Annotated in this window: 171 protein-coding genes, 74 pseudogenes and 1 riboswitch (1 of these 246 cut by a window edge); of the genes and pseudogenes, 133 read left to right on the plus strand and 112 right to left on the minus strand. The window is 60.1% G+C overall.

Features of this window, described 5'->3' with window-relative positions; genetic code table 11:
- Positions 1-89: 89 nt before the first annotated feature.
- Positions 90-344: pseudogene (locus HB778_RS36300) on the plus strand (IS110 family transposase); the annotation flags it as partial.
- A gap of 20 nt (positions 345-364) precedes the next feature.
- On the opposite strand, the pseudogene HB778_RS36305 reads toward HB778_RS36300, so the two are convergent.
- Positions 365-625: pseudogene (locus tag HB778_RS36305) on the minus strand (hypothetical protein); the annotation flags it as partial.
- 15 nt (positions 626-640) lie between these two features.
- On the opposite strand from HB778_RS36305, the pseudogene HB778_RS36310 reads away from it, so the two are divergent.
- Positions 641-1,910 (plus strand): annotated as a pseudogene (locus HB778_RS36310) (IS256 family transposase).
- Positions 1,911-2,042: 132 nt separating this feature from the next.
- Here the strand turns inward: HB778_RS36310 and HB778_RS36315 are convergent.
- Positions 2,043-2,748, minus strand: a pseudogene (locus HB778_RS36315) (IS6 family transposase).
- A 53-nt stretch (positions 2,749-2,801) separates the two neighbouring features.
- Positions 2,802-3,147, minus strand: a pseudogene (locus HB778_RS36320) (IS6 family transposase); the annotation flags it as partial.
- A 1,003-nt stretch (positions 3,148-4,150) separates the two neighbouring features.
- Between HB778_RS36320 and HB778_RS36325 the strand changes: the two are divergent.
- From HB778_RS36325 to HB778_RS36350, 6 genes are all read left to right on the plus strand, one after another.
- Complete coding sequence (locus HB778_RS36325) at positions 4,151-4,765, plus strand: ISAs1 family transposase (RefSeq protein ID WP_183456831.1); 615 nt, start codon at positions 4,151-4,153, stop codon at positions 4,763-4,765.
- Positions 4,725-5,306, plus strand: a complete 582-nt coding sequence (locus HB778_RS36330; RefSeq protein ID WP_183455035.1) for an ISAs1 family transposase — start codon at positions 4,725-4,727, stop codon at positions 5,304-5,306. Before HB778_RS36325 ends, HB778_RS36330 begins: the two co-directional genes overlap by 41 nt.
- A gap of 55 nt (positions 5,307-5,361) precedes the next feature.
- Positions 5,362-5,970 carry a hypothetical protein gene (locus HB778_RS36335; protein ID WP_183465545.1) on the plus strand — a complete coding sequence of 203 codons (609 nt, stop codon included), beginning with the start codon at positions 5,362-5,364 and terminating at the stop codon, positions 5,968-5,970.
- Positions 5,971-5,988: 18 nt separating this feature from the next.
- A complete protein-coding gene (locus HB778_RS36340; protein ID WP_183454943.1) occupies positions 5,989-7,050 on the plus strand; it encodes an FAD-dependent oxidoreductase in 1,062 nt (353 codons plus the stop codon).
- Between the two features lie 8 nt (positions 7,051-7,058).
- Positions 7,059-8,024 carry an NAD(P)-dependent oxidoreductase gene (locus HB778_RS36345; protein WP_183454944.1) on the plus strand — a complete coding sequence of 322 codons (966 nt, stop codon included), beginning with the start codon at positions 7,059-7,061 and terminating at the stop codon, positions 8,022-8,024.
- 162 nt (positions 8,025-8,186) lie between these two features.
- Positions 8,187-9,170: an IS5 family transposase gene (locus tag HB778_RS36350; protein WP_183465540.1), complete on the plus strand. Its 984-nt coding sequence runs from the start codon at positions 8,187-8,189 to the stop codon at positions 9,168-9,170.
- A 206-nt stretch (positions 9,171-9,376) separates the two neighbouring features.
- Here the strand turns inward: HB778_RS36350 and HB778_RS36355 are convergent, their stop codons facing one another.
- Positions 9,377-10,210, minus strand: coding sequence for a sugar phosphate isomerase/epimerase family protein (locus tag HB778_RS36355; protein ID WP_432421285.1), 834 nt, complete (start codon positions 10,208-10,210; stop codon positions 9,377-9,379).
- Positions 10,165-11,148, minus strand: coding sequence for an IS5 family transposase (locus HB778_RS36360; protein ID WP_183465540.1), 984 nt, complete (start codon positions 11,146-11,148; stop codon positions 10,165-10,167). The genes HB778_RS36355 and HB778_RS36360 overlap by 46 nt, the downstream gene beginning before the upstream one ends.
- Before the next feature lie 49 nt (positions 11,149-11,197).
- Between HB778_RS36360 and HB778_RS36365 the strand changes: the two genes are divergently transcribed.
- Entirely contained in the window at positions 11,198-11,965 is a 768-nt protein-coding gene (locus HB778_RS36365; protein ID WP_244662102.1) for a GGDEF domain-containing protein, read from the plus strand.
- Between the two features lie 113 nt (positions 11,966-12,078).
- On the opposite strand, the gene HB778_RS36370 is transcribed toward HB778_RS36365, so the two are convergent.
- Together HB778_RS36370 and HB778_RS36375 are read right to left on the minus strand one after the other, a co-directional pair.
- Positions 12,079-12,510 carry a type II toxin-antitoxin system VapC family toxin gene (locus tag HB778_RS36370; RefSeq protein ID WP_183454938.1) on the minus strand — a complete coding sequence of 144 codons (432 nt, stop codon included), beginning with the start codon at positions 12,508-12,510 and terminating at the stop codon, positions 12,079-12,081.
- Positions 12,507-13,145, minus strand: coding sequence for a DUF433 domain-containing protein (locus HB778_RS36375; RefSeq protein ID WP_183454937.1), 639 nt, complete (start codon positions 13,143-13,145; stop codon positions 12,507-12,509). Before HB778_RS36375 ends, HB778_RS36370 begins: the two co-directional genes overlap by 4 nt.
- 61 nt (positions 13,146-13,206) lie before the next feature.
- Between HB778_RS36375 and HB778_RS36380 the strand changes: the two are divergent.
- Positions 13,207-13,452, plus strand: a pseudogene (locus HB778_RS36380) (DDE-type integrase/transposase/recombinase); the annotation flags it as partial.
- Between the two features lie 42 nt (positions 13,453-13,494).
- Here HB778_RS36380 and tnpC (HB778_RS36385) read toward each other — a convergent pair.
- Together tnpC (HB778_RS36385) and HB778_RS36390 are read right to left on the minus strand one after the other, a co-directional pair.
- Positions 13,495-14,767, minus strand: a pseudogene (gene tnpC / locus HB778_RS36385) (IS66 family transposase).
- 421 nt (positions 14,768-15,188) lie between these two features.
- A pseudogene (locus HB778_RS36390) lies at positions 15,189-15,353 on the minus strand (IS6 family transposase); the annotation flags it as partial.
- A gap of 49 nt (positions 15,354-15,402) precedes the next feature.
- On the opposite strand from HB778_RS36390, the pseudogene HB778_RS36395 reads away from it, so the two are divergent.
- The 3 genes and pseudogenes from HB778_RS36395 to HB778_RS36400 form a co-directional block, all read left to right on the plus strand.
- A pseudogene (locus HB778_RS36395) lies at positions 15,403-15,718 on the plus strand (IS6 family transposase); the annotation flags it as partial.
- Positions 15,717-15,857 (plus strand): annotated as a pseudogene (locus HB778_RS43640) (IS30 family transposase); the annotation flags it as partial. The pseudogenes HB778_RS36395 and HB778_RS43640, both read left to right, overlap by 2 nt.
- 302 nt (positions 15,858-16,159) lie before the next feature.
- Positions 16,160-16,519 carry a Nif11-like leader peptide family natural product precursor gene (locus tag HB778_RS36400; RefSeq protein WP_183454936.1) on the plus strand — a complete coding sequence of 120 codons (360 nt, stop codon included), beginning with the start codon at positions 16,160-16,162 and terminating at the stop codon, positions 16,517-16,519.
- A gap of 288 nt (positions 16,520-16,807) precedes the next feature.
- On the opposite strand, the gene HB778_RS36405 is transcribed toward HB778_RS36400, so the two are convergent.
- Positions 16,808-17,791 carry an IS5 family transposase gene (locus HB778_RS36405; RefSeq protein ID WP_183465540.1) on the minus strand — a complete coding sequence of 328 codons (984 nt, stop codon included), beginning with the start codon at positions 17,789-17,791 and terminating at the stop codon, positions 16,808-16,810.
- On the opposite strand from HB778_RS36405, the gene HB778_RS36410 reads away from it, so the two are divergent.
- Both HB778_RS36410 and HB778_RS42195 read left to right on the plus strand, forming a co-directional pair.
- Positions 17,759-18,073 carry a hypothetical protein gene (locus HB778_RS36410; protein ID WP_183465576.1) on the plus strand — a complete coding sequence of 105 codons (315 nt, stop codon included), beginning with the start codon at positions 17,759-17,761 and terminating at the stop codon, positions 18,071-18,073. The genes HB778_RS36405 and HB778_RS36410 overlap by 33 nt on opposite strands.
- A 140-nt stretch (positions 18,074-18,213) precedes the next feature.
- A pseudogene (locus tag HB778_RS42195) lies at positions 18,214-18,435 on the plus strand (IS630 family transposase); the annotation flags it as partial.
- 16 nt (positions 18,436-18,451) lie between these two features.
- Here HB778_RS42195 and HB778_RS36415 read toward each other — a convergent pair.
- Positions 18,452-18,640 (minus strand): annotated as a pseudogene (locus tag HB778_RS36415) (TetR/AcrR family transcriptional regulator C-terminal domain-containing protein); the annotation flags it as partial.
- A 50-nt stretch (positions 18,641-18,690) separates the two neighbouring features.
- On the opposite strand from HB778_RS36415, the pseudogene HB778_RS36420 reads away from it, so the two are divergent.
- Positions 18,691-18,804 (plus strand): annotated as a pseudogene (locus HB778_RS36420) (IS6 family transposase); the annotation flags it as partial.
- Positions 18,805-18,844: 40 nt separating this feature from the next.
- On the opposite strand, the gene HB778_RS36425 reads toward HB778_RS36420, so the two are convergent.
- The 3 genes and pseudogenes from HB778_RS36425 to HB778_RS43645 form a co-directional block, all read right to left on the minus strand.
- The gene (locus HB778_RS36425; RefSeq protein WP_183454934.1) at positions 18,845-20,818 is read right to left on the minus strand and encodes a RiPP maturation radical SAM C-methyltransferase; all 1,974 of its coding nucleotides are present in this window, start codon (positions 20,816-20,818) and stop codon (positions 18,845-18,847) included.
- A 1-nt stretch (position 20,819) separates the two neighbouring features.
- Positions 20,820-21,698 (minus strand): GNAT family N-acetyltransferase, encoded by an 879-nt coding sequence (locus HB778_RS36430; protein WP_183454935.1) that lies wholly within the window; start codon positions 21,696-21,698, stop codon positions 20,820-20,822.
- Positions 21,682-23,123, minus strand: a pseudogene (locus HB778_RS43645) (radical SAM family RiPP maturation amino acid epimerase). Before HB778_RS43645 ends, HB778_RS36430 begins: the two are co-directional and overlap by 17 nt.
- A gap of 91 nt (positions 23,124-23,214) precedes the next feature.
- Here HB778_RS43645 and HB778_RS36440 point away from each other — a divergent pair.
- The 3 genes and pseudogenes from HB778_RS36440 (at position 23,215) to HB778_RS36450 (ending at position 26,119) form a co-directional block, all read left to right on the plus strand.
- Entirely contained in the window at positions 23,215-24,198 is a 984-nt protein-coding gene (locus tag HB778_RS36440) for an IS5 family transposase (RefSeq protein WP_183465540.1), read from the plus strand.
- A 37-nt stretch (positions 24,199-24,235) separates the two neighbouring features.
- A pseudogene (locus tag HB778_RS36445) lies at positions 24,236-25,075 on the plus strand (putative bifunctional diguanylate cyclase/phosphodiesterase); the annotation flags it as partial.
- Between the two features lie 60 nt (positions 25,076-25,135).
- Positions 25,136-26,119 carry an IS5 family transposase gene (locus tag HB778_RS36450; protein ID WP_183465540.1) on the plus strand — a complete coding sequence of 328 codons (984 nt, stop codon included), beginning with the start codon at positions 25,136-25,138 and terminating at the stop codon, positions 26,117-26,119.
- A gap of 4 nt (positions 26,120-26,123) precedes the next feature.
- Here HB778_RS36450 and HB778_RS42210 read toward each other — a convergent pair whose 3' ends face one another.
- The 4 genes and pseudogenes from HB778_RS42210 to HB778_RS36470 all read right to left on the minus strand — a co-directional run.
- Complete coding sequence (locus HB778_RS42210; protein ID WP_244662105.1) at positions 26,124-26,801, minus strand: hypothetical protein; 678 nt, start codon at positions 26,799-26,801, stop codon at positions 26,124-26,126.
- Between the two features lie 124 nt (positions 26,802-26,925).
- A complete protein-coding gene (locus tag HB778_RS36460) occupies positions 26,926-28,437 on the minus strand; it encodes an IS66 family transposase (RefSeq protein ID WP_244662106.1) in 1,512 nt (503 codons plus the stop codon).
- 247 nt (positions 28,438-28,684) lie between these two features.
- Positions 28,685-30,312: pseudogene (locus tag HB778_RS36465) on the minus strand (IS1634 family transposase).
- 253 nt (positions 30,313-30,565) lie between these two features.
- Positions 30,566-31,348, minus strand: a pseudogene (locus HB778_RS36470) (IS1595 family transposase); the annotation flags it as partial.
- Between the two features lie 2 nt (positions 31,349-31,350).
- On the opposite strand from HB778_RS36470, the gene HB778_RS36475 reads away from it, so the two are divergent.
- Positions 31,351-31,950, plus strand: coding sequence for an ISAs1 family transposase (locus HB778_RS36475; protein ID WP_183455034.1), 600 nt, complete (start codon positions 31,351-31,353; stop codon positions 31,948-31,950).
- Complete coding sequence (locus HB778_RS36480) at positions 31,910-32,491, plus strand: ISAs1 family transposase (protein WP_183455035.1); 582 nt, start codon at positions 31,910-31,912, stop codon at positions 32,489-32,491. The genes HB778_RS36475 and HB778_RS36480 overlap by 41 nt, the downstream gene beginning before the upstream one ends.
- Before the next feature lie 16 nt (positions 32,492-32,507).
- On the opposite strand, the pseudogene HB778_RS36485 reads toward HB778_RS36480, so the two are convergent.
- From HB778_RS36485 to HB778_RS43245, 3 genes and pseudogenes are all read right to left on the minus strand, one after another.
- Positions 32,508-33,857, minus strand: a pseudogene (locus HB778_RS36485) (conjugal transfer protein TraA); the annotation flags it as partial.
- Between the two features lie 51 nt (positions 33,858-33,908).
- Positions 33,909-34,888 (minus strand): annotated as a pseudogene (locus tag HB778_RS36490) (IS5 family transposase).
- A 204-nt stretch (positions 34,889-35,092) separates the two neighbouring features.
- The gene (locus HB778_RS43245; protein ID WP_348524787.1) at positions 35,093-35,536 is read right to left on the minus strand and encodes a hypothetical protein; all 444 of its coding nucleotides are present in this window, start codon (positions 35,534-35,536) and stop codon (positions 35,093-35,095) included.
- A 51-nt stretch (positions 35,537-35,587) separates the two neighbouring features.
- On the opposite strand from HB778_RS43245, the pseudogene HB778_RS43250 reads away from it, so the two are divergent.
- From HB778_RS43250 to HB778_RS36530, 8 genes and pseudogenes are all read left to right on the plus strand, one after another.
- Positions 35,588-35,983: pseudogene (locus HB778_RS43250) on the plus strand (hypothetical protein); the annotation flags it as partial.
- 498 nt (positions 35,984-36,481) lie between these two features.
- Positions 36,482-36,634 (plus strand): annotated as a pseudogene (locus tag HB778_RS36500) (IS5/IS1182 family transposase); the annotation flags it as partial.
- Between the two features lie 315 nt (positions 36,635-36,949).
- A complete protein-coding gene (locus tag HB778_RS36505) occupies positions 36,950-37,903 on the plus strand; it encodes an IS5 family transposase (protein WP_183465548.1) in 954 nt (317 codons plus the stop codon).
- A 24-nt stretch (positions 37,904-37,927) separates the two neighbouring features.
- Positions 37,928-38,631, plus strand: a pseudogene (locus HB778_RS36510) (IS6 family transposase).
- Positions 38,632-39,109: 478 nt separating this feature from the next.
- Positions 39,110-39,517: a hypothetical protein gene (locus HB778_RS36515; RefSeq protein WP_183455038.1), complete on the plus strand. Its 408-nt coding sequence runs from the start codon at positions 39,110-39,112 to the stop codon at positions 39,515-39,517.
- Positions 39,518-39,543: 26 nt separating this feature from the next.
- The gene (locus HB778_RS36520) at positions 39,544-40,893 is read left to right on the plus strand and encodes a trypsin-like serine peptidase (protein WP_183465549.1); all 1,350 of its coding nucleotides are present in this window, start codon (positions 39,544-39,546) and stop codon (positions 40,891-40,893) included.
- A complete protein-coding gene (locus HB778_RS36525; protein ID WP_183465550.1) occupies positions 40,875-41,789 on the plus strand; it encodes a DNA/RNA non-specific endonuclease in 915 nt (304 codons plus the stop codon). Before HB778_RS36520 ends, HB778_RS36525 begins: the two co-directional genes overlap by 19 nt.
- A gap of 115 nt (positions 41,790-41,904) precedes the next feature.
- Positions 41,905-42,321 (plus strand): helix-turn-helix domain-containing protein, encoded by a 417-nt coding sequence (locus HB778_RS36530; RefSeq protein ID WP_183465551.1) that lies wholly within the window; start codon positions 41,905-41,907, stop codon positions 42,319-42,321.
- An 80-nt stretch (positions 42,322-42,401) separates the two neighbouring features.
- On the opposite strand, the gene HB778_RS36535 is transcribed toward HB778_RS36530, so the two are convergent.
- The 4 genes and pseudogenes from HB778_RS36535 to HB778_RS36550 form a co-directional block, all read right to left on the minus strand.
- Entirely contained in the window at positions 42,402-47,390 is a 4,989-nt protein-coding gene (locus tag HB778_RS36535; RefSeq protein ID WP_183454940.1) for a DEAD/DEAH box helicase, read from the minus strand.
- A 310-nt stretch (positions 47,391-47,700) separates the two neighbouring features.
- A pseudogene (locus HB778_RS42215) lies at positions 47,701-47,967 on the minus strand (IS6 family transposase); the annotation flags it as partial.
- Positions 47,968-48,034: 67 nt separating this feature from the next.
- A pseudogene (locus HB778_RS36545) lies at positions 48,035-48,584 on the minus strand (alpha/beta hydrolase family protein); the annotation flags it as partial.
- 32 nt (positions 48,585-48,616) lie between these two features.
- A complete protein-coding gene (locus tag HB778_RS36550; protein ID WP_183454717.1) occupies positions 48,617-48,892 on the minus strand; it encodes a hypothetical protein in 276 nt (91 codons plus the stop codon).
- Positions 48,893-49,685: 793 nt separating this feature from the next.
- On the opposite strand from HB778_RS36550, the gene HB778_RS36555 reads away from it, so the two are divergent.
- The gene (locus tag HB778_RS36555; RefSeq protein WP_183454911.1) at positions 49,686-50,669 is read left to right on the plus strand and encodes an IS5 family transposase; all 984 of its coding nucleotides are present in this window, start codon (positions 49,686-49,688) and stop codon (positions 50,667-50,669) included.
- 33 nt (positions 50,670-50,702) lie between these two features.
- On the opposite strand, the gene HB778_RS36560 is transcribed toward HB778_RS36555, so the two are convergent.
- Positions 50,703-50,999 carry a hypothetical protein gene (locus HB778_RS36560; RefSeq protein WP_244662107.1) on the minus strand — a complete coding sequence of 99 codons (297 nt, stop codon included), beginning with the start codon at positions 50,997-50,999 and terminating at the stop codon, positions 50,703-50,705.
- A 121-nt stretch (positions 51,000-51,120) separates the two neighbouring features.
- On the opposite strand from HB778_RS36560, the pseudogene HB778_RS36565 reads away from it, so the two are divergent.
- The 3 genes and pseudogenes from HB778_RS36565 to HB778_RS36575 form a co-directional block, all read left to right on the plus strand.
- Positions 51,121-52,007, plus strand: a pseudogene (locus HB778_RS36565) (IS5 family transposase).
- Between the two features lie 567 nt (positions 52,008-52,574).
- The gene (locus HB778_RS36570; protein WP_244662108.1) at positions 52,575-56,402 is read left to right on the plus strand and encodes a Ulp1 family isopeptidase; all 3,828 of its coding nucleotides are present in this window, start codon (positions 52,575-52,577) and stop codon (positions 56,400-56,402) included.
- A 247-nt stretch (positions 56,403-56,649) separates the two neighbouring features.
- Positions 56,650-56,871: pseudogene (locus HB778_RS36575) on the plus strand (IS6 family transposase); the annotation flags it as partial.
- A 54-nt stretch (positions 56,872-56,925) separates the two neighbouring features.
- Here HB778_RS36575 and HB778_RS36580 read toward each other — a convergent pair.
- The 3 pseudogenes from HB778_RS36580 to HB778_RS43650 form a co-directional block, all read right to left on the minus strand.
- A pseudogene (locus tag HB778_RS36580) lies at positions 56,926-57,912 on the minus strand (IS5 family transposase).
- 325 nt (positions 57,913-58,237) lie between these two features.
- Positions 58,238-59,267, minus strand: a pseudogene (locus HB778_RS36585) (IS110 family transposase).
- Positions 59,268-59,360: 93 nt separating this feature from the next.
- Positions 59,361-59,450, minus strand: a pseudogene (locus HB778_RS43650) (IS6 family transposase); the annotation flags it as partial.
- Positions 59,451-59,780: 330 nt separating this feature from the next.
- Between HB778_RS43650 and HB778_RS36590 the strand changes: the two are divergent.
- Positions 59,781-60,764 (plus strand): IS5 family transposase, encoded by a 984-nt coding sequence (locus HB778_RS36590; protein WP_183465540.1) that lies wholly within the window; start codon positions 59,781-59,783, stop codon positions 60,762-60,764.
- Positions 60,765-61,005: 241 nt separating this feature from the next.
- Here HB778_RS36590 and HB778_RS36595 read toward each other — a convergent pair.
- The 3 genes and pseudogenes from HB778_RS36595 to HB778_RS36605 all read right to left on the minus strand — a co-directional run.
- Positions 61,006-61,468: pseudogene (locus HB778_RS36595) on the minus strand (IS6 family transposase); the annotation flags it as partial.
- 84 nt (positions 61,469-61,552) lie between these two features.
- Positions 61,553-61,864, minus strand: coding sequence for a type II toxin-antitoxin system RelE/ParE family toxin (locus HB778_RS36600; protein ID WP_183454725.1), 312 nt, complete (start codon positions 61,862-61,864; stop codon positions 61,553-61,555).
- On the minus strand, positions 61,861-62,133 hold the full coding sequence (locus HB778_RS36605; protein ID WP_183454727.1) for a type II toxin-antitoxin system ParD family antitoxin: 273 nt from the start codon (positions 62,131-62,133) through the stop codon (positions 61,861-61,863). The genes HB778_RS36600 and HB778_RS36605 overlap by 4 nt, the downstream gene beginning before the upstream one ends.
- A gap of 384 nt (positions 62,134-62,517) precedes the next feature.
- Here HB778_RS36605 and HB778_RS36610 point away from each other — a divergent pair.
- Positions 62,518-63,354 (plus strand): annotated as a pseudogene (locus HB778_RS36610) (IS5 family transposase); the annotation flags it as partial.
- 28 nt (positions 63,355-63,382) lie between these two features.
- On the opposite strand, the pseudogene HB778_RS36615 reads toward HB778_RS36610, so the two are convergent.
- A pseudogene (locus HB778_RS36615) lies at positions 63,383-63,742 on the minus strand (transposase); the annotation flags it as partial.
- 431 nt (positions 63,743-64,173) lie between these two features.
- Here HB778_RS36615 and HB778_RS36620 point away from each other — a divergent pair.
- From HB778_RS36620 to HB778_RS36630, 3 genes are all read left to right on the plus strand, one after another.
- Entirely contained in the window at positions 64,174-64,788 is a 615-nt protein-coding gene (locus tag HB778_RS36620; RefSeq protein WP_183456831.1) for an ISAs1 family transposase, read from the plus strand.
- Positions 64,748-65,329, plus strand: a complete 582-nt coding sequence (locus HB778_RS36625) for an ISAs1 family transposase (RefSeq protein WP_183455035.1) — start codon at positions 64,748-64,750, stop codon at positions 65,327-65,329. Before HB778_RS36620 ends, HB778_RS36625 begins: the two co-directional genes overlap by 41 nt.
- Positions 65,330-65,453: 124 nt before the next feature.
- Positions 65,454-66,110 carry a protein rhiA gene (locus HB778_RS36630; protein ID WP_244662110.1) on the plus strand — a complete coding sequence of 219 codons (657 nt, stop codon included), beginning with the start codon at positions 65,454-65,456 and terminating at the stop codon, positions 66,108-66,110.
- A 480-nt stretch (positions 66,111-66,590) separates the two neighbouring features.
- On the opposite strand, the pseudogene HB778_RS36635 reads toward HB778_RS36630, so the two are convergent.
- Positions 66,591-67,933 (minus strand): annotated as a pseudogene (locus tag HB778_RS36635) (IS1380 family transposase).
- Positions 67,934-68,281: 348 nt separating this feature from the next.
- Here HB778_RS36635 and HB778_RS36640 point away from each other — a divergent pair.
- From HB778_RS36640 to HB778_RS36650, 3 genes are read left to right on the plus strand one after another with little or no spacing between them, the layout of a single operon-like run.
- Positions 68,282-69,532, plus strand: a complete 1,251-nt coding sequence (locus HB778_RS36640; protein WP_183465393.1) for a tyrosine-type recombinase/integrase — start codon at positions 68,282-68,284, stop codon at positions 69,530-69,532.
- Positions 69,529-70,464: a tyrosine-type recombinase/integrase gene (locus HB778_RS36645; RefSeq protein WP_183465394.1), complete on the plus strand. Its 936-nt coding sequence runs from the start codon at positions 69,529-69,531 to the stop codon at positions 70,462-70,464. The genes HB778_RS36640 and HB778_RS36645 overlap by 4 nt, the downstream gene beginning before the upstream one ends.
- A complete protein-coding gene (locus HB778_RS36650) occupies positions 70,457-71,452 on the plus strand; it encodes a tyrosine-type recombinase/integrase (RefSeq protein WP_183465395.1) in 996 nt (331 codons plus the stop codon). Before HB778_RS36645 ends, HB778_RS36650 begins: the two co-directional genes overlap by 8 nt.
- Positions 71,453-71,566: 114 nt before the next feature.
- Here the strand turns inward: HB778_RS36650 and ltrA are convergent, their stop codons facing one another.
- The 5 genes and pseudogenes from ltrA to HB778_RS36675 all read right to left on the minus strand — a co-directional run bounded on the left by ltrA (position 71,567) and on the right by HB778_RS36675 (position 75,282).
- Positions 71,567-72,889 carry a group II intron reverse transcriptase/maturase gene (gene ltrA / locus HB778_RS36655; RefSeq protein WP_183455041.1) on the minus strand — a complete coding sequence of 441 codons (1,323 nt, stop codon included), beginning with the start codon at positions 72,887-72,889 and terminating at the stop codon, positions 71,567-71,569.
- 502 nt (positions 72,890-73,391) lie between these two features.
- Positions 73,392-73,553, minus strand: a pseudogene (locus HB778_RS36660) (phosphotransferase family protein); the annotation flags it as partial.
- A complete protein-coding gene (locus tag HB778_RS36665) occupies positions 73,550-74,029 on the minus strand; it encodes a MaoC family dehydratase (protein WP_183454953.1) in 480 nt (159 codons plus the stop codon). The pseudogene HB778_RS36660 and the gene HB778_RS36665, both read right to left, overlap by 4 nt.
- A 45-nt stretch (positions 74,030-74,074) precedes the next feature.
- Positions 74,075-74,243 (minus strand): annotated as a pseudogene (locus HB778_RS36670) (SDR family oxidoreductase); the annotation flags it as partial.
- A 55-nt stretch (positions 74,244-74,298) separates the two neighbouring features.
- Positions 74,299-75,282, minus strand: a complete 984-nt coding sequence (locus HB778_RS36675) for an IS5 family transposase (protein WP_183454952.1) — start codon at positions 75,280-75,282, stop codon at positions 74,299-74,301.
- A gap of 459 nt (positions 75,283-75,741) precedes the next feature.
- Here HB778_RS36675 and HB778_RS36680 point away from each other — a divergent pair, with 459 nt between their 5' ends.
- Entirely contained in the window at positions 75,742-76,767 is a 1,026-nt protein-coding gene (locus tag HB778_RS36680; RefSeq protein WP_183455345.1) for an IS110 family transposase, read from the plus strand.
- Positions 76,768-77,158: 391 nt separating this feature from the next.
- On the opposite strand, the pseudogene HB778_RS36685 reads toward HB778_RS36680, so the two are convergent.
- The 3 genes and pseudogenes from HB778_RS36685 to HB778_RS36695 all read right to left on the minus strand — a co-directional run bounded on the left by HB778_RS36685 (position 77,159) and on the right by HB778_RS36695 (position 80,206).
- Positions 77,159-77,876: pseudogene (locus HB778_RS36685) on the minus strand (IS6 family transposase).
- A gap of 166 nt (positions 77,877-78,042) precedes the next feature.
- Complete coding sequence (locus tag HB778_RS36690) at positions 78,043-78,480, minus strand: phasin family protein (RefSeq protein ID WP_244662111.1); 438 nt, start codon at positions 78,478-78,480, stop codon at positions 78,043-78,045.
- 373 nt (positions 78,481-78,853) lie between these two features.
- Positions 78,854-80,206 carry an IS5 family transposase gene (locus HB778_RS36695; RefSeq protein WP_183454951.1) on the minus strand — a complete coding sequence of 451 codons (1,353 nt, stop codon included), beginning with the start codon at positions 80,204-80,206 and terminating at the stop codon, positions 78,854-78,856.
- A gap of 276 nt (positions 80,207-80,482) precedes the next feature.
- On the opposite strand from HB778_RS36695, the gene HB778_RS43655 reads away from it, so the two are divergent.
- The 8 genes from HB778_RS43655 (at position 80,483) to HB778_RS36730 (ending at position 89,342) form a co-directional block, all read left to right on the plus strand.
- Positions 80,483-80,569, plus strand: a complete 87-nt coding sequence (locus tag HB778_RS43655; protein ID WP_432421289.1) for a Ulp1 family isopeptidase — start codon at positions 80,483-80,485, stop codon at positions 80,567-80,569.
- A gap of 421 nt (positions 80,570-80,990) precedes the next feature.
- Positions 80,991-81,368, plus strand: coding sequence for a flagellar export protein FliJ (locus HB778_RS36705; protein WP_183454891.1), 378 nt, complete (start codon positions 80,991-80,993; stop codon positions 81,366-81,368).
- Between the two features lie 502 nt (positions 81,369-81,870).
- The gene (locus HB778_RS36710) at positions 81,871-83,985 is read left to right on the plus strand and encodes a S46 family peptidase (protein WP_244662112.1); all 2,115 of its coding nucleotides are present in this window, start codon (positions 81,871-81,873) and stop codon (positions 83,983-83,985) included.
- A 173-nt stretch (positions 83,986-84,158) separates the two neighbouring features.
- Positions 84,159-85,142: an IS5 family transposase gene (locus HB778_RS36715; protein ID WP_183454929.1), complete on the plus strand. Its 984-nt coding sequence runs from the start codon at positions 84,159-84,161 to the stop codon at positions 85,140-85,142.
- Positions 85,143-85,154: 12 nt separating this feature from the next.
- Complete coding sequence (locus HB778_RS36720) at positions 85,155-85,427, plus strand: Tn3 family transposase (RefSeq protein ID WP_183454888.1); 273 nt, start codon at positions 85,155-85,157, stop codon at positions 85,425-85,427.
- Complete coding sequence (locus HB778_RS42955; RefSeq protein WP_280515980.1) at positions 85,424-87,439, plus strand: DEAD/DEAH box helicase; 2,016 nt, start codon at positions 85,424-85,426, stop codon at positions 87,437-87,439. The genes HB778_RS36720 and HB778_RS42955 overlap by 4 nt, the downstream gene beginning before the upstream one ends.
- Complete coding sequence (locus HB778_RS42960) at positions 87,436-88,230, plus strand: DEAD/DEAH box helicase (RefSeq protein ID WP_280515981.1); 795 nt, start codon at positions 87,436-87,438, stop codon at positions 88,228-88,230. The genes HB778_RS42955 and HB778_RS42960 overlap by 4 nt, the downstream gene beginning before the upstream one ends.
- Positions 88,227-89,342, plus strand: coding sequence for a hypothetical protein (locus HB778_RS36730; protein WP_183454887.1), 1,116 nt, complete (start codon positions 88,227-88,229; stop codon positions 89,340-89,342). The genes HB778_RS42960 and HB778_RS36730 overlap by 4 nt, the downstream gene beginning before the upstream one ends.
- A gap of 187 nt (positions 89,343-89,529) precedes the next feature.
- Here the strand turns inward: HB778_RS36730 and HB778_RS36735 are convergent.
- The 6 genes and pseudogenes from HB778_RS36735 to HB778_RS36760 all read right to left on the minus strand — a co-directional run.
- Positions 89,530-89,628: pseudogene (locus HB778_RS36735) on the minus strand (IS5/IS1182 family transposase); the annotation flags it as partial.
- A gap of 592 nt (positions 89,629-90,220) precedes the next feature.
- Positions 90,221-90,803, minus strand: a pseudogene (locus HB778_RS36740) (multicopper oxidase domain-containing protein); the annotation flags it as partial.
- Between the two features lie 95 nt (positions 90,804-90,898).
- Positions 90,899-91,569, minus strand: a pseudogene (locus HB778_RS36745) (ABC transporter permease).
- A complete protein-coding gene (locus HB778_RS36750) occupies positions 91,566-91,823 on the minus strand; it encodes an ROK family protein (protein ID WP_244662113.1) in 258 nt (85 codons plus the stop codon). The pseudogene HB778_RS36745 and the gene HB778_RS36750 overlap by 4 nt, the downstream one beginning before the upstream one ends.
- 36 nt (positions 91,824-91,859) lie before the next feature.
- Positions 91,860-92,315 (minus strand): phasin, encoded by a 456-nt coding sequence (locus tag HB778_RS36755; RefSeq protein ID WP_183454886.1) that lies wholly within the window; start codon positions 92,313-92,315, stop codon positions 91,860-91,862.
- Between the two features lie 188 nt (positions 92,316-92,503).
- Positions 92,504-92,959, minus strand: a complete 456-nt coding sequence (locus tag HB778_RS36760; protein ID WP_183465553.1) for a phasin — start codon at positions 92,957-92,959, stop codon at positions 92,504-92,506.
- Between the two features lie 496 nt (positions 92,960-93,455).
- Here HB778_RS36760 and HB778_RS36765 point away from each other — a divergent pair, with 496 nt between their 5' ends.
- The 3 genes from HB778_RS36765 (at position 93,456) to HB778_RS36775 (ending at position 94,762) form a co-directional block, all read left to right on the plus strand.
- Positions 93,456-93,659, plus strand: coding sequence for a hypothetical protein (locus tag HB778_RS36765; protein ID WP_183455063.1), 204 nt, complete (start codon positions 93,456-93,458; stop codon positions 93,657-93,659).
- Between the two features lie 62 nt (positions 93,660-93,721).
- On the plus strand, positions 93,722-94,426 hold the full coding sequence (locus tag HB778_RS36770; protein ID WP_183465569.1) for an IS6 family transposase: 705 nt from the start codon (positions 93,722-93,724) through the stop codon (positions 94,424-94,426).
- 108 nt (positions 94,427-94,534) lie between these two features.
- Entirely contained in the window at positions 94,535-94,762 is a 228-nt protein-coding gene (locus HB778_RS36775; RefSeq protein WP_183454884.1) for a hypothetical protein, read from the plus strand.
- A gap of 266 nt (positions 94,763-95,028) precedes the next feature.
- On the opposite strand, the pseudogene HB778_RS36780 reads toward HB778_RS36775, so the two are convergent.
- Both HB778_RS36780 and HB778_RS42235 read right to left on the minus strand, forming a co-directional pair.
- A pseudogene (locus tag HB778_RS36780) lies at positions 95,029-95,353 on the minus strand (IS6 family transposase); the annotation flags it as partial.
- A gap of 67 nt (positions 95,354-95,420) precedes the next feature.
- A pseudogene (locus HB778_RS42235) lies at positions 95,421-95,529 on the minus strand (IS110 family transposase); the annotation flags it as partial.
- A 204-nt stretch (positions 95,530-95,733) separates the two neighbouring features.
- Here HB778_RS42235 and HB778_RS36785 point away from each other — a divergent pair.
- On the plus strand, positions 95,734-96,759 hold the full coding sequence (locus HB778_RS36785) for an IS110 family transposase (protein WP_183453740.1): 1,026 nt from the start codon (positions 95,734-95,736) through the stop codon (positions 96,757-96,759).
- A gap of 418 nt (positions 96,760-97,177) precedes the next feature.
- Here the strand turns inward: HB778_RS36785 and HB778_RS36790 are convergent, their stop codons facing one another.
- Together HB778_RS36790 and HB778_RS36795 are read right to left on the minus strand one after the other, a co-directional pair.
- On the minus strand, positions 97,178-97,816 hold the full coding sequence (locus tag HB778_RS36790) for an acyl-homoserine-lactone synthase (RefSeq protein WP_183454882.1): 639 nt from the start codon (positions 97,814-97,816) through the stop codon (positions 97,178-97,180).
- A gap of 80 nt (positions 97,817-97,896) precedes the next feature.
- The gene (locus tag HB778_RS36795; protein WP_183454880.1) at positions 97,897-98,616 is read right to left on the minus strand and encodes a helix-turn-helix transcriptional regulator; all 720 of its coding nucleotides are present in this window, start codon (positions 98,614-98,616) and stop codon (positions 97,897-97,899) included.
- Between the two features lie 125 nt (positions 98,617-98,741).
- Between HB778_RS36795 and HB778_RS36800 the strand changes: the two are divergent.
- Positions 98,742-99,218, plus strand: a pseudogene (locus HB778_RS36800) (transposase); the annotation flags it as partial.
- A gap of 23 nt (positions 99,219-99,241) precedes the next feature.
- Here the strand turns inward: HB778_RS36800 and HB778_RS36805 are convergent.
- Positions 99,242-101,467, minus strand: coding sequence for a recombinase family protein (locus HB778_RS36805; protein WP_183465554.1), 2,226 nt, complete (start codon positions 101,465-101,467; stop codon positions 99,242-99,244).
- Positions 101,460-101,618, minus strand: a complete 159-nt coding sequence (locus HB778_RS36810; RefSeq protein ID WP_183454876.1) for a hypothetical protein — start codon at positions 101,616-101,618, stop codon at positions 101,460-101,462. The genes HB778_RS36805 and HB778_RS36810 overlap by 8 nt, the downstream gene beginning before the upstream one ends.
- Positions 101,619-101,942: 324 nt before the next feature.
- Here HB778_RS36810 and HB778_RS36815 point away from each other — a divergent pair.
- The 3 pseudogenes from HB778_RS36815 to HB778_RS36825 all read left to right on the plus strand — a co-directional run.
- Positions 101,943-102,818 (plus strand): annotated as a pseudogene (locus tag HB778_RS36815) (IS1380 family transposase); the annotation flags it as partial.
- Positions 102,819-102,993: 175 nt separating this feature from the next.
- Positions 102,994-103,459 (plus strand): annotated as a pseudogene (locus tag HB778_RS36820) (DDE-type integrase/transposase/recombinase); the annotation flags it as partial.
- A gap of 260 nt (positions 103,460-103,719) precedes the next feature.
- Positions 103,720-104,165: pseudogene (locus HB778_RS36825) on the plus strand (MucR family transcriptional regulator).
- A 239-nt stretch (positions 104,166-104,404) separates the two neighbouring features.
- Here the strand turns inward: HB778_RS36825 and HB778_RS36830 are convergent.
- From HB778_RS36830 to HB778_RS36845, 4 genes are all read right to left on the minus strand, one after another.
- Positions 104,405-105,373: a YcaO-like family protein gene (locus HB778_RS36830; protein WP_183465555.1), complete on the minus strand. Its 969-nt coding sequence runs from the start codon at positions 105,371-105,373 to the stop codon at positions 104,405-104,407.
- Complete coding sequence (locus HB778_RS36835; RefSeq protein WP_183454955.1) at positions 105,363-106,160, minus strand: nitroreductase family protein; 798 nt, start codon at positions 106,158-106,160, stop codon at positions 105,363-105,365. Before HB778_RS36835 ends, HB778_RS36830 begins: the two co-directional genes overlap by 11 nt.
- Before the next feature lie 17 nt (positions 106,161-106,177).
- Complete coding sequence (locus tag HB778_RS36840) at positions 106,178-107,026, minus strand: McbB family protein (RefSeq protein ID WP_183454956.1); 849 nt, start codon at positions 107,024-107,026, stop codon at positions 106,178-106,180.
- A 115-nt stretch (positions 107,027-107,141) separates the two neighbouring features.
- Entirely contained in the window at positions 107,142-107,315 is a 174-nt protein-coding gene (locus tag HB778_RS36845) for a phazolicin family TOMM bacteriocin (RefSeq protein WP_183454957.1), read from the minus strand.
- Positions 107,316-107,480: 165 nt separating this feature from the next.
- Between HB778_RS36845 and HB778_RS36850 the strand changes: the two genes are divergently transcribed.
- Positions 107,481-109,268, plus strand: coding sequence for an ATP-binding cassette domain-containing protein (locus HB778_RS36850; protein WP_183454958.1), 1,788 nt, complete (start codon positions 107,481-107,483; stop codon positions 109,266-109,268).
- Between the two features lie 310 nt (positions 109,269-109,578).
- On the opposite strand, the pseudogene HB778_RS36855 reads toward HB778_RS36850, so the two are convergent.
- Positions 109,579-110,294: pseudogene (locus tag HB778_RS36855) on the minus strand (IS6 family transposase).
- 18 nt (positions 110,295-110,312) lie between these two features.
- Between HB778_RS36855 and HB778_RS42240 the strand changes: the two are divergent.
- The 5 genes from HB778_RS42240 (at position 110,313) to HB778_RS36875 (ending at position 113,002) form a co-directional block, all read left to right on the plus strand.
- Positions 110,313-111,053 (plus strand): hypothetical protein, encoded by a 741-nt coding sequence (locus HB778_RS42240; RefSeq protein ID WP_244662114.1) that lies wholly within the window; start codon positions 110,313-110,315, stop codon positions 111,051-111,053.
- Positions 111,046-111,444 (plus strand): DUF6527 family protein, encoded by a 399-nt coding sequence (locus tag HB778_RS36865; protein WP_244662115.1) that lies wholly within the window; start codon positions 111,046-111,048, stop codon positions 111,442-111,444. The genes HB778_RS42240 and HB778_RS36865 overlap by 8 nt, the downstream gene beginning before the upstream one ends.
- 97 nt (positions 111,445-111,541) lie before the next feature.
- Positions 111,542-111,904 carry a hypothetical protein gene (locus HB778_RS42245; RefSeq protein WP_244662116.1) on the plus strand — a complete coding sequence of 121 codons (363 nt, stop codon included), beginning with the start codon at positions 111,542-111,544 and terminating at the stop codon, positions 111,902-111,904.
- A 19-nt stretch (positions 111,905-111,923) separates the two neighbouring features.
- A complete protein-coding gene (locus HB778_RS36870; protein WP_244662117.1) occupies positions 111,924-112,415 on the plus strand; it encodes a hypothetical protein in 492 nt (163 codons plus the stop codon).
- 2 nt (positions 112,416-112,417) lie between these two features.
- A complete protein-coding gene (locus HB778_RS36875) occupies positions 112,418-113,002 on the plus strand; it encodes an RES family NAD+ phosphorylase (protein WP_183465556.1) in 585 nt (194 codons plus the stop codon).
- Positions 113,003-113,964: 962 nt separating this feature from the next.
- Here HB778_RS36875 and HB778_RS36880 read toward each other — a convergent pair.
- Positions 113,965-114,315 (minus strand): hypothetical protein, encoded by a 351-nt coding sequence (locus HB778_RS36880; RefSeq protein WP_183465557.1) that lies wholly within the window; start codon positions 114,313-114,315, stop codon positions 113,965-113,967.
- A gap of 6 nt (positions 114,316-114,321) precedes the next feature.
- Here HB778_RS36880 and HB778_RS42250 point away from each other — a divergent pair.
- Positions 114,322-115,172, plus strand: a pseudogene (locus HB778_RS42250) (tyrosine-type recombinase/integrase).
- 42 nt (positions 115,173-115,214) lie between these two features.
- On the opposite strand, the gene HB778_RS36895 reads toward HB778_RS42250, so the two are convergent.
- Both HB778_RS36895 and HB778_RS36900 read right to left on the minus strand, forming a co-directional pair.
- Positions 115,215-115,733, minus strand: coding sequence for an RES family NAD+ phosphorylase (locus tag HB778_RS36895; RefSeq protein ID WP_183465558.1), 519 nt, complete (start codon positions 115,731-115,733; stop codon positions 115,215-115,217).
- Positions 115,730-116,119, minus strand: a complete 390-nt coding sequence (locus HB778_RS36900; RefSeq protein ID WP_006339603.1) for an MbcA/ParS/Xre antitoxin family protein — start codon at positions 116,117-116,119, stop codon at positions 115,730-115,732. The genes HB778_RS36895 and HB778_RS36900 overlap by 4 nt, the downstream gene beginning before the upstream one ends.
- A gap of 34 nt (positions 116,120-116,153) precedes the next feature.
- On the opposite strand from HB778_RS36900, the pseudogene HB778_RS42255 reads away from it, so the two are divergent.
- From HB778_RS42255 to tnpC (HB778_RS36965), 13 genes and pseudogenes are all read left to right on the plus strand, one after another.
- Positions 116,154-117,187: pseudogene (locus tag HB778_RS42255) on the plus strand (site-specific integrase).
- 918 nt (positions 117,188-118,105) lie between these two features.
- On the plus strand, positions 118,106-119,287 hold the full coding sequence (gene repA / locus HB778_RS36910; protein WP_183455005.1) for a plasmid partitioning protein RepA: 1,182 nt from the start codon (positions 118,106-118,108) through the stop codon (positions 119,285-119,287).
- A 102-nt stretch (positions 119,288-119,389) separates the two neighbouring features.
- Entirely contained in the window at positions 119,390-120,319 is a 930-nt protein-coding gene (gene repB / locus HB778_RS36915) for a plasmid partitioning protein RepB (protein ID WP_244662118.1), read from the plus strand.
- A 154-nt stretch (positions 120,320-120,473) separates the two neighbouring features.
- On the plus strand, positions 120,474-121,679 hold the full coding sequence (gene repC, locus HB778_RS36920) for a plasmid replication protein RepC (RefSeq protein ID WP_183455003.1): 1,206 nt from the start codon (positions 120,474-120,476) through the stop codon (positions 121,677-121,679).
- Positions 121,676-122,263, plus strand: coding sequence for a DUF1612 domain-containing protein (locus HB778_RS43660; protein WP_432421286.1), 588 nt, complete (start codon positions 121,676-121,678; stop codon positions 122,261-122,263). The genes repC and HB778_RS43660 overlap by 4 nt, the downstream gene beginning before the upstream one ends.
- A gap of 142 nt (positions 122,264-122,405) precedes the next feature.
- Positions 122,406-123,053, plus strand: coding sequence for an XRE family transcriptional regulator (locus HB778_RS36930; RefSeq protein WP_183465571.1), 648 nt, complete (start codon positions 122,406-122,408; stop codon positions 123,051-123,053).
- The gene (locus HB778_RS36935; protein ID WP_183465559.1) at positions 123,054-123,662 is read left to right on the plus strand and encodes an RES family NAD+ phosphorylase; all 609 of its coding nucleotides are present in this window, start codon (positions 123,054-123,056) and stop codon (positions 123,660-123,662) included.
- Between the two features lie 340 nt (positions 123,663-124,002).
- Positions 124,003-125,196 carry an ABC-three component system protein gene (locus HB778_RS36940; RefSeq protein WP_183465560.1) on the plus strand — a complete coding sequence of 398 codons (1,194 nt, stop codon included), beginning with the start codon at positions 124,003-124,005 and terminating at the stop codon, positions 125,194-125,196.
- Entirely contained in the window at positions 125,193-125,681 is a 489-nt protein-coding gene (locus HB778_RS36945; protein WP_183454998.1) for a three component ABC system middle component, read from the plus strand. Before HB778_RS36940 ends, HB778_RS36945 begins: the two co-directional genes overlap by 4 nt.
- The gene (locus tag HB778_RS36950; protein ID WP_183454997.1) at positions 125,678-127,627 is read left to right on the plus strand and encodes a DUF3732 domain-containing protein; all 1,950 of its coding nucleotides are present in this window, start codon (positions 125,678-125,680) and stop codon (positions 127,625-127,627) included. Before HB778_RS36945 ends, HB778_RS36950 begins: the two co-directional genes overlap by 4 nt.
- A gap of 283 nt (positions 127,628-127,910) precedes the next feature.
- Positions 127,911-128,360: an IS66-like element accessory protein TnpA gene (gene tnpA, locus HB778_RS36955; RefSeq protein WP_183455045.1), complete on the plus strand. Its 450-nt coding sequence runs from the start codon at positions 127,911-127,913 to the stop codon at positions 128,358-128,360.
- Entirely contained in the window at positions 128,341-128,694 is a 354-nt protein-coding gene (gene tnpB / locus HB778_RS36960; RefSeq protein WP_183454978.1) for an IS66 family insertion sequence element accessory protein TnpB, read from the plus strand. Before tnpA (HB778_RS36955) ends, tnpB (HB778_RS36960) begins: the two co-directional genes overlap by 20 nt.
- Before the next feature lie 54 nt (positions 128,695-128,748).
- Positions 128,749-130,320, plus strand: a complete 1,572-nt coding sequence (gene tnpC / locus HB778_RS36965; protein ID WP_183454979.1) for an IS66 family transposase — start codon at positions 128,749-128,751, stop codon at positions 130,318-130,320.
- A gap of 30 nt (positions 130,321-130,350) precedes the next feature.
- Here the strand turns inward: tnpC (HB778_RS36965) and HB778_RS36970 are convergent, their stop codons facing one another.
- Entirely contained in the window at positions 130,351-130,569 is a 219-nt protein-coding gene (locus HB778_RS36970; RefSeq protein ID WP_183465561.1) for an EAL domain-containing protein, read from the minus strand.
- Positions 130,570-130,605: 36 nt separating this feature from the next.
- Here HB778_RS36970 and HB778_RS36975 point away from each other — a divergent pair.
- Positions 130,606-130,801, plus strand: a pseudogene (locus HB778_RS36975) (cold-shock protein).
- A gap of 74 nt (positions 130,802-130,875) precedes the next feature.
- Positions 130,876-131,127, plus strand: coding sequence for a hypothetical protein (locus HB778_RS36980; RefSeq protein WP_183454995.1), 252 nt, complete (start codon positions 130,876-130,878; stop codon positions 131,125-131,127).
- 99 nt (positions 131,128-131,226) lie between these two features.
- Here the strand turns inward: HB778_RS36980 and HB778_RS36985 are convergent, their stop codons facing one another.
- Both HB778_RS36985 and HB778_RS36990 read right to left on the minus strand, forming a co-directional pair.
- Positions 131,227-131,445 carry a hypothetical protein gene (locus tag HB778_RS36985; protein ID WP_095775687.1) on the minus strand — a complete coding sequence of 73 codons (219 nt, stop codon included), beginning with the start codon at positions 131,443-131,445 and terminating at the stop codon, positions 131,227-131,229.
- A 194-nt stretch (positions 131,446-131,639) separates the two neighbouring features.
- Positions 131,640-131,882 (minus strand): DUF982 domain-containing protein, encoded by a 243-nt coding sequence (locus HB778_RS36990; RefSeq protein WP_095775686.1) that lies wholly within the window; start codon positions 131,880-131,882, stop codon positions 131,640-131,642.
- Between the two features lie 405 nt (positions 131,883-132,287).
- Here HB778_RS36990 and HB778_RS36995 point away from each other — a divergent pair, with 405 nt between their 5' ends.
- The 4 genes from HB778_RS36995 (at position 132,288) to HB778_RS37010 (ending at position 137,164) form a co-directional block, all read left to right on the plus strand.
- On the plus strand, positions 132,288-133,484 hold the full coding sequence (locus HB778_RS36995) for a DUF932 domain-containing protein (RefSeq protein ID WP_183454994.1): 1,197 nt from the start codon (positions 132,288-132,290) through the stop codon (positions 133,482-133,484).
- Positions 133,485-133,769: 285 nt separating this feature from the next.
- Complete coding sequence (locus HB778_RS37000) at positions 133,770-135,920, plus strand: ParB/RepB/Spo0J family partition protein (RefSeq protein ID WP_183465562.1); 2,151 nt, start codon at positions 133,770-133,772, stop codon at positions 135,918-135,920.
- Between the two features lie 107 nt (positions 135,921-136,027).
- Positions 136,028-136,432: a hypothetical protein gene (locus HB778_RS37005; protein ID WP_244662052.1), complete on the plus strand. Its 405-nt coding sequence runs from the start codon at positions 136,028-136,030 to the stop codon at positions 136,430-136,432.
- Between the two features lie 132 nt (positions 136,433-136,564).
- The gene (locus HB778_RS37010; protein ID WP_183454992.1) at positions 136,565-137,164 is read left to right on the plus strand and encodes a DUF1419 domain-containing protein; all 600 of its coding nucleotides are present in this window, start codon (positions 136,565-136,567) and stop codon (positions 137,162-137,164) included.
- A gap of 181 nt (positions 137,165-137,345) precedes the next feature.
- Here HB778_RS37010 and HB778_RS37015 read toward each other — a convergent pair whose 3' ends face one another.
- Entirely contained in the window at positions 137,346-137,741 is a 396-nt protein-coding gene (locus HB778_RS37015) for a hypothetical protein (protein ID WP_038654673.1), read from the minus strand.
- 511 nt (positions 137,742-138,252) lie between these two features.
- Between HB778_RS37015 and HB778_RS37020 the strand changes: the two genes are divergently transcribed.
- A complete protein-coding gene (locus tag HB778_RS37020; RefSeq protein WP_183455047.1) occupies positions 138,253-138,717 on the plus strand; it encodes a transposase in 465 nt (154 codons plus the stop codon).
- A 42-nt stretch (positions 138,718-138,759) separates the two neighbouring features.
- Here the strand turns inward: HB778_RS37020 and HB778_RS37025 are convergent.
- Positions 138,760-139,947, minus strand: a pseudogene (locus HB778_RS37025) (DUF1173 domain-containing protein); the annotation flags it as partial.
- Between the two features lie 184 nt (positions 139,948-140,131).
- Here HB778_RS37025 and HB778_RS43665 point away from each other — a divergent pair.
- From HB778_RS43665 to HB778_RS37055, 6 genes are all read left to right on the plus strand, one after another.
- Positions 140,132-140,263 (plus strand): hypothetical protein, encoded by a 132-nt coding sequence (locus tag HB778_RS43665; protein ID WP_432421287.1) that lies wholly within the window; start codon positions 140,132-140,134, stop codon positions 140,261-140,263.
- A 36-nt stretch (positions 140,264-140,299) separates the two neighbouring features.
- A complete protein-coding gene (locus HB778_RS37030) occupies positions 140,300-145,765 on the plus strand; it encodes a strawberry notch-like NTP hydrolase domain-containing protein (protein WP_432421288.1) in 5,466 nt (1,821 codons plus the stop codon).
- Between the two features lie 247 nt (positions 145,766-146,012).
- Entirely contained in the window at positions 146,013-146,954 is a 942-nt protein-coding gene (locus HB778_RS37040) for a DUF2493 domain-containing protein (RefSeq protein WP_183465563.1), read from the plus strand.
- Positions 146,955-147,428: 474 nt separating this feature from the next.
- Positions 147,429-147,962: a hypothetical protein gene (locus HB778_RS37045; RefSeq protein WP_183454988.1), complete on the plus strand. Its 534-nt coding sequence runs from the start codon at positions 147,429-147,431 to the stop codon at positions 147,960-147,962.
- Positions 147,963-148,671: 709 nt separating this feature from the next.
- Complete coding sequence (locus HB778_RS37050; RefSeq protein WP_006205585.1) at positions 148,672-148,995, plus strand: DUF736 domain-containing protein; 324 nt, start codon at positions 148,672-148,674, stop codon at positions 148,993-148,995.
- 58 nt (positions 148,996-149,053) lie between these two features.
- The gene (locus tag HB778_RS37055; protein WP_183465564.1) at positions 149,054-149,395 is read left to right on the plus strand and encodes a hypothetical protein; all 342 of its coding nucleotides are present in this window, start codon (positions 149,054-149,056) and stop codon (positions 149,393-149,395) included.
- A 118-nt stretch (positions 149,396-149,513) separates the two neighbouring features.
- Here HB778_RS37055 and HB778_RS37060 read toward each other — a convergent pair whose 3' ends face one another.
- Entirely contained in the window at positions 149,514-149,921 is a 408-nt protein-coding gene (locus tag HB778_RS37060; protein WP_183465419.1) for a hypothetical protein, read from the minus strand.
- Complete coding sequence (locus HB778_RS37065) at positions 149,918-150,598, minus strand: ParA family protein (RefSeq protein WP_183454985.1); 681 nt, start codon at positions 150,596-150,598, stop codon at positions 149,918-149,920. The genes HB778_RS37060 and HB778_RS37065 overlap by 4 nt, the downstream gene beginning before the upstream one ends.
- 499 nt (positions 150,599-151,097) lie before the next feature.
- Between HB778_RS37065 and HB778_RS37070 the strand changes: the two genes are divergently transcribed.
- From HB778_RS37070 to HB778_RS37095, 6 genes and pseudogenes are all read left to right on the plus strand, one after another.
- On the plus strand, positions 151,098-151,505 hold the full coding sequence (locus tag HB778_RS37070; protein ID WP_183454984.1) for a hypothetical protein: 408 nt from the start codon (positions 151,098-151,100) through the stop codon (positions 151,503-151,505).
- Positions 151,506-151,831: 326 nt separating this feature from the next.
- Positions 151,832-152,668 (plus strand): hypothetical protein, encoded by an 837-nt coding sequence (locus tag HB778_RS37075; RefSeq protein WP_183465565.1) that lies wholly within the window; start codon positions 151,832-151,834, stop codon positions 152,666-152,668.
- Positions 152,580-152,777 (plus strand): annotated as a pseudogene (locus tag HB778_RS43670) (hypothetical protein); the annotation flags it as partial. The gene HB778_RS37075 and the pseudogene HB778_RS43670, both read left to right, overlap by 89 nt.
- 37 nt (positions 152,778-152,814) lie before the next feature.
- Positions 152,815-153,747: a hypothetical protein gene (locus HB778_RS42270; protein WP_244662121.1), complete on the plus strand. Its 933-nt coding sequence runs from the start codon at positions 152,815-152,817 to the stop codon at positions 153,745-153,747.
- Positions 153,748-153,999: 252 nt separating this feature from the next.
- Positions 154,000-154,061, plus strand: a riboswitch (Fluoride riboswitch).
- 73 nt (positions 154,062-154,134) lie between these two features.
- Positions 154,135-154,566, plus strand: coding sequence for a fluoride efflux transporter CrcB (crcB, locus tag HB778_RS37090; RefSeq protein ID WP_183454983.1), 432 nt, complete (start codon positions 154,135-154,137; stop codon positions 154,564-154,566).
- 253 nt (positions 154,567-154,819) lie between these two features.
- A complete protein-coding gene (locus HB778_RS37095; RefSeq protein ID WP_183465568.1) occupies positions 154,820-155,803 on the plus strand; it encodes an IS5 family transposase in 984 nt (327 codons plus the stop codon).
- 52 nt (positions 155,804-155,855) lie between these two features.
- On the opposite strand, the pseudogene HB778_RS37100 reads toward HB778_RS37095, so the two are convergent.
- Positions 155,856-156,303: pseudogene (locus HB778_RS37100) on the minus strand (IS6 family transposase); the annotation flags it as partial.
- A 91-nt stretch (positions 156,304-156,394) separates the two neighbouring features.
- The gene (locus HB778_RS37105; RefSeq protein ID WP_183454981.1) at positions 156,395-157,318 is read right to left on the minus strand and encodes a LysR family transcriptional regulator; all 924 of its coding nucleotides are present in this window, start codon (positions 157,316-157,318) and stop codon (positions 156,395-156,397) included.
- Positions 157,319-157,332: 14 nt separating this feature from the next.
- Here HB778_RS37105 and HB778_RS42275 point away from each other — a divergent pair.
- A pseudogene (locus tag HB778_RS42275) lies at positions 157,333-157,437 on the plus strand (IS30 family transposase); the annotation flags it as partial.
- A 42-nt stretch (positions 157,438-157,479) separates the two neighbouring features.
- Here HB778_RS42275 and HB778_RS43255 read toward each other — a convergent pair.
- Positions 157,480-157,734: a DoxX family protein gene (locus HB778_RS43255; RefSeq protein ID WP_348524782.1), complete on the minus strand. Its 255-nt coding sequence runs from the start codon at positions 157,732-157,734 to the stop codon at positions 157,480-157,482.
- Complete coding sequence (locus tag HB778_RS37110) at positions 157,625-157,960, minus strand: hypothetical protein (protein WP_348524790.1); 336 nt, start codon at positions 157,958-157,960, stop codon at positions 157,625-157,627. Before HB778_RS37110 ends, HB778_RS43255 begins: the two co-directional genes overlap by 110 nt.
- A 246-nt stretch (positions 157,961-158,206) precedes the next feature.
- On the opposite strand from HB778_RS37110, the gene HB778_RS37115 reads away from it, so the two are divergent.
- Positions 158,207-159,121 (plus strand): LysR family transcriptional regulator, encoded by a 915-nt coding sequence (locus tag HB778_RS37115; protein ID WP_183454980.1) that lies wholly within the window; start codon positions 158,207-158,209, stop codon positions 159,119-159,121.
- 167 nt (positions 159,122-159,288) lie between these two features.
- Here HB778_RS37115 and HB778_RS37120 read toward each other — a convergent pair whose 3' ends face one another.
- A complete protein-coding gene (locus HB778_RS37120; RefSeq protein ID WP_183463388.1) occupies positions 159,289-160,806 on the minus strand; it encodes a DDE-type integrase/transposase/recombinase in 1,518 nt (505 codons plus the stop codon).
- Between the two features lie 88 nt (positions 160,807-160,894).
- Between HB778_RS37120 and HB778_RS37125 the strand changes: the two are divergent.
- From HB778_RS37125 to HB778_RS37140, 4 genes and pseudogenes are all read left to right on the plus strand, one after another.
- Positions 160,895-161,815 (plus strand): annotated as a pseudogene (locus HB778_RS37125) (Mu transposase domain-containing protein); the annotation flags it as partial.
- Positions 161,812-162,653, plus strand: a pseudogene (gene istB / locus HB778_RS37130) (IS21-like element helper ATPase IstB). The pseudogenes HB778_RS37125 and istB, both read left to right, overlap by 4 nt.
- Before the next feature lie 151 nt (positions 162,654-162,804).
- Positions 162,805-163,848 carry an IS110 family transposase gene (locus HB778_RS37135; RefSeq protein WP_183465509.1) on the plus strand — a complete coding sequence of 348 codons (1,044 nt, stop codon included), beginning with the start codon at positions 162,805-162,807 and terminating at the stop codon, positions 163,846-163,848.
- 376 nt (positions 163,849-164,224) lie between these two features.
- Positions 164,225-165,268, plus strand: a complete 1,044-nt coding sequence (locus HB778_RS37140) for an IS110 family transposase (RefSeq protein ID WP_183465509.1) — start codon at positions 164,225-164,227, stop codon at positions 165,266-165,268.
- Positions 165,269-165,583: 315 nt separating this feature from the next.
- Here HB778_RS37140 and HB778_RS37145 read toward each other — a convergent pair.
- The 5 genes and pseudogenes from HB778_RS37145 to HB778_RS37165 all read right to left on the minus strand — a co-directional run.
- Positions 165,584-165,790: pseudogene (locus HB778_RS37145) on the minus strand (IS5/IS1182 family transposase); the annotation flags it as partial.
- Between the two features lie 179 nt (positions 165,791-165,969).
- On the minus strand, positions 165,970-167,541 hold the full coding sequence (tnpC, locus tag HB778_RS37150) for an IS66 family transposase (protein ID WP_183454979.1): 1,572 nt from the start codon (positions 167,539-167,541) through the stop codon (positions 165,970-165,972).
- Positions 167,542-167,595: 54 nt separating this feature from the next.
- Entirely contained in the window at positions 167,596-167,949 is a 354-nt protein-coding gene (gene tnpB / locus HB778_RS37155) for an IS66 family insertion sequence element accessory protein TnpB (RefSeq protein WP_183454978.1), read from the minus strand.
- Positions 167,930-168,379: an IS66-like element accessory protein TnpA gene (tnpA, locus tag HB778_RS37160; protein WP_183455045.1), complete on the minus strand. Its 450-nt coding sequence runs from the start codon at positions 168,377-168,379 to the stop codon at positions 167,930-167,932. Before tnpA (HB778_RS37160) ends, tnpB (HB778_RS37155) begins: the two co-directional genes overlap by 20 nt.
- An 82-nt stretch (positions 168,380-168,461) precedes the next feature.
- Positions 168,462-168,873, minus strand: a pseudogene (locus HB778_RS37165) (IS6 family transposase); the annotation flags it as partial.
- Positions 168,874-168,999: 126 nt separating this feature from the next.
- Here HB778_RS37165 and HB778_RS37170 point away from each other — a divergent pair.
- Positions 169,000-169,209, plus strand: coding sequence for a phasin family protein (locus HB778_RS37170; RefSeq protein ID WP_244662087.1), 210 nt, complete (start codon positions 169,000-169,002; stop codon positions 169,207-169,209).
- 106 nt (positions 169,210-169,315) lie between these two features.
- Here HB778_RS37170 and HB778_RS37175 read toward each other — a convergent pair whose 3' ends face one another.
- The 12 genes from HB778_RS37175 to HB778_RS37230 form a co-directional block, all read right to left on the minus strand.
- Complete coding sequence (locus tag HB778_RS37175) at positions 169,316-170,299, minus strand: IS5 family transposase (protein ID WP_183454977.1); 984 nt, start codon at positions 170,297-170,299, stop codon at positions 169,316-169,318.
- Between the two features lie 212 nt (positions 170,300-170,511).
- Entirely contained in the window at positions 170,512-171,213 is a 702-nt protein-coding gene (locus HB778_RS42280) for a DUF930 domain-containing protein (RefSeq protein ID WP_244662127.1), read from the minus strand.
- A gap of 224 nt (positions 171,214-171,437) precedes the next feature.
- Entirely contained in the window at positions 171,438-172,679 is a 1,242-nt protein-coding gene (locus HB778_RS37185; RefSeq protein WP_183454976.1) for a cytochrome P450, read from the minus strand.
- A gap of 649 nt (positions 172,680-173,328) precedes the next feature.
- Entirely contained in the window at positions 173,329-174,255 is a 927-nt protein-coding gene (locus HB778_RS37190) for a sulfatase-like hydrolase/transferase (protein ID WP_244662088.1), read from the minus strand.
- Positions 174,255-175,271, minus strand: coding sequence for a hypothetical protein (locus HB778_RS37195; protein ID WP_183454975.1), 1,017 nt, complete (start codon positions 175,269-175,271; stop codon positions 174,255-174,257). Before HB778_RS37195 ends, HB778_RS37190 begins: the two co-directional genes overlap by 1 nt.
- Positions 175,264-175,830 carry a hypothetical protein gene (locus HB778_RS37200; RefSeq protein WP_183465510.1) on the minus strand — a complete coding sequence of 189 codons (567 nt, stop codon included), beginning with the start codon at positions 175,828-175,830 and terminating at the stop codon, positions 175,264-175,266. Before HB778_RS37200 ends, HB778_RS37195 begins: the two co-directional genes overlap by 8 nt.
- Positions 175,831-175,854: 24 nt before the next feature.
- Positions 175,855-176,799: a hypothetical protein gene (locus HB778_RS37205; protein ID WP_183465511.1), complete on the minus strand. Its 945-nt coding sequence runs from the start codon at positions 176,797-176,799 to the stop codon at positions 175,855-175,857.
- Complete coding sequence (locus HB778_RS37210) at positions 176,796-177,794, minus strand: metallopeptidase TldD-related protein (protein ID WP_183454973.1); 999 nt, start codon at positions 177,792-177,794, stop codon at positions 176,796-176,798. The genes HB778_RS37205 and HB778_RS37210 overlap by 4 nt, the downstream gene beginning before the upstream one ends.
- A gap of 203 nt (positions 177,795-177,997) precedes the next feature.
- Complete coding sequence (locus tag HB778_RS37215) at positions 177,998-178,801, minus strand: DUF3050 domain-containing protein (RefSeq protein ID WP_183454972.1); 804 nt, start codon at positions 178,799-178,801, stop codon at positions 177,998-178,000.
- 11 nt (positions 178,802-178,812) lie between these two features.
- Positions 178,813-180,006, minus strand: coding sequence for a diaminopimelate decarboxylase family protein (locus tag HB778_RS37220; RefSeq protein WP_280515984.1), 1,194 nt, complete (start codon positions 180,004-180,006; stop codon positions 178,813-178,815).
- Positions 180,003-181,934: a B12-binding domain-containing radical SAM protein gene (locus tag HB778_RS37225; protein WP_183454970.1), complete on the minus strand. Its 1,932-nt coding sequence runs from the start codon at positions 181,932-181,934 to the stop codon at positions 180,003-180,005. The genes HB778_RS37220 and HB778_RS37225 overlap by 4 nt, the downstream gene beginning before the upstream one ends.
- Before the next feature lie 98 nt (positions 181,935-182,032).
- Positions 182,033-183,211 carry a radical SAM/SPASM domain-containing protein gene (locus tag HB778_RS37230; RefSeq protein WP_183465512.1) on the minus strand — a complete coding sequence of 393 codons (1,179 nt, stop codon included), beginning with the start codon at positions 183,209-183,211 and terminating at the stop codon, positions 182,033-182,035.
- 30 nt (positions 183,212-183,241) lie between these two features.
- Between HB778_RS37230 and HB778_RS42975 the strand changes: the two genes are divergently transcribed.
- On the plus strand, positions 183,242-183,367 hold the full coding sequence (locus tag HB778_RS42975) for a hypothetical protein (RefSeq protein ID WP_280515976.1): 126 nt from the start codon (positions 183,242-183,244) through the stop codon (positions 183,365-183,367).
- A gap of 8 nt (positions 183,368-183,375) precedes the next feature.
- On the opposite strand, the gene HB778_RS42980 is transcribed toward HB778_RS42975, so the two are convergent.
- From HB778_RS42980 to HB778_RS37295, 12 genes and pseudogenes are all read right to left on the minus strand, one after another.
- A complete protein-coding gene (locus HB778_RS42980) occupies positions 183,376-183,810 on the minus strand; it encodes a transketolase C-terminal domain-containing protein (RefSeq protein WP_432421290.1) in 435 nt (144 codons plus the stop codon).
- 63 nt (positions 183,811-183,873) lie between these two features.
- Positions 183,874-184,298, minus strand: a pseudogene (locus tag HB778_RS37240) (transketolase); the annotation flags it as partial.
- Positions 184,285-185,145: a transketolase gene (locus HB778_RS37245; protein ID WP_183454966.1), complete on the minus strand. Its 861-nt coding sequence runs from the start codon at positions 185,143-185,145 to the stop codon at positions 184,285-184,287. The pseudogene HB778_RS37240 and the gene HB778_RS37245, both read right to left, overlap by 14 nt.
- A pseudogene (locus HB778_RS43675) lies at positions 185,145-186,556 on the minus strand (DegT/DnrJ/EryC1/StrS family aminotransferase). The gene HB778_RS37245 and the pseudogene HB778_RS43675 overlap by 1 nt, the downstream one beginning before the upstream one ends.
- On the minus strand, positions 186,504-187,790 hold the full coding sequence (locus HB778_RS37260; protein WP_244662090.1) for an alkaline phosphatase family protein: 1,287 nt from the start codon (positions 187,788-187,790) through the stop codon (positions 186,504-186,506). Before HB778_RS37260 ends, HB778_RS43675 begins: the two are co-directional and overlap by 53 nt.
- Before the next feature lie 218 nt (positions 187,791-188,008).
- Positions 188,009-188,371 (minus strand): annotated as a pseudogene (locus HB778_RS43680) (alkaline phosphatase family protein); the annotation flags it as partial.
- A gap of 79 nt (positions 188,372-188,450) precedes the next feature.
- Positions 188,451-188,855: a nuclear transport factor 2 family protein gene (locus HB778_RS37270; RefSeq protein ID WP_183465518.1), complete on the minus strand. Its 405-nt coding sequence runs from the start codon at positions 188,853-188,855 to the stop codon at positions 188,451-188,453.
- Positions 188,856-189,182: 327 nt separating this feature from the next.
- Positions 189,183-190,142 (minus strand): AfsR/SARP family transcriptional regulator, encoded by a 960-nt coding sequence (locus tag HB778_RS37275; RefSeq protein WP_183454962.1) that lies wholly within the window; start codon positions 190,140-190,142, stop codon positions 189,183-189,185.
- 7 nt (positions 190,143-190,149) lie between these two features.
- Complete coding sequence (locus HB778_RS37280) at positions 190,150-191,424, minus strand: tyrosinase family protein (protein WP_183454961.1); 1,275 nt, start codon at positions 191,422-191,424, stop codon at positions 190,150-190,152.
- Positions 191,411-193,525, minus strand: a complete 2,115-nt coding sequence (locus HB778_RS37285) for a multicopper oxidase family protein (RefSeq protein ID WP_183465519.1) — start codon at positions 193,523-193,525, stop codon at positions 191,411-191,413. Before HB778_RS37285 ends, HB778_RS37280 begins: the two co-directional genes overlap by 14 nt.
- A 276-nt stretch (positions 193,526-193,801) precedes the next feature.
- Positions 193,802-194,187, minus strand: a pseudogene (locus HB778_RS37290) (vitamin B12 dependent-methionine synthase activation domain-containing protein); the annotation flags it as partial.
- Positions 194,188-194,240: 53 nt separating this feature from the next.
- Complete coding sequence (locus HB778_RS37295) at positions 194,241-194,954, minus strand: IS6 family transposase (RefSeq protein WP_432421291.1); 714 nt, start codon at positions 194,952-194,954, stop codon at positions 194,241-194,243.
- Between the two features lie 353 nt (positions 194,955-195,307).
- Here HB778_RS37295 and HB778_RS37300 point away from each other — a divergent pair.
- From HB778_RS37300 to HB778_RS37325, 7 genes and pseudogenes are all read left to right on the plus strand, one after another.
- Positions 195,308-195,445: pseudogene (locus HB778_RS37300) on the plus strand (IS630 family transposase); the annotation flags it as partial.
- Positions 195,442-195,705: pseudogene (locus HB778_RS37305) on the plus strand (vitamin B12 dependent-methionine synthase activation domain-containing protein); the annotation flags it as partial. The pseudogenes HB778_RS37300 and HB778_RS37305, both read left to right, overlap by 4 nt.
- 119 nt (positions 195,706-195,824) lie before the next feature.
- Positions 195,825-196,010 (plus strand): annotated as a pseudogene (locus tag HB778_RS43685) (IS6 family transposase); the annotation flags it as partial.
- A gap of 449 nt (positions 196,011-196,459) precedes the next feature.
- Positions 196,460-199,774 carry a M10 family metallopeptidase C-terminal domain-containing protein gene (locus tag HB778_RS37310; RefSeq protein ID WP_183465520.1) on the plus strand — a complete coding sequence of 1,105 codons (3,315 nt, stop codon included), beginning with the start codon at positions 196,460-196,462 and terminating at the stop codon, positions 199,772-199,774.
- A gap of 73 nt (positions 199,775-199,847) precedes the next feature.
- Positions 199,848-200,249: a hypothetical protein gene (locus tag HB778_RS37315; protein ID WP_183454917.1), complete on the plus strand. Its 402-nt coding sequence runs from the start codon at positions 199,848-199,850 to the stop codon at positions 200,247-200,249.
- 34 nt (positions 200,250-200,283) lie between these two features.
- Positions 200,284-202,020 (plus strand): type I secretion system permease/ATPase, encoded by a 1,737-nt coding sequence (locus HB778_RS37320; RefSeq protein WP_183465521.1) that lies wholly within the window; start codon positions 200,284-200,286, stop codon positions 202,018-202,020.
- Complete coding sequence (locus tag HB778_RS37325; protein ID WP_183454915.1) at positions 202,017-203,327, plus strand: HlyD family type I secretion periplasmic adaptor subunit; 1,311 nt, start codon at positions 202,017-202,019, stop codon at positions 203,325-203,327. Before HB778_RS37320 ends, HB778_RS37325 begins: the two co-directional genes overlap by 4 nt.
- Positions 203,328-203,387: 60 nt before the next feature.
- Here the strand turns inward: HB778_RS37325 and HB778_RS37330 are convergent.
- A pseudogene (locus HB778_RS37330) lies at positions 203,388-203,684 on the minus strand (aldehyde dehydrogenase family protein); the annotation flags it as partial.
- Positions 203,685-204,025: 341 nt separating this feature from the next.
- On the opposite strand from HB778_RS37330, the gene HB778_RS37335 reads away from it, so the two are divergent.
- On the plus strand, positions 204,026-205,015 hold the full coding sequence (locus HB778_RS37335; RefSeq protein ID WP_183465572.1) for an IS5 family transposase: 990 nt from the start codon (positions 204,026-204,028) through the stop codon (positions 205,013-205,015).
- Positions 205,016-205,068: 53 nt separating this feature from the next.
- Here the strand turns inward: HB778_RS37335 and HB778_RS37340 are convergent.
- Positions 205,069-205,188: pseudogene (locus tag HB778_RS37340) on the minus strand (IS5/IS1182 family transposase); the annotation flags it as partial.
- Positions 205,189-205,763: 575 nt separating this feature from the next.
- On the opposite strand from HB778_RS37340, the gene HB778_RS43260 reads away from it, so the two are divergent.
- From HB778_RS43260 to HB778_RS37350, 3 genes and pseudogenes are all read left to right on the plus strand, one after another.
- On the plus strand, positions 205,764-206,429 hold the full coding sequence (locus HB778_RS43260; protein WP_348524783.1) for a hypothetical protein: 666 nt from the start codon (positions 205,764-205,766) through the stop codon (positions 206,427-206,429).
- Complete coding sequence (locus tag HB778_RS43265; RefSeq protein WP_348524784.1) at positions 206,426-207,301, plus strand: Fic family protein; 876 nt, start codon at positions 206,426-206,428, stop codon at positions 207,299-207,301. Before HB778_RS43260 ends, HB778_RS43265 begins: the two co-directional genes overlap by 4 nt.
- Before the next feature lie 128 nt (positions 207,302-207,429).
- A pseudogene (locus tag HB778_RS37350) lies at positions 207,430-207,558 on the plus strand (IS6 family transposase); the annotation flags it as partial.
- Positions 207,559-207,608: 50 nt separating this feature from the next.
- Here HB778_RS37350 and HB778_RS37355 read toward each other — a convergent pair.
- Positions 207,609-208,592 carry an IS5 family transposase gene (locus HB778_RS37355; protein WP_183454911.1) on the minus strand — a complete coding sequence of 328 codons (984 nt, stop codon included), beginning with the start codon at positions 208,590-208,592 and terminating at the stop codon, positions 207,609-207,611.
- An 81-nt stretch (positions 208,593-208,673) separates the two neighbouring features.
- Here HB778_RS37355 and HB778_RS37360 point away from each other — a divergent pair.
- A pseudogene (locus HB778_RS37360) lies at positions 208,674-209,662 on the plus strand (IS5 family transposase).
- Positions 209,663-209,717: 55 nt separating this feature from the next.
- Here HB778_RS37360 and HB778_RS37365 read toward each other — a convergent pair.
- Positions 209,718-209,910, minus strand: a pseudogene (locus tag HB778_RS37365) (IS6 family transposase); the annotation flags it as partial.
- 391 nt (positions 209,911-210,301) lie between these two features.
- On the opposite strand from HB778_RS37365, the gene HB778_RS37370 reads away from it, so the two are divergent.
- The 12 genes and pseudogenes from HB778_RS37370 to HB778_RS37425 form a co-directional block, all read left to right on the plus strand.
- Positions 210,302-210,550, plus strand: a complete 249-nt coding sequence (locus HB778_RS37370; protein WP_183455027.1) for a hypothetical protein — start codon at positions 210,302-210,304, stop codon at positions 210,548-210,550.
- Between the two features lie 22 nt (positions 210,551-210,572).
- Positions 210,573-211,142, plus strand: coding sequence for a transcription termination/antitermination protein NusG (gene nusG / locus HB778_RS37375; protein ID WP_183455026.1), 570 nt, complete (start codon positions 210,573-210,575; stop codon positions 211,140-211,142).
- Between the two features lie 140 nt (positions 211,143-211,282).
- Positions 211,283-212,557: a nucleotide sugar dehydrogenase gene (locus tag HB778_RS37380; protein ID WP_183455025.1), complete on the plus strand. Its 1,275-nt coding sequence runs from the start codon at positions 211,283-211,285 to the stop codon at positions 212,555-212,557.
- Complete coding sequence (locus HB778_RS37385) at positions 212,557-213,591, plus strand: NAD-dependent epimerase (protein ID WP_183455024.1); 1,035 nt, start codon at positions 212,557-212,559, stop codon at positions 213,589-213,591. Before HB778_RS37380 ends, HB778_RS37385 begins: the two co-directional genes overlap by 1 nt.
- A gap of 307 nt (positions 213,592-213,898) precedes the next feature.
- The gene (locus HB778_RS37390; protein ID WP_183465522.1) at positions 213,899-215,161 is read left to right on the plus strand and encodes an ABC transporter permease; all 1,263 of its coding nucleotides are present in this window, start codon (positions 213,899-213,901) and stop codon (positions 215,159-215,161) included.
- A gap of 55 nt (positions 215,162-215,216) precedes the next feature.
- Positions 215,217-216,077: an ATPase gene (locus HB778_RS37395; protein ID WP_183455022.1), complete on the plus strand. Its 861-nt coding sequence runs from the start codon at positions 215,217-215,219 to the stop codon at positions 216,075-216,077.
- Positions 216,078-216,243: 166 nt separating this feature from the next.
- Positions 216,244-217,287, plus strand: a complete 1,044-nt coding sequence (locus tag HB778_RS37400; protein WP_183465523.1) for a hypothetical protein — start codon at positions 216,244-216,246, stop codon at positions 217,285-217,287.
- A gap of 216 nt (positions 217,288-217,503) precedes the next feature.
- Positions 217,504-218,661, plus strand: a complete 1,158-nt coding sequence (locus HB778_RS37405) for a polysaccharide biosynthesis/export family protein (RefSeq protein ID WP_183455020.1) — start codon at positions 217,504-217,506, stop codon at positions 218,659-218,661.
- Between the two features lie 266 nt (positions 218,662-218,927).
- The gene (locus HB778_RS37410) at positions 218,928-220,415 is read left to right on the plus strand and encodes an AMP-binding protein (RefSeq protein ID WP_183455019.1); all 1,488 of its coding nucleotides are present in this window, start codon (positions 218,928-218,930) and stop codon (positions 220,413-220,415) included.
- Positions 220,412-220,663 carry an acyl carrier protein gene (locus tag HB778_RS37415; RefSeq protein WP_183465524.1) on the plus strand — a complete coding sequence of 84 codons (252 nt, stop codon included), beginning with the start codon at positions 220,412-220,414 and terminating at the stop codon, positions 220,661-220,663. Before HB778_RS37410 ends, HB778_RS37415 begins: the two co-directional genes overlap by 4 nt.
- Positions 220,664-220,721: 58 nt before the next feature.
- On the plus strand, positions 220,722-221,324 hold the full coding sequence (locus HB778_RS37420) for a GNAT family N-acetyltransferase (RefSeq protein WP_183465525.1): 603 nt from the start codon (positions 220,722-220,724) through the stop codon (positions 221,322-221,324).
- 102 nt (positions 221,325-221,426) lie between these two features.
- A pseudogene (locus HB778_RS37425) lies at positions 221,427-221,962 on the plus strand (helix-turn-helix domain-containing protein); the annotation flags it as partial.
- A 273-nt stretch (positions 221,963-222,235) separates the two neighbouring features.
- On the opposite strand, the pseudogene HB778_RS37430 reads toward HB778_RS37425, so the two are convergent.
- The 4 genes and pseudogenes from HB778_RS37430 to HB778_RS37445 form a co-directional block, all read right to left on the minus strand.
- A pseudogene (locus HB778_RS37430) lies at positions 222,236-222,607 on the minus strand (transposase); the annotation flags it as partial.
- A 26-nt stretch (positions 222,608-222,633) separates the two neighbouring features.
- Positions 222,634-224,703, minus strand: a complete 2,070-nt coding sequence (locus tag HB778_RS37435; protein ID WP_183465526.1) for a recombinase family protein — start codon at positions 224,701-224,703, stop codon at positions 222,634-222,636.
- On the minus strand, positions 224,703-225,176 hold the full coding sequence (locus HB778_RS37440; RefSeq protein WP_183465527.1) for a hypothetical protein: 474 nt from the start codon (positions 225,174-225,176) through the stop codon (positions 224,703-224,705). Before HB778_RS37440 ends, HB778_RS37435 begins: the two co-directional genes overlap by 1 nt.
- A pseudogene (locus HB778_RS37445) lies at positions 225,172-225,833 on the minus strand (IS110 family transposase); the annotation flags it as partial. The pseudogene HB778_RS37445 and the gene HB778_RS37440, both read right to left, overlap by 5 nt.
- A 59-nt stretch (positions 225,834-225,892) precedes the next feature.
- On the opposite strand from HB778_RS37445, the pseudogene HB778_RS37450 reads away from it, so the two are divergent.
- The 3 genes and pseudogenes from HB778_RS37450 to HB778_RS37460 form a co-directional block, all read left to right on the plus strand.
- A pseudogene (locus HB778_RS37450) lies at positions 225,893-226,318 on the plus strand (IS630 family transposase); the annotation flags it as partial.
- 150 nt (positions 226,319-226,468) lie between these two features.
- Positions 226,469-228,802 carry a hypothetical protein gene (locus HB778_RS37455; protein WP_183465528.1) on the plus strand — a complete coding sequence of 778 codons (2,334 nt, stop codon included), beginning with the start codon at positions 226,469-226,471 and terminating at the stop codon, positions 228,800-228,802.
- A gap of 30 nt (positions 228,803-228,832) precedes the next feature.
- Positions 228,833-230,203, plus strand: a complete 1,371-nt coding sequence (locus HB778_RS37460; RefSeq protein WP_183455015.1) for a tetratricopeptide repeat protein — start codon at positions 228,833-228,835, stop codon at positions 230,201-230,203.
- 107 nt (positions 230,204-230,310) lie between these two features.
- On the opposite strand, the pseudogene HB778_RS42290 reads toward HB778_RS37460, so the two are convergent.
- Positions 230,311-230,445 (minus strand): annotated as a pseudogene (locus HB778_RS42290) (IS3 family transposase); the annotation flags it as partial.
- A 176-nt stretch (positions 230,446-230,621) separates the two neighbouring features.
- Here HB778_RS42290 and HB778_RS37470 point away from each other — a divergent pair.
- Positions 230,622-230,686: the beginning of a hypothetical protein gene (locus HB778_RS37470; RefSeq protein WP_183455014.1), read on the plus strand. Its footprint extends 85 nt past the window's final position; 65 of the gene's 150 nt are visible here — the first part of the coding sequence; it begins with the start codon at positions 230,622-230,624; the stop codon falls past the right edge of the window.

The following is a 230,686-nucleotide window of genomic DNA, read 5'->3' on the forward strand; positions in this document are numbered from 1 at the left end:
GCTGACCTGATGTGGTGGACGGCCTCCGCTCCCGGCATCGCAATGTGCCAAAGTGTGGCTGTCGAAAATCACATGAGGGAGAGCCGTCCATGGAGAAGATTACCACAATTGGTCTGGATATCGCCAAGCACGTCTTTCAGATTCACGGTGTAGGCGCGTTGGGCGCAGTAGTCGTCCGCCGAAAGCTGCGTCGTGACGATGTAGCTGGCTTCTTCAAGGCATTGCCGCCGTGCCTGATCGGAATCGAGGCGTGCGCGACCGGACACCACTGGGCTCGGGTCCTCATGGCGCTGGGTCACGAGGTTCGGCTAATGCCGGCCTCCTACGTCAAGCCCTATGTGAAGATATGCTCACCTGACCATATCTTCACAAAGGGCTTCACGTATTGCGGCGCAATCAGGCGCACGTTGTGGCCCAGTTTGCCGATCTCACGCGCCCAATAATGCGCACCACCACACGCTTCCATAGCGACAATACATGGCGATTGCCCGGCGAAAAATTCAAGGAGTTTGTTCCGGCGAAGCTGTTTGCGCAAAACAACCGAGCTATGGCTGAAACTGGGTGATGACGGTTTGAGAAGGGCGGCGTATCGAGGCGGGTGATGAAGCCTGCCAGAACCTCTCAAGGAGAGCGATACGCCATGAACGAGACTATCAACATTGTTCGCCTTCGTCAGCCCGACGAAATCGATGATCCCCTGACGGATGTGCTTCGCACCGGCGCGCGCAAATTGCTGGCGCAGGCGATCGAGATGGAGGCCGAAGCGTTTCTTGCCGAGATGCGGGATCTCAAGCTTCCGGACGGACGTGACCGGCTGGTCCGGCACGGTCACGGGCCGGAGCGGAGCATCCAGACGGGGATCGGGGCGGTGCCCGTCAGCCGGGTGAAGGTCCGGGATCGCGGCGCGAACGGTGAAGCGGAGCGCATCCGTTTTTCCTCATCGATCCTGCCGAAATGGGCGCGTCGGACACGAAGTCTGGATGCGCTTCTTCCCGTTCTCTATCTGCGCGGCATTTCGACGGGCGACTTTCAGGAAGCTCTGGCAGCTCTGTTGGGCAAGGAGGCGCCGAACCTCTCACCCTCGGTGATCACGCGACTGACGGCGGAGTGGGGCATCGAATACGATCGTTGGCAAAAGCGCGATCTTTCGGCGCGCCGCTATGTGTATGTGTGGGCGGACGGGGTCTACCTGCAGGCCCGGATGGAAGATCATGCCGAATGCATGCTGGTCCTGATCGGCGCCACGCCCGAGGGCAAGAAAGAGCTGCTCGGCTTCCAGACCGGCATTCGTGAGAGCGCACAGAGCTGGCGCGAGCTGCTGGTCGACGTCAAGCGTCGTGGCCTGCAGATCGCGCCCGATCTTGCCGTCGGCGACGGCGCGCTTGGCTTCTGGAAAGCGCTCGATGAGCTCCTTCCCGGCACCAAGCACCAGCGATGCTGGGTGCACAAGACAGCCAACGTGCTCAACAAGGTGCCGAAATCGGTGCAGGCCGCCATGAAGACGGACTTGCGCGAAATCTTTTCCGCCCCGAACCGAGCCTCAGCCGAGACGGCGATTGCCGTCTTTGTCGAGAAATATGATGCGAAATACGGCAAGGCGGTCGACTGCCTGACCAAAGATCAGAATGCCTTGCTGGCGTTCTACGATTTCCCCCGCCGAACATTGGGATCATCTGCGAACGTCCAATCCCATCGAGAGCGTCTTTGCGACCGTTCGCCATCGCACGGTGCGTACCAAGGGCTCACTCTCCTCGAAAACCGCCAGGCTGATGGTCTTCAAGCTGGTCATGGCCGCGGCCAGGACGTGGCGACGACTGAAAGGACAAAATCAGTTGCCTAAACTCATCGCAGGTGCAACGTTCCAGGATGGAATCGAGGTCATTGAACTGAAGCCGCAGAGCGCCGCTTGATCAGCCTCGTCACCCAAATTGCAGCATAGCTCAAAACAACCGCGCCAGATGCATCAGCCCCTAACTTCCATTGCGGACGCCGGCGCTGTCACATTGTTTGAAGCGTGGGCGCGCGGAAGCCCACAGCTGTTTTCAGGCAATCTGCAACGCCGCGGCCTTCCATTCTGCCATGGCATTGAGGCGGTGAGTTCGGATCTGCGTGGCGGACCTGTTTGAGCGGGAGGGGACAAAGAGATTGCGTATGGCGGAGAAGACGGAGACGAAATGCTGAAGGGAGCCAATGCTGCGGAAGCCTTGCCGAATTCGCTCCCGCTTTCGAAACGGCAGGTGAGAGTTCTCCGCCCGGTTGTTGAGGCCCTTGTGCGACCGGTGCTCGATATCGGGCATGACCTGACGTCTTGCCGCTGAATAGGAGCGCAGCTTATCGGTGACGATACGCTTCGGCGACAGGCCTTGCTTCTTCAGCAGACGAATGAGCAGACGCCTGGCCGCCTTGGTATTGCGGCGGGTCTGCACGATCTCATCCAGCACATAGCCGTCCTGGTCGACGGCGCGCCACAGCCAGCACCGCCTGCCGTTGATGCGCACGGCTACCTCATCAAGATGCCAGACATCGTCTTTCGATGGCGCCTTGCGGCGCAGGCGACGTGCATAATCGGGACTGTGCTTCTTTCCCCAGCGGCGGATGGTCTCGTAGGAGACGACGATCCCCCCGCTCCAGCAGCATTTCTTCAACATCGCGCAGGCTCAGCCCGAACCGGTAATAAAGCCAGACGGCATGAGCAACGATTTCGATCGGGAAGCGATGGTTCTTGTAGGTGGCGCATGCTTCGACCATGCCAACCTGACTTATCGTCAAACCGTTAAGCCAAAATCAATGTGACAGCACCCCTTGGCATTGCGACGGCTTTGCACCAACACGTCGAGAACAAACCCGTCCTGATCAACGGCGCGCCAAAGCCAGTGTTTCTTTCCACCGATGGTGATGACAACCTCATCGAGAATGCCATTTGTCGCCGAGCTTGCCGGCCGATCGCTTCCGGATATCATTGGCAAAGTGTCTGCCAAATTTCTCAGCCCAAAGTCGCACGGTCTGGTGAGAGACGATGACGCCACGAGCTGCCAGCATATCCTCGACCATCCGCAGGCTGAGCGGAAACCGGAAATAGAGCCAAACGGCATGGGCAATCACCTGCGCCGGAAATCGGTGGCGACGATAAAGAGGATCACGGGAAATCTGGTCATGCCGCCAGATCCCACATTTTGATCGATGCCCGGTTAACGTTACGGTGCCCGCCCTACGCATAGCTAAAAGCGCTCTGCAGGGTAAGCAAACTTTCCTGTGTCGGATGCTGAGCAAGAATGTCGGAAGCCCGACCAAAAGAGACGAGGACCGGGCCGCCGGTGCGGAGAAGTGGTGCAGCGTATACGGCATGCAAATTCGGCACGCATTTTGCTTCGACTATTCTGTTCACGGCGGGCGGCAATGGCAGATTTCCGATTGGCCTGCAGAGCGGTTCGAGTCGAAGCCCCTCGTGCGGCAGCAAGACAGGCTTGGTCGCCGGATAGAGTCAGCGGCGGTGAGGACAACATGGTGGAGAGATATTCTGATGCGGAAGTCCGTGCGATTCCGGGCCGCGATGCGTCGCGCTGCGGAAACGATCGCCCACGTGACGGTCAGCGCGAGCAAAAATCGCAGGGGCTTGACGGCCATCCCTTTTTGCAGTGCGTCGGATGTCCGCCGGCGCTTTCTTATGTGTGAACAAGCTCACAGCGCTTCACGACATCCCACCGGAACGCAAGAGGCGAGCAAGTACCCGTCCTTGTGTATTGGCGTCCTCTCAATACCGAACCGACGGATTAACACTAGCGCTTAACTTGATGAAGGTCTTGTCATTACAAGCTTAAAGGTGCGTGATGTCGAACCATTTAGTAATTGTCGGATTCGGTCCCGTCTCTGGGTACAAGTATTCTCGGTGCATTCACGCTGCGATAAATTCAGGGATGATCATTGGGTATTCCGTCGTCGATCTGGAGTCGCAACGGGAAACCGTTCTTCAAAGGTTGGCCGGCCTGCCCGCCCAGCCAACGCATACGGTATTTGTTCCCGACGGCGCCGTGCGGGATGACCCCCAGGGCTGTTCAACGCTAACATCTTTGTGATCGGCTTTGATGCGTCGCGGGCAAAAAGGGCGATTCCCTCCGGGAGATTTGTCTGAATCTATGCAGGGCAACCAATCATGAGGGTTGCACCGTTGCCCGGCACATTGCTGTCATTGTTTTCGCAGATCCCCGATCCACGCCGTGGCCAGGGGCAGATGTATCCCCAGGCGCCGATCCTGCTGTTCACGGTGCTGGCGATGCTGGCCGGGGCGGTTTCGTATCGTCAGGTCCACGCCTTCATCCGCATCCATCTTGTCCGCCTGAACGGCGTGTTCGGGGTCTCGGTGCGAAAGGCCCCAGCCTACTCGACGGTGCGGTTCATCCTTCGCGGTCTCGACGGGGCGGAGGTCGAAAGGGTGTTCCGCCAGCATGCGGCCGGCCTGCCGACGCCCCCGGCCCAAGAGCCGGACGACGCCATGCCGGACGACGTCATGCCGGCGTGCGTGGCCATTGACGGCAAGACGCTGCGCGGCAGCTTCGACGCCTTCAACGATCGCAAAGCGGCGCATCTGCTGAGTGCTTTCGCCAGCGATGGTCAGATCATCCTCGGCCATCTGGCGATCGATGAGAAGAGCAACGAAATCCCCGCCGCCCAGGACTTGATCGCCACGCTGGGCCTGACCGGGCGCATGTTCACTCTCGACGCCATGCATGCCCAAAAAAACCTTCGCCGTAGCCCTGGCCACGGGTAACCATCTGCTGGTTCAACTCAAGGAGAACCAGCCCAATCTGGATGACGAGATTCGCGCCATCGTCGACAGCCGCACTCCCAGCGACACGGCCTCCTCACGCGACACAGTGCGATCCCGGCAGGAGGATCGAACCGTGGACGTCTTTCCCGTCGGCAAGGCCCTCGTCGACAGCGAATGGCAGCCCTTCGTCAAGACCATCATCCGCGTCACCCGCCAAACTTGGCTCCGCAGTGCCGCCACGGGCATGTGGCAGCCGCGCGGCGAGGTCTCATACTATATCTCCTCCGAACAGGGTCTCCCCGCCAAGACTTGGGCCGCCATCATCCGAGGCCACTGGGGCATCGAGAACCGCAACCACTATGTCCGCGACGTGTCCTGCGACGAGGACCGCAGCCGTATCCGCGACAACCCCGGCATCATGGCCAGAGCCCGCAGCTTCGCCCTCAACATCCTGCGTCACAACGGCACGAAAAACGTCGCTCAAGCCCTCTGGAACGGCGCTCTCTCCCTCGATCTCATCCTCGCTTACAAGGCTCTGTAATCAGCGTTGAACAGCCCTGGTCGACGGGGACGATTGCATTAATACGAATGCGGAGGTGCTGAAGAAAGGGTCGTATCTGGACCGTGCTGTGAATGCGCTGAAGTCCAATTCCAGCCTTGCATTTGCGCATTGTGCAACCCTCATGATCGGGGACTGTGGTGGCTTCACGAGTTCAGCCTATCCGCTGACAGAGGCACTAGTGGCAGCAAAGCATCATGTTTCATCATCGATCGTTTTTCGTCGAAATGATGCTGTCGCGTTCGGCGGTTTCGACCCAAAAGTGGTAAAGTGGACCGATTGGTCGTTCGGTGCGTCATTGCTGTCATACAGGATTGGCAATGATCAGGCGAACAAGATCGTGTATTTCTCTGGTCCATATTATTTGTATCGCACGTACACAGATCCACACCGGCTTTCCCAGCAGCCGATCTCCGAGTCGGAGATGGTTCGAGTGACAGTCGAAATCTGTCGGCCGCTGTTCGATAAGTACTATCCAGATGTCAATGAGGGCGACATTGCGGAGGCTGTTATGGCAAAAAAACCAACGCTGCTTGACTGTCTCACACACATTGCGAAGTCGGATTTGATCCGCGCAAGGCAATTCATCCGCGATCGCGATTTGCACTGTTTGACAGGGACTCGAAGCGTCGCGTTGGCGCCGTAAGCGAAGCGAGCAAGAAAAATGGCAAGGGTCGCAGTCGTCGGCGGTGGGATTTTTGGCTCAACCGTTGCACTCTACGCTGCACGCAATGGGCATAACGTTGTTCTCATTGAATCGAGGCATAATTTGTTGGAAGCGGCGTCGGCAATCAATCAATACAGATTGCACAAAGGCTACCACTATCCACGAAGCGTCGAAACTGCGAAAGCGGCGGCACGGGCGTATTCGTCGTTTGTCCGCGAGTATGCTGCTGCACTCGTTGAGCGCGACTGCCACTATTATGCAATTGCAAAAGAAAACAGTTTGACCACGGATCAGCAATATGAGGCATTTTGCCAAGTCGTTGGCCTGTCGTATAAACGCAACAGGGACAATCCCCTCCTAAATATGTCTAACATAGCGGCCGTGTATCTGGCTTGGGAGGCGCGTTATGACCCAGTACTTCTGCGGGATCTCATCTATCGAAAACTACGAACCGCCGGGGTGCAGCTGGCACTTGGCAGTGCCGTCGATCACGATATTCGCAACGACTACGACATCGTGGTTGTTGCTGCCTATGCAAAGAATAATGAATTGTGCGTACACTTTGATGTTCCAACGTGCCTCTATCAGTACGAAATATGTGAGAAACCCGTTGTGCGATTACCAGCGATGTTCGCCCGTCAGAGCATCGTGGTATTGGACGGGCCCTTCATGTGCCTGGACCCGTTCGCCAACACGGGCTTGCACGTATTGGGAAACGTGACCCATGGCATACATCACTCAAACATAGGCTATGCCGCAGCGGTTCCTCCGTTACTGGAGCCGCTACTGAACCGTGGTGTCGTGTCCACCCCAGACGTGACAAATTTTGCGCGCTTTATCAGTTCTGGAACCCCCTACATTCCCGGCTTGGCCGAAGCAGAACATGTTGGGTCCATGTACACTATTCGTACCGTACTTCCGCATCGAGACTCGGACGATGCGCGGCCGACGGCTGTGGACAAAGTTGCCGACAATGTGCTGCGGGTGTTTTCTGGCAAGATTGTCAACTGCGTTGATGCGGCGAACACAGTCGTTGGGCTTATCGCTGGGAAGCACTGAGGGTCCCCATGCGAGCGCTGATAGGTTGTACCGGCTTCGTGGGTCAAAATCTCCAGTCTACAATGGAGTTTGACAGACTGTATAACTCCAGGAACATAGCGGAAATTCGGGGCGAGGCATTCGAGCTGATCGTCTGTTGTGGTGCACCGGCGGAGATGTGGCTGGCCAATAATTGGCCAGATGCCGATCGGTCAAATATCGCGGGTCTCATTGGCCACCTTAGGAGTTGCAGCTTTCGCGATCTTGTCCTCGTTTCAACCATAGCCGTTTTAACGAATCCCGCTGCAGGATACGACGAACGTACCGCTCGATACGGGTCAGAGTCGCCGTATGGTCAGAACAGGCGCTTCCTAGAGGAGGCACTTTCAGCAGGTCCGGGTAATATTCATATCGTTCGTCTTCCCGCTCTGTTCGGCCGCGGGCTGAAAAAGAACTTTCTATTCGACATTCTTAATCCAATTCCTTCATTTCTGAAGAGAAGTGCCTTCACTGCCTTGTGGGAGCACCAATCGAAGCCGATCTCAACCCTTCTTGATCACTATTTCATTTACGACGAGGGTCTTGAAATATACCGTTTCCGTCGAGCGAACGCTGACGCGGGAGACTGCCAGCGGCTCGTCGACGTGCTGCAGCAATCGCGTCTTACTGCAATTCATTTTACCAACAGCGGCAGCGTTTTCCAGTACTACGACCTCAATTCGCTGTCTGCCGACATCGAGCGCGTGCTGGCTGAGGGTATACCAGTCATGCATTTAACCTCCGAACCGATGGAGGCCACAGGCATTCACCTCGCGTTAACGGGACGCCAGTTTGACAACCCCCTTCCGCGCATACATGTCGAAGACATGAGGACCCGTCATGGAGCGGCATGGGGCGTGGGCGGATCGTATATCTATTCAGCTGATCAAACACTTAAAGCCCTCAGGAAGTTTTTCGCCGAGAGAGGACGGTTAAGTGAAGCTCGCAGTCTCTAATATCGCTTGGACCGCAATGCTAACTCTAGATGCCTACCGTATCCTCGCGGAGGCAAATATTGGCGGGTTAGAGATCGCCCCCGGTGAGCGTTGGTGCATGGATCTTTTGTCAACGGTTTGGCGATAGGCAGGCAGGATCGAAATCAGCTTGATGCGAGTGCCATGCCGTACAAACACAACGCAGATCGTCGTCATCACGTCGGAAAGATGAAATTCAGGGTGACGAATTGGCGTGACTACGAAGCAGGTCTGCGCCGGCGTGGTAGCCTGACCTTATGGGTAACGCCGGAGGCACTGGCGGGATGGCGCGCTCCGCGACGCAAGACCCGCGGCGGCCAAGCCCGGTATTCCGATCTCGCCATTGAGACAGCGCTGACGCTGGGTTGCGTCTTCGCAATGCGGCTGCGCCAGACCGAGGGATTGCTTCACTCGCTGCTGGATCTCATGGGGCTGAAAGTCCCAGTTCCAGATCATACGACGCTGAGCCGTCGGGCACAGAAGTGGGAGCCATCAGCCCGACGAAACCCGCCGCTGCCGGACGGCCCGCTGCATGTGCTTGTCGATAGCACGGGATTGAAAGTCTACGGCGCCGGGCAATGGCTGGAGCAGAAACATGGCGCCAGATCACGTCGCAACTGGCGCAAGCTGCATCTGGCAGTGGATGCCAAAAGTGGCGCGATCATTGCCCAAAGGCTGACAGATCAGGACACGGATGATCCTTCCCAGGTGGCACCGCTTCTCGATCAGATCGACGGCGAGATCGACCAGTTCACAGCCGACGGAGCCTATGACGGCAAGCCAACCTATCGGTCTATCCTGCAGCACAGCGCAACCGCGAACATCGTCATTCCACCGCGTTCCACGGCGGTGGAAAGCCGTGATGCCGGACCGCCTGGTCAAAGGGACAAGCACATTGCCGCAATCGCAAGCGACGGTCGGCTGAAATGGCAGGCAGCCACCGGCTACGGCAAGCGGGCGCTGAGCGAAACAGCCATCGGACGATACAAGGGGCTGATCGGACGGCGCCTGCGAGCACGCTCTCTTCCGGCTCAACAGACCGAGGTTGCCATCGGTTGCATCGTTCTCAACCGCATGCTGGCATGGGCACGCCCGGAGTCTATCCGGCGTCAAGTCACGCAGGCATAACCAACTACATTAAAGATCGAAATGCGTTCGATTTCATATCCGCGCACCAACGCCGATCGCGTACGATCTACACGCTGCTTCTGAACCTGCCCCTTTCGTTGCCCTTGAGGGTTCTGGACATAGTCAGGCCGTAGCACCGATTGGACGTCTCCTGGCTTTGTCACCCCGATGATGTCGACCTCGGCGAACCCAAGCAGAGAAGCCTTTTAGGTCATTGCCTGACTGCAGTTCAGTACAGCGCAGCGGAGATTCTCCAAAGCCATGTCCATCGCTTTACATCGCATTTCAATAGAAACATAGCCTTTCCAGCCTGCCCGCCTGAGCATTTCGAACCGGTCTCGCACTTCCTGTTTGTCGCTTCCAACGGGCGCTAGGTACGGCTCGCTCATGTGGATGTGGGAGATACGGCTTCGCGAATGGGAAAGCATTTCCTCGACCTCCATGAGCGTATTTGACAACCGCGTCGCGCCGATGTCGAAGTTCAGAGTGATCGCGGAATTTCCAACGAAGTTGATGAAATTCAGCGCTTCTTCAATATTATTTAGGAAGTTCGTTCCATATCCAGGCGGTAGCGGCTCGAGAGCAATCCAGCAACCGCGCTCCTTTGCATAGTCTCCCAACAAAGAAAAGACCTCTGCGGCTAATGTCCATGCCTCGCAGTGCTCAAGGGCAGGCGGTATAGACCGGTTCTTGGGTGACCCGAGCACCAAGTTGGAAATGCCCATTCTCTCCGCAAGCCGGATTGCGTCGAATATGGCTTTCATAAATTGCTCCCGTGCAGGCGGCGATCCAAATAACTGCGCATCCGTCGCTCCAAATAGCAGCGATTGCATAGATATCGGCGCCAATCCGTATTCGTGCATCCGCTCCACCTCGGCAGCCAATGTGTCATTATCCGGAATGCGGGGATTTTGGCACTGTGGAAATAGAACACCGGGGGGGCGTTGGTGCGCGGATATGAAATCGAACGCATTTCGATCTTTAATGTAGTTGGTTATGCCTGCGTGACTTGACGCCGGATAGACTCCGGGCGTGCCCATGCCAGCATGCGGTTGAGAACGATGCAACCGATGGCAACCTCGGTCTGTTGAGCCGGAAGAGAGCGTGCTCGCAGGCGCCGTCCGATCAGCCCCTTGTATCGTCCGATGGCTGTTTCGCTCAGCGCCCGCTTGCCGTAGCCGGTGGCTGCCTGCCATTTCAGCCGACCGTCGCTTGCGATTGCGGCAATGTGCTTGTCCCTTTGACCAGGCGGTCCGGCATCACGGCTTTCCACCGCCGTGGAACGCGGTGGAATGACGATGTTCGCGGTTGCGCTGTGCTGCAGGATAGACCGATAGGTTGGCTTGCCGTCATAGGCTCCGTCGGCTGTGAACTGGTCGATCTCGCCGTCGATCTGATCGAGAAGCGGTGCCACCTGGGAAGGATCATCCGTGTCCTGATCTGTCAGCCTTTGGGCAATGATCGCGCCACTTTTGGCATCCACTGCCAGATGCAGCTTGCGCCAGTTGCGACGTGATCTGGCGCCATGTTTCTGCTCCAGCCATTGCCCGGCGCCGTAGACTTTCAATCCCGTGCTATCGACAAGCACATGCAGCGGGCCGTCCGGCAGCGGCGGGTTTCGTCGGGCTGATGGCTCCCACTTCTGTGCCCGACGGCTCAGCGTCGTATGATCTGGAACTGGGACTTTCAGCCCCATGAGATCCAGCAGCGAGTGAAGCAATCCCTCGGTCTGGCGCAGCCGCATTGCGAAGACGCAACCCAGCGTCAGCGCTGTCTCAATGGCGAGATCGGAATACCGGGCTTGGCCGCCGCGGGTCTTGCGTCGCGGAGCGCGCCATCCCGCCAGTGCCTCCGGCGTTACCCATAAGGTCAGGCTACCACGCCGGCGCAGACCTGCTTCGTAGTCACGCCAATTCGTCACCCTGAATTTCATCTTTCCGACGTGATGACGACGATCTGCGTTGTGTTTGTACGGCATGGCACTCGCATCAAGCTGATTTCGATCCTGCCTGCCTATCGCCAAACCGTTGACAAAGGATCCATGCACCAACGCTGCAACGAGCCGCTCTTTTGACGCCGCGTCGTACCGCCGGCGGCCGTTACGCAAAATTCGCCTCACCAGCAGTTTCTGTTCATCGTCCTCAATCACGTGGTGTCCACCTCCAAAGTGGACACTTCATGCCAAAACACGCTCAATGGAAAAAGGTGCAGAGAAATTCGCGCTTTCCGAAGAACAACTCCGCTCGCTTGCGATGACGGACGGGCTGACCGGCCTGGCCAACCGTCGAGCCTTCGACGAAACCTTGGACAGGGAATGGCGGCGCACCGTTGGCAGCGCTGGACAGATGTCCTTGCTGTTGCTCGATATCGATCGATTCAAAGGCTTTAACGACAAATACGGTCATCAGGTAGGCGATGATTGTCTTCGTGCCGTCGCTGCCGCCATCAGAGACGTGCTTCATCGTCCTGGGGATCTGGCGTCGCGATACGGAGGGGAAGAACTCGCCGTCATCTTGCCTGATACTGATGGCGAGGGAGCGCTTGAGATAGCGGAACGGCTGAGGCTCGCAATCGAAAACCTCGGCCTGCCTCATGGCGACAATCCGGAAGGCGGCGGACGCGTCACCGTCAGCATTGGTTCAGCGACCGCGCTGTCACGATCGGGCGGGACGATCAGGATGCCGGAAGGCCTGCTTCTCGCAGCCGACACCGCCCTTTACAAGGCCAAGCACAAAGGCCGAAACCGCGTCGAAGCCGCACTGCTCCTCGCATCGGAAGGTCCCGACGCGGCCTGATCAAGGACGTTACAGCCTCGCGCACCGACTCAGCTAGACGGTCCCGATTTCGTTGGTCTGGGCCATCCACACGCATTGCGCGCGGGTGTTTTCGGCCATGAGCATTACCTCGACTACGCTGAGTGTTCTTCTGGCGAATCCTTAAATGGATTCAGAAGGCGGACACCACGGCCGGCGAAATCCTTCACATTGCGTGTGACGAGGACGAGGCCATGAACACGAGCGGTCGCGGCCAAGGCGAGGTCCCAGCGATCTTTGTTCTTTTCCCCGAGGAGTCTCGTCCATTCGGCGACGATCGGTCCATCTATTGGAAGGACGCGGTCCGAAAACGACTTCTCCAACAAATCGATAGCCGCAAGGAGAGCCGTTGACCTTTCTGGATCACGGCGCTGGAGGGCTTCGGCGCCGCGGCGCTTCTCGAACAGCGTCGCGGCGCTCAACCGCAGATTTGAATCGTCAATCGTTGCCAGCCAACGACGGACATTTGCGTTACCTCGGCTCCCCGCCTCGCGCAGCACATTCTCGTCGAGCAGATATAGCGTCACGGAATTTTGCGGGGAGCCGCCTCTTCCGAACCGCCATCAGCATCGAACACCCCGAGGTCTGCCATATCGGCAAGAGTGCGCTTCAAACTTCGTGTCGCGTAAGGTCGTCCTCGCTTCGGATAGGCCTTGGCGTATTCGATGGCAGCTTCGACCTGCGTCCTATTCAGTGACGGATAGTCCACCAGGATTTCATCGACCGTCTGCTCGCGCGCAAGAGCGGCAATAAAGTGCGCAGGCACGTCCGTCTCGCGAATAAAGGCCTCGGACTGCTCCTTGTCGCGATCAACCCAAAGCCTGATATGGTCGAGACGCGCCAGACGGTCCTTTAGATCACTATCGATGCGAGCCAGATCGAGATCAAGCTCGCCAAGCTTTACCATATGTGTGTCGGCCGACAGTTTCCGAAGCGCCTCGTAGAGACGGCGTCGGCCGGCCGGGGTCAGATCCCGGTCAAGTTCATCGGCCAGTCGCAGAAACCGCAGCTCGGCAGGGCCCAGCACGCGCTGGACCGCGTTGCCAATCTTGCGCTGCCCGGCGCGGATAACGCCGGTATCGACTGCCTTGTTGAGAGTGGACGCGGAGCGATTGAGCACATAACCGGCCTCACTCAACGTCAAAGTCTGTGCGGAAGCCATTAGCCTCTCCTGTTTATAATCCTTCCTCAGAATAGGGATGAATTAGAAAAGTGCAAGAGCCGAGCATCGCTCGCACAAGGGCCTGAACCATCGGGCGGAGAACTCTCATCAACCCGTCCGACGGCGGGAGAGGATCATGAAGCGCTTCAAGTCAGCGCGACATCTTCAGCGTTTCGTTTGCGTCCACGACCCGATCGCCAACCTCTTTAACGTTCCCCGCCACGATATTCCATCCACCCACCATCGAGAACTGCGAGCAACTGCCATGCAAGCATGGCGCCAAATCGCGCGCCTTCACGCCGAATGAACCAAAGCCTCACTCCCAGATCTTGTCTTCACAGCGTTAAGTTTACGGTGCCGTTTGAAGGATGATTTTGAAGGGGTTCGTGCCTGGCGTGAGACGAGCCGTATCGACAACGTTCGAATGTCGGCTCCGCCCTTTGCGGCCCACATGGCGCGATAGCCGTTGGTGATCTTCCGTTGAACGACGGCGGGTCTCAGCGCCCGTTCGCAGGCGTTGTTCGTCGCGTCGACCATTCCTGGCCATTGGGCAAAGGTCAAAAGTTGATCGCGAGCTCGCCTGAACTTGTTTTGGATGTCGCGGGCCAGATCGCACGACGTTGTGGTGGCGAAGATATCGTCCAGACTTCGCTCCAGGGCGCGACGCTTGCCGGCGATGGTCGAGGCGGCGAAGGTTTCGATACCGTCGGCTAGGGCGAAGGCTCTTTGCAGCCAACGCTTGAGCCGTGAGGGCAGCATGTCCTCACTTGCCTCGTCCGCATAGGCGACGTCGCGGGCGAGATGCGCCAGGCAGGTCTGATGCGCATTTGCGTGACCTTGTTGCGCGGCATAGCGATCGGAACACCAGACGTCGGGCCGATGGCCGTCCATCAGGGTCCGGACCACGACGGCGCCGCGCGTTAACGCCGCTTGATGAACAACCGCTTCGGCGCAGCGAAACACCCAGTGGTAGGCGTTGCTTCCTTCGATCCGCACGCCGGTCTCATCGGAGGCGATGACCTTGGCCCGGCGCAACGCCGACGGCCTTGTCCCACTCGGCCGCGAACGCGCCCTGCGCACGGCGCAACATGTTCATCAGTCCGCCCTGGCTAATGGTGAGACCGAAAAGGTTCGCGAACGCGCCCTGCAGCTGCTCGTAGGACAGGGCCTGGAAAGTCTTGAGATAGGTCGCTACGGCGTGCACGCGTGGCCCCAAGGGCGTCCCCTTCGCCGCATCCGGCACAGCCGCGACGCGTGCCGCAGGACGGGCAACGGACTGCCAGACGCCGATGGCGCTCAATCAAAGGCCTGATCGCGGGGCTCAATCTTATCGTGCTCGCTGACGGTTTCGGCAGCAAGGTCGCTCGACAGGCTGGCGCGGCAGCAAAGGCATTGGTCGGGGTGATGATCGATGATGCGATCGGCATTCTCACTCATGGCGCGGCTGTGACCTTCATGACCCGCGCCTTGCCGCCGCCAGGCTTTGCCTTGTCCCGACGCGCCTTGCGATCGCTCGACGGTGGCTTGGACGACGTGCGTGATGTCTTCTCTGGCCGCTGCATCCGCAGCACCAGATCGATCAACTCTTCCTTCGTCAGACGCTGCAAATCAGTGCGATCCATATCCCCATAGATTCAGGGATTCTTGCCCCTGACAAGGGCGTGGGTAATTACCGACGAAGGATTGCTAGCGGCGAACTCATGCTGGTCGGCAACGCGATACTGGCTGGAGCATCAGGTTGGCCGACGAGAGCGGCCCACCAAGTTGGGCAGGATCGGCCGACACGGTCGACATCGCGCCGCTCTGACAAGAGCCCAGCGGGCACCCAGACACTGCCGGGTTGACTATGGGTGTCGGAACCGCGAAAAGGGGCCGCTCTTCATGAGTGGCGTGCGCCGGCAGTCTAACCCCAAGCCCCCGCCCAGGCTGCCGGCGCGCTTCTAAAGCAGTTCCTGCGAACAATGAATCGATTGTGATGTGACGTCGAGCGGTTTTGTTGCAAGGGCTGAATAGGGGCACAGAGAGGCCCTGATGCGAGGTCAATCAGGCGGCGAGGATTTCGAACTGCTCGGCCAAGGACGGATTCGGATTGAAGGGGTACCTCGCCTGTCGCTTGCGCATCATGTGGATCATTTCGATGGTGGCAGCGGTGGCCGTCGATTTGAAGCCGAGCATCGGCCGGATACGGCGCTTGATGCGCCGATGGGGTGCTGTCACATTGATTGAGGGGTAAGGAAATTGAGGTAGCAGCGCGCCCATGACCGTGAGTGCACCGACCTACAAGAACCACCGCTATCGATCGAAATCGTGGCCCGTGCTGTCTGGCTCTACTTCCGCTTCAATCTGAGCCTGCGCGATGTCGAGGAAATGCTGCTCGATCGCGGGATCGTCGTTTCCTACGAGACCATCCGCCGATGGTGCCGAAAGCACGGCATGATTATGCGCGCCGCATACGCCGCAACGCACCAACGAAAGACGATGTCTGGCATCTGGATGAAGTCGCGGTGCGCATCAACGGTCAGAAATGCTGGTTGTGGAGAGCGGTTGATCAGGACGGATATGTGCTCGACGAGTCGGCACACAGCCCGGGAACTGGACGCAGTCCCCCATGCTATCAACACAAGACCGCGCAAAACGCTCGGCTGGAAAACACCTGCCGAAGTGCTCGACCAGCTCCTTGGGAGACCGAGCAAACAATACTGTGGCTATTGACCCAAACTGTCGCCTATCGAACAGACGCACCATAGGCGAAACGGCTCCGAACCCTCAATGCAAAAAAGAAGAAAGAGCGCGACGGAATTGCGGCGGCCCGAATTGAGTATAAACACGCAGCTACGTCCTCAGAATGGTACGTCACTTGCGCGGTTAATTTTGAGAGGCCGTTGTGACGGTTTCCCTACAACCAACGGAGATGACGATGGCAATTGGCCCAGAAGTACTGAATTGCTCGGGGGCAACTGACGATTTGGGCTCAAGAGCTGTAGGCGTAGCGTGCCGATGCAGGGGGATTAACGATGTCGCGAGCTGAGGTAGAGCGATTCGTCGGCGATCTGGCGAAAAACGATAGTCTGCTCGAAAAGGTGAAACCGAATGCTACGGGTCTCGCATCGGTTGTGGCGACCGGAAAGAAGCACGGCTACAATTTCACGCTCGATGAGGCCAAGAGTTACATTCAATCGCGAAGCCCACGCGAGTTAACCGACAAGCAGCTCGATGCGATTGTCGGCGGCAAGCATCATTCGAGCGTTGCGACCTCGACCAAGGTTGTGCAGACCACTGCTGTCGTTACCACTGCTGTGGAGGCAGCGGAAGCAGCTTCGACTGTCGCTGAGGCAGCCGAAGCCGTTGTAGTTGTCGCTGCGGTCCTGATCTGACCACGCACGTTATGGTCTGAGCGCATCCACCCATACTCGATGAGACGTGTGAAGAAAACTTAAAATCAGGCCACTCGTGAGGAGCGATCATGGGATCCTTTGGCAGCCGGCCTGCGAAACGCAGCTTCAAGGGGCCCCGCCTGTAACGTCATGACGCACGCTGCTACCGAACACTACCGACAGATCTTTGACCGACGCACCCCCGGACAGCTTCGCACGCTGGCCCATATCAAGGGCGTTGGTGCGCGGATATGAAATCGAACGCATTTCGATCTTTAATGTAGTTGGTTATGCCTGCGTGACTTGACGCCGGATAGACTCCGGGCGTGCCCATGCCAGCATGCGGTTGAGAACGATGCAACCGATGGCAACCTCGGTCTGTTGAGCCGGAAGAGAGCGTGCTCGCAGGCGCCGTCCGATCAGCCCCTTGTATCGTCCGATGGCTGTTTCGCTCAGCGCCCGCTTGCCGTAGCCGGTGGCTGCCTGCCATTTCAGCCGACCGTCGCTTGCGATTGCGGCAATGTGCTTGTCCCTTTGACCAGGCGGTCCGGCATCACGGCTTTCCACCGCCGTGGAACGCGGTGGAATGACGATGTTCGCGGTTGCGCTGTGCTGCAGGATAGACCGATAGGTTGGCTTGCCGTCATAGGCTCCGTCGGCTGTGAACTGGTCGATCTCGCCGTCGATCTGATCGAGAAGCGGTGCCACCTGGGAAGGATCATCCGTGTCCTGATCTGTCAGCCTTTGGGCAATGATCGCGCCACTTTTGGCATCCACTGCCAGATGCAGCTTGCGCCAGTTGCGACGTGATCTGGCGCCATGTTTCTGCTCCAGCCATTGCCCGGCGCCGTAGACTTTCAATCCCGTGCTATCGACAAGCACATGCAGCGGGCCGTCCGGCAGCGGCGGGTTTCGTCGGGCTGATGGCTCCCACTTCTGTGCCCGACGGCTCAGCGTCGTATGATCTGGAACTGGGACTTTCAGCCCCATGAGATCCAGCAGCGAGTGAAGCAATCCCTCGGTCTGGCGCAGCCGCATTGCGAAGACGCAACCCAGCGTCAGCGCTGTCTCAATGGCGAGATCGGAATACCGGGCTTGGCCGCCGCGGGTCTTGCGTCGCGGAGCGCGCCATCCCGCCAGTGCCTCCGGCGTTACCCATAAGGTCAGGCTACCACGCCGGCGCAGACCTGCTTCGTAGTCACGCCAATTCGTCACCCTGAATTTCATCTTTCCGACGTGATGACGACGATCTGCGTTGTGTTTGTACGGCATGGCACTCGCATCAAGCTGATTTCGATCCTGCCTGCCTATCGCCAAACCGTTGACAAAAGATCCATGCACCAACGCTATCCAAAAACCGTCGAGCCCGGCCTCCTGGATGACGATGATCGGAAAGCATCGTCCGGTTCGTGCCTCTGCCTTCCTTTTGAGTTCAGCAAATCGATCCAGCAGTCCGGCGACATCGCCGGCGGCCGCCGCATGTTTCGACATCTTCTCGCCGCCGCCCGGCGACAGCGAGGTGATCAACCATTTCGAGCGGCTGAGTTCGAATGAGACGAAAATTGCGCCAAGATCAGTGCGGATAGCGGTCGGCGCTTCGGATCGGTTAGCTGCTGCAACGGGCATGCTTATCTCCAGAGTAAGGTATTAAGTACGCGACCTCACTTTGCCAGAGCGCAGATCGCTATCCACCCTCCTCATGGGATCTCAACATCGTCGAGATCGAAATCGGCGTCATGCGCCGCCAATGTCTTGATCGCCGCATCGCTAGCCGCGACCTCCTTGAAACAGAGATCCGGACCTGGGAACGCCGCCGCACCGAAAGTGGCGCCCGCATCCGCTGGATGTTCTCCACACAGCAGGCCCGAGCGAAGATGGCAAAATCCTATCCCACGCCGTCTCTCAAAGAGTCATAATCACCGCGACGCGACACTAGACGCGGCGCTGCAGATCAGCCGAATTCGAGCCGCGCTCTTCCGCAGCGAGCTGTTCGGTGCCGTAGGCTTTCAGAAACATTTCGACACCCGACCTGACAACATTCTCGATCTCAGCGGGGCTTGGCGCCTTGGTGCGATACGCAAATATGCACTGGCGAAACAGGCCGGCCAGACACAGTTCGGTGGGCACCGTAACGTTAACCGGGCATCGATCAAAATGTGGGATCTGGCGGCATGACCAGATTTTCCCGTGATCCTCTTTATCGTCGCCACCGATTTCCGGCGCAGGTGATTGCCCATGCCGTTTGGCTCTATTTCCGGTTTCCGCTCAGCCTGCGGATGGTCGAGGCTATCTCCCTGCGAATAAGCAAATCGCAGTTGTCCTTGTTCACGTGGCGGCACTCACGGGCCTGACACGTCGGTCGAAATAACCTCCCGGAAACGCGGTCGGCGCGGGCATTGGCGTATATGGATTCCAGAGCGGGAGCCCAATCAGCCGCGCATCCAGCCGCACGACCAGCTTGCGAGCGATCATGTCGGCTATCGCTCCGTCAATTTCGGTCTGCATCACATTCGCCGTTCTCAGCCGTTCGCGCAGGCGGGCATCTGGCATGCTTTCGTCCGCAGCCAGAAGAATTTCGCGCTCGAGGCCTTTGATCCGGTGTTCACGGTCCACTGCTATGGCGCGCGTGTCCTCGACCGTGATCTCGTCGCCGCTGTCGCGCATCGACAGCATGGGTTGCTTCGGCTCGTGCCAGGCTTTCAGCCAGGCATCGATACCCCGGACAACGGCATGCAGCCCCGGGCGACGGCTCGCGTCGCGCGCAGCGAAATGGCCGCCGACATCGTTGTCTTCACTGTCTTCGAAGTAGTAGACCTGATCCGCGAGATCGGGTTCCGAGAGCGGATAGACGGAGCGATAGGAGGCGGCTGGGCGCAGCTTCAGCCCATGTTTGTCGGCTGCACGATGATAGGGGCTGTAGCGCTGGTACCGCAACCGCACCGCACGTCCTGGCTGGAGATGATGCAGCAGCGGCAGCCAGGAGGCCATTTCGGCATACCAGGCGTCGCTCTCGCCGGGAAAGCCCCACAGTATGCTCCAACTGACCCGCACGCCATACTGGCGGCACCATTTCAAGAGCTGAACATTGTGCGCTGCCGTCGTTCCCTTGCCCATCAGCTTCAAAGCACGGGTATCCAGGCTCTCGATACCTGGCTGGATCCAGCGGACGCCGGCGGCGGCCAACTTCTCGACTTCATGGCGCTTCAGATTGGCCTTGACTTCGAAGAAGATCGCAAGCTTGTCGGGTAGGGCGGTGAGGCGAGGCAGGGTCTTTTCGACGTAGTCAATGGCCAGAATGTTGTCCACCGCTTCGATGCGCGACGAGCCGTAGCGCGCCGACATCTCTATCATCTCCTCTGCGGCCTGCCTGGCCGGTTTCTGGCGATAGGTCATCGATCCGCCGTTCAGCCCGCAGAACGTGCAGGGGCTGCGCGCGCCCCACCAGCAGCCGCGAGAGAACTCCATCGGCAGCCCGGGATAGACGCGGTCGGCGTAGAGCGATCGCCCGAGTTCGGCAAAATAGTCCGAGAAATCGGGCAGCGGCAGGTCATCCATGTTCTCGACCACTGCGCGGGGCACCAAGTCGCCCATCGACGTGGCGGGATAGCCGGCCTCGCGATGCCCTGGACCGAAAACGCCGAATGGCAGGTCGGCCGGTGGAATGTCTCTACCGTGATCGAGGATGTCGCAACACAGCGCGCCGATCAGTGCGTCAGCCTCGCCCGACACGACATAGTCAACCCACGGGAAACGCGCGTGAGTGGTACGCCCCATCACCGATTCGCAGTTTGCGCCACCCATGAGTGTGACTAGGCCCGGTGATCGCCCGCTCAGTCGGCGCAGCAACGCGAGCGAGGGAACATGCTGGGTGAAAGTCGAGGTGCACCCGACCATGGCCGGCCGTTGCTCCAGTATTTTGTCGGCGGTCCAGTCGATGAAGCCGCCGATAAGCGAGCGCAGCTCGCGGAAATGGGCACGACGCTCGGCCAGACCTTTATCTGGGTGTATCGGATTGCGCCTGAAATACTGGTCGAGGAAGACGTCGTGGTCTGCTTCGAAGTCAGGAAAAGCGATGCCGGCGAACAGCCAGTCAACAAGCGCTTCCTCAGGAGGGGAACTTTCAAGCAGATTATAGTCGGCGAGGCCCGCGTATTCCAGGAACCAGATGTTGGCATACGCTATCCTGGATCGCAGTCCGGCCCGGGTCAGCGCCGACTTCAGCAGACCAAGCGCCAGTGATGGCCGTTCAATTGCCGACATCGGCATGTTGACCAGGACGATTGGCACATCGGCGCTCATGTCATGCCACTCTTTTCATGGTGATGCAGGCATAGGCGAGTTCGCTCAGCCACGGTCTCATGCGCCGGAGTGCAAAGCGAGCCATGCGCGGCTCCGTGACCGGAACCGTGAACATGAGGTTGACCAGTTCGGGAAAAGCGCGCTGGCGGCGCGCTACTTCGAGCCACAGCGGCCGCATCAAGGCCGTTGCCTGGAGACTGGGATGGATGAACGAGCAGGTCCAGCGCAGCGTGCTGGAGTCGAGCCGGTGGGTGATCGCCCAGCCACGCACCGTTCCGCCCTCGGCATCAACCAGCGCCAAGCTGGTGTGCGGGTCACTATCCTCCTCGTAGATGAACGGATTGACGTCGTCATTCACGCCGGGTTCGTCGAAATCCCGGATCGTCGCTCGCTGGTCGGCGCCGAGCGACCGCCAGCCAACGATGCGGTAGCGGACCGGCAGGCGCGCCTCGACAAGCCACGGCGTCTCGAACGCCAGCGGCACGGTCGTGTGGCAGACCAGTTTGTTGACCGCGGGTCGGGTCCAGCCGTTTTTCACGAAAAAGCGTGCGGCGTCCTGGTTGTGCTCGCCGACGCGCAGGAAATGAACGCCTCGCCTGAAGCCGAGACCGCGGAACTCCTCTTCGATCGTGCCCAGCATGGAACTGCCAAAGCCCATTCGGCGGAGCATAGGCAGGACGTAGACCGAAAGGAGTTCGAACTGCCCGGAAGGGCCTGGCACGGCCAGGGCAAGTCCTGCGGTCACGTCGGTTGTGCGCGCCGCGACGCCGCGGACCGTGGATGCGAAACGGCTTGTCACCGCGGTCCACACTGCCGGATAGGTAAGATGCCGTAGTTCCTTTAGGCTGACGTAGTCCAGTATCTCAAGGCGAATCGGCATGGTCGACGCCCGTGCGGGAGGTCGCGTGTTTGGCCGCTTCGATGCGGCTCGTTATCCCCTCGCTGGTCTGCCAGGCAAAGCGGTCGTCGAGGTCCTCTTCGATCACCCCCGCCGCGTACAACTGGTCTAGCAGATCGGCGACTGCAAGGGCGCTCGCTCCGTCAGCTATGACGCGCACAACTAACTCCGACGCTGTGCAGTCGCCGCACGCGATTAGATCGCCAACGGAGATCGGAGCGACGTCGTCGAGTATCCGGTGTTCAATGTTGCGTGAGCGGAGGTGGAAGTGCAGGTTCCCGGCCTCGTATTGCAGGTCTCCGCGGAAGCGGATCGGCAGGTTGGGAGGTGGGCTCTCGAGCATATGCTCGTCGATGATGCTCTGGAGCCCCTCCCGGAACTCGTCGGGCGTCCTGAAGAAACGCTCATCCAGGATGCGGTAGCCGAGAGGCCAGCGTTTGCTCCCCGGTACCGGCGTCACCAGTTGTACTCGTCCCCGCGGCATGTTTACGAGGAAGCCGGAAACGCAGGCGATCGTCGTGTGATCGCGCTCCAGCAACGCGATTGCATCGTCGTTGTTTGCTGCGCTGAGTTTCTCCTTTCGCGCGCGCGCGCCCGGCGAAAAGCTTTTGCGGTCAGCGCCTCCTTGCCCTGCAGGACGAGTTCGACCCCCATCAGGTCCTCGGGCGAAAACGCCTCGTGAATCTGATTGAGGTGGTTCGTGCTTAGCACGGAGAAACGATTCGTCACGCCACGGTAGCGTTTGAACAGTTCGAGCACGCGCCTTGTGAGGGCCTGATCCTTGAGCGGGGCGGCCGTCGTCGTTTGTGGTAATGCGCCCGTGATTTGATAGTAGTCGAACAGAAAGCGGTCGTAGTCCGGGTTATCGATCGGATCCGTGGCCCAGTAGCAGAAGCCAGTGCGGGCTGCCGAACCAAACATCTCGCTCGCGACACCGACCACGCCGCGCCAAAGCTCGGCATGCTCCTCGCTATATTCATAATAACCCTCGAAGCGGTCGGCCGACAGGCCGCAGAACCAGCAACCGACGGTGCAGCCTTCGCTCAGCTCGAAAGCGATGACGGGATGCGTGACCGACGGCGCCGATCCGCCCAATTCGCCGTCGCAGCGGCGGATTTGGCGCTCGCGCCACGCATGGAAGCGAGGGTTGACCGTCGACATTTCGCCCTCGTCGCGCAGGATGTCGCGATGGCGCAACATCTCGCGCATATACTCGTCCCACATCACAGCCAGCGGCCACGACGCACACTCCGGCTTGAAGCGGTAATTCAGGTAGCTACCGCGCCAGAGCGGCAGCATCTCCATCGGGTCGACTTCGATGCCGTAGCGCTCGGTTACCGTTCGAGGGTTGTCGACGTTCTCCGAAAGCGCGCTGCGGAACGCCATGTCGCCGACCAGGCGCTCCATGAAGCGCTTGATATGAGCGTTGGTGCATGGATCTTTTGTCAACGGTTTGGCGATAGGCAGGCAGGATCGAAATCAGCTTGATGCGAGTGCCATGCCGTACAAACACAACGCAGATCGTCGTCATCACGTCGGAAAGATGAAATTCAGGGTGACGAATTGGCGTGACTACGAAGCAGGTCTGCGCCGGCGTGGTAGCCTGACCTTATGGGTAACGCCGGAGGCACTGGCGGGATGGCGCGCTCCGCGACGCAAGACCCGCGGCGGCCAAGCCCGGTATTCCGATCTCGCCATTGAGACAGCGCTGACGCTGGGTTGCGTCTTCGCAATGCGGCTGCGCCAGACCGAGGGATTGCTTCACTCGCTGCTGGATCTCATGGGGCTGAAAGTCCCAGTTCCAGATCATACGACGCTGAGCCGTCGGGCACAGAAGTGGGAGCCATCAGCCCGACGAAACCCGCCGCTGCCGGACGGCCCGCTGCATGTGCTTGTCGATAGCACGGGATTGAAAGTCTACGGCGCCGGGCAATGGCTGGAGCAGAAACATGGCGCCAGATCACGTCGCAACTGGCGCAAGCTGCATCTGGCAGTGGATGCCAAAAGTGGCGCGATCATTGCCCAAAGGCTGACAGATCAGGACACGGATGATCCTTCCCAGGTGGCACCGCTTCTCGATCAGATCGACGGCGAGATCGACCAGTTCACAGCCGACGGAGCCTATGACGGCAAGCCAACCTATCGGTCTATCCTGCAGCACAGCGCAACCGCGAACATCGTCATTCCACCGCGTTCCACGGCGGTGGAAAGCCGTGATGCCGGACCGCCTGGTCAAAGGGACAAGCACATTGCCGCAATCGCAAGCGACGGTCGGCTGAAATGGCAGGCAGCCACCGGCTACGGCAAGCGGGCGCTGAGCGAAACAGCCATCGGACGATACAAGGGGCTGATCGGACGGCGCCTGCGAGCACGCTCTCTTCCGGCTCAACAGACCGAGGTTGCCATCGGTTGCATCGTTCTCAACCGCATGCTGGCATGGGCACGCCCGGAGTCTATCCGGCGTCAAGTCACGCAGGCATAACCAACTACATTAAAGATCGAAATGCGTTCGATTTCATATCCGCGCACCAACGCCTATCGGAGAGCATCGCCTGAGGACGACGGCCAGCATCGGCATCGCAAACTACCCCAAGGATGGGGCGAGCTCGGAAACACTCCTGGTCAACGCCGATGCGGCCATGTATCGGGCGAAGGAATTCGGCCGCGACAATTTCCAGTTTTACACTCCCGAATTCAACTCGAGGGCGCATGATAAATTCGTGCTTCAGGAGGAATTGCGAAACGCCGTGGCCCGCTCGGAATTCGTGCTGCTCTATCAGCCGCAAGTCGATCTTCGCTCGGGGCGCGTCTTTGCGGTAGAAGCGTTGATACGCTGGAACCATCCGACACTGGGCGTGGTACCGCCGATGACGTTCATCCCGACGGCCGAGGAGACAGGATTGATCGTGCCGCTCGGCGACTGGATTCTGCATGAAGCCTGTCGACAGAACAAGGCCTGGCAGGATGCAGGATTGCCGCCGATGACTGTGTGCGTGAATGTCTCGGCACGGCAATTTAGGGAAAGGAATCTGGTTGAACGTGTCGTCCACTCGCTTAGAGAAAGCGACCTGAAGGGCTGTTACCTTGAGCTGGAGTTGACCGAAAGCCTCATCATGCAGGACACAGAATTGGCAGTCGCAACGATGAACGAACTGCAAAGCCTGGGCGTTCAGATCTCTATCGACGATTTCGGGACGGGCTATTCCAGCCTCAGTGCACTCAAGAGCTTTCCCGTTGCGCGGCTAAAGATCGATAAGTCGTTCATCAACGACGTCGCCGACGACGAAAACGATCAGGCTGTTGCCAGCGCCGTAATTTCGTTGGGTCAAAAGCTGAACATGAGAGCGTTGGTGCATGGATCTTTTGTCAACGGTTTGGCGATAGGCAGGCAGGATCGAAATCAGCTTGATGCGAGTGCCATGCCGTACAAACACAACGCAGATCGTCGTCATCACGTCGGAAAGATGAAATTCAGGGTGACGAATTGGCGTGACTACGAAGCAGGTCTGCGCCGGCGTGGTAGCCTGACCTTATGGGTAACGCCGGAGGCACTGGCGGGATGGCGCGCTCCGCGACGCAAGACCCGCGGCGGCCAAGCCCGGTATTCCGATCTCGCCATTGAGACAGCGCTGACGCTGGGTTGCGTCTTCGCAATGCGGCTGCGCCAGACCGAGGGATTGCTTCACTCGCTGCTGGATCTCATGGGGCTGAAAGTCCCAGTTCCAGATCATACGACGCTGAGCCGTCGGGCACAGAAGTGGGAGCCATCAGCCCGACGAAACCCGCCGCTGCCGGACGGCCCGCTGCATGTGCTTGTCGATAGCACGGGATTGAAAGTCTACGGCGCCGGGCAATGGCTGGAGCAGAAACATGGCGCCAGATCACGTCGCAACTGGCGCAAGCTGCATCTGGCAGTGGATGCCAAAAGTGGCGCGATCATTGCCCAAAGGCTGACAGATCAGGACACGGATGATCCTTCCCAGGTGGCACCGCTTCTCGATCAGATCGACGGCGAGATCGACCAGTTCACAGCCGACGGAGCCTATGACGGCAAGCCAACCTATCGGTCTATCCTGCAGCACAGCGCAACCGCGAACATCGTCATTCCACCGCGTTCCACGGCGGTGGAAAGCCGTGATGCCGGACCGCCTGGTCAAAGGGACAAGCACATTGCCGCAATCGCAAGCGACGGTCGGCTGAAATGGCAGGCAGCCACCGGCTACGGCAAGCGGGCGCTGAGCGAAACAGCCATCGGACGATACAAGGGGCTGATCGGACGGCGCCTGCGAGCACGCTCTCTTCCGGCTCAACAGACCGAGGTTGCCATCGGTTGCATCGTTCTCAACCGCATGCTGGCATGGGCACGCCCGGAGTCTATCCGGCGTCAAGTCACGCAGGCATAACCAACTACATTAAAGATCGAAATGCGTTCGATTTCATATCCGCGCACCAACGCCCCTCCAGGCCCTCCGAAATCAGCCGCACCACCTGGCGCTTCGAAATGTCGACCCCGATCCCGGTCAACAACGCCGTCAACCGCTCCGTCGTCACCTGGCCTTGAATGTGACAGGCCAGAATGAAGCGGCGCAGGTTCGCGCCCCAGCCGCCGATGATCCCCGCCGGCAACGGCGCCACCATCGTTTCGCCGGTCGGTGTCACCCAGCGCTCGCGGCGATAGCGCACCACCTCGGCCGACAACGCCAGATCGCGCACCAGGATCGTCTCATACCCCTTGAAGCGAGAGCCCGCAGGAGCGCTCACCGCAACCGTCACCTCGCGGCTCACGCGACCGCCGTCGCGCTTGGCGCCGCGCCGGCGGCGCTTGCCCTTGCCAGATGTCGGCTGCGTCGCCTTCTCCATGCCCGATGGCTTGGTCGGCTTGACCGGGGGACGCGGCGGCAGGTCCTTCAGCCGGGCGATCTCATCCTTCAGGGTCTGGTTCTCGGCGCGTAGCGCCTGGTTCTCGATCTCAAGGCTCTCGACCCGGCCTTGAAGACCGCGCACTTCGCCGATCAGCGCAGAAACCAGCCCGCGGAGTTCCGCGAGCGACAGGCCTTCAAGCGAATCAGTCGGTGGTAGCGTCACGCAAACGGTGAATCACGAACGCACGCGCCTGCAAACCCCCACCGCCCGGTAATCTGCCCCGGTTACGTCAAGAAGTAACCGGGGCAAAAGCGGTGGCGTTTGCGGGCCGATCTGCTGTTCGGTTTCAGCGAGCGGCGAGGAGAACGGGAAGCGGCAGGATCTTGCTGCCAGGGATGCCGAGGCGGTCGCCGAGATAATCCCAGAAGCTGACACCGAGTTTGTTGCAGGTCTTCATCATGCTGAGCATGGTGTCGCGGGCGGCACGGCCCTGGTCGCTGTGGGTTCCGCCGCTGATCTTGCGCCGGGTCACCACGCTGCGGATATCGTTCTCTGAGCCGTTGGTGTGGAGCGGAATGTCCGGGCGTTGGAGGATCTTCAGGAAGCTTTGGCGGTCGGTCCGGATGCGCGCGAGTAGACGGTCGAGGGTCACGAACTTGGTCTTCATGCCGACGATCCGGTCGAACCGCCGGGCAAGTTCCCTGGCTCTTCGGGGCGTGGGGCTCAGACACCACGCCTTGATGTCGTTGTAGAGCCACCAGATCCGGCTCTGGATCAGGGCCTTGGCGCGGCGCTGCGGTTCGGTGAAGCTATCGAGGGCATGGATCTGGCGCTCCATATGGACCCAGCACCGCGCGTGCTCGCCGATTGCGAACTGGCCCGCCCCATCACTGAGGATGACGGTGCCGTCGAGGGCCTTTGCTTCGGTCAGACCGCCCCACAACGCGCCTTCACTGGCGATGCGGAACGGGTCCACAGGGCCATCCTTGGGCTCCAGGCCATGGGCGAGTAGATGGGCGTCCCATGACGCCGCGTCCTCGAACCCGGACGGCTCGCGCCCAGCATGCAGAAGATCCGTCGTGATCACCGGCAGCCCGCGCTCCAGCATGTAGGCGCGTGAGGCGGCGTTCAGGACCCACCGGGCCGACCCGCCGTGCAGGAGCTGCAGGAAGTTCAGCCGGCTCTTCGACTTGGTGGTCGTGAACACGGCGAACCGGTCATTGCCGATTTGCGTGCACACGCCATTGACCGCGCCATGGCGGGCCCCGGTGTCGTCGACGCTGACCCAACCGGCCGAAGCGAGCCCGGCCGTCAGAACCTGCTTCGCTTCGGCGACGAAGGCGTCGATCTTGCTGGTCAGGATCCGCACGACCTGACGCTTGGAGATCGACACGCCGAAGTCGCGCAGCAACGCGACGATCCGCTCCACGGTCGATTGACCCTGGTGATAAAGCGACAGCACCAGACGCCGAAGCTCCAAACCGAAGTGCCCGTCGACCCCGTCCGGCAGCGGAGCGACGACGATCCGGCCATCCGGCAAACGCCAGCGGTCCCGATGATAGCGGACCACCCGCACCCCGATCGTCAGATCCTGCACCACGAAACTTGTCCGCCCCACAAACCGCGAGCCCGGTGGCGGCTCATAACAAAGACGGCGCTCTTCGGTGACGATCGCCCGGTTCGAGCCACGCCGCTTCGGACCCGTTGCCGCAGGTGAGCTCCGCTTGGACGACTGCTCCATCCCGCTCGGCTTCAGCGTCGGGCGCGGCGGTAGACCTTTCAGGCGCCGGATCTCATCCTTCAGAGCCGCATTCTCGGCGCGAAGCCCGGCGACCTCCGCCCGCAACTGCAGGATCATGTCGAGCAGGTCCGCAGGGGTCGGCGTTCGAGAATCTGGTGGCTCCGCCATGGCCCGACAGAATCACGCCGCCCGCCAAACCGCCACCCACTCTAACCCGATACACCGAGTCATAACGCCGCGCCCGCCACCGCTTTTGCCCCGGTTACGTCAAGCCCCACTTAAACACCGCCTGTAAGAATATGTTATTATATCAGCACGTTAGGCGCGCGCCGGCGCGTGTTACCACTACATTTTGGGGATGATCTCAGGCGAGTTGTTCGTCGAGGTTGTGTGGCAGAGCGATGCCAGATGCCTTGAAGACGTTGCCCACTTGGCCCGTAACGTGGGTTCTGGTGGTGACGATGCGACCATCCTTTTCGATGGTGGCTTCCTGGAGGCGGTCGAGATCGCGTAGGAGCGGCTGCCCTTCGGGCGTCAGGCCTTTGGCCCGGCAGAGGCGGCGCAGTTCCTTGCTGAGTACGAGCCCCAGGAACGAGCAGAACACATGCCCGCGGATGGCGGCATCGGATTGGTGGAAGATCGGCCGGGTATTGAAGGTTGCCTTGGCGGCGCGGAACAGGCTCTCGACCTCGAGCAAATCGCGATACCGCAGCACGGCCTGGAGCGGGGTCACCTTCGCGTTGGTCCGCACCACGGTGATGCCGTCGTAGCGGGCTTCCTCGGCAAGCTTGCCGACATCGATCTTGAAGTTCTTGCCGCTGGCCTTGAGGTAACGCCGGTAGGCCGAGTTGCCGACCAGTGCCTTGTCGCCCTTCTTGAGCTGTGCCTCGAGGCCGGCGATGATCGCCTGGCGGTCGGCCTTGTCCTTCTCGGCCTCGGCGTCATTGCGGCTGACGATATAGCGGTCTTTACCGACCTTGACCTCTTTGACCCACAACTGAGTTTCACCGCGCTGGCGCTCGAGAACGAGCGGAACCATCGGTGCCGCGTCATTGAGCACGACGTTGTGGATCACGCTGCTCGAGCGTTCGCGGGCCCCCGAATGTATTCCATGCCCAGCTTTTCGAGCGCGGCGATGGTATCGGCGCTGATCATGCCGCGATCGGCGACAACGCAGGCGCGTGTGACGCCGAAGCGCGTTCGCAGCCGATCGACCACCGGCAACAGGACGGTCACGTCAGCGGTGTTGCCGGGCACCATCTCGGTGCAGATCGGCCGGCCCTCGGCATCAACGACCAGCGCCAGGATCATTTGCGCCAGATCGGGGCGGAAGTCCTTGGAATGCCCGCGCTTGCCCAGCGTCTCGCCGCCCGCGCCATGGAAGGACAACGAGGTGGTGTCCATGAACACAAGGCTGAGGTCGGTGAACAGGTCCTGCCGGCGCGCGAAGAGCTTTTCCTCGATCGCGTCTTTCACGCAGCGCGCCACCAGCGCGCCTTGCGCCTTTTCGCCGAGTTCCTCGCCCAGCCACGCCATTGCCCGGTAAAAGTGATGGAGCGCCAGACCCTCGGCGCCCTCGATACCATAATCGGCCATCCAGTTCGCGCAGTCGCGGTCCGAGCCCGAGACGAACAGCCGATGCAGCGTGCCAACGAACACCGCCCGTTCCACCGCAAAGCCGAACTGGCGCCCTTCCAGCACCTCTTCCAGCACCTCGCCGATCCCGAGCCGCTCCCACAGCCGCCCGAACAACAGCGGACCGCCGATGCGGCGAGAGGCAATTCGCCCCGCGTCAATGTCGGACAGGATGAGGCTGCGTTCGCCATGGCGCGCAATCGAGGCCGCCAATCTGTCAAGTTCGCCGCTGGCAACCAGCGCATCCTTGCGGCCCAGCGCCTTTATCGTGCGCTGGCGAACGGTTTTGCCGTCGCGGACACTTTCCACGAGGTAAAGATAGCGGTGGCCGCGCGCGACTCTCTCAACGACAAACATGCCAGCGTTGTTAGCGAATAAATGCCATCACATCCATACAACATACGGCTAGCAGATCAAATGTTGTTACCACACATTTTCGCGCCGAAAACTCAAGGCGAGTGAATTCAATAGCTTAACGGACAGCGTTCGCCATCCGTTCACCTCCAACTGTTCAAGTCGGGTCAAGAAGGTAACCGGGGCAGATTACCGGGCGGTGGGGGTTTGCAGGCGCGTGCGTTCGTGATTCACCCTTTGCGTGACGCGGCCTTTATCAACCAAAGACAGCTACGGCTGATTTGATGATGATGCCGCCATCCGGGCTTCGGCGCATCTGACGACCCGTGGCGGTGCGAAAAACATTCGTCAATTGCAGCGCAGGCGGCACGCGCGACCACAGGGTTCGCACGCTCTCCCGGCCATGCCGGGTTTTGCGAATGACGTTTCCTGTGACGACGCGCTGCGACCATCGGAAGCCGATCTCGTGGAAATACAGGTCGGCATGCTGCGGGCTGATATGATGAAAGACGCCGGCGATGGTACGGCGGACGCGGGAGTTGAAGCCCTCCACCGAATTGACGTGGACGGCCTCGCGCACATACTCACCGCTGGAATGCTTCACGGTCTCATGCTTGGCAAAGCTCTCACCAATGGCCATGAATGCCTTTCACTCGTCGCTCATCAAATGAGCTCCCAATTCGATCTGCGCTTCAATGACGCGTTCGCTTGCTCGCGCCGAGAGACCGGTCACGACCGCGGCACGCGCGTCACCGGCCAGAGTGCCAGGCATGACGTCAGTCGGCCGCCGCACCATTACCATGACTGGCGTTTTATCCGTATTCGCCTGGCCTTTCCGGCCGCGGCCCGGAGGCGGGTCGTCGGGATTCTTTCTGGGCCTTCCACCGAGATGGAAATGGTCGATCTCCACCGTGCCGGCGAGCATGTTCTCCCGCGCCACCATGAGACGCAGTGCATGTCCCATCCGCCAGGCCGTTGGCTGGCTCACCCCGAGCGCCTCGGCCAGGCGCACCGACGACAAGCCCTTGTCGGATTGCACCGTTGCCCGGCACATTGCTGTCATTGTTTTCGCAGATCCCCGATCCACGCCGTGGCCAGGGGCAGATGTATCCCCAGGCGCCGATCCTGCTGTTCACGGTGCTGGCGATGCTGGCCGGGGCGGTTTCGTATCGTCAGGTCCACGCCTTCATCCGCATCCATCTTGTCCGCCTGAACGGCGTGTTCGGGGTCTCGGTGCGAAAGGCCCCAGCCTACTCGACGGTGCGGTTCATCCTTCGCGGTCTCGACGGGGCGGAGGTCGAAAGGGTGTTCCGCCAGCATGCGGCCGGCCTGCCGACGCCCCCGGCCCAAGAGCCGGACGACGCCATGCCGGACGACGTCATGCCGGCGTGCGTGGCCATTGACGGCAAGACGCTGCGCGGCAGCTTCGACGCCTTCAACGATCGCAAAGCGGCGCATCTGCTGAGTGCTTTCGCCAGCGATGGTCAGATCATCCTCGGCCATCTGGCGATCGATGAGAAGAGCAACGAAATCCCCGCCGCCCAGGACTTGATCGCCACGCTGGGCCTGACCGGGCGCATGTTCACTCTCGACGCCATGCATGCCCAAAAAAACCTTCGCCGTAGCCCTGGCCACGGGTAACCATCTGCTGGTTCAACTCAAGGAGAACCAGCCCAATCTGGATGACGAGATTCGCGCCATCGTCGACAGCCGCACTCCCAGCGACACGGCCTCCTCACGCGACACAGTGCGATCCCGGCAGGAGGATCGAACCGTGGACGTCTTTCCCGTCGGCAAGGCCCTCGTCGACAGCGAATGGCAGCCCTTCGTCAAGACCATCATCCGCGTCACCCGCCAAACTTGGCTCCGCAGTGCCGCCACGGGCATGTGGCAGCCGCGCGGCGAGGTCTCATACTATATCTCCTCCGAACAGGGTCTCCCCGCCAAGACTTGGGCCGCCATCATCCGAGGCCACTGGGGCATCGAGAACCGCAACCACTATGTCCGCGACGTGTCCTGCGACGAGGACCGCAGCCGTATCCGCGACAACCCCGGCATCATGGCCAGAGCCCGCAGCTTCGCCCTCAACATCCTGCGTCACAACGGCACGAAAAACGTCGCTCAAGCCCTCTGGAACGGCGCTCTCTCCCTCGATCTCATCCTCGCTTACAAGGCTCTGTAATCAGCGTTGAACAGCCCTGCAGCCGGAACAAGGCCGTCTCGACCGTCTTTTCATAGGCTTCAAACTCTGCTCGCGTTGTCTCGCGCATTTCCTGACCCTCCAAAACGACTTTCTGCAAGGTTACCAGATTGGCGCGGAATTTTGATCCGAAATCTGCATGGACGACATTTACGCTCGCTTCCGCCTGACCTGCCGAAAGGCTTGCTGTCAAATGATCCCGCTGCTGTTCTGCATAAGCGACAACACGCCGATCACCGCTAGCGAGCGCAATCTTCTGCCAACTCTGCGTAGCCTTTATGGCATACTCCCGGCTTCTTTCGGCCTTCGCCAGACTGCGCCGTCCGCCCCGCTTGGCGTCGTACCGTCCCTGTGCCGCCTCGCTGGTCCCGACGTGCTCGGTCCGCCCTTCACTGCTCACCGGCCTCACCTGATTGCGGGTAAAGGCGGGCGGACTGGCGAACTCGCGACGATCGGTCATTTCCATCGCTATTCCCTGCGCCCGAGCCATCTGCGCCATTGTGGCCCGCCACTCCCGAAACACCTGAGGGGTCGTCTCGATCCGATCGCCTGATTCCGATCGCATGGTGATGATCGCGCGGGCATGGACATGTGGCCGCTTGCCCCCCTCGCCTTCTTCCTTCGGGTCATTGGCCGGATCATGCATGGCAAACACATAGCGATGGCCGGCGAACTGCTCGGCAAGGAAGTCACGTGCAGCGTTTTCAAACGCCTCGACATTCGTGCCGGCCCGGGCCGACATGATCAGATGCATCACGTCGCGGCCTTTGCGGCTGTGCAGATCACCGCGCCATTCCTTTTGCACCAGATCGCCAGCGAGCTTTTCGTCACCAACGATTTGGCCGCGGTCGTCGCGAACGTCGCCGTCATGACGTTCGACCAGGCTCCGCAATTTGCCGGCGCCATACTCGACACCGTAGCCGTAGCCTTGGAACGAGAACCGTGCTGCCCCTTGCGCGGCTGCACTGGCGTCATATCGCGCCTGAATGATGCTGGCAGCCCTGTCGTCGCCAGTCAGCCGCTCGCCTTGCCCGCTTCTGAGCACGATCGCCCCTTGAACCGTCAGCGCGCCGTCGGCCTGGCGCGTCACCGCATAAGCATAGCGTCGATCGCCGAACGCGCTCGTCAAACTGTTCCTGACCAGCTCATGCATCGCCTCGTCTGACGAAACCGCCGCAGTCGCAATCTCTACGGTGAAGCTGCCGATATCGCGGCTCTCTGCGCGGTTCTGGAACAGATGGTTCCAGTCGCCCCGCAACCGCGCCAGGTCCTCGCGGCTGCTGATGCGCTCGCCGTTCTCGTTCTCGACGGCGAGCTCGCCGCCGCGCGACACATAATTCAGCATAGCACTGTTGCATGGATTAGACTTTGGACGAGGCAACCCTATCCACTGCATTTTTCATGCAACGCGCTCGAACTTGGGCCGGCCAAGTTCTGTCATCCGGTTAAGAACACGGACGCCAATCTTCGCTTCAGTCTTCTGATTGTCAAAATGTCGCGCTTTGAGTTTGGGCCCGATCACAGCCTTCCATCGACCCATCTGGGTCTCAGCGCGACTGCGCTTGTTGTAGCCGGTGGATTTCTGCCATGCCATCCGCCCTTTGGTCTGGATTTCTGCAATATGGCGATCGCGGACAGATGGAACCAGCACCGATTGAGGGCTGGCAACGGCAGTCTTGGGAGGTGGGATAATGACCTCCACGATCTCACCAAAGCGTGTCGCCAGAAGATCTCGGGTTGGCGTTCCATCATAGGCGCCGTCGGCAATGAACTTCTCGACGGGGCCACCGATCTGGTCCAGAAGTCCTGGTAACGCTGTCGGATCGCCGACATCATCCACGGTCAGATCGGAACAAACAATCTCACCACTGACAAGATTGAGACCAAGGTGCAGTTTGCGCCATCTTTTGCGTTTGGCCTTGGTTTTGTGCTTGTTTTCCAGCCACTCGCCCTCGCCGAAGACCTTCAAGCCGGTGCTGTCGACAACCAGATGGACCGGACCTGATGTTGTGGCTCGGGACTTTGTCGACGGCAACGCCAGCCCTTTGCTCCGGCGAGACAGGGTGGAGAGTCAGGCACGGCAATATCGAACCCCATCAGCGCCGCGACACTGCGCATCAAGCCTTGGGTCTGGCGTAGCGCCAGCCCGTAGACGACGCGCAGGGTCAAGCACAACGTAATCGCCAGATCCGAGTATTTCGGCTGACCACCCCGCGATGTCCGCCTCCGCGCCGTCCATTAAGACAGGGCCTCATCCTTCACCCAGATGGTCAAATCACCACGTTGACGCAGGCTTTCATTATATGCCGGCCAATTCGTCACTTGATATTTCTGCTTGGCAATCTTGTCCCGCCGATCGGCATTGAACTTGTGCGGCATCGTCGAAATCCGGATCAGGAGACTGAAAACCACCGCTCAATATCAGTCGCCGGGTGATCCACGCAACAACGCCGGTTTCGCATGAATCCCTGCCGACCCTCCTACACGGCCGTTTGTTGCGCGTGTGCGGTGGCGGGGCGCCGTATCGTCATCGATACCGGCGCCCCGCGGTTCAGCGACCGGACGATTCGATCCTCTTGCCGTTCAGTATCCCGGCGGCACGACAGGAGGCCGGGGCAGCGAGTCCAGTTGGTTGGCTGCCACCAGAACTGAATCCACTGCGTATCGGTGCGTGTCCGAGGAAGGATCCATTCCGTAGGCTTCCTGAATCATCCGTGATGCGATTTCCCTTTGTTGGTCTTCAGGAACACGGGACAATGCGTTGCGTACACTGTCGGCGAACTCGGGTGAGATCACTTGTGCTTCTGCATATTTTTCCCACGCTACGGGTGCGTTTTGCCTCTGGCGCAAATTGTGGGCAGTGTCTTCATCTGTGTCCGGATGCACTAACGGAATCAACCCCTCAAGACGGTTTTTGAGGAATTCGGCGCTGCTTTTGTCCATCGACCAAGGACCTTTCTCGGCCGGCTCTCCGCTCCATGCGCTGTCTTTCAACCGAACAGCGGGACCGTTGGCCCAGGCATCCATGACCACGGTCGACCTCGGGTCGCGGCTTCCGCGCCGCAGTTCGTTCCAGGTGTGACCCGTCTTGACTGGGATCTCATCACCTTCGTCGGTTATCTCTTTCATTGACACGGAAGCAACAGAGGTCATACTCCGCTCGTTGGCCGCCATGTGTGGGGCGTGGACGATGGCGGAAAGGGGAGCGGCCTGATCGCAGGCCGCCGCTCCCATGACTACGGCCACTGCAACCTCGTTGTTGGCGTCTGGTGCCATCTTTGCAACCGACGATCCGATGCCGTTGTGGCCGTGCGAGGGAATGTCGTCCGCCTTAACGTTTCCCCGGCCATGCTTGAGCAGCAGACGGACGTCGTGAACGGTTTGCCCGGCTGTCGCGAGTCTTATCGGGCTCGTGACCTCGTCATCGACGACATACGCTCCCATATGGTAGGCGGCCTGCTGGATCTGATGTTGCTCCAGAGGAGCATCTCCGCCCCTTCGCAACCTGTCGGGACGCGTACCCAGGGGGACCCTCAGCGCTGATATGCGGCTCTCAAGGTCCGACGCCGTGGGTTCTCGCGGCGACTCTTCCGTGTCATATGTGGCATGTCGAGTCGATCCGGAGGATTTGGAGCAGCAAATTCCCATATCTACACCTGTAGCGGAGTTTCTGATCGCCTAGGGACGGGATACGCGGGAAGCCGCTTAACCGTGAAGGCAAAATATTTAGAGTGGCTACCTGTTATCTCGACTTTGTACGTTTTTGGTCAGGTCCAGGTCCAGAATAGGCTGTTGGTTGCGATGTGGCTGAGCGCCTGATCGAGGGCAGAACACAGCCGCCCATATCGTCGATGTCTTCCCATTTTCGCCGGTGTGACCAGTAGGCGATCCTGACCAGCGTTGGTGCATGGATCCTTTGTCAACGGTTTGGCGATAGGCAGGCAGGATCGAAATCAGCTTGATGCGAGAGCCATGCCGTACAAACACAACGCAGATCGTCGTCATCACGTCGGAAAGATGAAATTCAGGGTGACGAATTGGCGTGACTACGAAGCAGGTCTGCGCCGGCGTGGTAGCCTGACCTTATGGGTAACGCCGGAGGCACTGGCGGGATGGCGCGCTCCGCCATATCCGCGCACCAACGCCCAGCGAGATCCAACGGAGCTGGGGCGTCCCACGGGATGCGCAGACCTGTATTGCGTTCGGGCGAATGTCATGTGAACTCCTAGGCTAGAGACTGCGCGACGGGCCACGCCAAAACACGTATCATGGCTATGAATATGCAATTTGCATGCCACCAAACGGGTTGCGAGAGCGACCACAAATCGGAGGAGTCGCCCCCTGGCCAGCGTTGGTGCATGGATAGCGTTGGTGCATGGATCCTTTGTCAACGGTTTGGCGATAGGCAGGCAGGATCGAAATCAGCTTGATGCGAGTGCCATGCCGTACAAACACAACGCAGATCGTCGTCATCACGTCGGAAAGATGAAATTCAGGGTGACGAATTGGCGTGACTACGAAGCAGGTCTGCGCCGGCGTGGTAGCCTGACCTTATGGGTAACGCCGGAGGCACTTGCGGGATGGCGCGCTCCGCGACGCAAGACCCGCGGCGGCCAAGCCCGGTATTCCGATCTCGCCATTGAGACAGCGCTGACGCTGGGTTGCGTCTTGGCAATGCGGCTGCGCCAGACCGAGGGATTGCTCCACTCGCTGCTGGATCTCATGGGGCTGAAAGTCCCAGTTCCAGATCATACGACGCTGAGCCGTCGGGCACAGAAGTGGGAGCCATCAGCCCGACGAAACCCGCCGCTGCCGGACGGCCCGCTGCATGTGCTTGTCGATAGCACGGGATTGAAAGTCTACGGCGCCGGGCAATGGCTGGAGCAGAAACATGGCGCCAGATCACGTCGCAACTGGCGCAAGCTGCATCTGGCAGTGGATGCCAAAAGTGGCGCGATCATTGCCCAAAGGCTGACAGATCAGGACACGGATGATCCTTCCCAGGTGGCACCGCTGCTCGATCAGATCGACGGCGAGATCGACCAGTTCACAGCCGACGGAGCCTATGACGGCAAGCCAACCTATCGGTCTATCCTGCAGCACAGCGCAACCGCGAACATCGTCATTCCACCGCGTTCCACGGCGGTGGAAAGCGGTGATGCCGGACCGCCTGGTCAAAGGGACAAGCACATTGCCGCAATCGCAAGCGACGGTCGGCTGAAATGGCAGGCAGCCACCGGCTATGGCAAGCGGGCGCTGAGCGAAACAGCCATCGGACGATACAAGGGGCTGATCGGACGGCGCCTGCGAGCACGCTCTCTTCCGGCTCAACAGACCGAGGTTGCCATCGGTTGCATCGTTCTCAACGGTGCTGTCACATTGATTAAGCGGTAAGGAAAGTGAGGTAGCAGCGCGCCCATGACCGTGAGTGCACCGACCTACAAGAACCACCGCTATCCGATCGAAATCGTGGCCCGTGCTGTCTGGCTCTACTTCCGCTTCAATCTGAGCCTGCGCGATGTCGAGGAAATGCTGCTCGATCGCGGGATCGTCGTTTCCTACGAGACCATCCGCCGATGGTGCCGAAAGCACGGCCCTGATTATGCGCGCCGCATACGCCGCAAGGCACCAACGAAAGATGATGTCTGGCACCTGGATGAAGTCGTGGTGCGCATCAACGGTCAGAAGTGCTGGTTGTGGAGAGCGGTTGATCAGGACGGATATATGCTCGACGAGATTGTCCAGACGCGTCGCAACAGCAAGGCCGCCAAGCGCCTGCTGACGCGACTTCTGAAGAAGCAGGGTCTGCCGCCAAAGCGTATGATCACCGACAAATTGCGCTCCTACGGGGCGGCCCAACGCCAGCTCATGCCGAACGTGAACACCGCTCGCATAAAGGCTTGAACAACCGGGCGGAGAATTCTCACCTGCCGTTCCGAAAACGGGAACGAACGCGACAGGGTTTCCGGTCGGTCGGCTCATTGCAGCATTTCGTGTCGATCTTCTCCGCCGTCCGAAATCTCTTCGTCCCCTCCCAGACCAACCGCTCGGCAGCACAAATTCGAACCCATCGACGCCAAGCCATGGCCGCGTGGGAAGCCGTGAGTGCACGGCCTGCCTGAAAAGCGCGGTGTCGGCCTCACGCGGCCACATTTCAAACAACGTGACAACGCCTCCGCCTACCATTCTGAAGCGTTCTGATGCTCGGCAGTCGCACGCGTTGTCGGTTTTGTGACAACGTCGAACGTGAAACACTGCACTATCATCGTGATCGTTTTGTTTTAGTTGGTTTTCCGGTTTGGCGCGGCAGTTGCTTGGATGTGGGGACAATACAATCTCGCGACGCGGACAACAGTTGGCAACGAGGCGCTCGGTTGTCCCGCCGCTTGATAAAGCCCGAGCGCAAAGACGCGCAGGAGGAAACTCGGGCGCCAACTGGTAAGCGGCTAAATCCGACCGGCTCCTGGCAGGTGACGGCAGCGGCGATTTCTCACAGGCTTGGCCGCCTTGGTGGCGATTTTTATTGTCGGCATGTGGCTAGTCGTCCTGACAATGATGATGCAGCGGATCGACATCGAGTTGGAGTTTTAGGATCGCGGCGTGACGATCATGACGTCGTTGCAGGTGCTGGCCTTCGCCGCGGCCGGAGCGCTGTGGGGCGTCAAAGTCCAAGAAAAGGAAACGGAGAAGGCCAAGGACGAGGCCAAGAAGTCGAAGGAGGATGCCCAGGCATCGAAGCTGGAGCCCCACTATGCGCATGCCGGGAAGGACTTGGCGCGGATGTACCTTGACACGATCGGCCAGAAAGCAACCGTCGATCTTCGGCACGAGAGCACTGGCGAGGCGGAAGACCTGAGCCGCCAAGCCACAGCGGTTTGGCCATGTAGAAGTGGTTTCTCTGGGCCTTGGAGGCGGATTGCGGTCCGGCGATCTGGCTCAAACCATCCTTCAGCCATCCGGCAGCATGGAATTGAAGTGAGGTTTGCGAGGATGATCGGATGCCTTTGATCGGTTACTGTGGAGGGTGGTTGGCGATGGATGACGAAATTGATGGCGCGCTGTTAGCGAATGCAGAGGCCGCCGCCGCGCGATGGAAGAACCGCACAAGGATTCGCGAAGCGCGCACTGACGCGCTGATCAGGCATGAGATTCTGGCGGCGGACAGTCCGGATCGCCTGGCTGCGCGATTGAACAACATCATCAGCGATGTCCGGAAATCGGGCGGGGGAATGCTCCCGCCGGAAAGCTCCATCTTGAGGAAGTTTGTGGAGCGCCCCTTGCCCGTGACTGTCGCAGAACTCAGCGACCAGATCGTTAACGAGGTTATCATCGGTGCCCGCGACTTTCTTTCCGTGGAGTTTCTGGACAGAGGATCGGCGGCCGCCCGAAGTGTCGGGCGAGTCCTTATCCGCGCTAATGGAACCCTGAGCGCACGAGGCACTGGCTTCCTCGTCGGACCGGGATTGCTTCTGACCAATGAGCACGTCCTGACCTCGGCGGAGCTTGCGGATCGATGCGTCGTTCAGATGGACTACGAGCAGAACCGCTTCGGCCTGGTGAAGCAGCCTCAGGAATTCGCGCTCGAGCCGAAGCGCTTCTTCCTGAATGACCACAAGCTCGACTACGCGCTCGTGGCGGTTTCTGTGAAAAGCATCCAGGGCGTTGAGATTTCTACATACGGATGGCTTCCGCTCAATGGCGCCCAGGGAAAGATCGCGATCTCGGATGAGGACCACATCAACATCGTCCAGCATCCTGGTGGCCGGGAAAAGCAGGTCGTAATCCGCAACAACCGGGTTCTCGACATGAGGACTGCCGCCGAAGGTCTCGGACCGTTCCTGCATTACGAAGCCGATACGGAGAAGGGCTCGTCAGGGTCACCTGTGATGAATGATGGATGGGAGGTCGTCGGGCTTCACCATAGCGGCGTGCCTGCGATCGACAGCCAAGGGAACTGGCTCCGGAAAGATGACCGCATCTGGGACAAGGAGCAGCACTCGGTCGCGGAAATCAAATGGGTCGCGAATGAGGCCGTGCGGACATCCAGCCTCGTTGCAGCGATCGAAATCGCGCCGCTGGAAAAGGAGAAGCGGGCCTACCTGAATGAAGCCATGTCGGCCACAGCATCCATGGAAACCTTCGCGCCTAGCCTGGTCCCCGAGAGCGTTGCGCACGAGCTGGAGGACACCCCAGTCGTTCGCGATGTGTCGTCCGGGAGAGGCAGCGGTCCCAACCGGGAAATATCGAAGGACAAATGGGAGCCGTCGGCCACCATCGAGGTTCCGCTGAAGATAACCCTTTCCCTAGGCCGGGCCGGCAATCGGTCCGCATCGGCGCCGATGCCGCGCCCGCGCTTCCGGCCGAGTTGCTCGAAGAGAAATTAGAGGCGCAGGATTTCGCCGATCGCGATGGTTACGCCCGCAAGTTCCTGGGCGTTTCCGTTCCCCTGCCCAAGGTCAAGGCCGAGCCGAAATTCGGTGGTGGTGCCTTGGTCGTTCCCCGGCCCGCTCGACCGGATGATCGGACCGAACTGCGCTATCACAACTACAGCGTCATCCTCTGTGCGAAACGGCGCCTAGCCTATGTATCGGCCTGCAATCTGAACTTCGCCGCGAAGGAAACCGCGAGCCGGGCGGATGGGCGCAGCACCTGGAGGAAGGATCCGCGGATCGAATTCGCGGATCAGCTCGGCGCACGCTTCTATGACTACAACGACTACAACAAGGGACACCTGACACGGCGGGACGATGTCGCTTGGGGTGAGACATTCGAGGACGCCGTTGCCGCGAATGACGACACGTTCTTCTACACCAACTCAGCGCCTCAATATTTTCTCTTCAACCAGTCGGACGAATTCACTGGTGCCGGGCTGGACCTCTGGGGAGACCTGGAAAACTTCATCTCCGAGCAGGGGGAAGAGCAGCGTGCGCGTTTGACGGTCTTCAACGGCCCCGTCTTTGGTAAGCAGGACAAGCCGCTACACGACGCACTTGTGCCGCTGAGTTTCTACAAGATAGTGATTTGGCGCGACGTGAGAGAGGATCCGGGTGCAGTGGGCTTCCGGCTCGATCAGTCCGACCTGATCGCGTCATTACCCCAGGAGGCCATCGATCCGGGCCGTTTCGAACTGCGCCAATGTCGGATCGCTGACATAGAGGATCAGTTGGACCTCGACTTCGGGGTGGCGAAGAAGTGGGACCGGCTGGGGAAGGTTGATGTCAGCGAGGCCTTCGGGGCTGAAGGTATCGAAATCGCCAGCTTGAAGGACATCAGGCTCTGAGCGAAAAGTGCGGACAGTCCGAGTCGACATGGTGGCGGTCCCCGCTGGAGTGCACCCCCAGACTGAGACAAGGAAAATCGCGGACAGTTTCCCCGCGAGGAGAGGAAACTGGGGCATGGCCGGACGGCAAAGAGTTATTGATGAGGACCAAAAACTGGAGCTTCTCCAGCGCATGGAGGCGGGCGAAACCGTTAGCAAGTTGGCAGATGAGGTTGGCGTCAGTCGCCAACGTCTTTACGAGTGGCGCGATCACCTCAGGCTTCGTGGCAATTTGAAGTCACGTCGGCGCGGCCGGCCGGCCAGATCGACAGCAGGAGCTGACGGAGTCGCGCAGCCGCGGAGCGCAGTCGACGTGCCGGCACCTCAGGAAAAGGCACTGAACAAGGCCAGGCGCCGGATCAGGGTATCGGAGCAAAACAGCCGAGGCTCTAATCGCCGCTGGATGACACTTCAGTGGCAGGTCAGCAGGGGGATTCGCGCTGGTCGCGGATTTGTTAGCGTGCTGTTTCGTGGTCAGGGAAGCGCGCCATGACCAACTGGACAGCGGAGAGTGAAGCATCGACAAGAGTATCCGTCACTCCCCGATCATACGAGGTGGGCAGTTGATGACGCTTACGTTTGAAACTGTGATGTGGGGGCGGAATGGCGCATTTCTGCGAAAGAAAGTCGGATGAGCATCTGCAGCACAGGTTCACGCCGACGATCGATCAATTCGTGATCGGGCTGATTGAAATAGGACAACAGGCAGCGATAGCAGCCCGCTACGCAGTGAGAGTCCTCAACATTTTCCAGTGCCTTCGGTCCACTAACCGCAGCCGCTGAGAGGCTTCCCGGAGCATAGTGCATTATCTCCAGCGCCTTCTTCGCAACGGCGCGAAAGGCACTGCCATCCTCGACCAACCTGGACAAGACCCCGGCGCCACCCTCCGCGGCCTCGTAAAACAACAGTGCTCGGCGATCCTTTCTTGAGGGCGTCGGCTGTCCCTGGATTTCGCCTTCTTCCACTTGGTAAATGGCCTCGATGCCACGCGCAAAAGCATGCTGGATCGTAGCAACTATTGCCTCCGCCTCGTCTCCAGCAGCAGCCAACCAAGCAGCAGGAAACCGGATGAGCAGCGCGTTTTTCCGGTCCTCTACAACCGGGGTGATGGGTTGCCGACTATTGATCGGTGATCCTTCTTCCGCGTCCTGCGCTCGGTTGTCACTTGCCCAATAGCCGCTTTTCGGATCGATCAAAAACCCGATCTTACTGATGTCCTTGCGGCGGCGGAGTCCCCGGTTGATACGACGCGCCTGTGCGGCAGGCGTAAATTCCGCGGAGAATATTTGCCCCTCTGAATCTTCAAACACTCGGGATCTGACGTCGCTCGGGTCTCGAAACGAGAAGGTCGTCTGGAGTTCATAGCCTTGGCGACGACGCTCTTCGTCGTTGGCGGTTATCCGCTCCACTTGGCGCGTACCAACATTCTCGATCCGATGAAGCTGCTTCGTTATGTTCGATTTGTTCAGAGCGCTGTTACATACGTGGCAGCGTTCTGGCGGCTCTCCGTCATGGGCGGCACCGCAGGCTGGGCAAATTGCCGTGCTGAATGTCGGGAGCAATCCATCTTGCTCGCCACCAACCTCCTTTAACAGGGCGCGATCGACCCGATAGGCACGCCCCTCGTGATAGACAAGGCTGCCTGGCCCGAACTCGGCGATCGCCAGAAAGCGTGCACGCTGAATATACCGCTGTCCTTTTCCGCCCTGATCACCTGGCACGAACGCCATAATAGGGAGACGTGGGAAGTTATAGCCAGGCAGGAACCCTTCCGTTGCCAGATACCGGTACACGTAGAAATCGGAGCCTTGGCCCTCGGCCCCCCGTAGCAAAAGCTTTATCTGGGTGTTTCCAGCCGCTTGCCGTGTTTCTGCGGCAAGGCGTTCCTGCGGTGAGATCGAATAATCTTTTAGAGTATGTGCCGCGTCTTCTACCTGCCGTTCGGCCGCAGCCCACAAATCCCTCCACCGGTCAAAGGTATCGGCAAGGCGTTGAGGCGCGGCAGCAACGACCCGGTTTGTATTGGCATCAACACCAACAAACCACTCCGGTGGCGTGGCGCCAAAGTCATCAGCGACAGCTGACAGAACGGCCGCAACGCGCTTTGCACCGGCACTCTTTGCCTCGTCAGCAGACACCCGGTTCCAGTGATGCGGCAAGAGAGGCTTGCCGGAAACTGTCATGTCGAGGTTATCGGCGATCGACGCCGACAATGCCGCTCCACTGGCAGCCAGCCACTCTGCGTGAAGATGGCTTTCGACAAGTTCGTGATTTTTCAGATCAATAGATGGCGGGAGCACCACGCCATCGACCATCGCGCTTGGACGCTCGAAGAAGTATTGGTCATGCGGGCTTTGTGCCGCGCAATAGGTGACAATTAAGGCTGCCTGACCGCTGCGGCCCGCACGCCCACCGCGCTGAGCGTAGTTCGCTGGCGTTGGGGGCACATTTCGCATGTAGACGACGTTCATCGCGGAGATATCGACGCCGAGTTCCATGGTTGGCGAGCAAAACAAGGTTGGTAGGAAACGGCTATCTTCTCGAAGCTCCTTCAATCGTTCGGCCTGGTCGATCAGAAGTTGCCGGTCGTCTATGCCATAACGAAAGCGAGCCTCGCGGATCTCTCGTAGATCACCCTCAACCTGCGCCGTATGCTCTCGGCCTTCGAAGCCGAAGATTGCCTCGCCGCCGTCGGCCAGAAGCGTCGCGATATGTGCATACAGACCACGGAAAAAAGGATTGTCCCGATCCGGAGCTTGATTTGCTGAAAGCGCAAAAGTGATCGATGACGGCACCAGACGCCAACCATCTCCGCCAACAGGGGAGACGACCTGTGTCGCCAGCCCGTAACGACCTGCTGCTTTCAACAAGCCTTCGACAATTTCCGTGATCTGCTTACCGGTTGCCCGTCTGCCACCGAAGGTCATCGACCGAAATTGCCGGCCGATCGTGCTGGTCGGACTGCCCCGAAGAATCAACTCTTCGTCTTTCGGCGACATCTCACGGCGGGTTGGCGGCTTCGGCATGAATACCGGGGCTGCCAAGAAGCGCTCCTCATCCAGTATCCATGGGGCCTTGATTGCGCTCCGCATTCGACTGGCGAGGCTTTCGATCTTCAGTCGATCCAGGGCATCACATTCGACTGCTAAGCCCTTGCGCATCACGTCCAACAACACCCGAAGCGCCGCCTGACGTTCGAGAGCTGAAGCCGCTCGCAACAAAGGGTAGGTTTCAAATTCCTTGTCGTCGTGTGCGAGGTCATCGAGGGAAATGTAGCGCGCCTCGATCAACCCAAGCTGCTCGAGATTGGGATTCGTGTAACGCCACCCCCGCCGTTGCTCGATCCAGAATCGATGCGTCAGCGATTCGCGGATCACCTTTTCAACGGCCAGCAGCTTGGCCCCCCTAAGATCCGGCTCTACCAACCATTCGGTTCGCCGAGATACATTGGATACCACAAAGCCCAGCATTCGCTGGATCGCCTTGCCGACCTCATCCTCTTGCAACCCTTCATCACCGGCCTGGGAAACGGCTGCCAGAATCGCGCCGCGTAGCAGCGTGACGAATAGAAAGTCGTTGAAATGCCCGGCCTGCAGGGCGGCATCCTGTCGGTTGTCAGTGAAGGCCAAGAGCTTGCGTCTCGTCGCCGGGATGGAGTTTTCCGTATCGTTCATCCAACGCAGGATGGCCGCAATAATAATCGTCGTCGCCGAACTGCGCCCCTCGGCGCCCAAGGCGGCGAGCCGGTTAATGTCACGAGTTGAATCGCTGTGGTGCTCCCCGCATGCCGGGCAGAATTTGAACTTACCCGGCATGAACCAGGCTCGTTGGCCGTCATTGCCGCAGGTGCCGTCCGGAAGCACCGATACAAGCTCAGCCCTCGTCTTGCGGTACGTCGCTTTTAACCGCAATTCGCCCGATTTTGTTTCTTCAAGCCAAGCCTCGGGATAGTCCTCATCCCGACCATGGAACGTGAACTCGCCATCCACGGGCTCGGGCATAAGGAAGCCCCAGCGTTCAACGATGCCCTCAGCCTCTTCGTCATCATTGAGGGGGACATCATCGATCTCACGCTTCTCAAATGATTTTGCGCCATTGTCGTCGACCAGCGTGACGGGATGGTTTTCCTGCCCACACCGCCGGCAGAAATAAGCGCTATATAGTCTTTTTGTCGGATTTTCCGGATCGAAGATTTGTCCATCAAATGTGACCGAGCGCGAACCCGAGGGATCGAGGGTCGTGTACAGACGACCTGCGCCTGAAATAAATTGATGTAGCTTAAACGCGAAAAGAGGCTCGTCACTGCCGCCGCTATGGCCTCGGAGTTTCTCCGGCAAGCTAAACGCCAGTAGCGCGTTTTTTAATGCCAGCTCGCATGTCTCGACGGCTTCGCCGGATTCACTAGATAGTAGGACCGCCGCCGTCTTCAGCGATAGGGAGCGCGCCCGCTGCGGCTTCTGGTCTACCTCTCGAGGGCCGAGCCTAGTCTCTACCCAGATGGCAAGATCATCACGAGCGATCTCACCATTTGATTTCCCGTAATAGGGCGTACCTGAAGCCGCGCTGACCACAGCGTCACTCAGTCGAGATAGCCCTCTGTCAGCGGATTGATCTGGATCCGTCGCGCGGCGCAAGGTTTCTGTAACGATCGCGTCTCGGCCGATGTTCGTCCCAAATAAGCGGGACGCGACATCAGCAACAACCTGATTGCGATCTTCTTCGCCGCCTTCGCTGGCCATTGTTGCCGAGGTGCCAATGCAAATCGGCGGATGCCGGGGATCGCCAGCACGCGCCCGCAGACGGCGCATCAGCATCGCAACATCTGCCCCATGGCGCCCTCGATACGTATGTAGTTCATCAAGAACAATAAATCGAAGGCCGCTACAATTTTCCACGACACGTCGGTCAAGATCTGACTGCCGCGTCATCAGAAGCTCGAGCATCATAAAATTGGTGAGCAAAATGTCCGGGGGATTGTTCTTTATCTGCTCCCGTTCCTCCGAATTCTGCTGACCGGTGTATCGAGCGAAGGTCACGGGCACTGCATGGTTTTGATCTGCGAGAAATTTCTTCAATTCCTCAAGCTGGCTATTAGCCAAGGCATTCATCGGATAGATGATTACCGCTCGGGTCCGCGCATCCTCGCCAGCCCGCTTCGCCTTAACAACGGCATCAACAATCGGAATAAAGAAACAAAGGGACTTACCCGACCCGGTGCCGGTCGTTACGACGAAGCTCTTTCCGTCCAGTGCAAGGCCAATTGCCTGCTCCTGATGGCGACGTAACTTCAGAGTCTTGTCGGAGGCGCCGGCAGCGGCGCGTGAGTCCCGGAATATCTGAGCGCAATCATCGATCAGCCCTTTTGGGCCAACAAGGCTTTGGACCGAGCCGCCACCTTCATAGTGCGGATTAAGCTGAATTATGGGTTCAGGCCAGAAACGACGCCCGGCGTAGAGATCGGTTACCTTCTCCAGAATTTCTGACGAACGTATCCGTGTAAAGGATCTGGCAAATCCGGTATATTGAGCCAATAGACTATTATTTAGCGAAAAGACGTCCACAAACTTACTGCCTTCCCAAAATAGAATGCCTGGATTGACAGAGCATTCTCTTTTTCTTTAGACCGGTGTCCGCCGGCAACCAGCTCTGTTCGTCATTTCCAGCATCAACAAGCGGAAGCAGAAACAGACGGAGATCGACGATAACGGCAGCGAACGTCTCCGGCGCGGCAGCCATGCGCTCGCGGCCGAGAAAGGTTTGCCATTGAACGCTCCAGGCCGCCGTGAATTCATCACTCAGCCCAATCGGAATATCTGCGGGCAGTGCCGTCCCCCGCCGTTCGAACGTACGCCTTACAGCCTCAATCAGGGTCTGACCGTTGATGCGAACCACGACTTCATTCAGATGCCAGACATCGTCTTTCGTCGGCGACTTGCGGCGTATGCGGCGCGCATAATCAGGGCCGTGCTTTCGGCACCATCGGCGGATGGTCTCGTAGGAAACGACGATCCCGCGTTCGAGCAGCATTTCCTCGACATCGCGCAGGCTCAGATTGAAGTCGAAGTAGAGCCAGACAGCACGCGCCACGATTTCGATCGGATAGCGGTGGTTCTTGTAGGTCGGTGCACTCACGGTCATGGGCGCGCGGCTACCTCAATTTCCTTACCCCTCAATCAATGTGACACCACCACTTCTGCAACTCGATTCATGTGGCGTTCCAGTTGGGTGGGGTCTGCCCGAGGATGTTGTGAACGAAGAACTGCAGGAGTTTGTACTGGCGATGGGTGCCTGGCGCACCGTGATCGGCGCCAGGCACGTAGACCATGTCGCAATCTTTTCCCGCCTTGATGAGCCGGTCGGCAAGCTGGAAAGCGGAGGTCGGGTCGACATTGTGGTCCATTTCGCCGACGACGATCATCGGCTTGCCCTGCAGCCTGTGAGCATTGTCGATGGAGGAGGATTGCGAATATTCAATGCCGACTGGCCCTGCGTCCATCAGTTTTTCCAGGCAACATCATGAAAGGCGCGCGAGCGGTGTTGGTACCCATGCCATCGATCTGCACAACGACGAAGCCCAACTGCGTGAGCGGCTCTGTCCGCCTTGAGAAGGATTTTGGCACGAAAGAGCCATGCGGCCCGGCGTAGATATCCTCCATCACCGGGTATTTCTTCGTCGGATCGAAATTGGCTGGCAGGTGGATCACGCCCCAGATATCAGTCTTGCCGTCTCGCCCCTTGGCGTGGAAGCTGAGTGGCGCCAGACGGGCCTGATCGAAGGCGGGCTGCTTCACACCCGTGGCAGCATCGACCCGCATGAACTGCTGCTCGCCGTGGCTAGTCCGGCGCGGTATATGAACGCGTCGGGAGTCAGCCAGAACGGCCCCTCGGGGACATTCACGGTGAGCCCGCCATAGCGATCGTTTATCGTCAGTGCCCGCTCAAAATCGCTCAGCGCCAGCGGCGGAGGTGCACCATTCGGACCATTGTCCAGCGCCCGAGCGGTTACCGATCCCGATGCCCCTTGAATTAATAGCGCGAGCGTCAAAGCGCCGGTTTTGTACATATCTGTTCACCTCTTTGGGTTTTCGGAAGACGCATGTTTGGATTTGGCTTCTCATCGCCGGTCTGCAGCAGCGAGCGCCGAGCGTCTTCGGAGGAGCCTGCACGCGGGTGCAGCCGGGGCCGCAGTCACCATGACAGGGCGCTCTTTGAGGACATCCAGGAACTGGTCGGGTGGACCAGATTGAAGAGTTGGCATCCGCGCCGATAACAACTGCCTATGCAGCCCTGACTCGACTATTCCTCGGCGAGTACGGCCTCTTCCTTTTCTGCATCTGGATGGTCCTGCTGTAGTAAGGCCGGATGTCGCCCCGGCAGAAATCATTGTGCTAACATTTTCGATATCATCGGTCCGTGACGCGTTACTGATGACCGGGAGCAATATGCGTGCCAAAGGAAAAACTCGTTGAATTATAAGGCAATCGATCGAACCGGCTATGTCGCATCTCCAACATCGTCGTACATCGGACAATGCCAGGCGACATGTCACGGGTGTCGTGTTGCCTCACCTAATTTTGTTACCGAGTGCCTCATCAGGAATGTTACCCGCAGCAAGACGTGCGGGATTTGGCGCGACGTATGGTGCAAGGCCGCTGACCTCGCCGATAAGCCGCTGCACGGCTTGTCGGCGCCACTCTCTTACTCGCTTTTGCAACGTGTGAAGCTGTCGCAAGGGTGCTGTCACATTGATTGAGGGGTAAGGAAATTGAGGTAGCAGCGGAGCGTTGGTGCATGGATCTTTTGTCAACGGTTTGGCGATAGGCAGGCAGGATCGAAATCAGCTTGATTTGAGTGCCATGCCGTACAAACACAACGCAGATCGTCGTCATCACGTCGGAAAGATGACATTCAGGGTGACGAATTGGCGTGACTACGAAGCAGGTCTGCGCCGGCGTGGTAGCCTGACCTTATGGGTAACGCCGGAGGCACTGGCGGGATGGCGCGCTCCGCGACGCAAGACCCGCGGCGGCCAAGCCCGGTATTCCGATCTCGCCATTGAGACAGCGCTGACGCTGGGTTGCGTCTTCGCAATGCGGCTGCGCCAGACCGAGGGATTGCTTCACTCGCTGCTGGATCTCATGGGGCTGAAAGTCCCAGTTCCAGATCATACGACGCTGAGCCGTCGGGCACAGAAGTGGGAGCCATCAGCCCGACGAAACCCGCCGCTGCCGGACGGCCCGCTGCATGTGCTTGTCGATAGCACGGGATTGAAAGTCTACGGCGCCGGGCAATGGCTGGAGCAGAAACATGGCGCCAGATCACGTCGCAACTGGCGCAAGCTGCATCTGGCAGTGGATGCCAAAAGTGGCGCGATCATTGCCCAAAGGCTGACAGATCAGGACACGGATGATCCTTCCCAGGTGGCACCGCTTCTCGATCAGATCGACGGCGAGATCGACCAGTTCACAGCCGACGGAGCCTATGACGGCAAGCCAACCTATCGGTCTATCCTGCAGCACAGCGCAACCGCGAACATCGTCATTCCACCGCGTTCCACGGCGGTGGAAAGCCGTGATGCCGGACCGCCTGGTCAAAGGGACAAGCACATTGCCGCAATCGCAAGCGACGGTCGGCTGAAATGGCAGGCAGCCACCGGCTACGGCAAGCGGGCGCTGAGCGAAACAGCCATCGGACGATACAAGGGGCTGATCGGACGGCGCCTGCGAGCACGCTCTCTTCCGGCTCAACAGACCGAGGTTGCCATCGGTTGCATCGTTCTCAACCGCATGCTGGCATGGGCACGCCCGGAGTCTATCCGGCGTCAAGTCACGCAGGCATAACCAACTACATTAAAGATCGAAATGCGTTCGATTTCATATCCGCGCACCAACGCCCAGTAGATGTCGAAGAGCGGCGGTATCTCCAAGCTTTGGCCGCTGCGCTCGGTCCAGCAAATAACGCCCAGGATGGTCTCCACTTATGTCGCTTAGCTCAATCCCCTTTTGCCCGAGCCACTTGCTAAAGCCTGCGGCCAGCAGCACCTGGTTCCTCATGGAAACAAGACCGTAGCCTCGATCACCGAGCCATTCGGCAAACGGAACGATATAACTCGCCACCGGGCCCTCTGGTGGCCGCGACAACGCCAAATCATCATTGATGAAACACTTCATTGTTTGCTCCCTTTCCAAGCTGGATTGCCGGAAGGGCTACAAACTATCTCTACATGTTATCGCATAAACCCTTGGATTCGTGGGCAGAACTCTAGCTACCCGACATAGTCGGGCGGGGTAGATAGTGACCCTGTGGGTGACGCCGAAAGCCCTGTCCAGGTGGCAAGCGCCAAGACGCAAGACACGTGGCGGCCAGCACCGCTATTCTGATCTGGCGATCGAGACCACCTTGACGCTGGGCCTTGTGTTTGGCCTGCGGCTGCGCCAGGCAGAAGGCTTGCTGGAATCGGTGCTGCAACTGATGGGGCTGGCGCTCGCTGTCCCCGATCATACCACCCTGAGCCGTCGGGCGCGGAAATGGCAATCGCCCAACAAACGGCATGATCGCCAGGTTGCGCCGGAGGGACCAGTGCATGTTCTTGTCGACAGCACCGGCCTGCAGGTCTACGGCGCGGGTCAGTGGCTGGAGGAGAAGCACGGCGCCAGATCCCGTCGCAGTTGGCGCAAGCTGCATCTGGCACTGGATGCCGACAGCGGCGAGATCATTGCCCATACCCTGACTGATCAGGACACTGGCGATGTCTCTCAAGTGAGCCACTACTCGACCAGATTGGCGGTCCGATCGGACAGTTTACTGCTGACGGCGCCTATGACGGAAAACCGACTTACGACGCAGTCATCGATCACAGCGCTGCCGCCGCAATCGTCATTCCGCCTCGCGTCAACGCGGTCGAACCATTCGACGATAGACCTGCCGGCCAAAGGGACCAGCATATCGCCGCAATCGGCAGAGACGGCCGGATGAAATGGCAGGTCTCCAACGGTTATGGCAAACGCTCGCTGGTCGAGACCGCCATAGGGCGATACAAGTCCACCATCGGGCGGCGTTTGCGGGCACGGTCGCTTCCCGTTCAGCAGACCGAAGTCGCCATCGGCTGCGCCGTCCTCAACCGCATGCTTGCCTGCGCACGCCCGAAATCCGCCCGCCGCAAGGCGGCCACAGCATAGTCTGCCGCTTCAAAGATCGACATCCGCTCAAGTCCGGACCCATGCACCAACGCCGTTGCGATGGCTTCTCGTGTTGCTCTGGTGGGAGCTACCGTCGTCAGGTAGCGGTTCCAGCGCTCCGGCTCTCAAGAAATTCTTAGCCGCGACTTCCTCTGGCGTTTCGCCAACAAGCTCCTTGCAAATCCGAACGGATTCGATCCCGCGATCGAGGCCGACTTCCGAAGCCTCTTGTCCGAGGCCACCTTGAAGAGCGCTGCCACGCCAACGCCGCCGCTTCATCAGCCACGATCGCGGGATCGAATCCGTTCGGATTTGCAAGGAGCTTCATTGCGTCAACCGCATCGTTGTCTTCGACGGTCATGAAGGCAGCGCGCCTTCAGACTGAAATCGTCTTCATTAGCCGCTGGGCTTGAACGTCTGAGCCCTCCGGCAAAACACCGAAGGGTTGCCGAAAACTTTGCAGCACATCCGTCTTAGCGGGCACTTGTCGTCAGGTTCTCGACAGCTTCTCTATGTCAGATGCAAGCCCAGCTTCAAACGCGCTTATATTGCTGAAAGTGAGAACGGATGGATTTCACCTCAACCAAGCGGGTGCGCGGACAATCGAACAGGGCCGGCCTGCAAGATAGCTCACGTGCGGCTCCGTTCGCAGGTGCGGCCGCGTTTGAGCGGCAACTGAGCGAGATCGCCAATTCAGGTGGAGGTGGTGGAGCAATGCCGACCGGCTCGGCGCCGCAGCCGCCTCAGTTTGTGAAAAGGCTCAGCAATCGCCCTCTTCACCCCGGGGATTCTGAGTCTATTTCGGCCCTTGAGGCGGCCCTCATCAAGGGCAACGCCGCCGAGAACACCACCAAGTTCTATTTAGGTTCTCTTCTCCGCTTTGGCCACTGGCTTTTCGTAAACAACAAAGACACCATTAAGGATCGGCTCGATCACGAGTCGCTGGCCGATGATGCGCGCGAGTTCATCGGAAAGCGTAATCCCAAGACACTCCTTACGGCAATAGATCATCTCCGGACCTCGCAGTCGACGGGCGGAATCGTGCCGATCGCAGGCTGCGCTGAGTTGATTCCGTATCCTCAGGATGTGGCCCTGATCGATGAGTACAAAAACGAAGTGGCGACAAATACCGGCAAGAGGTATGCAGCTGATCTTAGGAGCTTCAGTGACTACCTGCGTCAAAACAACAAGGAGGGCATTGCTGGTCGGCTTTCCGGCAAGAAGCTGGATGGAGATGTCAAGGGCTATAAAGAGGACGCCGGTGGTCATCGGAACATCGGTTACGCACTGACTGATCTCCGAAAATCGCAGGCCGGCGTTAAAGCGATGGAGCTCGAGCGCCGGGTTCCCCTCGTTCCTATTCCCGTGGACGCGGCACTGATGGAGCCGACGCGGGTCGGCGAGGCGATTGCGCAGCACAGCGCGTCGCAGGAAGCTGTCAGTTGGCCAAAGGAGCTTCGGGCACAGCAGGATAATCAACCAGCCCCGTCATTTTTCATCGCTCCAGGGAAGTTGCCCGCTGGGCCGGATAACCTTAACAGCATCGGGGCGGGCGCTTTCGGAGCAGCCGGCTCTCGGCACGCTGGGGTTCAGGCTGCCGCCCGGCCGTCGTTAGCGCTTAGCGAACAGCAGATTCGCCGCTCGCCTGGCGCGCCTGGCGCGCCTGACAGGGGCAACCTCCTGCCAACCGAGTGGGTCAACATCAACAATGAACATTCCACAGCGCTGTTGAGGCCAGCGAAGCGGCAGAGGAACCTGAATGCGCCGCCAGCCGTCGCCATTCAGCAGCAGCTGAGCGGGATCGGCAATTTAGGCGGCCGCAGGCCGATCCAGCCCTCCACCTACGAGGTGGGCGCATTGATGCCCGGGAGCGAGTCCGAATACATCCCAAGGCTGCAGTCGGAGCCTAGAGGCATCGGAGGCGCCACTGCGCAGCACAGTGCCCCGCATGACGCTATCGCTTCGCGATCCGTCGTTCCTATGGAAGATTACGATCAGGATCTACTTTGGGAGGGAGTGGATAAGGCCGGCCCACTGCCATCTCTAGGGTCAAGTGCGAGCCATTATCAGCCGCCGGCTTCTGCAGGAGCCGTTCATGCTTTGAACGGGCGCCACGACTACCAGTCGGCCGCGGACGAGTTGGCCGGGAGCAACGTCCTGCCGAGGCGGCAGGACGGCGGGTTCGAGGCAATGGTCCATCAGAATCCGCCCACACCATTCGAGCTCAATGCTTGGGTTCCAGCGCCTGATTTTCCGCCGCCGTTTACCGGGCCAGTACCGGTTCATCACCAGGGCGCTCGACAACCCGGCGCGCCGCAGGGGCTTTCTCCCGTGCCAGCCTCCTCGGACGATGAAGCTTTGGCGTGGTTGGGCGAGGAGTTGGTGCAGCGGCGGATCCAAGAACCGGCGTTACCATCAGCGGCCCACTTGCCCGTGCAAAGTTTCGGTGAGGAGCGGCTTTTGGGTAGTGCCGCGGATCGGGCCGATGAGGATGGCGCGCCGGCGAAGAGGCAGAGGACACTAAACAATCGGCAAGAAGTCGCCGTTCAGGGGCTGCTGAGCGAAAGCGGTAATTCAAGCGCTCGCGTGCTGATGCAGCCCGCCACCTGGTTGCGGCCCGCTGTCAACGAAGCGCAGATCGGGCGGGGCCGAATCAACAACCCTGATGCGCCGGAGAAAGATCTTGACGGATTCAAGCGTCCTTCCAATGTGACCCAAAATTCAACACTGGTTACCGTGGGTGGCGACAGGCGTGCTCTTTGTTCCAAAGATGCGTCCCTTATCGGAGTGCTGGAGGAAGCGCTCCGCAAGGGCAAGGTAGCGGAGACCACCTTCAAGTACAATGTAAATCCTCTTTTGCAGTTCGCTCGTTGGCTCGTTGACAGCGGAAAGCAGGGCTTTGCTACTCGCCTTGACGAGGCGTCACTGAAACAGGATTTGAAGCAGTACGAGCGATCGGGTGGTCCGTCCCTCGAAGCGTCGATGCGCCATGTCAAGACTGCGAAGGCCGGCGGCGTGCCAATTGCAGGACACGCTCTCCGCAATCCCTATCCCCAGGACGAAGCCCTCATCAAACTGTACAATGCAACTCCGTCTGCGAAAAACGCCGACAGAGATAGAGTCATGAGGTACTCATCTGCTCTTAGACGTTTTAGTGATTTCCTGCAGAAAAATGGAAAGACGGGCATTGCCGCTCGGCTCAACGACAAGACGCTGGATGATGACGCCAAGCTCTATCCCGGTGGTTACATAGGGATCCGCGCCGCGCTGGTGCAACTGCGGCAATCGGGCGCTGGAGAGTTGGGATCTGGGGGCCATATTGCCCCTGTTCCTCGTCCCGAAGACGCGGTCGCGAGGCGCGTCGGGGAAGCTGCTGCGCCAGCGCCCTCTGCCCGGGCTCGCTCCGACATTTTCGGCGGCCTTCAATCTTTTGTTGATCTGAATGCGCCCACGCCGTCCGACTTGCGTGATGATGCTCATTCTGCACCGGTGCGTCCGCGCGGGCAGATGCTCCGCGACACGGAGTGGCAGCCCATGATGCACGGGACAGGGTCCGCCGCCGTCCCGGGGGCGGGAGGGTCCGATGACGTTCAGCCCGTCCATCGCGGTCGACTTTCGCCGATGAGTGAAGCTGCGCCAGCGCCACCGGCAAGGGCTCCCCAACCCGCCTCGCCAGTGACGGCCGGGCTGTCAGACACCTATCGCGGTGTTCCCGTGGTTGATCTGACCGCCTCCTCCGATGCTGAGATCGAAGCCTTGGATGCGACCGCATTGGCCGAGGCGACGGTGCTCGGCGCCACCGAACACCTGAGCGACGCCCATATCGGCAGGGATTACCTGTTGCTGGAGCAGGAACTGCAGGGGGCCAATCCAGCGCTCGCCGCCCGGACGCGGCTGCTGGAAGGGCTGATATCCGTGCAACTGCGTTCGCCCCACCTGGACGAGCAGCAGGTGCAAAGCAGATTGCAGGGCATCTATGGTCGCGACAACGACACAGCCGACTTCCTGTTCCTGCCGGTGAACAATGCCAGTCCTGATGATCTTAGTTCCCTCGGCACCCATTGGTCACTGCTGTTCGTTGATCGCCGCAACCGGGAAAGAGCGGTCGCCTATCACTACGACTCCGCCGGGCACTGCAACCGCCGCATTGCACAACAGCTAGCAGAAATCATGAAGGCTACCCTGGTGACACCCGCCATGGCCCAGCAGGACAACCTTGTTGATTGCGGCGTCTATGTGCTGGACGGCACGTGGGCGCTGGTTGGACGATTGATCGGCGGGGAGGGGCCGGACCACCAGCCGCTGCCCCTTGACGACCTCGTCGCTGATCGGCAGGCGCTGCAAGACCGGCTGAGGAGGCGTTTGCCGCACGAGGAAGAGCCCCGGCAGCTGTGAATGATGAAACCGCCTTCCCATCAATGATGGAATTCGAGCCAGCGGAACTCCGGCGACGGCATCGTAAACTTAACGTGCCAAGGCCAAGGAGAGGGCATCGCGTTGAAAGTACGCCAAACAACGCGGCCTTTATCAACCAAAGACAGCTACGGCCGATTTGAAGGTGATGCCGCCATCGGGGATGTGTCGCAAACTTTTCGGTAACTTGACTGGGGCATGACAGCTCTTCGATTTTCGGGAGCGCTCAATGTTCAAAGGCAGGCACTTCGATCGATCCGTGATCCTTCAGTGCGTGCGGTGGTATCTGGCCTACAATCTGAGCTTGCGTGATCTGGAAGAGATGATGGCCGAGCGAGGCCTGAACGTCGACCACTCCACCGTGCATCGTTGGGTCGTCCACTTCTCGCCCCAGCTTCTGGAGCGTTTCAACAAACGCAAGCGGACCGTCACCGGCAAGTGGCATATGGACGGCGTTGGTGCATGGGTCCGGACTTGAGCGGATGTCGATCTTTGAAGCGGCAGACTATGCTGTGGCCGCCTTGCGGCGGGCGGATTTCGGGCGTGCGCAGGCAAGCATGCGGTTGAGGACGGCGCAGCCGATGGCGACTTCGGTCTGCTGAACGGGAAGCGACCGTGCCCGCAAACGCCGCCCGATGGTGGACTTGTATCGCCCTATGGCGGTCTCGACCAGCGAGCGTTTGCCATAACCGTTGGAGACCTGCCATTTCATCCGGCCGTCTCTGCCGATTGCGGCGATATGCTGGTCCCTTTGGCCGGCAGGTCTATCGTCGAATGGTTCGACCGCGTTGACGCGAGGCGGAATGACGATTGCGGCGGCAGCGCTGTGATCGATGACTGCGTCGTAAGTCGGTTTTCCGTCATAGGCGCCGTCAGCAGTAAACTGTCCGATCGGACCGCCAATCTGGTCGAGTAGTGGCTCACTTGAGAGACATCGCCAGTGTCCTGATCAGTCAGGGTATGGGCAATGATCTCGCCGCTGTCGGCATCCAGTGCCAGATGCAGCTTGCGCCAACTGCGACGGGATCTGGCGCCGTGCTTCTCCTCCAGCCAGACCCGCGCCGTAGACCTGCAGGCCGGTGCTGTCGACAAGAACATGCACTGGTCCCTCCGGCGCAACCTGGCGATCATGCCGTTTGTTGGGCGATTGCCATTTCCGCGCCCGACGGCTCAGGGTGGTATGATCGGGGACAGCGAGCGCCAGCCCCATCAGTTGCAGCACCGATTCCAGCAAGCCTTCTGCCTGGCGCAGCCGCAGGCCAAACACAAGGCCCAGCGTCAAGGTGGTCTCGATCGCCAGATCAGAATAGCGGTGCTGGCCGCCACGGGTCTTGCGTCTTGGCGCTTGCCACCTGGACAGGGCTTCCGGCGTCACCCACAGGGTCAAACTGCCGCGATGACGAAGTCCTGCCTCATATTCTGGCCAGTTCGTCACCCTGAACTTCATCTTCTCAATATGATGGCGGCGGCTGGTATTGTGTTTGAAAGGCATGGCTACGCTACAAAGGCTATTGCGGTTACCGCTTGCCTAAACCCACACCAATAAAAGATCCGTGCACCATGTGTAGACGCCCGTTTGGCAAGAGGAATCTTTAGTTGGCATTGCGCGTTGTCGGGTGCTGACATGTGTCCGGCCTGTGTTGCGGCTTTCACACATGCCGCGGGCCCTTATGGTGTTCGCAGGTCAGGTCCAAATCAACGCCGCGTGCTCTTGAGACACTTTGGTGCACACTGGTTTTCCTGATCCCGTCTCACGACCGTTGCGCCATACTTCCGATGATCTCTCTCGCTGCGACGTCCCCTCGGTTACGTTGGCTTTAGACCGCAGCAACCGGAGCTCTGTATATTCCTCCCTTGGCCATGATAGCCCAGATCATTCGCGCCATCTTGTTGGCAAGCGCCACCCTCACCAGCATCGGTGGTTTATGCGCCAGCATCTTGGCCAGCCACGTGCCTGGTGTTGCACCCTTGCGGGCGGGCGCGCCACACAAGCTCGCTATTGGCCCCTATGATCAGGAGCCGCCGCAGAGATCGATCCCCCATCTTCGTCGTGGAGCCGAGACGCTGTTTGCCGCCTGTCGAATGTTGTCGCGGCACAAGCCCAAGCCATGCGGCGAAGTCCCGCCCACGTTTGAAGGTTTCAGGCGATGGCGCCAGAGCCACCAGTGCGGTGGCAATCAATGGGCCAATTCCGGGAACTGTCATCAACCGGCGTGCGGTCTCATCTTCACGAGCCCGGCGCACAATCTGTGCATCCAGCACGCGAATCTGATCATTCAGTTGGGACAAGCTTGCTGTCAGAAACCGCAGAGCAGTCCGCGCAGTTTCTGGAAGAGCCGTTTGCGGATCCTCAATCATCGCAATCAGTTTCGAAGCGAAGCTTAAACCCTGCGGCACGACTTCACCAAATTCCGCAAGGTGGCCGCGCAGCGCATTGATGGTCTGCGTGCGCTGCCGGATCAGCAGATCGCGGGTGCGCAACACCACTGCTGCGGCTTGTCTTTCTTCGCTCTTCACGGCAACAAAGCGCATCGTTGGTCGTTGCGCCGCCTCGCAGATCGCCTCAGCATCAGCCATGTCGTTCTTCTGCCGCTTCAAAAAGGGCTTCACGTAGGCCGGTGGGATCATACGGACTTCGTGTCCCAAATGCCCTATCTCACGCGCCCAGAAATGCGAGCTTCCGCAGGCTTCCATCGCAACCAGGCACCGTGGCAGGCCACCAAAGAATTTCAAAACCCGCCCGCGCCGCAATTGCTTGCGAAACACAACAGCACCTGTTTCGTCAGCCCCGTGGACCTGAAACACGTTCTTGGCTAAATCCAAACCGATCGTACGAACTTCGCTCATGATGCCCATCTCCAATGGTGGTTTAAACAACTCCACTTTGCCACACACTGCGGTCGTCGCGGGCGTCTACACCATCAACGCCTGACAGCACCTCAAGGGGAACCTGTAGTAGAGCCAGACTGCATGGGCGATGATCTGCGGCGCGAAACGATGGCGCTTGTAGCTGACGGTTGCGGCGTTCATGCCGTCGCGTTATGCCGCAAATCCCTGACCGCGAGTTAAGTTGATAACGCCGACAGAACAGTTGCGTCAAGGCGAATCGTGCGGCGCGCGGCCATGCGGTGGACATGGTTTTCTCTTCAAGCAATGCCCGCAAAAAACGTCTTCGTTGGCTCGTTCAGCATCGCCGAAATCTGCGAGCGCGATGGCGCACCCCACCAGTCGCACAAATTGAGATAGCCGAGATCGCTTGCACTGTCACCGAATCCGATCGCTGGAGCGTTGGTGCATGGATCTTTTGTCAACGGTTTGGCGATAGGCAGGCAGGATCGAAATCAGCTTGATGCGAGTGCCATGCCGTACAAACACAACGCAGATCGTCGTCATCACGTCGGAAAGATGAAATTCAGGGTGACGAATTGGCGTGACTACGAAGCAGGTCTGCGCCGGCGTGGTAGCCTGACCTTATGGGTAACGCCGGAGGCACTGGCGGGATGGCGCGCTCCGCGACGCAAGACCCGCGGCGGCCAAGCCCGGTATTCCGATCTCGCCATTGAGACAGCGCTGACGCTGGGTTGCGTCTTCGCAATGCGGCTGCGCCAGACCGAGGGATTGCTTCACTCGCTGCTGGATCTCATGGGGCTGAAAGTCCCAGTTCCAGATCATACGACGCTGAGCCGTCGGGCACAGAAGTGGGAGCCATCAGCCCGACGAAACCCGCCGCTGCCGGACGGCCCGCTGCATGTGCTTGTCGATAGCACGGGATTGAAAGTCTACGGCGCCGGGCAATGGCTGGAGCAGAAACATGGCGCCAGATCACGTCGCAACTGGCGCAAGCTGCATCTGGCAGTGGATGCCAAAAGTGGCGCGATCATTGCCCAAAGGCTGACAGATCAGGACACGGATGATCCTTCCCAGGTGGCACCGCTTCTCGATCAGATCGACGGCGAGATCGACCAGTTCACAGCCGACGGAGCCTATGACGGCAAGCCAACCTATCGGTCTATCCTGCAGCACAGCGCAACCGCGAACATCGTCATTCCACCGCGTTCCACGGCGGTGGAAAGCCGTGATGCCGGACCGCCTGGTCAAAGGGACAAGCACATTGCCGCAATCGCAAGCGACGGTCGGCTGAAATGGCAGGCAGCCACCGGCTACGGCAAGCGGGCGCTGAGCGAAACAGCCATCGGACGATACAAGGGGCTGATCGGACGGCGCCTGCGAGCACGCTCTCTTCCGGCTCAACAGACCGAGGTTGCCATCGGTTGCATCGTTCTCAACCGCATGCTGGCATGGGCACGCCCGGAGTCTATCCGGCGTCAAGTCACGCAGGCATAACCAACTACATTAAAGATCGAAATGCGTTCGATTTCATATCCGCGCACCAACGCCGCTCAAGTCCGGACCCATGCACCAACGCCCAATCGGGCTGCTTTCGGCGCGGGCCGACGACGCCGAGAATGTCGAAGCAAAAATCAAGGCGTTGTCAACTTAGCCCGGAAAATCCACGGGGGTTGGCCGATGGGCTCTGTCGCAATTCCGGGATGTGGACGGGAAGAGCGTCGCCTGGGAGCATTGATCAGGCGGTGAGCATTTCGAATTGCTCGGCAATTGACGGACTCGGATTGTAGGCGAACCTCGCCTGTCGCTTTCGCATCATGTGGACCAGCTCGATGCCGGAGAGGGTGATCTGGGCATTCTCCATAGACTTGAAGCCGAGCATGGATCGAACGCGGCGCTTGATGCGCCGGTGATCCTGTTCGATCCGTGAGGTATTGGCTCTTGCGGATATGGATCGGTGGTTTGTGTGATCGCTCCCGCAGACGGCTTTCAGTATCGCAGGAAATGATTGCCTCACGATTGGTCTGACTGCCGTCGACGACGATGCGGTTCGGGCGTCCATGGTGTGCAAGCGCCTTGCGCAGGAAGCGTTTGGCCGCCGGAAGATCACGGTGTTCGCTGAAGAAGAATTCGACCGTGTCGCCGACGCTGTCGATGGCGCGGTAAAGGTACATCCAACGGCCGCGAACCTTGATATAGGTCGCGACAGCCCCGGCTGGCCCGCTCTCTCACATAGGGCCCGTAGGGGCGGTCGGGGCTGGATGCAGAGCGCGAACGCCTGGCCCCTATTCCTCATTGTCCCGCAAGGCGGCTTCGTAGTCCTGGCCGCCATAATAGACGCCGATAATATTCACGGTGTCGTCCGCTACCTCAAACAGAATCGTCACGCGTCGGCGAAAACCAAGCGTTCGCAGGCCCGGCCGAAGATCGTCGCGCCGCGTACCTCGGTGCGGAAATGTTTGCAGATTTTCGCAATAGTCCACGATGTTATCGACATATCGCGCCGCCACGTTGGGCGACCCCACCCCGGCGATATGGGTTTCCAGCTCGTCAAGCTGTTGCTGGGCTTCCGGGGTGAAATGGACCGTATGGGTCACGCAGCGGGCCGCTTGCGCTTGTCGGCCAGGTGCTGCCGCACCTGGTCCACACTGAGCGCGCGGCCAGGATCGGCTTTCAGGTTGTCGTAGGCGGCAACGCCTTCCGTGCGCAGCCAACTCTCAAGGGCCTTGTCACGCGCCTGCAAGGCACGCAGCCCGTCGCGGATAACCTCGCTCTCGCTGGCATACTCGCCCGATGAAACCTTGGTCTTGACCATCTGCGCCATTTCGTTCGGCAACGTGACGCTGAATTGTTGCGTGCTGCGCATTGGGAACCTCCATTCATCAATCGCGCTCAATAGGATTGAACACTATCACATATAGAGCCGATCGGAAACCGCACTACCCCTCGCTGTCGATAAGCGCACTCATCGCCCGCTCGATCGTCTCCGCAAGCGTGATCTCGTGGCGGTCGGCATAGGCATAGATCAGCGTTGGTGCATGGATCCTTTGTCAACGGTTTGGCGATAGGCAGGCAGGATCGAAATCAGCTTGATGCGAGTGCCATGCCGTACAAACACAACGCAGATCGTCGTCATCACGTCGGAAAGATGAAATTCAGGGTGACGAATTGGCGCGTGACTACGAAGCAGGTCTGCGCCGGCGTGGTAGCCTGACCTTATGGGTAACGCCGGAGGCACTGGCGGGATGGCGCGCTCCGCGACGCAAACCGCGGCGGCCAAGCCCGGTATTCCGATCTCGCCATTGAGACAGCGCTGACGCTGGGTTGCGTCTTCGCAATGCGGCTGCGCCAGACCGAGGGATTGCTCCACTCGCTGCTGGATCTCATGGGGCTGAAAGTCCCAGTTCCAGATCATACGACGCTGAGCCGTCGGGCACAGAAGTGGGAGCCATCAGCCCGACGAAACCCGCCGCAGCCGGACGGCCCGCTGCATGGGCTTGTCGATAGCACGGGATTGAAAGTCTACGGCGCCGGGCAATGGCTGGAGCAGAAACATGGCGCCAGATCACGTCGCAACTGGCGCAAGCTGCATCTGGCAGTGGATGCCAAAAGTGGCGCGATCATTGCCCAAAGGCTGACAGATCAGGACACGGATGATCCTTCCCAGGTGGCACCGCTTCTCGATCAGATCGACGGCGAGATCGACCAGTTCACAGCCGACGGAGCCTATGACGGCAAGCCAACCTATCGGTCTATCCTGCAGCACAGCGCAACCGCGAACATCGTCATTCCACCGCGTTCCACGGCGGTGGAAAGCGGTGATGCCGGACCGCCTGGTCAAAGGGACAAGCACATTGCCGCAATCGCAAGCGACGGTCGGCTGAAATGGCAGGCAGCCACCGGCTACGGCAAGCGGGCGCTGAGCGAAACAGCCATCGGACGATACAAGGGGCTGATCGGACGGCGCCTGCGAGCACGCTCTCTTCCGGCTCAACAGACCGAGGTTGCCATCGGTTGCATCGTTCTCAACCGCATGCTGGCATGGGCACGCCCGGAGTCTATCCGGCGTCAAGTCACGCAGGCATAACCAACTACATTAATGATCGAAATGCGTTCGATTTCATATCCGCGCACCAACGCCGTGCCCGACGGCTCAGCGTCGTATGATCTGGAACTGGGACTTTCAGCCCCATGAGATCCAGCAGCGAGTGAAGCAATCCCTCGGTCTGGCGCAGCCGCATTGCGAAGACGCAACCCAGCGTCAGCGCTGTCTCAATGGCGAGATCGGAATACCGGGCTTGGCCGCCGCGGGTCTTGCGTCGCGGAGCGCGCCATCCCGCAAGTGCCTCCGGCGTTACCCATAAGGTCAGGCTACCACGCCGGCGCAGACCTGCTTCGTAGTCACGCCAATTCGTCACCCTGAATTTCATCTTTCCGACGTGATGACGACGATCTGCGTGGTGTTTGTACGGCATGGCACTCAAATCAAGCTGATTTCGATCCTGCCTGCCTATCGCCAAACCGTTGACAAAGGATCCATGCACCAACGCTCCGGTATGGCGAACGACAATCACGAACAGACGCAACAGCTCTCGCCGCATAACCGCCCCACATTCCTCATGCTCCCCTTCATGGGGGCGTATGAATATATTGTATAAAGGTTTATATGATTTGATAGTTTTATTTTTACTTATGACTTCCTGCGTAAAAACCATAACATCGAAATTTAACGCGTAATGCGAAGGTTTTTACGCTGATTTTACTATCAGACAATTGAGCCGTCTGGCTACCCTGCGGTGGCAGGGCTGTTCAACGCTAACATCTTTGTGATCGGCTTTGATGCGTCGCGGGCAAAAGGGCGATTCCCTCCGGGAGATTTGTCTGAATCTATGCAGGGCAACCAATCATGAGGGTTGCACCGTTGCCCGGCACATTGCTGTCATTGTTTTCGCAGATCCCCGATCCACGCCGTGGCCAGGGGCAGATGTATCCCCAGGCGCCGATCCTGCTGTTCACGGTGCTGGCGATGCTGGCCGGGGCGGTTTCGTATCGTCAGGTCCACGCCTTCATCCGCATCCATCTTGTCCGCCTGAACGGCGTGTTCGGGGTCTCGGTGCGAAAGGCCCCAGCCTACTCGACGGTGCGGTTCATCCTTCGCGGTCTCGACGGGGCGGAGGTCGAAAGGGTGTTCCGCCAGCATGCGGCCGGCCTGCCGACGCCCCCGGCCCAAGAGCCGGACGACGCCATGCCGGACGACGTCATGCCGGCGTGCGTGGCCATTGACGGCAAGACGCTGCGCGGCAGCTTCGACGCCTTCAACGATCGCAAAGCGGCGCATCTGCTGAGTGCTTTCGCCAGCGATGGTCAGATCATCCTCGGCCATCTGGCGATCGATGAGAAGAGCAACGAAATCCCCGCCGCCCAGGACTTGATCGCCACGCTGGGCCTGACCGGGCGCATGTTCACTCTCGACGCCATGCATGCCCAAAAAAACCTTCGCCGTAGCCCTGGCCACGGGTAACCATCTGCTGGTTCAACTCAAGGAGAACCAGCCCAATCTGGATGACGAGATTCGCGCCATCGTCGACAGCCGCACTCCCAGCGACACGGCCTCCTCACGCGACACAGTGCGATCCCGGCAGGAGGATCGAACCGTGGACGTCTTTCCCGTCGGCAAGGCCCTCGTCGACAGCGAATGGCAGCCCTTCGTCAAGACCATCATCCGCGTCACCCGCCAAACTTGGCTCCGCAGTGCCGCCACGGGCATGTGGCAGCCGCGCGGCGAGGTCTCATACTATATCTCCTCCGAACAGGGTCTCCCCGCCAAGACTTGGGCCGCCATCATCCGAGGCCACTGGGGCATCGAGAACCGCAACCACTATGTCCGCGACGTGTCCTGCGACGAGGACCGCAGCCGTATCCGCGACAACCCCGGCATCATGGCCAGAGCCCGCAGCTTCGCCCTCAACATCCTGCGTCACAACGGCACGAAAAACGTCGCTCAAGCCCTCTGGAACGGCGCTCTCTCCCTCGATCTCATCCTCGCTTACAAGGCTCTGTAATCAGCGTTGAACAGCCCTGCCTGCGGTGGCAATCGGACCTTGCCAATGTCGGTCCGATCATCAACCTTCAGGAAAGGGATGCCAATGTCTATTCACATCAGTTATGCCGACAAAGAGATGCCGCATGACCTGCGTGCGTCTCAGCAGGCAAAAGGCTGCGCTCGCTCAGGGAACGCAATATTCGCTGTTGCTTAAAAATCAATCCGCCCAGCCATGGACCTTTTATGTTTATCAAAAGATGCCGCAACAGGTGGCGGATGTCTTCTCTCTGGCATGGTTTTGCTCGCCATATCAGATCCGCGTCGGCGACCAGATCAGGTTCACCTGGGAAATCGACTACAATTTCGTTTGGAGCGACACCGGCCAATTGATCCCAGGTGTCGATTTTCTGGCTTCCGGCGCGAAGAATTGCAGTCCGGCCGGGAAGAATACGACGGAGTTTTCCTTAACGCCGGGACCTGGTCTTAGCGACCCGATCCAAGGGCCACCCAGCGGTTCTCTGGTCATCAACGATGGCGCCGATGTCCCGAACAACAGATTTTCAGTTGGCATCGGCATGTCCGGTACCGGTACCTATTGTGTACAAGCAGGGACCAATCTGAAGCACACATTCACACCCACGCCGAGCTATTGGGTAGCGGCGGGATCAAACTTGAGGATCGGCACGGTGCTCAACATCAACACAGTCACACAGACGGAAGAGGCGAAATTCCCGGCTGCAGTCTACAATCTCAACTGCGTGCTTCAGGGCGACAATACCTGGGATATTTCCCCGGCCTAGTCCGCCCGAAAATCCAGTTCCTGGCTTCGCGCAGAACTGTGCGGAGCCAGTGAGACGTGATCCGTAGTATTCGGGCGGTTGCACTTCCGAGGCAAACGGCGCCGCCACGCATCAAACCGTCGCTGTTCCATTCAAAGAATAGCGAAATGAGGGATGCCATCGTGTCTGCAGGAATTCCCATCGGTACCGTCTGCCCTTTCGCTGGGCAGGTACATCCCGTTACCGGCTCCAGGAATACGATCTGGGCCAACGCAGCTTGCTCAAACTCGGAATCGAAGGCAGGGACAAAAGCCGATGCCCCACTTAGCCGCCTTGATGCACGGCGATGAGGTTTTGGCGGCCTGAAGCGGCGATCTGGCCGCCGTTGCGGTGTTTTTTGACAAGCCTCGTCAGGCGCCGGCGGTGATCCGTCGTGATGGGAAGGCGGGGTTTGCAGGTTGCGGTCGGCGGGTTCGTTTCGGGGCGTCTGCGCCCCTGCGGTTATGTCGCGAGCCGCGGGATGCGGTCGAGGACGATGCGCAGAATACGCTGGTCGGGGCAGGATGTCGGCAGGTGCAGGCGGATTTGCGTTTTGATCTCGACCACCCGCGCGGCGATTTTGATGAGGCGCAATCGCAGCGTGTCGAATTGGGCGACGGCAAAGCTCGAGCGTTTCGGCATCGCAGCGCGCAGGCCCCACATCAGCCAATAGGCGCCGGCATGCAGGAAGAGCCGGAACTGGTTGGCCGTCGCTCTTGTGCAGGATGTGCGGTCGGCGGCAAGATGCGTCTTCCCAGGACTTGATGTGGTTCTCGGCCGCGCCGCGCCGGCAGTAGAGGTCCTCGTAGAGCGCCTTGGCCTTGCCACTGGCCAGATTGGTGACGATGAAGCGGGTGTCGGCTCCTTTGGCGCCGACCTCGACCCGCGCGATGATGCGCTCCACGCGGCTCCAACTGGCGGCGCCGTCAAAGAACTCCTTGAAGCGGCGGACCTTGTTCGATTTCGCCGACGCCTCAAAACGCGCCAGCGTGGTGGCTTCCAGATGCGCGACATGCTTGTGCAGGGTCGTGGTGGGCGCCAAGCCGAGGACGAAGTCGACACCGTTGGCGCGGCACCAGCCAATGACCAGTGGACTGCAATAATGGCTGTCGGCCCGGATCAGGATCCGTGTGTTCGGCCAATTGCTCCGGATCGCCCGCACCAAGGCGGCGCAGGTGGGGGCGGATCTCAGCCCCGCTCGGCCGCCTGGCCGGCCGCAGGATCGCGCTGACGAACCGGCCATCGCCATCGAACACCACGATCGGCTGGAAGCCGTATTCGTCGTAATGCGCGTTGAACAGGCGCAATTGCTGACCGCCATGCACGGCATCAAAAGTATCGTCGATATCGAGCACGATCCGCTTCGGCACCTGCCGGAAGGAAGCGCAATAGAGGTCGATCATCGCTCGCCCCATGGCGACCAGCTCCCGCACGCCGGGCAGATTCTCCAGCCGGCACAGCGTCGATTGCGAGGCCAGATCCCGACCCGACGGCAGCGCATCCTGGGCCATCTTGAAGACCGGATCGGAGCGCAGCCGGTTGGCGTCGTTGCCATCCTCGTAGCCGGCGGCGATCATCTTCATGCGAAAGCCGATCATGTCCGCCAGGCTGTGGACCACCTGGTCCGGGCAGCGCGGATCGTCGATGCAGCGCGCCAGACGCTCGGCCACCCGCAGCCGCTTTTCCACCTCGGCCAGAGCCAGAACACCGCTGTTCGACGACAGCATGCCGCCGTCAAAACGGGCGATGACGGATTTGCCGCCCACTGATGACAAACCGCTCAGCGGCAGCGTAAGATCGTTCATGGCGGGTGTGGTCTCCGGGAAATGATTCGGATCGGCCTTAGCAACCAAATCCTACGTCATTTCAACGGTTTGCTCCACATCCGCCAACCTGCCAGTAGAGTCGAGGAAGGGCGCGGTGGCTTGGGCCGTGTTGGCATCGCTCCGTTTCCCTTCCCCGCTCATCAAACCGGACGTGCGGATTTCCCGCACCAAATGTGTTTGAGCACATTTGATGCCTAATGTGGCTTCGGTAGAGATGTGGCGTCGGCCGCGGCGGGCCAGAGGCGGCAGGCCGGTGAGGATGCCGAGCGCCACATAACAAACTGGATATAGGTGATCGGATTTCCCACCTCACTGGAGATCCGAGGCATGTTCGAGGACTTATTCGCCTACCCGAAGGTCGTAGCGCGTCACCATGACGGGCCCGAGGCCTCGAAGCGGCTGCGCTATCTCAAGCATCTCGCCGATCAGCGTGCGGCTCGTGAGACTTTGCTGCGCACGGCCCGCGAACTGCTGGTCATTGCGGAGCGGCTGGACCTGTCCGGCGGCAGGTGCGTCAGGCAGGCCGAGATCGACGCGGCCGCTCAATCTTGGGCCCGATACCAGCACGCGCGAAACAGAGCCTGCGGTGAGAAGTGGTCACGGCGTTTGTTCCATGACGTCGCCGCAGCGTGGCTTTGCTTTCTTGGCCAGCTTGACGAACCGGCTCCCAACGAACCGAAGGCCCATTGTGAAAAGGTCGACGACTTCATCGCCTATCAACATGATGAGCGTGGCTTGTCGGCGAGCACCCTAGCCAACCAACGCTGGCAGGTAGAGACTTTCCTCGAACATTTAGGCGTCGAAAAATCTTCGATCGCCGACATCACCGTTGCAGACGTAGACGCTTTCCTCAACGTAAAGGGTCGTGGCGGGTGGTCTCGGGTGTCGGTAGCGACGAGCGCGCACGCCCTGCGCGCGTTCTTCCGCCATGCTCAGCGTCGACAATGGTGTTGCCCCGGAATCGCCGCAGCGATCGACGCGCCGCGACTGTTCAGGGAAGAAGCTTTGCCGATGGGCCCGGCATGGCCCGATGTCCAGCGGCTCCTTGAGAGCACGAGGGACAGGACCGCGCGTGACGTCCGTGACCACGCGATTCTAAAGCTGCTCGCGATCTACGGACTGCGAAGCGGCGAAGTCCGCGGTCTTTGTCTCGAAGACATCGATTGGACGAGAGAGGTCATCAAGGTGACCCGGTCCAAGCAGCGCAAGACGCAATACTACCCCCTGGTGACCTCCGTCGGCGACGCTGTTGTGAGTTACCTTCAGCTGGCGCGCCCCCGCTGCCGTCGCCATGAGGTCTTCCTCACCCTCAAGGCCCCGTTCCGGCCGCTGTCGGCGAGCGCAGTGTACCATGTGGTTGCAAGCCGACTGAGCGCCCTGGGCGTTCAGTCGATGCATTTTGGCCCTCATGGACTTCGCCACGCCTGCGCCACCCACCTTGTTGCGCAAGGTCTGAGCCTGAAGGAGATCGGGGACCATCTCGGCCATCGCAGCGCCTTTGCGACCCGCACCTACGCCAGGGTCGACCTTGCCGGACTGCGCGAGGTCGGGGCGTTCGATCTGGGAGGACTGGCATGATCCTTTCAGAAATTATCGCCAGCTTTGTCGATCACCGGCAAGCAATCGGAATGCGCTTCCGCACGGAGGCGCGCACGCTCAAGTCGTTCTGTCGCTTCGTCGGCGACAGACCTCTGCCGGAGGTGACGGCCGACCGAGTGTTGCCCTTTCTGGCGGGACGCGGCCCGGTGACCCGTTTCTGGGAACGAAAGCATTCTGTTCTGGCGGGCTTCTATCGGTTCGCGATGGCCCGGGGGCATACAAACATATGGCCGTTGCCACGCGCCGTCCCCAAGCCGACGGAAGCCTTCGTTCCCTATATTTACTCCCGCGAGGAGATCGGTCGTTTACTCGACGCCGTCGTCCTGATCGACCATCCTCGCTGTCCTATTGATCCGGACACATACCGAACGCTCCTGCTTGTCCTTTACGGCGCGGGGCTTCGCCTTGGCGAGGCACTGTCCCTCACCTTAGCCGACGTCGACCTCGAGGAAGGGGTCCTGTGCGTCCGCGAGAGCAAGTTTTACAAGACCAGACTGGCTCCGATCGGCCACGACCTCGTGCGCATCTTATCCCGGCACGCTTCTCGCCGCCGCGAAGGCCAGTCTGCAGAATCCCTCTGGTTCCTCACGCGCCGGGGCGCCCCTGTGACCCTGCAACACGCTGAGAGGGTGTTCTGCCGATTACGCGTCAAAGCGAATGTCGTCTGCGCCGGCGCCGGGCCGCGACATCAGCCTCGCTTGCATGACCTTCGTCATAGTTTTGCAGTTCACCGCCTCCTCTCCTGGTATCGCCAAGGCGCCGACGTCCAACGGCTTCTGCCCAAGCTCTCAACCTACCTTGGCCACGTCAACATCTCGGGCACGCAGCGATACCTAACCCTAACCCCGGACCTTCTGCGTGAGGCCAGCGCGCGCTTCGAGCATTACGCCATGGAGATGCCCAATGCGTGACGAGGCGCTCCTTGGCCCCTGGATCCGGCGGTTCCTACTCGAACACGTGGTTGCCGAACGCAATCTCGCCCGCAACACCCAGCAGGGTTACCGCGACGGCTTATGTCAGCTTCTCCCGTTCGTTGCGAAGCGGGTCGGCAAGTCTATTGATCGCCTGAATGTCGTCGATTTATCGGCCGAGCTAATCCGCGCCTTCTTGACCGATATCGAAGTGACGCGTCGATGTTCGATCGCCACCCGAAATCAACGTCTTGCCGCCGTTCGGGCGTTCGCTGGCTTTGTCGGTGAGCATAGCCCCGTCCACATCGAATGGTCGGGCCAGATCCGTTCGATCCCGTTCAAGAAGACCTATCAGGCGGTCGTTCCTTACCTCGAAAAGGCGGAGATCGACGCCTTGCTCGCCGCTCCAGATCGGCGGACGGAGCAGGGTCGGCGCGACTACGCCCTGCTGCTGTTCCTCTACAACACTGGTGCGAGAGCGTCAGAGGCGGTCGGCGTCAAGGTGGCGGACCTGGACCTGAACGCCCCCAGCGTCAAAATCCATGGCAAGGGCGGCAAGCAGCGATACTGCCCATTGTGGACCGCCACCGTCGTCGAGTTACGGGCACTCGTCGCTGACGGAGCCCCTTCTCGATCCGTCTTCCTCAATCGCTGCGGCCAACCCATCACTCGCTTCGGGATCCATACCGCCGTCGAGCGTTATGGCCTCAAGGTCGTCGCCAAAATGCCGTCGTTGGCGACAAAGCGCGTAAGCCCTCACTCTATCCGCCACACCACGGCGACCCATCTCCTGCGCGCCGGCGTCGACATCAACACAGTCCGCGGATGGCTCGGGCACGTCTCGCTGGACACCACGAACGTCTATGCAGAGGTCGACTTCGAGACCAAGGCTAAGGCGCTCGAAAAATGCGAGGCGCCGAGTCTCGGCAAGATCCCAAAACGATGGCGTGACCAACCGGCGCTGATGGACTTCCTTCGGTCCCTGTAACCCGCTTTGTTATGTGGCGCTCGGCATCCTCACCGGCCTGCCGCTTCTGGCCCGCGGCGGCCGACGCCACATCTCTACCGAAGCCACATTACGCATCCGGCTTTCCGACTGGTTTCATCGTGAGGCACACGGCGGCGGTCCAATGTGCACGCGTCGAAGACGCAGGACACCAAGTTTTCCGAAGACAATGTCGTCGGAGAAACGCTGTGTGCCGCGTCCCTGCACCTTGTGCCGTTTGCGCAGGAAGGTGCGAACACGGTCATAGACGTGGTTGTCGACCGCTCGATAGGCCGGCAAGCGTGTTCCATAGCCAAAGTAGCCTGACCAGCCGCGCAGAAGCCTGTTCAGCCGGGTGCAGACCACGGGCCACGGCTCTTTGTTACCGTTTACCAAGTGATCGCCAATCTTCGTTTTGATCCGTTGCACGCTCTTCTTGGATGGGCTCGCACCCAGGTACCAATGGCCGTCTTTCCGGTAGCGGTGAGGTCCGAACGTATAGCCAAGGAAGTCGAAAGGCTCCGTGCGGGCATCCTTCACCGAGGTCTTGGCCTCGTTGAGTGTCAGCCCGAGTTTCGTCATCACCGTCCGCGTCCACGCCAGCGCCTCGACCGCGTGCCCGCGGCTGAGGATGACGAAGTCATCGGCATAGGAGATGACATGCGCACGGAACGCCTCGCCGCGTCCGGTGAGCCGCCAATGTTTCAGGAACCGGTTCATGTAGATGACCGAGAGCAGCGGGCTTGCGACCCCACCTTGCGGCGTGCCGCGCGTGCTGCTCTTACCACCGCTCACGTGCCGTTTCCCGTCACCGTCCCGCTCTTCGATCGGCGCTTTCAGCCACAGCTTGATCAGCCGCAGCACGTGCCGGTCGACAATGCGTCGGGCCACCGATTTGAGGAGGTCCGAATGCGGAATCGTGTCGAAGTATTTCGACAAATCGGCGTCTACCACGTCCGTGTGGCCCCGGCAGACAAGCCGGTGCACTTCCTTGATTGCGTCGGTCCCACTGCGTCTGGGCCGATAGCCATAGGCACCATCCTCGAAGTCCGCCTCGAATATCGGTTCCAGCACCAGCTTCGCGGCGGTCTGAACCACCCGGTCCCGAATGGTCGGGATGCCGAGCGGACGTTCGCCGCCCCCCGGCTTCGGGATCATCACCCGTCGCACCGGCTGCGGCCGATAGGTCTTCGAGACAAGTTCCTCGCGCAGGCCCGCCAGCCACCTCTCCGCGCCTTCCGCCTCGATCTTCGCGAAGGTCACATTGTCCACGCCCGGCGAACCCGCATTGGCGCGGGCCAGCGCATAGGCATGGCGCAGCATGTCCTCACGGCAGATCTTGTCGTAGAGCACGTAGAAGCGGAAAGCGGGCTCCGCCTTCGCCTTACGGTACAGCTTCCTCTGAAGGTTCCTGATCTTTTCGGGTGTTTCGAGGCTCATCGCCAATCACCCCCTCCTCACCAACGTCAAAAGCACACCAGAAGTCAGGGCCCTTCCCTCCACCGGCATTACCCGGCTTCAGCGGTATTATGACCCTGTCCGACTCCCACCGGCACCGCCGCCCTGACGGCTGCGTTGAGGCCGCTACCCTCATGCCGAGCGGGTCTCCCCCGTTACCCGTATCACCCTTCCGACGTGCCGTGCCCATTACCCCGGCGGATCGAACGGGTGCACATGTCGATTGCTTCCCCGTTCGCGCGGCCTTCCCCGAAATTCAGGCGGGTCGGCATCCACATCATCACTTTCGAGGCCTGCTCAGGCTTCACTCACGTTACGGCCCATCGGATTGCTCAACCGCCCAAGGCGGCCTTTGTCACGAGGCTTCGACCCGGCCAGTTGCCCGACCGAGCCGCTCGTCAGCTACCAGACCAATCGACTACTATCTGGGTGGAACCTTCCTCCACTGGTGATACGCCCCATCGGGGCGCACTGAATTTTCCGGGCTAGCTGCCGCTAGCAAATAGGTCGGGTTCGACTGTCCAGATTTGAATTTTTCGATGGAGCGAAGCCCGGAAAAACCAGGGATTTCCGCCTCGAGGTAGGGCGCAAGCGCTGCCTGGTCGAGCGCAAGCGCCGACGTGTCGAGCGCGTTCGCGTCGCTCATGCGGTCTCTGGCTGGCGCTCGATCAGCGTCAGCGTCAGCCAGCGCGCGGTCAGCGCCGGCTTCTTCGAGCCCTCGATCTCGATGGTCACGTCATGCGCCGTCTGCACCCAGCCCGACGGCCTGACCTTGACGTCGGCCAGCACGAAGCGGGTGCGGATGCGCGCACCGGTCTTCACTGGCGCCATGAAGCGCAGCGAATCGAAGCCGTGGTTGACGCCCATTTTGCTGTTTTCGAACGGCGGCATGGTCTCGAAGGTCATCGCCGACAACAGCGAAAGCGAGAGGAAACCGTGGGCGATGGTGCCACCGAACGGCGTCTCGCGCATGGCGCGCTCCGGATCGCAATGAATGAACTGGTGGTCGTCGGTGGCGTCGGCGAACCGGTCGATCATGCGCTGAGTAACCGCCCGCCATGGGGAGACGCCGAGTTCCTTGCCGACGCTGGCCAGAAGCACATCGAGACTGATCGGTTCCAAGCTGAAGTTCCTCCACTTCACCCGCCGGCGTTCCGGTCGGACGTATCATTCCTTGAACAGCGTCAGCCCATGCTGCACCGACTGCCCGCCATCGATCGGCAGGATGGCGCCAGTAACATAGCTGCCGGCCCGGCTGCAAATAGAGCGTTGCGCCGGCAATGTCATCCGGTACGCCGATGCGGCCAATCGGAACATGGCCGCCGACATGTTTGGCCGGCGTTGGTGCGCGGATATGAAATCGAACGCATTTCGATCTTTAATGTAGTTGGTTATGCCTGCGTGACTTGACGCCGGATAGACTCCGGGCGTGCCCATGCCAGCATGCGGTTGAGAACGATGCACCCGATGGCAACCTCGGTCTGTTGAGCCGGAAGAGAGCGTGCTCGCAGGCGCCGTCCGATCAGCCCCTTGTATCGTCCGATGGCTGTTTCGCTCAGCGCCCGCTTGCCGTAGCCGGAGGCTGCCTGCCATTTCAGCCGACCGTCGCTTGCGATTGCGGCAATGTGCTTGTCCCTTTGACCAGGCGGTCCGGCATCACCGCTTTCCACCGCCGTGGAACGCGGTGGAATGACGATGTTCGCGGTTGCGCTGTGCTGCAGGATAGACCGATAGGTTGGCTTGCCGTCATAGGCTCCGTCGGCTGTGAACTGGTCGATCTCGCCGTCGATCTGATCGAGCAGCGGTGCCACCTGGGAAGGATCATCCGTGTCCTGATCTGTCAGCCTTTGGGCAATGATCGCGCCACTTTTGGCATCCACTGCCAGATGCAGCTTGCGCCAGTTGCGACGTGATCTGGCGCCATGTTTCTGCTCCAGCCATTGCCCGGCGCCGTAGACTTTCAATCCCGTGCTATCGACAAGCCCATGCAGCGGGCCGTCCGGCTGCGGCGGGTTTCGTCGGGCTGATGGCTCCCACTTCTGTGCCCGACGGCTCAGCGTCGTATGATCTGGAACTGGGACTTTCAGCCCCATGAGATCCAGCAGCGAGTGGAGCAATCCCTCGGTCTGGCGCAGCCGCATTGCGAAGACGCAACCCAGCGTCAGCGCTGTCTCAATGGCGAGATCGGAATACCGGGCTTGGCCGCCGCGGGTCTTGCGTCGCGGAGCGCGCCATCCCGCCAGTGCCTCCGGCGTTACCCATAAGGTCAGGCTACCACGCCGGCGCAGACCTGCTTCGTAGTCACGCCAATTCGTCACCCTGAATTTCATCTTTCCGACGTGATGACGACGATCTGCGTGGTGTTTGTACGGCATGGCACTCAAATCAAGCTGATTTCGATCCTGCCTGCCTATCGCCAAACCGTTGACAAAGGATCCATGCACCAACGCTTATCTGATGCGGATTTGACATTCTGCTTTTCTTTCTTCGTTCCATCGATCGCGGTGTCATCCACGAAATGAAGGTCGGTCGGCGGCTCCGGGCTCGCAACGAACGAGTTTCAAAACTCGTGCCAATTCGGCCGACCCAGCAGAAGAAAAACATTGTGATTGTTGTGATTGCCTTTCAGCGGATTAGCCGAGGCCAGACACGAGCTCAGCGAAATAGGCCTGTGTCGCGGACCCAACAAAGGCGACAGAACAGTGTCGGATAGTACGGTCGTCAAACGCCAGACCGACGACACCTTCTTTATAGCGTTGATGGTGTAGACGCCCGCGACGACCGCAGTGTGTGGCAAAGTGGAGTTGTTTAAACCACCATTGGAGATGGGCATCATGAGCGAAGTTCGTACGATCGGTTTGGATTTAGCCAAGAACGTGTTTCAGGTCCACGGGGCTGACGAAACAGGTGCTGTTGTGTTTCGCAAGCAATTGCGGCGCGGGCGGGTTTTGAAATTCTTTGGTGGCCTGCCACGGTGCCTGGTTGCGATGGAAGCCTGCGGAAGCTCGCATTTCTGGGCGCGTGAGATAGGGCATTTGGGACACGAAGTCCGTATGATCCCACCGGCCTACGTGAAGCCCTTTTTGAAGCGGCAGAAGAACGACATGGCTGATGCTGAGGCGATCTGCGAGGCGGCGCAACGACCAACGATGCGCTTTGTTGCCGTGAAGAGCGAAGAAAGACAAGCCGCAGCAGTGGTGTTGCGCACCCGCGATCTGCTGATCCGGCAGCGCACGCAGACCATCAATGCGCTGCGCGGCCACCTTGCGGAATTTGGTGAAGTCGTGCCGCAGGGTTTAAGCTTCGCTTCGAAACTGATTGCGATGATTGAGGATCCGCAAACGGCTCTTCCAGAAACTGCGCGGACTGCTCTGCGGTTTCTGACAGCAAGCTTGTCCCAACTGAATGATCAGATTCGCGTGCTGGATGCACAGATTGTGCGCCGGGCTCGTGAAGATGAGACCGCACGCCGGTTGATGACAGTTCCCGGAATTGGCCCATTGATTGCCACCGCACTGGTGGCTCTGGCGCCATCGCCTGAAACCTTCAAACGTGGGCGGGACTTCGCCGCATGGCTTGGGCTTGTGCCGCGACAACATTCGACAGGCGGCAAACAGCGTCTCGGCTCCACGACGAAGATGGGGGATCGATCTCTGCGGCGGCTCCTGATCATAGGGGCCAATAGCGAGCTTGTGTGGCGCGCCCGCAAGGGTGCAACACCAGGCACGTGGCTGGCCAAGATGCTGGCGCATAAACCCCCGATGCTGGTGAGGGTGGCGCTTGCCAACAAGATGGCGCGAATGATCTGGGCTATCATGGCCAAGGGAGGAATATACAGAGCTCCGGTTGCTGCGGTCTAAAGCCAACGTAACCGAGGGGACGTCGCAGCGAGAGAGGTCATCGGAAGTATGGCGCAACGGTCGTGAGACGGGATCAGGAAAACCAGTGTGCACCAAAGTGTCTCAAGAGCACGCGGCGTTGATTTGGACCTGACCTGCGAACACCATAAGGGCCCGCGGCATGTGTGAAAGCCGCATCACAGGCCGGACACATGTCAGCACCCGACAACGCGCAATGCCAACTAAAGATTCCTCTTGCCAAACGGGCGTCTACACATGGTGCACGGATCGTTTATTGATCTGGGTTTAGGGAAGCGGCAACCGCAGTAGCCTTTGTAGCGTAGCCATGACTTTCGAAGGCACAGTAAAGTTATCAGCGGATTGATGCAGCGATAGCTGGCCGGGACGACTGTCACGCTGCGGCGACACACGCGATTTTGTTCCAGATTTGCATGGCGGCGTTACGCAGGTCTCGATGTTGAGCCGATGACAGCGTATTGCGGGGAAGGTGGAACAGGTTGGCAATCGGATCACGGATGGAAACGAACCGCTGAAGCTGGCGTGCCGACTTGAAGCGTTTCACGGTCCTTTCCCGTTGTCGGGTCGGCTGGTGCGAATTTTCCGCTCGATTATTGAGGCCTTTGTGCGACCGGTGTTCGACACCGGGCATGAGGTCGCGCCTGGCGGCATCATAGGACCGGTGCTTGTCGGTGCTCATGACCCGTGCTGTCTGCCCTTGAGCCTTCAGCAACTTGCGCATCAGACGCTTTGCCGGCCTTGGCATTTCGGCGGCTTTGCACCAGCACTTCGAGGACGAAGCCGTCCTGATCGACGGCACGCCAGAGCCACTGCTTCTTGCCATTGATGGCCACCACACATTCGTCGAGATGCCATTTGTCGCCCAGGCAGCTGGCTGACCGTCGCGTGATCTCCCGGGCGAAATGCCGTCCGAATTTCTCCGCCCAGCTTCGAATGGTCTGATGCGTGACGATAATGCCGCGGGCCGCCAGCATGTCCTCAACCATGCGCAGGCTGAGCGGAAAGCGAAAGTAGAGCCATACCGCGTGCGCAATGATCTCGGCGGGAAAGCGGTGGCGACGATAGAGCGGATCACGAGCAACTTCTGACATGCCCCATGTACGCACATCTTCATCAGCCGTCGGTTAACTTTACGGCGCCGTGATGTATGTTGCGTGGTCCGGTCCTGAAGATACCGCGCTCCGGATAGAGCCCTCGACCGATGCCAAGGGGACCACCCATCTGGTTTCCGGGACGATCATGCCGCCTTGGCGTCGGTCAGCGCCCTGTCCAAGGCGTCCTTGATCGGCTTGGTGACGGCGGCCACTCCCTTGGTACACTGAGGGCCTGGAATTCCTTGGCCTGCTCCACATACATTTCGACCCGCTTGCGCCAGAAGCTCGACTGCAGCGCGATAACTTGGGACGGCAACTTGGCGCCAACCAACGCCTGTAGATGCGAGAGGTCTGCCTCGGCATTGGCCCGCAATGCAGCGATCGTCTTCAGCGACAGTTCGGCACCGACCGTTTTTGTGTTTTCGAAGATGGATTCGAGCATTTTCTGGGCGTCCTCAGCACTGGACGCGAATCTGACAAGAACTCCTGTCGACAGCTCGCCCGCCTTTTCGGCGACTACACGCATCTGGTCGACGGCTTTGGCAAGGTCTAATGCCGGGAAGTGGATGGTTTCGACGTCGTGATCTTCGGTCTTGGTCATTTCGTTGTCCTTCAGGTCGACGATCTCTCTGAGGTGCGCATGCTCTTTTTTGCATTGCACGAGGGCTCCTTTTGCCGTGGGCAAGCCAGCACCTAGTTTTCGTTCGCTAACCGGTATCTTCTCTACCGTGTGCCACTAAGGCGGCAATGCAACACGCATCTTCCGTTTGAAAAGTGCAAAAGGACATCTGGACTGTAGCACAGTATATGATCGTACAAATAATTTGATGTGTTAATATTATGATAAATGGTGGCGCGCGCCCTTTACAATTTCGACGCATTTATGCTTTTCCCGTAGCGGAGAGCGATCCCGGCATTGTTGTGTTTTGCGACGCCTTTACCCGGTAATTTAATGGGTCGGCCCTGAATAACGGCTAAGGCGTTGATATTCCGAACGCGTGAAGACGGGTGAAAGCATCCGATTTCGCCGTTTTCGGCTGGAGTGCTTGCAGGCACCAGGCAAGCCAAAGAGCGAGAACCGTGAGGATCAGGCGCAGATTGTGGCCTGCGGCGACGAGCAGCGCATTGATCGCATCGCCATCATGGCCGAGTAGGAAGTTGCGGTCCAGTCGGCCGTCGGTCTTCATGTGACCGATGGTGGCCTCGATGGCCGATCGTCGTTTCAGTTCCCGACGCATGGTGGCCGTCAGGCCACGCTTGCGGCCGGCGATCATCACCGATCCCGAGCCGGCATAGTCGTGGCCGCGATAGCCCTTGTCGACGTAGATGCGGTCCGGATCGACGCCGCCGATCTCCACCGCCTGATCGACCGTTGCTGCAAGCGTGTGGCCATCATACGGATTACCCTCGAACGCCTTGGCCGCCAGCACGAGGCCCTCGCGATTGGTTGCCGCGATCCCGACCTTGCAGCCGACTTCGTAAGGGTTGCGGGCTTTGCCCTTCGAGAGGCAGACCACCTCGGGCGCGTGCAGGGAGTAGATCTTGTTCCTGTCCTTCGGCTTCTGCGCCAAGAGCCGCTCGACGAGCCCGAGCAACCGGGCAAATCTGGCCTCGAGTCCGGCATTGCCGGCGATCTTGCGGCCGACGTCGCGGAACACCCGGCCGAGATAGGTGCGAAGGCGCTTGAGTTCGCGACGCATCCGGCGGAACTGCCGGGCATGCGCATAGCGACCTGCCCGCACTGCCGCTGCCTTGGCCAGCCGCGTGTGGCTCTGCCTGAGCTCGATGCCGCACCGCTTGGCCTGACGCACCAGGATCTGGATTGCCTTGAGGTAGAGCCGGCTGTCGGTGGGGTGGGCGATCGCCTTCGGCTGCACCGTCGTGTCGACGGTGATCCGCTCCAGCGAACCGGGCTTCGCAGTCCCCGTATCGAGTGCGACGTCGACGTTTGCCTTCAGCATTTCCTCCAGCCCCTCGGACCCGATCCGCTTGCGCCAGCGCGTCATCGTGCTGGCATCGATCGGCGGCTCGTGCTGGAAGAACTCGAAGCCGCAGAACAATTGCCAGTACGGGTTCTCAACCCAACGCTCCACCACTTCTTCGTCGGACAGGTCGTGGACGTGCTTGAGGTAATGCAGACCGACCATCAGCCGCGTCGGCTTGGCCGGCCTGCCGACCGGGCGATAAAACCCGCCAAACGCTTCGTCAAAGCGCGACCACGGCATCAATGCCGACAACCGGACCAGCGGATGGCGCGGATTGATGATGGCATCGAGGCGCTCGCGGAACAAATCATTCTTACCGGACGACGGACGGGCTGGAAGCATTGCAAAAACACCGGGAAACGACGGGATCGAAGGTGGTTTCCGGCATTCTCCAATACTTCACACCCGATGGGAATCCCTGCAACGCAAGGGATCCAAGAGTTTTTCAGGGCGAACTCTTTACTGAGTTAATGTGACATCCCCTCAAAACGCTCCCAGAACTAAAAATCTGCCAAAGTAGTGCTAGTCTAGCGTTGTTAAAAGCGAGTGGGCACTGAATACCTGCTAACCGCTGTTGCTTCGTACGCATCTCACGAAGGCCGCGTGGAGCAACCCGGCATGGCGCAGCAGCGCAACAGCTATGATTGCGGCGTCTATGTGGTGGATGGCGCCCGGGAACTGGTGCAAAACCGATTGAGGCACTGATGCCGGTTTTGTCGCAAGCTCCTGGAAGAGCGCACAAACGGCTGTCGCAAAGTCCCCGAGAACGAATCCCCGCTTCGGAATTTTGTGGACACCTATGCCGGTTTGATCGCGCTGCAGAGAGACGCGGCCCATGGCGAAATGGAAAGCCGTGGCCATGGTCTGCTGACATCAGCGGCCGCCAGGTCTCAACGGGTTCATATGCAGACAGCGTGACATCGCCCTATTTCACCTTTTTTACCGCCCCTTAAGTCCCTCGCCCGCATGCTTGTCGATGCCATTGAACTCATAGCCATCGGCCAAGGATTTTGGACAATATGTTTCCTGTCGCAGCGGAAACCGTGAGAGTCGCTGTAGGCCTAACGTTAAGGGGCTGGGAGGAGAGCGGTTTGATCGGACGAAATGTGTACGGGAGTACCGAGTCATGAAGCCACGAGGTAATCTGGTCCGACTTAAGCAATTTCAGGTGAATGAGAAGCGGCGACAGCTGCAGCAGCTAGACATGATGATTGCCGATTTCGAACGCATGGCGCGAGAACTGGACTTCCAGATCAACGCCGAGGAAACGAAGGCTGGCATCTCCGATATCAATCATTTCGCTTACCCGACGTTCGCCAAGGCCGCCCGCCTGCGTCGTGACAACCTCAAGAGTTCGCAATCGGACCTTCTGCGGCAGAGAACCGCAGCCGAGCCATCTCTCGCCGAGGCTGAAGCAGAGCTCTCCAAGGCGCAAATGCTAGAATCGCGCAGCGGCAGAGGCCACGACCTCGAACCCGGCAACCGAAGCGCCATGATCGGCTGAGCCGGACGGCTTTAGCGCGCCTCAATTCGCGACACCAGACTGACCGTTGGCGCACGAGGAGGAGTGCGGGCACTGTAAAATTATCAGCGGCTTGATGCAGCGATAGCTGGCGGGGACGGCTGTCGTGCCGCGGCGACACACGCGATTTGTTCCAGATTTGCATGGCGGCGTTACGCAGGTGTCGTTTTCCATTTAATTCTGTCGGGTTTACGACGATGCGGGAGATCGGACACAGATGGGGCGGCTCACCACGTTGTAATTGAAGGTTTTATTCCTTTGGCACGGTTGGTGCTGCGGATGATCCGCAAGCATGCACGCCACCGATACGATGAGAGGTGAGCGTCAACGGTCCACTCAGTCGTGACGGAGTGCCAGCCGCGCGGGCGGACGCCGACCATCCCGATAGTCATCGATCCGGTCTGCGTAGAACAGTAAGCAGGATGAGAGCGAGATCAGCATGAACTCGAATTTGAAATGTTTGGCCCAAGCAACTGCCATCGCCTTGCTCTGGAAGGTCAGCGCTACGTCGGCGCACGAAGGTATGTGGATGCCGGGCCAGATTGCGGACGTGGGCGCGGCCATGCGCGCGGATGGGCTCCAGATCGATCCCGCCCTGTTGCGCCGTCTGGACACTGGCCCGCTCAACGCGATCGTATCACTGGGCGGATGCTCCGCCTCCTTCGTCAGTCCACAAGGGCTGGTCGCAACCAATCATCACTGCGTGTTCGGATCTATCCAGTACAACAGCAAGGAGGGACAGGACTATCTCACAAACGGCTTTCTGGCGAAGAGCCTGGGTGAAGAATTGCCCGCGGCGCCTGGCAGCCGCATCTATGTGATCGAGGATATGCGGGATGTGACCGCCGACATGCTCAAGGGCGTTTCGGACAAGCTGAACGGCTTTGCCCGCTATGAGCGGCTCGACACGAACCGCAAGGCGCTCATCGCTGCATGTGAAGCACAGCCCAATCGCCGCTGCGACGTGGAGGGCTATTATGGCGGCGACTCCTACTATCTCGAGCAGAAGCTCGAAATTCAGGACGTGCGCCTCGCCTATGCGCCCGCGCTCGGCATCGGTAACTTCGGCGGCGAAACGGACAATTGGATGTGGCCGCGCCACACAGGCGACTTCGGCTTTTATCGCGCCTATGTCGCTCCTGATGGTTCCTCCCGGCCTTATGCGCGCGACAATGTGCCCTACCGGCCGAAGAGCTGGCTGCGCATCGCCCATGAAGGTGTTCAAGAAGGCGATTTCGTGATGGTCGCCGGCTTTCCGGGGACGACCAATCGGTTGCGCACCGCTGGCGAAGTCCAGTTCAACTTCGCGGACTACGAACCGCTGCTGCAGCGTTTGTTGTCGGACTATGCCGCCCAGATCAAGCGAGCCACGGCAGGCAATCGTGACGCGCAGATCCGCTACGCCGCCATCCTGCAAGGCGCGGAAAACTACGAGAAGAAACTAGCGGGCGATCTCGCCGGCGCCGATGCGATTGGGCTCGATGCTCGCAAGGCCAACGAGGAGAAAGCTTATCGCGACTGGGTCGCTGACGATCCCGCGCGGCAGGCGCGCTATGACACAGCAATCCGCGAACTGGACGCCATGGTGGCCGAGAATAGCCGGGCCTCACTCAAGGGGCTGCGGCAGGCGCTGCTGGACCGCGCGCAAATCCTCTCATCCGCGCGCACTCTCTATCGCTGGGCGAAGGAGCACGAGAAGCCCGATGAAGACCGTGAAAGCGGCTTTCAGGATCGTGACCGTAACGAGACCGTCGATCAACTGACGCAGATAGAACTCCGTTATCTGCCCGACATCGATCGCAAGCTCTTCGAGGCCGCGCTCGATGAATATCGTCGGCTGGACGCAAAGGATCGCGATACTGCGTTCGAGACCGCTCTGGACCAAATCGGCCTTGACCGACTCTATGCGGACACCAAACTCGCCGACACGGCCACGCGGCTCGGCTGGCTCGGTAAGCCGGCTACTGCCTTCGAGGCGTCGGATGATCCTTTCATCAAGCTGGCGGTCGCGCTCTATCCCGGCGACATAGCTGCGGAGGTCGCGAAGAAGGACCGCGCCGGCCGTACGCAGGCGCCCCGCGCGACCTATATGCAGGGTCTGCGTGTCTATCGGCAGGCAATCGGCCAGCCAGTGTATCCCGACGCGAATGGATCGCTGCGCATCACTTGGGGCAAGGTGGCAGGGCGAACGCGCGATGGGCAGATCTGGACGCCCTTCACCACGGCCGAGGGACTTCTGGCCAAGCACACTGGCAGGGGCGAGTTCGATGCGCCGGATGCCGTGGTTGCCGCGATTCGGGCCAAGGACTATGGCCCATATGTCGCGCCGGCGCTGGGCACGTTGCCGGTCGACTTCATGTCCACGGTTGACATCACCAACGGCAACAGTGGCTCGGCGACGCTGAACGGGCGTGGCGAGTTCGTGGGTCTCGTGTTCGACGGCACGCTCGAGGGCGTGATCTCGGACTGGGCCCCCGACGCGGACCGCAATCGCAGCATCCATGTCGACAGTCGCTTCATGATCTGGACCATGGACAAGATCGACGGCGCGGGCCGGTTGCTCAAGGAAATGGGAGTGCGGCCGGCGCCGCGCTCCTGAGCGGATAGAAAACGTTGGTAAATGACAGGGTTTTGCTGCAATGGATCCGGACTTAAGCGGATGGCGCTCTTTGAAGCGGCAGACTATGCCGTGGCTGAGCGTTGGTGCATGGATCCTTTGTCAACGGTTTGGCGATAGGCAGGCAGGATCGAAATCAGCTTGATGCGAGAGCCATGCCGTACAAACACAACGCAGATCGTCGTCATCACGTCGGAAAGATGACATTCAGGGTGACGAATTGGCGTGACTACGAAGCAGGTCTGCGCCGGCGTGGTAGCCTGACCTTATGGGTAACGCCGGAGGCACTGGCGGGATGGCGCGCTCCGCGACGCAAGACCCGCGGCGGCCAAGCCCGGTATTCCGATCTCGCCATTGAGACAGCGCTGACGCTGGGTTGCGTCTTCGCAATGCGGCTGCGCCAGACCGAGGGATTGCTCCACTCGCTGCTGGATCTCATGGGGCTGAAAGTCCCAGTTCCAGATCATACGACGCTGAGCCGTCGGGCACAGAAGTGGGAGCCATCAGCCCGACGAAACCCGCCGCTGCCGGACGGCCCGCTGCATGTGCTTGTCGATAGCACGGGATTGAAAGTCTACGGCGCCGGGCAATGGCTGGAGCAGAAACATGGCGCCAGATCACGTCGCAACTGGCGCAAGCTGCATCTGGCAGTGGATGCCAAAAGTGGCGCGATCATTGCCCAAAGGCTGACAGATCAGGACACGGATGATCCTTCCCAGGTGGCACCGCTGCTCGATCAGATCGACGGCGAGATCGACCAGTTCACAGCCGACGGAGCCTATGACGGCAAGCCAACCTATCGGTCTATCCTGCAGCACAGCGCAACCGCGAACATCGTCATTCCACCGCGTTCCACGGCGGTGGAAAGCGGTGATGCCGGACCGCCTGGTCAAAGGGACAAGCACATTGCCGCAATCGCAAGCGACGGTCGGCTGAAATGGCAGGCAGCCACCGGCTACGGCAAGCGGGCGCTGAGCGAAACAGCCATCGGACGATACAAGGGGCTGATCGGACGGCGCCTGCGAGCACGCTCTCTTCCGGCTCAACAGACCGAGGTTGCCATCGGTTGCATCGTTCTCAACCGCATGCTGGCATGGGCACGCCCGGAGTCTATCCGGCGTCAAGTCACGCAGGCATAACCAACTACATTAATGATCGAAATGCGTTCGATTTCATATCCGCGCACCAACGCCGTGGTCAGCGCTATCATCTTGTGGAACACGGTCTACCTCTCGCAAGTCGTTGAAAGCCTGCGGGCAGAAGGGCACGATCTGCCGGATGAAATCATCCGCCACATCTCCCCGCAGATATGGGAGCACATCAACCTTACCGGCATCTATGATTGGAATGGGGAAGGCCGCCCCGAGGGCACATTCCGTCCGCTCCGTCATGCCACCAAAGAGAAAATCGTGGAGGCGGCGTGAGCAGAACGCCCAAAATTCAAGCCGGACCAAGGCCAGCCTTTTCGCAGGGGGTGCACACGAGCGAATATGGCCATGGCATTCAACGGGGAGAAGAAACCGGGGCAAATGAGCCCACCGATCCAGCGCAAACGGGTCTTGTCTCGGCGCTCTCTCCGCATGGCGCGTTGCGTTTGGAAGAAGCAGACGAGGGATTCGTTCTCGATGCTACTGTCGCGGCGCACATCAAGGATGCCTTTCATCACGGGGCGGGCTTCGGGCTTCTCACGTTGGGCCTTGTCACCGATACGCCTTTGTCACCTGACTTCGCGTTCTGGCAAAACTTTGCCTGCCGCTTCATCGCGGCGCGCTGCCATGCGGAAACTGGTGGAGTGGTTTGCCCTGGCACCGACGACCTCAACGGCCTTGTCGATGAAGCGCCACCGATGCGTGGTGGCGAATATCTTGATGCCACAGTGCTTGCTGACCTATGGGCATCGCTCAGGGCTGCCCTTGAAGCCGATCTGGCAGCCAGCGGGCTTGACCTCTCGGCCTATCTCGAGCGTCACGACAGTCGCTGGCGGCATGTTGGACGCGTGCATTTCAATCTCGCCGAAAACCGCAAGGATGCCGAGCGGCCGTTTGCGTTTCTCGCAACGTATGTGCCGGGCCTCGGTGCGCAAAACGCATTGCGCCACGCACCCCTTGGCGGCGCGCTGCGCGAATTTGCCGGAACTGGCGCCAAAGGCCAACTGCTGAAGCTGCTGGAACCGGTCAGTCGGGCAAGCGAACGCTGCGGGTGGCTCAAGGCCATCGTCGATTCGGGCGAGATCTTCCATCCCCTGCGCTGGACGCCTGGCGAGGCGATGCAGATGCTGTCGGATTTGACCGCGCTGGAGCAAGCGGGGATCATCGTGCGGATGCCGGCATCGTGGCCGAACCAGCGCCCTGCCCGCCCGATGGTCGAGGCAGTTGTCGGCGCCAGCGAGCCTTCAAGAGTGGGGACCGAGCAACTGATGGATTTCTCGATCGAGGTCGTGCTCGATGGCGAGGCGTTGAGCGCTGCGGAAATCGAACAGCTTCTGTCAGCAGCGGACGGACTGGCGCTGTTGCGCGGCAAATGGATCGAACTCGATCGCGACCGGTTGGCGGCCGCCCTGGATCGCTACGGGGAAATCGAACGGCTCGCCAACGAGGAAGGCATATCGTTCGGACAGGCGATGCGACTGCTTGCCGGCGCCGGGATTGGCGACGAACGCGACGATGCTGCCGCGTTCGCTGCGCAATGGGGGCAGGTGCGGGCAGGGCCGTGGTTCGCAGAGGCGCTTGCCGCTTGCCGAAACCCGGAAACGCTGGACAACGCCTTGCCGGGCGATGCGTTGCGGGCGAACCTGCGTCCATACCAGCAAGTGGGCGTGCAGTGGCTGTCGTTTCTCACGCGCCTCGGGCTCGGCGCCTGTCTTGCCGATGATATGGGCTTGGGGAAGACAGTGCAGGTGCTGGCGCTCGCGCTGGCGATGCGCGCAAACGCGCCTGGCTTGCCCCCGATCCTGATCGTGGCCCCGGCCTCGCTGCTGGCCAACTGGGCCGCAGAAGCCGATCGCTTTGCACCCTCGTTGCGGGTGTTCATCGCGCATCCCGCATTCGTGTCGCGCGATGAACTGTCGGCACCGGACACGTTTCTCAGCCAATCTGATCTGGTGGTTACCTCCTATGCCTCGTTGTTGCGACAGGGCTGGCTGGCGCAGACGCATTGGCATCTGGTGGTTATCGACGAGGCGCAGGCGATCAAGAACGTCGCAACCAAGCAGACGCGCGCCGTCAAGGCCCTGCGCGCGGAGGGACGAATTGCGCTCACCGGCACACCGGTTGAAAACACTCTGGGCGATCTGTGGTCGATTTTTGACTTTCTCAACCCTGGCTTGCTGGGGACCGCGCGTGCCTTTCGCGGCTTTGCCAAGCAACTCGCGGCGCAGCAGCCACCGAACTACGCCCCCTACGCAGGCTCGTCGCGCCCTATATCTTGCGGCGGATGAAAACCGACCGCCGCGTCATCGCTGATCTCCCCGATAAGACCGAGGTGAAAGCCTGGTGCTCGCTCAGCCGGAAACAGGCGGCGCTCTATCAGAACACGGTCGACAATTTCGAGCGCCTGCTTGAGGAATCCGGCGACGATATGAGCAGGCGCGGTCTGGTTCTTTCGACGCTGATGCGGCTCAAGCAAATCTGCAACCATACTGCCCATGGAGGGGGCTCAGATTGGGCACATGGCGACAGCGGTAAATTCGAGCGGCTTGCTGACATCGCGACGACCGTTGCGAGCCGTCAGGAAAAGATGCTGGTGTTCACCCAGTTTACCGAGATTATCGAGCCGTTGTCCATGCTGTTGACCGGGGTGTTTGGCCGACCGGGCCTGGCGCTCAGTGGTGCGACGGCGGTGGCCAAGCGCAAGGATCTGGTGGCCCGGTTTCAGGAGGACGAGCATATTCCGTTTTTCGTCCTGTCGCTCAAGGCTGGCGGATCGGGTTTGACGCTGACAGCGGCCTCGCATGTTGTACACTTTGATCGTTGGTGGAATCCTGCGGTCGAGAATCAGGCAACTGATCGCGCTTTTCGGATTGGGCAGAAGCGCAACGTACTGGTGCATAAGTTCGTCTGCCGTGGCACCATAGAAGAGCGGATCGATGAGATGATCGAAGCGAAGCAGCATATGGCCACGCAGTTGCTGGGCGGTGGTGGTGAGGTCAACCTCACCAAAATGGGGAACCGTGAACTGCTTAATCTTGTTCGGCTTGATCTCTCCAGCGCGATGATGGAGCCAGTATGAGCTATTGGGGTTACAAGCCTTACGTTTCGGTCGCACAACGGCGTGCCGATGCGGCAAAGCAGGTCAAGCTCCTGTTGAAAAAAGGGCAGACGGTTTCGCCCGTTGTCATCGAGGGTCGGCGCATTGCGGCAAGTTTCTGGGGCAAAGCTTGGTGCGACAACCTTGAGCGCTATTCCGATTTTTCCAATCGTTTGCCCCGCGGGCGCACCTATGTCAGGAACGGTTCGGTCGTGGATCTTTCCATCGCCGAGGGCAGCGTTGAGGCTCTGGTCAGCGGTTCGCAGATTTACAAGGTGCGCATTGACATTGCCCCGGCCACCCCGCCGCGCTGGAGTGCGATTTGCGCCGATTGCACCGGCTCGATTGGCTCGATCGTCGAACTGTTGCAAGGCAAATTGGCGAAAAAGGTGATGGAACGCGTTTGCCGGGAGGGCGATGGCCTGTTCCCTGGCCCCCAGGAAATCAAATTGGCTTGCACTTGCCCAGATTGGGCCGAGATGTGCAAGCATGTCGCGGCCGTGGCTTATGGCATCGGGGCAAGGTTCGATGCCAATCCGGATGCACTTTTCACACTGCGAGGCGTCGATCGCAATGAACTCATCGCCATCGGCGTCGATCCGTCAATGACCGAGGCAACAACAAACGAGCGTGTCCTCGCCGACGACGATATGGCCGCCCTGTTCGGTATTGAACTGGATGTACCAGGCCCTTCGACAGCCATCGCACAGGGTCGGAGCGCGATGCCAAAGGCCAACACTGAGCAGCGGCGAGCCAGGAAATCTGACACGACGCAAAAGGTTCGAGACACAGGGGCCGAAATCAAGTCGCCACGACTCGCAGCCAAGCCGGACAAGCATAAGCGTGACCCTCTGCCGACCACGCCGCATGAGGGGGTCGGATCGAAGCAGCCTCTTGGCATTCCCCAGATCGTCAAACCACCTGTGATAGATCGGGGTGAGGCAGAGCAAGCCACCGGCGATACCCATAAGTTGACACCTCGCGCCAAACTGCGCGAAGCGGCAGCACACACCGGCGGGCGACCAGTTCGGCTCTCAGTGCGCAAAAAACTCGCAGAGGCATCTCGAGACGAAAGGCGCGGGAGGCCTCGGTAATGCCTGCGACAAGCCTTGTTCGCTATACGTTCTCAAATGTCGTACAGCCACGCACAGTTCTTGTCGTCACCCCGTACCTGGCCTCACATGGGCTTCTTGGGGTCAAGGGTTAAATTTAGCAACGCATGAGCAGAACTCCAGGACTGTTTCGGCATCCAAGGTTTGAGCCCGATTGCATGACCGGCCGTCTCCGGCGCAGACCTGCTTCGTAGTCACGCCAATTCGTCACCCTGAATTTCATCTTTCCGACGTGATGACGACGATCTGCGTTGTGTTTGTACGGCATGGCTCTCGCATCAAGCTGATTTCGATCCTGCCTGCCTATCGCCAAACCGTTGACAAAGGATCCATGCACCAACGCTCGTGAGCAATGATCTCGGTCGGAAAGCGATGGTTCTTGTAGCGGGCGGCAGCCTCAGACATGCCCGGTGCCTATCGTCAATCCGTCAACGCTGAAACAACGTGACAGCGCCCGTTCCACATATGCGGGTTGATCGGAAAGGTCGGGCGGAGGACCAGGAAAGCCATCCATGAAGAGCGGGGTACATCCGGTCCCGTCCAGCGCCTCAGGTTGAAAGGACGGCTTCCGTGCCGTGCCGAAGCGATCTCGGCGCGGCCGCCAGTTCAATCGTTATGGCTGCGAGAAGCCTCTCCGCGTCGCGTCTCATCGTCGACGATCGCCTGGACCACTGCGATATCCATATGCGAACGAGGCGAGATCCTCGCTATTTCGGCCGCCACCTTGGCCCAATGGACGAATTCGCCGGCTTGCCCTGAAGCCCGTGCCCGAGCGGCCAAACGCTGTGCCTCGTAATAAGCGCCGGGCTCGTCACGATGCACCAGACGGCGCGCGTCTGACTGCCATCTCAGGCGGATTTTCCTTCGGTCCTTCGGGTGGATGACGAAGAAGCCCATCATGCCCATGGCCATCTGGACCATCTCGTCAGAATGCGGGTGGTACATGAACGTCCCGCTCTTAACCAGGTCGAACTCGTAGACGGAGGTCTTCCCAGGCGGGATTTGGGGCTGCGTCAGCCCACCCACGCCGTCCATACCCGACGGCAGGATCATGCCGTGCCAGTGGATAGTGGTGTGCTCCGGCAGCTTGTTGGTGACGAAGATCCGGACGCGGTCGCCTTCCAGGGCCTCGATTGTCGGACCGGGGGACTGCCCGTTGTAGCCCCATAAGTAGCCGGTCATGCCCGGCGCCATCTCGCGCTCGACGGGTTCGGCGACGAGGTGGAATTCCTTCACGCCGTTGTTTATGCGATGTGGCAGGGTCCAGCCGTTGAGCGTCACCACCGGCTGGTAGTCGGGGCCGCCTTTTGGAAAGAGCGGCGGCTGCATGTCGGGGGATTCCATGATCGGCGCGTCAGGCAACCCCTGCGCCGATGTCTTGGTCCACGCGGCCGACCCGACCAAAAGGGCGCTAGCGCCAAGCATCTGTCGTCTTGAGAGCATCGTCGTCATTCCTTCTGATTAATCGAGCGCGACGAAGGCATTGTCCTTGAGGTCGAACCGGCGCGTGACGTTGTCGAAGACCATCTTGGGCGGCATCACACCCGCTCCTGCCAGACGGTCAGCCGGCGCTCGATCACCTGCAGGATGCGGTCCATGGCAAGGCCGAGGATGCCGATAGTGATCAGGCTGACGAAGATGGCCGGCAGGTCGTAGTAGAGCTGTGCCTGCTGCATGCGGAAACCGAGGCCGGTCTGCGCGGCGATCAGCTCGGCCGCGACCAGCGTCGCCCAGGCCGATCCGAGCCCGATGCGCATGCCGACCAGGATGAACGGCGTCGAGGCGGGAATGATGACGAGCAGGAAGATCGTCATGTCCCGGGCGCTGATCGCCAGCGGAATGATGGCTAGCGGCGGGATCATGCGGAAGACTGCAGGTAGGGCTCGATGAGCGGACGCGCGACCTTGTACCAGCCCATGACGAAGCCGACCGGGATCGCCAGGATCACGCCGAGCAGGAAGCCAGTCAGTACCCGCGCCAGGCTGGATAGGATGTCGGTGGCGAGCTGCCCGCTGGCGATGACATCAGCAAACCTTGCCGCGACCTGTGGCGGCGGCGGCAGGCCCACTGCGCCTCCCGCCGTCAGCGCACACCAGATGGCGATGCCGGCGACGAGCCCGCAAAGATTGAGCGCAAGGCCGGCATAGTCGGTGCCGTGGCCCTCCTGCGGCCCGCCACTGGCGCGCGTCGCTTTCGCCGCCTCGCTCATCGCGACATCCCCGAATAGAAGAACTGGTCGAGCGCCGCTGCGGAAGCACCGATGGCGCCGGCGCCGGGGCCAAGGCTAGACCGCTCGATCCGAAGCACATCGCGCATCGGCGGCAGGACGCCGGCCCGGATGTGGTCGATGAAGCTTTCCGGGGCCTCGGCCAGGTGGCCGCCAAAGACGATCAGGTCCGGATTGAGCAGGTTGGTTGCGGTGGCAATTGCCGTCGTTAGGTGCCGGAGGGCTGCATCCCACACCTGCGGGTGCTTTTCCACCGCGGCAAGCCGGGACGGTCAGGCCGCCTTTACGTCGGTCAGCGCCTTCTCCAAGGCGTCCTTGATCGGTTTGGTGACGTCGGCCACCCCCTTGGTGCTGAGTGCCTGGAATTCCTTGGCCTGCTCCACACACATTTCGACCCGCTTGCGCAAGAAGTTCGACTGCAGCGCGATAACTTGCGACGGCAACTTCGCGCCAACCAACGCCTGTAGATGAGAGAGGTCTGCCTCGGCGTTGGCCCGCAATGCACCCATCGTCTTCAACGACAGCTCGTTACTGACCGCTTTTGTGTTTTCGAAGATGGACTTGAGCATTTTCTGGGCGTCTTCAGCACCCGACGCGAATTTGACGAGAGCTCCTGTCGACAGCTCGCCCACCTTTTCGGCGACTACACGCAGCTGATCGGCGGCTTTGGCAGGGTCTAATGCCGGGAAGTGGACTGTTTCGATGTCTTGATCTTCGGTCTTGGCCATTTCGTTATCCTTCTGGTCGACGATCTCTCTGATGTGCGTATGCTCATTTTGCATTGCACGCCCCGCCTGACGAAGCAGGTCGCATCGCATTCCAGGCGGAACGTCGCCGTCATGGGAACGGTGCGGTCACTGCGGTCCCCGTGTCAGCGGGCCGTGCTGACACGCGGGGTATTCGGTCGCTTGAACGATCAGGCGACCTTGAGATCCCTGAGCGTATTCTCGAAGGCGTCCTTTACTGGTTTGGAAACGTCGGTGACCGCCTTGGTGGTGAGCGCCTGGATGTCCTTGGCTTGCGCGACACTCATTTCGACGCGCTTGCGTAGGAAGGTCGTCTGCAGCTCGATTACCTCGGACAGCGACTTCGCGCCGACCAGAGTTTCAAGATGTGAAAAGTCGGCTTCGGCATTGGCGCGCAGCGCGGCAAGCATCTTCAGTGACAGTTCATTGCCGACCGATTTGGCAGTTTCGAAGGTCGACTGAAGCGCCTTCTGGGTATCTTCAGCGCTCGACTGGAATTTGGCAAGCACTTCCTTTGACTGCTCGACCCCCTTTTCGGCGACAACGCGGAACTGATCGGTGGCCTTGCCAGGGTCGAAGGCCCGGAATTCGACGGTTTCGCTCGGCTTGTCTGCGGTCTTGGACATTTTCTGATCCCTCTGGTTGGCGATGGTTTGTTGCCTGCGATGCATGCGGGTCGATTAAGCTGCCTTCTGTGGATTTCCAGTGCTCGTCATCGGCCGGACATGGAGTTGTTCGGACCTGTTCGACCCATCTCTGCAATAGAGCGGAATTCGGTCGCCGGCTTGCCGGTTTGACCGAATGGCTATCCGGTCGTCGCGGTCATTATTGTTTTAGGCTTGGTCATGCCCTTGCATTCCCTCAATGGTGACGGCTCCGATGCGACCCCACGGCCATGATTTTAACAAGCGCCAATGTTCAATCTACTGGGGAATCTACTGGGGGTCTGGCAATGCTCGCATCCTAGTCCCTATGATTGCTGGCCTGAGGGCGGCCCGTCATCCGATATGCAACGGTACGAGGGTTAAGCCGGCTGGCCGGCGCAGAGCCTCATGCATGGGAGACGGGCCATATGGACCATATCAGATTTGTCGGTTTGATATTCACAAGGAACGGATCTCGGTGGCGGAGAGCAGACGCTCCGGCGCGGTGGACTATCTCGGCGAGATTGCCAATGATGCTGATACCATCAGCAAGCTGTGCGACCGTCTCGGACGGTCCGGCAAGCCGCTGGCGTTTGCTATGAGGCCGGCCCGTGCGGCTATGGCGTTCATCGCCAACTCACGCGCCTCGGCCATCGGTGCGACGTGGTGGCGCCGTCGTTGATTCCGCCGGGCGCTGTCACGTTGTTTCAGCGTTAACGGATTGACGATAGGCACCGGGCATGTCTGAAGCGAGCTGCCGCCCGCTACAACAACCATCGCTTTCCGACCGAGATCATTGCGCACGCCGTTTGGCTCTATTACCGATTTCCCTTGAGCCTGGGCCATGTCGAGGAGATGCTGCTGGAGCGTGGGATCGTGGTTTCGTATGAGACGATCCGCCGCTGGGGCCGCAGATATGGACCCGACTATGCCCGTCGCATCCGCCGGAAGCCGCCGTCGAAGGATGACATTTGGCCTCTTGATGAGGTCGCGGTAAGCATCAATGGCAGGCGACGCTGGTTGTGGCGCGCTGTCGACCAGGACGGCTACGTGCTCGATGAGATCGTCCAGACCCGCCGCAACACCAAGGCTGCCCGGCGCTTGCTGACCCGGTTGTTGAAGAAGCAGGGGAGCACTCCGAAGCGGATGGTCACGGACAGGCTGCGCTCCTACGGCGCGGCGAAACGCCAAGTCATGGCGAATGTCGAGCATCGTTCGCACAAAGGCCTTAACAACCGGGCGGAGAATTCTCATGTGCCGTTTCGCAAACGGGAGCGGATGCGGCAGGGCTTCCGGTCGATTGGCTCATTGCAGCACTTTGTGTCGGTCTTCTCCGCCCTCCGCAATCTCTTCGTTCCAGCCTGCACAAACTGCTCTGCCTCCCAAATCCGCAATCATCGCCTTCAAGCCATCGCCGAATGGAAAGCCGCTGCCGGCATCACTGCCTGAACGGCATCTCACCGCGTTACACTCGCCGCCCTTTAGACAACGTGACAGCCCCTGCCAGTGTCCAGACGGCGCAGCTGGGCGGGATCGAGCTGGAGCCCATCCGCGCGCATGGCCGCGCCCACTTCCGTAATCTGGCCCGGCATCCACATACCTTCGTGCGCCGACGTAGCGCTGACCTTCCAGAGCAAGGCGATGGCAGTTGCTTGGGCCAAACATTTCAAATTCGAGTTCATGCTGATCTCGCTTTCATCCTGCTTCCTGTTCTACGCAGACTGGCTCGATGACTACCGGGATGGCCGGCGTGCGCCAGCGCCCGCGCGGCTGCCCACCCCGTGAAGACTGAGGGACCGTTAACGCAAAGAATCCGGATGACGCTCACCTCTCATCTCATTGTATCGGTTGCGTGCAACGTTTGCGGATCATCTGCTGCACTAATCATGCCAAAGGAATAAAACCTTCAATTCCAACGTGGCGAGCTGCCCCATCTCCGACATCATCGTAAACCCGACACTGTCGTCCGCAGTAGCCATGAAGCGCTGCTACCAACGGTTGTGGCGGAGCCATCGTCGTCCTGGCGGCGACACACCCGCTGCCCGGAAGGGCAGGTCGCGCTGCTCGCTGAACCAAAACTCGACTGTGTCACCGACAGTGTCGATGGCGCGATAGAGATACATCCACTGGCCGCGGACCTTGATGTAGGTCTCGTCGACATGCCATTTGCCGGTCACGCTACGCTTGCGCCGGTTGAAACGCTCGAGCAACAAGGGCGAGAAACGAACCGTCCAGCGGTGGATGGTCGTGTGATCGACCGTAATGCCCGCGCTCGGCCATCACCTCCTCAAGATCATGCAGGCTCAGATTGTACGCCAGGTACCAGCGCACGCACAGCAGGATCACGGATTGGTCGAACTGGCCGCCTTTGAACATTGCAACCTCCGAAATGATCGAAGGCTCCTTGCCACTCGCGAGTAACAAAAACGTTGCAACACATCCACTGCGAGCGGCGCAGAGCACGACGCACGATCACGGCTCCATCTTCATATCCCATGAACCTGAAAAACGGATTTGGCCAAATCAAGCCCGACTGTGGTAATATTCTTCATGGAGCGGTCCTTCTGCTTTGTGGCGTTTCACGACCACGTTGGGCACTTTTGATGCCGTTCGGGAAGGGCCTTCCACATGGGGTAATCGCGGGAGCGAGTTGCCCTAGAAATCAATCGTAGTCTTGGAGGGTGGCTGTTCCCCGATAGGATGGAAATACGGGCTCACGGCTGACGCCGGGCCCAAACATCGAATGGAGAACAGCCATGGAAGAATATATCGGTCTCGATGTGTCGATGAAAGAGACGGCAGTTTCGATCCGCCGTGAAGGCGAACGGATCTGGCGCGGGAAGTGCGCATCTGATCCCAACATCATTGCCGAGCTTGTCCGTAAGCGGGCGCCAGCTGTAAAACGAGTGGTGTTCGAAACGGGGCCTCTCTCCGTATGGTTCTATCATGCGCTACGCGCCAAGGGATTACCGGCAATCTGCATCGATGCCCGTCACGCCAAAGCTGCGCTCGATATGGCGGCGAATAAGACGGATGCGAATGATGCCGATGGTTTGGCGCAGCTTGCAGAAGTCGGGTTCTTTCGCGAGGTGCGCGTGAAAGGTTTCGACAGCATGTTGACCCGGACGCTCGTGTCGGCTCGCACCCGGCTGGTCCGAATCACCACCGAGCTTTCAAACCAGATCCGGGGGCTCATGAAGACATTCGGGTTGCTCGTTCCTGCAGGTAAGGGAACCACATTCGAGAAGAACGTTCGGGGCCTTCTTATCGATCACAAGGAACTTGCTCTTATCGTGCTGCCGATGTTGGAAGCCTGGCGCGGGATACGGATTCGTGCCGCCGAGCTTGGGCGCCAGCTCGTCGCAGATGCACGTCAGAGCCAGGCATGCCGCATACTCATGTCGATCCCTGGCATCGGCGCCATCACCGCAACCTCCTTCGCCACTGCCATTGAAGATCCGGGCAACTTCAAGAAGTCCCGATCTGTTGGCGCCTGGATCGGCCTGACGACGCGCCGCTACCAATCCGGAGAAGTCGATTATGACGGCCATATATCCCGACGCGGTGACCGCCATTTGCGAGGGCTTCTCTACGAAGCAGCGTCGGTCATTCTGACGCGTAGCACGACCGAGAGCACCCTGCGGACATGGGGCCTCAAGCTCCGCGAGAGGATCGGCTTCAAACGCGCGGCCGTTGCCGTAGCGCGCAAACTGGCGGTCACGATGCATGCGATGCTCAAGACTGGCGAGCTCTTTGATCGGAACGCAGGAGCAACAACATGAAATTTGCGGATAGCGTTCAGGATCTGAGCGCCTGAGACGTCCCTGCCGGGACGTGGGGCCGAGCCATTCCGCTGATGGGGTTGCACCGCTGACTCAGCAAAGTGCGTCGTCCACATTGAAGGCTCCTCCCGCGAAGCTCCATCATGCGGCGACCGATGTCGACCGCGAAGACAACCGTGTACCCGGCAAACGCATCTCCAAGAACGAAGATACTTGACGTCCCCACGGCGATTAGACAACCTCATCAGCTTCGGGCCGATTAGGCCAGTAGATTTATGCGCATCATGGCACGATCTACCTTCACTTAGGCGTTACGATTCCTCTCATCATTTGCAGCGCGAGAAGGGCCGCAGCGTATTACAAAACTGTCGTCACGCCCGAACCGCTTCATTCGCTGGGTATATTGTTCGGCCAGATCTTAATGCCCGTCCTGGATAAAAGGTTTCAATGGGCCCCGCCTCACGAGCAGCGTCCGATCGATGCCGAGTAGGCGGCGAACACTTTTCAGCGCCGCGTCATCGACGTGGATGTAGGCCACAATGCACATTTCGCCTTCTATTTCCTGGGCGAGGCCGAGCGGCGTGACCTGCCATTTGAGAACTTGGTGATGCGACATGAAACAGGTTTCCTGGATGCCTCCGATGGCAGAGAGCCCTTCTTCGACAGCGAATTCCATCACCGCGCAGCACAATTCGGTGAGAGTGCCGCGACGGGACACACTGCGCTTGGATGGCACAACGTAGGTGCGGGTCCATTCCGCCCAATCGGATCGGCACGGAACCCCGGTGCGCTCGCACATCTGTGGAAACATCTTGGAGACCAGATGAGGCTGACTGGTCGGTATCAGCCTGGCCGATGTAACCACGTCGCCGTCCTCAATTCCCAGGATGTACGTTGCAGCATTCGTGTCGAACTCATCGGTTTCCCGGCCATCAGGGCTTTCTGGCCGCCATCTTTTTTGGTTGACGAAAATATCATGTCGCCAGCGCAGAAACTGGTCGAATTCGTGCGCATACAGGTGTTTGTTCTCGCTCGTAACAACGTGCGCTTGAATCATCGCCGTTCTCTCCGCTTTCTAGCAAGAAAGTTACGATTCGTGCGCCAGTCGTCACCCGCGACAAGTACGGGTTGACAAATTCAAGGGTGTATTATCCCCCGTCTTATGGCCTCAACAATTGCTTGAATGGTTTTGGCAACGCCGAATTTTTTGCGAGTCGATTGGAGGTGCCACTCCACCGTTCTCTCCGCCAAGCCGAGTATCTCAGATATTTCCCAGGCGGATTTGCCAAGGGCCGCCCAATACAGCATCTCTTTTTCCCGCTGTGTAATTGTTGGGCCGTGAGGCGGCTCATCATCCTTTTCTGCCAAAGACTGCCCCGCGTACATTGCCATGGCAACAAGCCGTTTCTTTTGACGGTCTGAAATGTCGCATCGGTTGCCCGGCGATGCAAAAGACATGACGGATCGCCCGTGATGGAGGCTGAGCATCGGAACGGCAAATCCGCTGCGCATGCCGAATTCTCGCGCTTCACCCTGCACCGCACTCGATTGTTTAGTTGCGGAAAACCTTTCTGGAATGTCAGCCCAAAAGAAAGGTTTCAGTGTGCGAGCGGCAAAGATGCTGACCCCGTCGACAGCCGCGTGATTGGCACTGACATACCGTTCGAACCAAGCCACAGGCCAACCGTTCAGCTCCACCATCGAAGCCAATTTTCGACTATCGACGGGAACCCCACTAAAAATCAGATGATCGAAGCCCAGCACTTTCACCGTCGAAAGAAGGTCGTCCAGAAGGCTTTTTGATCGCCGATGAGATTCGCAGCGTTCAATGAAATCGAAGGCGTCGGTGTCTTCCATCGATGACCTATGCCCTAGCCCGAAAAATTCACGGCGGGTTGGCGGATGTGGAGCAAACCGTTGAAATGACGTAGGATTTGGTTGCTAAAGCCGATCCGAATCATTTCCCGGAGACCACACCCGCCATGAATGATCTTACCCTGCCGCTGAGCGGTTTGTCATCAGTGGGCGGCAAGTCCGTCGTCGCCCGTTTCGACGGCGGCATGTTGTCCTCCAACTGTGGCGTTCTGGCGCTGGCCGAGGTGGAAAAACGACTGCGGGTGGCCGACCGTCTGGCGCGTTGCATCGATGATCCGCGCTGCCCGGACCAGGTCGTCCACAGCCTGGCGGACATGATCGGCTTTCGCATGAAGATGATCGCCGCCGGCTATGAGGATGGCAATGACGCCAACCGGCTGCGCTCCGATCCGGTCTTCAAGATGGCCCAGGATGCGCTGCCGTCGGGTCGGGATCTGGCCTCCCAGTCGACGATGTGCAGGCTGGAGAACCTGCCCGGCGTGCGGGAGCTGGTCGCCATGGGGCGAGCGATGATCGACCTTTACTGCGCCTCCTTCCGGCAGGTGCCGAAGCGGATTGTGCTCGACATCGACGACACGTTGGATCCATTGTCATAATACCCCCTGGTTCACGGTATCTGTTCGAAGAGGCTGGGATTTTGGTCTATCGTCTTGATCCATAGGCCTTTTCTCTGTCCACGCACGACATGGACGGCTTCGAGTTCGCCGCGTTTTACTCGCTGCAACACGACCTGGCGCGACAGGCCGAGGTTCTCCATGGCGTCGCGGATGGGCTCAAAGCCTTCGCCAGGCGTGGCCAGGAAGCGGGCCTTGAGTTCGGCGGTCAGGCGAATGCGCCATGGCGCACCGGGTGTCACCTGTTCGCCCGGGATGAGGCCGTCGTTGACATGGCGGTGAAGCGTCGATGGCGCCACGCCGAGCGCGGCAGCGGCCTGACGGACGGTGACGATGTCGCCGTCGGCGGCTGGTGGCTTGGCCTTGCAGGCGGGAATCTTCCAGTGCTTACGCAGATAGCCGACGCGGTTGGCGTCAAACCGGTGGCCGTACGCCGTTCGGCGGCCCTGGCGGTTGAGGACGCCGGCAATGACCGCGTCGGGATAATGCGGTGCCAGCCGCCGCAGCAGCGCCAGCGTGTCCTCGTCGGTACGAACCGTCGCCGGCCGCGAGCGCGGCAAGGCGACGGTGAGGCGACTCGTAGCGTCGCCCTTCCAGCGCAGGACGAGAAGCGCCGCTGCCTCGTCGCGATCGACATGGAGGGTGACCTCATCGAGGAGCGTGCGCAGCAATTCCTTGCGGTCACGCGGCGTGGTGGTGGGCGCGTACCAAACGCTCGCCAGATCGGCCCCGAGGGCAAGCAGCTTTTCCCGCTCCGTGGCCGACAGGACGCGCGGACGCTGCTCCTCGCGCCGCGCCAGTTCCGCCTTTGCCGCCTCCAGTGCGCGCAACGCCTCCTCCCACTCCTGCTCGAGCCTGCGGGCGACCAGGCGATTGTCGGGATCGACGGCGCAATAGCGGCGCTCGGCGCGGTTGACGGCGAAGGCGGCGCGCTCCACGTCGAGCCGCCATTGCTTGAGTGCTGCGTCGCGATCGTTCTCCAGCCGCTCGGCCGCTTCGAGCGTGGCGGTCAGGTGCACCGGCTCCAGCGCCTCCAGGAAGGCCGCCACCACGGCTTCATCGATCTGCCCGCCGCCAACATTGAGGCAATGGACGCCTCTGCCCTCGACGACCACCTTGCCGGGACAATGGTAGCCCGGCGTCACGGTGCGGCCGCGATAATGGGTGTGCAGCCGTCGCCCGCAGTGGCCGCAGCGGGCAATGCCCTGCAGCAGGGCGCCACCCTCTCTGGCGGCGCCACCGGCCTGTTCCTGCGCCTTGGCGTGCGTCCGGGGTTGGGTGTTGGCCGCCATGCGCTCTCGATTGGCCTCGAAGGTGGGCCAATCGATATAGCCCTGGTGGTGGTCCTTGATCAGCACTTGCCAGTCTTCCATCGGCAGCTTGCGTATCCGCTTGCACCGCGCGCCGGTTTCGTCGAGCACCGTCTCTCGGCGATACTTGCCATAGACATAGGCGCCGGCATAGACTGGATTGGCAAGCACGCTGTGAACCGCGTGGTAGCTGGCCTCGCCCCAGCGCAGCTCGGTGCGTGCATTAAGCCACAGCGGGAACTTCATCGCTTGCTCGCGGAACCACAGCCACACGCGGCGCGCCGAGCCGAGCTCGGCAAAGCGGGCAAAGACGGTGCGGATGGCATGGGCGACGGCCTCGTCGGGATGGATCAGGATCTCGCCGTCCGCCTCGCCCCAGACGAAGCCGATCGGTAGGCCGCGGCGCAATTCACCGCGCGCTGCCTTGTTGCGGATGCCGCCATTGAGGCGGGCGCGCAGGACGTGCAATTCGGCCTCGCTCATGGCGCCTTTCAACCCGAGCAAAAGCCTATCGTTGAACAGAGCCGGGTGGTAGATCCCGTCGGCATCGCCAATCAGCGTATCGGTCAGCCCGGCCAACTCGATCAGCCGGTGCCAGTCGGCATTGTTGCGCGCCAGCCGCGAAACCTCCAGGCCAAGCACGATGCCGACCCGGGCCAGCGCCACCTCGCTGGTCAGCCGCGCAAAGCCGGCGCGCATGACGCTGCCGGAGCCGGACAGGCCAAGGTCCTCGTCGATGACCAGGACACGCTCGTCCGGCCAACCCAGCTCGCGCGCCCGACCGGAGAGCGCGTATTGCCGCTCGGTCGATTCACGGTTGTTCTCCACCTGTGAGGCGCTCGACTGGCGCAGGTAGACGACAGCCAGCCGGGCCTGGTGACCGGCGGCGATTTTGCTGTGTTCAGTCATGACCGGCCTCCCTCACTGTCAGCATGCGCGCGATCACGAGGGCGAGCCGGCGCAACGCCTCCGCCCGCGCCTCGGCGTCCAGCGTCTCCCAGGTGGGTGGGTCGGGAGGCCGCTTGCGGTCTTCCTCGGCGAATCTCAGCTTCAGTTGCATGTCGCTCCTCCTTGTCATCGGGCGGCGACTCGCCGCGCCGTTCAAGAAGAGCGTCGGTCAGAAAGCGCAGATGCAGAAGGTCTGAAAGCCGCCCAATGCTGGAGTGATTAGCCGGCGAGGCTGTGGAATCACCCCCCAGGCCCCCGAGATCCGTCCACGCGACGGGAATGTAGGTCCGGCTGCCGTCCGGCAATTCTAAAAGCAGCGTTGGCTCGCCGCGGCGTTTGAGGCGGCTGATTACGGCCAGAGGCCGCCCTTCAAAGGCGTGGCCCTCCCGCATGATCGTTGCCGAGGCGGGAAGGTCCTGGTGATGGGCAGTCTGGAGATGTTTCCTTCGACGCCGTACATGGCGGCCAGCAATTGCGCCTGTTCAACGCGCATTACGACGAATACGGCTTCCAGCCGATCGTAGTGTTCGACGGTGCGGGCCGGTTCGTCAGCGCGATCCTGCGACCGGCCAGTCGGCCGAGCGGGGCTGAGATCTGCCCCCATCTGCGCCGCCTGGTGCGGGCGATCCGGAGCAATTGGCCGAACACACGGATCCTGATCCGGGCCGACAGCCACTATTGTAGTCCGCAGGTCATCGACTGGTGCCGCGCCAACGATGTCGACTTCATCCTCGGCGTGGCGCCCACCACGACGCTGCGCAAGCATGTCGCGGACCTGGAAGCCCGCACGATGGCGCGCTTTGAAGCGTCGAAGACGAACAAGGTCCGCAGGTTCAAGGAGTTTGTTGACGGGGCCGCCAGCTGGAGCCGCGTCGAGCGCATCATCGCCCGCGTCGAGGTCGGCGCCCAAGGAGCCGACACCCGCTTCATCGTCACCAATCTGGCCAGTGGCAAGGCCAAGGCGCTCTACGAGGACCTCTACTGCCGGCGCGGCGCGGCCGAGAACCACATCAAGTCCTGGAAGACGCATCTTGCCGCCGACCGCACATCCTGCACAAGAGCGACGGCCAACCAGTTCCGGCTCTTCCTGCATGCCGGCGCCTATTGGCTGATGTGGAGCCTGCGCGCTGCGATGCCGAAACGCTCGAGCTTTGCCGTCGCCCAATTCGACACGCTGCGATTGCGCCTCATCAAAATCGCCGCGCGGGTGGTCGAGATGAAAACGCAAATCCGCCTGCACCTGCCGACATCATGCCCCGACCAGCGCATCCTGCGCATCGTCCTCGATCGCATCCCCCAACTCGCGACATAACGATGGGGCGCAGGCGCCCGAAACGAACCCGTCGACCGCAACCTGCAAACCCCCGCCTGCCATCACGACGGAGCAATCCCGGCGCCTGACGGGGCGCGTGGAAAAGCACTGCAACGGCGACCACAGCGTCGCTTCAGGCCGTCAAAAGCTTATCGCCGTGCATTAAGGCGGCTAGTGGATGTATCTCTATCGCGCCATCGACAGTGTCGGCGACACCGTCGACTTCTATTTCAGCGAGCAGCGCGACCTGCCGTCGGCCAAACGCTTCCTCCGCAAGGCGCTGGAGCGTCATGGCCGACCTGATCGCGTCGTCATCGACGGTAGCCAGACCAATCGGGAGGCGATCCTGCGACACCACAAATCGCTTGCAGGATGGCTCCCGGCGCTGGCTGAAGCCGATCCGGATCCGCAAGAGTAGATACCTGACGGATGTATTTGACAAGGGCCGTTCTGCTCTGATGTCCTGGAAGTGTGCTCTCAGGGCGTTCTGTCCCGGCAGACGGTCGAGACCGCGGCGCGCGCAGCAAAGTCAGGGCTGACCGGCATCGAAATGATTCACATGATGCGCAAGCGACAGGCGATGTACGCCTTTCAATCCGAATCCGTCCCTGGCCGAGCAGTTCGAAATCCTCGCCGCCTGATTGACCTCGCATCAGGGCCTCTCTGCGCCCCTATTCAGCCGTTGCAACAAAACCAGATGCTGTGGTAGAGCTTTGGACAATTATGGGGGATGATTTTTTGCGATCCAACCTGATCTAATACCGGCTCTGTATCTACGGTAATTCTCAACACTCGCCCGCGATAGCCGGCAGAGTTTGAGCAGATCAACAGTATTTTGGCTGCGAAACGCGTAAAAAAGGCTTTTTAGCTGGGACGTGGCCATCTTTATTGTAGGTAAGATATGGATCGCAAGTCTCCAATTCCTTCCGAGAACGTTACTGTCGCATCTCTAACGGCCATTATTGTGGCTTATCTCAATCGAAACGATATATCGCCGGCCGACCTTCCGCCGCTTGTGGCGCGTCTTCAGCACATTCTCAGCAAGGGTCATGACGATCCTTCCCTTGGTCTTGCGGAAAACGGCACCATGCAGCTAGGGTCGATTGTAAAAGAGGAAGGATCAATAAATGAGGAATATCTCATTTGCCTGGAGGATGGTAAACGTTTCAAGTCGTTGAAACGACATTTGCAGACGAAGTACCAGATGACACCTGATGAATACAGGCAGAAATGGCACCTCCCCCGGACTATCCAATGGTCGCCCCTGCTTATGCACGAGCCCGATCTAAAATCGCCAGAGACGTCGGATTGGGAGTAACGATCTCGAAGCGCCGCTGCAGTACCTAGACGTAAGTTAGAGGGGGGCAAAACCTCCCTCTCTCTTTCATGAGAATGGCAGCGGCTCCAGCCTTCCGGTCCCCGGCGCGCAGAACAGATTGATCCAATCATTCTCATTGTTATTGCCCACACCAGGGCTCATGTGAACAAAGAAGTCGGGGGAGACGACACGGCAGAACCACACCTTTGCGCCGGAGACCGTGATGGCCTTCTCGTAGACGTAGATGTTGTGAGAGACCGAGAGCAGGCTATCTTTCAGCGTTCCTTTTTCGATTTCGGGGCCGATGTGGAGGGGGGGCAACCCGCACCTCTAGTTCGAAATCCGGCCTGTTGGCCGCCCTGAAATCTGCTTTTAGTTTGTCGCTTCCATACTCGTGCATGCCAAAGAATTCCATCTGCGGAAGCAACAGCGAGGTCTGCCACACCTCAGTAAACGCCTTCAACACCGCGGTCTCTGCGTCGTAGTCTGCGGCACAGCCGCATGCGAAATTGATAATGTCGTCCTCCTTGCGTGACCGGTACTCGGCAAACAGCACTGAAACGCCCTTCAAAAACGAGATGTCGTACACTGTAACAGAACCCTCCCGCGTCATCTGCCGGCAGGTGGTGCCGGCTTTGCCGCGGCCGAGGAGATTTTCGTAAAGGGGCGCCATCTTGTTGCAGCGTCGCGACACCCACATAGCGGTTGTACATTGCCGTTCAACGAATTCTAACAACGCCGATCGGAACGCCGTGGCGCGATCCGGGTGAATAGCACTGCCGAAGGTGTCGCGCACCGGCAGAAAATCAGCGTCGCGACAGCCGCTGAACCTGTGCAGAGAAAGATAGACGGCAGGATATAGGCAACGTTCGCCCGTCGAAAACCGCTGCACTTCGACAAGGTTAAAGGCGTGTTCCACGAGATCTTCTTTGGAGATATCGGGTTGGCAGGTCTGCAGCAATACACCTTGGAGGGCCACTTGCTCCGCGTTTGAAAGTCCCATCTCGTGTAACCGCCCGGTATGGGTCGGCTGAATGGTACGAAAAGCGGCGTACCGTTCCAAATATTCCCCAATTGCCTTGATATGTGCGTCGCCATCAAAACCAAAACCATGCCCGTTGACCGCAAGATGGTCGACAGCGGAGAAAACGGCAGGTTCGTAAATAGAGGCAGGGTAGCTTGCCGACAGGCGGAATCTCGGCGTCTTTAGGTCGAAATTGCGGAAGCTATTGGACATTCGCATCTCCCGGAAAACCAAAGGCTTGAATGGCAGCGGGGAGAAGCAACCTGCTGTCCAGGCCACAGGTCTTGGTAAACTCATACTCGGAGAAGCCGGCCAAGACGCGCGAAGCAATCCCGTTTTCCTGAGCTACAGTTGTGATGTGATGATACATCGAACCGATCTCTAGTAAGGCAAGCCGGTAGCCCCGCGACCTGTATTTGAAGGTCGCTTTCTTCAAATTGATGAAGTAGGCGACGTAGAAAACGGCCCCGTTAATGGTGGCGATGGCATTGTACCGATCCTGATCAAATTGCGCCGGCAGCAGTTCGAAGCGGTTGCTGCCCGGGAGGTAATGCGCGACAGAAAATGGAGGTATACCCTCAACCATTTCGCTGGTTACTACGATGGCCTCAGCGCTATAGAGCGCGCCGCCGGATGGATATGGCCTGCGCCCTAAGCCATCCGCTCCAATTGCCTGGCCCAGGATCGAGGCAATCTTTTCGAATTCCACAATACCAAGCTGCCCTTCCTTCAGGGACGGCCAGCGTGAAACGGCTGTCTGCGTTGAGGTGGAGTGGCCGGTGACGATGTGACTGAAATGAGAAAATCGAGATTCCTTAGTCTCTGCGAGAAGTAGAGTTTCCTTCGAAAGAAACGGCGCACTGATGCGTTGTTCCAGAGTGGACCCTGCGCAGGTAAAACAATGATGGTGAAAGGTGCGAACAGTATGTTCGACGTCAGGGTCGACGAATTGGCTGGTAAAACCGATCTGGTTCAAAGCTGATATGTCGTTGGTCGGCATGGCATCTGCTCCCTCGTTCAAATGGTTCGCGGTTCCGCACTGTAGGTGGAATGGGCTCCTCGATGGCGCTCAATGCGACCCGTATCCAGATTCATCTCAATAATGGTGCTGAGGTCATCGGGGAAAAGCGGCGCAACGCCGTCGGCAAGGAGGGGGCGCAGGCGCGTGTATAGGAGGTGTAGTGCTGCTGCCGCTTCTATCTCTAACGCAGCGAACGTTGGAACTGAGAGCGAGTTGAGGGCATAGGGGTCAGAAAGGAAGAAGTCGGCCCAACTGGTTGGCTTGAAGCCTGGGTTTCTGTCGAGACCGGCCAGGTTATGAAGGCCACTGAAATGGTCAGGCAAGCCCATCGACGCTGAGTAGAACCCGTCAATGACAAAGTGTCGAAAAACAAAATATGCGTGGAGTACGATGCACTCAGGGCTCCGCGCACATGCGGCGTAGATTTCCCGCGCCGTGGTTGACGAATAGGCGGCTTGAATCGCAACAAGGAAGGTCGGATTGCCTATGAGCGCCAGGTCGTCAATCGAAGTGCAGGTTATGGCGTCGTTGTTCTCAATGCACTTCCCCAAGGATCGCGAAATCTCATCCGAAGCGCAATAGATCACAACGCTTTCATCGGATTTCATGCGACGCAGAACTTTGAGCTTGGTCAGGAACTGCTCCGCTGCATCGATGGGCAGGGCATTGCGCTCCAGAATTTCCGAGACACAGTGTTCATCGATGTACGGCCGTATCGATGAAAATTCCCGCAGAGCCGCTGCAAGATTGGCATCGCTAATCGAAGCGGCCCCGGTCGGCGTGAACAGTTTGCAAACCCCGTCAATGTCGGCGGGCTCAAGCACAAACGGCGATATTGTGTACATAGTTTCCGATCCTAGAATGGCGACAGCGGTACCGATGCAGTCAATTGTTCTGCATGCGTGTGCTCGTGGTCACCCCGGCGCTCAGGATGCTGGCGCCGGGGTGGGCCTGGTCAGATCAGGCGGTCTGGCCGCAACGCGACGAGCCGGAAGACTTGCCCGATGCGCCGCTGCGGCTGGAGCTGTCGCAACGTGAGCATGCTGCTGCCGAGGCGACGCCCGGAGTGGCGTCTTCGTCATCGAGGAATTCGATTGCCGTACCAAACTGCGGAGGGTTCAGGTTCTGATTCATAGGAATCTCCTTCTGTTAGCGCACCGCACCTCGCGGTGACGGTCGATTCATAAGATATAACTCCGATTTGTCAATGTGTATGTTTCGATGTATATTGTGATTCTACCAATCTGTGTTTAGCTATACATTGGTAGTTATTCGGTTGTACATGGTAACGGTGGTTAGATGACAGATCTATCAAAGGTACTACAGGTCGTGTTCCTGGTAATTGCGCAAAATCGCAGGCAAAAGGCATTGCTTGCGCTGGTGATCCTAACCATTGCGGCGACAGCGGTAGGTGCTGCGATCTTTCCGGTGTTCTTTTCACTGGGTATTGATGCCCTCACAGAGGGTAACGGACGGATCAATGCTGCTGTTACCTACATCCTCTCCTTCGGCATAGGCTTAACGCTGGTTGGAATCCTTGAACAAATCCAGTGGCTTACCTTCGGGCCCATGAATCTGAGGCTCCAACGCAACTTGACTACCCATGTCTTTCAACATGCCGTCTCGTTACCTTACTACCGTCTCAAGACCTACACGACCTACGAGATCGGCCGTACGATAGAAAAGGGTTTGGATGCCGTCAGAGACATTACGTCGAATCTGACGTTCTTTCTGATCCCAACGATCATCGAACTGGGAATCGCGGCGTCGGTGATTGCCTTCATGATTGATTTTTGGATCGCAGGGTTTCTTGTCGTCGCACTGTTCTTGTACGGGTTCATCGCAAACATCGCTGCCCGGCGCATTCGCTCGTCGACGGAAGAAGCCATGGAAAGCGGCATCGATGCCTGGAGCTTCGGCCTCGACGGGGTGGCAAATGCCGAGCTGGTTCAACAATCGAATTTGGGTTCCGAATTCACCAGCAAACTTGACGACAAACTGAAAGTGAACGATCGGGCCTGGGCAATAACGTTCCGACAGAGGGCCTACTATGGTGGTCTCCAGGCGCTCGTCTTCGGCTTGGTCGTACTTGGCGTATTGTGGCGCGGCGGTGTCAATGCCGGTGAGGGTATTCTCAGCATCGGGGAACTCGTCCTGCTGAATACCTACATTATTCGACTGCTGCAGCCGGTCGAAACGTTTGCACGCGTTTATCGTGACGTGCATGCGGCCCTCGGGGAGGCCCGACTTCTTGCCGATCTGCTGGCAGTCGACGTTCCGGCACCAACGAAGGTCCTGCTGCCGGCGGAAAAGCAGCCTTTCACCCTGGAACTTCGCCATGTTTCAATTGATGTCGCTGACCATCCGGTGTTGTCCGGCCTTAGCTTCAGTGTTCAGCCGAAGGAACCGCTCTTCATCGTGGGCCCGTCGGGTGTTGGGAAAACCTCTCTTCTCAAGCTCTTATCCTGCCTTACCATGCCGAGCGATGGGGCGTACATGATAAACGGGAAGGCTGTTTCGGACGAAAATGCAAGCGCGCTGCGGGAAGACATCGCCGTGGTACAGCAGGACTGCCTTTTGTTCGATTGGACGATCCGGGAGAACATTGCCTTCGGCTATTCCGGACCGAAAACGGATATCGACGAGGTGATTTCCATCCTTGGGCTGACAGACGTCATTAATCGGCATGAGGCGCAAGCCGAATCAACGGTGGGAGAGCGCGGCAATCGATTATCTGGCGGTGAGAAACAGCGTGTGTCGCTTGCCCGTGCCCTACTGAAAAAACCGCGTCTGCTTCTTTTGGACGAGGCCACAGCTGCGCTAGACGAAGTTAACCGGAAGCGCGCTCTGGCTGCCATTGAGACGCTTCAAAAAGACAACTCCAGCGTGTTCATTACCCATGACCTCTCGTTGATAAAACCAATGTCACGCGTTCTCTTTCTTTGCGCGTCCGACACGGCCTTTTACGGCATGCAAAACGAATTGCTGGCCGAAAATCCGACATATCGTCAGTTCATAGAAGGAATAGAACGCAACAGTGATGTGCCTGCCGGCGTGTCCAAACCCGATAATGGTGAGCGCGCTTAGGCGCGCTCCTGATTGGCGCTGTCACGTTGTTCAGCGTTAACGGATTGACGATAGGCACCGGGCATGTCTGAAGCTGCCGCTACAAGAACCATCGCTTTCCGACCGAGATCATTGCTCACGCCGTTTGGCTCTATTACCGATTTCCCTTGGGCCTGCGCCATGTCGAGGAAAGGTGCTGTCACATTGATTTTGGCTTAACGGTTTGACGATAAGTCAGGTTGGCATGGTCGAAGCATGCGCCACCTACAAGAACCATCGGGCACCGTAAACTTAACGCTGTGAAAACAAGATCTGGGAGTGAGGCTTTGGTTCATTCGGCGTGAAGTCGCGCGATTTGGCGCCATGCTTGCATGGCAGTTGCTCGCAGTTCTCGATGGTGGGTGGATGGAATATCGTGGCGGGGAACGTTAAAGAGGTTGGCGATCGGGTCGTGGACGGAAACGAAACGCTGAAGATGTCGCGCTGACTTGAAGCGCTTCATGATCCTCTCCCGCCGTCGGACGGTTGATGAGAGTTCTCCGCCCGATTGTTCAGGCCCTTGTGCGAGCGATGCTCGACGCCTGGCATGATCTCGCGCTTCGCCGCACCGTAGGATCGAAGCTTGTCGGTGATCATCACACGCGGCGAACGGCCTTGCCCTTTCAGAAGCTTTCGCATCAAGCGCTTTGCCGCCTTGGCATTGCGACGGCTTTGCACCAACACGTCGAGAACAAACCCGTCCTGATCAACGGCGCGCCAAAGCCAGTGTTTCTTTCCACCGATGGTGATGACAACCTCATCGAGATGCCATTTGTCGCCGAGCTTGCCGGCCGATCGCTTCCGGATATCATTGGCAAAGTGTCTGCCAAATTTCTCAGCCCAAAGTCGCACGGTCTGGTGAGAGACGATGACGCCACGAGCTGCCAGCATATCCTCGACCATCCGCAGGCTGAGCGGAAACCGGAAATAGAGCCAAACGGCATGGGCAATCACCTGCGCCGGAAATCGGTGGCGACGATAAAGAGGATCACGGGAAAATCTGGTCATGCCGCCAGATCCCACATTTTGATCGATGCCCGGTTAACGTTACGGTGCCAGCTGCAAGACACACTCACGTCGCGCGCGCAGATCAGCGACCTGAACGCCGGGTTCGCCGATGAGACAGCCGCCGTCATCGGACTCGGTGGCACCGGTGCCTATCTCCTCGACCTGCTGGTCAAGACGCCGGTCCCCAAGATCCGCGCGTTCGACGGTGACATCTACCACGTCCACACCGCGTTTCGTTCGCCGGGCCGTCTCTCCAAGGAGGAACTTCGAACGGCCAAGGCTTCCGTCTACGGCGACCGCTATGACAACTTTCGGCGCGGGCTGACCGTCGAGACCACCTACATCGGAGAGGCCACCGCCGACCGCCTTGACGGTGTCACCTTCGCCTTTGTTTGCGTCGACAAGGGATCCTCGCGCGCCGGAATCTTCGACTTGCTAATCTCCCGCAACATCCCCTTCATCGATGTCGGCATGGGCCTCAACCGAAAGCACGGCCCAATCGCCGGCATGCTGCGGGCCACATATTATCCCGTCGGCGATGGCGCAGCGATGCGCGACCGGAAGCTGGCCGACCTCTCCGACGTCGCCGACGACATTTACCGCTCCAATATCCAGATTGGCGAACTGAACGCGCTCAATGCCTGCCTTGCCATGATTCGCTACAAGCAGGTGCGCGGCCTCTACCGCGACACTGAGGGATATCGGCACATGTTGTTCGGGATCGACGACCTGAGCCTCACCGGAGACACCTATGATTAGGATTAAGGTCGAGCGCGTGCGGACCATGCCGGCGCAGCTCGAGTCGGGCGTGCTCTACGTGTCGGAGGAGTTCGAGACGGCGGCGCACCTGTGCGCATGCGGCTGCGGTTCAAAGGTGCGGACGCCGCTGGGGCCAACCGAATGGCGGTTCACCGATCACCCCGAAGGACCGTCGCTGTATCCGTCGATCGGCAATTGGCAGCGTTCGTGCAAGTCGCACTACTGGATCGACCGGGGCGAGATTGAGTGGTCCACTCAGTTGACACCCGCGCAAATTGCCGCCGGCCGCGCAGCCGAGGAACGCCGGCGCGAACACTATTACGCCGAGCTCTATCCAGACCGGTGGTGGGTACGCGTTTGGCGCTGGCTCAAGTCGATGCTGGGCCATTAGCAAATTCGGCTCGAATATCTCTACGAGGTGAAGTCAGCCCTCGATGAGGGCGGTGGGTTCAAGGTGACTGCCCTCGAGATCGCCGGTAGCGCGAACTTTGAGCGCACGCAGCGATTCAGGACGTTGTAATGCCGTTCGTGTTCAAGCTGGGCTTCCCCGCCTTTTCAGCCTAAAGAACCACCTCGCCTGTCCGAACGATCTGGACAAACCGGACTATCCGGACTATATGTGTGCCACAGAAATGGAGGCCGCCATGGTCGCAACGGTTCGAAAATCTGGAACGGGCGTGCACGTTAATGTGAGCAGCGCGGCCGTCGCCGACATTCTTGAAGTGTTGGCACGGCACAACCCAGGAATCTCCCGATCGGAGCTAAAGGGCAAGAGCAAAATGGTAGCTGCGGTGACTGCGGCAGCTGTCCGGCTTTCGGAGGAGAACCAGCGCCAGATCTCTGGTTCATGAAAAGGATCTTGCCCAGGCAATGGAGACGGTGGTCGCGGATCTCGCTGGTCGAGGCGACAGCAGGCCGATCAAGCTCGACGTTGAAAGGCCTGTTGAGGTCAGTCACGGCGCGGGACTCGGCAACGTAGTAGATCTCGAGGAAGGTCGGCGAAGGGTCGCGGAATATGCAACAGCGGTTCGCCTCGAAGACTGGGCAGGGCCGGTTGCAGGGCCGAGTGATATTGAGAGGGCCTTTGGAACAAGAAGATCCACACTCCATGATTGGCAAAAACGGGGAGCCGTCATCGGCTTGCTGAAGGGTGAACGAAAGCATGTCTTTCCCTTGGCACAGTTTCTGGACGGCCGGCCGGTCAAGGGGATGTCTGAAGTCACGAGCATCATCCGCAATTCTCGCGCGGCCTGGCAATGGCTGATTCAGCCGAAGCCCAGTATCGGGGGCGCTCCTCTCGACCTTCTCAAAGCTGGACAGGTGAACGAGGTTGTTGCGGCCGCCGAGCGTGACTTCAGCTGATCGTGAAGCTTGATCCCAAGACAGTCGCGGACCTCGCTCTCGGATTTCAGCCGCGTTCATACCTCCGCGTGATGCGCGCCGCGCATATGGCGACGCCGCTGGGGATGGGTTTTGGACACACACGCTTCTCAAGTCCGGATAGGACGTTTCAACTCGTCTACATCGCCCACGACCTTGCAACGGCAATTGCCGAGACCATCGTCCGGGACAGGTTCGAGGGCAGGATGAAGCGTGTCCTTGATCAAAGCGAGATCGAAGAGTGGGCCGTAGCGGAGATTACGGCGACGTCTCCGCTCACGGTACTCGATCTGCGGACCACGGGCCTCCTCAGGTTGGGAGTCAGCACTGACGCCGCTCGAGCCAAAAACCATTGGCGAGGGCGACAACTCAGCGCGGCGATTCATGGCGCCTTCGCGATTGACGGCCTGCTTTATGCATCCCGTCTCACATCCGCCGAGTGTGTGGCCGTTTACGATAGAGCCATTGAGGGAAAGCTGGGCGCGTCACCAGCAACAAATCTAGTGCGGCACCCAGACCTGATAGCTGCTCTGCAGTCTATTGGTGTCTCCCTTCGAGGAGGTGCCTGACGATGGCCGGGAACATTACGTCGGTGAATTTCTCGGGACGTTTCAAGAAGCTGAACGGAACCGTCGCACTGACCGCAACGCGCGCGGACATTATCCGGTCACTGCTGACCGTGGGGTATCCGAGCCGAAGGGCGGCCGTGCGCGTCGTGGGTAGGTGGAGGGAACGAATGCTGGTCGCCATGGCGACTGGCTATCTCGACAATGCGCTAAACACGACGCTTTACTTCCGCAATCTCGAGCAGTCGGAGAAGGTCGGTGTTTCGTTCCTGCTCGGCGAGGCATTCACCCATTGGTACGCGCAAGACAGGATGAAGATTGAATATCTCGTCCATGTGGGTGGGCTATCGAGTTGCACATGGACTTCACCGACTACTCCGCTTACCCCGAAGACGGGCGCGTCCCTGCCAGCCGCATTTCATCGGCATACGCCGCACGGAGAGTCATGTCTTCGAAAGCAAGGGCCGGATTCGGCGGCCGGCGGCAAGTGCTGTGAGCAAGGCGCTCGGGCAAGTGTCCGCCCTTCATTCGGTCAATGGCAAGGCGCCAAAGACCCGGTGTGCAAGTTTCTTCATGCTCAGGAGCGCCGGTACCGAGGGGTTCGGTGTCCGACCCTCCCGTTGACGGCAAGGGCTGCGGAGTCAACTTCGACGTTCTCGAAGCGCTCACCAAGGCATATTCCTTCGCGCCGATAGTGGCGCCCGCGGTGTGCGCGAGGTCGTCAACTTCTTTTCCCGCAAGACTTTGCGCATCCGGGATGGCCCGGCGTAGCCAGGTCGGCACCGTTGCCATCAAGGGGGCACCAACAAGCGTGGCGTGGTGGCGCGGAGAGGGTTTGGGACGCAGAATCATCGAAAGCACGATGAATCACGACGGCGCTTTTGGCAACAGAAATGGACAAAAAGCGCAGCGCCTGTCGTGCTACGAACACGATCGATAATCTTGCATTATCGTTCGTAATTGCGCTAGGGTGAGAAATGGCCATTTTCGTCGCGCAAAAGCCCGAAAAACACGTCGACCCGACCTCCGGACCGTCCCACGGCACGGCCGCCGTCATCGATCATTCGCCGGCGGAGGCAGTCGCCGACGATCTCCCCGATATCATCGATGTCGTCCTCGCCATGGGACAGCCGTCGGACGATTTTTCGGGGGAAAACACGGCAGCGGCGGCGCCGCCAATTGTCAGCCTTCCGGCTCACCTGGAAGGGCTCGCCGAGCGCGCTCGCGATTACGTCGAGGCAGCAAGCTCGGCCAACACCCGGCGCGCTTACGCCGCCGACTGGAAGCATTTTTGCGCCTGGGCGCGCCGCCAGCATCTCGATGTGTTGCCGCCAAATCCCCAAACCGTCGGGCTCTACATCACCGCTTGTGCGTCGGGAAAGGTAACAGGGGATAAAAAACCGAACGCCGTTTCGACGATCGAGCGCCGTCTCTCTTCGCTGACCTGGAATTTTTCTCAGCGTGGCCGCAAGCCGCCGGCGAAACCCAGGAGCAGCATGGCGCGGTCACGCAAGCCGCGTAAGCCGGCCCGGTCCAGCGTTTCCAGCATGGCAATCAGGTCTTCAGGCAGAATGGCTTCCTTTTGCCGGGGAGGGGAGGCGTGGCTGTTGCGAATGCCGGCCATGACGGTGGCGATATGCCGGTCCTTTCTGTCAAGCGGCTGGTCGCCCATGGCCCCCTCTTCCGCCGCGTCACCGGGCAAGGCAAAGCGGTGGGCGTCAACGATCAGGAGGTGGCGCGGCTGGTCAAACGCGCGGCGTTGGCCGGCGGCGCCGCCCGAAATCGTCGGTCTCGATGTCGGCCGCGATCAGACCGAAGACGGTCGCGGCTGGATCGAGATTTTTCCCGACAAGGGCGTGCTGGTGACGCTGCGCGGAAAACCGGCTGGCGCGAGGTCGAAATCGGCCGCGGCTCGTCCGATGCCACCTGCCCCGTCGTCGCCCTGCAGACTTGGCTGAAGCTGGCGCGGATCGTGCGCGGCGACCTGTCCGAAGGGGATCGCGCCACAAAATTCTCGGGCCATTCCTTGCGCGCGGGCCTTGCTTCCTCGGCCGAGGTCGACGAACGCTTTGTGCAAAAACAACTCGGACATGCCTCGGCTGAAATGACTCGCCGCTATCAGCGCAGACGCGATCGTTTCCGTGTCAATCTCACCAAAGCATCAGGCCTGTAGGACGAAACGACCCCTCCCCTGCCGTTCGGATGCCCGAGTGCGTTATCGCCAGGATAGCTGGTCCTTCGGCAGCCGACCGCTCGGGTCGAATACAGTTACCTTGTGCGGCAGATCCGGACCCCAGTCCCAAAGGACCAGGTTGCGATCCTCCATCTCAGCACTTGGCGCGAAGCTTGGGACCACAATGCCGGCAATGTTTCGAGACCGCAGCCGGTCGTAGATGGACCAGGACGCCGGGCGCTCTCCGTCGCTAAGCGCCGTCGCCCAGGCGCAGGCCATGTCTTCGAAAGCGACAGAAAACTCTCCCCTCCCCTCTTCCGTTGTCAGATCCGCGATGTCGTTACAGTCGATCTCATAGGAACACAGCACGCACGGATCGATCCGCTGCGCGAAGCCCTGGTTGGCCTCCTTGATCGCTGTCATGAGGGTCAGTGCCAGATAGAGCGCCGGCACGCCTTTGGGATTGAATCGGGCGCCTCGGATTGCCGCCCCTTCGCCGGAAGTCGGCTTGAATGCCCAACGTGGATCGTGTGCGCGGTAGCAGGTTCTGACGAACCTCACGCAAACCCGCCAACGGCCATGTGATCGAGATAATCACGCACCGCAGCGGCCTTGCCGTCCTTCACCAGCGCTTCAGCAGTGCGTCCGCCAAATGCTGGAAGCGGCTGAGCTCGGTACCAAGCCATCGCCTGCTCCTTGCCGCCCGCCCAATCCGTCACGCGGCTGATGATCTCAAGCATCTCCCGCAGACGCCCCTGTGTCTTAACCGTAGCGCTGCGCTCTGACCGATAAAGGGTCTCGCGAGCAAGACCGGCGGTCTGGGCCAACTGGCCCTTTGACATGCCAAAACCGTCCGCGACCTGCTCGATCGCAATCTTCCCGTTCCGGTCCATATAGGACAAGATGAGAGGTCCGTTCTGCTCGGGGATCTTGAGTGCGTGGGCCACAGAATTCATCCTGCCATATTGAGAGTCATATTTCTTGTGCAAAAGATATGGCAGTTCTCGACAGTTTTCAAGTCCAGGACCGACCAATTCAAGCTGCTGCCACCGCCCTAGCACGCACGCGGATCAAGCTGACCGTGCGCGCGATCATGTCGAGGCAGCAAGTTCGGCAAACCCCCGTCGCGCCCATACCACCGACTGGAAGCATTTTTGCGCCTGGTGCCGGCGACAGTCGCTTGATCCGCTGACGCCAGACCCAAAAATCGTCGGCCTCTACATCACGGCCCACAGGACTCGGGAACGCCAAGAGACAACAAGCGGGTGTCGACCATCGAGCGCCGCCTGTCGTCGCTGACCTGGAACTATATGCGACGCGGTCAACCGCTCGACCGGAAGGACCGGCATATCGCCACCGTGCTCGCCGGCATCCGCAACAGACACGCCTCCCCTCCCGTCAAAAGGAAGCCATCCTGCGCGACAATCTTGTTGCCATGCTGGAAACACTCGACCGCGGCACACTGCGCGGTCTGCGCGACCACGCCATGCTGCTTTTGGGCTTCGCCCGGCTTGCGCCGATCTGAAATCGTCGGCCTCGATGTTGCGCGCGATCAAACCGAGGACGGTCGCGGCTCGATCGAATTCTATCCAGACAAGGGCGTGCTGGTTACGTTGCGGAGCAAGACCGGCTGGCGCGAAAACGAAATTGGTCGCGGCTCGTCCAACACCACCTGCTTGGTCGTCGCCCCGCAGACTTGGCTGAAGCTGGCCCGCATCGCGCATGGCCCCTCTTCCGCTGCGTCGCCGGTCAGGGCAAAGCGGTGGGAGCCGAACGGCTGAACGATCAGGAGGTGGCGCGGCTGGTCAAACGCGCGGCCTTGGCCGCTGGTGTGCGCGGGGATCCTTCGGAAGGCGAGCGCGGCCAAAGTTTTCCGGGCATTCACTGCGCGCCGGCCTCGCCTCCTCAGCCGAGGTCGACGAGCGCTATGTGCAAAAGCAGATGGCCACGCCTCGACGGAGATGACACGCAAGTATCAGAGACTGCGTGACCGATTTCGAGTCTATCTAACCTAAGGCGTCATTGTAGGGTCTGGTTCGCCCCCAACCGCAGGTGACTCTGGATGCGTCAATCCAGTTCCCAGCTGGGAACTCAAAGTACGGGTGGTGCGTGCTAGGCTAGAGTTGTGCGAGAAGTTTGCTTTTCGATACGTCCTCAGGATCCTTCACCAACACTTGGACCCAGAGGGAAGTTGCCTGGCGACTGCAGCAGCCTCTTGCTTGCCTCGTCGTCGACCCACCGGGGGAGGGTGCGTGGACGGACGCCCACGTGCCAAACGGTGTTGATTGCTGTCAAATCGCGTGTGACGGCTGGCGACAAATCCTTTTCGTTGAAGTGCCATTCACAGGAACCCGCCCGGAAAGAATACCTTATTGCAGGAAGGGGTCCTGGGGCGTCTAACTGGCCAGCCTTGTAGAGGCTATCACCGAAGCGACATCGGAAGTGGGTGGCATGGCTGCATCACAAACACAACCCATCGTCTCCGACGCGAAGGACCTGTGCGAGCTCCGTGCCTGCCGTCACAACGGGATTTTCGCCGCCGCCCCAATGTGGCGGTCTCTCTCCATGCGCCGAAGCTACCCACGCTGTTGTAGGTCGCTCGCCTCCGTACGCGGAAGCTAGAGGCCAACCGGAACACCGACGTCGACTATGTGCGAGAACAAAGCGGGCAACGGGCTTGCCCGTGCGCCAGCTTCATAGCTGCAATTTTCAAGACCTGATGCGCAACTTTGACGGTACAGGAAGCCCGCGATCACGAAAAGTTCCCAGCTGGGAACCGCCTTATGTCCATTTGCCCGAATTCTCCGAATCGGGCATAAGCCCAGTAACGGGAAAACCGCGTAATTCGAAAAGTTGGCGTAGTTGGCGTGGCGTTAACAGCTTGTTAACCACAGTCGCTATCAATAGGCGCTGGGTGCAAGAGGAGAATCTGGGTGACGCGGCATCTAAGTAGCCTTCAGTTCATGAATACCTTCTCGACGAAACTCGAGAAGGCACTCAACAATCTTTCGCTGGCTCAGTATCCTCCTGACGCGGTTCGCACGATGCGCAAATTCACTTCGACGGAAGTGGCAGCATTGCTAGGAGTGACCGAAGCTTACATACGGCAGGTCTCCTTAAAAGGGCAGGGACCCGAGCCAGAGACAACGACCACCGGAAAGCGCCTATATTCCGTGGAGCAGGTGCTGGACCTACGGATGCACCTGGCGGAAAAGGCGCGGAAGAAATGGATCAATCCTCGTCGTGTTAAGGGCGAGGATTGCCAGATCATCGCGATCACGAACTTCAAAGGTGGATCGTCCAAGACAGCGACCACTATTCACTTGGGTCATTGGTTGGCACTACGTGGATATCGTGTTCTCGCGGTCGACATGGATCCCCAGGCGTCGTTAACAAGTCTGCAGGGAGCGTTACCCGGATTTGACTACCGAGAAGGTGACACCCTTTACTCGGCGATTCGGTTTGATGATCCGGTGCCAACGGAAAAGATTATTCATCAGACGCATATCATCGGATTCGACGTCATCTGCGCCGGTCTTGAGCTAACAGAATTCGAAACGGCCGTTACCCTTGAGATGCGCAAGAGCGGAGGAACCAGTTTCCTGCTTCGAGTGTCACAGGCCCTCGAACAGATCGTCGATAGCTACGATATCGTTCTTCTCGACTGCGCGCCGTCACTCAATTTCCTGACGCTTTCGTCGCTCACTGCCGCTACCGGAGTCCTAATCCCAGTACCAGCGCACATGCTCGATGTTGACTCCACAGGGAAGTTTTTGGAGCTGGCCGCATCTTATATGCAAATCCTGGATGAGGCTGGTGCAGGCGCGCGTTGGGATTTCGCCAAATTCCTCATCACAAAGTTTGAGGCCAACGACCACCCGCAAGCCAACATGCAGGCCCTAATGCGCCAAGTGTTTGGCGAGGATCTACTTCTGAATTCGGTCTCCAAATCCACTGCGGTAGCGGACGCTCTTACTTGGAAGCAGAGCCTCTATGAAGTGCAACGATCGCGGTTCTCGGCACCTAAAACTTATGATCGTGCAATCGAATCGATCAACGCCGCGAACGCGGAAATAGAAAGCCTCATCACAATGGCATGGAGGCGTGAACAGTGAGCCGTAAAGATTCTAAGGGCATGTTTGCTGCTGTTTTGGGGCAACTCGGGGAGGAGAATTCGGAGGAGGGGGGTTAGCCGCCGCACATCATCGCCACACCTGATGAAGGTGGCGGCTGGTGTTCGCCAAATGCAAGAGCGTAGCGATATCGCCGACAAGTTACTGAAGTCAGGCGAACAGATCATTGAACTCGATCCCGACAAAATACGGCCGTCATCTATCACCGATCGATATGATGACGCCTACGAAGTTTCAGCCATTGCTGAGATCACAGAATCCATGCGGGAGCGCGGTCAAATTGTCCCTGGATTGGTTCGGCCAGTACAAGGCAAGGATGGCGAGTTTCAAATCGTCTATGGTCGCAGAAGACTAGCGGCGGCTAAGCAGCTTGGGATCGGATTCAAAGCGGCCGTCCGCGAGTTAACTGATGAACAAGCAGTCATTTTCCAAGGCGAAGAAAACACTGCTCGAGAGGATCTCTCATACATTGAAAAGTGCGCTTTTGCGCTTGCGCAGCAGGAAGCGGGCTACAAACGGGACACCATCTGCGCTTCGTTGTCGACAGGAAAATCGCATGTCTCCGAGATGATCAAAATCGCCTCCTCTGTCGATAAGGAGATACTGCAATCGATTGGTAAAGCTCCCGGGATTGGTCGAGGACGATGGCAGGAATTCTCGAACCGCTATTCCATCGACGGCTCACTCGCAAAAGCTTCCGATCTTGTTCGCAAAAACAAATTCCGCGAGGCAACGTCCGACGACAGATTCATTATTCTGCTTGAGACGCTGCCATTGGATCGTGATGCGATCAAAGACCCTGCGGGTCCGGCCAAGCCATCAAAGCCCACGATTGCTATGAAATCCTGGGCTGCTCCAGACAAAACAGTGAGCGTCAGCCTCAAAGACAACGGAAAAACTACCATGATTGCGGTGGGAGAGGCTGAAGGATCGCGTTTCGCAGCGTTTATCGCCGGACAACTGGACGACCTGTTTGAGGCCTTTCGGAAGTCCTCCACGAAACAAGGAGTCTGAAACCGCAAAAGAAAAAGGCCCCCAAACGGCAAGCCGTGGAAGCCTCTCTCTGAACTAAGCACTCTGAGAATCGCATCTCCACGAATCACTGTCAAGAGTCATTGGCGTCGTTTTGGCGAGCAGGTTTCTTTTGCCTGATAGAGGGTGAAAGAAAATGGAGACGGGTATTGCAACGACGCCCTTTGGGCGGCGGCCGATGTCGCTTGCCATGCTGGCAGCGCAAAACGATTCACGTGAAATCCCCAAGGGCAGGGTCGTCGACAAGTGGCAGATCTACCGCAACCTGTGCGAGGGCAAGAGCGTCGTCGGCATTGGCGATCGCGCTTTGGCCGTGCTGAATGCGTTGATATCATTCTATCCTGACAGCGAATTGAGTGAGGAAAACGACCTCATCGTCTTTCCCTCGAACGCACAGCTGTCGCTCAGGGCGCACGGAATGCCTGAGCCCACCGTCAGGCGGCACCTGGCGGCTCTTGTTGACTGCGGGCTGATCATCCGTCGGGATAGCCCGAACGGCAAACGTTACGCCCGCAAGGGCCGGGGAGGGGAGATCGAGGAAGCATTCGGCTTCTCCCTGGCGCCCCTGCTGGCCCGTGCTTACGAGTTCGAGGCGGCGGCCGAGCGTATTCGCGCCGACAAAAGGGCGCTCAGGCTTATGCGCGAGCGGATCACCTTGCACCGCCGTGACATCCACAAGCTGATAGAGGCGGCCCTTGACGAGGATGTCCCGGGAGACTGGGGAGGCCTGTGGAAGCGTTTCCGCGGCGTTGTGGAGGCAATTCCGCGCCGAGCTTGTATTGCCGAGCTCGAGCCCATCGTTGCCGATCTGGCCGCCTTGCGTGATGATGTGGATAAGCTGCTGGAAATCCATATGAAATCCACGAATCCGATCGGCAATGACTCTCAAAACGAGCGGCAGCAATCTGATTCAAATACCGACTCTATTCTTGAATTTGAACCTGCTTTAGAGAAAAGCGGGGCAACGGCCGAGCCCAGGACGAGGACCGCAGAGGCGCCGAAAACATACCCGCTGGGGATGGTGCTGAAGGCCTGCCCCGAAATTGGGGATTATGCCGTCGACGGCATCGGCAATTGGCGCGATCTCATGATAACCGCCGCTCAGGTGCGGGGATATCTGGGCGTTTCGCCGTCAGCGTATGAGGAGGCTTGCCATGTGATGGGCCAGGAGGTCGCGGCGATCGTGATTGCCTGCATCCTACAAAGGGCGCAGCACATCAGCTCGGCCGGCGGCTATCTGCGGGTACTGACCGAAAAAGCGACGGCAGGGCAGTTCTCAGTCGGGCCGATGCTGATGGCGGCGCTCAAGGCGAACGGGGCGACGGCGAGGATGACGGGATGACGGTCGCCAATCCCGCAGCTTATCGCTTTGCGTTTAGTTCAAGCGCGAGAGAGCGGTCTTGTCGATCGTTAGCGCCACGGCAGGCCAAGCTCGCCGCCACGCGGGAGTGGCCGTCGGTGATGCGCGCCGCGATTCTGCTCGAGGCTTGGCAAAACATCGAAGTGCTGCAGCACGCCGCCTGGCTAGGGCCGCCACTGGTGGCCGCGCTCCTGCGGCAGGAAGGCGCTTGCCGCGCACCATCGCTCCAGCCTGCATCTCGGCGCCAAAGACATTCCGAGGGAGCGGCGGCAGGCGCGCAATCGGAGCGATCGCCTGCTGGCCTCTCTCGATGCCATTCACGATGCAGCAGTGGCCTGAAGGAGCATGACTGTCTCGTGCTGGCGAAAAGCCAGATGGAGCGGCGGCTCAAACAACGGCGCTCCAACTCGAAATTGGCCGACCTGGTCGAACTGGTGGTCTCGCGGCCACTTGTCTCGACAAGCCTGATCCAGGACGGGCTGAAGGTGACAGAACAGCGAGCGCTCAACCTGGTCGGCGAGCTCGACCTGCGCGAGATGACGGGCAGGGGAAATTTTCGGGCATGAGGAATTGTTTAGTCCGCAGCCATTCGCTACTAACTTTACGAAATTATCGAACTTGACGAACTTTCGATTTGCAACCATATTGGTGCCAGCAGGAGGTTGTCATCATGGTCGCTCCAAAACGCAGCAATCATAGCGGGACCGCATCGCAGGCGGAGTCGCCACCCTGAGCTTCACGACAAAGCTTCCGGCACAGGCAGACTTCAAGAAGGTATTGCTCGAACGCTATCAGGAAGCGATCGCACGCAGCCGCAAGATCGGCCACCGCGTATCGTTTCGGGTAGAGGTCGATCCGGCGGCTGATGCGCAGACGATCACGCCGGTCGAAGAGCAACCGATCGCTTCGGACGATACCTTTCCCGTCGAGGACGCGGGCATGCCCGATGCCGAACTCGAGGCGGCTCTTGCCGGAGCGCGCGCGCGCGGCCGCAAGCGTGTCGCCGAAATTGTCGCCGGCGAGGAGATGCTGAGCGCGGATGCCTTTGCCAAGCTGCTTGGCACGTCGCGCGTGACGGTCAACGCCAGGCGGCAAAGCGGACAGGTGCTCGGGATCGATGGGGCCAAACGTGGTTTCCGCTTCCCTGTCTGGCAACTCGACAAGGACGGTCGTCCCTTCGGCGCATTGCCGGCGTTGCATGCCATGTTGGGCAATAGTGCCTGGGCCGTCTATCGGTTTCTGGTGTCGCGCCATGGTGCCCTCGATGGGCGGACCGGCCTTCAAGCCCTTCAAAAAGGCGATGACGCCTCGGTTTTGGCCGCGGCGGAAGGCATGGCCAGGGGCGATTTCGACTGAATGCCCGGCGTTCCACCTCCACCCGATTTCGCGCGCGCAAAGCTCGAAATCGAGACCATACTGCGGGGTCGGTCGTTCGGTCGGATCTATTGGAGCACCTATCCTGATCCATTGGGGTACGGGAAGTCGCCGAGCCGGTTCAGCGATCCTCGACGCCGTCTTGACGCCAACCGGTTTGGCGTTCTTTACCTCGGTGACTCCCTGAAGGTGTGCTTCCTAGAGACCGTGCTACGCGACCGCCGCGAAGGAATCCTTGACGATCTTCCAATAGAGGAGGTGGAGCTGACCCGACGGCGCTACGCGGAGATCGCGACCACGACAGACCTACGCCTGGTCGATCTCAGAGGCGACAATGCCGTTCGGACGGGTGTGCCGACCGATGTCGTTCGGGCACAGCGCCAGAACCTGGCACGCCGGTGGTCTCTGGCGTTTCACAAGCACCCATCTGAGCCCGACGGGATCATTTATCCCTCGCGCCTCAATGAGGCGACCAATCTTGCCATTTACGATCGCGCGGTACCGAAGCTTCAGGCGAAGCATGTTACGGCCCTTCTCGGCGCGCGAGGGCTGGCTCAGGTTCTGGAGGATTTCAGAGTGGGGTTGGTGTAAAGATCCAGCTCGGATCCGTATCGCTTGGCGAGAGGGCTGTAGCGCCAGAAGCGTCCACTAAGCCGGAGCAACCGAACGACCGGTGTGGGGCCGAGAGGGGACTGGCCGGTTCTGGGAAGCCGAAGATCAAAGCTGCCATTCGTTCGCGCAGTCGAACATCTGAGCAACTCCCGTTCATTCCATGTGGTCGCCGCCTCGCCACCAATATTTAGGAAATCGTTCTTCCTCGATTGCCATTGATTCCAATTGGCATAGACCTCAGTATTGAACAGACTGCTCTGGGAGGGGACCTAGCATTGGCATCTGACGAAATCATTTTGCGCTGGGCCGGCGGAACAGCATGAGCGGCATCACGTCCCAATTCTCTGCAGCAGAACCAGGTCTCGGCTATATCTTCCAGTCCAGATATGCCCTGCTCAGGATGTTTGATTTGCCTGAGGATGGCGAAGTCTACATCGAGCGGAACGATGACGTCGAGTTCGTTGCGGCAGATGGCCAGGTGTCGCTGGGCTCGCTCAAGCACAAGGCCAAGGGTGAGAGCCTTTCCGATCTTTCCGTGGATTTCTGGAAGTCGGTTCGGGTGTGGGTGAGTTATTATAAATCGTCGGGCAGGTCGGGTTCCAACGCCAGGTTCATCCTGTACAGCACCGCCAGCGTCTCCCCAGGTTCGTTCTTGCAACATTTCGTTGGTGCAGGTGGGTCGAGTGAACTCCGCGCCACCGAGGCCGCCAGCGCCCTGGCCTCCAGCGTGTCCAAGGACATCGACAAGGTGAAGGCAGACCTCGAAGGCCTCACCACCGTCGAGGCCCAGGATTTCTACGGGCGCATCACGATCTCGCCGAGCACTCCGCGGATCGATGATATCCCAGCGCTGATCGACCAACGACTGCGCACGACCAGAAAGGAGGATCGCGAGGCCCTATTCTCCCGGCTGGAGGGGTGGTGGTCGGATTTGGTGATCCTTGTCCTCACTGGCAAGGCAGGGCCGTCTATAAAGGTCCAGGAAGTCTCTGATAAGCTAGTGCTCCTGGCAGAACAGTTCAGATCGGACAATCTGCCGATCGATTTCCAGAACAAGAAGCCCGGCGACATCGATCCATCCAACGACAAACGCACGTTCGTTATCCAGCTCCATGCCCTAAAGCTTTCGGAGAAGAGGATACAGCACGCAATCATCGACTATTATCGCGCCTTCGAGCAGCGTTCCCTCTGGGCGCGTGAACGATTGGTCATAGCTGGCGAAATTGAGGAATACGAAGATCGCCTGGTAGAGGAGTGGGATAGGCACAAGGCCATCCTTTGCGAGAAGATCAACGAGGGAAGCCACGATGACGCCTGTGTCGAGGCGGGCAACGCGCTTTATCTGTGGGCGCTGACCAACACCTCACACCTGCGGATACGCGAGAGGGTCACCGAGCCCTACGTTGTGCGAGGCGCCTTTCAGATGCTGGCCAATGACCGACCTACACCGAGGGTGCATTGGCATCCGAGGTTTCTTGAACGCCTCGTCAAGATACTGGAGGCGGCAGCATGAAGCACTGGGACAGGCGACCGATCGAGGTAAGAAACCTCTTCAATCCGGCCTTCTGTGGGCTCGTACTATACAGGGCCATGGCCACGTTTCAGGAGATCGATGACAGGGGCATGCCGTTCTCCATGTCATTGTTGATCCTGCCGTTGACGTTGCAGCGGCAGTCGCGTGAAGTCATCCAACGTGGCAATAAGAATTTTCTGCTCAAGGTCATCGCCGATCATCCGGAATTGCAGGTCGATTTTGGCCAACGGTGCATCGACATTTTCCCATTCACGCTTGAGGCTTTGGGAGTGCTCAACAGTGTCGGCACGATGAGCGTGCAGTCCGAAGGACGGCTAATCGTAGTGGGCGATGGCGTTAAAAAGACCGTCACCGGCACGGAGGAATCCAAAGCCACTCAACGCGCCGCGGCTTTCCTGGGCAAGCAATTTGCGCGCATTGGTCACAGCAGCACCATTTATTCAACCATGGGCATACGGCCATGAAGATCAAATCCATCCACATCTACAGCGATGATGGCCGCCGCCGCGATTTGCAGTTCCAAGATGGGCTCAACGTCATTACTGGCCAGTCTTCCACCGGCAAATCCGCACTTTCGGAGATTATCGAGTACTGCATGGGACGGTCGACCTTCAACGTCCCAGAAGGTGTTATTCGAGATAAGGTGGCCTGGTATGCTGTTATTTATCGCTTCGCCGGCGAGGAGGTCTTGGTGGCCAAGCCCGCGCCGGCACCGGGCGCCCTGAGCGCGAGCAGCGTTATGATCAGGCGCGGCGCCGACGTCCAAGCCCCTGATCACGATGAGCTTGCGATCAACGACAACGATGATGGGGTGGTTTCGCTACTATCTCAGTTGCTGGGTATTCCCGAGAACACCACCGAGGTGGCCATCGAGAGCAGCCGGGAGAGCTACGACGCCAACATCAAGCACACCCTCTACTACCTGTTCCAGAAACAGGGGATCGTCGCGAACAAGGACCAACTTTTCTACCGTCAGAATGAGCCGTTTCAGCCTCAAGCGATAAAGGACACGCTACCGATCCTGCTGGGCGTCTCCGGTCGAGATAAGTTCACCTGGGAAGGACAACTGCGTGCCGCTCAGCGTGACCTTCGGCTAAATGCGAAGCTGGTCAATCAGGCTCGGGATGCAATCGACAATTCGGAACAACGGGCCATAGGGCTTTTATCCGAGGCCAGGGCGGTAGGAATTCCTGTTCGAGGCGATACTGGAACCGATGTCATCCAGATGCTCCGCCAGGCCCTCGATTGGCAGCCTCAGTCCGTGCCGGATGACGACAGTGACCGCGTATCATCGATCGAGGATGAACTCGCTTCAATGCGCGATCGCCGCCGTGAGATCCAAAAACAGATTGAAAGCGCCGAACAGTTCGCGAAGCGGGCGAATGGTTTTGAAGGAGAAGTTGTGGAGCAGCGCGACCGGCTCACCTCGATCAAAGCGCTTCCGTTCAACAAGGCGACCGGCGAGTGGCAATGGCCGTTTGCCCAGGCGAATCTGGGTATCGAAACGCCAATCGCAAAAGCGATGCTGGCCGAACTCGAAAACCTTGACCGTGAGCTTGCTGCTGTAACGGGCGAACGTCCGGCGCTTGAGGCATTCCTTTTGGGGCAGCGAAGGGAGGTCACCATCCTGACCGACGACATGCGTGGCAAGGAACTGGAACTGTCATCTGCTATCTCCACAAACGAGATCATCGCCCAGATGGGCAATAGGAATAACGCGGCGTCCCGCGTCGTTGGTCGAATCAGCCTTTTCCTCGAAAATTTGGCCACGGACGACGAACTGGAGCGGCTTTTAAGCGAGGAACGCAGGCTCAAAGCTCACATTGCCGATATCGAGGGCAGGCTTGGCGCGGACGATTCCGAATCCAAGTTAGTGGCGACGCTTAGCAACATCGCTATGCATATGTCCGGTTACATTAAGGACTTGAATGGTGAGTTCAGCCAATATCCAGCACGATTGGATATGCACAATCTGACTGTAGTAATAGATCGTCCGGGTAGGCCGGTCTACATGAACAAATCCGGGGGAGGAGCCAGCCATCTCGCTTACCATTTGGCGGCGCTTTTATCCCTGCATCGCTTCGCCGCGGAGTATGGTCAACCTATTCCAAGATTCATGGTGATTGATCAGCCGACCCAGGTCTATTTCCCGTCCGAGAGTGCATACCGGGCTGCTGGCGGGTCCGTTGAGCAGACCGAGCAGCAGCAGGACGCTGATCTCAATGCGGTTAGACGGCTTTTTGAATTGCTTGCGCGCTTCACCACCAAGGACGTGCCTGGATTTCAACTGATCGTAACCGAACACGCCAATCTTCGCGATGATTGGTTCCAGGCGGCCCTAGTTGAGGATCCGTGGACCAAGCCGCCGGCGCTAGTGCCGGATGACTGGCCAGAGATGCCTTTGAACTAGGCGTGTTCTGACCCAGCGCTATTGCGATGGATCTTTGCGCTCACGGCGCAGCGCTTCGCATGGTCCGCGAAATGTCAGCTGTCGGGGTGCAGCGGGAGACCGTTGAACGTCTTTGAGCGCGAAGCTGACCCCCCCCGCCTTTTGGGGCAATTTTGCACCCCGAAGTACATCCTGTTCGACCGCCTGTAGGAGTTCGTTGAAGGAAAGCGCGAATTTCTCTGCACCTTTTTCCATTGAGCGTGTTTTGGCATGAAGTGTCCACTTTGGAGGTGGACACCACGTGATTGAGGACGATGAACAGAAACTGCTGGTGAGGCGAATTTTGCGTAACGGCCGCCGGCGGTACGACGCGGCGTCAAAAGAGCGGCTCGTTGCGGCCTGCCTTGAGCCTGGCGTGTCGGTATCGGGACTTGCGCTTGAACATGGGATCAATGCCAACCTTCTTAGGAAGTGGATAAAGACGACCAAAGACGCCGTTGCTTTGCCGCCACCTGCGCCGTCGGCGTTCATTCCAGTTCAAGTCAGCGCCGCGGAGTACAGCCTGCCTATGCAGGGCAATTCGGTAGAGAGGCCTGCCACGCGTGGTGAAGAGCGGCTGTCGAAGTCGTCGCCACTCCCAGCCAAGGTGAGCGCGTCTTTGCCGAACGGCGTGAAGTTGACGCTGGAATGCGGTGATGTGGATGCATTGACGGCGATCATCGGAGCACTGGGTCATGTTCAGACTGGGCGCTGACCTGACAGTCTACCTGCATCGCGAACCGATCGACTTCCGCGCCGGCATCAACAGCCTTGCGGTCCTGGTTCAGGAGGTGATGGAGCTCGACCCGTTTGCGCCTGCGGTCTTTGCCTTTTGCAATCGCCGTCGCGACCGGATGAAACTCTTGTTCTTTGACCGGTCCGGCTTCGTGCTGGTTCTAAAGCGGCTGACCGAGGACAAGTTCCGGTGGCCGCGCCGGGAGACGGCGGTGGTTACGCTGACGACCGAGCAGCTCCATTGGATTCTCGACGGCATCGACATCGACGCAATGGTGCGCCATCCGGTGCGGCAATATCAGGTTGCGGGCTGACGGCTCCCGAATTGTGCGGTTGACGCGTCGGTGCGGTTCAGATTCAAAACTACGATGAATCGACCTGGCGAACCGACTGTTGAGGAGTTGATGGCGCGCATTGCTGCGCTGCAGGCGCAGAACCGCCAGCTCGCAGAACGCGTGGCCAAGCTCGAGGAAGAGTTGGCGCTAGCGCGGCTGCATCGTTTTGCGCCGAAGAGCGAAAAGCACGTTGATCGCCTCTTCAATGAAGCCGAACAGATTGCCGATGAAGACGACGCCGGCAGCGAAGATGGCAATGTCGTCGACCTGCCGGACACCGGCTTTCCGTCCACCGAAAAGCCGGAGGGAAAGAAGCGTGGCCGCAAGCCTCTGCCGGAACACCTGCCGCGCGAGCGCGTCGAGTATGACCTTGCCGACGGTCAGAAGGCCTGTCCTTGCTGCCGCCACCAGATGCATCGCATGGGTGAGGCCGTCACCGAGCAGCTCCATATCGAGGTGAAGGCGAAGGTCCTGCAGAATGTGCGGTTCAAGTATGCATGCCGCCATTGCGACCGGACCGGCATCAATACGCCTGTTGTCATTGCCCCGATGCCCGCGCAGCCCTTGCCGGGCAGCATCGCCACGGCCTCGACGCTGGCCTTTGCGCTCGTCCACAAATATGTCGATGGCACGCCGCTCTACCGTCTGGCCCAGGCCTTCGAGCGTGCCGGCGTTCCCGTCAGCCGCGGCGCTCTGGGCCATTGGGTGATCGGATCGAGCGAGAGGCATCTCTCCCGCATCTATGATGCCCTGAAGCTACGGCTTCGGTCACAACCGCTCATCCATGGTGACGAGACGACGGTCCAGGTCCTGAAGGAAAAGGACAGGGAAGCCACCAGCACATCCTTCATGTGGGCGTATCGGAGTGGAGAGGACAGCGACGAACCGATCGTGCTGCTCGACTATCAGCCCGGCCGCGGCCAGATCTATCCGCAGGCCTTCCTCGGTGATTACCGCGGCATCCTGATGAGCGATGGCTATACCGCCTGGCGCACGCTGGCAGGAGCGACCCATCTGGGGTGCATGGCCCATTCCAGACGTCGCTTCGTCGATGCACTGAAGACCAGAAAGAAAGGCGGCGGCCCGCCGGAGCAGGCGCTGAAGTTCTTCGAAAAGCTCTACCGGATTGAAAGCCAGACGCGCAACGAAAAGCCGGACAAGGGCGAAACGCGACATCAATGCATCCGCCGTTTCCGCCAGCAACACAGCGTCCCCATCATGAACGCTCTCAAGGCATGGCTCGACGACATAGCCCCGAAGGTCCTGCCCGACAGCAAGATCGGCGACGCCGTGTCCTACACCCTGAACCAGTGGGAGTACCTGACGCGCTACACCGAAGACGGCAGGATGCCGATCGACAACAACCTGCTTGAGCGCGACATCAGGATTTTTGCCACTGGAAGAAAGAGTTGGCTGTTCAGCGACACTGTGGACGGAGCCAGGGCCAGTGCCGTCGTCTACAGCCTCATGCTGACATGCCGAGCATGCGGCATCGAGCCCTTGGCCTATTTGCGCCACGTCCTCACGGAATTGCCGCAGCGCGCGGACAATGCCGACATCACCGATCTCTTGCCATTCAACTTCGCCAAAACCGCCGCTACTTGATCCGATGCAACTGGCCGACAACGACCCCGGTCAAACGGGCCGCGTCAACGCGCATGGAAATGAGCGCTTACCGTTGAAGGGCATGGCCCGGCCGAACAGGTAACCCTGGCCTTCGGGGCAGCCGAGACGACGAAGCGTCGCGGCCTGCTCTCCGCTCTCAATTCCCTCGGCGACGAGTTTGAGGCCAAAGCCCAGACCCAGGCTGACGATTGCCTTGACGATGGCTGCGTCGCCGGCGCGGGTCGCCATTCGGTCAACAAAGACGCGGTCGATCTTCAGACGCGTATGGCGACTGGAACGGTAAAGTGGTTCAACGCGACCAAGAGCTTTGGCTTCATTCAGCCCGACGGTGGTGGACAGGATGTTTTGTCATATTTCTGCTCTCGAGCGCGCTGGCGTGTCGACGCTCGTGGACGGCCAGAAGGTCAACTATAGGATAGAACAAGATCGGCGGACCGGCAACCTGAGCAAGGCTGGCTGAACCAGCCATGTGATTTAGGCAAGCGCATCAGGCACGCAAGCTTCAAGCTTCAGTGCACCAAGCGGATAGGTCTGGTGGCCTACCGGCGCGTCGTTGAAGTGTCATCTTTGCTAACCCATATGCGCGGTGCGTCGGATGTTTCATCCCATTCGTCTGGCGCGTTCCCCTCTGGAGGTTTTGACCTTCATACCTGGCCGGACCCTTGGTTCGGCCTTTTTCTTGCGCGCGAGAAACTGGAAAACTGGGGCGACGAAGTCCGGCCACTGATTGGCCATCCCGCTACCAAGATCGTCCAATATCGCGTTGCCGGTTCACCGGTGAACTGAGAACCATGGTCAGAGCTGTCAAGCCAACGGCTTATCTTCGCCAGCCCGGCAGGCGAAGACTTGTACATGGCCGCTTTCTCGGCCTGCCGGTCTCTCCGGTCATGCAGGCTTGTCGAAGACCATGGGCAATCCACGTTTAGACGCCATCTCGACGACCAGTTTTTCGATTGCTAGATCGGAAAGGCGGGTCTGCAGTGTCGTACGAATCCGCTTGACCAGTTCGTGCACCGGCAAAGGTGCGAGATCCTCGGCATCGTCGAGAAGCCGACTGACTTCAATCACAACGTCAGCATCGATGTCGCCCGGCAAATCTCGCATATCCCATCTCCGATCGCGTTACTTACGGTCTTCCTGACCAATGTCGCTTAAGATGAACGTCGGGTTGTTTCCCGCGATGGCAGGACTCGATGCTCTGTTGCCGGCTGAACAAATCCCGGTATCGCGGTGCTGACTTGAAGCTCAACTTTTCACAGCCACTTTCGAAGCCATTGAGGCTACTATCAATTTGGACCTCAGTCGCTGCGTAGGATGTTTGCTTCCAACGCCGCTGCGACGAAGGCCCGTCTCGCAACCGGCGTTTGAGCTTCACCGCGCAGAACCTGAAGACATGCATCCATAGCCAGTTTTCGCTTCGTCGTCTGATGGGGGAAACTGCGCAGCAGGATCGCGGCTGCGTCGTTCACGTCGAATATGACGCGCTCACGCTCCTGCCGGCCAACTTGCACCACCACGGGCCGGACGAACCTGCTCGACATGCAATTACACTTTCAATTCAGACCATGACACGGACTTCGCGTATCATGACGTTGGGTCAGTTTATACAGGTATTGGCTAGGCACCGAAGAGAAACAATCTCGAGAGAAGTTGCCTGTCCAATTTCAGCAGGCCGCTACCTCAACCCGGATTGCCTCGGTCTTCTCGCGCAAGGAGCACAGCGGAATTCTGTAGCGTCCGGAAGGTGCAGCGGCGCTTGGTCCTAGGCTCGGGCTTTCCAGAAGGCCGGGCCTTCTTTCCTGGTTGCAAGCCTTGAAGAGGCCGCTGCCGCAATGGCGACGCTTCTAGGGGCGCGGGGTGCCGGGAGAGAAAAAGGGCGGGCGGGTTGCGGTGACGGGTAAAGGTTCGGGAGAGAGTCTTCCGGCGCCCGCCCAGGAGCGACACCCATGACCCAGATGGAAATTCACACGCCAAAGCGCAACGAGCGTGGCGGTTACAAGGTTGACGTCAGCCGCGGCCAGCGCATCGGCCGCGTCTCGTCAGAATGGTTCAACCGGCCGGCGGACGAGCGATACCTGTCGCTCACCGACCTCCGGAATTCGGTGAAGAGCCGATCGGAGCCCAGCAAGACCCGCATCGTCGAAAGTGAGCTGATCCGCGTCGAGGCCAGCCGCGACGATCCGGAGCGCCTGAGACTAATGCTGCCCGATGCGCGTGCGCCTGTCGCCCCCACGCATTGGAGTTTTGGCCAACTCGCCAGCCTGGTCGGCGCGCCGGCCACTTATCTGCGCCAGCTTCCGGCCCCGCTCGCGGCAATCAACCTTCAGCACGGTCTCCTCAACCACCGCGCCGAGCAGGTGAAGACGCTGGAAATTGAGAACGGACGCCTCGAGCTGCGGGCGGTAACAGGCCCTGACTATGGCAGAATATATGACTCAGAGCTGGTGGACGCCGTGCAAAAGGTCGCCGGCAACGGTACAGGAGACACGCGCTGGAAGGTCCCCGGAGTGCTCGACTGGTCGACAGGGATCTACAATCCGCACGTCGACATCTCCAGCGATACCACCACGCTCTACGCGTCTGATCGCGATATCTTTGTCTTCCTCGTCGACGATCTGAACCCGATCGAGGCCGGGCGGCTGCCGAATGGGGAACCGGATCTCTATTTCCGCGGCTTCTACTGCTGGAATTCCGAAGTCGGAGCTCGCACCCTCGGGATCGCCAGCTTCTATCTGCGCGCGGTTTGTCAGAATCGCAATCTGTGGGGGGTCGAAGATTTCGAGGAAATCACCATCCGCCATTCAAAATACGCGGCCTCCCGTTTCGCCCTCGAAGCCGAACCAGCCCTGATCCAGTTTGCCGATTCCTCCCCCATGCCGTTCGTCAACGGCATCAAGACCGCGCGGCAACGGATCGTTGCCAGAGACGACGAAGAGCGCCTGAGCTTCCTGCGCAAGCGGGGCTTCTCCAAGTCCGAGACCACTAAGATCATCGATACTGTGCTGCTTGAGGAAGGCCGGCCGCCAGAATCGATTTTCGATTTCGTGCAGGGCATCACGCGGGTCGCGCGGGACAAGTCGCATCAGGATGTCCGCCTGGAAATGGAGGGCAAGGCCAAGAAGCTTCTCGATTTCGCCGCCTGATCCTTTGCGGAGCCCAGCGGCGAAAACTCTCGTCGCCGGCCTCGCCTCCGCGCAGTCTCCATCAATCCCCAGCGCCGTCCTCCGAAGCAAGAGGACGGCGCTTTTTTCGTGGGAGAACCGTGACGCCAACATGCTGCAGGCCCCTCGGGCGGCTCGGTCGCGTCGAGATCCGCGAGCCGGGGTCAGGTCGGCGTGAGGCCTGGAGGCGGAGGGGGAGGGGAGGGTTCTGACGGGCTTGGAGGTTCGGGGAGAGGCCCCGGGCCGCCCGTCATGGAGAACCTGACCATGGCAAAGAACGCCATTCAGAAGATCGCGATGAACGCTGCGGAGAATATTCCCTATGACAGGCTGATGCTGTCGCAGAAGAATGTTCGGCGCATCAAGGACGGGGTGTCGATCGAGCAGCTGGCCGAAGACATCGGACGGCGAAAGCTGATCCAGAGCCTGAACGTACGTCCCGTGCTCGACGGCGAGGGCGAGGAGACCGGCACGTTCGAGGTGCCCGCCGGCGGCCGGCGTTATCTCGCGCTCGGCATCCTCATCAAGCAAAAGCGCCTGGCGAAGAACGAGCCGATCCCCTGCATCGTCAACCGCGGGCAGGAGACCTCGGCCGAGGAGGATTCGCTTGCCGAAAACCTGCGGCGCGCCGACCTGCACCCGCTCGATCAGTTTCGGGCCTTCAAGACGCTCAGCGATCAGGGCCTCGATCCGGAGGAGATCGGCGCCCGCTTCTTCGTATCGCCGGCGACGGTGAGGCAGCGCCTGCGGCTGGCCTCGGTGTCACCGAAACTTCTCGATCTCTACGAGAAGGACGAAATCCGGCTCGAACAGATCATGGCGTTTTCGATCTCCGACGATCACGCGCGCCAGGAACAGGTCTGGGAGCGGATTGCCAGCTCGCACACGCAGGAACCATACTACATCAGGCGCCTGCTGACGGAGACGACGGTGCGGGCCGATGATCGCCGTGCCGTCTATGTCGGTGCCGAAGCCTATGAAGCGGCTGGAGGCGTCGTCCTTCGCGACCTGTTCGAGCAGGATTCCGGCGGCTGGTTCCAGGATGCCGCGCTCCTCGAGCAGCTTGTCTTCGACAGGCTGAAGGTGGATGCCGAGGCGATCCGCGCCGAAGGCTGGAAATGGGTCGAGGCGGCGATCAGCTTTCCCTATGGCCACACCTCCGGCATGCGGCGCATCTACGCCGAGGCGCAGGAGCTCAGCGCCGAGGAGATCGAACGCTACGAGGCGCTGAAGGCCGAATACGACAAGCTGGATGCGGACTATGCCGAGGCAGAGGAGACCGACGAGGCAATCGAGGCGAAGCTTGACCAACTGGGTGCCGAGCTCGATGCGATCGATGATCGTCCTCAAAGCTACGATCCCGGCCAGAAGACCATTGCCGGGGTGTTCGTTATGCTTGCCGCGAACGGTAAGCCCCAGGTCGACGCCGGTTTCGTTCGGTCCGAGGACGAGCCGCGGCCCGAAACCAGCGACGTCGATGAGGGCGAGGAAGGGGGCACCGAGGGCCAAACCCGATCCAATGGCGACGACGACGGCGATGGCGTTGTCGTCAACGGCCAGCCGGTGAACGACGCCTCTGGCGACGACGGCGAGGACGATGGCATCAAGCCCCTCCCTGATCGGCTCGTCTTCGACCTGACGGCGCAGCGCACGCTGGCGCTACGCAACGCGCTCGCCGGCGACGTCGATATCGCCATCATCGCCGCACTCCATGCCTTCGTCCTGCAGGTCTTCTATCGCTTCGCGCCGAACACGTGCCTGGAGATCTGCATGAAGAGCGGCAGCTTCAGCCAGGTTGACGGTCTTGCCGAGACCTCCTGGGCCAAGGAGATCGCCGAGCGGCACGAAGCCTGGGACCGCGATTTGCCCGATGAGGCGGAAGGCCTGTGGGACTTCCTTCTCGGCCTCGATGAAGCAAGCCGCAAGGCGCTTTTCGCGCACTGCGTCTCGCTGACCCTCAATGCGGTGGTCGAACCCTGGAACAGGCGAGCGAAGGCGCTCGAGCATGTAGACGTGCTTGGCCGCTCGCTCCAGTTCGACATGGTCGACGCCGGCTGGACGCCCACGGTCGAGTTCCTCGGGAGGCTCACCAAGGCGCGGATTCTACAGGCTGTCCGTGAAGCGCGTGGCGCAGACTCCGCGCAGCTGATCGACCACATGAAGAAGGACATCATGGCCCGTGAAGCTGCCCGTCTTCTCGAAGGCTCGAACTGGCTGCCAGAGCCGCTGCGCGTTGAGGTCGATGAAGTGTCTGCCGATGCTGGCGACGCGGCCGCCAGCGAGATGTCGGACGAGGCGGCTCTCGACGGCGATGCCGCCGAGCTGCCGGCCTTCCTCGCCGACGATGCGGATCCGTCCTCCAATAAGCCGGTGACCATAGACAGCGACGAGGCCGACCACCTTCAGGCCGCCGAATAGCCGGCCTCACGCTCGCACCGGGCCCGGCACTCCCGCCGGGCCCAATCCAGTTCCAACTCACCCTCAAGCCCGGGATCGCCACAGCGCGCCCGGGGAGTTTTTGTTTCATGGAGATCGACATGTTCGACTGGAAAAGATCCTGCTCCTACGACGAGCAGCAGAAGAGACGTTTCCACACCACAGCCCGTTCACGGCTGAAGAAACTCGCCGCCGAACTCGCGCTGCCGCAGGGAAGCTTCGACCTGCGCTCCAACAGGGCGGGCATCGCCGTTTGCGGTGAAATTACCCTGCACCACGACGACGCCTACATCCAGGTCGGCCAGTTCGGTTTGTCCTCAGGTCACGGTATCCTGATCCGCACCTGCAAGGGCCGTAAAGACTACATCGGCGGGGCCAACCACTTCGTCGCACTCGGCATGCTCGACGATATCCCGGCGCTCGCCGCCGCCGTCCGTGCCATCACCGGGGTTGGTCGAGACGCTTCGTGTTCCTCCGAGCGACGCGCCGCCTAAACTCCTGCAAACCCCATCATCGCCAGTGCACGTGCCGGCCGCAGGCTCGGCCCGTCGCCAGCCACAACACAGCAAGCAGTTGCCATGGCGCGGCGATGCCGCGCGTGGCCGACTTGCCTTGAGGAGAACCTCATGACCGCACATCCACCCTTCAGGAAGGTGCTCGACGGCGTCGCCACCCGCGAGCAGATGTTCCAACTGTTCAGCCGCCACAAAGACACTCCCGGCATCGATCCCAATTCCGGCACTCCCTATTCAGGCGAGTGGTTTGAGATCACCGCGTCCGAATACCACTTCATGCTAGATTTGTTGCCGCCGCTCTTCATGCGCACCGGCATGTTGGGAATGTCGGAGTATAAGGCGGGCAACGTGACCAGCGTATTCTTCGCGATCCGGATCCGGGGCCGCGAGCGCTGGTTTCATGGCTTCTGCGATCTCACGGATCGGCAGTCGCCAGACAAGATGCGCGCCGCCACCATCGCCCACGAGACCGGCGCGAGCGACAGCATGACCCGCGCGGAAAAGCTCGAGGCGATCTGGAACATAACCCCTGTCGAGCTCAGGGGGACCGCCCGCAATGCAGACCCCGAGACCGGGTGGGCCGAACATAGCGGCAAACGCACGATTCTCGTTAACGCCGGAAGGCATGATGCTGCCTTCAGGCTGCTCGATGATCTGTCGGATCTCGAGATCGACGAATTCCTGTCCAGAGTGCGATTGCGTCGGAGCTGACAAAGGAAGGCGACGATGGGCATCTATAAGAAACGCGCTTCGGCGGCGAAAGTCTCCATCACGGTGACCGACTTTCGCTCAATGGATGCACCCGCGTCCATCCTCAGCTGTTAAGACCTTCGAGACCGCATGGCCAACTGCCCCGAGGATACAAGCATCCGGTCCTCAGCAAAACTTGGGGTCAGTGCCTGCCACGCGGGAGGTATCCGGCATTGCGTAAAGCGCCGATGAACAGGCTGGCCGGGCCGGCGATACTCGTCCTGGCCTGCGCTGCGAGCGGCAGCGTGTTCCAGTCCTCCAACGGAGCGATAAAGCTGGAGAAAGTGCCATTGACCATGCAATGGCTGGTCAACAAGCCCTGCTTATCCAGCACCAGAACCCCTGTCTGATTACTTGGATACCGGATGGCGGCGACGCGCTGAAGTTCCATGTCGCCATCGATGCGCAAATTGAAAAGCACAACGCCCAGGCTTCTGTGGGCGACTTCCGCGACTTTTTCCGCGAAAGGAACAGAAAGCGCACGAACGCTGTCGACCGCCATCCCGAAAACAAGCGCGTCCAGCTCATCCGCCGCCATGAGAAGATTAGTTCCCAAGAATATAAGGATTGCAATCGGTCCAGCCGGATTGTGCACAGTCATCGCACTCGGCCGGCTAGACGCCTGAGCATCGCGTGTATGAGGCAGCGCTCTCTCGGTAGGCATGTTTGCCCCCGTTCATTGAGCCGATTGCCCTAGGCCCATGACACACCGCTTGCTCGTTGCGGGGCTTCTCCGATAAAGCACGGCGAAAGCGATATGATACGTCGGGTACTCGCTAACCCAAACTGCGACTTGGCTTGCAAGTCATGCTCACATCAAGGAACAGACTATGAAGCGCCAGATCCGGCCATTCATCGTGGAACTGAAACAGAGGCGCGGTAAGCAGAAGCCAAGCCATTCGATCTGGGGCGATCTCGACCTCCCCAAGATTGCCACGGAGATGACGCAGCCGGGCTATGCTGCTCCGCTCCCAAATTCGGAGGTCATTGACTTCAGTATAAGACCCCTTGATGCTGAAGAAGGGGATAAACCACAAGCGGAGTATATGATGGCCGATTTTCAGGACGCCCAGACTGTTCAGACGACAGTAGCCCCAGCCAAAGTGGAAGTGCCTGAATCCAAGAAGAAAGTTCCGCGAGCAAAGAAAGCGAAGGCAGAGCTCGTAAAGCCGGTCCGCAAGAACGGAGCGAAACCTGCGCCCCCGGCCGCGGAAGCGCCGGTGGCAGCGAAGACCGTCCGCAAGACATATTCCGAGAAGGAACGCTCCCAGAAGCTTGCCCAGATCGAGAAATCGATCGCTGCCGGCGCGACCAGCAAGATTGCGGTCGGCCAGGCCGGCATATCGGAGCAGACCTACTATTATTGGAAGAGGGCTGCCGCACCTTCCTCTGACAGCGGCGATCTCCGTGATCTTGTCGCGCTCGAAGAAGAAAACAAACGTCTCAAGAACCTGCTTGCCGACCGTCTGCGCAAGGAAAATGCCGAGCTCAAGAAGAAGCTCGGCCTGACCTAGGGCATACTGAGGCGCGTTGGAAATTCCGCCCGACGCTAAAAGGGGTAGCGGCGGCATATCGCCTTCGCCGACCCGCCACACCCAGGAGCCGATCTCCGGTCGCGCGGCGATCATTTCGTCGAGCGACGCTTCGTAGTTTTCGTCCGCTCCGGCCGGAACGACAAAGAGCGCTATCGGGTCGTCCCTGTTCTGAAGCAATGCATTGGCGATCGGCTGGTCGGGTTGCAGGTCAAAGCGCAATCCCTTCACGCTCTTCTCGCGAAGGCGGGCGAGCCCATCGACGAGCCTTTTCTCCGGGACCGTCTCGTAAGGAATCCAGTTCTCGGAGACCACCATCAACGCAATCTCCTCGACAATGGCGAGGCCGGCCGGGTTCAGTCCGAAGGTCGCGATCACCATCAGATGTGAGTTCGGATCCGCTGCCCACAGCGACAATTCTCTCTCGAAACGTGCCTGCAAACGGCGGTGCAATGCATCGTCGATCATGAAGGGAAAACCGGGCAAATGCCTGATGACGAGTTTCTGACCGGAGCGGGCGGGCACGATCTCCTTCACCTCGCCGACCAGGACGAGCAACTTTCGGGGGCCGGATTTCGGCGGGAGCGCCGTGCCGAGAACCGCGTTGCGACGCTGCTCAATGGCTTGCTTGTTCTCGGCCCGAAACGGCTCGGGCACGAACAGGATATCGGCGAGTGGTCCGCCCCTCACTGTCATTTGCCCGGCTGCCTCGAGCAGATGCCAACGGACATTCCACCAATGCCGTTTGCCGGCCCACCTCGATGTCCAGACAGTCAATTCAGCCTCGTGCCAGAGATAATGAAGCAGGCCACGCAGCGACATCCTCCTGGGATCGGCCGTTACGCTGGCGGAACTTTGCCCCGCAGGCACCGATGCCGCGCGGCTCCCTGTCTTCGACAGGCTGAAGTCCAACTTGAGGGCGGCCAAGCCGTTTTGCGGATCGAGCTGTATCGCACTGCCCATCAAGGCGCCCAGCCCGGACAGTTCGTAAGGTGATTCATAGGAATCACAGGATGGATCATGCCCGCCGCCGCTAAGCGGCATGCGCTTGATCAGGTGAAGGTCGCCGATGCGGGCGATGTACATCGGGCAGCCCGGCTCGCGGCACAGGCATAGCGGACGCTCGGTGCGGGCATAGGCGTTCGCCAGAGCCGCCTGCAGGTCAGGCGCTGCCTCCTCGTAGACCGCACTGCCAATTCTAAACCGTCGCATCCCCTCCACAGCTCCAGGTCGCGCCGCATCCCTGTCCGGGCATTCAAGTCTGGCTTTGCGCGGAGCGCAACCCCTTTGGTGCATCGGCGCCAGAGGGAGAGGGGAGGCGGGAAGATTGGGGCCCGGCTGGTGCGGAGAGAGTGCCGGCCCGGGCGCCACTCCCCCTCTCGCGAAGGACATCTCCATGAACATTGTTTCGACCACCTCGACCATTGGCCGGACGGCCGCTTCCCTCGCCGCGCCGGCACAAGACGCCATCGACACCGCCCAGGCGATCTATCAGGCGGCAATGCTGCTTCTGCCGTCTCTCGAATAGGGCAAGCCTGTCACCACCGCCGCACTGCGCACCGCCATGACGACCAGTTTTGACGGCAGCGATGCGCAAGGGTTCTGGGTCTGGAAGAACGCTTATGAGGCGCTCGAAGTCGCCCAGGTGCTGTTTCTGCGCCGGTTCGGTCCGGCGATCTTGTCGCGGTCGAGCACGCCTCAGGCAATGCTGGCGATGATGAGGCGCATCGCGGAACTTCTTCCCACCCACACGCGGCGCTCCGACGAGAGCCAGGCCATGCAGCAGCTCTCCACGCCCTTGCCGCTGGCTTTCGTCACGGCGCACGCCGCGGCGATCGCATCTTGCGACCTCGTTCTCGAACCCTCGGCCGGCACCGGTCTGCTCGCCGTCCACGCCGAGATGGCGCGCGCCTCGATCGCCCTCAATGAGCTTGCCGCGACGCGGGCCGATCTCCTCGGACTGCTGTTTCCAAGGGTCCCCGTCTCGCGGCACGACGCAGCCCATATCGACGATCATCTCGACGCGGCCATCGAGCCGTCCGTTGTGCTGATCAATCCACCGTTCAGCGTCGGCGCCTATGTCGACGGCCATGTCACTGACGCGGCATGGCGGCACCTCTCTTCCGCATTCGCACGCCTGCGCGCTGGCGGGCGCCTGGTCGCCATCACCGGCACCGGGCTGTGTCCGGAAAACCCCAAATGGCGGCCGGCTTTCGAACAACTGCAGCAACAGGGCACCATTGTCTTTACCGCGGCGATCGACGGCCGTGTCTACGCCCGCCATGGCACCACCACTGAGACCCGCCTGACAATTATCGACAAGGTACCGGCCGCCGAACCGAAAAACTTCGTCCGGTCGCCCGGCAAGGCCACTGATGTCGAAACGCTGCTCGCCTGGATCACGGCTCTGCCGCCCCGGACACCGGGCGGCTTTCCGGATTCGATCGGCGCACTGTCCAACGGCATCCCGCGCAATGCCGCCATGCATATGGGCGGCCGATCGGGGGCGAGAGCCGCCCTCCTCGGTGTCTCAACGGGTGCTCCAAAGGCCATCCAACCGGTCCGTACGATGGCACGAGCGAAGCCCGCCAGCCAGGTCAAGGCAAACAGCACGCCGGTGGCCCCCCTCGCCTATGAGCTGCGCGACTGGATGCCGGAAGAGGGCGGGCGGCTCACCGACACTATCTACGAACCCTACGCGCTACAGTCGATCGACATTCCCCGCGCAAAGCCGCATCCGACGCCGCTCGTGCAGTCGGCCGCAATGGCCGCCGTCGCGCCACCAAAACCTTCCTATCGGCCGCTTCTTCCTGATGCGATCATCGACGAGGGCCTGCTGTCGGACGCCCAGCTCGAAAGCGTCGTCTATGCCGGCGAAGCCGATTGCGGCCATCTCGCCGGCACCTGGACGGTTGACGAGACCTGCGATGTCGTCTCGGCCGCACCAGAAGGGGCTGCGAACGCTGTCCGCTTCCGCCGTGGATGGTTTTTGGGTGACGGAACCGGCTGCGGCAAGGGACGGCAAGTCGCAGGCATCATCCTCGACAATTGGCTGCAGGGGCGCCGCCGTGCGATCTGGATTTCCAAGTCGGACAAGCTACTGGAAGATGCCCAGCGCGATTGGGCGGCACTTGGTCAGGAAAAACTTCTCGTCCAGCCGCTGTCGCGTTTTCGCCAGGGCACGCCGATCCGCCTTGCCGAGGGCATCCTGTTCACAACCTACGCGACGCTCCGCTCGCAGGAGCGGGAAGGCAAGAAATCCCGGATCGCCCAGATCCTCGACTGGGTTGGCCAAGAGGCGGGGAGGGCCGAAGGCCCGACAGGGAACGGAGAAGAGTCGGCAGGGAGGGCCGAAAGCCAGACAGGAATTGGAGAAAACCCGTCGGGGGCGAAAAAATCTTTCGATGGCGTCATCGTCTTCGACGAGGCCCACGCCATGGCCAACGCCGCTGGCGGCAAAAGCGAGCGTGGCGACGTCGCCCCGTCGCAGCAAGGAAAGGCGGGACTGCGGTTGCAGCACGCCCTTCCCGACGCGCGCGTCGTCTACGTCTCGGCAACCGGCGCCACCGCTGTCGAGAACCTGGCCTATGCGCAGCGCCTCGGCATCTGGGGCAGCGAGGATTTTCCCTTCGCCAACCGCGCCGAATTCGTCGCCGCGATCGAGGATGGCGGTGTCGCGGCGATGGAAGTACTCGCCCGCGATCTCAAATCGCTCGGCCTCTATGCGGCGCGTTCGCTCTCTTATGACGAGGTCGAATACGACCTGCTCGAGCATGCACTGAGCGACGAACAGATCCGCATCTACAACGCCTATGCCGACGCGTTCCAGGTCATTCACAACAACCTGACCGCAGCACTCGAGGCGACCAACATCACCAGCAAGGCCGGCACGCTGAACCGCGACGCAAAATCGGCGGCGCGTTCAGCCTTTGAGAACACCAAGCAGCGCTTCTTCAGCCATCTCATCACCTCGATGATGGCGCCGACCCTGATCGGCGCGATAGAGCAGGACCGCGCCGACGGTCATTCGGCGGTCGTACAGATCGTCTCGACCGGCGAGGCGCTGATGGAACGACGCCTTGCCGAGATCCCGACCGAGGAATGGTCGGACCTGCATGTCGACATCACGCCGCGGGAATATGTCGGCGGGTACTTGATGCACTCCTTCCCGACCCAGTTGTTCGAGGAATATTCAGACGCGGAGGGCAACGTCTATTCGCGGCCTGTCCACGACGAAGATGGCAACCCGGTCCAGTGCCGGGACGCCGTTCGCCGGCGCGACGAGATGATCGAGCGGCTCGCGTCGTTGCCGCCGGTCGGCAGCGCGCTCGACCAGATAATCCATCACTTTGGCACCGACACCGTCGCCGAGGTGACCGGCCGCTCGCGCCGCATCGTCAAGAAGACCGGCCGCGACGGCGTCGACCGGCTTGCCGTCGAGAACCGCCAGGTCTCGGCCAACCTCGCCGAGACCCAGAGCTTCATGGACGACGACAAGAGCGTGCTGATCTTTTCGGATGCCGGCGGCACCGGCCGCTCCTATCATGCCGATCTTGGGGTGAAGAACCAGAGGCTGCGCAAACACTATCTGCTCGAGGCCGGCTGGCGCGCCGACAACGCCATCCAGGGTCTCGGACGGACCCACCCCACAAATCAGAAGCAACCGCCGTTGTTCCGGCCCATGGCCGCCAACGTGAAAGCCGGCAAGCGCTTCCTGTCGACCATCGCACGACGGCTCGACACGCTGGGCGCGATCACGCGTGGCCAGCGCCAGACCGGTGGGGCGGGGCTGTTCCGTGCCGAGGACAATCTGGAAAGCCCCTATGCACGGGCCGCACTTCGCCAATTTTACAGGCTGTTGCACCAGGGCAAGATCGAGGGCTGCTCGCTTTCGACCTTCGAGACCGCGACCGGACTGTCGCTGACGACCGACGAGGGCGGGTTGCGCGACGAGCTGCCGCCGATCACGACCTGGCTCAACCGCCTGCTGGCGCTGCGCATCGAGACCCAGAACCTGCTGTTCGAAGTGTTCGAGCAACTTATGACGGCTAAGGTCGAGGGCGCGATCGCTGCCGGCTCCTATGACAAAGGTCTGGAGACGATTGCGGCGGAGAGCATCGTCGTCACCGATCGTCGCACCGTCTACACGCATCCGGTCTCGGGCGCGCAGTCGCATGTGCTGACCGTCGCGCGCAAGGACCGTATGCGGCCGCTCGGCCTGGTCGACGCGCTGGCGATCGCCCGGGCCGAGCCGCAAGCGATCCTGTTGGTCAACACGCGGTCGAGCCGTGCGGCGATCCGGATGCCAACGGCGAGCCTGATGCTCGACGACGGCGCGATAGAGCACCGCGTGCGCCTGCTGCGGCCGACGGACGAGCTGCGCTACGGTCTCGACGCCCTTGCCGAAACCCACTGGCAGCCGGCCGACCGAAAACTGTTCTGCGACCTGTGGCAGGCAGAAGTCGCCGCCGTCCCGGAGTTCACCACCAGCACCTTTCACATCGTGACGGGTCTGCTGTTGCCGATCTGGCGTCGGCTGCCAGACCATGATTGTCAGGTCTACCGGATCCAGACCGATGCCGGCGAACGCATCATCGGCCGTCACATCGCGCCGGCGCTTGTCGCGACCATGTTCCGCAATCTGGGGCTCGACGATGTACCCAAGCTCGCGCCGGAAGATGCCTGGACCGGGCTTCGTGGAAGGCAGGATCGGGCTGCAACTCGCCGATGGCCTGATTCTGCGCCGCAGCCGGGTCATGAACGACTACCGTGTCGAATTGATTGGCTTCACCGACGCGATGGTCCCCCGGCTGAAGGCGCTGGGGCTGATCTCCGAGATCATCTCCTGGAAGCTGCGGCTGTTCATCCCGACGACCGCGCAAGGGTCCGCCATCCTCGCCTCCCTCTTCGACCGCCATACGCTTGGTCGGCGTCACCGACCGCACGTCGGCGGCTTGAGGGAGGCGATCATGACCGGCTCGGCCTCCGAGCTGGCACGCCGCCTTGGCGAAACATGCCGAGGCGGTGTGCCGCGAATATCTCTGCAACGGCCATCGCTCCGGCAATTACTGGATGGTCGGCGATGTCCGCAACACGCGCGGCCGGTTCCATGCATGTGCGGCTTAAGACGGTTGGCGGCAAGGCAGCCGGAAAATGGGTCGATGAGTCGTCGGGCGAATATGGCGACCTGCTTGACGTCATCGAGCAGAGCTGTGGTCTGGTCGACTTCCGCGAGGTCGCGGATGAAGCACGCCGCTTCCTCTCTATGCCGCTGCCACCGCCCCATCCCCTTGGCGCGCAGCGCCAACTTGCCGCGGCACGGGGCTCTCCCGACGCCGCGCGTCGCCTGTTCGGCATGTCGCAACCGATCGCCGGCACGTTGGCCGAACGCTATCTTGCCGGTCGTGGCATTCTGCTTTCAACGCATGAGCGCGCGCTGCGCTTCCATCCCGGCTGCTACTACAGGGATCTCGTTACGGGCGAGACGCAGACGCTGCCTGCCCTGATTGCCGCTGTCACCAGCCTCGACGGGCGTATCACCGGCCTGCAGCGCACTTACCTGTCCTCTGGGCTGCACCCGAGCGGCAAGGTCGGCAAGGCGCAACTCGCCGATCCACGCCGCTCGCTTGGGCATCTTTTTGGCAACGGCATCTGGCTAGGCCACCAGCCCGGTGAGCCCGTCCCGGTCATGGCCGCCGGCGAGGGCTTCGAGACGATGGCTTCGCTTAAGGTGGTGATGCCGGCGCTGCCGGCGGCGGCCGCCACCTCGGCCAATCACCTCGCCGGCCTGACGTTCCCGCCTGGCTGCCGTCGCCTCTACATCGCAGCCGATGCCGACGCCGCCGGCCGGCACGGCATCGAGCGTCTCAGCCAGCGCGCAGGCGACGCCGGGATCCTCGCCTTGGTGTTGCGGCCGCAGCTCGGCGACTTCAACGACGATCTGCGCCATCTCGGACCCGCCCATCTCGCGGCATGGCTCAGCGATCAGCTCGTCCCGGAGGATGCCCGTCTCTTTCTGCCGCCCGGATGAACGGCCCTGACCGGCAGGCGGGCAGGGGTGGCGTCACGGGGAGACTTGCAGGCATGGCGGCGGTCCGCCGGAGAGGCCGCGCCCGCGGCCTGCCCGAGAGGCGACCCCTGCCACGCCCCGGTCACGGCCGCAACGGCTGCGCCGTCCTCCGCTCGCGCTCCGGCCTTCGGTGCCGCCGCGCCCGGGGCGTAGCCGGGATGCGCTGTCAGGCCGCGAAGGGCGCGGCCACAACCGACGGAGACACGCCATGACCTACGAGCTTCCCCTCGACGACGCCTACGAACCCTACCACGCCTCCTCGCCGACCGATCGCGTCATCCTCGAACTGCAGATGTACGGCCATCGCCCGCATCAGGACGAACCTGATGCTCGGCCACTTCCCGACGACGAGGTGATCCGGGCCGGCCTCGCCGGTATCGTCGAGACCTTCGCCGGCATGCTTGGTGACACCAGGCTCGAACCCGATCTCGATGACCTGCTCTGGTCCTTCGCAAACGTCTTCCACCGTGCCGCCGAGCGCGTCGCCCGCAGTCTCGACCGCAACGAGGAGGCCCAGCGTTCAAGCCAGCAGGAACAGGACGGTTCCGAGGTGAAGTCGGTCGAGCTGGAGCGGCTCACTGCCGAGGGCATCACCTATATCGAGCGCCGCAACGTGCTCGAAATCATGCGCGATGAGGCCGCCGACCTCTACGAGGCACAAACCGGATCGGCATGGCGGCCGCGCACCGGCTCCAAGGTCAGCCACCAGGCGATGACCGCGTCGGTGATCGACAGCCGCGACTTCCTCGCCGCCCGCTGTCGCGCCGAAAACGAGGTGCTCGTTCCGGCCGGCACCAAGATTGCCTTCGCCGGCGGCCTCGACTGCAACGATCACGACCGGATCTGGGACGCGCTCGACAAGGCCCGCGAGAAGCATCCCGACATGGTCCTGATCCACGGTGGCAGCCCGCGCGGCGCCGAACGCATCGCCGCCTGCTGGGCCGAGAACCGGAAGGTCACCCAGATCGCCTTCAAGCCGGATTGGAACCGGCACGCCAAGGCGGCTCCGTTCCGCCGCAACGACCAGCTTCTCTCAGTGGTGCCCTACGGCCTGATCGTCTTTCCCGGCTCCGGCATCACCGAGAACCTTGCCGACAAGGCCCGTCGGCTCGGCATCCCCGTCTGGCGGTTCGCGGAGGACGGCGCGTGAAGCGCCGTCTTCCTTGCGTCCGCGCTCAGAACTCGCTTCCATCGCCATGTCGACGAACCCGACCGCTGGCGGTCGGATTCGTCGCGTGCACCTGTCCGAACCAGTCGCGCAACGCCGCTCGACGCGGCCAATGTCGGTCGGGGTCAGGGCAATCGATGCCGAGGCCGAGTGCTACTGGCAGAGTTGGGAGTTCATTGCTTCAAGCGACAATTCTTCCGTTCTCATGCGCTCGATTCAGGACGTGCGCCTCTGACTGGCAAACACCACCCCCTAGATCTTCGACAGGTCGTCTTTCGTTCCCATCCGATCCGGGCGCGCCGGCCTGCGGCCGGCCGGGCTCTAGTCGCGGCGTCCCGCCGCTTCCCGAGCCGGCTTCGCCGTCTCGGCCTTCGGGTGACGATCCCTCGCGCCGGGTCAGGGGGAGAGGGCGGCCGGAGCGGGGCGAGGGGCGCTGGACAGGAAGGGAAAGTCACCATGTCGATGGTATTCATAGGTGGATCGCGCGAGATATTCGAGCTGCCGGAACCTGCGATCGCTCGCATCGGCGCAATCGTCGCTGCCGAGCACGGCGTGCTGGTTGGCGACGCGTCGGGAGCCGATGCAGAGGCGCAGGGCCTGCTCGCGGGCTACAAGTACGAGCATGTCGGGGTCTTCCATGCCGGCAAGGAACCCCGGAACAATCTGGGCGACTGGGCCGCCTACCATGTTCCTTCTCCTGAGGGCGCCAGAGGATACTGGGTCCACGCCGCCAAGGACCGGGAGATGGCGCGGCGCGCCGACTTTGGCATGATGGTCTGGGACGGCGCATCACCCGGCACGGCCGTCAACGTGCTTCGGCTCGCCATGGCGAACAAGCCGTGCGTCATTTACGATCTGGCCAGAGGCAGCATGGCGACGACGTACAATGTGCAAGACTGGTGCGCCCTGCTCCGCCATGCCGGTCCGGACATTCGCCGCCAAGCCGAAGCGCGCATGACGGCGGACGAGCGTCTGGCGCTGCCAGGATGATGTACGCCCGGTCCCGCCGACAGCCCGGCCGGTCCGATCCGATATGCTTGATCCGACCCCGCGCTGCCTACTCACTTTTATGAACGGCCGGAGCCGGCCCCTTTCGAGACCGGCCCACGCGCAGAGCCGCAGGGCGTTGTGCAGGATGATCATCTTGACCCGTCTCGCTTCTGAAGCGGGTGCAAGCGTGCCGAACATCCGGGCTTGCGGTCATCCAACCTAGCTGCGAGGCATCGCCACCGTGGGGCGTGAAGTTCGCTGCCAGCCGGCTCCGATCTCGAAACCGCTGTGCCGCCATACCGAACGCGCAAGGCGGTTCACGCGCCATTGCTGCTGTTCGATGTGTTGGCGATGCCGACGACATGACCCGAGAGGCTGCAGCCTGTTCCTGCGATCCGGCAGCGTTGCGTCGGCCAAGCGATGGCGGCCTGAGTTCTTGTCCATCTGCCGCATCCGGGGCCATTCCCGTTTCATGTCGCCTTTGTAGACGACCGCCTGCTTTGTGCGGTCAACCCCCGTTGGGGGTACACTCGGCGAATATTCAGGAAAATTCGATTTCTGTGTTTTCTCTGCGGACAGGCGAAGGGCCTGCCCGCTGTTTTTCGGCAAATAGAATTTTCCAGAATTTTCGCCGAGATGACCGCAGCAGGACGGCCCTCTCCTTTGGCGCCATCGGGAATGGTCCCGATGCAACCGAAGGAGAACTACCATGGCCACCACGATCGCAAACCTCACCACCAAGGCCGACGGCTCGATGGAAGGCGTCTTTGCCACGCTCCGGGTCAACGCTCCGATCACCCTGATCCCGAACACCAACAAGTCGCGCGAGGACGCGCCCGACTACCGGATCGTCAACAAGCGCACGGGCTTCGAGATCGGAGCCGGCTGGCACCGCATCTCCCAGCGTTCGGGCGAGGAATACCTCTCGGTCAAGCTGGAAGCCCCCGAGATCGGCGTCATCTTCGGCAATCTCGCTCCCGCCCCGGGTGGCGAGGAAAACAAGAAGGTCATCCTCTGGAACAACCCCCAGTGAGGCATCGGTGGCCGGCCCCTCGAGGGGCCGGCTTCCCCACCGACAAAAGGAGGTTGCAATGAGCCGCTACACCATCACTGTCACGGGCACCGTCACCGGAAAAGTCCGCTCGGATCCAGACGCTGTCATCGGCTACGATCCACCGCTTCGGACCTACTTCCTGCAAGCGTTCCCGCACGAAGAAACCGACGAGCCCGCGCTCTGGCTTGGCACCGCCGATCGCGCGTTCGAAACGCTTGGATATCTTCGCCACGCCGCGACTGCGCACGGCTACGACTTCATGCCGCTGCCGCCCGAAATGGCTGCAAAGCTGGTCGAGGACAAAGCGGCAGCCGGCGATCGTTCGGAACGGGACGGGATCCTCGGTGAACTGCTGAAACACCTCAACCAACCCGAGTAGGCAAACACAAAAAAAGGGCCCGCGACGGAACACTCCGTCGCGGGCCCTTTTTTTGCGCGTCGCAAAGAGCCACGAACGTCACCCGTCACAGCATGCGACAGCGACTCCATACCGCCGATTATTCCTTCGGCAGTTTGTGCTTATGAATGCGGATATAATCCTGCACGGCCTTTCGCAGCAGCTCGGTCATGCTGTGCCCGTTGCTGATCGCCAGCAACTTGAACTGGCGCTGCTCAACGGCCATCAGATAGTAGCCGCAGCGAACCATCTCCTCCTCGCGAATCTTCTTGCCGGCGATGGGATCCTTTTTCTGACCCTGCCGCAGCAGCTTGCGAAAATCGGGCCCGACTGGAGGGGACGGCTTTGTCGGTTCCTGCGTCTGTGGCGTAGCTTGCTGCTTGATCCCTGACGGCTCGGCCTTCGGTGGGATGAACATGCTGGGCAGCGCTGGCGGCAGCGTGGAGATCGCCTTCATCATGCGGGCTTTCTTGTCGTCACCGGGTTTCGGTGCGGTTTCTTCACTCATGCCGCGTTCCTTGTGGCTTCGATGAAGGTTTGCAGAAGGTCGTCGAAGACCCCTTCGCTCTCGGCAACCGCCTTCGCATCGGGCACCGCGAAGCTGTAAAGGGTCTGTCCGGTCTGTAGATCGCGGTAGGCAACACGATTGTGCAGGACGTGTTCTGCAATCGGCGTGCCGTTGGCCTGGATGATGGCCCGCAGTTCGGTCAAGGCTCGGGCCCGACCATCGATGATGGTCTGCTTGGTCAGCACGAATATCGCAGGCAGCGGTCTACCCCGGCTCTCGACCGCCAGCGGAATGTAGTGGTCGGTGATCTGGATGGCGGCGGTCACGTCGTCGAGGGCAAAATAGACCGGCACGACGACAATATCGGCCGCGAAGAGCCCGGCCATGAGGTTGTCATTTGTAGTGCCTTCCGTATCGATCAAGACGACGGAGCGTTCACCGTTGTGAGTGGCTGCCGCGCGAAGGATTTCCTGCGGGGTCATCGCGCTCACCAGTTGCAGGCTGTCAGGACGATTGCCAGCGTCACCCAGCATCTGGAACCAGCGGTTCATGTTCTGCCGCCGATCGCCGTCTATAAGAGTGACTGAATAACCCCTATGCAGCGCGACGGATGCGAGGGTGCGCAGCATCGTCGATTTGCCAGTGCCGCCCTTTGGGATCGCAGCGGAGATGATCATGGGGGCCTCCTTCCGGCGTTGGCTCCTTGTTTCGATGTTAACATGGAGACAAGTCATCATGGACACATGGAAACAAGATCACGGTCGAAACATCATGACATAGTCGACGGGGAAGCCTGGTTTGGCAACCCAGGCGCTCACAGATAAGGGCTCGCTAAAGATGCAGTTTTTGCGCAGCTGCTTTCGTCAGAAAAGAAGGTCCGGTGGCCCATCGACTGCGCATTTCCGACTACGCTTTCCGGCTTCCCATCAGAAGGCCGATGGTTCCATGTTAACATGGAACCAAGTCGCCAACCCATCATAGACACATTGCATCAAATCACGATGTGAACATTTCGCCCGCGCTGCCGCCGCCGATAACTGGGCTGGTAAGAAGACGCGACCATATTTTCGTTCCTCCTCATTTGCTTCTTACTGGCAGGATAGCCTATTTTGTGATACACACAAAATAGGCGGCGCGGCCCTGGCGGGCCTTAGCGCCCGCAAGCGGGCTTGAGAGATGAATGCAGACGCCCAGAAAGCAGCGGTGAAGAGCGCGTCACGACGCTACGGCGAGGTGACGCACATCCGGTTTTCGGCTAACGAGTTGGCCAGCCTCAAAGCCATCGCGGAGCGGGACGGCGTCACCGTCAGTGAGGTCGTCCGGCGTCTGGTGCGGGCTGAGGCCGGGCATCTGCCTATCGCGTCAGAGGCGTTGCGGCCGGCGATCGTGGACATGACCGATCAGCTGCGGCGCGTCGGCGTCAATTTCAATCAGGCCGTGTGCGCCATGAACGACGGCCGGGTTGCCCAGGATGAGGATCTTGAGCAGGCGCTGATCGCCGTGGGCGACCTCGTGCGGCAGTTCCGCGAGGAACTGAAGGCGATGACTGGCGGGTCCCGCAAGGCGAGGGAGGCCAGGCCATGAGCGGTCGTCTTGCTGGCTATGCGGTCGAAATCGAACGCTATCTGCGGGGCGAGTCCGGCGTGAAGCGTGAGGAGTTGGACGATGACAAGTCTCTGACGGGCGCCCGACGCGAGGCCAGCGAATTCCAGGTGATGAAGAGTTATGAGCGGACCGGCGGCGGCGGGCACCTTAGGCCAGGACCAGCCGGCTCGACGCTGGGTGGCGGCAGGAACGCCCTTCGTTCGTCGCCGGGAGGGACAGGAGTTGTAGGAAGCTCCGTCTCCAGCGGTGCTCCGAAATCAGCGACGGCTGCTGCGAGCTCGCCCAAGGCCGCTAGCGCGCCGATCATGGTCTATGGCGCCACGCTCGCCGGTTTCCGGCCGGAAGAGGAGGAGGAAGACTGGAAGCGGCGCGGTGGTGGTGGCGGCCGTGGTGCGGGTCGCGCAAGCGGTCCAGGCCGAGCAGCGCGGGTCTCCTATCAGGCGCGGGCCGTCGCGGCACGGGCAGGCTATGCGGCGGGCGCTCAGCCTGCTGTGTTCAAGGTCATGCCCAATCCGCCATCAACCAAGGAAGCCGCCGCTCGGCTGCTCAATTACATCGGAAAGCGCGAGGATGAAAAAGGCGAGAAGCACGACATCGAGATTTTTGACGAGGATGGACAGGTCCTTGCGACAGGCGGCGCACGAAAGGCGTTCCTGGAAACGTTTTGCGAGACGTTCGAACCACCCCTGGAAAACACCAATTTTATCGAGGTTCGTTTCGAACTCGCCGGCGAAGTCACCGGTGCTGCCTTGAGCGAGGCGCTGAACAAGGCCTTCGGTGCAAAACCGTTCATCTATGCGCAGGATGGACAGGCGGTGGAGGTTTATGCACACACCGATGAGCGGGCAGGGCCGCTTGCGAGAGTCCTGGCCGGTGGTCGGGAGAATTCGCGCAGCAAGGCGCTCGACAAGATCGAGGCGCGTTTGTCTGAGGCTATGGGCGCGGCTGGCGTGGTAGCCAAGGCAGAGGTGATGGCGGCCGTCGGTCGTGAACCCAAAGCGAAATATTTCCTGCAGAAGTTCATCCGCACCCACAGCCAAGTCCGGTTCGCAAATGGCGAGCCGGTGCCCGGGGGGGAAGAATTCGACCAAGGCGGCGGCTTCGGTCTACGAACAATGGCGCCCGCAGTTTTCAGGGCGTGAACGCCGCAATGCCTATCACCTGCTTTTCTCGGCAAAGGCCGGCACCGATGCCAACGCCGTCATGGCCGCGGCGCGCGCCGTGCTCGAGGAGCGTGCGCCAGGATACAAGTTCGTCCTGGCGCATCACAAGGACACCAAGCACGTCCATGTCCATGCAATGGTGCAAGCATCGGTCAGCCGACGGCGAACGCCTGAAATTCTACAAGCCAGATCTGGTCGCCTGGCGCGAGACCTTTGCGGAAAAAGCACGCGAGAACGGCATTGCGATGGTGGCGACGCGGCGGATGGATCATGCGATGACGCGGCCATTCACGAAGGAGCATGCCGGAGCCTACAGCCGCGCCCAGAGCGATCCGCGCTATCAGGTCAGCGCCAGGACGATCGAGCGAGTGGAGGCCAAGCGGCAACGCCGTTTGGATGGACAATCCCTTGTCGTGAACGGCGATGCAATCGCTGCCGCATGGCAAAAGACTGTGACGACGATGCGGACCGCCGGCGTGGTCGGTCAGGCTCTCACGGCAGCGGAGTCGATCGGCAACGATTTTCTGCGGTTCCGTCGCGATCGGGCAGGGGAGGGGCAACCAGGTCCTGCCGCGGGTCGCGGAGCTGATCAATCGGGGCAGAAGTCTTTCCTGTCCCATCCCGGTATGAGAGAATTGAATGCACTGATAGGAGATTTGAACATGGCGCAAACCCCCTTGGAAATGCGGCGTCAGATGGCCCGCGTCAATCAGGCTCTGGACAACATACGCGAGACGCTGCCGCCGACGCATCAAGGACAGTTTGAAGAGTATCGCGAAGAGGTCAACGACAAGATGCACGATCGTCTCGCGCGGTTGCAGTTCGAGCGGCAGCAGCACCGTCGTGGTGGTGGCGGTGAGGAACCGATCCCCGAGCGCGAGGCGCGAGGGCGAGACCTTCCAACCCGGGACGATCCTCGCCAGCCGGAGCAGCCGCGCACCGGCACCGAGCAGGAGAAGAGAGCCAAGCAAAAGGACGCCAAAAAGCACAAGACTCAACAGGCTGAAGAGCAGGACCGCAAGACCCATCGCTCGAATGGTAACGATTACGAGCGCTGAGCAGCATCGCTTGCCGGTCCTCTACGGCGCGGGAGTGCAGGGAAATGCCGCCGAGGCTCGTTCGTGCGTCGGAGGTTCAGGATCCAGAGCCACGCATCTCATGTCGAGCAGTCAGAGGCTGGTCCCGTTTCCAGCCAGCCGAAGCTTCGTCTCTCACGGTCACCCGTTGGGGAATCCAGCCCTTGTGCCAAACGGTGTCCTCCTGCCTGCGCTCGCGGCGGCCTTTCCAAGGATCGATAAGCGCGCTAATTTAGTTCTGATGGGAATGGAGTTCTCCCGAAACCGCCAGTAAGGCTGATGACTCCTACCGCGACAAATCGCGGTAGGAATCCGCCCAGATCCCCGCCGCACGGCGGGCTGTAGCTCGCCTCAACAAGAGGATCGAGCATGTCTTTTACGAATTGCCTTGTGGTCATGGCCGGGGGTGCGATCGGCACCTTGGCGCGCTATCTGGTGTCATTCCTGGCGCTGCCCATCAGCGGCCAGCTGCCTTGGGGCACCATCATCATCAACATCACCGGCTCGCTGCTGATCGGGTTTTTCGGCACGATTACCTTGGCCAACGGGCGGTTTCCGGTGTCCGAACCGCTGCGCCTGTTCGTGATGATAGGCGTCTGCGGCGGCTACACGACGTTTTCATCGTTCAGCCTGCAGACCCTCGACCTGATCCGCGCCGGCGGCGCGACTCGGGCGGCCTTAAACATCGGCCTGTCGGTGGCGTTGTGCATTGGCGCGGTGGCGATCGGCCACCTGATTGCATCCCGCCTCAATGGCGGCGCCATGCAGATTGCGCAAATCAACCTGGAAGAAGAAGCTTAAACTCGCCCGGCTGGCGGCAGCATTCGCTTTGCCTATATGATGCCGGGCGTGGCGGCGGGAGCGCGCGGAAGCCCTCCCTGCGCAACATCCCTAGGATGGCCCGCCGTCACGCCGGCCGAGACGTTAACGCTGTCTAGTCGGCTTTCGAAGATGGGGCTCCCGCGTTCTCTTCCTGGGAGCGTTGGTGCATGGATCTTTTGTCAACGGTTTGGCGATAGGCAGGCAGGATCGAAATCAGCTTGATTTGAGTGCCATGCCGTACAAACACAACGCAGATCGTCGTCATCACGTCGGAAAGATGACATTCAGGGTGACGAATTGGCGTGACTACGAAGCAGGTCTGCGCCGGCGTGGTAGCCTGACCTTATGGGTAACGCCGGAGGCACTGGCGGGATGGCGCGCTCCGCGACGCAAGACCCGCGGCGGCCAAGCCCGGTATTCCGATCTCGCCATTGAGACAGCGCTGACGCTGGGTTGCGTCTTCGCAATGCGGCTGCGCCAGACCGAGGGATTGCTTCACTCGCTGCTGGATCTCATGGGGCTGAAAGTCCCAGTTCCAGATCATACGACGCTGAGCCGTCGGGCACAGAAGTGGGAGCCATCAGCCCGACGAAACCCGCCGCAGCCGGACGGCCCGCTGCATGTGCTTGTCGATAGCACGGGATTGAAAGTCTACGGCGCCGGGCAATGGCTGGAGCAGAAACATGGCGCCAGATCACGTCGCAACTGGCGCAAGCTGCATCTGGCAGTGGATGCCAAAAGTGGCGCGATCATTGCCCAAAGGCTGACAGATCAGGACACGGATGATCCTTCCCAGGTGGCACCGCTGCTCGATCAGATCGACGGCGAGATCGACCAGTTCACAGCCGACGGAGCCTATGACGGCAAGCCAACCTATCAGTCTATCCTGCAGCACAGCGCAACCGCGAACATCGTCATTCCACCGCGTTCCACGGCGGTGGAAAGCAGTGATGCCGGACCGCCTGGTCAAAGGGACAAGCACATTGCCGCAATCGCAAGCGACGGTCGGCTGAAATGGCAGGCAGCCACCGGCTACGGCAAGCGGGCGCTGAGCGAAACGGCCATCGGACGATACAAGGGGCTGATCGGACGGCGCCTGCGAGCACGCTCTCTTCCGGCTCAACAGACCGAGGTTGCCATCGGTTGCATCGTTCTCAACCGCATGCTGGCATGGGCACGCCCGGAGTCTATCCGGCGTCAAGTCACGCAGGCATAACCAACTACATTAATGATCGAAATGCGTTCGATTTCATATCCGCGCACCAACGCCCATCCGTGCCGATCTTTTCCGGTGCGAGCAAAGGCTCATCCTTCAACATCTTGCGGAAGAAGCGCTTGGCGGCGTCGAGGTCGCGCCTCGCGGTGAGCAGGAAGTCCACCGGATTGCCGTGCTTGTCGATGGCGCGGTACAGATAGCGCCACTTGCCGCGAATTTTCACGTAAGTCTCGTCGATCCGGACCGATCCGCAATGAGGTCGGCGGAACTGGCGCAGCCGCTTCTCGATCATCGGCGCATAGGTCAAGACCCAGCGATTGATTGTGCTGTGATCGACCTCGAACCCGCGCTCTCGGAACATTTCCTCAAGGTCTCGGTAGCTGAGAGGATAGCGCAGATACCAGGACACCGCCTGCACAATCAGCCATGCCTCGAAATGCCGCCCCTTGAAATCATCCTTCGACTGGCTTCAGCTTCTCGGCAACAGCATTCAGAATCATCGGTACGCTCCACAACATTGGGAGCGCGATTCGCTCGTCATATCGTCAATACACAGTTAAGGGTCCGAATTTGCGACAAGCCCGTTCGAGTTCATATCCGCGCACCAACGCCCATCCGAGATGCCTCCTGCATCATGATCTCCCGCATCCAGATGCTTGCCGGATCGCTGTTGTGGAGTGACGGCCATTGGAGGGTCTCGATGAATGCGGGAAGCGGCAGCGGAAGTTCGACGATCTGCAGGGGGAACGTTTTTTCGCAATGCCTGACCAGCCGGGAGGGCATGGTCGCGATACGGGCCGTGCCGGACACCATCGGCGGGATCATGCTGAAGCCCTGCACGGCGACCTCGACACGTCTCTTGAGGCCATGTTCAAGCAAGAACCATTCCTCGATGGAGGGCTTCATCGTACGCCCGAACCTGACCGAGACGTGCCTCATCGACATGTATCTCTCGAACGTAATCTGCCGTGGCAGCTGCTTGTTGGTGGGACAGCCTACGCACACGAGTCGCTCCTCAAACAGTGCCACGCTTGAGTGCGCGCTCGACGTGAACAAATCCGGAAGAATTAGAAAATCGATGTCACCGCGCTGGAGAAGCTCATCGGGGCCGTCGTCGATAGGCAGCAATTCGAAGCTGACGGCGGGGGCTTCGCGTGCAACACGCTCAACGACTTTCTCAAAAAACACGAGCGTGGCGAAATCGGAAATAATGATCCTGAAGCGGCGATCGGATTGAGCTGGGTTAAACGGATCCGAGGAAATAATCGAGCACTGGATGTGCAGGAGAGCGTCGCGGACGGCGGGGGCAAGTGCTGCCGCACGCGGGGTCAGAAAACGTTCGCGGCCGCTTGTCGTAAACAGTTCATCGCCGAAATAATCGCGCAGCCGGGCGACGGCCGCACTCATGGCCGGCTGGCTGAGGTTGATGCGGCGGGCCGCCGCCGAGAGATTGCGCTCCACCAGCAGCGCGTCGAGCACAACGAGGAGATTTAGGTCAAGCCCTTTGAAACGCATGTCTTTAGCTATCCATAGCCGGCTGGCTCAAGCGCACCTACCCAGGGGAGCCGCATAATCAGGTGTCGCACGAAACGATCTATCGCAGCCTGTTCATCCAGGCACGTGGAGTGCTGGAAGGCCGAACAGGTGGCCGCTGCGACTCGGCATGCAAAAAGCAACTAACGATGGGGGCAGCAATCGGATAGTTCGCAGTTACCTCCCGACGCTGATGCGCGCGACGGGATTGGGTCCTTCTTAGCGCGGCCCCACAGAATGAACGCCGAAAGGGCGAGCAGGATGATGTTGAGTGGTAAGGCCGAGGCTTCACCCCGCGACAAGTGGAAGATTGTCGCTGCAATTTGCAGCAGCACACAACCAAGTGCAGCCAGGACGGTGAGGCGTGGCTGAATCCGAATCAATGCGGGCAAAAGCACTCCAGATCCGCCTGCAATGTCGGATCAGACCCATAAGGTGCAGAAACCAAGGCGGTACAGCGCCGGGCCAAACCCACATTGCCGCCAATTGATCGACCGGCATAAACAGCTTCATGCTGCCAAACAGCGTAAAGGACGTGAAAACAAGAAGTTGGGCGATCCAGAGCCCGGCTCGCAGCGGCTTGCCTGTTGGCTTTGTGGGCGCAAAGCTAAAGGTATTTGACATCTGAACAACTCCATAAATCAAAAAAATCACCACCTCTTGTGGCGCAGGCAGGTTGCAAGCACGGACGCCGGCTGAGCGCGTTCCTTCCTGCCTTTCCGAGCGGTTTTAGATCGCAGAGCCACCAAAGAAAGGGATGAAATTTCGGCATAATCGTTCAAATAAACTGATATAGTCACTTGACGTTTCTTTAAGTCGACGATCTGGGACCCCGGTCTGTTAAGACCCAACAATCGAGGGAGGGAAGGCATGAGCATGACTATGGACGCGCTCACCCTCGATCAATTCCTGGTATTCGTAACGATTGTCGCCGAAGGCAGTTTTGCCGCAGCCGCTCGCCGGATGAATCGGGCGCAATCGGCGATCACCTATAGCATTCAGAGATTGGAGGAACAGAGCGGGTTTCCTCTTTTCGATCGCTCGCCCTACCGCCCGGTTCTCACGGAAGCGGGCAAAGCCTTGTTACCGCGCGCGCGGCGGATTCTTGACGACGTCGCAGACTGGCGGCACCAAGCGCAGGGAATTTCAAAGGGACTCGAGGCAGAACTCACTCTGGCGGTTGTCTCCTACGCGCCAGCGATCCTGCTGAGCAGCGTGCTTGGGGAATTCACCCAGGCCTTCCCTTTCGTCGAAATTCGCATCTTGACTGAAACTTTCGATGCAGCGGCGAAAACCTTGCGAGACGGAATTGCTGACCTGGGTTTGCTTGCCGAGCGCCACCCAGATGAATTCGAACGCCGGGTGTGCGGTCGAATCGATCTGGTGCCGGTCGCGGCACCAACTCATCCGCTTGGCAAAATCAACGGGACGTTCAGCGCAACGATACTGCGTGACTACACCCAACTGGTTATCAGCCCGGCTGCCGAAGTTGATAGTGGGCGAGACTATGGGGTGCATGCAGCCAACCGGTGGCGCGTCAACGACCTTCAGACGAAATACGACCTCATCCTCGCCAGCGTCGGCTGGGGTTCAATGCCAAGGTCAAGGGTTGAGGGGGATATTGCCGCCGGACGATTGATCGAGCTGAGGCCAGAAAGCTGGGAGGGCTCTGATTTGATGCCAAGCTTTCCATTGGTTATCGCCTGCAGGAAGGAAAAGGCACTGGGTCCTGCTGGAATGTGGCTGATCGAAAAATTCGTTTCCAATAAAGAACAGGCGATTTGAGGGCCGTTCGCGAAACCAGAATATGCCGCCGAGTGGCGTTGGTGCGCGGATATGAACTCGAATGCGGCGCGGCAATCAATGTGAGAGCTCGTATTGCCTCACCCTGGAATGCTCCCGAACGATCTTTCCGTTGCCTCACCATAATGTTCCCCTGGGCTAGGATTCGATCAATGCGCGATCGGCTCGATTGCCGGCTCCACGTGCATTGGGCCGAACACCATCGCGTGTGCCTTTTCCTTCCGCCAGATCTTCAAGCGGCGCTGCAGCGTGCGCAGAAGTGGATCAGGATATTGCCCCGGCTGCTCCGCCTGCAGACGCACCAGTAATTCGCGGCTCGTCCGCCAGGGCTCTTCGTCGAACCACGCGCGCAACTGGCCTGTGACCTTCACGAGCGGATCCGGTCGGCGACGTCCTCGCTTTTGCCTCGGCCTGGCTCTTGCGGTTGGGCGGACTTCCCCCTCCTTCCAGGCCGTCCGCAAACCCGACAGGAACTGGTCCAGCGCCGGATCGCTCACCACCAGCGCCGGCGTGCAGGATTCATCGGCAATGTCGACGAGGCGCTGCTGCGCCGATCGCATCTCCTGCAGCAGCTTTACCGGGTCCAGCCTCGCCTGTGTTTGCGCAAGCCTGGCACGAACCGCTTCAGGCGTGCGTGGATCTGCCAGCAGTCGCTGGCACGGTGTTGCCGCAGGGTGATAGCGCTTGCGCACGCGGGCGCCGTCCCGTTCCTTTCCGGCCAGCTTGAAGGAGGGTTGGAAGAAGTTCACGAACAGCCGAACCGTCGAATAGAGCTGTGCAAGAGCAGCAGCGGCTTCAAGCCCCTCCAGCCGACGATACCCGACAATGCGTCGCACCACGGCGCCGTTCTTCTGTTCGACAAAGGCCTGGTCATTTTTGCGGTAAGGACGGCAGCGGGTGAACTCGATGCCGGCATCCAGACAGTAGTCGCGTATCGTCTCGTTCAGGAACACGCTGTCATTGTCCGTGTCGAATCCGAGAAGCTGAAATGGCAGGAGCTGCCGCAATACCGTCAGCACCTCGCTCAACAGCTTCTGTTCACGCACCAGCAAGGGCGCGCATTCCGTCCACCCGCTCGCGATGTCGGTAAGACAAAGCGTTTGTATGAAGCTTCCCCGCGTCGTCGGTCCACTGTGCGCTACCAGGTCGGCCTCGACGAATCCAGGCGGAGGATCCTGCCAATCGGAGAAGGTCCGGATCGGAATGCTGCGCCGCAGCGCGGTGGACGCTGTACTGCGACGGCGTCTCGGCCCACCAGCGATGTCTCGAACCTCGCGAAGGGCGCGGTCGATCGTGGCCGCGCTCATCGCCAATAGCCGTGTGCGGATCTCGGCGGTTAGGTGCAGATGCCCGTGACGCTCCATCGCCTCCACCAGAATCGGAATCAGCATCTTCAGACGCTTGCCACAGATGCGATCCGAAGCTTCCCAGAGCACGATCAGCGCTTCGCGCACCGCGTCGTCATAAAGCCGGCGCTCCGGTCGCGGGTCCGAACGCTGCGCCTGTGGTCCATTCCGCAGCAACCGCATGGCATGCTTGCGGTGAACGCCGCTCACCGCCGCGAATTCATCGAGAATGCGCGTCTTCTCTGCCCGATCGCCTCGGGCGTAGCGCTCCGCTACCACCTTCACCAGCTCATCCCGCGTCGCCATGCTTATCCGCCTCATATGATTTGCTCCCGCCCCAAAACTGCGGGGAGCAAATCAGATGAGGCAACGACCCAACATCCGGGAGCAGTTCAGGCGATGCAATGCGCATCGCAGCGACAGCCTCTCGGCGGCATTCCGCAACCTGGACAAGGACGCCCGGGAGGACCTGACGCGCCGCTACGACGAACTGTGCGGCCACTACGGCATGACCCCTTCCCGCAACAATCGCGGCATCGCGCATGAGAACGGCTCCATCGAAGGCCCGCACGGCCATCTCAAGCGGGCGATCGACGACGCGGCTTTGATGAGAGGATCGAGCGATTTCGGCGATCTGGCCTGCTACCGCCGCTTCGTCGACGAGATCGTCAGCCGTGTGAACGCCCGCAATTCCAAGCGCATCGACACCGAGCGCGCCGAGCTCCAGGAACTGCCCGTCCGGCGCACATCCGACTACGAGGAGGTCACCGTGCGCGTCACCTCATCGGGCGGCTTCACGCTGCGCAAGGTGTTCTACACCGTGCCCTCGCGCCTGATCGGCCACCGCCTCAGAGTGCGGCTCTTCGATGATCGGCTGGATATCTTCATCGGCGGCACGCATCTCGTGACGCTGCCGCGCGGGCGCGCCTCTTCAACCGGCAAGCACGACCAGGTCGTCAATTATCGGCATGTCATCCATTCGCTGCGCCGCAAACCGATGGCGCTGCTCAACCTCGTCTATCGTGACCAGCTCTTCCCCCGCGAGGCCTACCGGCGAACCTTCGACATGCTCATGGAGCGGCTGCCGGAGCGGCAGGCCTGCCGCATCATGGTGGATCTTCTCGCCATGGCTCACGAGCGCGCCTGCGAGAGCGAACTGGCCGACCAACTGGATGCCGCGCTGCAGGCGCGCCGATTGCCCGACATGGCCACCTTGCGGGAACGCTTCGCCCCCGATCCCTCCCGGCTGCCGAATGTCGTCGTGCGCCTTGCGCCGCTCAATGCCTATGAAGCCCTGCTCGGCGCCAGCCTGACGGGAGACGCGGCATGAAGACCAACACCACTGTCGATACCGCCAAGCTCAGCCTGCTCCTCAACGAACTGCGCTTGCCGGCCATCAAGCTCATGTGGCCGCAATTCGCCGAACAGGCCGACAAGGAAGGCTGGCCCGCCGCCCGCTTTCTGGCCGCGATCACCGAGCATGAACTGGCCGAACGCGACCGCCGCCGCATCGAACGCCACCTCGCCGAGGCCCGCCTCCTGCCGGGCAAGACCCTCGGCACCTTCGCGTTCGAGGCCGTGCCGATGATCTCCAAGGCCCAGGTGATGGCGATCACCGCCGGCGACAGCTGGCTGGAGAAGGGGGCGAACCTGCTTCTGTTCGGCCCGCCCGGCGGCGGCAAAAGCCATCTCGCTTCAGCCATCGGCCTTGCGCTCATCGAGAATGGCTGGCGGGTGCTCTTCACCAGAACAACCGACCTCGTCCAGAAGCTTCAGACGGCACGGCGAGACCTGGCGCTCGAGAGCGCTCTGGCCAAGCTCGACAAGTTCCATCTCCTGATCCTCGATGATCTCGCCTACGTCACCAAGGACCAGGCCGAGACCAGCGTCCTGTTCGAGCTCATCAGCGCCCGCTACGAGCGGCGCTCGATGCTCATCACCGCCAACCAGCCCTTCGGCGAATGGGGGGAAGGTCTTCCCAGATCCCGCTATGACGCTCGCCGCGGTCGACCGCCTTGTCCACCACGCGACAATCTTCGAGCTGAATGTCGAGAGCTATCGGCGGCGCGAGGCCATCGAGCGAAAGCGAGGGCCAGGCCGGCCGGCCTCATATGCGACGCCCGCAAACGTCAATCCTGATTGACGCGCCGCGACAATCAAACCGATAAAACCTCTTGCGCGCGACAATCAATGCCGCGATCATCAGCATCACCGCGACACCAGATTCTCATCCAGATTGATGAGGTGGAACGGCCCGCTCCGACAGCATCAAGTGCTAACGTGGCCGTTGTTTCAACGCCACCAAGGAGGGACCGTTCCGTGACGCAGATTAACACCATCGGGCTAGATTTGGCCAAGCAGGTTTTCCAAGTTCACGGCGCAGACGCCGAAGGCGCGCCGCTGTTCAACAGGCGGTTGCGCCGGGCCGAAGTGCTGCGCTTCTTCGAGAAGCAGCCAACCTGTCTCGTCGGCCTCGAGGCCTGCGGCGGGGCACATTACTGGGCGCGTGAGATCGCAGCACTCGGCCATGACGTCCGGTTGATCCCGCCGGCCTACGTCAAGCCCTTTGTCAAGCGCGGCAAGACCGATGCTGCCGACGCCGAGGCGATCAGCGAGGCGGTAACCCGCAAGACCATGCGCTTTGTGCCGATCAAGTCGGCCGAGCAACAGGCGGCGGCGATGGTGCTGAGGACGCGAGCTCTGCTGCTGCGCCAAAGAACACAAGTGATCAACGCCTTGCGCGCTCATATGTCCGAATTGGGCATCATCGCGGCTGCCGGCCCGGCGAAGGTGGCGGCATTAGCCGCGATCGTGCGTGACCCGACAGATGCTCGCCTGCCTGCGGCGGCGCGCTTCGCCCTGACGGCCCTTGTCGACCAGTTAGACACTCTGAGCGAACAGGTCGAACGACTTGAGCGCGAGATCGTCACCGAGGCAAAGCATGACGAAGACATGCGCCGTCTGACCACGATCCCGGGCGTCGGCGCGATCACAGCGGCGACCGTCAAGGCGCTGGTTCCCGATCCGGACGGGTTTAGGTCGGGCCGTCACCTTGCCGCTTGGCTTGGGCTTACGCCGAGGTCGCATTCGAGCGGCGGCAAGGAGCTGTTGGGCGGCATCTCGAAGATGGGCAACACGGAGCTTCGATCTCTCCTTGTAAATGGCGCTACCTCGGTCCTGCGCCATGCCAGAAACAACGACAGGGCACTGCCCTGGTTGACCGCGTTGCTAGCGCGTCGGCCCTTCAAGGTCGTCGCCATCGCGCTTGCCAACAAGATCGCGAGGATCATCTGGGCCCTGCTAACGAAGGGCGGGACCTATCGGAAACCTGGTGTGATGGCGGTTCGTGCGGCAAACGCCTGAGGGCAGAGTACCGACACGAGCTACCGGAGAGGAGCCAGGAAGAGGCGAGGTGCATTGAGCAGACGATGATTCCACGGGACGAAATCCCGACGCGGGAGAGGCTTGCGCGACAATGTGCTTCGAGCACGTCAGATTGATCAGCCACCCGCTTCGCGGACTTCATCGAGGCCAGCGGTCATGGGCCGCGCTGAAAGGCCGGACATATGACTGCACCGTTCCCGCGTGATGAAATCGACTAAAAAAGCCCTTGCAACGCGGGCCGTTCCACATATGTCGCGCACCTCTCTTCCAGATTGATGAGGTGGAACGGCCCGCTCCGACAGCATCAAGTGCTAACGTGGCCGTTGTTTCAACGCCACCAAGGAGGGACCGTTCCGTGACGCAGATTAACACCATCGGGCTAGATTTGGCCAAGCAGGTTTTCCAAGTTCACGGCGCAGACGCCGAAGGCGCGCCGCTGTTCAACAGGCGGTTGCGCCGGGCCGAAGTGCTGCGCTTCTTCGAGAAGCAGCCAACCTGTCTCGTCGGCCTCGAGGCCTGCGGCGGGGCACATTACTGGGCGCGTGAGATCGCAGCACTCGGCCATGACGTCCGGTTGATCCCGCCGGCCTACGTCAAGCCCTTTGTCAAGCGCGGCAAGACCGATGCTGCCGACGCCGAGGCGATCAGCGAGGCGGTAACCCGCAAGACCATGCGCTTTGTGCCGATCAAGTCGGCCGAGCAACAGGCGGCGGCGATGGTGCTGAGGACGCGAGCTCTGCTGCTGCGCCAAAGAACACAAGTGATCAACGCCTTGCGCGCTCATATGTCCGAATTGGGCATCATCGCGGCTGCCGGCCCGGCGAAGGTGGCGGCATTAGCCGCGATCGTGCGTGACCCGACAGATGCTCGCCTGCCTGCGGCGGCGCGCTTCGCCCTGACGGCCCTTGTCGACCAGTTAGACACTCTGAGCGAACAGGTCGAACGACTTGAGCGCGAGATCGTCACCGAGGCAAAGCATGACGAAGACATGCGCCGTCTGACCACGATCCCGGGCGTCGGCGCGATCACAGCGGCGACCGTCAAGGCGCTGGTTCCCGATCCGGACGGGTTTAGGTCGGGCCGTCACCTTGCCGCTTGGCTTGGGCTTACGCCGAGGTCGCATTCGAGCGGCGGCAAGGAGCTGTTGGGCGGCATCTCGAAGATGGGCAACACGGAGCTTCGATCTCTCCTTGTAAATGGCGCTACCTCGGTCCTGCGCCATGCCAGAAACAACGACAGGGCACTGCCCTGGTTGACCGCGTTGCTAGCGCGTCGGCCCTTCAAGGTCGTCGCCATCGCGCTTGCCAACAAGATCGCGAGGATCATCTGGGCCCTGCTAACGAAGGGCGGGACCTATCGGAAACCTGGTGTGATGGCGGTTCGTGCGGCAAACGCCTGAGGGCAGAGTACCGACACGAGCTACCGGAGAGGAGCCAGGAAGAGGCGAGGTGCATTGAGCAGACGATGATTCCACGGGACGAAATCCCGACGCGGGAGAGGCTTGCGCGACAATGTGCTTCGAGCACGTCAGATTGATCAGCCACCCGCTTCGCGGACTTCATCGAGGCCAGCGGTCATGGGCCGCGCTGAAAGGCCGGACATATGACTGCACCGTTCCCGCGTGATGAAATCGACTAAAAAAGCCCTTGCAACGCGGGCCGTTCCACATATGTCGCGCTATACTCGAACGCATTTCGATCTTTAATGTAGTTGGTTATGCCTGCGTGACTTGACGCCGGATAGACTCCGGGGGTGCCCATGCCAGCATGCGGTTGAGAACGATGCAACCGATGGCAACCTCGGTCTGTTGAGCCGGAAGAGAGCGTGCTCGCAGGCGCCGTCCGATCAGCCCCTTGTATCGTCCGATGGCTGTTTCGCTCAGCGCCCGCTTGCCGTAGCCGGTGGCTGCCTGCCATTTCAGCGGGCTTGTCGCAAAGATTGGTTTGGGCCGCAATTCCCTTTCGAACAGGGTGTTTTTCACGCTTTATTAACCTTTTGAAGTCCGAAGAGGCGCGCGAGCAGATCGTTTGTAAGCGCTCATTTCCATGCGCGTTGACGCGGCCCGTTTGACCGGGGTCGTTGTCGGCCAGTTGCATCGGATCAAGTAGCGGCGGTTTTGGCGAAGTTGAATGGCAAGAGATCGGTGATGTCGGCATTGTCCGCGCGCTGCGGCAATTCCGTGAGGACGTGGCGCAAATAGGCCAAGGGCTCGATGCCGCATGCTCGGCATGTCAGCATGAGGCTGTAGACGACGGCACTGGCCCTGGCTCCGTCCACAGTGTCGCTGAACAGCCAACTCTTTCTTCCAGTGGCAAAAATCCTGATGTCGCGCTCAAGCAGGTTGTTGTCGATCGGCATCCTGCCGTCTTCGGTGTAGCGCGTCAGGTACTCCCACTGGTTCAGGGTGTAGGACACGGCGTCGCCGATCTTGCTGTCGGGCAGGACCTTCGGGGCTATGTCGTCGAGCCATGCCTTGAGAGCGTTCATGATGGGGACGCTGTGTTGCTGGCGGAAACGGCGGATGCATTGATGTCGCGTTTCGCCCTTGTCCGGCTTTTCGTTGCGCGTCTGGCTTTCAATCCGGTAGAGCTTTTCGAAGAACTTCAGCGCCTGCTCCGGCGGGCCGCCGCCTTTCTTTCTGGTCTTCAGTGCATCGACGAAGCGACGTCTGGAATGGGCCATGCACCCCAGATGGGTCGCTCCTGCCAGCGTGCGCCAGGCGGTATAGCCATCGCTCATCAGGATGCCGCGGTAATCACCGAGGAAGGCCTGCGGATAGATCTGGCCGCGGCCGGGCTGATAGTCGAGCAGCACGATCGGTTCGTCGCTGTCCTCTCCACTCCGATACGCCCACATGAAGGATGTGCTGGTGGCTTCCCTGTCCTTTTCCTTCAGGACCTGGACCGTCGTCTCGTCACCATGGATGAGCGGTTGTGACCGAAGCCGTAGCTTCAGGGCATCATAGATGCGGGAGAGATGCCTCTCGCTCGATCCGATCACCCAATGGCCCAGAGCGCCGCGGCTGACGGGAACGCCGGCACGCTCGAAGGCCTGGGCCAGACGGTAGAGCGGCGTGCCATCGACATATTTGTGGACGAGCGCAAAGGCCAGCGTCGAGGCCGTGGCGATGCTGCCCGGCAAGGGCTGCGCGGGCATCGGGGCAATGACAACAGGCGTATTGATGCCGGTCCGGTCGCAATGGCGGCATGCATACTTGAACCGCACATTCTGCAGGACCTTCGCCTTCACCTCGATATGGAGCTGCTCGGTGACGGCCTCACCCATGCGATGCATCTGGTGGCGGCAGCAAGGACAGGCCTTCTGACCGTCGGCAAGGTCATACTCGACGCGCTCGCGCGGCAGGTGTTCCGGCAGAGGCTTGCGGCCACGCTTCTTTCCCTCCGGCTTTTCGGTGGACGGAAAGCCGGTGTCCGGCAGGTCGACGACATTGCCATCTTCGCTGCCGGCGTCGTCTTCATCGGCAATCTGTTCGGCTTCATTGAAGAGGCGATCAACGTGCTTTTCGCTCTTCGGCGCAAAACGATGCAGCCGCGCTAGCGCCAACTCTTCCTCGAGCTTGGCCACGCGTTCTGCGAGCTGGCGGTTCTGCGCCTGCAGCGCAGCAATGCGCGCCATCAACTCCTCAACAGTCGGTTCGCCAGGTCGATTCATCGTAGTTTTGAATCTGAACCGCACCGACGCGTCAACCGCACAATTCGGGAGCCGTCAGCCCGCAACCTGATATTGCCGCACCGGATGGCGCACCATTGCGTCGATGTCGATGCCGTCGAGAATCCAATGGAGCTGCTCGGTCGTCAGCGTAACCACCGCCGTCTCCCGGCGCGGCCACCGGAACTTGTCCTCGGTCAGCCGCTTTAGAACCAGCACGAAGCCGGACCGGTCAAAGAACAAGAGTTTCATCCGGTCGCGACGGCGATTGCAAAAGGCAAAGACCGCAGGCGCAAACGGGTCGAGCTCCATCACCTCCTGAACCAGGACCGCAAGGCTGTTGATGCCGGCGCGGAAGTCGATCGGTTCGCGATGCAGGTAGACTGTCAGGTCAGCGCCCAGTCTGAACATGACCCAGTGCTCCGATGATCGCCGTCAATGCATCCACATCACCGCATTCCAGCGTCAACTTCACGCCGTTCGGCAAAGACGCGCTCACCTTGGCTGGGAGTGGCGACGACTTCGACAGCCGCTCTTCACCACGCGTGGCAGGCCTCTCTACCGAATTGCCCTGCATAGGCAGGCTGTACTCCGCGGCGCTGACTTGAACTGGAATGAACGCCGACGGCGCAGGTGGCGGCAAAGCAACGGCGTCTTTGGTCGTCTTTATCCACTTCCTAAGAAGGTTGGCATTGATCCCATGTTCAAGCGCAAGTCCCGATACCGACACGCCAGGCTCAAGGCAGGCCGCAACGAGCCGCTCTTTTGACGCCGCGTCGTACCGCCGGCGGCCGTTACGCAAAATTCGCCTCACCAGCAGTTTCTGTTCATCGTCCTCAATCACGTGGTGTCCACCTCCAAAGTGGACACTTCATGCCAAAACACGCTCAATGGAAAAAGGTGCAGAGAAATTCGCGCTTTCGCTCATCCTTCAACATCTTGCGGAAGAAGCGCTTGGCGGCGTCGAGGTCGCGCCTCGCGGTGAGCAGGAAGTCCACCGGATTGCCGTGCTTGTCGATGGCGCGGTACAGATAGCGCCACTTGCCGCGAATTTTCACGTAAGTCTCGTCGATCCGGACCGATCCGCAATGAGGTCGGCGGAACTGGCGCAGCCGCTTCTCGATCATCGGCGCATAGGTCAAGACCCAGCGATTGATTGTGCTGTGATCGACCTCGAACCCGCGCTCTCGGAACATTTCCTCAAGGTCTCGGTAGCTGAGAGGATAGCGCAGATACCAGGACACCGCCTGCACAATCAGCCATGCCTCGAAATGCCGCCCCTTGAAATCATCCTTCGACTGGCTTCAGCTTCTCGGCAACAGCATTCAGAATCATCGGTACGCTCCACAACATTGGGAGCGCGATTCGCTCGTCATATCGTCAATACACAGTTAAGGGTCCGAATTTGCGACAAGCCCCAAAACGGTCGGTGCCGAACTGTCGCTGAAGACGATCGCTGCATTGCGGGCCAATGCCGAGGCAGACCTCTCGCATCTACAGGCGTTGGTTGGCGCCAAGTTGCCGTCCCAAGTTATCGCGCTGCAGTCGAGCTTCTGGCGCAAGCGGGTCGAAATGTATGTGGAGCAGGCCAAGGAATTCCAGGCCCTCAGTGTACCAAGGGAGTGGCCGCCGTCACCAAGCCGATCAAGGACGCCTTGGACAGGGCGCTGACCGACGCCAAGGCGGCATGATCGTCCCGGAAACCAGATGGGTGGTCCCCTTGGGCGTTGGTGCGCGGATATGAAATCGAACGCATTTCGATCATTAATGTAGTTGGTTATGCCTGCGTGACTTGACGCCGGATAGACTCCGGGCGTGCCCATGCCAGCATGCGGTTGAGAACGATGCAACCGATGGCAACCTCGGTCTGTTGAGCCGTAAGAGAGCGTGCTCGCAGGCGCCGTCCGATCAGCCCCTTGTATCGTCCGATGGCCGTTTCGCTCAGCGCCCGCTTGCCGTAGCCGGTGGCTGCCTGCCATTTCAGCCGACCGTCGCTTGCGATTGCGGCAATGTGCTTGTCCCTTTGACCAGGCGGTCCGGCATCACCGCTTTCCACCGCCGTGGAACGCGGTGGAATGACGATGTTCGCGGTTGCGCTGTGCTGCAGGATAGACCGATAGGTTGGCTTGCCGTCATAGGCTCCGTCGGCTGTGAACTGGTCGATCTCGCCGTCGATCTGATCGAGCAGCGGTGCCACCTGGGAAGGATCATCCGTGTCCTGATCTGTCAGCCTTTGGGCAATGATCGCGCCACTTTTGGCATCCACTGCCAGATGCAGCTTGCGCCAGTTGCGACGTGATCTGGCGCCATGTTTCTGCTCCAGCCATTGCCCGGCGCCGTAGACTTTCAATCCCGTGCTATCGACAAGCACATGCAGCGGGCCGTCCGGCTGCGGCGGGTTTCGTCGGGCTGATGGCTCCCACTTCTGTGCCCGACGGCTCAGCGTCGTATGATCTGGAACTGGGACTTTCAGCCCCATGAGATCCAGCAGCGAGTGAAGCAATCCCTCGGTCTGGCGCAGCCGCATTGCGAAGACGCAACCCAGCGTCAGCGCTGTCTCAATGGCGAGATCGGAATACCGGGCTTGGCCGCCGCGGGTCTTGCGTCGCGGAGCGCGCCATCCCGCCAGTGCCTCCGGCGTTACCCATAAGGTCAGGCTACCACGCCGGCGCAGACCTGCTTCGTAGTCACGCCAATTCGTCACCCTGAATGTCATCTTTCCGACGTGATGACGACGATCTGCGTTGTGTTTGTACGGCATGGCACTCAAATCAAGCTGATTTCGATCCTGCCTGCCTATCGCCAAACCGTTGACAAAGGATCCATGCACCAACGCTGGTCGCGATGGTACGGGCTATCTCGACAATGCGCTAAACACGACGCTTTACTTCCGCAATCTCGAGCAGTCGGAGAAGGTGGGGTCGGCCGGTAGGGGGCGAAATGACACTCTAAGCATATACAGTGACTTCGACCTTAGTCGGATGGACCGTCGCCGACGGGAAGCGAATGCGTTTCCCACTCGTTCTTGGGGATTTCCGCGCCCAGCGAGAATTCGAAGGCAACCACCCTTTCCAAATCCTGGGTTACCTCGCATCTGAACTTGATGTCGTACCAATGCCGTTTGCTTCGGAGCGCCGCGCCGTCCGCCTGGAGTGTAAGACCGGAAAGCTTTGTGTCGGCCATGGCGTAGGCGACGACGAAATCCGGCTGGAAGTCGGACTTCCATATACGGACCTGTTCCATAGCCTCGACGTTGCAGAGTTGGATGATACGATCATCCGTGCCCAGTTGTCTCAGCGCAACCAAAGCTTCCTTGCTTCGCGGGTCTGCCAGCACTGTCGCTGAGAATAACTCCTTGGCCCGAACCATACCGTCTCCTTGAGGGGCCGGCTCGTTGGCTATCGCTGGTTTTGTATCTTGCTCAGGTGCCCGGTCAATCGGTGCAGGCAACGCGATGGGCTTGTTGTCGTTTTGAGTAACAGTGGGCTGTGCGGTTACTGCAGCCTGGGGGTCACTCAGGATTTCGACGGTGATGCTTTGCTCGGTTGGCGGAGGCGGCGATTGCCTGGTCGGAGAAAGTCCAAAGGCCAAGATGGCGAGCAGGTGCAACGTCACTGAAATTGCAAGGCTCAGCGCTATTGCGTTAGGGGCATACCGACCATCTTTTTCCTGCATCGGCAAGGCTATAGCTCTGATGGCCGTGGGCCTGGACCAAGCTCAGATCGACGTCTGCGACGGTGTTCTTGCTGATACCAAGGTCGCGGGCGATGAGCTGCGCCCTTCATCAATAAGTGCCAGGGGGCTGTCCTCAAACTCGAGCCATTGGCGCCGAAGTGCCCTGGAGGGGCCGTCGGCAATAGGCATCGGCACATAAGGATATTGTCAACTACGCAAAGGCTTCAATGGATCATATAGCTTCCAAAAGTCAGCGGCATCCTACGGAGGCCGCGATGATTGAAGTGACGCCGCCAGACGACCTCACCGGTGAGACGCGGCAGCGGCAGCTGTCGCAGCAGCGCCTCGAACCCGATCGCCAATTCCATGCGGGCGAGCCGCGCCCCGAGGCAGAAATGCTCGCCGTGACCGAAGGCAAGATGATCGATATTGGCGCGGTCGATGTCGAAGACGTCGGGCTGCGGAAAACGTGCCGGATCGCGATTTGCAGCGCCGAGGATCAAGACCACGCGATCGCCGGAAGTGATCTGCTGTCCGCGCATGTCGACGTCGCCCGAGGCGACGCGATCGAGCCGCATAAACGGGCCATCGAAGCGCAACATTTCCTCTATCGCGCGGTCCAGAAGACACGGATCTTTGCGCAAACGCTTCATCGCATCAGGTCGTGTGAGCAACGCGAGCATGCCATTCCCGATCGTCGCTCGCGTCGATTCGTGGCCGGCGAACAGTAGCAGAGCGAGCGTTGCGCGCGTCCACTCCCGGCCGAACGGAGGCTCTTCAAGTGCAAGCAGACGAGTGAGCACGTCATCCTCGGGACTGCGGCGCCGCAGGTCCAGCAACGCATCAAAATAGTCACTCATTTCCGCAATGGTGGTCGTCATGCCATCGAGGGTCTCCGGCCGTGAGGCCCCCAACTCAAAATAGGCCGTCATTCGGCTGAACCAGGTGAAAAGACTCGCGTGATCCTCGGGCGGAATCCCGACCATCGCGGCGATCACCGCAACGGGCAATGGTTGGGCAAAGTCCTCAATGAAGTCGCCGCCGCCCGCCCGGAGCATGCGATTGATCAGTTGATCCGCAACCCGCTGTATCTCGCCAGCAATGCGGTCGACCGCTGGCTTGGCAAACAGCTTATTGAGCGGCACACGCCGCTGAAGGTGCTTCGGCGGATCCATATTCATCAACCACTCGGAAATGAAGTCGTCGATCGGCGTCATGCGCTGCCGCAGTTCCAGGGGCATACGGTTAGTTGCCACTGCACGGCGCGCGGCGCTGGCGAAGCGGCGATCGGAAAGCACCGAATTCGCGTCGTCGTAGCGGGTCAGCAACCACGACTGGATCGGCGCACACCAGTGAACCGGATCCGCATGCCGCAGCATGTGATATATTGGATAGGGATCATCGAAGATGGCAGGCTCGAACAGACCGAAGGGGTCTTCGAGAGGAGTTACGAGGGCAACCGGCATGTCCGTCTCCATATTCCATGCAAAGCGCTGGTTCAATCAATCTGGCTGCTCGTTCGAGTCCCTGTCCGAGAGCCGCCGGAGCTTCCCCTTGCAGGCAATTGCGCGAAAGCCTGCCGCCGCGAACATCGCGGGCACGCCGGTCCAGACGAAAGCACCGGGTAACGTCTGGCTGGGAATGGCGGGAATGGCCGGATAGCCTTCCAGGCAGCTCGCGCCCTCAACGAAGGCAAAATCGCAGGTTCGAGTAGGCGCGATCCGACTCCCAAGCCGCGCCATTTCGTCTGAATGGAGAACCATGATGGGCCGGGTTCGTGTGGTCGCTCCCGCGCTAAAACCGCAGAAAGTCCTCGCAGGGGCCGACGCGAGCCCATCCGCCCGGTGCCCGCTTCGCGAATGCAAGCAGGTCGTGGATCCGGCCGTCGGCGACCAGCGCATGAAACTGCGGCCGCGCCTGCGGCCCACTCACTGCATGCGAGCTGCGTCCGCCCTTCTCGACACGCCAATACATGCGCCAACATCCGGTCGCGACCTGTGATCCGAAAAGACTCTCGATCAGCCCCCATGTCCTCAGGCGCAACGGTATTATGGCTGTTTCGGTGTCCGATGCCGACATAGCGCAGATCCTCGAGGCTGATCGCATGCAGAAACATCAGAGATAACCAAGCTGCTTGAGCCTACCCAGCACTGTGGCTTCCAGTTCATCGCGGCCAATTTCGCCGCCGTTACGACGTGGATTACGGCCCTCGACGAAGAAGACCTCGAATACCTTTTCATGCATGACCGGGCCGTGACCAAAATAGCCGCCTTCGCCAAACAGCTCGCCGTGATCGGACGTCACCATGAACCAAGTATCCGGCGGCGCCATCTCGATCAGCTCGCCGATCACACCGTCCAGATACTCGATGCACTGTACCTGCTTGTTCCAGAGTGGCCGCAGACGATCGACGTCGAAACGATCCGCCGCGCCCTCGCCGCGCGATGCCTGCGGTTCTCTCACGAACTCGTCCATGCCACGCCATACCCCGTGTACGCCGGGGATGTGGGGCAGGTCACCGGCATTTTCTCCAGGCAAGGCATAGGGATAATGCGTTTCGCCAGCGTTGATGAACATGAAGCGCGGGCCTCCGTCGAAGTTCAGCCGGCCGATGATGGCGCGAAGATCGTTGTGCACCGGCATCAGCTCGAATATGTCGAAATGGGGTGCGATCAGCGTCTTCGGATTCAGCACTGGCATCGACACATAGGCCTCGGTCCGGTAGCCGAGGCTTCTGAGGAACAGCGGCAACGACAGCGTCGGTGCGAAATCTGCGAATGTGATCGCGTCTTGCCTGTTGCCACCGATGCGGGTCTGCCAGAGCGATAAATCTCGGCGCTGCGCATCGGACGACAGCACACCCGGCTCGTTGGCATGGGGCGGCAGCCCCATCAGGAAGGTATGATGGCTGGGTGCGGTCCAGCTTGCATAGCTGTAGCGCTTCTGTGCCCGGCCGATACGGTCGATGGCCGGCGTATGCGCGGCCTCGAAGCAGTCATAGCGCGCGCTGTCGAAGATAACCCAGACGATGTGGTTCACCATCACGCCTGCCCCTTGGTCAATTCGTCCGTGTGGTCGAGGAGGCAGAACGCGCGCAGGAATTGCACGAACCGCCGCTCGCGGCCGCTCGCTTCGCACAGCGCACGGGCGAGGATCACGGCGTATTCGCTCCGATCGAAGCCGAGCGATTTGATCAGTACGTCGCGGGCAAATCCGAGCGCGTCGAGATGCGTCGCCCAGCGATCGACCTCGGCGGCGAACAGCGTATCGCCGAGCAGCTGCGCAGTCCGGCGCAACAGCGCCAACAGGTAGGCCCGGAGCCCGACCTCTGCCCGAAGGTGCAGCGCAGCCGCCCGACGAACCTGCCACGCGCCGTCCCCCTTTGACATTGCCTCCGCCACGATAACCCGAAACCGCTCAATGGCGTCGGCGCTTGCTGTCGTTTCGGCTTCATGCGCAAGCTCTGCGATCGCCGTCATGGCTCCGTCGACCGTCCTGGACCTGGCATCCGCCGCGAGCGCGAGGGTCCACCAGCGGCGCTTCAGCTCGACACCGGCATAGAGCGGCTCGCGGACACGGTCCTCGGGCACATCTGATTGTCTGGCGCGATCCAACATGGAGATTGGAATGGACCCAGTGTAGGTCGGCGGCCAAGGATCGAGCACATCGACCGTTCCAGCGGACCGGTCGATCCGCGTGGCGAGAATGGTCCTTGCACTGTGCACCCTGCCATAGGCCGGACGATACGGCAGTTCGTGACTATCCACCGCGAGCACGACCGGCTGTCCAAGCTCGAGACGCAGGTAAGCGAGTTCGGTTGGATCGGACTCCGCCGCCACGAGCTCCAGCCCCGCATATGCCGCGACGCGTGCGCCGAGCAAGTCCCATCCGCCTGGCACGTCGAACTCGGCTATTGACGCCGCATCGGGATCAAAGCGGTTGAACGACCAGACGCTCGCCAGCATGAACTCACTCGGCACGCCAAGGAGGGCATCGAGAATCGTCTGCAGATTTGCCAAGGGACTCGGCACCAGGATCGGTGCAATCGAATCAGACATAGCCGCCCCCATTCTGCAACATGGTCACCGCCATCACATGGGCAAGCGGGTTGGGTTCAATTGTCAGCGTCACCGGCCAGAACGGGGCTAGCAGAGGGACCGTCGCGCTGAACATCGCCGGGCATAGATGGTCAAGTTCGTAGTCGCCAACATAGTGCAGGTGGCTGGCGCGCCAAGTCGCAGTGCGGGCGGGAGCCCCCCGCGGCAAGAGCCAGTTCGGGAGCTGCACGCGAACGCCGACGACCGCGCCGAAGCGGTCCGTCAACCGCAACATCAAGGTCTGTGGTCCGAGTTCGCCAAATCCCAGCACACCGAGCGCGTACCCAACTGCAACCACACCGATCTCAATCCGCTGTCCAAGCGCTTCGACATGGTCGGGGGCACCGGGCTGCTTCGCGACCAGCTGGTAGGTCACGCCGCCGACGATGATGGGGCGACCGAAGGGCACATCCTCAGCCGGGAAGCTGTTACCCCAGATGTTGACGCAGCCGGCTGACCTCTCGCTGTCGAACGTGGCCGCGCAGGCATTGCAGTGCGGTGCGAGGTCGATCGCATGCATCGTCATCCTCGCACCTTATCAAGCTTAGATCCCTGCGGCAGCCGGCCAACGAGCAACGACGGAGCCAGCCCGAATATGTCGCCTTCGATCGGGTCGCGCACGCATGCGGGAAGCGGCGGCGAGACTGCGCCAAGGGCGGCTTCGAGCAATTGCGACACGTCCCAGCGGATGGATAACGGCCCACTGCCCCAGCCCCCCTGTGGGCGAGCGCAGGTACCATCTGCCGATCCAATTCGACGCGGTTGTGGTCGGCTCCCCCTCGGCGACCAGCGTGTCGATCACTAGGGCGACCGGCGGATTATCGACTGCGGCCGGATGGTAGAGCGCTAAGTTGCGGCGGTTGACATTGTACAGCGCGTTGAGGGGACGTTGCCAACGTTCACTGCGCTGGAGCAGCAAGAAGGTGGCATCGTCGACCACGCCGGAATTGGCGGTACCAAGCGGTCGCGTCGCGCCGTCCTCCCGGTGCTGGGGCGGATAAGGTGAAGTCGATGTGTCGATAATACTCAAAGGTGCGAGGGCGCCGGCACCGGCCGGCCCGCGCGGGGCCAGCACACCATCAATGGCGAAGTCCACCAGCGCAAGAACCGCGGACGGCCCGAGCACCATAGCTGCGTGTTGCGGACGTTGCGACCATTCCAGTTCGTCGGTCGTCTTGGGGTGGTCGAAGTCTATCTCGTCGATCTCCAGGATCGCGCCATCGAGATGAACAACTGTGTAGGTCCGTGTCTGTCGACCCTCCCGCACGATTCCGCACTCGGCGGTGACCGCCCGGCTCCGGCTGACCGGTACTCGACTTTGCCACCGCGCCCACGCCGTCCGCGCCGGTCCGTCGCAATCGCGCGGATCGATGCTGCAGGACCGAACGTCGGCGGCGGCTCCGTCGATGACGAGGCGATGGCTGAAATGGCTTGTCGCCAAGCCGTCCGACGTGCGCGCAAACACCACGCTGCGATCGATCTGATTCATGCGACAATCCTCAATCGCGACAGCCGCATCGCCGGCGCCAAGGTGCCGACATCGTAGAGAATCTGGCCATGCTTGCCGCACAGGGCGTTAGGGTTGAGTTCGCTCTCACGGGCACGCGCCAGACAGCCGGTGAGTACATCGACGCGCTCCTCCACCCGACCACCGGTGAAGAAGCGGCCAGTGGCGCGCCCTGCGGCGACAACTTCGCCGAGCATGATCCGTGCCTCGACGTGGAGCCCGCGCGAAAAACCGTGCGACAGGTGATGAATAATGACGCCGCTGCCCACTCCGTCGACGAGCTCCTCGAACGAGTTGGTGCCGGGCGACACGATCAGATTGGACATACGGGGAATCGGTGGCAGCGTGATCTGTGAAGAGCGCGCGTTCGCGGTTGGCAATTCGCCCGCCGCTGCCGCCGATGCGCGACCATGCAGCTGGCGCACCAGCACCCCGTTCTGCAGAATCCGGGTGGCTCCCGTTGCGACGATCCCATCGTCATCGACATCGTAGCGCGCGGCAGCGCCACAAGTCGGATCATCCAGCACCTCGAGATCATCCGCCCCCAGCCGGCAGCCGAGTCGGTGACGCAGATCGATTCTCGGGTCTGCAGCACCCTCCGCGAAATGTCCGATCGCCTCGTGCGCAATCAAGGCTGCGGGCTGGGAAGCCAGAACGGCCGGGCCATCGCAGGACACGGTGGGTTGGGCCATTCCGGCGCCGCGCGCGACCTGCACGAGACGCTGCCGCAGGGCGCCGCCTTGCAGGCGCGCCAGTCCATCGCCCGTGCCACTCCATCCCACCGGCATGAACCGGCCGTTGGCCAGATGCAGCCGCCCCGTGAGCGCGAATACGTCGACGGGACGGCGGCACCAGCCGGTAAAGGGCTCCAAGACCCAGCGCTGCGCAGCGACTCGGCTGTAGCGCAGTGATGCCGGCAGTCCGACCGCGGCCGCAAATTCCGAGAGCCTCAGACGTGCCGTGTCCGGCGGCGTCACGGGCGGCCTATCGACATTGGGAACGCCCCACTCCGCCGGAGGCGGACCGCTGTGCCGCCCCACGCCGGCTGCCTCGGTACCCTCGCAATAGGCTGCGAACCGCGTAGTCTGCAGCACCGGACTTCCGTGCGGCCAGGCCAGGCCGACCGTGAGAAGTGTACCCTGCTCGCACGCCCGCTGCATCGGCATCGCGCCCCGAGGACTCAGGCAGCCACAAGGCCGGGAACACCGAGCCGTCGCAGCGAAACCTCGCTCGATACGGTGCTCCAGAGGGTGAGGCGGGCGGCTAGAGCGGCATGCGCCGCATCTGCCGCCTGTTCCCATCTCCGCTCGTCGTCGCCGCACAATTCCGCAAGTATCGCCACGGCCATCGGTCCATGCGTGTCCTCGTCAAGCCCGATGTGACGATCGAGATAGACCTGAAACGGCGTCAGCGAGCTGGATTGCTGCCGCGACAGGGAATCGACCAAGGTGCGAAACATGCCAGGGATTGCCTCCTCTCGCCCGAACGTGAACGCGGCAGCAATCTGATGAAGATTGTCCGAGGCGATGATCTCGAAGGTCTTGCCGACAAAGGCGCGCGCGCCGACGGGGGCGGAGCAGCTGGCCAGCGCGACAGCCACTTCGGCGCCATCGCGAAGCGCCTTCACGAAGGTATCGATCGGCCGGGTGTTCGCACCGGCCGCCAGCATGGCGGAACGATAAAGCTCGAAATGGCTTGTCGCCTCACCATCGATCAGGTCGGTTTCCTCTTCGAGCACGACCTCGTTGATCAGTCGCCTCATGCGCGGCGAGCCAACCGGCAGCCAGGGAACCTCGACGCAACTGAGGCGCCGCTGCAGGCTCTTCAACAGCGACATGAAATCCCAGACAGCGAACACATGGTGCTCCATGAACACGCGTACGTCCTCGATGCAACTGAGCGCCGCATAGACTTCATGACCTACAAGTTGGTGACGCGCCGGTTCGAGCCGACGCAGTAGACTGTACATACCGAGTGCCGACATGCGACTTCCTTTCAATCTGCGACGCTGAGCAGAGCGGCTTGCTCCGGCCTAGCATTGTGGCGAACCGTGGCGTTGAGGGCGATTTCCGCAGGCATTTCCTTGCCTAGAAAACGGGTCACCATCGAGCGGCAATATGCACCCGCATGGTGGAATGCGATCAGATCCCCGACTTCCGGTTCAGGTAGCGTTACGGCGCGGGCGAGAAAGTCGCGGGAATAGGTCGAATTGCCAGAGAGCCAGACCGGACGATCGGCAAGCGCGCGTGGACGCTCGCCGGTCATGATCTCGCATGCATGGTGAGCCCGGTCCGGATAGACCAGCGGTCGCGGAAATTGGGCGACGCTCGCGCTGGTGCCGGCGAAGATTCGATCTGGACGCCGCTTGATGTCGACGACCCGGGCGAAGAACCAGCCGATTGGCGCGACCAGCCATCGTCCCGGCTCGATAACAAGTTCAATCGGACGGCCGAGCCTGCTTTCGAGTTCGGCGAGCTCGGCGGCAGCCAGCCCTCCATAGGTTTTCAGGTCGAACTCTGGTGCGTCCGGGTCCTCCGGGACGCCCAGACCGCCGCCGCTGTCGACATAGCTCAGATCGGGCAATGATGCCGCGACGCGTACGAGCCGGCGCAGCCCCTCCGCCAGCGTCTCCGGGGCCATGATGTCGGTGCCGAAATATGAATGCACACCGCAGATCCGCAACCTCCGAACGCGCTCCACAGCCGCATTGAGCTCCGCCGGCAACAGGCCGAAGCGATAAGACGGCTCGTTGCCTATCTCCGGTGTGTCTATAGCGCTGCCGACATTGACGCGGACGCCGACCGCAGTGCCGGGTGAGGCGAGCGAATCAAAAGTCTCGACCTGCGCCAACGAGTCCAGCACGAGGTGGACGCCGCACGTGTGGCAATGGCGCATCTCGGCCGCCGTCATGTTGCTGGACGCAAAGATGACCCGATTGGGCGTGAAACCAGCCGACAACGCCAGCGCCAGATGGCGGGCTGAATTCACGAACACGCCATGTCCGGCGGCCGCAATCTCGCAGAGGACCTGCGGATTGTCGTTCGCCATCGTAGCGAAGTGGATTCGCTTGCGGCGTACCGGCAGCGCTTCCAATCGCGCCAGACGCTGGCGCAACACAGCGAGATCATAAACATAGACGGGACCATCGAAGCACAGCGCGTGGGCGAGGACGTGGGACGGAACGGTCATGACGGTATCACCTCCTTCAACAGCCTTCGTTCGAGCAACGCATGAACGGTGTCCAGCCCGCACTCGGTAGGCCCGCCTCCACGTCCGGCAGCATCGATCAGCGCGGCGCGCGCGAGTTCGCCGGCCTTTCGTGGCCGCTGCGCACATTCGAGGATCCGGCGGGCGCGATCGCTGATCATCATCGTGTCGACTGCGCCGCTCGATCCGCGCGCGAACAGCACCCATTGCGGCAGAACAACATCGTTGGCCGGCTGCGCATGACCGGCGATCAACCCGCCGATATCGACCGCGAACGCCGCTATTAGGTAATGCCTCGCTTGCCCAAGGATGGTGTCGCTGCTCACCTGCGTCGGACGCTCGGTGTCGTCGAGTGAATTCGCCGGCAACGCCGCGGCGGCAAGTTTCACGGCCTCGTAGCGCAGGAGTTCGCCGAGCCGTCCATCGGCGATGCCGAGTTCAGCAAGTTCGCGGGCCAGGAAGTCAATCAGATCGCCGGCGTCGCCGTGATGGCGGCCCCGCCATGGTCGCTCCGCATTACGTTCGGCGATCCAATGCGTCCAGCGCATCAATAGGGTCATCGGTGCATCGTAGTGCGGCAACAACATCGGCCAGAGCCGCTTGAGCAGCACGAGATGGGGTGAAATCTCCTCGACGGCGGCGACGAGCTCCGACGAAATGCCCGCCGTCGCGTAGCGGAAATGTCCGACGAAGATGTGGGGATTTTCACTGATCGTCCGGTCGGCTTCCGCCGCCGCCTCGGCGGCGAGTGGAAGCTCGAGGCATTCGGACCGCCGCCCGATCAGCTCTTGCGCGCGAGCGAACATCGGTGCCCCCGGGAACGGACAAAGCGTGAAGATGTGCGCGCGATATCCGCCGACTTCTAGAAAGTCGAAGAAACGCGTGAGGGTGTCCGAGGCCGATTCGGGCGTCTCCTCGGGGTAACCGAGAATGAAGCCAGTAACCGGACGAATGCCGACAGATGCCGTCGCGCGCACGATGTCGCGTGACCGTGCGAGATCGAGATCCTTGTCGATCACCGCCTGCATCGCCTGGGAGCCGGTCTCGATGCCGTAGTAGATCTCGACACAGCCGGCTTCGGCCATGTGAGCGAGCAGCTCCGGGTCGATCACGTCGGTGCGGGTCGAGCAACTCCAGGTGACGCCGAGTTCGGCCGACTTCATCGCATCGCAGAAACGATGTGTCCATTTGGCGTCGCAGGTGAAGATGTCGTGCGAGAAATTGACGTGACCACGACCCCAGCGGTCGCGCAACAGCCAAATCTCCTCCTGGATACGCGGGATCGACTTCATCCGATAACGACGCTCCCAGAACGGAGCTGTCGCGCAGAACGAGCACTTGAAGGGACAGCCGCGGCCGACGTCTAGATAGAGTGCGGCGTCCCTAATCCCAGAGTAGGCGGCGAAATCCGGGATCGGCAGCGTGTCGAGATCCTCGATCACTTTGCGATCGGTATTATGCGCGACATCCAAGCGATCACGCCAGGTCAGGCCGGCGATGCCGGACAACGTCACCCCACGCTCAAGCGCACAGATGGCTTCTGCGAACGTCTCCTCGCCTTCGCCGCGGACAACGAAGTCGATCGCCTCGAAACGCTGCAACAGCGGGCGGGCGAGCGGTGACGATGCCGGGCCGCCAAGGCCAACGATCGCGCGCGGCGCCCGTGCCTTGACGCGGCTGGCGATCGCAACGGTGTGGTGGAGCGAGTCGGAGTCGGTCATAAGCCCGACGAGATCGGTGCCGGCGCCGACGATCGCGTCCGCGAGGTCATCGTAAAAGTCCTTGCTGTTCTGGATCTGCCCGGCATTAATCAGCGTGTTGACTTCGACCACGTCCACGGCCGCGCTCGGGCAGGCGGCATGACACGACGCCTTGAGCGACAGAAGACCGACCGGCACGAATGCCTGCATGACATTGATCGGATCGCCTGGCCGGGCGTCAAAGCGACGTGCACCATGGTCGAGATGAAGGCTGGTTGCGAGCGAGATACGCATCGATTTCTTTCGCCTCAAGCGCTGACGGGTGGATCCGAAACGGTTTGCGGAGCACGCACCGGTACGGCCGGCTCCGCATGGATGCTGGCCTTGAACAATTCCTCGCGCCGCAGGATGCTAGCCTTCTGGAAGTCCGTGCTCCCGCAGCCGTCGAGACGGCCGTGGCGGACGCTGGAACTACCAGGACAGCGACCGGTGCAGAAATACTTGCGATCAGCGACCGCGCAGCCCTTGCATGTGCTCTCGAAGGTGTCCCAGGTGATGGCGCGGATGTCCCACTTGCCTTCCCAGATCTCGGCAAAATCGCTCCAGGCCACATTGCCGGCGCATAGGACCTTGTTGCCGGAACAGGTGCTGCAGGGATAAACGTCGCCGTTGGAATTGACATATGCGATGCCCCGGCCGCTCATGCAGCGGCGGGTCGCATAAACCATCGTCAGCAGGAAATTAAACACCTTGCCGGCGCACAGGCCGAGCTTGGGATCACGCACGCGCTCCCACTCTTCCTCCGTCATCCAGAACCGGGCGGCTGCTTCTACGTCCTGGCTCTGGTTGAGCAGGTGCCCGTGGAGCTTGCCGCGCCCCATCTCGACGAACGGCACGCTGCGCAGGCTGAGATCGTTCTCGATCGCCCAGTCGATAATGTCCTGCAGCTGATGCACGTTCTGGCTGGACGTCGTCGTCATTATCGACGTGTTGAATCCGGCCTGTTTCATCATCAGGAGCTTGCCCTTGGCGAACTCGAAATCGCTGAGGCCTTTGCGTGCGCCCTGCCCGTGCAGATGGTCGATGCTGACGCTGATGATCACGTCGTCGCGCGGGATCGCCGACAGCATGCGCTCGGTGATCGGCATGCCGTTAGTGGCAATCCCGACCACGAAGCCGAGGCTGTGCGCGTGACGGACAATTTCGAGGAAATTCCGATGCATCGTAGGCTCGCCACCGGTCAGGATGACGGAGAACACCCCCATCCGCGCCCATTCGTCGAGCAGGGCGAGAATGCGGTCCGTGCGCATTTCGCCCGCGCGCGCCACCCCGCCTTCGACGAAGCAGTGAGGGCAACGAAGATTGCAAGCGCGGGTGAGCTCCAGCCATGCCATCAGCGGCGCCGAGAAATGAAAATCCGTCGCCACTTCGAGCCGAGGGAGGCGATAGCCCGAACAGCTGGCGTAATCGGCGCCGGCCTCCAGCAAAGGCGCCGCTTCCGCGTCCAGCACGGCGACGTGCCCATCCGGAAAGGCGGCAAGGAGGCCGAATGCCTCGCGTCGCCATCGCACCAGCGGCCGGGTCTTGTCGGGCAGCTCGGCGCGGTGACCATGGGCGAGTGGGGCCATATGCTGAAGCATTAGGTGCTCCTTCAAGACAACAGGCTTGAGAGGTGATCGGCAATCGACGTCGCATTGAGGCCGCAATGGGCCAACAACCAACGCGGGTCGCCTGCGGGGAGGATGGCATCTGGCAGCGTCAATGCAGAAAATCTGATTGCTTCGCGCGCAGCAAGCATCGCAATGCCGGCCGCACAGCCGCCATGGGTGACGTGGTTTTCGACCGCGAGGATGCGTCCGGTCCGCCGAGCCGACGCGAGAATTGCAGATTCATCGAACGGCTTGATCCTGAGCACGTGCACGAGTTCGGGGACGATCCCGTCGTCGAGCAGGATCCAGCAGGCGGTCAGAACCTCGTCCAACATGGCGCCGACGGCCACGACCGTGACGACCGGCGGCGCGACGCTGAGCCGAACCAGACGTACCGCTTCCCGCGTCAGCAACGGATCGCCGATGCTCTGCGGCATGCCGTTCCGGCGTAGCCGGATATAGACCGGGCCTGCACTGGCCAGCGCCCATTCGAGCGACGTTTCGAGATCGATGGTATCGGCGGGTTCGTAGACGGTCATGCCCGGCATTGTGCAGATCGCGGCCAAGTCATCGCCGGCGAAATGCGACGGACCGTTGCGACCATCGAATATACCGCACGATCCTGCGATCAACGTGACTGGCAGCCCCCTACCCCGACCGAGATCGCGATCTGGTCGTGGGCGCGGCGCGCCAGGAAATTGGAGAACGAATGGACAAAAGGCCGTAGGCCGCGCCGGGCGAGCCCCGAAGCGACGCCGACCGCGTTGGCCTCGGCGATGCCAAGATTGACGTAGCGCTCGGGATAGCTGGCGCGAAATGCACCGGTCTGCATCGATGAGCCGAGCCCGGCATCGACGACGACGATCCGCTCGTCTCGACCACCAAGCGCCGCCAGCAACGGGCCGTAGACCTCAGCCGCGGGCATTTGCCGTCCCCTTTGCAGCCAATTGGTCGATCATGACGAGTTCAGCGGCGGTCAGCGGCGGAGGGAAATGACTCTCGGTCATATGTTCGATGAAGGGTACGCCACGGCCCTTCACAGTCCGCGCCACGATCAGCGCCGGACGATCGGCGCTGCGTGTCGCCGCCAGCGTGCTAAGCAGCATGGCGCAATCGTGGCCGTCTACCTCAGCGGCCGCCCAGCCAAGCGTCCGCCAGGCCTCCGCCAGGCCGGTGACCGGCATGATCTCGTCCATCGGGCCATCTTGCTGGAAGCCGTTGGCGTCGACCACGGCCACGAGATTGCCAAGCCGCAACCGCGAGGCCGACATCGCAGCCTCCCAGCATTGTCCTTCGTTCAGTTCGCCATCCCCCAGAATAACAAAGCAGGAGTCGTTGCGACCGCATATGCGGCTACCCAACGCGAGGCCAACACCGATCGACAATCCCTGCCCAAGCGAACCGGTTGACGCTTGCACCGCAGGAACGGTGCGCTCGTTAGGATGCGGCTCAAGCTTGCCGCCATTACGGCTGAACGATTCGAGATCACGCTGCGGTATCAGGCCGGCTTGGGCGAGCGCACAATAAAACGCAAGAGCGGCGTGCCCCTTCGACAGCACGATGCGGTCACCATGCGGCGCCTTACCCCAGGAGCCGGTTTCGACCCCGCTCGACATCAACGCGACGAGGATCTCCACGATCGACAACGAGCTTCCAAGATGGCCCTGGCCGGCCGCCGCGTGCGTCCGGAGGATCAGCATCCGCAAAGCGTGGGCGCGCTCGGCCAATTGGCTGGCCAAATCAGCGGCAACATGGGGATATTCGATGAGCATCAGAAGATCCGTGGAGGTGCGAGCCAAGGCGGGGCAGACGGCAGGTCAGCTGCGAAACGTTCGAACACGCGCATGTTCCGCTCCAGCTTGCGAAAGACCGCGAGATAGGCGTCCACGACTTCGGGATTAGCCAGCACCGCCTGCGACGGATAGCCGACCACGAGCGAGTTGCGGATTGCCTCCAGCGCGCCTGGATAATCCTCGATGCGGTAGTTGTGGTCCCCTCGTCCATGGCAAGTCCATGGACAGCCGCGTCCATAGCCGAGCTTTCCCTGCATGAGATCGTGGCCGGGCAGCGGCTGATTCTGGAATTCGACCACCGGCAGGCCTTCGGCCCAGAACACTTGCTTGAGCGCCTCATGTGCCTGGTCGACGGAGACTGCGAGTCCCGCCTCAGCCGGATCGAAGCGGAAGCGGTACATGTGATAGCAATGCTCGCGATCGGCGCCCTCAGATGGACCGGAAAAGCCTGTGATTTCGGCCAAGACCGCATTGAGCCGGGCTGCGCTAGCGCGCCGCAACGCCGTATAGGATTCGAGGTGATAAATTTGGCGGCTGACCATCACCGCAGACAACAGGTTGATACGATAATTCCAACCCATGGTCGTGCCGATCACGCGATAACCGCCATCGCTGTCGATCTCTTCGCCGAAAGCCTTCAGCCGTGCGGCCCGGTTACGGATGCCACGATCGCGGCTCACCAGAACCCCAGCCTCCCCGACCGAGGGTAGATTCTTTCCCGACATCAGACTGGCGGCGCCGACCGTCCCCAGCCCCCGGTCGGCCGGCCGCCATAGCTGGCTCCGACGGCCTGCGAGAAGTCCTCAATCAGCGGCAACCCCAACCCATCACACAAGGTGCGGATCTCGTTCATGTCCGCCGGATGGCCGTGTAGGTGCACCACCATGATGACGCGCGTGCGCGGCGTGACTGCCCCTGCGATCGAGTGCGCGGTCACGTTGTAGGAGTACGGGTCTACGTCTGCAAAGATCGGAATCGCTTGATGATGCAGCACCGCAGCTGCGCAGGCGATGTAGGCAAGAGCGGGAACCACGACCTCGTCGCCCGGTTCGACGCCAACCCCGGCCAGCGCGCAATGCAGCGCGGCAGTGCCACTGTTGAGCGCGAGCGCGTATTTGTTTCCGGTCAGGATTGCAAGCTCGGTTTCGAATTCGTGCACCTGGGCCGTGCACGACATTTCGGTGAACAGGCCGGACTCGAGTTGTTGGATCACGGCGTCGAGGTCGGCCCGGTCCAACCGCGCCAACGCGACATCATGACATAGCCGCTCGGCACCACGGGGTCGCCGCCATCGATGGCCAGTCGAGGACGGGGCTGAATGATTGGATTCTGGACGTTCATGCGTGCACCGCGTGCTTCTCGGCAGGGTTGTTGGTCGGGTCGATCTCATCGAAGCCCGCAGCCAGCAGCTCGTCGATCGCGTGCCCTTCCGTGTCCGGCGAGGGCGCGATACCGAGCAGCGCGGCGATGGTCGGCGCGACATCGATCACGGAGTGCAGGGGCGCTTGCGCTGCCCGGCTGGCGACATGTGGACCAGCGGCGTAGAGACGGCTGTGAAGGCGCGGATCCAATGGCGAAAAATGATCGTGCCCGCTCGTGAACTCGCACCACGGCTCCGTCACCTGAAACAGCGGGCCACGGTCGTTGCGGGCCTGATAGCCGCTGGCGCAGAAGAATACAACGTCGCCCATTCCCTCGCCGGCTCCGCCGAGATAGGCAAGCTGCTGACGCGGCCAAATGCTCTGGATCGGTTGCTCACCAGTGTCCGGCACGATGAGTGCCGTAAGTTCGGAGCACAGCCGTTCGATCAGATACTCGGCCTCCTGCTCGGACACGATGCCTCCCGGAATCGTTCTGCTGCGATTGATGTGCAGCGTGTTACCGAGCGCGCAGACGCGGGTACCGGCCCAATCAACAGCCTCGCCGCCCGCGATGAATCTAAGCAGGCCGCGTTCCGCGAGCCACTCGTTGAGTCGCACGGTGGTATGATGCAGGTCCTGGCCGTGATCCCCAGTTACGATGATATCGGCGTCACCTGCGGCCGCCGTTACCGCGCCGACAAGTTCGTCGGCCATGGCATAAAACAGTCGCAACAAATCATGTGCTTCGCGATGCCGGGCGCGGTCATAGCGTGGGTGCCGTGGATCGAGTGCTCCGTGCAGGAGATGATGAGCCCAATCCACGAAGTGGAGCTGGACCGCGAAGAAATCCCAGGACTCCGCGGTAAGGATCGAGCGCGAGACCTTACAGAGCCACTCGATATTGAGTCGACACCGCTCAATCTGTGTGGCGATGTCGATCGCGCCGGAGAATAGAAGGCTCGGGTCCGTCTGCTCCTCGATCGGACCTGCAGCCGCGAGATGCCGGTGCCATATTTCCACTGGTGCGCTGTGACTGGACAAAGCGTGCACGCAAGTATTGAACAATGCGATCCGCGTTGGCGCGGCCTCCAGACTCATGAGCTTGAAGCGCAGCGCGTGGTCCTCGTGACCCGTTCGTCCCTCGACCGGCAGCACGATTGGCTCGCTCCATTGACCAATCTCGAGCGTCGTACATAGCCGGGACCAGTCCGGTGTGGAGGCGATCGCCAAAACAGGATGAGTATTCCGATCGAAGATTGCCAATGAGAATTCGACCGCTCTATGCCCCCAAATGTTTGGTAGCGAGAGGCGGCCAAAAACGCCACCGCGCCGCCACCGGGCGCTGCGCCGGCCCACGCCGGCCCCTCGCCAATCTGTCCGGTCCCGGGCCATCTCGACGTGCCGGCCACTGCCGTTTCGTGCAAGCATGTGATTCCACCCCATCCCGCCGCACCGTCGACGCGCAGCGATGCCTGCGACGGATACGATACTGGAAACTTCACCACGTAGGATCGGCGGCCATTGAGCAGGGCCGTCTGCCATATCGGCTCAGCCTTGAGCCGGTCGGCAAAGACCCCGGGAACGCGACAGTCGAGCGGCTGCCCGGGCCGCGCCGTGAGGAACCCTTGGATGCCGTTGGTCTGGGGATGGCAGCCGGTCATCATCGCCGCCCACGCGACCGGCGTGCATGCGGGAATGGTGGACAGGAGAGGCACCTCACACCCACGCCCCCTCAGGGCCGCGAGCGCCGGCATCGTCTCTGCGTCCAGGAACTGGTCCATGAACGCAGGAGCAAATCCGTCGATGCCGACAAGCGCAGTCCTGCGACGGGCGTTTTTGGACATGGATACCTCTCCCCATCCTAACGCTATTTCGGCGTGCCCACAGCGGCCGCAGCGGTGGCGACGCGCTCCTCCAGGAGCGTTACGTCCTCCGGCCGCCGCGGGTCGCACTGACGCCCGGCGAGGCAAGAGGTGAGTTGTGCAGATGCACGATCTTAAGGTCTTTGCCGACACGCGAGAGAACCAGGGTCGACCGCAGGTTGGTCGACTGATTGTCTAGCGCAACGCGGTTGTGATAGGTGACGACCGCTACGTCGCCGGCGATGCGGATTTCCGGTGAAAGGATTTGCGCCCGCCGGTTTTTTCCCTGGAACTGCTCTTCGTAGCCTCGCCGGTACTCCTCCGCACCGTCGATGCGGGTCGGAACCGACACGCTGAAAACAGACGCGTCGCCAGCGAACAGATCGAAGAACGACGCGTCGCCCTTCTCGTATGTCGATACGAACGTCTTCAGGAACGCTGTCACGTCCGGTTCACTCAAAGCCATGGCCATTTCCTCCGTTGGTCAGCAAAAGCAGCCGCCTCGGTACGATTGCGGCCGATTCATTCACGAGCCCAACCTAGCAGCCCGTTTTCTCAGGCTCGCCTCAGAGGCATCACGGCCCGATCACAGTTGACGCGGTCTGCGCCCCTCGGTCATGACCTCAGTGCGGTTACAATCGGTGGAAGTAACGAAAGCCAGGAAGTCGTCAGCCTGCGTCGACGTGGAACGAGGAATTGAGAATAGGTCTGCGCGAGATCGAGCCTTCGGCGTCTTCGCCGACCGCAGGCATCCTGGAGACGCTGAGGAAGCGTGCAGCTGGGCTGCAATCACCTACTGCTCGGCCGATTTCCGGGGAGGAAAGGATTGATGGGGCGTCGGGCTGGGCTTTGCATCCTTCGCCTCAAGCAGCAGGCTCGAGCAGACGTCGACGACCAGCGAACAGGCCTCTCTCAATTGAACGAGGCTGCTGCCGTCGACGCGCGCCCTCGCTCTCCTTTCGACTTGGCGTTTCGCCGGTATCCTCACGTGCGGGTTGGTAGCTGACGTAAGCGACGAAATCAGCAGCTGCGTGTCCGGTTCGACGGCCACACCAAGCTCCTCCATGAACGCATATCGGCACGCTTCGGCGTGCGCGGCCGCCATAGATCGCCGCCCTGTCGCGAGACAGGCCTTAATCATAAATACGTGAACGGTCTCGAGATACGGGTCAATTCGCAGAAACCGATCCGCATAATTAATCACGTCGTCGTACTTGCAATGATGGCTGTGACATTCAATCAGAAACTGTAGAATATCCAGGTGGCATTGCCGGAGATACTGCCGCTTTTCCGACACCCATTCCAAATCAACGTCGCGTAAGAAATCTGCCATATATAAATCTGCCGACCTCGTCAGCACTGCAACGTCCTCGGGCGATGCCTCATCTCGACGGATGCGGCACCGCACCACCGCAGCTTCGAACTCAGCGAGATCGACGCTGACGACATTGCGATCGTTGATCCTGATGTCTCCGCTCGGCTCGATCACAACAAGCTGTTTGGCGGCCGCCTGCCCGCCGATATCACCCAGATGACGCAGTCGCCATAGGATCGTGCTTAGTCGATGCTGAGTAGCTTTGTCGTAATCGGCTAACCAAAGCAACTGCGCGATCTCATCGCGCGGAATGCCGCGACCTTGGTGTGTCGCAAGCAATCCGATCAACGCTTTAGACGTTCGCGATAAATGTACCCCAAGAGGCTGATCTTGATAGAATAGCCGTAGGCTTCCGAATGTGTTGATTTTCCAGATCATGCGCCACCTATGAGGCCCCTCGTTCTCGATACCAATGTCGTTGAACGCGTTGCTGGAAGCATACAGTCATGCCCCCGGTCCAGATGTGCATCGTGTTGTGCGGGTTCTGGTCGAGGAAGCCGAAGCTGTCGACATAGAGGCTGCCGCCGCCGAAGTCGCGGAAGGTGCGCAGGCTGAGGATCTCGTCGATGTCCTCCTGTGCCGGGTAATGGTAATGGATGACGGTGTTGATCGTGCCTTTGCCGAACTGGCTGGAGTAGCGCAGCGGGTACCACAGCGAATTGGCCTCAAGCACCGCGTCGATCAGCCGCTTGCGGTTTTCGCCGGCCACATACTCCTTGCCGCATGCCTTGCTGACCGCGTCGTAGATTTGCGTCGGATTGGCCCAGAACTGGCCGACCAGCGTGTCGATCTTGGCCGGAAAACCCTTGTCGCGCAGGAAGCGCACCGAGTCCTGGGTGAGGAAGCCTTTGAAGGCATCAGGAAGGATTGCGCCGTTGGCCGGATCGTCCGGCTTGTAACGCTCGGCCGGGAAATCCCACCACGGCATGGTCACGTCGGGGCAGAAATCCTGCAAGGCCTGCTCGAATTCATAGAGATACACGCGATGCCACGGCAGGAAGCGCTCCCAGCCATGCTGGCAATGGTTCTGGTGGATCAGCGCCAGATTGTTGTAGCTGCGCTTGTCGCCGACCCATTTGTTGAGCTTGTAGAGCTCGCGAAATGCATGGCGCAGCCGCTCTTTCTGCGCGTCGTCGAGCACATCGACATCCATGCGCTGGCGCAATTCGCCCTTGGCGTAGCGCCATGCCGCGGGATCGGATGCCGGGCCGAAGATGGGGCCGGGAAGCCCCTTCACCTCGACGCGGGCCTCGGTCGTCACGCTGACTTCGCCGGCAAGCGCGACCGTCTCGATCAGCTCGCCGGGGCAGCCTTCCTCGATCCAGGTCTCGATCCGGTCGATGTCGTCGTCGGCGACCGGCTTGCCGCCCCAGGGCAGGCGGGGGAACTGCCTGCCGTCGAAGGGCGGCAGTCCGCGCAAGCCGCGGACCAGCACCGAGCGCGCGCCGCGCCCCTTGGCGTCGCTCGTGCCGCAGCACGTTGTGGTCAGCGGCGCGATCAGCGGCATGCCCTGCAGTTGCAGCGTCAGGAAATCCGGCAGCGTCAACCCGGTCAGGCTGCCTGGTCCATCGTTGCCGCCCGCAGCGGTTAGGATCGCCTCGACGTCGCTCCATCTAAACGGCGCATCGGGTTCCGGCGCCTGCGCCTTACTTGTGGGCATCGTGGCCACCCATCTGCATCCCATCCATCTGCATGGCGTCGCTCTGCGCGTCGTCGCCCACCTGGTCAGGCAGCACCACGGCAACGTTCTGCATCATGCCCTGATCCTCATGGTCGAGGATGTGGCAGTGCAGCACGTACTCGCCGATATAGCGCTCGTAGCGGGTGCGCAGCGTGATCGTGTAGATGCCTGAAAAACCCGTGGGCAGGTTTTGCGGGATCAGGCTCTTGATCCACAGCGTATCCTTCCACACGCCCTTTAGCCCGGCATATTGCGGATCGTAGGGCGCACCGCCGGCGTCGTCTATCGCACCCGGCGCGCTGACGTCCTTGCCGAGGGGATCGGTGATCGAGACGATCTGGAACGGATTGACGTGGATGTGGAACGGATGGCTGACGAAGTGCGACTGCAGCGTCCATTCCTGCGCCTTGCCCAGCGGCAGCGAGCGGTCGATGCGGGTCGCCTCGTAGGGCTTCGCGTCGGCCGTGTTGAGCGTGTTGCCGACTTCGAACTTGGTGTCCGGTCCGGTCGTGTCGATGAAGAAGGTCAGTTCCTGCGTGCCGTTGCCCTTCACTTCGTCGTCGGTGATGTCGGGATGCGGCGTGAAGCTGGTGAATTTCGTTCCGGCCTTGAGATCGGCCACCACCACCGGCTTGACGTCCGCGGGCATGTTGGCCTCGGCCAGGCCAACCAGCTTGCGGTTGATGTAGGTTTCCACATTATCGACCGGCGTTCCCGCCGCGACGTCGACCAGTGCGAGCAGTTGCGGTCCGACGTCAAGCCCGTTGACCACTCCCGATTTGGGCGCCGAGGAGTCGATCACGCAGTAGCGCCCGGCTTCTGGAAAGACGATCAGCGCGTCAAAGCGATAGCCAGGCTGGAAGGTTGCAAGCTTGGTCGGTTGCGCTGCCGCCATCGTCAGCCCGTCGGCAGCGATCAGCGTATAGGGCACCGGCGTGGTGCTGCACGTATCCTTGATGAATGCCGCCGTGGTGTCGGCATTGAGCAGCGTTTTCACCCCCGGCTTCGGCTTGCCGTCAAGCACCTTGAAGAACTGCAGGCTGATCGTGTCGCGCACGCCGGCATGGACCATGCGCCAGCGCTCGATCTGGCCCTGCGTCGCCTTCAAGGGGTCGTTGGGATTGAACACCTTGCCGTTGAGCGAGGTATAGCGCCCCGACGCCGGCCAGGTGCCCGGCCCGAACTGGTCATAGCCCTCGATGCCGCCGACATCGCCCGGATCGCAGAAATAGTGGCCGTTGATGTCCTGCTTGATCGGGCCGAGATCTCCGGGCTTCGCCGCCGGCCCGCGGCAGGCATACTGGATCTGCTGCATCACCAGCACCCGCTCGGGGATCGCCGAGGTCGGGATCAGCGTGTCGATGTCGCCATGCGCGGTCGGGGTCGGCAAGCGGTTGCCGCGGATGATCAGCGCCCCGGCCATGCCGCTCGACACCTGCAGCGCGGTCGAGCCGTGGCGATGGGTGTGATACCAGAACGTGCCGGAAGGATGGTCCGACGGGATGTTGTATTCATAGGTGAACCGCGTCTGCGGGTTGATCGACAACAGCACATTGTCGCTGTTGCCCGATGGGCTTACCCACAGCCCGTGGGTGTGGAGATTGGTGCCGTTGAAGCAGTGGGGGATGTCGGGCATCTGGCCGTCGGGCATGCAGCCGGGGTCGCCGGGCTGCGGTCCTGCCGGCAACTGATTGTCGAGGGTGACGCGTACCGTGTCGCCTGGAATTGCCTCGATCGTCGGCGAGACATAAGGAGCGCTGGGATCGACGCCCTTGCCGGTGTAGCCGCGCAGATGGACCTTGTCGTAGCCGCCCGTGGACGGGTTGTAGATCTGGTTGTCGATGTAGTCGAGCTTGAGATTGAGCAGGCGGTCGCCGCGCACCGGCAGCGTGTTGCCGGGCAGTGGCGTAGCAGGTGCGAGCTCAGTCAGGGCAGGCTTGGCAATCGGCGCGCGGTCATCCTGCAGCACAGGTGGATTGAGGATCTCGGCCGCCGCGGGCAGCACCGCGATCGGTCCCAGGCTGCTGAGGAAAACACCCGCGAGAATTCGCGCACGCACCATCAATCCAGGACGCGACATGGGTCCCCTCCCTACATATTAGCTCGAGATTGTATTCCGAAAAGATAGTGCGCCAGATCCGGAGATCTGTCTAGCTTGAAAAGCCGAAAACGCCAAACTTTACTTCTACCAAAACTGAACGAACGAATTTTAGAACTTACTTATACAGATCACTATCACTTCGTTTCGAACTCATTCTATCTTTAATGGGCGTTGGTGCGCAAAACACCAGCACCTGAGCCCCGTCCACACGAAAACGACACTGTTAAAGCGAAGAGACGACAGCGCTTGCCGCCGCTATTCAGCCGCTTCGGCATAGTGTGCCTTCACGTAGTTGAGGATGGGGCCAAGCCAGCGCTCGACCTCGGCCAACGGCATCGCCTTGCGGCGCGCATAATCCTCGACCTGGTCGCGTTCGACCTTGGCGACGCCGAAATAATAGCTTTCGGGATGCGCGAGATAGATGCCGGACACCGAGGAACCCGGCCACACGCGCAGCTTTCGGTCAGGCTTACTCCGGCACTGCGCTCGCCGTCGAGCAGCCGGAACAGTGTGGCCTTTTCGGTATGGTCGGGCTGCGCCGGATAGCCGGGCGCCGGGCGGATGCCGCGATAGGGTTCGCCGATCAGCTCGTCGGACGCCAACGATTCCTCTGGCACGTAGCCCCAGAACTCCTTGCGCACCGGCGTTGTCACGTTGTTTGCAATGTGGGCGCGTGAGGCCGATACCGCGCTTTTCAGGCAGGCCGTGCACTCACGGCTTCCCACGCGGCCATGGCTTGGCGTCGATGGGTTCGAATTTGTGCGGCGGAGCGGTTGGTCTGGGATGGGACGAAGAGATTTCGAACGGCGGAGAAGATCGACACGAAATGCTGCAATGAGCCGACCGACCGGAAACCCTGTCGCGTTCGTTCCCGTTTTCGGAACGGCAGGTGAGAATTCTCCGCCCGGTTGTTCAAGCCTTTATGCGAGCGGTGTTCCACGTTCGGCATGACCTGGCGTTGGGCCGCCCCGTAGGAGCGCAGTTTGTCGGTGATCATACGCTTTGGCGGCAGACCCTGCTTCTTCAGAAGTCGCGTCAGCAGGCGCCGGGCGGCCTTGGTGTTGCGACGCGTCTGGACAATCTCGTCGAGCACATATCCGTCCTGATCAACCGCTCTCCACAACCAGCATTTCTGACCGTTGATGCGCACCACGACTTCATCCAGGTGCCAGACATCGTCTTTCGTCGGCGACTTGCGGCGTATGCGGCGCGCATAATCAGGGCCGTGCTTTCGGCACCATCGGCGGATGGTCTCGTAGGAAACGACGATCCCGCGTTCGAGCAGCATTTCCTCGACATCGCGCAGGCTCAGATTGAAGCGGAAGTAGAGCCAAACAGCACGGGCCACGATTTCGATCGGATAGCGGTGGTTCTTGTAGGTCGGTGCACTCACGGTCACTACCTCAATTTCCTTACCCCTCAATCAATGTGACACCACCCGCCGTTATCCTCCACGCCATGTGGAAGACGAACGAGCCGTTCCGCCACTCTGCTGCTGCAGCCTGAGGAGGAGCTTTCGATTCCCTAACAACTCCAATTCCCGAGATGCGTCCTTGCCGGGACGCTGCACGGATGAGGTCGCTCCCACGCATGCGGTCCAACGGAACCGCGAACACCACTTCGACCCACCCGTTCCAACGCAAACATGCGGCGATCCTTGCGATCGACCCCGGAGAGAACCCTGAGCCCGGCACGCGCTGCATCAACGAGGAGAAAGGAGCCCGTTGACAAAGCCGATTAGAGAACTCCCTGGGACACGATCTTGATCTTCAGGCAGCCATCAACCGATTTCTCAAAGAGCACAACGAAGAGCCAAAGCCGTTCCTTTGGAAAGCAGACCCTGACAACATCATCGCAGCCGTCAGACGTGGGCACCAAGTGTTGGAATCAAGGCACTAGCGACATTTTTCACCTTGCGCCAGCAACTGACCAGGCGCGACGGCAAGGCCAATGTCGCACTGTCTGATTTCGTCGCGCCAGTGGATAGCGGCAAGCCAGATTACATCGGCGGCTTCATCGTCACCGCCGGCATCGAGGAGGTGGCGATCGCCGAACGTTTCGAGAGGGCCAATGACGATTATTCGTCGATCATGGTCAAGGCGCTGGCCGACCGCTTCGCCGAAGCCTTTGCCGAGCGCATTCACGAGAGGGTGCGCAGGTGGTGTCACATTGATTGAGGGGTAAGGAAATTGAGGTAGCAGCGCGCCCATGACCGTGAGTGCACCGACCTACAAGAACCACCGCTATCCGATCGAAATCGTGGCCCGTGCTGTTTGGACGAAAACGGGAACGAACGCGACAGGGTTTCCGGTCGGTCGGCTCATTGCAGCATTTCGTGTCGATCTTCTCCGCCGTTCGAAATCTCTTCGTCCCATCCCAGACCAACCGCTCCGCCGCACAAATTCGAACCCATCGACGCCAAGCCATGGCCGCGTGGGAAGCCGTGAGTGCACGGCCTGCCTGAAAAGCGCGGTATCGGCCTCACGCGCCCACATTGCAAACAACGTGACAACGCCCAGTTAAGGGTCCGAATTTGCGACAAGCCCCGAGCGAGGACGAGAGTGTCGGGTCTACAACCAAATGTCGGAGGTCGGACACGCAAGGCAGCTTACCACGCAGGCGATTGAAAGCTTATTCCTTTGGCACGATTAGTGCAACGGATGATCCGCAAACGTTGCGCCGATACAATGTGAGGGGAGCGTCATCCAGATTTTTGTGTTGACCGTCCACTCAGTCTTCACCCAGTGGCTGCCGCGCAGGCGCTTGCGGACGCCGGTCAGCCCGATAGCTCGTCGATCCAGATCAGCGAAGAACAATACACAGAATGGGAACGAGATCAGCATGAACTTGAATTTGAATTGTTTGGCCCAAGCAACCGTAATTGCCACGGCTGTGAGACAAGGAGTCCCAAGGATGCCGAACCCAAGCCAAACCAGCGATCAATGGTGGGTCAACGACCAGACGCCGGATAACCCGTACGGCAAAAGCGAAGACTACGAGGCCTACCTCACCTACCTTGGAGCGCTGGACCGGTCGCTGACGCCGGCGATCGCGGCGGGCACGCTACGGATCAATGTCTCCGACCTCAATGACCATCCCGAATACAAGGCCGCGGCGATCGGCGCCTTGCAGATGTGGGCCAGTGTCACCCCTCTGAAGTTCGAAATCGTCGACAACGCACCCTACAACAGCGCAACCGACTGGATGCAGGTTGTCAGCCCCGAACTGGGCGAGGAGGACGACGGCAGCGCCTATTCCAACGACCGCTATGTCAGCATTGGTCAGCGTTTCCACGACACCGAGCACAACAAGACGGATATTGGCGGCTATGTGTTCGATTCCTTCATCCATGAATTCGGCCATGAGTTCGGCCTGAACCATCCCGGCCTCTACAATTACAGCGGTCCCGGCGGCGTGCAGATCAATTATCTGAACAATGCGACCTGGACCTACGACCGCCAGCAATACAGCGTCATGTCCTATTTCGACGGGATCGATGTCGGTGAACCCACCCGCTGGTCGGCAGCAACGCCGATGATGGCCGACATCGAGGCGGTCATCCGCCGCTTTTTCTCGACCGTCGACGAGAACGGGGTGCGCACCTATCAGCACATCGACCTCAACACGGGCGACAACGTCTACGGCTTCGGCAGTACTGTGGATGGATACCGGCTGACCTCCTCGGGCATGCAGCACGATATCGGTTTTGTGATCCATGACACCGGCGGAACCGACACGATCGACTTCTCCGGCTCGACGGCGGGCACGATCCTTGACCTGCGCGCCGGACAGTTCTCCAGCGTCAACGGCCACAGCAACAATGTGTCGATCTTTGCCGGGCACAACGCCGATGGGACCGACTACTACATCGAGAACGGCATCGGCAGCAGCCATGACGACGTCCTGATCGGCAACGACGGAAACAACGTGCTGGATGGCCGCGGCGGCGGCGACCGCATGGCCGGCAATGGCGGCGACGATATCTATTTCGTCGACTCCCTCGACGACATCGTGCGCGAGGAAGCCAATGGCGGGAACGACACGGTCGTTCTGCTGTCCCGGAACTTGAATATCCGGAAAATCGCCAACGTCGAACACATCATCTACGCCGACGAGTCGACACTCCAGCCTGGAGGCGGTGGCACCGAAACCCCACCACCGATCATCGGCGACAACGGGAACAATACGCTCGACGGCGGCGCCGGCAACGACACGATCTTCGGTCAGGGCGGCGATGACCTCATCATCGGCGGCCGCGACTCGCTCGCCAGCCGCGACATCAACAACACCATCGATGTCGCCGACCTTGAAGACCAGACCGAGAGCGACGACGGCAATGACACGCTCTATGGCGGCGGCGGCAACGATACGATCCTCGGCGGCCAGGGCAACGATATTCTCGACGGCGGCGCCGGCGACGATACGCTGAGCGGCCAGGATGGCATCGACATATTCAGGGGCGGCGCGGGCGTCGACACGGTCGACTTCAGCAAGGAAAGCCCCTTCCAACTGCTCGTCAACCTCGCCACGAACGTTGCCAATGGCGGCACCGCTACGGGCGACACCTTCTACAGCATCGAGAACCTGATCGGGTCCGATGACCGCATCGACCGTTTCATAGGTACGTCGGCGGCAAATCATTTCTGGGGCCGGGGCGGCGGCGACTATTTCAATGGCGGCGGCGGCAACGACATACTGGATGGCGGCAATGACGGCGACATCCTGTACGGTGAGGCCGGCAACGACACCATCATCGGCGGCGCCGGCCAGGACTATCTGGATGGCGGCGCCGGTATCGATACGGTCGTCTACGAAGGCAGCTCATCGGGTGTGACGATCGACCTCGCCAATGGCACGGCCAGCGGCGGCGACGGCGATGGCCCGGTGCAGATCGTCGGGCGCGGCACGGTTATCCGGCACGACATCCTCGTCGGTTTCGAAAACGCCGTCGGTTCCTTCTTCGACGACCATCTCATCGGCAATGCCCAGGCCAACAAACTTTCAGGGGGCGCCGGCAACGACACGCTGACCGGCGGGGGCGGCGCCGACACATTGAATGGCGGCGCCGGCAGCGACACGGCGGACTACGCCGACGCGGCCAGCGGGCTCAGCCTTAAGCTGGGTGGCGGCAAATCCGGCGGCGACACCTATATCTCGATCGAAAATCTGGCCGGTTCGGGTTTCAACGATCGCCTGACGGGCGACGGTTCGGCCAATGTGCTGACCGGCCAGGGCGGCGCCGACAAGATCGACGGTGGCGGCGGCGATGACACCCTGCTCGGCGATTTCGCCTATCAGGGCGATGCTCCGCCCCGCCCGGGCATGGGCACCGGCTACGCCACGCTCGGACCCGATGCGACGAACAATTCGACCTCAACCGCCTTCGACATCTCGAACAACTTCTCGCTGGCCGCCGATCCCGATATCTTCGATTCGACGACCACCCTTCACACCACCGTCAACGCGACCGGAAACGGCCTCGGCGGATATTACAGCCTCAACCTGGCGGCCGGGACGATCATCACCATCGACATCGATGGAATTGCCGACCCCAATGTCCATGACAGCATCGTCAGGCTGCTGGACAGCGATGGCAATGTCGTCGCCCAGAACGACGACGGCGGCAACGACCCGGGCTCCAACAACGGCCGGGATTCGAGCACGAGCTTTATCGTTCAGGAAACCGGAACCTACTATATTCTGGAAGGCAAATGGTCGGACACGGCTCCCGGCGATGGCTGGGTGGAATCCGTGCCGGAGGGCTCGACCTACAAGCTCAACGTATCGGTCGAATTCCCGCCTGCGCCGGCTCAGCCGGGGGTTGCGGGCGCCGATACGCTCTCCGGCGGCGGCGGCAACGACCTTTTGGATGGCGGGCTGGCTGCCGACACGCTGACCGGCGGCGCGGGCCAGGACTATTTCCGCTTCTCGACAGAACTCGGGAACGGCAATATCGACTGGATCAAGGACTTCAAGGTCGCCGACGATACGATCCTGCTCGACAACCTGATCTTTGCCAGCGTTGGCGGCGACGGCGCCCTCGCCCTGGGCTCATTCTACAAGAGTGCAGCCGGTGCTGCTCATGATGCCGACGACCGCATCATCTACGATACCGACAATGGAATATTGTCTTACGACGCCGATGGTTCTGGACAGGAAGCAGCCATTCAATTTGCGCACCTGAACACAAATCTGGATCTTTCGGCTGCGGACTTCATTGTCATCTAACGCGTTACCAGGAGGGGGGCTTTCAGGCTTCCCTCCTGAAGCGCGTCGCCGCAGCGAAAAGGGAGAGGACGCAATGACCGACCGCCGCACAGTGTTAATGGCCGCAGGAGTTGCGGCTGTCGCCGCGGCCGCCGGGGCAGCCGGAGCAGCCGCTGCGCAATCGACAGATATTCGCGGCGCAGTCACGTTCGTGGGCGGCAAGGTCATCCCGGAAGGTCATCTCGAGATCTACCTCGAGGACCCCGCCATTCAGGACAGTGCGCGGCGTCGCGCCGCCAAAACCAGTCTCAAAAGCGAGGGCGGCTCAAAGACGATAGAATTTTCCCTGCCCCTGCCCGCAAACTCGACGGCTTCACCAACGCTGCGGATCGTTGCGCGCCTGGAGCGTGCGGATGGCTGGCTGGTCGCACGGGGCAGCGCCCAGTTCGAGGCGGGCTTGCCCGTTCATGTCATACTCAAGGCAGTTACGTATTGAGGGGCGAGATGCCATATCCTGATTGCGAGCTCGCATGCAGCTGACGCCATCGCCGCCGCTTACGCTGGTTGGAATCCTGTCGTCCTTTCGACGTGCTTTTTCGGGCATTGTCCTGATGAGCGGGGTCGTCAACGTGCTGACCCTGACCGGCTCGTTCTTCATGTTGCAAGTCTATGACCGGGTCGTTCCGGGTCGCAGCGTGCCGACGCTGGTCGGGTTGGCGGTGCTTGCGGGAACACTGTTCGTGTTTCAAGGGGTGCTGGAGCTGATCCGCTCTCGCCTCATGGTGCGGCTGGGACAGGGGTTGGACGCAAAGCTGAGCCCGTCGGTCTATTCGGCGCTGATGCGCCTGCCGTTGCGCGCCAAGCCTTCTGGCGACGGGCTGCAACCCTTGCGGGATCTGGATCAGGTTCGCGCCTTTATCGGCAGTGCCGGACCGACCGCGCTGTTCGACCTGCCATGGATGCCGCTCTATATCGGTATCTGTTTCATCTTTCATTTCTGGATCGGCGTTACCGCGCTTGCCGGCGCTGTTGTGCTGTTTGCGCTGACGCTTCTGGCCGAATTCCGGACCCGCGGCCCGACAAGGATCGCCGGACAGCACGCAGCCGTCCGCAGCACCTTGGCCGAGGCGACAAGGCGCAATGCCGAAGCCATGCAGGCCATGGGTTTTAGCGGGCGTATCGCCGAACGATGGCATGCCGTCAACGCCGAGTACCTGAACGCCCATGCCGCAGCCAGCGATGTGGCGGGAACGCTTGGCACGATTTCCAAGATCCTGCGATTGATGCTGCAATCGGCCATGCTGGCGATCGGCGCTTATCTGGTCATCCAGCAAGAGGCGACCGGCGGCATCATGATCGCAAGCTCGATCATGATGGGCAGGGCGCTGGCTCCGATCGAACTGGCGATAGCGCATTGGAAGGGTTTCATTGCGGCGCGGCAAAGCTGGGCACGCCTGAAGCAGTTGTTGTCCGCGCTGCCGGAAGGCGCAACCGGCGTAACCCTGCCCGCGCCTGTCAGCGTGTTGGCGGTTGAGAATGTCAGTGTCGCGCCGCCGGGCGAACGGACGCCGGTAGTGTGGGACGCCAATTTTTCACTGGCCAAGGGAGCGGGTCTGGGGGTCATCGGCCCGAGCGCTTCCGGTAAATCGTCGCTGGTGCGTGCGCTTGCCGGTGTCTGGCTGCCGGCGCGGGGCGCCGTGCGGCTGGACGGCGCGACGCTTGACCAGTGGCCGACCGACGAGCTGGGCAAACATATTGGCTATCTGCCGCAGGATGTGCAGCTGTTTGATGGAACGATTGCGCAGAACATCGCCCGCTTCGACCCGGATGCGTCATCCGATATGGTGCTTGCGGCGGCCAAGGCCGCCGGCGTGCATGATCTCGTCGTGCATCTGGCCGACGGTTACGACACAAGGGTTGGCGAAGCCGGCGCGTCGCTGTCGGCGGGGCAACGGCAGCGCATCGCCCTTGCGCGCGCTCTCTATGGCGATCCGTTCATGGTCATCCTGGACGAGCCGAATTCCAATCTCGATGCAGACGGTGAAGTGGCCTTGTCCGCCGCCATCCAGGGCATCAGGGACCGCGGCGGCATCGTTATCGTCGTCGCACACCGATCCACTGTCCTGGCCAATGTCGATACCGTGCTGGTGATGGCCAATGGGCATGTGCAGGCCTTCGGTCCGAAGGATGAGGTGCTGAACAAGGTTTTCCGAACGGCAGCACCGCTCAAGGTCGTTGCCGCCACGGAGAGAGGGGTTCCGGCATGAGCGAGGACAGAGCCGCTTTGCATCATAGGCAGGTCCACCGCTATCTCGTGGCTGGGGTTGCTACCTGTCTGCTGCTCGTCGGCGGTGTTGGCGGCCTGGCGGCAGTGACCAAAATGTCGGGTGCGGTGATCGCAGCTGGCCGGCTGGTGGTCGATTCCAATGTAAAGAAGGTTCAGCATCCGACGGGTGGCGTGGTCGGCGAGATCAGGGTGCGTGAAGGCGACCGGGTCAAAGCGGGCGATATTCTGGTGCGCCTGGATGAGACGACAACGCGCGCCAACCTGGCGATCGTCTCAAAAGGTCTGGATGAGTTTTATGCACGGTTGGCGCGCCTGGAGGCAGAGCGTGACGGCAAGGACACGATCAGCTTCCCGGAGGTCTTGACATCGCGGCGCGACGAAGCGGGTGTCGCCGCATCGATGGCCGGAGAACAATCGTTGTTCGATTTCAGGCGCCAGGCGCGGTCCGGCCAGCGATCGCAGTTGCGCGAACGGATCGCCCAGTTGACGCAGGAGACCGCCGGCCTGACCGAGCAGCTGCAGGCCAAGCGCCGCGAGATCGAGCTGATCCAGATCGAGCTGGAAGGCGTGCGGTCCCTGTGGCGTCGCAAGCTGATAGGAATCGAGCGCATGACGTCGCTGGAACGGGACGCGGTGCGGCTCGAAGGCGAGCATGGGCAGCTGACCGCGGGAATAGCCCAGGTGAAAGGCAAGGCGGCCGAGATCGAACTGCAGATCATCCAGATCGACCAGGATCTTCGCAGTGAGGTCGCGACCGATTTACGCGAAACGCAAGGGAAGATCTCCGAGTTCGTCGAACGCAAGGTAGCGGCCGAGGACCAGTTGAAGCGCATCGATCTGCGCAGCCCGCAGGATGGCGTGGTGCTGCAGCTGGCCGTGCATACGATCGGCGGGGTCATCACGCCCGGCGAGCAGGTGATGCAGATCGTACCGGTAACGGACGACCTGACCGTTGAAGCGCATATCGCGCCGCAGGATATCGACCAGGTGACGATGGGCCAGAATGCGATTTTGCGCCTGTCGGCCTTCAATCGGCAAACCACGCCGGAACTGACCGGGACGCTGTCGCGGATCTCGGCGGATCTCACCACCGAAGAGCGCACCGGAGCAGCCTTCTATGTTGCGCGGGTGACGCTGCCGAAAACCGAGGTCGCCAAGCTGCACGGGCTGGCGCTGGCGCCGGGCATGCCGGCCGAAGTGTTCTTCCCGACGGGCGATCGGACGATGCTTTCCTATCTGGTGAAGCCGCTGTCGGATCAGATCCAGAAAGCTTTCCGGGAAGAATGAAGCCGCACCGGCTTCCTCCAGCACCGGGATCGGCTGGTTGCCGATCCAGAAGGGTAGCCCCTACTCCGCCGCTTCGTAGCCCGCGATGCCCTTGATCTCGAGGAAATCCTCAAGCCCGTATTCGGCGTATTCTCTGCCGTTGCCGGATTGCTTGTAGCCGCCGAAAGGCAGGCCGGCGTCCCACTGGGGATAGTTGATGTAGACATTGCCGGTGCGCATCCGGGCGGCGACTTCACGGGCCTTCTTGATGTCCTTGGCCTGGATGTAGGAGGCCAGGCCATAGACGGTGTCGTTGGCGGTGCCGATCGCCTCCTCGACGGTGTCATAAGGCATGATCGCCAGCACCGGCCCAAAAATGCGGCGCGGCAATCAACGTGAGAGCGCAGCGTCAATCAGGGGTTCTTCCGCATATTTGGTGCAGGTGCGTCGTTCCCTTGGTTGCCCTGTCGGCACCGTAACGTTAACCGGGCATCGATCAAAATGTGGGATCTGGCGGCATGACCAGATTTTCCCGTGATCCTCTTTATCGTCGCCACCGATTTCCGGCGCAGGTGATTGCCCATGCCGTTTGGCTCTATTTCCGGTTTCCGCTCAGCCTGCGGATGGTCGAGGATATGCTGGCAGCGTTGGTGCATGGATCCTTTGTCAACGGTTTGGCGATAGGCAGGCAGGATCGAAATCAGCTTGATTTGAGTGCCATGCCGTACAAACACAACGCAGATCGTCGTCATCACGTCGGAAAGATGACATTCAGGGTGACGAATTGGCGTGACTACGAAGCAGGTCTGCGCCGGCGTGGTAGCCTGACCTTATGGGTAACGCCGGAGGCACTGGCGGGATGGCGCGCTCCGCGACGCAAGACCCGCGGCGGCCAAGCCCGGTATTCCGATCTCGCCATTGAGACAGCGCTGACGCTGGGTTGCGTCTTCGCAATGCGGCTGCGCCAGACCGAGGGATTGCTTCACTCGCTGCTGGATCTCATGGGGCTGAAAGTCCCAGTTCCAGATCATACGACGCTGAGCCGTCGGGCACAGAAGTGGGAGCCATCAGCCCGACGAAACCCGCCGCTGCCGGACGGCCCGCTGCATGTGCTTGTCGATAGCACGGGATTGAAAGTCTACGGCGCCGGGCAATGGCTGGAGCAGAAACATGGCGCCAGATCACGTCGCAACTGGCGCAAGCTGCATCTGGCAGTGGATGCCAAAAGTGGCGCGATCATTGCCCAAAGGCTGACAGATCAGGACACGGATGATCCTTCCCAGGTGGCACCGCTGCTCGATCAGATCGACGGCGAGATCGACCAGTTCACAGCCGACGGAGCCTATGACGGCAAGCCAACCTATCAGTCTATCCTGCAGCACAGCGCAACAGCAACCGCGAACATCGTCATTCCACCGCGTTCCACGGCGGTGGAAAGCGGTGATGCCGGACCGCCTGGTCAAAGGGACAAGCACATTGCCGCAATCGCAAGCGACGGTCGGCTGAAATGGCAGGCAGCCACCGGCTACGGCAAGCGGGCGCTGAGCGAAACGGCCATCGGACGATACAAGGGGCTGATCGGACGGCGCCTGCGAGCACGCTCTCTTCCGGCTCAACAGACCGAGGTTGCCATCGGTTGCATCGTTCTCAACCGCATGCTGGCATGGGCACGCCCGGAGTCTATCCGGCGTCAAGTCACGCAGGCATAACCAACTACATTAATGATCGAAATGCGTTCGATTTCATATCCGCGCACCAACGCCACCCACAGGGTCAAACTGCCGCGATGACGAAGTCCTGCCTCATATTCTGGCCAGTTCGTCACCCTGAACTTCATCTTCTCAATATGATGGCGGCGGCTGGTATTGTGTTTGAAAGGCATGGCTACGCTACAAAGCCTATTGCGGTTACCGCTTGCCTAAACCCACACCAATAAAAGATACAACGCCGCGGTACGAGCCTGAGACCGACCTGCGGCAGGCACACCATGAGGCGCTGGAGCGGGAGGAGCCGTGGAAGAGTGCCGTCGATCTGGCGGGGGATTTTGCGCGGGCGGCGCGGGATGGTTCGGAGGATGGCGGCGGCGATGGCGGGGATGGTGTGGCCGTGCCGCGCATCTCGCGGGCGGAGCGGAAGGCTGAAAGGGAGCAGGCGCGGCGGCGGGGCCGGGATGATGATTTTGAGAGGGAGAGGGAGGGCCGCGTCCCACCTGCGCCAAGGCTCCGGTGGGTCAGGCTCTAGGCCGACACCCCGAGCCGCAGGGCGTCTGGGCCCCTGCGGGTGACGATCCCTCGCGCCGAACACGCAAGTTATATCATAAAAATCAGTAGTTTATCATAACAAACGTGCGTCAGCACGTCATAATATACGTGTTTTAACGCGTCACAATTGACTTGCAATGGATCAGCATCATATACTTGTTTTTGTACAACACTAAAAACTTGCAGAGATTCGGCTATGGCCACTCCTAATGAAAAACTCGCTGACGCGCTCGACGCCCTCAAGGCACTGCAGAGTGGTGGGCGCCGCGTGATCAAGTCCGAAGAAATCAAGCGGGTTCATCGCGAGCGGCTTCTCCAGAATGGCTTCTTACGTGAGGTTATAAAGGGGTGGCTGATATCCACCGGCCCACACGCGCAGGAAGGTGACACCACCCCTTGGTACGCATCATTTTGGGAGTTTTGTGCCCTGTATTGCCGGGACCGTTTCGGGAACGACTGGCACCTTTCTCCCGAGCAATCGGTTCTGCTGCATGCCGAAGCGACCGCTATCCCTTCTCAGGTCATTGTCTACACTCCCAAGGGCGGCAACAACACTCTGCAGCTTTTGTTCGGAACCTCGCTTTACGATCTCCGGCAGAAGCAGATACTCGCTCAGGAAGACGTGGTCGAAAAAGACGGGCTTCGCCTCTTTGCCCTCGACGCAGCTCTGGTGAAAGTCCCGGAGGCATTCTTCCACCGTTCACCGATTGAAGCCCAGGTCGCACTCGCCGCCGTCAAAGACGTTTCCGGGGTTTTGAGCAGGCTTCTGGATGGCGGACACTCTGCCGTTGCCGGACGTCTGGCCGGTGCGTTCAGGCGCGCCGGACGGCCCTCTTTGCGGACGAAATCCTCAAGTCAATGAAGGGGGCAGGGTATGATGTTCGCGAGACGGACCCATTCAGCGAGCAGCAGAACGTACCTGTAACTATCAAAGGTGTAGCGCCGATCGTCGGCAGAATTCACGCGATCTGGGATAACGCACGGCAGGCGGTCATTGATAGTTTTCCTGCTGCTCCCGGCCTTCCTGCCGACCCCCGCCCTTATTTGAAATTCGTCGAGGACATCTACAAGCGTGACGCTTACCATTCGCTTTCGATTGAAGGATACAGCGTTACGCCGGACCTCATCGACCGGGTACGCCAAGGGGGGTGGAACCCGGAAATAGATGAACAAGACCGCAAGAACCGCGATGCCCTAGCGGCGCGCGGATACTGGCAGGCGTTTCAGAAAGTGCGAGACTCCGTCACTGAAATTATTCGCGGGGCGCCGCCCGGCGCCTTCGTGCGTGAAGCGCATCGAGACTGGTATCGGGAATTATTCCAGCCTTCCGTTGCCGCGGGTATCCTGCGTGCCGGGGCACTCGCCGGTTACCGCAGTCATCCTGTCTACCTGCGCGGATCGCGCCACGTGCCGCCCCGCTCTGATGCGGTGCCGAAAGGAATGGCGGCCCTCTTTGACCTGCTGGAGAAGGAGACTGAACCTTCGGTCCGCGCTGTGCTTGGCCATTGGCTTGTTGGGTACATCCACCCCTATCCCGATGGTAACGGCCGCATGGCGCGTTTTCTCATGAACGCGATGCTGGCTTCAGGTGGCTACCCGTGGACAGTTGTGAGGGTGGAAGACCGTGACCGGTACCTGGCGGGGTTGGAAAGCGCGAGTGTGGATATGGACGTACGCCCGTTTGCGGCTTTCCTCGCAGAGCGCGTTCAGTGGTCCATGGAGAAAGCATCATGAGGTGCCGGGAAGGTCCCGCACGGGCCTCGAATAGAGGCAGCAATATTTTCAAACGGCGCGGGGGCTGAATGCATACCTGGGCACCGTAACGTTAACCGGGCATCGATCAAAATGTGGGATCTGGCGGCATGACCAGATTTTCCCGTGATCCTCTTTATCGTCGCCACCGATTTCCGGCGCAGGTGATTGCCCATGCCGTTTGGCTCTATTTCCGGTTTCCGCTCAGCCTGCGGATGGTCGAGGATATGCTGGCGGCGTTGGTGCGCGGATATGAAATCGAACGCATTTCGATCGTCGACGTAGTTGGTTATGCCTGCGTGACTTGACGCCGGATAGACTCCGGGCGTGCCCATGCCAGCATGCGGTTGAGAACGATGCAACCGATGGCAACCTCGGTCTGTTGAGCCGGAAGAGAGCGTGCTCGCAGGCGCCGTCCGATCAGCCCCTTGTATCGTCCGATGGCTGTTTCGCTCAGCGCCCGCTTGCCGTAGCCGGTGGCTGCCTGCCATTTCAGCCGACCGTCGCTTGCGATTGCGGCAATGTGCTTGTCCCTTTGACCAGGCGGTCCGGCATCACGGCTTTCCACCGCCGTGGAACGCGGTGGAATGACGATGTTCGCGGTTGCGCTGTGCTGCAGGATAGACCGATAGGTTGGCTTGCCGTCATAGGCTCCGTCGGCTGTGAACTGGTCGATCTCGCCGTCGATCTGATCGAGAAGCGGTGCCACCTGGGAAGGATCATCCGTGTCCTGATCTGTCAGCCTTTGGGCAATGATCGCGCCACTTTTGGCATCCACTGCCAGATGCAGCTTGCGCCAGTTGCGACGTGATCTGGCGCCATGTTTCTGCTCCAGCCATTGCCCGGCGCCGTAGACTTTCAATCCCGTGCTATCGACAAGCACATGCAGCGGGCCGTCCGGCAGCGGCGGGTTTCGTCGGGCTGATGGCTCCCACTTCTGTGCCCGACGGCTCAGCGTCGTATGATCTGGAACTGGGACTTTCAGCCCCATGAGATCCAGCAGCGAGTGAAGCAATCCCTCGGTCTGGCGCAGCCGCATTGCGAAGACGCAACCCAGCGTCAGCGCTGTCTCAATGGCGAGATCGGAATACCGGGCTTGGCCGCCGCGGGTCTTGCGTCGCGGAGCGCGCCATCCCGCCAGTGCCTCCGGCGTTACCCATAAGGTCAGGCTACCACGCCGGCGCAGACCTGCTTCGTAGTCACGCCAATTCGTCACCCTGAATGTCATCTTTCCGACGTGATGACGACGATCTGCGTTGTGTTTGTACGGCATGGCACTCAAATCAAGCTGATTTCGATCCTGCCTGCCTATCGCCAAACCGTTGACAAAAGATCCATGCACCAACGCTGAGCCATGCCGTACAAACACAACGCAGATCGTCGTCATCACGTCGGAAAGATGACATTCAGGGTGACGAATTGGCGTGACTACGAAGCAGGTCTGCGCCGGCGTGGTAGCCTGACCTTATGGGTAACGCCGGAGGCACTGGCGGGATGGCGCGCTCCGCGACGCAAGACCCGCGGCGGCCAAGCCCGGTATTCCGATCTCGCCATTGAGACAGCGCTGACGCTGGGTTGCGTCTTCGCAATGCGGCTGCGCCAGACCGAGGGATTGCTCCACTCGCTGCTGGATCTCATGGGGCTGAAAGTCCCAGTTCCAGATCATACGACGCTGAGCCGTCGGGCACAGAAGTGGGAGCCATCAGCCCGACGAAACCCGCCGCTGCCGGACGGCCCGCTGCATGTGCTTGTCGATAGCACGGGATTGAAAGTCTACGGCGCCGGGCAATGGCTGGAGCAGAAACATGGCGCCAGATCACGTCGCAACTGGCGCAAGCTGCATCTGGCAGTGGATGCCAAAAGTGGCGCGATCATTGCCCAAAGGCTGACAGATCAGGACACGGATGATCCTTCCCAGGTGGCACCGCTGCTCGATCAGATCGACGGCGAGATCGACCAGTTCACAGCCGACGGAGCCTATGACGGCAAGCCAACCTATCAGTCTATCCTGCAGCACAGCGCAACAGCAACCGCGAACATCGTCATTCCACCGCGTTCCACGGCGGTGGAAAGCGGTGATACCGGACCGCCTGGTAAAAGGGACAAGCACATTGCCGCAATCGCAGCGACGGTCGGCTGAAATGGCAGGCAGCCACCGGCTACGGCAAGCGGGCGCTGAGCGAAACAGCCATCGGACGATACAAGGGGCTGATCGGACGGGGCCTGCGAGCACGCTCTCTTCCGGCTCAACAGACCGAGGTTGCCATCGGTTGCATCGTTCTCAACCGCATGCTGGCATGGGCACGCCCGGAGTCTATCCGGCGTCAAGTCACGCAGGCATAACCAACTACATTAAAGATCGAAATGCGTTCGATTTCATATCCGCGCACCAACGCCCAAAGTGTCTGCCAAATTTCTCAGCCCAAAGTCGCACGGTCTGGTGAGAAGACGATGACGCCACGAGCTGCCAGCATATCCTCGACCATCCGCAGGCTGAGCGGAAACCGGAAATAGAGCCAAACGGCATGGGCAATCACCTGCGCCGGAAATCGGTGGCGACGATAAAGAGGATCACGGGAAAATCTGGTCATGCCGCCAGATCCCACATTTTGATCGATGCCCGGTTAACGTTACGGTGCCAGTGCGATCCATAATCCCCATAGGTTCAGGGATTCTTGCCCCTGACAAGGGCGTGAGTAATTACTTGAGTATGGCTGAAACGGCACGCTCAGATCTTCCGCAATGACAAAATCATAACCGCGTCAAAATTGTAAAGGGCGCGCGCCACAATGTAGCATAAGCTTAACAACTAAAATTATTTGGACAGTTATATACTGTGCTAACGTGTACATGTCATTTTGCACTCGGTAAGCCGCGTGTGACATCGCCATCCTCGACTAGTGAGAAACGGTAGAGAAGATAACGACCGGCGAACGAAAACTCGGCGCTTGGCTTGCCCAGCGCGAAAGGAGCCCTCGTGCAATGCAAAAAGAGCATGCGCACATCAGTGAGATCGTCGACCAGAAGGATAACGAAATGGCCAAGACCGAAGATCAAGACGTCGAAACAGTCCACTTCCCGGCATTAGACCCTGCCAAAGCCGACCAGTTGCTGGATATTTTGCCGCTTGCCAAGATTTATGATCAACGCAAGCGAGACCCTTTCGAGAGGCTCACGCTTGCGACGGCGTATATTGGTCAACGGGTGAGCATGGCCCACCAACATGAATAGAACAGGGAATCGGGCTGAGACCATGGCCGTGTCTGAAGTGCCGATGACGGCAGCCGGCGTCAACGGCGAGCATGAGAAGGCACGCGCCGACCTTGGAGTCCGTTGGCATGTGGCTGGCGTACTTCAGGGTAAGGAGTCCATAGCTGAACAACATCTTCGCCTGCAGGGTTTTGCTTCTTTCGTGCCACGTGGGGAGAGAACAGTTCGTCACGCCCGGCGGCTCTCAAAACGAATATCAGCGTATTTTCCCGGGTACATGTTTGTAGCCTTCGACGTCACTCAGCAACGCTGGCGCTCTGTCAACGGGACTATCGGTATCCGCTCTTTGATCACGCAAGGGGATAGGCCGCTTCCGGTCCCTTTTGGCTTAGTCGAGCGGTTCATTGCATTGACCGGCAAAGACGGCCTGCTTGATTTCAGCGGTGGCCTTTTGCCGGGATCTTCGGTTCGAATTGTATCAGGTCCTTTTGCGGAGTTGATAGGTCGCCTTGATAGGCTTGATCCTACAGGGCGCGCCCGGGTCCTGATCTCTTTCATGAATGGCGAAATCCCTGTCGATCTGGAGTCCAGGGGTCTTGTCGGAATTGCGTGATCAGAGGGCGTTCGTTCTCGTTTCGCAATTTCACGACTGCATGTGAAAACTTCCGGTTTCACCCGGAAGTGCGGTAGCTGTGGTTTGGCTACGTCCGATAATCCTGAGCATGAACAGGTAAAGATACGGAGCCGGGACAGGTGAATCTGGATGATAAGAAGATAGCGATTATCGGGCTCGGCTACGTCGGGCTTCCACTCGCCGTCGCCTTTGGCGTGAGGCGGCCCGTTATAGGCTTCGACATAAGCGAGGCGCGCATTGCCGCCCTAAGGCGCGGCGAGGATTCCACGCTCGAGACCGACGGAGCCGAGATATCTGCTGCTACAGGCCTGGTTTTCACGACCGACAGGACGAAACTCAAAGCCTGCGGGATCTTCATCGTCACCGTGCCGACCCCCATAGACAAGGCCAATCGCCCCGATCTGGCACCGCTTGTTGCCGCATCAAAGACAGTGGGCGAAGCGATCTCTCCGGGCGCTGTCGTTGTCTTTGAGTCGACAGTCTATCCCGGCTGTACCGAGGAAGTCTGCGCGCCGTGGATAGAGAAAACCTCAGGCCTGCGTTTCAACAAGGATTTCTTTTTGGGATACAGCCCCGAACGCGTCAATCCAGGCGATCGCGAACACCGCCTGCAAACGATCGTGAAGGTGACCAGCGGCTCGACCCCGGAAGCAGCCAACGCCATAGATGCGCTCTATGCTTCCATAGTGTCTGCGGGGACACATCTGGTCGGCAGTATCGCCGTGGCGGAAGCCGCCAAGGTCATCGAGAACACGCAGCGCGATCTCAACATCGCGCTAATGAATGAGCTTTCGCTGATCTTCGGCAGGCTGGGAATCGACACATCCGAGGTGCTGGCCGCCGCCGGTACCAAATGGAATTTCCTGCGTTTCACGCCCGGCCTGGTTGGCGGCCATTGCATAGGCGTCGACCCCTACTATCTCACGCACAAGGCGCAGGAGCTTGGCTACCACCCCGAGGTGATCCTGGCCGGCCGCCGTATCAATGACGGCATGGGGCAGCATGCTGCGGACCAAGCGGCGCGCCTGATGATGCGCAAGGGCATATCGGTCGTCGGCAGCAGGATCTTGGTTATGGGCGCGGCCTTCAAGGAAAACTGCCCGGATCTGCGCAATTCCAAAGTCGCCGACATCGTCAGTCGGCTTCAAGAATACAATGCCGTAATAGATATCTGGGACCCTTGGGTTTCGCCAGCAGAATGCGCCTATGAAGTCGGCCTTCCCAGCACGAGGAGCAAGCCCGAAGGCCGCTATGACGGAATCGTCGTGGCGGTCGGGCACAGAGAGTTCCAGACGAATGGCATTGTCGGCCTGAAGGAGCTGCGCAAGAATCCCGGAGTTATCTACGATATAAAAGGCATCTTCCCTAAGGAACATACGGATGGGCGTTTCTGATGAAGGTTCTGGTCACCGGCGCGGCCGGCTTCATCGGCTATCATGTCGCTAGGCGATTGCTGGAGCGCGGCGACGAGGTCGTTGGCATTGATAGCGTCAACGCCTATTACGACCCAGGCATCAAGGAAGGGCGCCTGAAACTCCTTCAGGAATTCAACAAGACGAACAATTCCGGCTTCCATTTCATCCGCGCCAACCTGGCCGATCGCGCCGCCGTCAAATCCTGCTTTGCCGAGCACAACTTCGACCGCGTCATCCATCTTGCCGCGCAGGCAGGCGTGCGCTTTAGTTTAGAGAATCCGCATGCCTATGTTGAGAGCAACATCATTGCTTTCACCAACATCATCGAGGCGTGCCGCCATGCTAGCGTAGCGCATTTGACCTATGCCAGCACGTCCAGCGTTTATGGTGCCAACACAAACATGCCGTTTTCCGAGCACAGGCCAGCTGATCACCCCTTGCAGTTCTACGCGGCCACCAAGCGTGCCAACGAGCTGATGGCGCACAGCTACAGCCATCTGTTCCGGTTGCCGACCACAGGCCTGCGCTTTTTCACGGTCTATGGTCCTTGGGGTCGACCCGATATGGCGCTGTTCCTGTTCACCAGGAACATCCTTGCTGGACTCCCGATTAAGCTGTTCAACAATGGCAACCACACGCGTGACTTCACCTTTGTCGAGGATATCGCTGAAGGCGTGGTGCGCGCGAGCGACCAGCCAGCCACACCCAATGATGCGTGGGACTCCTCCAATCCGGACTCGTCCACCAGCAATGCACCTTGGCGCGTTTTCAACATCGGCAATAACAATCCGGTTAAGCTGACCGACTATGTCATGGCGCTGGAAGCTGCGCTGGGCAGAAGGGCGATTGTCGAACTGTTGCCACTGCAGGCTGGCGACGTGCCCGATACCTTCGCCGACACCTCGGCGCTGGAGCAGGCCGTCGGCTACCGCCCGGGCACGTCCGTGCCCGAGGGCGTCGGCCGGTTTGTGGACTGGTATCAGGCGTATTTCGGCGGCAGCGCATTCCGATGATGAACGCTCCATGCTTTCAGCAATTTTGAAAGACTTTCATCTCGCTCCGGCGTCGACGTCAACTTGGGCCTCTCCCGACATTGATGCCCGCTGACGCATCGGCCGAATTGGCTTCGATCGGGGCGATCGTGTCGTTCGTCGTCGCCGGTCCGAAAAGGCGATTGCCACCGATCCACTTCAGTCGGCGTTCCACATAGGCCGGCGTCGAGGCTCCGACACGAGGTCGTACTAGCTGCGGCGCTCGTGAAACGCCGGCTCAGACGAACAAGGCTCAGTTGGCGACCACCTGGCTGCTTGAGGATGAGGAATGGAATCTACGGTCGGCGGCACATCATCAAGAAGAGTCCCATATTTGAGGATAATCCTTCGAATTCTGGCACGTAACCCGAATATAAAGATGGGCGAGCGGCGCGAAATCTATGATAAAGCTCAAGAGCAACTTAAGATCTCCATGGGAAATATGCGCGCTCCGCTCGACAGTGAGCTGCAGGATATCGAACTTAGGATACTAAGACAGACGATCCGTCTCTTGGAGCAAGACATTCGAGCCGGCGTAGATGTTTGGCGCGCGGGATACCAACCCGCGGAATTGGACGCGCTCATTCAAAAGAACGAACAGGCTAAAATTAACATCCAGGCACGTCGCGATTTAATGGTGATACGTGCAGAGCGAGAGACACTTAGAGCAAAGAAGGACGGCGACTACGCCGCGCTAATACAAACCCACGACGAAACATTAGAATACATGGACGCCATTACGAACTTCAATACCAGCCTAGCTGGTAACGCAAACGACGCTCACAAACATACCTTGAGGTCGATAAAAATAATATGGGCGCTATTTATCCATAATTTCCACGCTATAAACGGAGACGGCCCATTTGCTTTTATATGGCTATTGATTCAACCGATGATTATGTTGGGAATTATTAGCTCGGTCTATTTATTGGTCGGAACTCACTACATTCTCAACATGGACGTTCCTACATTTGCCCTGCTTGGATCAGGAACGTGGGTAGCCTGCCGCATGACGATTTTTCGCGTGAGTGGGCAAATAGCTCACAACCGCGTAATGTTAAACCTGCCAATGGTTTCCCCTTTCCACCAGGGCATAACCACAGCAATACTGTACTTGATCGTTTACATGGTTTCTATTGCGCTTCTCTTCGGTATCGGCCGCTATCTTGGTGTGATATCATTGCCGGACGATATTCTTACCGCGTTTTTTTACTTCGTTGGTATGTGGCTGTGTGGCGTAAGTATAGGTTTCATTTTTGGTGTTATTATCGGGGTGTGGCCGTTTTTTGCGCGATTGACCGGCGCCGCCGAGCGTTCGTTGCAGATTGTTTCTTCGGTGTTTTACGTTACGGAGCAATTCCCAGAAGTATATAGAAACTATGTTCTTTGGAACCCCTTGAGTCATGGGATGCAACTTTTACGTGGCGCGTATTTCCATTCATATCCATGCACTGACGCAAAGCCTTCATATTTTTGGCTTGCGGTTATTTCCTTGGCTTGCTCTGCCCTTATTTTGGAGGGATGGTTCCGGCGACACGTGCAGCCGGTCTAACTGGTCTCTAGAAACGCTTGGCGGCCTTCGACAACATGGGTGAGACTGACATGAATTGCTGGAGCTCCCAACTCCTAATGCCAGCAGTTTTGGCGCAAACGTGGATGAGATGGCCGCCGGCTTCCGCGGCGCGTGGCAGCACGGATATAACAAGACTGGTAGCAGAAATAAATCGCTGGAAAGCAACTGCATCGCCAGCGATGTGCTAAGTTTGATGATTTCCTTTCAACGAACATCAGACGAGCCTGAGATCGCTGGCATTCGTCGACAAATCGCTTCGTCTGTAGACCTCGATATCCCAACGGGACGATATGCACTGCTTACAAGTGATCCGCTTGCGAAAAAGCCCGCGGTTGATCTTCTGGCCGGGCTCAGGCCTCCGCAGGTGGGGAGGATAAGTTTCATTGGCTTGACGTCGTGGCCGATTGGCCGGCCGGCTTTTTTGCGTGGCAATGTGACTGGCCGACACGTGATTGCCTTGATATGCAGGCTTTACGGCTTGGATATGCATGTATCAAATGCGATGCTAGAGACGATGGTTACGGACCCTAGGCATATAAATGGGAAAGTAGAACATTGGCCGGCGGAATTTCGGTATGAATACGGCCTTGCCGCCGCGCTTCTGCCGCCTTTCGATATTTATATCGTTGAAGCGGTATTCCCGTTCCTTAAAGACCGCTTCAGCTACCTGTGGAAGACACTCTTCGAAAAGCGATCGGCTGGCAAGATGCTCATAGCAGGGAGCAATCGGGTTGCCGATCTCAGCAAATACTGCGACAGGGCTATTGTCGTTAATAGGGGACGAGTGACAATTGCGAATGATCTCAAAAAGGCCCTTGATCGGTATCCGCCTCGTGTTGCCTCTTACGATGCTCAGAAAGAGTTCGAAGACGACCTTGCCGACGACCCTCTCTGATGCAGAAACCCCAAACTTCCCGGTCTCACCTGCAGAGGCTCCAACCTTCCCAGTCTCACCTGGAGGGGTGGACGACCAAGCCCGATTTATCCAACTACGTCGCGTAACGCGCAGGCGATCAAAATGGGGTACCTGGGCGGCGGCTCTCTGTGTAACGCTGCCGATTTTGACGACGTCGCTGTTCGTTTTCTTCATCGCCACCCCGATGTATACGACGGAGGTGAGGTTCGCCATCCGCGGAGGATCCGACACCATGCAAGCGACGTCACCTGTCAGCTCGTTATTCTCGTCAGGTAGTGGACCGATGGATGGCTATGTTGATGGATATGCGGCCCGGGACTTTCTGGTTTCGCGGGAGGCTTTGGCGAGGCTAGGACACCGGATCGATATCCGGAAGCTATTTATCAGAACGAATTCCGATCCCTTGGTGCGGTTACCGCAGAATGCGGATGACGATCAGCTCTTCGACGCTTATAGGGCGCGCGTGACAGCGCGCTTCAATATGCTGGAACAGATCGTCGTGATGGACGTCAGCTCTTTTAAGCCAGAGGACTCGGTGCTCATCGCGTCCTCTCTCGTTCGGATGACCGAGGAATTCGCAGATCAAATGAACCAACGCGCTCGTGAAGATGCTTTGCGATTCAGCGAGCAAGAATTGGCCCGCGCAGAGAGGCGTGCCACAGAAGCCAGGCAGCAAATGGCTAATTGGCGGAGCGAGACCGGCATCGTCGATCCGACGGCTGACGTGACAATGCTAAACGGATTGATCAATCAATTGGAAACACAGCGGACAGCTGATCAAAACGAGCTCGCCACGATCGACGCGTCCGGTGCGAGCGATCATCCTCGGCGTCGACCGCTCCTCCTCGACATCAAGACATTGACGGATCGGATCGCGGAGACGCGCAAGCGATTAGTCGGCCCCAGTGGATCAGCAACTGACCAGATCTCCCGCTATGAGGCTCTGAACGCTGCCCTGGAATATTCCGAGACCAATTTGACATCGGCCCGGCAGGCGCTCGATTACGCTCGGCAAGCCGCCATCCGACAGCAAAAATATGTGATTGTGATCGCCGAGCCCAGGGCGGATGGAAGACCGTCTTATCCGGACCCGATCACAAGCCTACTGGCGGCATCGATCATCGGTGTCGGTCTCGCCTTTTTCGGCTCTCTGATAGTAAGCATCGTTCGATCACAATTCGCCGCGTGACGTCCGGCAGGCTTTGGCCAGCGCAACAGGGTCGATGACGACGGCGCCGCGCCTGCGCGCCTCAAGGTCAACATAGCTATGCAGTTCGCCATTACGATCGTCGCCGCCGCGGCCGATGGCGAGTGTCGGTCCGAAGTCCAGTGCAGGTCTCCTTCCGCTTGCTCTACGACGATTCCGTACCAATAGCTGCTACCGCTAGGGGACATTATCAAGCTGATGAAAAAAACAAGTCACTTATTATTACTTTTGCCCGCGCTGTTGATGGGCTGCGTTAACTTGCCGGCCTCGGGGCCCACGGCCAGTGCAGTGGTTAATGCGCAGGGTAAAGGTGCCGATTCCGCACTCTATGAGGTAGTCGATATCACTGATGCTACCCTGGCTGTGCTACGTAACCGCCCATCCGGTGATCTTGCCAGTCAATTCTCACGCCATCCGCCAGCGCCTTCGCAGGCACTCACGATCGGAGACCAGATTGTCGTGACGATTTTCGAAGCGGCTTCCGGCGGACTTTTCTCCGGATCATCGACGCCAGGTGCGCCCATGGGAAGCTCGCACAGCATTTCACTTCCACAGCAAACCGTCGACCGTGATGGATCAATCAGCGTGCCCTACGCAGGCCGTATCACTGCAGCCGGCCGCACGCCAGGCTCCCTGGCAAAGGCGATAGAGGCGCGATTGGCAAATAAAGCCGTTGAGCCACAGGTCATCGTTTCGACGCAGGGCAGCGCGGCTACCGCGACGGTTTCAGGCGACGCGACCGGCTCGGCGCGCGTGGCGCTTTCTTTGAAAGGTGATCGTCTACTGGAGGTTATTGCTCAATCTGGAGGCATAAGGACAATGCCGCAGGAGACCAAGGTTCGCCTAACACGCGGCGCCCTGAGCGAGGTGACTCTTCTCGACACGATCCTAAAAGATCCCAGTCAAAATGTCTTCGTATATCCGGGGGACAATATCTATGTGTATCGCGACCCTCCGATTTTTGTGGCGCTTGGTGCCGTTACCGCCCAAAAAGACTACCCCATAGACAAAGAACCCATGTCTCTCCTTCAAGCCATCGCCAAAGCGGGCGGGCTTCACGATGCGCAAGCCGACAGTAGTGCGATATTTCTTTTTCGGCGCGAAGAGGCAAGCTTAGTACGCGCATTGAAGCCCAATTCAACTCATCTTATGGGGTCTGACCCAGTTCCAGTTATCTATCGTCTGCGACTCAATAAGGCGGATAACTACTTCTATGCACAGCAGCTCGCCATTCGTGATAGGGACATCATATACGTCGCCAACTCGCCGGTGGTTCAGTTCAACAAATTTGTAACGATGGTCAGAGGGATTACCTCAACAGCAGGCTCGTTGCGAGGTGTCGCTTTCGCCAATTGAATTTGCCCCCGCCAGCCGTCGTGCTCGTGTGAACAATTTGCCTGCGACAAGCACGAGATACTCACAACAAGGCCCTACGGTTTCTCACACGCCTATGGTCGTCTACACACTTAAGGATCCTGTATGACGTTGCCGGTCATTCGGTTCGGATATGTCATGCATCGCGTCACCATTTGCAGTTGACAGGCGCGGGTGCAAGGTCAAGTGGACACTCCGTTCCGGAAGCCAACGGCTAATATTCTTATCGTTACGCGGAGATAGATGAAATGATGGTGGATGTAGTTGACAGGTTTCTCTCGGTAGCTTCTCGCCATCCTGGGCGCTTGGCCATAGACGTTGGCGCGCGTCAATATTCTTATGCTTGGCTTGAGGAGCGAGTCCGAATCTACGCACAGATTTATTCGTCATTCGAGCAGCCGCGAATTGCGATCGCGCTCCCTCAAGAGGCCGATGCTTATGCGTGCATCCTGGCGTCCGGATTAGCCGGGGGCTTCCATACGCCCCTGAACACGGTTGCGCCGATACAAAAGCTTCGGCGAATCCTGCATCGGTTGCAACCTGATCTTCTCGTGGCCAAGCCACAGTTGGCGGCTGAAATTGTCACTGCAGTTCCTAACTTGAAGGTCTTGGATCCAGATATGATCAATACAGATCGCTGTTTCTTGGGTAATGGAACGCGCCACGAACTAGCCTATGTCATGTTCACGTCAGGATCGACTGGCGAGCCAAAGGGCGTAATGGTTTCACGCAAAGCATTGGCAAACTACGTGTCCTGGCTGGAGAGCCTTCATATCACCCCGGATGATCGTCTCTCGCAACAGCCAAATCTAGCATTCGATATCAGCATGACAGATATATTTGGGGCACTATGCCATGGCGCTTCGCTTCACCCCTTGCTGGATGAGGGCGACAGAATGTCGCCCGCCGAATTTATCGCGAGGCAAGCTATTACGATCTGGAATTCCACGCCTAGCGCCGTTAGCTTGATGATGCGGGCGCGGCAAGTAACAAGGAAAGACCTAGGGAGTGTTCGGCTGTTTAATTTCTGCGGGGAACCGCTCGTCAGACAGCAACTGGACGCCATTTTTTCCGCATTGCCAGACACGCTCGCCCAAAATACCTATGGCCCCACCGAAGCTACGATCTCTGTAACTGAGCAAGTTCTGACCTCCGACAACTACGGATCTTACTGCCATACGTCTGCCGCCCTGGGTCAGACCATACCAGGCATGAAGATCTCGCTTATTGGCGGGCGTTCTCCCACCGAGGGTCAGATTGTGATTAGCGGTCCCCAACTTGCCGAGGGCTATTGGAACGATCCGGAAAAGACCGAGCAGCAGTTCCGCGTATTGGATGAGTTGTCGGGGGAGCGTGGGTATCTGACCGGTGACTGGGCGGAAATCCGTGACGATCGCTTGTTCTTCAAGGAGCGGATTGATTTTCAGGTTAAGGTAAAGGGATACCGGATCGAGCTCGATGAGATCGTCTCCGCCATTCGGCAGTGCGGGTGGCCTGTGGCTGTCGTCTTTAAACGAGGCGATGGACTCGCGGCTGTCGTGGAATCTAACGGGCTGGGACCGCTCAATGAGCGCGAGTTGAAAGCAGCGTTGTCAGAAATCGTCGAAGCCCATGCCATACCGACATGGATCCTTGAGATTCAGAGAGCACCGCGCAGCGAGAATGACAAACTGGATCGCACAGCAGCAGCAGTCTGGTTCGAGGACAATCTTATTATGAAGAAGGAGCGGACATGATAGAGGACAGCAAATTGTTTCAGAAAGTCGTCGAAATCATAAACGGCGAGTTTCCTGAGAATGACACCGAAATTGCACGGGAGACCGTTGCGGAAGATGTCATTGGTTGGGACAGCATGGCGCATGTTAGTCTCATCGCAATGATTGAAGAGGCATTCAGCGTTCGTTTCATCGGTGCGGAGATCGTCACTTTCGATAATGTCGGCGGCCTTTTCGATATTCTTAAAGAGAAGATATCGAGGAAGTAAGAAATAAGCTTCTTTATATTCAGCGTGCATTATTCTTATATTACAAGAGGTGGATACCTTGGACCAGAATATCAGGCGATTGGTGAAGGGAGAGATTGAGAACGACTTTTCAGAAGAGGGAAAGGCGTTTTTGGGTGACCTCGTATATCAAGCGTTGCCGGAGTTGTATGACAAGGTTCCGATCGACCGTCCGAAGCTCAACCTCATTTTAGCCGATCAAATTGATTCACCGTCGACCGAGCTCTCAGAAACTTGGACCCTGTGGGAAGAGGGTGCAATTTTGGGGCTTCTATCAGTTGTCGACGCAGGCGAACTGGATGCATCCCAGCGGATGGGAATGTTGGACATCGTGCGGCACCTGGATCGGGACGCTAGGATGAATTTCAAGAGAGCCCTCGAAGGCCATGGCTCGAATGTTGAAACCCTTGCATCAGGGGAGGGAAAATATCTCCCGCGTATGGCCGTGGCCGAGGCGGCTCGGGGAAAAGGAGTTGCGCGGCGGTTGATGCATCATGTGCTTGATCGCTATCCTAATACTCCAATATACCTACACGCTGCGAACACAAACGCGATCGTCATAAAACTGCACAAATCGCTAGGATTTCAGTGTCAATCTGAATCTGACTTTCCGATTCGCGTTCTGGGCCGTAATCCACAATAGGTCGGATCGAGAACTAGAGCACGTCCTGTGATCGATGAATCGATTGTGATGTGACGGCTGCGTTTTGTGCTGATTCAACATCCACCTCGATGGAGGTTGACGATGGGAAGAGCATTGAGCGGGGATCTTCGGTCGCGGGTCTTGAAGGCTTCGAACGAGGGCATGTCGGCGCGGCAAGCGGCGGCGCGGTTCGGCGTGGGAGTGTCCAGCGCGATCCGCTGGATTGCGCGGGCGAAGATCGGCGAACTGGCGCCACGCCCGCAGGGCCGCCGCCGCGCCTCCAGCCTCGATGCGCAAGAAGCCTTCATCGTCGGGCTGATCGAGGAGCGCAAGGACATCACGCTGAACGAGATGGTGGAGCGGCTCGTCGCCGAGCAGTCGGTGCGGATCAGCCGCAGCGCCTTGAGCGCCTGGCTTCGCGGCCACGGCTGGACATTCAAAAAAAGTCCGCGCACGCACTGGAGCAGGATCGCCCCGACGTCCTGAAGCGGCGCCGGGACTGGTTCGACGGCCAGCTCGATCTCGATCCGGCGAAGCTCGTGTTCATCGATGAGACCGGCCTCTCCACAAAGATGGCCCGCCTGCGTGGAAGAGCGCCGCGCGGCGAGCGCTGCCGGGCCGGCGTGCCCCATGGCCATGTGTGGACGCCCCGCCGGATGCAAGAAGAATCTTCGGTTCAGGCTGCTGCGCGTGATCGGGTGCTGCCATGTGTTCGGCCTCTCTTTGCGGCTTCGTCATGGCCGCGGGCCCGTATGGGAGTTCGAGGATCAGGTCCACATCACTGGAACGCGCTCGAAGCGCTCCCCATGCGTCTGGTTCTCCTGATCCCGCCTCGCCGACGTTGCGCCATACCTGTCCTTCGACCTTCTCACGTCCTCCTGGCAGCCTCGCGTTCGCTCACTGCACTGCACTCATGCGGCGGCGGTCGGAGCTCGGTAGGTTCCACCTTTCGTCATCAATGCCCATGCGATGCGCGCGGTCTTGTTGGCCAGTGCCACGATCACCAGCATTGGCGGCTTGCGCGCCAGCATTCGATGGAGCCACGAGCCGGATGGCACGCCTTTGCGCTTGGCCCAGCGCACTACCGCGCTGGATGCGATGATGAGCAGGCGTCGCAGCGTTCGCTCTCCCATCCGCGACGTTCGTCCGAGGCGCTCCTTGCCGCCGGTCGAACGCTGGATCGGCGTCAGCCCGATCCAGGCTGCGAAATCGCGCCCAGAGCGGAACGTCTCTGCTGGTGGAGCCATCGCCTCAAGCGCGGTTACGATCAGCGGCCCTGGTCCCACGTCATAATGCCCATCTCGCTACGTTACTGAAAGACAAAGGTCTTTTGCTCCGGATTTGATGATGACGGCCCGTTGAGACGTGGGCCAGCGTGTTCGATCAGATGCGAATCTTCGATATTCCGTCGTTTGATGACCCAAGGTGCGCCTTTGCAATATTGCTGGGCGGGGATGATGCCGGCGCGAATCTGACGAAGGACCGTCGCGGGGCTCAGATTGAGCATCCTGGCGGCTTCGGTCAACGTGACTTCGCCGCGCTCGGCCCATTCGCCATCCCTGTAGACCGCGATGCCGTGCGTGTTGCGGAAGCCCCGCACACGCGACTGCGACCATCCATTCGATCGACCTGTCCGCTTTCCTGCCCGGTTGAGTAGTCCGGCAATGGCCTTGTCGGGCATCAGTCGCGCGCAGGCGCGGATCAGCTCCACCGTCTCCGGCTCGACCGACCACCGCGTTTGACCCCGCCGGTTCTTTCTCACCGTCAGGCGGGTATGATCGCCGCCCTGCCAATGCAACAACAGATGAATCTGGTCACCCTCGACGTGTGCCACGACCTCGCGCAACACGACCCGGATGATGCGCTTACGCGTGACGGCAGTGGCCGCCGGATGATGCCACGCGGCTTCCAGGTCGGCCCCCATTTGCAATAGGCGCTGGCGCTCCTCGGCGCTCAAAGCGGCCGGCCGCTGTCGGACCAGGGCCTCCAGTTCTTCCTCGAGTGCGCTTACGGCCGCGAGGGCGCCGTTCCACCGTCGCTCGAGTTCGTGAGCAACCAGACGATTCTCAGGGTCGACCGTGTCATACTGCCGGCGCGCTCTGATTGCCTCATATCGCGCCTGTTCGAGCGCCAACTCGATCTGGCGCTGTTTTTCGCCAGACTGATGCTCGCGCTGCGCGATCGCCTGGATGGCCGCTTCAACGCCGAGCGGCTGCAGCAGCCGCACGATCTCGGCTCCCACCGCCTCATCGACCCGTAATGCGCCAAACGAGATACAGGAATCACCGTCGGGATTGCTCCGGGTCGCGTCACACTTATAGCGGCCGACATCACCCTTGGCGCCATTATAGCCAACAAGCAGCCGGCGGCCGCAATGACCGCAACGCAATAGCCCGGCGAGCAAAGCCTCTCCCTTGCGCACCGGCCCGCGCACCATCATGCCCTTGCCGTTGGCATTGTCAGTAATCAGCCGTTGATTCCTTTCAAAGTCTGCCCAGGACAAATAGCCTTCGTGATGATCAACGAGCAAGACTGCCCAATCTGAGCGAGCTTTGCGACGGCCGCGCACGATTCGCTTGCGGCCATTTTCGATTATCGTCCGACTTCCGGTTCGGCCAAAGGCATAAGCACCAGCATAAACAGGATTGGTGAGAAGGTTGCTCACCGTCGTGTAGACCGGAGGTTTCCACAGCACATGCTGCTGTCCGGAGATCCTGGGGTTGATGTACGGCAGCGCTATCTGGTCACTGCGAAGCGATAAGAACACCTGGCGGATGCTTTGCATTTCGGCAAAGCGGGTGAAGACCAACCCAATCGCCTCGCGCACGCGCAGGTCGGGATCCATTTCGATTTTGTCGCGGCCCACTTTCACATAGCCGACGGCGACCGTGAAGAAGAGCTCACCCCGTCGTGCCTTCTGCTTCAAGGCTTCCATCGAACGGGCCCGCAGGAGCGACAGTTCGAGCTCGCTCATCGTCCCTTTCATGCCCAGCAATAATCGATCGTTCGGATGGCGTGGTTCATAGGTTCCATCCTCATCGACGATCACAGTGCCAACCAGGCCGCAAAATTCGATCAGCGTGTGCCAGTCGCGCCCGTTGCGCGCCAGACGCGACACCTCGATTGCAAACACGGCGCCGACGCGGCCTTCACAGATCGCTGCCAGCAGCTTCTCGAAGCCCGGACGACTGACACCCGAACCCGAGCGGCCAAGGTCGTCATCGATGACTGTCACATCTGTCCAGCCAAGAGCACGGGCACGGTCAGCAAGGCCATATTGACGTCGCCGGCTCTCATGATTGTTGGCAAGCTGGTCGACGGTCGATTGGCGGATGTAGATGTAGGCGCCGCGCGCCAGGTGGTCAGACGTGATCTTCATCACCGGCCTCCGTCGCTGCGGCTGCGCCGCGTGCTTCCGACAGCAGCGCGCTCACCAGTGGCAATAGCTTCGTCCGCTCGGCCGGTGCTATCGGTGCCGGCGGGGTCTTGGGCACAAAGAGATCGAGTTGGCGGTGACAGGATTGACGATGCTTCATGCTTGTCTCCTCCTTCGCAACGGGAATCGTCGCGAAGCAAGGTTAGACAGGCATCGAGCTCAAGACGAAGTTCGCGCAGATACGTCAGCGACAGACGGGGACTCTCCGTCACCATCATCACCTCCGCACGATCCTCCGTCATCCAGATCGGCAACTGCACCAGGGTGCCGTCAAGCTGGCGGATGATCAGAACGACCTCATCACCATTGCGATTGCGCCCGGCAACAATAACCGCTTCCCCGTAACGGGGACGAAATCGATATCGGATAATCGCCTCACCCGACTGATAGCGGGCATTATGAAGTTGTTGCACCAATGCCAGGCACGCTCATTAGCCGATGGGCCGTTTCGTCAGCTTTGGCCCGCTTCGCAATCTCCGCGTCCAGCGACCTAACCTGATCCTGCAAGCGGCGTAGCGCTTCGACGAGCATGGCAAGGCAACAGCGAGCGGCCTCCGGCACGCCCGAGGTAGGATCCTCAACCTGCGTGATGAGCCGCTCGACATGCGAGGGGCCTTGCGGCGCAATCAGGCCGAACTCGGACATATGCCCGCGGATCGCGTTGATGAGCTGAGTGCGCTGGCCGACGAGCACGTCGCGGGTTCGGAAGATCACAGCCGAGGCCTGCTTCTCCTGGCTCTTCACCGCCACGAAGCGCATCGTCGGCCGTTGCGCGGCCTCGCAGATCGCTTCGGCATCGGCGGCATCGTTCTTCTGACGCTTGACGAAAGGCTTCACGTAAGCCGGTGCGATCAGCCTGACGGTATGGCCGAGCGTGCCGATCTCACGACCCCAATAATGAGCGCCTGGGCATGCCTCCATCGCCACAAGGCATGGCGGCTGGCAGCGAAGAAGGCCAGCACCTGTTCGCGCTGCAGCTTCCTGCGGAACACAACGGTGCCGGCGGCATCTGCGCCATGGGCTTGGAAGATGTTCTTGGCCAGATCCAGGCCAATGGTGCTAACTTGTGTCATGGACGTCTCCCTTCGGTGGTTCTCAACGCCACCACTCTGGCACATCGATGCCGTCAGGGGGGCGTCCATCCCATCACTGGAAGACCACGACCTTCACCGGAGCGCTGCGGCTGACGGGCATGACTGCGCCCTTCGTCTACGACGGCGCCATGAACGGCAACGTGTTCCTGGCCTATGTCGAGCAGGTGCTGGTCCCGACATTGTCGGAGGGCGACGTAGTCGTCATGGACAACCTGCCCGCCCACAAGGCCGCCGGCGTGCGCGACGCGATTGAGGCCGCAGGCGCGAGCCTGCTCTACCTGCCGCCCTACAGTCCCGACTTCAATCCGATTGAGAACGCCTTCGCCAAACTCAAGGCGCTGCTGCGAGCAAAGGCCGAGAGAACCATCAAGGCTCTGTGGGACGCGGTCGGCGCGGTCGTCGACCTCTTCACCCCAGCCGAATGTGCCAACTACTTCAAAGCCGCAGGATATGAACCCGATTAAACAGGACATGCTCTAGTCATTCACCTTGAGGAAGGGCGAAGATCCATAGCGCACCGATGTGCGAGCCAAATCGCGTCCGTTATTGGTGATGGATTGGCGTTAAAAACGCTGTGAGCAGAGTCGTTGTGGCCGATGAAAGGAGTTATCGCATTGGATAATATTCGCCCGATATCATTCGGCGGTTGCTTGCTCAATAATTTAATTTCGGCTCTGCATCAGAATAATAAGCTGGGCGGAATATACAAGGAGATGGGATTTCTCAGGACGCCGTTCTCTATTTCTGCCGCGAGTGCTGTCCAGCTCCTGGGCTTTATAACGGGCGGCAAAACAATCCCGCCGCACGTGCGGCGGTTCTGTTATCTCGATAGCAGCCGAGAGCCTAACAGAGAGCAGATGGGCATCCCATATACGGCTGACATAATAATTGTCGAAATGAGCACCTCTATCGATATCTTGTACGATGACTTCGTTGTTAACACGAATCGGTTTCAAGAAATCATCCTGCCAGAGCTAGAACATCTAAATGTGCCGCCACGCATAGTGGCCAAATGGAGGTCGTCTCTTGTTAAACAGAACGAATCCGAACGCGCCAAGTATGCACAACATCTCCTCGAATTGGTTCCTCTTACGGAGAAGTTCGAGTGGCTTCACGATCTAGTCGGACGAACGACTACGCGTCAATTGAACGTTGACGATATGACCAATTACATCGGGCGCATCAAAGAAACGCTGGATGTCCCGCTAGCGATGGTTCATCACAATTTTAGATACATGCCCGACGGGCGACCTATCTCCTGGCCCACTGAACTTAAGGACCAATCGATCGAGGTCGCACATCGGCTCAAAGCCTACGAGATGGACTTTGCCCCTTTCGTAGCACGCCACGGCGTGAAACGTGTCCTCGCCGATGATTGCCGTCATTGGAACCCCGAGTTTTTTCCCGAGATCGCCAACCATCTATATAAATTCATAAGCAGAGTCGCCGGGCGAGGGACGCCGGAGGATCTCATTGAGAGGACGTTCGTTCCAACCGAGCTCGAAAACGACGAACCACCACAGATCCCAAATAAGAGCCAGAGTCCAGACAAGCGTCCGAGCGAAACCACTAGCGTCGACGAGAGCGAGAAGGACAACTCAACGGTTGGGCGTGAGATTCCCCCGAGAGATGCTGGAGAGTTACAACCGGGCACAGACTGTGGGACGTTGAGCGCAGACGATCTCGTTTATCACCCGGAAACGGCGTCTCATTTCGATTTCGACGCGAATGTGCTCAACATGATTCTTGTCGTCGGCCAGTCTTGGGCACTTGGGGGCAATAACGATGAGGCAGGGGACGCGCCTCTTACCGCCGTGCCAGAACATCCTGGGCGCGCGCTGATGTTCGATGCCGGATCTGCTCCTCGAGGCAGGCGCGTGTCAAAACTGGTTGACCTGTTTGAGCGGGCCACCGGCTCGACCAAGGAAACACCCTGCGGAGGTTTGGCCGATTACTTGATGCGTACCTGCGAAAGTCGATTCGGAAAGAAGCCCACCGTGGTGTTTGCCTCTGTCGGACGCGGGGGCACAACCCTGAGCGGGCTTAATCAGGGGAGCGCTGACGGGTTACTTCGAGGATCAGCACAGCATCTGGAGGTCATGCGTTTGGTGGCGAAGGCAGCGGAATTTGCCCGTGCCGAAGGCAAACGTGTCCGAGTCCTGGCGATTTGTCTCGCACACGGCGAGTCCGACGCCGGACGGGGAACGCCTGCCGATTCTTATCAGCGAGGCCTGATCCTGCTCCGGCAGCAATATGACGCGGATATCCGGCACCTAACTGGCCAAGTGGCTTCTGTACCTATGCTCACATATCAAGCCAATCGCGGAGCATCGCGACCAGGAATAATAGCAGAAAGCGTCTGGTCACAGCTTCGGGTGGCAAAAGCTGACCCGCATATACGATGTGTTGGGCCTGTTTACCATCACGAGCCCGAAATGCGTTCCGATGGTCGGTCGGCTCATCTGAAAGCAATCGGCTACCGCCGCATTGGCTTCCAATTCGGCCATTTTATACTTGATGACCTTTTCGGGCCTGGATTGGAACCGCTACGCGTCAGTCATGTCCGGTTGCTGCGACCAAATGTGATCGGTCTTGAATATTCCAGAACAATCACGCTCGAGCAAAACGATGACCGCATAAATGTATCAAATCTGGGGGCTGGGCTAGGTATTGATGCAGTAGGGATGGGAGCGGCTGGCCCGACAATAACTTCCCTCGCCATATCCGCTCGCGACGACAAACTCCTCGAAATACATTTTTCGAACCCAATAAGCCGATCTGGCGCCAAGCTTTTCATAGCTGCACGCATAACTGGGACTAATTGCGGGCGACATGAAGGAGCGCGAAGCGGCATTCGTACGAAAGTTCGGTACTATGTAGATCCGCACGACAATACGGAAATGTATGATTGGGCCTGCTCAGAGACCGTCGAGTTGCCCTACCAATAGCCAGTATACGCGAAAATAGGATTAGGTAGCATGAAAGCCAAGTCTCGAAAGTACCAACCTAAAACGCAAATGAGGAACCCCGAAAACGTGTCCGCCACCGCCAGTATATCACCTGATCTCGGATTTTTTGAAAGCGTCGTCAGCGCACACAGGGAGTTGAAAGTCTCCTGGAAGCAGAGAGACTATGTCCGCGTCGGAGACGCCGCGGCAACGCTGTTGGCACTGATCCCCGACAACCAGAATGCGCTTAAACTCCAACTGAAAGCCGCCATTCGCAGAGGGGACGACACAGACCTCGTCGCAACTGCTCGCGCCGCAGCGGCCATTGCCGCGCCCGACGTGCAAAGTGCGGCTCACCAGCTCGCCGCGAAACGAAGGTGGGAGGATGCAGCCACGTTACTGCTAGCTCTACCGGAAAACGCGGAGAAAACGGAACAGCGCGAAACCTTGTCACGGCGCATCGCCGCCCAATTGGCGGCCGCCGGACTCCAGGCGAAAAACGAAGGCGACGAAGAGAAGGCTGCCAGGCTTTGGCAATTGGGACTGAGCCTCAGTCCCGGAGACGCCAAGATGAAGCGCAGGTTGCGCCAACTCATTCATGCCGCCGCCGTAAAGGCGATCGAGGCCAATTTTGAAACGGACGCAAATACCTATATTCGAACCTGGCACGGTGTCCTGGCGCTCAGTCCCGATCACAGTACCGCTTTGAAAAGATTGGCGACCGCGTATGAAAAAGGCGGACATAACGAAGCCTCTCTGGAGTTATGGGCGCGTCTGGTGCGCCTGACACCTGAAAATCCATCGGTGGTGCGTCGCGTTTTGCGGCTGGCGCTTTTGACTAACCAGGAACTGGACGCTCTTGTCCTTTTGGCGAGCGTAGGTGCTGCCGTGCCCGATGATAAGATCGGCGAAGCAACCCGACGCGCTGTCTTCCTTCAGCTTAGGGAATTCCTGCGCACCCACAATTATCTCTTGGCTGCCCATCGTTTCTCCGTCCTTAAGAAATCCTCTTTGGACTTGTCCAGATACGACAACATCGAGGAGCGCGTCTTCCGCGGCACCGTCCGTGAGTACAAACGCTTAATGAAGGATGGGAGCGTTAAGGAATCTACCCAGTTGGCAGAATTGGTGCTGGATATCGACAGCAACAATCAATTTGCGTTGGCGAACCTCGCCCAATACTCCTTCAAGGTCACAAATTTCGAACAGGCAGTATCCTACTATGAGCGGTTGGCATCCGTAGACGGGTCGAATGTGAAGGCTTGGATCGGACTGGCCCGCAGCCGCAAAAAGCTTGGCGATCTTCCCGCAGCTGTTGAAGCCGCAAGGAGATGCCTTTCCATTGAGCCTGGAAATCAAATTGCAGAGCAAATTGTCACCGCTTTTGCGCCAGTAGCTTAAGGGCGCGATGCCCTGCGCTCATCTTCTTGCACATGGCGTCGCGGAAAATCGGATCATAAGGATTTCGACATGGTGGCCGGCCCCCATCGGGTGATCCATGTTGAATGTTAGTGCATGCTTGGTCTCGGCGCTACAGCCGGGGTGGCCGGCGAAGCTGGTCCGGGTTGCGCAGCCGGCCACAGGATTGCTTCTGGCGCCGGGGGTCTGTAGCCTAAAGATGAATGCGGGCGCACCGTGTTGTACAACACGACGACAGAACGCCCACGGGATCGCGGAGCACGAGCTTTTTTACCCGTGGCATCCTTGGGCCGGGAGCCTGGTCCATATTCATGAGGTGGTCGAGAAGGCTGGTAGAGAGGTTTTCCGTTGCAGCCTCTCTGGTCGGGGATCCGATCGGTGGCTGGAGATTCCAGCATGGATGTTTGATCGGGCGGCTAATGCCGCCTTGCAGGTTGGCGCCGCTCCCCATGTCGATATTGCTGC

Source organism: Mesorhizobium huakuii (assembly GCF_014189455.1).
GTDB classification, from domain to species: Bacteria; Pseudomonadota; Alphaproteobacteria; order Rhizobiales; family Rhizobiaceae; genus Mesorhizobium; species Mesorhizobium huakuii_A.

Excerpts from the sequence above, each read along its gene's own strand:
- HB778_RS36325 (WP_183456831.1), top strand. The coding sequence starts at position 4,151 with ATGAGGGTTGCACCGTTGCCCGGCACATTGCTGTCATTGTTTTCGCAG.
- HB778_RS36330 (WP_183455035.1), top strand. The coding sequence starts at position 4,725 with ATGCCCAAAAAAACCTTCGCCGTAGCCCTGGCCACGGGTAACCATCTG.
- HB778_RS36340 (WP_183454943.1), top strand. The coding sequence starts at position 5,989 with ATGGCAAGGGTCGCAGTCGTCGGCGGTGGGATTTTTGGCTCAACCGTT.
- HB778_RS36345 (WP_183454944.1), top strand. The coding sequence starts at position 7,059 with ATGCGAGCGCTGATAGGTTGTACCGGCTTCGTGGGTCAAAATCTCCAG.
- HB778_RS36350 (WP_183465540.1), top strand. The coding sequence starts at position 8,187 with ATGCCGTACAAACACAACGCAGATCGTCGTCATCACGTCGGAAAGATG.
- HB778_RS36355 (WP_432421285.1), bottom strand. The coding sequence starts at position 10,210 with ATGGGCACGCCCGGAGTCTATCCGGCGTCAAGTCACGCAGGCATAACC.
- HB778_RS36360 (WP_183465540.1), bottom strand. The coding sequence starts at position 11,148 with ATGCCGTACAAACACAACGCAGATCGTCGTCATCACGTCGGAAAGATG.
- HB778_RS36375 (WP_183454937.1), bottom strand. The coding sequence starts at position 13,145 with ATGGCTTCCGCACAGACTTTGACGTTGAGTGAGGCCGGTTATGTGCTC.
- HB778_RS36400 (WP_183454936.1), top strand. The coding sequence starts at position 16,160 with ATGTCGCGAGCTGAGGTAGAGCGATTCGTCGGCGATCTGGCGAAAAAC.
- HB778_RS36410 (WP_183465576.1), top strand. The coding sequence starts at position 17,759 with ATGACGACGATCTGCGTTGTGTTTGTACGGCATGGCACTCGCATCAAG.
- HB778_RS36405 (WP_183465540.1), bottom strand. The coding sequence starts at position 17,791 with ATGCCGTACAAACACAACGCAGATCGTCGTCATCACGTCGGAAAGATG.
- HB778_RS36425 (WP_183454934.1), bottom strand. The coding sequence starts at position 20,818 with ATGAGCGCCGATGTGCCAATCGTCCTGGTCAACATGCCGATGTCGGCA.
- HB778_RS36430 (WP_183454935.1), bottom strand. The coding sequence starts at position 21,698 with ATGCCGATTCGCCTTGAGATACTGGACTACGTCAGCCTAAAGGAACTA.
- HB778_RS36440 (WP_183465540.1), top strand. The coding sequence starts at position 23,215 with ATGCCGTACAAACACAACGCAGATCGTCGTCATCACGTCGGAAAGATG.
- HB778_RS36450 (WP_183465540.1), top strand. The coding sequence starts at position 25,136 with ATGCCGTACAAACACAACGCAGATCGTCGTCATCACGTCGGAAAGATG.
- HB778_RS36460 (WP_244662106.1), bottom strand. The coding sequence starts at position 28,437 with ATGATCCTGCAGTTGCGGGCGGAGGTCGCCGGGCTTCGCGCCGAGAAT.
- HB778_RS36480 (WP_183455035.1), top strand. The coding sequence starts at position 31,910 with ATGCCCAAAAAAACCTTCGCCGTAGCCCTGGCCACGGGTAACCATCTG.
- HB778_RS43245 (WP_348524787.1), bottom strand. The coding sequence starts at position 35,536 with ATGGATGCCTGGGCCAACGGTCCCGCTGTTCGGTTGAAAGACAGCGCA.
- HB778_RS36505 (WP_183465548.1), top strand. The coding sequence starts at position 36,950 with ATGCCGTACAAACACAACGCAGATCGTCGTCATCACGTCGGAAAGATG.
- HB778_RS36520 (WP_183465549.1), top strand. The coding sequence starts at position 39,544 with ATGGATGACGAAATTGATGGCGCGCTGTTAGCGAATGCAGAGGCCGCC.
- HB778_RS36530 (WP_183465551.1), top strand. The coding sequence starts at position 41,905 with ATGGCCGGACGGCAAAGAGTTATTGATGAGGACCAAAAACTGGAGCTT.
- HB778_RS36550 (WP_183454717.1), bottom strand. The coding sequence starts at position 48,892 with ATGTACAAAACCGGCGCTTTGACGCTCGCGCTATTAATTCAAGGGGCA.
- HB778_RS36555 (WP_183454911.1), top strand. The coding sequence starts at position 49,686 with ATGCCGTACAAACACAACGCAGATCGTCGTCATCACGTCGGAAAGATG.
- HB778_RS36560 (WP_244662107.1), bottom strand. The coding sequence starts at position 50,999 with ATGAAGTGTTTCATCAATGATGATTTGGCGTTGTCGCGGCCACCAGAG.
- HB778_RS36570 (WP_244662108.1), top strand. The coding sequence starts at position 52,575 with ATGGATTTCACCTCAACCAAGCGGGTGCGCGGACAATCGAACAGGGCC.
- HB778_RS36590 (WP_183465540.1), top strand. The coding sequence starts at position 59,781 with ATGCCGTACAAACACAACGCAGATCGTCGTCATCACGTCGGAAAGATG.
- HB778_RS36605 (WP_183454727.1), bottom strand. The coding sequence starts at position 62,133 with ATGCGCAGCACGCAACAATTCAGCGTCACGTTGCCGAACGAAATGGCG.
- HB778_RS36620 (WP_183456831.1), top strand. The coding sequence starts at position 64,174 with ATGAGGGTTGCACCGTTGCCCGGCACATTGCTGTCATTGTTTTCGCAG.
- HB778_RS36625 (WP_183455035.1), top strand. The coding sequence starts at position 64,748 with ATGCCCAAAAAAACCTTCGCCGTAGCCCTGGCCACGGGTAACCATCTG.
- HB778_RS36630 (WP_244662110.1), top strand. The coding sequence starts at position 65,454 with ATGACCTGCGTGCGTCTCAGCAGGCAAAAGGCTGCGCTCGCTCAGGGA.
- HB778_RS36640 (WP_183465393.1), top strand. The coding sequence starts at position 68,282 with ATGTTCGAGGACTTATTCGCCTACCCGAAGGTCGTAGCGCGTCACCAT.
- HB778_RS36645 (WP_183465394.1), top strand. The coding sequence starts at position 69,529 with ATGATCCTTTCAGAAATTATCGCCAGCTTTGTCGATCACCGGCAAGCA.
- HB778_RS36650 (WP_183465395.1), top strand. The coding sequence starts at position 70,457 with ATGCGTGACGAGGCGCTCCTTGGCCCCTGGATCCGGCGGTTCCTACTC.
- ltrA (WP_183455041.1), bottom strand. The coding sequence starts at position 72,889 with ATGAGCCTCGAAACACCCGAAAAGATCAGGAACCTTCAGAGGAAGCTG.
- HB778_RS36675 (WP_183454952.1), bottom strand. The coding sequence starts at position 75,282 with ATGCCGTACAAACACCACGCAGATCGTCGTCATCACGTCGGAAAGATG.
- HB778_RS36680 (WP_183455345.1), top strand. The coding sequence starts at position 75,742 with ATGAGCGAAGTTCGTACGATCGGTTTGGATTTAGCCAAGAACGTGTTT.
- HB778_RS36690 (WP_244662111.1), bottom strand. The coding sequence starts at position 78,480 with ATGACCAAGACCGAAGATCACGACGTCGAAACCATCCACTTCCCGGCA.
- HB778_RS36695 (WP_183454951.1), bottom strand. The coding sequence starts at position 80,206 with ATGCTTCCAGCCCGTCCGTCGTCCGGTAAGAATGATTTGTTCCGCGAG.
- HB778_RS43655 (WP_432421289.1), top strand. The coding sequence starts at position 80,483 with ATGGCGCAGCAGCGCAACAGCTATGATTGCGGCGTCTATGTGGTGGAT.
- HB778_RS36705 (WP_183454891.1), top strand. The coding sequence starts at position 80,991 with ATGAAGCCACGAGGTAATCTGGTCCGACTTAAGCAATTTCAGGTGAAT.
- HB778_RS36715 (WP_183454929.1), top strand. The coding sequence starts at position 84,159 with ATGCCGTACAAACACAACGCAGATCGTCGTCATCACGTCGGAAAGATG.
- HB778_RS36720 (WP_183454888.1), top strand. The coding sequence starts at position 85,155 with ATGATCGAAATGCGTTCGATTTCATATCCGCGCACCAACGCCGTGGTC.
- HB778_RS42960 (WP_280515981.1), top strand. The coding sequence starts at position 87,436 with ATGAAAACCGACCGCCGCGTCATCGCTGATCTCCCCGATAAGACCGAG.
- HB778_RS36730 (WP_183454887.1), top strand. The coding sequence starts at position 88,227 with ATGAGCTATTGGGGTTACAAGCCTTACGTTTCGGTCGCACAACGGCGT.
- HB778_RS36755 (WP_183454886.1), bottom strand. The coding sequence starts at position 92,315 with ATGGCCAAGACCGAAGATCAAGACATCGAAACAGTCCACTTCCCGGCA.
- HB778_RS36760 (WP_183465553.1), bottom strand. The coding sequence starts at position 92,959 with ATGTCCAAGACCGCAGACAAGCCGAGCGAAACCGTCGAATTCCGGGCC.
- HB778_RS36775 (WP_183454884.1), top strand. The coding sequence starts at position 94,535 with ATGGCCGCGCCCACTTCCGTAATCTGGCCCGGCATCCACATACCTTCG.
- HB778_RS36785 (WP_183453740.1), top strand. The coding sequence starts at position 95,734 with ATGGAAGAATATATCGGTCTCGATGTGTCGATGAAAGAGACGGCAGTT.
- HB778_RS36790 (WP_183454882.1), bottom strand. The coding sequence starts at position 97,816 with ATGATTCAAGCGCACGTTGTTACGAGCGAGAACAAACACCTGTATGCG.
- HB778_RS36795 (WP_183454880.1), bottom strand. The coding sequence starts at position 98,616 with ATGGAAGACACCGACGCCTTCGATTTCATTGAACGCTGCGAATCTCAT.
- HB778_RS36805 (WP_183465554.1), bottom strand. The coding sequence starts at position 101,467 with ATGACTGAACACAGCAAAATCGCCGCCGGTCACCAGGCCCGGCTGGCT.
- HB778_RS36810 (WP_183454876.1), bottom strand. The coding sequence starts at position 101,618 with ATGCAACTGAAGCTGAGATTCGCCGAGGAAGACCGCAAGCGGCCTCCC.
- HB778_RS36830 (WP_183465555.1), bottom strand. The coding sequence starts at position 105,373 with ATGTCCAATAGCTTCCGCAATTTCGACCTAAAGACGCCGAGATTCCGC.
- HB778_RS36835 (WP_183454955.1), bottom strand. The coding sequence starts at position 106,160 with ATGCCGACCAACGACATATCAGCTTTGAACCAGATCGGTTTTACCAGC.
- HB778_RS36840 (WP_183454956.1), bottom strand. The coding sequence starts at position 107,026 with ATGTACACAATATCGCCGTTTGTGCTTGAGCCCGCCGACATTGACGGG.
- HB778_RS36845 (WP_183454957.1), bottom strand. The coding sequence starts at position 107,315 with ATGAATCAGAACCTGAACCCTCCGCAGTTTGGTACGGCAATCGAATTC.
- HB778_RS36850 (WP_183454958.1), top strand. The coding sequence starts at position 107,481 with ATGACAGATCTATCAAAGGTACTACAGGTCGTGTTCCTGGTAATTGCG.
- HB778_RS36865 (WP_244662115.1), top strand. The coding sequence starts at position 111,046 with ATGATTAGGATTAAGGTCGAGCGCGTGCGGACCATGCCGGCGCAGCTC.
- HB778_RS36870 (WP_244662117.1), top strand. The coding sequence starts at position 111,924 with ATGGAGACGGTGGTCGCGGATCTCGCTGGTCGAGGCGACAGCAGGCCG.
- HB778_RS36880 (WP_183465557.1), bottom strand. The coding sequence starts at position 114,315 with ATGCTGGCGGCGCGCCCAGGCGCAAAAATGCTTCCAGTCGGCGGCGTA.
- repB (WP_244662118.1), top strand. The coding sequence starts at position 119,390 with ATGAAGGTGGCGGCTGGTGTTCGCCAAATGCAAGAGCGTAGCGATATC.
- repC (WP_183455003.1), top strand. The coding sequence starts at position 120,474 with ATGGAGACGGGTATTGCAACGACGCCCTTTGGGCGGCGGCCGATGTCG.
- HB778_RS43660 (WP_432421286.1), top strand. The coding sequence starts at position 121,676 with ATGACGGTCGCCAATCCCGCAGCTTATCGCTTTGCGTTTAGTTCAAGC.
- HB778_RS36935 (WP_183465559.1), top strand. The coding sequence starts at position 123,054 with ATGCCCGGCGTTCCACCTCCACCCGATTTCGCGCGCGCAAAGCTCGAA.
- HB778_RS36940 (WP_183465560.1), top strand. The coding sequence starts at position 124,003 with ATGAGCGGCATCACGTCCCAATTCTCTGCAGCAGAACCAGGTCTCGGC.
- HB778_RS36945 (WP_183454998.1), top strand. The coding sequence starts at position 125,193 with ATGAAGCACTGGGACAGGCGACCGATCGAGGTAAGAAACCTCTTCAAT.
- HB778_RS36950 (WP_183454997.1), top strand. The coding sequence starts at position 125,678 with ATGAAGATCAAATCCATCCACATCTACAGCGATGATGGCCGCCGCCGC.
- tnpB (WP_183454978.1), top strand. The coding sequence starts at position 128,341 with ATGTTCAGACTGGGCGCTGACCTGACAGTCTACCTGCATCGCGAACCG.
- tnpC (WP_183454979.1), top strand. The coding sequence starts at position 128,749 with ATGAATCGACCTGGCGAACCGACTGTTGAGGAGTTGATGGCGCGCATT.
- HB778_RS36970 (WP_183465561.1), bottom strand. The coding sequence starts at position 130,569 with ATGGCGACCCGCGCCGGCGACGCAGCCATCGTCAAGGCAATCGTCAGC.
- HB778_RS36985 (WP_095775687.1), bottom strand. The coding sequence starts at position 131,445 with ATGCGAGATTTGCCGGGCGACATCGATGCTGACGTTGTGATTGAAGTC.
- HB778_RS36990 (WP_095775686.1), bottom strand. The coding sequence starts at position 131,882 with ATGTCGAGCAGGTTCGTCCGGCCCGTGGTGGTGCAAGTTGGCCGGCAG.
- HB778_RS36995 (WP_183454994.1), top strand. The coding sequence starts at position 132,288 with ATGACCCAGATGGAAATTCACACGCCAAAGCGCAACGAGCGTGGCGGT.
- HB778_RS37000 (WP_183465562.1), top strand. The coding sequence starts at position 133,770 with ATGGCAAAGAACGCCATTCAGAAGATCGCGATGAACGCTGCGGAGAAT.
- HB778_RS37005 (WP_244662052.1), top strand. The coding sequence starts at position 136,028 with ATGGAGATCGACATGTTCGACTGGAAAAGATCCTGCTCCTACGACGAG.
- HB778_RS37010 (WP_183454992.1), top strand. The coding sequence starts at position 136,565 with ATGACCGCACATCCACCCTTCAGGAAGGTGCTCGACGGCGTCGCCACC.
- HB778_RS37015 (WP_038654673.1), bottom strand. The coding sequence starts at position 137,741 with ATGGCGGCGGATGAGCTGGACGCGCTTGTTTTCGGGATGGCGGTCGAC.
- HB778_RS37020 (WP_183455047.1), top strand. The coding sequence starts at position 138,253 with ATGGCCGATTTTCAGGACGCCCAGACTGTTCAGACGACAGTAGCCCCA.
- HB778_RS43665 (WP_432421287.1), top strand. The coding sequence starts at position 140,132 with ATGAACATTGTTTCGACCACCTCGACCATTGGCCGGACGGCCGCTTCC.
- HB778_RS37030 (WP_432421288.1), top strand. The coding sequence starts at position 140,300 with ATGACGACCAGTTTTGACGGCAGCGATGCGCAAGGGTTCTGGGTCTGG.
- HB778_RS37040 (WP_183465563.1), top strand. The coding sequence starts at position 146,013 with ATGACCTACGAGCTTCCCCTCGACGACGCCTACGAACCCTACCACGCC.
- HB778_RS37045 (WP_183454988.1), top strand. The coding sequence starts at position 147,429 with ATGTCGATGGTATTCATAGGTGGATCGCGCGAGATATTCGAGCTGCCG.
- HB778_RS37050 (WP_006205585.1), top strand. The coding sequence starts at position 148,672 with ATGGCCACCACGATCGCAAACCTCACCACCAAGGCCGACGGCTCGATG.
- HB778_RS37055 (WP_183465564.1), top strand. The coding sequence starts at position 149,054 with ATGAGCCGCTACACCATCACTGTCACGGGCACCGTCACCGGAAAAGTC.
- HB778_RS37060 (WP_183465419.1), bottom strand. The coding sequence starts at position 149,921 with ATGAGTGAAGAAACCGCACCGAAACCCGGTGACGACAAGAAAGCCCGC.
- HB778_RS37065 (WP_183454985.1), bottom strand. The coding sequence starts at position 150,598 with ATGATCATCTCCGCTGCGATCCCAAAGGGCGGCACTGGCAAATCGACG.
- HB778_RS37070 (WP_183454984.1), top strand. The coding sequence starts at position 151,098 with ATGAATGCAGACGCCCAGAAAGCAGCGGTGAAGAGCGCGTCACGACGC.
- HB778_RS37075 (WP_183465565.1), top strand. The coding sequence starts at position 151,832 with ATGGTCTATGGCGCCACGCTCGCCGGTTTCCGGCCGGAAGAGGAGGAG.
- HB778_RS42270 (WP_244662121.1), top strand. The coding sequence starts at position 152,815 with ATGTCCATGCAATGGTGCAAGCATCGGTCAGCCGACGGCGAACGCCTG.
- crcB (WP_183454983.1), top strand. The coding sequence starts at position 154,135 with ATGTCTTTTACGAATTGCCTTGTGGTCATGGCCGGGGGTGCGATCGGC.
- HB778_RS37095 (WP_183465568.1), top strand. The coding sequence starts at position 154,820 with ATGCCGTACAAACACAACGCAGATCGTCGTCATCACGTCGGAAAGATG.
- HB778_RS37105 (WP_183454981.1), bottom strand. The coding sequence starts at position 157,318 with ATGCGTTTCAAAGGGCTTGACCTAAATCTCCTCGTTGTGCTCGACGCG.
- HB778_RS37110 (WP_348524790.1), bottom strand. The coding sequence starts at position 157,960 with ATGTCAAATACCTTTAGCTTTGCGCCCACAAAGCCAACAGGCAAGCCG.
- HB778_RS37115 (WP_183454980.1), top strand. The coding sequence starts at position 158,207 with ATGAGCATGACTATGGACGCGCTCACCCTCGATCAATTCCTGGTATTC.
- HB778_RS37120 (WP_183463388.1), bottom strand. The coding sequence starts at position 160,806 with ATGAGGCGGATAAGCATGGCGACGCGGGATGAGCTGGTGAAGGTGGTA.
- tnpC (WP_183454979.1), bottom strand. The coding sequence starts at position 167,541 with ATGAATCGACCTGGCGAACCGACTGTTGAGGAGTTGATGGCGCGCATT.
- tnpB (WP_183454978.1), bottom strand. The coding sequence starts at position 167,949 with ATGTTCAGACTGGGCGCTGACCTGACAGTCTACCTGCATCGCGAACCG.
- HB778_RS37175 (WP_183454977.1), bottom strand. The coding sequence starts at position 170,299 with ATGCCGTACAAACACAACGCAGATCGTCGTCATCACGTCGGAAAGATG.
- HB778_RS42280 (WP_244662127.1), bottom strand. The coding sequence starts at position 171,213 with ATGCAGGAAAAAGATGGTCGGTATGCCCCTAACGCAATAGCGCTGAGC.
- HB778_RS37185 (WP_183454976.1), bottom strand. The coding sequence starts at position 172,679 with ATGCCGGTTGCCCTCGTAACTCCTCTCGAAGACCCCTTCGGTCTGTTC.
- HB778_RS37190 (WP_244662088.1), bottom strand. The coding sequence starts at position 174,255 with ATGGTGAACCACATCGTCTGGGTTATCTTCGACAGCGCGCGCTATGAC.
- HB778_RS37195 (WP_183454975.1), bottom strand. The coding sequence starts at position 175,271 with ATGTCTGATTCGATTGCACCGATCCTGGTGCCGAGTCCCTTGGCAAAT.
- HB778_RS37200 (WP_183465510.1), bottom strand. The coding sequence starts at position 175,830 with ATGCATGCGATCGACCTCGCACCGCACTGCAATGCCTGCGCGGCCACG.
- HB778_RS37205 (WP_183465511.1), bottom strand. The coding sequence starts at position 176,799 with ATGAATCAGATCGATCGCAGCGTGGTGTTTGCGCGCACGTCGGACGGC.
- HB778_RS37215 (WP_183454972.1), bottom strand. The coding sequence starts at position 178,801 with ATGTCGGCACTCGGTATGTACAGTCTACTGCGTCGGCTCGAACCGGCG.
- HB778_RS37220 (WP_280515984.1), bottom strand. The coding sequence starts at position 180,006 with ATGACCGTTCCGTCCCACGTCCTCGCCCACGCGCTGTGCTTCGATGGT.
- HB778_RS37225 (WP_183454970.1), bottom strand. The coding sequence starts at position 181,934 with ATGCAGGCATTCGTGCCGGTCGGTCTTCTGTCGCTCAAGGCGTCGTGT.
- HB778_RS42980 (WP_432421290.1), bottom strand. The coding sequence starts at position 183,810 with ATGCCGCAGAGCATCGGCGATCCGTTGCTGACGCGGGAAGCGGTACGT.
- HB778_RS37245 (WP_183454966.1), bottom strand. The coding sequence starts at position 185,145 with ATGCTCATCGAATATCCCCATGTTGCCGCTGATTTGGCCAGCCAATTG.
- HB778_RS37270 (WP_183465518.1), bottom strand. The coding sequence starts at position 188,855 with ATGGCTTTGAGTGAACCGGACGTGACAGCGTTCCTGAAGACGTTCGTA.
- HB778_RS37275 (WP_183454962.1), bottom strand. The coding sequence starts at position 190,142 with ATGATCTGGAAAATCAACACATTCGGAAGCCTACGGCTATTCTATCAA.
- HB778_RS37280 (WP_183454961.1), bottom strand. The coding sequence starts at position 191,424 with ATGCCCACAAGTAAGGCGCAGGCGCCGGAACCCGATGCGCCGTTTAGA.
- HB778_RS37285 (WP_183465519.1), bottom strand. The coding sequence starts at position 193,525 with ATGTCGCGTCCTGGATTGATGGTGCGTGCGCGAATTCTCGCGGGTGTT.
- HB778_RS37310 (WP_183465520.1), top strand. The coding sequence starts at position 196,460 with ATGCCGAACCCAAGCCAAACCAGCGATCAATGGTGGGTCAACGACCAG.
- HB778_RS37315 (WP_183454917.1), top strand. The coding sequence starts at position 199,848 with ATGACCGACCGCCGCACAGTGTTAATGGCCGCAGGAGTTGCGGCTGTC.
- HB778_RS37320 (WP_183465521.1), top strand. The coding sequence starts at position 200,284 with ATGCAGCTGACGCCATCGCCGCCGCTTACGCTGGTTGGAATCCTGTCG.
- HB778_RS37325 (WP_183454915.1), top strand. The coding sequence starts at position 202,017 with ATGAGCGAGGACAGAGCCGCTTTGCATCATAGGCAGGTCCACCGCTAT.
- HB778_RS37335 (WP_183465572.1), top strand. The coding sequence starts at position 204,026 with ATGCCGTACAAACACAACGCAGATCGTCGTCATCACGTCGGAAAGATG.
- HB778_RS43260 (WP_348524783.1), top strand. The coding sequence starts at position 205,764 with ATGGCCACTCCTAATGAAAAACTCGCTGACGCGCTCGACGCCCTCAAG.
- HB778_RS43265 (WP_348524784.1), top strand. The coding sequence starts at position 206,426 with ATGAAGGGGGCAGGGTATGATGTTCGCGAGACGGACCCATTCAGCGAG.
- HB778_RS37355 (WP_183454911.1), bottom strand. The coding sequence starts at position 208,592 with ATGCCGTACAAACACAACGCAGATCGTCGTCATCACGTCGGAAAGATG.
- HB778_RS37370 (WP_183455027.1), top strand. The coding sequence starts at position 210,302 with ATGCAAAAAGAGCATGCGCACATCAGTGAGATCGTCGACCAGAAGGAT.
- nusG (WP_183455026.1), top strand. The coding sequence starts at position 210,573 with ATGGCCGTGTCTGAAGTGCCGATGACGGCAGCCGGCGTCAACGGCGAG.
- HB778_RS37385 (WP_183455024.1), top strand. The coding sequence starts at position 212,557 with ATGAAGGTTCTGGTCACCGGCGCGGCCGGCTTCATCGGCTATCATGTC.
- HB778_RS37390 (WP_183465522.1), top strand. The coding sequence starts at position 213,899 with ATGGAATCTACGGTCGGCGGCACATCATCAAGAAGAGTCCCATATTTG.
- HB778_RS37405 (WP_183455020.1), top strand. The coding sequence starts at position 217,504 with ATGAAAAAAACAAGTCACTTATTATTACTTTTGCCCGCGCTGTTGATG.
- HB778_RS37410 (WP_183455019.1), top strand. The coding sequence starts at position 218,928 with ATGATGGTGGATGTAGTTGACAGGTTTCTCTCGGTAGCTTCTCGCCAT.
- HB778_RS37415 (WP_183465524.1), top strand. The coding sequence starts at position 220,412 with ATGATAGAGGACAGCAAATTGTTTCAGAAAGTCGTCGAAATCATAAAC.
- HB778_RS37435 (WP_183465526.1), bottom strand. The coding sequence starts at position 224,703 with ATGAAGATCACGTCTGACCACCTGGCGCGCGGCGCCTACATCTACATC.
- HB778_RS37460 (WP_183455015.1), top strand. The coding sequence starts at position 228,833 with ATGAAAGCCAAGTCTCGAAAGTACCAACCTAAAACGCAAATGAGGAAC.